The organism is Paenibacillus sp. USHLN196, from assembly GCF_037144955.1.
Classification (GTDB): Bacteria; Bacillota; Bacilli; order Paenibacillales; family Paenibacillaceae; genus Paenibacillus; species Paenibacillus xylanexedens_C.
In genome coordinates this window covers 1-219,338 of record NZ_JBBCYH010000012.1, presented here as the reverse complement: position 1 = coordinate 219,338, position 219,338 = coordinate 1, and the positions used below count along the sequence as shown (strand labels likewise).

The window sequence follows — 219,338 nt, the reverse complement described above, 5'->3', positions numbered from 1 at the left end:
GATGAATTGCATTTGCACCGCAAATGCATATTATTCCCTGATAGCTCAGTTGGTAGAGCACTCGACTGTTAATCGAGTTGTCACAGGTTCGAGCCCTGTTCGGGGAGCCATTTGCTCTCATAGCTCAGTAGGTAGAGTGCATCCATGGTAAGGATGAGGTCACCGGTTCGATCCCGGTTGAGAGCTTTGAAAATGGGGCCCGTTGGTCAAGGGGTTAAGACACCTCCCTTTCACGGAGGTAACAGGGGTTCGAATCCCCTACGGGTCATATAGATGGAGGCTTAGCTCAGCTGGGAGAGCATCTGCCTTACAAGCAGAGGGTCGGGGGTTCGATCCCCTCAGCCTCCACCATCTAATTAATGGGGATTAGCCAAGCGGTAAGGCAACGGACTTTGACTCCGTCATGCATAGGTTCAAATCCTATATCCCCAGCCATTTTATTACGAGTCATTAGCTCAGTTGGTAGAGCACCTGACTTTTAATCAGGGTGTCGAAGGTTCGAGCCCTTCATGACTCACCATTATATGCGCGTGTGGCGGAATTGGCAGACGCACTAGACTTAGGATCTAGCGTCTTTGACGTGGGGGTTCAAGTCCCTCCACGCGCATCCCTTATTTGCGGAAGTGGCTCAGCGGTAGAGCATCGCCTTGCCAAGGCGAGGGTCGCGGGTTCGATTCCCGTCTTCCGCTCCAATATTTTGCGCCCTTAGCTCAGCTGGATAGAGCGTTTGACTACGAATCAAAAGGCCGGGAGTTCGAATCTCTCAGGGCGCGCCATTATTTTTTTAGTATCGGGATGTAGCTCAGCTTGGTAGAGCACCTGGTTTGGGACCAGGGGGTCGCATGTTCAAATCGTGTCATCCCGATTGTTGTTATGCGGGTGTAGTTCAATGGTAGAACTTTAGCCTTCCAAGCTAATAGCGTGGGTTCGATTCCCATCACCCGCTTACATGACATAATGAAAGAGCCTTTGCTGATGCAGAGGCTTTTTTATTTATATTTCACGGTTTAAAACATCAACAATTATTATATGTAGAGTACATTTCTTGCTAAAAAGAGCCAAGACCCCCTATGCCTTTAAACTAGGGAAGTCTTGGCTCTTGTGCTTACTTCTGTTTACTTCTGCTTCTGAGGTTCCCCTAAAATGCAGCAGTAGTGATTATAACATGCCTTAATTAGTGTTAACGTTCGTTACGATCCGTCACTCTTTTACGCATGCCAGCCAGCCCCAGCAGTCCCAACAAACCGAGCCAACCCCAATCCATACCATTATCACGGTCGTTTGTAGTGGCGTTAGCACGCACATTGTTGGTACGATAGTCACCATTGTTGCGGTAGTTTCCATCCATGTTCATATTCATGTTGGAATTAGTGTTTGTGCGGTCCATGTAGTTGGTGTCCTGATAAGAGCGAACACGTGAACCGTTGGTGTTGGTATCCACACCTTTGGACATTTGACCATCAGCAGCTGCTGGACCCGCCAATGCTGCAACCAGCAGTATGGATGCAATAGTTGTAGTAGCTTTCTTCATCATTTGGAATCCTCCTTTTTGGTTAGAGCTATAAATTAATCTGCCCAAGAAGACAAGAACAATATGTAGAAATGTTCTGTTAAGATATCCCTGTGGTTACAGTGAATTAACAAGTACATAAGAAAGTCGCCTAATAAGCAGACTGTAGTGGTTAGAAAATTTATATTTACATCTTTAATTTATTACGTCACTGTGGTAAAGTATACAAAAGCTTGCTTTGCCGGTCATGTTTCTTTGTATATCATCTGTTCTCAAACAATGAAATTATGCAGTTTAACCTTACGATCAGGTACCATGGAATCATATCTAAAGTAACTGTATATTTATAAATTTTTAAGCATAGGTATGAGACATTTGATTTATCTAAAGTACGTGAAAAAGGTATCATGCGACAGCATATGACCATTAATTGAAGCAGAACAAGAAAATGAATAAAAAAGCGTGTTTTTGTGCTGTAAATCGGGGATAATCCCCATTTTTTCTAGTAGAAAAATAAAGATTTTCGTGCCATTTTATTGTATGATGTTATGAAGGTGTCAAATTTACGTGTACGAATGGAACGATCAGATGGGAGGATAAGCATGACTGAAACTATGGTAACCGCCAGCAAAAGCCAATCCAACAACCTGCTTCGGCGAGACGTGCGGTTCCTGGGCAATATACTCGGGGAAGTTCTTGTCCATCAAGGCGGCACGGAGCTTCTAGATATCGTTGAGAAGATTCGGGAAACGAGCAAATCGTTGCGTGCAGAATTTCTGCCAGAACTGTATGCAGAGTTCAAAACGATGATCCAGGAATTAGACTCGGACAATCGTCATCAGGTTATCCGGGCTTTCGCAATTTATTTTCAATTAGTTAATATTGCTGAACAAAACCATCGGATCCGGCGTAAACGGGATTATGAGCGTTCTGCAGGGGACGCGGTACAGCCAGGATCAATAGAAAAAGCAGTACAGGATCTTAAGGAACGTGGACTGTCTCATACGGAAGTAGAAGAGATTCTGGACGAATTATCACTGGAACTCGTTATGACAGCTCACCCAACCGAGGCCATGCGCCGGGTTATACTGGACATCCACAAACGGATATCCGAAGATGTCATGCTACTTGATAATCCTACGCTGACGTTACGTGAACGTGAACAGTTGCGGGAGAAGCTGTTGAATGAGGTTATTACACTCTGGCAGACAGATGAACTTCGCGACCGCAAACCGACTGTACTCGATGAAGTGCGGAATGGGATGTATTATTTTCATGAAACGTTGTTCCACGTACTTCCGGATGTATATCAGGAGCTGGAACGCTGCCTGAACAAATTTTACCCTGACCATGACTGGCATGTGCCGACGTATTTGCGGTTCGGTTCCTGGATCGGTGGAGACCGGGATGGAAATCCTTCGGTAACTTCAGATGTAACATGGCAGACGCTGTTGATGCAACGCAAGCTCGCTTTGCGTGAATACCAACGGATTATGATTGAACTTATGGGCCATCTCAGCTTCAGCACGAACATCATCCATGTATCGGATGAGCTGGTGCAGTCGATTGAGCAGGACCGTAGTTGTGTTACATTGAAAAAAGTGGATATCTGGCGGAATGAAAAAGAGCCATATCGCATCAAGTTGGCTTATATGATTGCCAAGCTGAACAATGTATTAGACGAGAACAAATTAGGTCAGCCTGACCGTTATCATAGCGCTCAGGATTTGATTGATGATCTGATGATCATTGATCGAAGTCTGCGCCATCATTTTGCCGATTACGTAGCTGATACGACTATTCGCAAAATGATTCGTCAAGTGGAGTTGTTTGGTTTCCATACCGCAGCATTGGATGTGCGTCAGCACAGCAAGGAACATGAAAATGCGATGTCTGAGATTCTGGCCAAAATGAACATTGTAGAAGATTATGCGCGTCTGACAGAGGACGGTAAAATCGATCTGCTTGCTCGTTTGCTGGATGATCCGCGTCCGCTTACTTCTCCTTATCATCAATACACGGAGGGAACCAAAGAGTGTCTGGATGTCTTCCGTACCATTAAGCGTGCCCAGAATGAGTTCGGGGCCGGCTGTATCACAAGTTACCTGATCAGTATGACGCAGGGCGCAAGTGATTTGCTGGAGGTTATGGTATTTGCGAAGGAAGTGGGCTTGTTCACCAAAGGACACAACGGTGAAATTACATCTACACTTCAAGCAGTGCCACTGTTTGAAACGATTGATGATCTACATGCGGCTTCGGATATTATGCAGAAGCTGTTCAACCTTCCTGTATACCGCGCAAGCGTAAGAGGACGCAATGAACTGCATGAAATCATGCTTGGTTATTCAGACAGTAACAAGGATGGCGGAGTGGTTACAGCCAACTGGGAACTGCGCGTAGCAATGAACGCCATCACGGCTGTAGGTAATGAACATGGCGTTAAGCTGAAGTTCTTCCATGGACGCGGTGGAGCTCTTGGACGTGGCGGCATGCCGCTCAACCGTAGTATTCTTGCTCAACCACCGCATACGATTGGTGGGGGGATCAAAATTACGGAGCAGGGAGAGGTTATTTCTTCCCGTTATTCCCTTCAGGGGATTGCATACCGCAGTCTGGAGCAAGCAACTTCGGCTCTGATCACAGCAGCACTCAATGGTCTTGAGCCGCAAGAGTCAGCATCCGAGCGTCATTGGGATAGCATCATCAAAGAGATTTCGGAAGTATCCCTGACAAAATATCAGGATCTGATTTTCCGTGATCCGGACTTCTTCACCTTCTTCAAGGAATCAACACCGCTTCCGGAGGTTGGTGAACTGAATATTGGTTCCCGTCCATCCAAGCGTAAGAATAGCGATAAGTTCGAAGATCTGAGAGCGATCCCTTGGGTATTCGCTTGGACACAAAGTCGTTATCTGCTTCCGGCATGGTATGCGGCAGGAACAGGACTGCAAAGTTACTATCAGGATAAAGAGGAAAATCTGAATGTCCTGAAAGAAATGTATGCAAGCTTCCCATTCTTCCGCACGCTCATTGATACGGTGCAGATGGCAATTGCCAAAGCAGATCTTGTGATTGCCAAAGAATACTCAGCCATGACTTCCAACAAGGAAGCACGTGATCGCATTTACGGTCAGATCGAAGCTGAATTCAAGCTCACAAAAGAGCTGATTCTTAAAATTACCGGAGAAGCTGAAATTCTGGATGATGTACCGGTTATTCAAGAATCCATTCGCCTTCGTAATCCTTATGTAGATCCGTTGTCCTACATGCAAGTTCAACTTCTGAGCGAGCTCAGAGATATGCGCGAACGTGGTGAGGATGATACGGAACTGCTTAGAGAAGTATTGCTGACCATTAACGGCATCGCTGCGGGACTGCGTAATACAGGTTGATTATCAAACTGTTCAAATGAATGATTATATGAAACAAAGTATCCATTACTTTGTTAACTAAAAGCTCCATTCTCTGCTCTACGGAGTGAGAGATGAAACGGGACTCCTGCTGGAGTTCCCGTTTTTACTGTTTTTGGCGGATATTTGTCATACAGTCTTGATTTTTGACCAAAGTTGATTTACGATTTGATTGGTGAATTACAAGTGTGGACGGGTATCAGAAGACGGAAGACCCATCAGCATGTCTGGGGGAATAAGGGTGGACAATTTGGAAAATAGGCTTGTGAAACTGGTGCTTAAGGGCGACCAGAGAGCCTTCGCAGAAATCGTTGAACTATATAAGGACAAGCTGTTTCATTTGGCATACCGGATGCTGAACAATCGTCATGAAGCTGAAGACGTTGTGCAGGAGACGTTTTTGCGTGTGTTTCGTAATATGGAGAAGTACGATCCGAACCAGAAGTTTTCAACCTGGATCTACCGGATTGCAACCAATCTGTGTATTGACCGACTGCGCAGAAAGAAACCTTCATACTCGTTAGATGCCGAACTGAATGATCAGGAAGGATCTGATGGTTATGCGATGCTCCCGAGTGATGATCGCACACCGGAGAGTGAAGCACTCCTGTCAGAGACGCAGACACTCATTCGTGAGGCCATTGACAGTTTGCCAGCCAAGTATAAGTCCGTTATGATTCTGAGATATTTACAGGACTTGTCGCTACAGGAAATCAGTGATGTGACAGGTATGCCCGTAACAACGATCAAGACACGCGTTCATCGGGGCCGTGATTTTCTACGCAAAAAATTAGAGTATAAGTTATAAATGTTAAACGCCTTTAAATCTGGGCGAAATTAATTGAAACATATCCGAAACGGATGCGTATGTAATGTATGCAAGTCTTATGCGTGCTTTTTAATGGCTCATGGACTAAGTGATTTAAGAAAGGATTGGCTCTCATATGGATTGCAACTCGGCCGTCTCTTTAATGCATGAATGTTTGGATGAGTCGTTGTCCCCGGCCCAGAAGGTTGAACTGAAAAGTCACCTTGTGATCTGTCCGGATTGTCGCATGCGCTTTAAAGAGTTGGAACAGACGGAAATGCTACTCTTTGCCATGAAACACTATTCACCGTCTGCCTCGGATGAGCTGACCAATCGAATTATGAATGCTCTGCCCCAGCCCAAGAGACAGCAAGTATGGCTCAAATGGGTCAAAGGACATCCCGCGCTGACGGCGGCAGCCTTCTTTTTGGTCGTGATGCTCTTTAGCGCCTTGAATTTCTGGAATCAGAACAACGAAATGGTCGTTAAGGGAAATAATCTGGACCAGATCGTGATTCAGGGTAACACGGTTATTGTTCCTGAAGGTAAGTCTATTGCTGGCGATCTTACGATAGAAAATGGAACTGCACAGGTATATGGTGATGTGAACGGCAATCTGACGGTTATCGACGGACAACTGTTTCAGGCTTCAACGGCGCATATTTCAGGTCAGGTGAAAAGTATTGATCAGGCGCTGGACTGGTTCTGGTACAAAATAACCAATATGGTAAATGAAGTAGCTTATCGCTAGAACAGGGTAAATCTTCAATGGTATATACCAAGCAGGGTACCTCCGGATTGCATGGGGTACTCTTTTTTTATACGTAAACTTTGTAATTCATGGTAAATGTGATGTTTATGCGCAGTTTGTGACTGCCGTAACTTGCAACCTGAACGTTAACGTTATAACCTAGATACTAAAGAGAACATACTACTACATATAGATAAGCATTTTGCAGGAATCCAATGATGCCAAAATGCGGAGACAAAGGATTATATAAAATCCTAATGGGTTAATATGAGATCAGGGTTCACTCATCAATGGGGATAGCGGGGGCTGGCTTATGAATTATTTTGCTGACTTAACGTGGAAAGAGTCCATTAAGGACGTTATCGATATATTGATCGTTACCTATATTATGTACAAACTGATTTTGCTTGTGCGGGGTACGCGTGCGGTTCAGCTCCTAAAAGGGATTCTGTTTCTTGTGCTGATCTGGGCATTAAGTACGTGGCTAAACCTGTATACGCTCAAGTGGTTGATGAACCAGATGTTTACGTTTGGTGTCGTTGCGGTGTTCATTATCTTTCAGCCGGAACTGCGTCGTGGTCTGGAGCAATTGGGACGTGGGAAGCTGTTTGGACGTTCAGCGGCAGCAAGTGATGAAGAGTTAACGGTGTTAATTGGTGAGATTATTAAGTCTGTTAATTATTTGTCCCGGCGTAAAATAGGTGCATTGGTCGTATTTGAACGTGAAACGGGTCTGAACGATTACACGGAATCAGGCATTAAGATGCAATCTCTCGTCAGCTCCGAGCTGATGATTAACATCTTTATTCCAAATACACCGCTCCATGATGGAGCCGTCATTATACAGGGAAAACAAATTTCGGCGGCAGCCTGTTATTTGCCATTATCAGAAAATCCGTTTATCAGCAAGGAATTGGGAACACGCCACCGTGCAGCAATCGGGATTACCGAAGTTGCAGATGCGATCTGTTTGGTTGTCTCTGAGGAGACAGGACAGGTGTCGCTGGCGATGAATGGACAGGTCGTTCGTGATATTAAGGAAGAATCGCTGATTGCCAAATTGTATGAGGAGTTGCGCCCTACTTCCAATCTGAAAAAGAATGGCTGGACAACCTTCTGGAAACGGAAGGGAGGACGTAACAATGGATAAGTGGTTTAACAACAATAACTTTGCCAAAATACTTGCACTTGCGGTGAGCCTGCTGCTCTGGTTCATGATTCATCTGGATGAAGTACCAACCACCCCTACGATTACGACAGGGACAACCAATAAGGTTGTGGAACGTACGGTGCCTGTTCAACCTTATGGATTAGACAGCAACAGTTATGTGCTTACTTCACTAAGTACGGATGAGGTCCGGCTGGAAATCAAAGGGCAGCGTTCGATGCTTACATCGATTTTTACCAATGACGATTACAAGGTACTGGTCGATCTGAGTCAGGTGAAAGATGGGTCCAATACACTGCCGCTGGTGCCAGATCTGCCTTCCGGGGTAGAAGTGGTCAGCATGGAGCCTTCCATGGTTACAGTGAATGTAGAAAAATTGGGTACCAAATCTTTCAATGTGAATATTGTACCCGAAGGAGAAGCCTCCGCCGGATACAGCGCTGGAACGCCCGTAATTGAACCTTCAGCTCCGGTTAAGGTAACTCTGCCCGAAGGGCAACTTGAGGCTGTAGCGAAGGTCCAGGGCAGTGTGAGCGTGAGAGATGCCAAGGAAGATGTCATCCAGAAAAAAGTGAAACTCCAGGCATACGATGCTGAAGGTAAGGTCCTTGAAAATGCGATTATAACGCCACAAACGGTTGAAGTCCGGATTCCGGTCAATCAGCCCTATATATCTGTACCCTTAAGAATCAAATATTCGGGACAGTTGCCTGAAGGCCTGGTTCTCTCCACGGTAGAGCCAAGCGTGAAAGAAGTCTCGGTTTATGGATCAGAGGACGCACTTGCGGGTATACAGGCCTACGACCAAGTAACCCTTGATCTGACGCAGTTTGAGCAGTCAGGTACGTCGACAGTTAACGTGGACTTGACGCCGCCTTCCGGTTTTGAGAAAATCGAGCCTAGTTCGATTCAGATTAAGGTAACCATATCCCCATTTGACGAGGCAGAGGAGACGACGAAAGTCTTTCCAAATGTCCCCATCACACTTACCGGTGCGGGGAATGGATTGGAAGGTACGCTGGTTACGCCTCGAAGTGGGGGTCTGAACCTCACACTTACAGGCTCAGCTAGTATGCTCGAGGGTCTGAGTAGTGATGATCTCACGTTGACGGGGGATCTTGCTGGGCTTACGGTCGGAACGCATGAGATTGAGCTTGAAGCCGACCTGCCCCGTTTTGCCAAACTGGATGAATCATCTAATGCTCTGAGTGCAACGGTCAAAATTAGTGAAAAGGCTGAAGATACAACGACCACTCCTGGCGAAGACCCGACAGATGAGGGAACGGTAGCACCTGATCCTGCACCAGCCGAGGTCGAAAATGGGGAAACCGAGCCTGTTCCTGATGAAGAAGAGACGGAATCGAATACGGACAATCAGGATCAGGGTCAACAGGGGAGCACAACCAATCAAGGAAGTTTAAATAACAATAACAGCGGTAGTGGCAGTAAAAGTGGCTCAAATCCGTAACGTTCTAATTCTAAAATTCTCAAAAAATAATAACAGTGCTCGTATATGATGCGAATAGAAGGAGTTAAATCATGGGGAAATATTTTGGTACAGACGGTGTAAGAGGGGTTGCCAATAAAGAGCTAACGGCAGAGCTGGCTTACAGCATTGGACGTTGTGGTGGTTACGTGCTTGCAGGTGGTGTGGAAAGACCGAAAGTGGTTATCGGCATGGATACTCGTATCTCGGGATTGATGTTAGAATCCGCTCTGGTTGCAGGTCTGTTGTCCATCGGCGCTGATGTAATTCGTCTGGGCGTTGTGTCCACTCCGGGAGTGGCATACATTGCACGTTTGTTGAAGGCTGATGCGGGCGTGATGATCTCGGCTTCCCACAACCCGGTTGAGGATAACGGAATCAAGTTCTTTGGCGGAGATGGCTTCAAGCTGTCCGATGAGACAGAGAACCGGATTGAAGAGCTGATGGATGCGGAGACAGATCAATTGCCACGGCCAGTTGGTGGCGGTCTGGGTACCGTAACGACGGATGAAGAATCCCGTTATCGCTACCTCGATTTCCTGAAAACGACTGTAAATGAGTCATTCTCCGGTCTTAAAATTGTTCTGGACTGTGCAAACGGAGCAGCTTATGAGCTGGCACCGAAATTGTTCAGTGAACTTGGTGCAGAAGTCATCGCCATTGGTGCTGAGCCTAACGGCCTGAATATCAATGAGCAATGTGGATCAACTCATCCAGAGAACCTGAAACAGGAAGTACTCAAACATAAAGCAGATCTGGGTCTTGCTTTTGACGGGGATGCCGATCGTCTGATTGCTATTGATGAGACAGGTGCTGAGGTGGATGGAGACTTCATTCTGTGTATCTGTGGTGATGCAATGAATCGTGCAGGCAAGTTGAAGGACAGTACTGTTGTATCGACCGTTATGAGTAATATCGGATTCTACAAAGCAACGGAGAAACTTGCACTGAAAACAGCTAAAACGGCAGTAGGTGACCGTTATGTGATGGAAGAAATGCGTCGCGGCGGATACAACCTGGGCGGAGAGCAGTCCGGCCATGTTATTTTCCTGGATTACAATACAACCGGAGACGGTATGCTGACTGCGATCCAACTCGTGGATACACTCAAGGCTTCCGGTAAAAAACTGAGTGAACTAAAAGCGCTGATGACCCAGTACCCACAAGTATTGGTCAATGTGCGAGTTGAAGATAAGAGCAAATACGAGGGCAATTCTGCGATTGAGCAAGCTATTGCTACAGTAGAACAACAACTCGGCGATAATGGGCGTGTACTCGTTCGTGCTTCAGGTACTGAATCTCTGATCCGTGTTATGGCGGAAGGACCAGATAAAGACGAACTTGAACAATTTGTGTCTCAAATCGCAGATGTAGTGCAAAAAGAACTGGTATAGGAATGGAAGAAATCCCTCCTTCATACGGTTCTTTAAAGGGAATTGTTGTGTAAAAGGGGTCTAATAGAACAAGATTTAGGACTTATAGTGGAATATTCCTGCGTCCCGGCCTGATGAGACCAAGGGTCCGATTATCCGGTCGGGATTGTGGGTAAATATGCTGAAATTGTCACAGGTACTTTGCTCCATTGCAAAATGGACCTGACGTGCATATAATGAGTGGAGTCGTCATTCAGACACAGAAAGTGAGGAACGAGGTTACAGTTACACAAGCGCCAGAGCTTGGAGTTGCGCGGGATGGTGTTGATCAGGATTTCTTCTAGGTTGAAGAACGGCTGATTAAGATCAACGGCAATCAAGCTGACGAGGTGGAGGTGTTCGGATTGTTCGGCGGGGACCTCCCGGTGAAGCACCAGAGCCGTAAACCGGATTGCGGAAAATGGATAGGTGACTGTCCACACAACGCGCCGGTGCAGGTGCAAGAGTTAAACTAAAATTCAAATGAATGTGCGCGAAGAGCGTAAACAGTACGCGGACGGGAAAATGATGTACATTCATGATTGCATTCATAACAGCTTATGATGACTGCGGGGCGACACGAGGTCGCTCTGATCATTGATAATTGAATAGGTAACAAGTATTCATGAACCGCTAGGCAATCACTCATTTTTTCGATATGCCGCCTCTGCCTGTTTCTCTTCGTGACACAGTATTCATATACAAACGGAGGAAATAAACTATGTGCGGTATTGTTGGATATATTGGTAATAAGAACACTCAATCGGTATTGGTCGAAGGCTTGAAGAAACTTGAGTATCGTGGTTATGATTCTGCAGGTATCGCGGTATTCACACCGGAAGGTCTGCAAATCACGAAAGCTCTCGGTCGTCTTGCGAACCTTGAAGCCAAGCTGGATGGTGCACCATTGGTAGGTAATGCCGGAATCGGACACACACGTTGGGCAACTCATGGTAAACCATCGGATGAAAACTCTCATCCACACACGGATGGAAGCCAGAAGTTCTCTGTTGTGCATAACGGTATTATTGAGAACTACCTGGATCTGAAGGACGAATTGATGGCTCAAGGTCACACGTTCACTTCCGAGACAGATACTGAGGTTATCTCTCACCTGATCGCACGTGAATACAATGGTGATATCGTTAAAACAGTGCAAAAAGTGATCACGTTGTTGCGTGGTGCATTCGCACTGGGTGTATTGACAGAGCATGAGCCGGAGAAACTCGTAGCTGTGCGTCAAGCAAGCCCATTGATTATTGGTATTGGTGAAGGCGAGAACTTCATTGGTTCCGACATCCCGGCAATTCTGGAACATACACGTAACGTGTACATTCTGAATGATGGTGAAATGGCTGTATTGACACATGATGCTGTCGAATTGATGACGATTGAAGGCAACTTTATTTCTCGGGAAATGATTCGTGTCGATTGGGATGCTGTAACTGCAGAAAAAGGCGGATTCGAGCACTTCATGCTGAAAGAAATTCATGAGCAACCAAAAGCATATCGTGATACAATGCTGGGTCGCATCGATAATGAAAGCAAAAAGGTTCAACTTCCTGAGTTGAAAATGACAGAAGAACAAATTAAAAATATCCGTAACGTTCAAATCATTGCATGTGGTACAGCTTACCATGCAGGTCTGGTTGGACGTACAGTGATTGAGCAATTGGTGCGTATTCCGGTTGAAACAGATGTGGCTTCCGAGTACCGTTACCGTTCCCCAATTGTGCACAAAGATACACTCGTAATTGTAGTAAGCCAATCCGGTGAAACTGCCGATACGCTTGCTGCATTGCGCGAAGCACAATCCAATGGCGCACATGTACTGGCAATCACAAACGTAGTGGGCAGTTCCATTGCGCGTGATGCAGATGATGTTATCGCAACATTGGCAGGTCCTGAAATTGCAGTAGCTTCTACCAAAGCGTATACTTCACAGTTGATCGCGTTCAACTTGCTGGGTCTGTACCTTGCACAAGTTCGTGGTACTCAATCTGCAGAAGAGATTGCACACACGCTGGCAGCGATGCAAGCATTGCCTGAACAAGTGGAATCCATGTTGGAGCAAGCGGAGGCAATCAAAGGATATGCTGAGCAAATCTCCAAACATGAACATCTCTTCTTCATCGGCCGTGGTCTTGACTATGCAGTAGCTCAAGAAGGATCGTTGAAACTGAAAGAGATCTCTTACATTCACTCTGAAGCTTATGCTGCGGGTGAGTTGAAACACGGTACACTCGCATTGATCGAAGACGGTATCCCTGTTATTGCCCTGGCAACACAGGAGAACGTACTTGAGAAAACAGTGAGCAACATCAAAGAAGTGAAAGCACGTGGTGCGGATGTACTGGCAATTACGTACGAAGAGCACGTAGCACCATTGCTGAAATCCGTAGACCAAGCGTTTGCAATTCCTAAGACGTTGCCATTGCTTAGCCCGGCTCTGTCCGTGGTTGCGCTGCAATTGCTGGCATACTACGCTTCCCTGGCACTGGGTCACGATGTGGATAAACCACGTAACCTGGCGAAAAGCGTAACGGTTGAGTAAGGGATTGGCTAAATTCTTATAGTAGTAACGAAACGAAGATATATTAAAAGGGTCCTGATGACTTTGTCATCAGGACCCTTTTTGTTATAAACACATTATTCAATTTTCAATCCAGATCAGCATAAAGATATTTTATTAAAAGATTATACGGTAGCGGGGTTAGAGGATGTAAGCACTGTTACTATAGGGTAATGCAGTCGAGTTTCATCGTTTCTTGAAATCTATATCCAGTTACAGTTGTTATATGAATTACAATGCTAGTTATAAGAAAACACTTCATTATGTCTCTCCATACGATCAGTTTCTAACTGGGTATGGCCATGACAACAAGATAATTTGCAATGAGTGTGAGTATGATGATTATAGATAGTCTTATCCATTGTTATGTTAGTTCTGAAATTTACTGTTGGTTATGCCCAAGTTGTAGTCGTTTCAACCGGGAGACGATAGGAAGGATAGCCATCTTTGGCTGCTTTTCCTATGGAGATCAACATCACGGGCTGGAACCGTTCTTTATCCAGGCCGAAAGCTTCAGCGATCTGACCTTTGTCATAACCAGCCATAGGGTTCGTATCATAGCCATGAGCACGGGCAACGAGCATGAGTTGCATGGATATGAGGCCCGAGTCAATGAGGTTCATTTCACGCAGTTCGGATGCGCTCATGTTCGCATAATAAGGTTGTACCTGCTGCATCTGCATATCCATGATGTCTTGTGGCATGTACCCAAGTTCCACTGATTTGCTGAAGATCTCTTCCATGTATTCAACATTGTTAGCATCGTAAAATACGGCAATGACAGCCGAAGACGTTAATGCCTGTGTCTGGTTAAAAGAGGCCAGTGGTGCAAGCTTCTCTTTGCCTTCAGCACTGTCGATGACAAGAAAACGCCACGGTTGCATGTTAATCGCCGAAGGGGCACGTGAAGCTTTCGCCAGTATTTCGGTCATCTCCTCGCGGCTGATTTTTACTTCAGGATCGTAGGTTTTAACGGAATGGCGCTCCAAGACGATGGTATCAAAATCATTTGTTTTGTTGAATTGGCCGGTAATTGTATTCATATCGATTTCTCTCCTCATATCTAATAGTGGTGAGAGTGGGTTATGGTTTATATCTTCATCCGTCTCACTATGAGGATTGTAAACTATGAAGTATACTTTATAGCAAGAAAAAGAAATGAGGGTGTTCCATATGAAAATTAGTGAAGTGGCAAACAGGGTAAACCTTCCGATATCCACTATTCGGTACTATGAGAAGATAGGTATTATCACGGATGAACATGTGCTGAGAGATCAAAATAATTATCGGATATATGCGCAGAGCATTATTCAGCATCTGGAAGTGGTCAAACAATGTTTAGCTGTTGGTTTTACGATCCATGAGATCCAATCTATGGTCTCTAAACATGGGTTTTCGAGTAAAGATCAAGCAAGCATTATCCAAGCCAAAATATCAGAAATTGAAGAAGCACAAAAACAATTAGAGAATTCCAAACAAAATCTGTACGAAATTCTTAAATCGGATATCACGTGTGAGGAGGGTTTTGGTAAGTATTGAGCCGGACGTCCCTCTTGCGGTTTTCATTCCGTACGTTCTTAAATCAATTTGAAACAATGTTGTACATATCGTCCTGTAAACACAGACTACCAGGCTGCACCGTTTCCACCTTCACCTCAGTAGCAAATACACCGGGCATGCGCCCATCTGGGAACCAGGGCATCTGTTTATCAATGACAATAAACATACCTTCTGCATCACCTGTGGGAGAGAAGTTCTTTCCGTCTCCGGCAAATGGTTTAAGGTGATAATGTCCATCCAATGTGCTCATCGTCTCAGGAACATCATCGACAGGCATGCCGATTTCACTAATACATAGCAGATGCTTCACTTCAAAAGCTTCATCCACTTCATTATCGAGTGAGTGGTGAGCGATGAATTCCATCAAGTTGCCGCTCGGATCATAGAAATAGATGGCTGTTGCATCCCAGTAAGGGAAATAGAATTCATCCTGTCCATCTTTGGAAAGCAACGGAATGTTACGGTCTTGGGCCCACCTTTTGGCATCAGCAAGTTTATTCGTTGGAATCGTAAACGCTACATGATAGTATGGCTTCTCTTGCTCTGGCGCCTTCTTGAAAGAAAGGACCGAGTCTCCCGCACGGAACGAAACGCATGTTGTACTATCCTCCATCAGATCCATTCCTAATGAAATAGCGTAAAACTCTTTTATAGCCTCAATGTGATGGGTCAACAAACCAACTTCTCTTATTTTCATTCTATTTTAATACCTCTCCTTCAAACTATCCCTTGATTAAAATACTCAATCGTCTTCTCAATAAATGCCTTGGCCGATTGCGTCAGGTAACGGTCGGAGCGATGAATAATCTCAAAGTGTCGACATGGCGGATCATCCGTAATGCGGATACAGCGTAGTGTGGGTTCATTCATCGCTTGGATCAAAGGATAAGGCAGTAGTGTTCCTCCGACGTTGGCTTTGACCAGGCTAATGATAGAGGTTGCAGAACTGGTCTCCATGATGGTGTTTAGGGTGAATCCATATTTACGGCAATAGCCATCGACCAATTCCCTGCCCGTAAATCCTTCAGGGAACATCACCGTTTGAATATCACGGAGTTCCTGAATTCCAATCGTCCCTCGTTCAGCCCAATCATGATTCTCGGAAACAACCAGTACATATTCTTCACTGCACAAAGGAATGCGTACAAGCCGGCTATCAGGGGCAGACGTGATCTCAATGCCGATGTCGACTTCATTTTCCAACACTTGATTCACGACGTAGATCGAAGAGACGACCTTCAGTTGTACCTTGGGAAATCGGGCATGAAAATCAACGAGCAGTGGAGTGATGCGGTAATCCAAATCGGATGGAAGAACACCAATGACTAACCGACCTCGCTGATCATTGCGAAATTCAGCCAACGCATCTTGGGTATTCTGTAAATGCCGGATCATCTGTACACAATGCTCGAGAAACAGAGTCCCAGCCTGGGTCATCACAATCTTTTTGCCGACACGGTCAAATAAGGGAACACCAAGTTCATCCTCCAACCCACGTATTTGTTGACTCAACGTAGGTTGAGATATGCCAAGTTTCTCAGCTGCCCGAGTAAAATGAAGCTCCTCGCACACTGTAATAAAGTTTTCCATCTGACGAATCTCCATGAATTCACCTCTATCATTGGTTTTAGTAATCATTTTAATAGAAACAATAGTATTGTTCAATCATTATATTGAATCTATACTTAGTCAGTGTACCAACCCAAGATCCTTTCGCGGACCAATATGATCTTGGTAAATGCATCGATACTACTACCATGAGGTGATCCATAATGAACATTTTTTATATTGTATTGGCGCTTATTCTGGCTTCATTGAACTTAAGACCACCCATTACCTCCATTTCTCCTTTAATGAGCACTATACAGCATGATCTGGGTTTAAGTGGAATGACGGCCAGTCTGTTAACTACATTACCTGTATTATGTATGGGCATATTCGCTCCATTCTCTGTAAGACTAAGTAGAAGGTGGGGGAACGAAGGTGCCATTGTTCTGGCTTTAATTCTTATTGGGATAGGTACGGGACTACGATGGTTCGTGGGTGCAACTCCGTTGATGATGTTCACATCTTTTCTGTCCGGTGTGGGGATTGCGATGGCAGGGCCTCTCTTGTCCAGCTTCATTAAGCAGTATTTCCCTGACCGAGTGGCAGCCATGGTGGGCATCTACTCTACGGCGATGGTGATGGGGGCCAGCATTAGCGTGGGACTATCGGTTCCGCTGCAGCATGCACTGGGCGGATCGTGGAGAGACTCTTTGGCTGTATGGGCCTTACTCGCAACGATTGCATTGCCAATCTGGCTGAGATTAGCTTGGACTGCGCGCAGAGATCGACAATCCGGACAAACTTCGGCTGTAATCCATGCACCACTCCCGGTGAAGAGCAGCCGTGCATGGATACTGACATTATTTTTCGGGCTGATGGCAGCGATCTTCTATTCATTAACCGCTTGGCTTGCACCAGCAATTCAAAGCCAGGGATATAGCCAAGAGACTGCTGGCAACATCCAAACGTTATTTACATTAATATCGCTGCCCTCAACGTTATTCATTCCCATGCTTGTACACAGGTACCAAAGACGTGTATTCTGGCTTGTCGGATGTGCGTTGTTGGAGTTGATAGGTGTCCTGATGCTGAATCTCTCTGTCAGCCCGTGGCTCGCGGCGATCCCGCTCGGTATTGGTGCAGGTGGCCTGTTTCCGATTGCACTTATGTTGCCGATTGACGAGACAAGTAATGCTCAGGAAGCTAGCAGCTGGTCGGCAATGACTCAATCTGGTGGCTACATCTTGGGAGCACTGGGGCCGCTGGCAATGGGTTGGCTCCGCGATCTAACAGGCAGCTTCGTGCAAGCATTTTATGGTTTGGCTATCATCATCGTGTTGCAGATTATCGTTCAATTGGCTATTGGCAATAAAAAAAGCTCAAAAGTTGTTGAGCATGAGCAGGAGCTAAAAGGCATGTAAAGTGAAATGGATATAGAAATATGATCTTTATACATGATCTAACAAGTCCATATAGTACAGCCGCAATGATTCTTTTAACGTTTCTGGTTCCATGATCTTAATGGATTTGCCGAATCCTGCGAGGTACCGAGTGATGAAATCAAGCTCATGAGGTTCATAAGAACCTACAAGAAGCATTTGTGCCAATTCACTGCCCGGTTCGTTGACGTGTATGATCTGCATAGATGGATAATGTTCTTGCTGGAATAGCTCAACCCCGGCTGCGTCAATCAGGCACTTGAACGGAGTTGCTTGTTCCGATGGTTGCCATAGAGACTGGGCATCCTGTGAATAGCGTTCATTTACATGAGTTAGAGGTTCAATCTCCGTTGTTTCGGTTGAAGTGATGCGGTCGCAGCGGAATACACGATAAGCCTGTTTATTCAGATCATACGCCTGGCAATACCAGTAGCCTCTCTTGGCATAGAGCGTGATGGGTTGGATCGTGCGGATGTTGGAGTTGGATGGACGAGAAAGTGAATCCGATTGCTCAGGATCAGGATGGTCTGCAGGGGACGACCTTTGAACAGGTGATCTGCGCTGATCAGGATACGTAATCTGGATTACTAAATTTTGCACAGCAGCCATCAACAAAAACTCCAAATGCGCACTATCGCGGATCTGCTCTGTATGTCGGAAGGATACCCGGTGTTGAATGTTCTCAATATCCTGTCGTTGCTTGTCGGATAACGCACTCATAAATTTCTCATGAATATTACGGAAAGAAACCTGAAAAGGTAAGTTGGAGAAGCTGCGGAGCGCCTGCATCGCAAAATAAAGGGCATGAAGCTCACCTGTGTTAAATGATATGGGAGGCAACTGCATCTGTTGCAGCAGTCGATATCCGCCGTATCGCCCATATTCGACATAGATGGGCGCACCCAACTCTTCCAATGAAGCGATGTCTCTTAACGCGGTTCGCTTGGAGATCTGAAACTCCTGCATGAGATCTTGCAGGGTGAACTGTTGTTTTTGATTAATAAAGCGAAGCATCTGGTTCATGCGTTCTGATTTTTTCATATCGAACCCTCTTAATGGTGCCATGGATTGGCACCTTTCGTTGTTATAGTGATAAGTGTAATCCAATAGGAACTAGGAGGCAACATAATGAATTTTGAAGTGATACCATTTTTGTCGATGAACGGGGATGCGGCGGCAGCCATTGCCTTTTATGAGGAGTTTCTGGGCGCCAAGGTGATATTCAAGAAAAGTTATAAAGAGATGAAGGAGATGAATCCGGGCTTCGAGTACCCAGCAGGCCAAGATGACTATATTACACATTCGGTGCTGGAGATTGGGGTTAACAAGATCATGATCGCGGAAGAGGCAATGGACACGGAGAGACTGTGGCAGTTGGGAAACAGCAGTTCACTATGTATTCAATCCAAAGATAAAAGTACAATCGATCAGCTGTATCATTCTCTGATGCAACATGAGGGTGTGAAGGTACTGGTTCCCTATGAACAAAATGAATTCAGCCCAGGTTACGGCATTGTGCGAGATCCGTTTGGCATTGCGATTCAGCTGTGTGTGACGATGCATGATTTTTAAAATGATAGGTTCCCGGGTACTCACTCGGTATGTAAACCCATAACTAACTTAAAAGCATCAAAAAAAGAAGAGTCATGGAAATCATGCGCTCTTCTTTCTTCGGTTTCTATACAAGGTATTTCAAGCAGCCAGAAGGTTCCGTTATCCTAAATGTTACTAGATATCAAGAATCGGCTACTACCGTTCATTTATTTGCTAAGCGTCACGGCTTGTGCGTGGTCATTCTTTTCACTGAAAATCAGAGCTAATGCAGCCAACATCAGAACGAGTGAGACAGCTCGCTGCCATGAGAATGCAATGAATTCACCACCGAAAAGGCCCATGGCATCGATGATAAATCCAGCAACAATCTGTCCTACAATCGCTGTAAGGTTGGCAGGTGTTACACCCAGTTTATTCACGGCCAACGTGGACAGGAATAGATATCCGAAACCCATGAAAACAGCAGAAAGCTGCAATTTAGGTGCATGAAGCAAGTCGAGTAGATGTCCACTGCCAAAAAAATTGATTAGTACAGCCAGAATCAGTGTACCTGACGCGAACGTGAAGAAAACCGTCTCCAGAAGGCCGATATTACGGCTAATCGTACCATTGATAGAGGACTGTGCACTAAGTACAGCTCCACCAATTAAGGTGACGACAACAATTAATAAACCTATGCCCATTGTAATCCTCCTCTAGAATAAAGTAAGAGCCAGCGCGCCCAGCATCAGTACCAAGGCGGCAATCCGTTTGCTTCCTACCGGTTTGCGACTACTGCCCAGCCATCCGTAATGATCGATCAGAATGCTGGTTACCATCTGCCCGACAACAATGGCAATCATGGAGATTCCTACACCCACAATGGGAACACCGATGACCAATGTAAGCAGGTAGGTGACCCCAAGCAAACCACCAAGCAGATTCCACTTCGGAAATTTGGTGATGGCAGAGAGGTTTCCTCTGCCGAAGAAAATCAACAGAATCAGTGAAATAATCGCACCCATGAAGAAGTTATAGAAATCAGCTTCCAGTGTGCCGACTTGTTCTCCAAGTTTGCCGTACAGTGCACCTTCAAAGCTTAGAAGAGCTCCTGTTGCAATGGCGATAATATAAAAAATCAGCTTTTTCAATCTATCCTCGACTCCTTGAAATGGTTTGGATTTAAAGGTGCATGACTCATCATAAGAAAATTGGGAAGGTAAGACAATGAAAGATCTTGCTTTGTTTTTCTGAAAAATTATAGATCTTGCTGTGGCAAAAGGGGTATATTAGTACAGCTAGAGAGAATCATGCACTGATGAAGGGAAGACACCAGAATGAGTAAGACAAGAAAAGAAACATCCTCCCATTTGCTGTATATAGGCAAAGTGAACGGCAATCCCAATTGGAATTTTCCAAGTCACATGCATGAGGATATCAGTGAAATGGTGTATGTGTCTGATGGAGAAGGTATTATTAAAATTAATGAACATCCATATACGGTCAAAAAAGGCGATCTATTAATCTACAATCAAGGTGTGATTCATGAACAATGTACCTCTCCCGTATCCCCACTCAGTCTTTATTATTGTGGAATAGCCAATATCTATTCGGATGGAACGCAAATGGAGCACTTAATTCCCGAAAATGCGTCTCCTTATATCGAAACCAAAGAATACGCTAGCAGGATTGGCCAACTGCTCGAGTTCATGTATGAGGAATCCTCCAATCAAAAGACGGGTTACGAGAAGATCTGTGAAGGACTGCTTGGTGTGCTGCTTGCCATAGTTCAGCGGTTGACTCAACCCAATGCCTCAAAAAAACAAGATTCGGATCATCTCGCCGTACGGATCAAGGAGTTTCTCGATGAGAACTACCTTCAGCACCTGAAGCTCCAGGATATTGCAGCGTATTTTCATATGAACCCTTATTACTTATCTCATGTGTTCAAGGACGAATATGATGATTCCCCGATTCGTTATATTGTCTACCGAAGAATGGGAGAAGCGAAGCGGCTGCTAACCACAACGGACATGAAGGTAAGTGAAATTGCACATGTACTTGGATATCAGAATACGAATTATTTCACCATTCTTTTCACAAACACGATGGGCGAATCTCCGACTCAGTATAAGAAGAACGAACGGGCGGAACGTGTGGATCTTCAGGAAACCTGAATCTGGCAGTGTCCCCTTGGATGGCGGATACCATGGTCTACTTAATTAATGCGCATAGGTTAAGTATAATTAGAGAAGAGCTTAACGTCAGAGGCAAGCCTGAGTAGAAAGGGGCTGGGGGTTGAAGTGAGAAAGCAAGGAGCTGTTGGCAAAGAGAGTAGGCTTCGTCTCCTAGAGGCTGCAGCAGAGGAATTTGCATTGAGTGGATTCTACCAGACGAAAATAAGTTCAATCGTTGCTCGGGCGGGGTTAACACAGCCTGCATTCTATCTGTACTTTGAGAGCAAAGAAGCTGCTTTTGCGGAGCTGGTGGCTGATTTTCGCAATGGCCTCAGTCAGGCGGTGCGCGATAGTCATATCGGGGCCGGATTGAATAGGAAGGACCTCAAGGAAGCAGTCGTGGCCTCGTTGGAGCAGATCTACCGATTCCTCGGACGGAATCCGGCATTGACCCGAATTGGATTGTATCTGTCTCCGGAGTCAGTAGGCATCAAGGCTGAGATTGCCGGGCTCATGGAACAGAATCTGATTGAAGAACAGCAAGCCGGATATTATCGGCAGGATCTCGATGCGATTTTCTTTGCGGAATGTCTACTGGCCATTATTGAACGGTTAACCCTGATCAAGCTGCTGCCAGGACACGAAACGCCTTCACAGTTGGCACGACAGACGCAGGATCTCTTTTTCTACGGCATATTGGACATGCAGCAGCGAAGCTAGATGAAGTTCAATAGATAAGAGCCAGACCCGGATCATCGGAGTCTGGCTCTTCTTGAATTTGAGTTATATGGCGCTCGCTGCGTAAAACCCGGAACGAACGGCAGTACCTACTTTGCCAATTTTCACACAGTCGCCCATAAGGCTGGTTTTGGTTCCGAACTTGGCCCGAATCAGCTCAGCAATCGTTGTATTTTTTCTCATACCAAAGGCGTTAATGATCGTATCCGCTTCAATGAACACTTTGGAACCATCGGCCCTCTCTGCATGTAACCCATTGGCTTCAAAGGAGAGTACTTTGTGGCCCCCGAGAATGGTAACTCCGTAGCTGTCCAGCATAGGCATCAGGGCTGCACGGTTAATGTACATCACATCTTGCCCCGCTTCCGGACGCATCTCGATGATGGTGACCTTTTTGCCTTCCATAGCCAGCTCAAGTCCCAGATCGCAGCCGGTTAGACCACCACCTGTAATGACAATATGTTCGCCGCGCACAAGCTCTCTTTGTAGATGGGCCTCAATGGCTCCCACGACATTATCATTATCGATTCCAGGGATCGGAGGAATGAGAGGTACCGCTCCTGCGCCGATGAAAATATGATCAGCTGCTTCCAGTGCAGGATCATCTGGTGTGATCTCATGATTCAACTTCACGTTCACGTGAAGTTGGGTTAACTGCCGCTCGTACCAGCCTATCAGGGCACGCAACTGGCCTTTAAATTCCGGTGTTGCTGCACTGGTGACCTGTCCACCGACCGTGGCTTCTTTTTCATATAGTGTAACCTCATGCCCTTTGAGTGCTGCTACACGTGCTGCTTCCAGACCGGATGGTCCACCGCCTACAACAACGACTTTCTTGGCAGTCTCTGCCTTGTGAATCGCAAAACGTTTCTCGTTCGCTGCCTGAATATTGACCGCACAGCTGATTTTGGTATTCCGCTCGATAATACGACCGATGCATTCCTCATTACAACGGATACAAGGTCGAATATCCTCCCGCAAGTTATCCCGCAGTTTGTTTGGAAGCTCGGCATCGGCAATTAATGCACGACCAAACATGACGAAGTCGGCGTTCCCGGATTCGATTAACCGGACAGCACTCTCCGGTGTATGGCTTCCCGAGTTCAAGATGGGAATATTCACAACCTGACGAGCAGGCTCGCACATATAGTCCATACAAGCATCACCCAGGTACGCTGGCGGGAAAATATAATCGATTCTTTCGTAGGAACCTGCATCAATATCAACAGCATCTACACCTGCACGTTCAAGAATCTGCAACATCTCCAGACTGTCCTCGACCGTACGTCCCCCTTCAAAACGATGATCCAGGGCCATCCGGAACAATATGGGCATGTCCGGACCTATAGCTTGGCGGATCGCCTGTACGATCTCAACTGCGAATCGCATCCGTTTTTCTGTCGTGCCTCCGTACTCATCTTCACGCTTGTTCCAGATCGGTGACATAAACTGATCAATTAAATAACCGGCGTGGGCATGAATTTCGATCCCATCAAAGCCAGCCCGTTTCAGTCTGGCTGCCGAATCTGTGAATTGATCCATAATGGTCTGTATTTCCTCCACCGTGAGTGGATGGCACAGCACTTCCGTGTTATATATGGCTGGGATGGCCGAAGCCGATACGGGAGGTTTCCCCGAACGGTCGGGTAGGGCGTTGCGTCCGGTGCCGCAGCTGAGCTGAGCGATAACTTTGGTGCCATAATGTTGTACTGCATCGACGAGATCCGTGAGCAATGGAATGACATAATCCTTCTCAACTATACCTTCCAACACGCCCTGGGCCAGATCTTCGGTCAGAAATTGTGCGCCAAGAATGATCATACCCGCGCCGCCTTTGGCGCGTTCCTCATAGTAATCGATCTCTTCCAGAGAGATACGTCCATCAGGGCTCGCCGAATTAGTTCCCATAGGGGACATGACGATTCGATTCTTAATTTCCATGGTTCCGATGCGGAATGGGGTGAACAGCTTTTCATAAGGATGATTCATGTGTGTGACCTCCTGTTGTTAGGTTACTCGCGAGTAATATAAGTGATAAACCCATCGTAAACGTTTAGTATTGAATTATAAGTGAAAAAAATCACAATCAATTCAAGTTATCTAAATCTATGGAGCTGAGTATAGGTTACGAATCATTTGGAATGAAAAAGAGACATGCTCTTGGCGAGCATGTCTCTTTTAAATTTGATAACATTCATTCAGCCATTTGGTGAGTCTAAATGTGACTCTCTTTTCTAAACCTCCTGCAAACTGGCGGCCTCCAGCTTGGCAAGACGTTTCATTACTTTCTTGAGCATCACAGAGGCTTTGACGCGTAAGGGAAGATCGGCGGAGATTTCGATGGTGTACGCTTCCGTGAGAATCTGCTCTTTGAGTTCAGCCACCGATGCACATGGACGATCCAACACGTTGTATACACTGCCGTATTGCAGACATTGGTGTGTATCACTTCCGGCGGTAACCGGTTTGCCTAGGGATTGGGCAAACGATTCGACCTGACTGCGGCAGGTTTGGATATCCATTTTGTACATGTCCTTGGCGTTCAGGTCAAATGCATCCAGACGTCCAAGCAGGTTGCGGTCCAACTGATGCAGCGGAGTGGATTCGCGGAAAGGGTGTGCGCCAATTTTGAGTAAAGGCCATACTTCGGCCAGATCCAGCAGGTTGGCAAAGGGAATGAAAGACCCCTTGGCCGTATAATTTTCCAGGCCGGCACGGATGGTGAGGATATGTTCTTTTTGACCAATCAGCAAAATGTGCCCCGTCTCCTGAATATCCACTTCCATCCCAGGGAAAATGCGAAGTCCGTCTGCATCGTAGTATTCTCCGTTAAAAGGGTAAAGATGATCCAGCGTCTCATAGACATCGTAGAAGTGTCGGGTGTTAAAATGCTCTGTAAGCGCGAGGGCATCCAGCCCGCTGGCTTTCGCTTCCGTGACCATTTCGGTAAAATACTCGATCGAGAAATCAGAGTTTTTGGATAGTTTGCCGTGAGTATGAAGATCAATTCGCATAATGACACTCCCTTTATTCCATGAATGGTTAAGTATATGAATTACAGAATTTCATAATGTGCGCCGAACCAGAACAGCAGTGCCACATAAAGTGTCGATGCAGCGAGAAATCCGATGTCACGTGGGGTGATTTTTAGATGGGCCAGCTTCAGACGTTTGGATTCTGGATGTTTCATCCCGTAAGAGAAGCCGCGTGTCTCCAGTGCTTCAACGGTTGTGCGTGAGCGTTTGGCTGTAGCCAGCATGAGTGGGAAGAAGGACACAATGAACAGTTTCATATAATAAACGACAAGCCGCCAATAGAGCCATCCATGCCGGGAAGGAACAAGGCCTCGCAGTCGGTAGGACAACATGATATTCCGGAATTCACCAAACAGCACTGGCAAGATCCGATAAGCGTAAGAGAGGCTGAACGAGAATGTTGCAGGCATGCCGAGTGCAAGTAATCCATCACCAATCCGTTCCGGGTCCATACCCGAGAAGACGGTAATACTCGCCAGCGAGACGATGGACAGCTTCAGGGTGAGCAGCAACAGGGGGAATGCAGATTCCCAATTGCCTCCGAAGAACAGCGAGATGATAAACATCCAGCCCACTTGACCGATTAACCCCAGGCAGAGAATGATGATAATAAAGGGAGCGGCCCGAGATAAAATCGTGGTAGTGACCATGAGCAGGAACATGCCAAGCAGCACGGTGCCGTTATGAATAAACCAGGGTACAATGGCAAAAAAGAGATACCAGCTCAGCATAGCACGCGGGTCAATCCGTGACAGGCTGGCATGACCACTGCCATATACGGTATTCATTAGCTCCAGCTGTATGCGTTCAATGGATAGTTTGTCAAACCAGTTGCGGACAAGCTGCATAACGAGCCTCCTCCTTGGCGAATGATTGATTCAACAGACTTGCAACAAAGGCATCGGTTGTAGGACAAAGTGTAGACAATCCGATACGGTGCGAGAGCTCCATGATCTGCGTAAGTGCAAGTCCCGATCGACGCAGAAGGGGTTCATCTGCGAATACCTCGGAAGGGGTGCCGTCGGCTTCTACCCGTCCATTGTGAAGTACAATGACCCGACTGGCCCACTGGGTAACCAGTTGCATGTCATGCGTGGCAATGACGGTTGTTCGCACATGCTGATCGAGTTCATCCAGTACACCGATTAATTCTTCGCGCGTAGCCAGATCCAGATTAGCAGTAGGTTCATCGAGCAGCATGAGGGAAGGTTTCATGGCTGCCCCGATGGCGAGGGTAACTCGCCGTTGCTGTCCACCGCTAAGGAGTCGGGCATCCCTCTCTTGGAGTGGCGTAAGCCGGAAGCGATCCAGCACATGAGCGATCTGCTGGTCAGCTTCCTGAATGCGACGGGTTTTCAGGAAATACGCCACTTCTTTGCGCACACTGTCTTCGATAAACATCTCGGAGGAGTTCTGAAAAATATAAGCGACCCTGCCAGCAAGCTGTTCCAAAGATGATCGATGGGTAACTTCACCCAAAACGCTGACGCTGCCTTCTTGAGGCAAGCTGATTCCAGCCATGAGTTTGAGCAGTGAAGACTTGCCGGCTCCGTTGTTGCCCACCAAGGCAATCCGTTCTCCTTCATGCAGTGAAAAGTTAATGCCACGAATAACCTCATGCTCTTTTTTGCCCAGTCCTCTGTACCGTAACCGCGTATTTAGAAATTGGACAATGGGAACGGGCAGCGCAGTAGAATCTGTCAGTGTGCCTCCCGATATCCGAGACATGGCTGAACCGTTCTGCTCCATGGCAGACTGGATCGTATTCACGGTTTGCATCTGCAACGAATGCTCTGCGGCAACCGTCTGTTTGCCTGAAGCATGTATGTCCTGCTGGTATTGTCGTTTTACAAAGTAAATCGCGGCTTCATCCACCGTAATGGGTAACCAATGACGAGTAGCAGAATCCTGAATACCGCTGGAGAATTCACCTTCCTTAAATTGCTCAAGCGCTTGAATAGCTGCACGAGTCACCTCGGGTGGCTGAATGCCAAGCCGCTCCAGATCGGTGATTCGATTCAAGCCTTCCTTGACGGGAAGATTCCATAACACACGGCCTTTATCCATCAGCACCACATCCGCGCAGAAGTCCGCGATAAATTCGGTATGATGTTCAATGACGATAATCGTCTTGCCATATTCCGTATTTAATCGGGACAGACATTCGTAGATCAGTCTCGCATGCTGCGGATCAAGCTGCGAGACAGGCTCATCGACGATCAGAATATCCGGGTCGAGTGACAGGGCACCAGCCAGAGCGAGCAGATGTTTCTGCCCACCACTCAATTCCCAGATGTATCGGTTATGAATGGTATCCAGTCCGCACATGGCAAGTGCATGTTCACCCAACTCCCGGTAGTTGGATAACCCGTAGTTCAGAGGTGCAAAAAAGGCTTCATCCAGAACGGTTGGGCGGACCAGTTGGTTATCAAAGTCCTGGTATACGTAACCGATTTTTCTGGACAGGTCTGCAACACTTCGGCCTTCGGCAGATACACCAAGTACATGGACTTCACCAGAGAAATCTCCCGTGTAGAATTGGGGGATCAGGCCGTTGAACAATTTGCACATCGTGGATTTGCCACAACCGTTGCTCCCGATGATTGCAGTGAAACTGCCCCGTGGGAGTTCAAGTGAAACCCCGTTCAGGACAGGCTCCTCTGAGCCGGGATAGGTAAAGGTCACATTTTGAATGGAGATAGCGGACTCCGGTGTAGGAGTAGAAACGGAGTGGGACATTACATTATGCATAAGGACGGTTCTCCGTACCTGGACCGGATTTGTTCTTATTGCGTCTGGCCCGCATGAAGATGAGTGTCACCACAGCGATTAATGCCGCAGCACCAATACTGATCCAGATGGAAGCAGAACCGTATTGATCCGCATAGTCCGTCTCCCACACCGCAAAGTTAATGTCCATCTCGGAGAGGGATTCAGCACCGAAAGCCAACGCGAGCAGTAACACACCGATCAGGATAAGCTTTGGACGGAAGAAGCCAATGCCTTCATATTTCATGCCAGGATTGCGAGGTTTGATTCCGAGCAGTGGTTCAATTTTGCCATAGAGCAGGGGAACCAGATACAGCGTAGGCAGTAGAGCGAACAGGATGCCCGAGAACAGTACGTCATTGAGGAAACCAACGCCTTCGATCAGTACCACACTTTCAGCGAGTCCCGGAACCGCTTCAAGCTGTTCCACACCGATCCATACTTTGCCGATATCGACCAGCGAACTGAGGAACTGATGAATGATGACTCCGGTCATGGCTGCAATGCCGACCTGCCTGCGATTGCGTGGATCACTGACCATACGTCCTGCGACGTACATGGCGAAGGAAAATGTAATGAACTTTTCCAGCTCGCCAAGTCCACCGAATTGTCCCAACATCAACTCACCAAAAATGACTTCGCCAAGAGCCGCACCAAGAGCGGCAATCATGGGATGGAACAGAATGCAGAGGGTCAGCGGAATAAAAGCAAAGTATTCGACTGACAGTTCAATTGGTCCAAGCTGCAACTTGGGAATAAGCTCTGTGAACATGTTGGACAAGCCGTACAGTGACATGGAAAGCACAAACACCATCATTTTCTGTGAAGACGTCAGCGTATAACGCTCAGTCATCTTCTTCATCGATACATACCTCCCTGAAAGTTGGTGATCATAGCCACAGTCTAGGGGCAGAGTATTAACGGGAAAGAAGACATTTGTAAATCAATTGTAATTTTTATTACATATTATAATTTTTATGAAAAAAATATTACATAAATTGACCACTTCTTCTTCAGTCTATTGATATACTGGTTGGAGAGCGAGAAAAGGAGTGTATCCTGAATGAATTTGTTTACCCAAAAAGAGCAGCTATCGCCAGGTCATCTGAAAATTGCCGATTTTGTTGAACGTAATCCCGAAGAAATTCTATTCATGACGGAACAGGAGATTGCCGATAGGCTGGGGGTTAGTATTGCAACGGTATCCCGTTTCTGGCGTGCAGTTGGATATGACAATGCCAAGGCGTTCAAAATACGCCTCCGCACCTCTGAAGATACCACGCCGGCGTTGAAATTAAATAAAACCATATCCCGCATGGATACGGATAGCTTGCCTGTTCAATTATTGGAAGCTTCCGTTAGCCATTTGCAGGAGACGTTGTCTCATATGAAGCAAGGGGATTTGGAGCAGGCCGCAGCGATTCTTGCTGAAGCCCGAAGAGTGTACATCTATGCCCCTGGTCCATCTGCAGGTCTGGCTGAGCTGTTGTCATTCCGCTTGTCCAGATTCGGATTGACCGTCATTTATCTCGCCAGAGGTGGACATGAGTTATTGGAATCGTTGATGCACATGCAGCAAGAGGATATGGTGATGCTCATGTGTTTCACCCGTTTGCTGCCTGAAGCAGAGGTCATTCTGGATTATGCCAGTGATATGGGAAGCAAATCCATACTTGTGACAGATCGGGAAGACCTGTTATATGGACTGGCGACCGAATTATCTTTTTACGTCAGCAGAGGGGAACTGGGAGAATTTCATTCCATGGTTACTCCACTGCTCTTAATGGAACAGATGGTGCTGGCTGTGGGATTGATGCAGAAGGAGCGTGCGCTGTCCAAGTTGGAACGGCTTGCTGAACTGCGCAGTCGGTATGGAAATAAGCTACCGCGAGGTTGATGAATGGGATGGACGGTATAGAGCTAGATGGTGAAAAGACAAAAACAATAAAGATGAGATTAGATAACAAGCAGGACGATGGTCACGACGAATCGTCTTGTTTTTCTTGTTTATAGGGGCTAAACGGTTACAAAAAAAACAGAAAAAACGTTCCTGATTCACAAAGTGAAAATTAACATACTAAAAAATAAACGGTAAAAGGTGATCCAAAATACTGCAAATCGGGTATCAATAGTAGAGTCATCTAGAACCTGATGGATACATATGTTGCTATGATCGTTGTTTCGCTGGTTAAGGCTGTTAATTATGGATGGACTGTGGGGGTTATCAAGTGCCTATATTAGATATGGAAAAGAAAGATGTTGTTACCGATGCAATGGTCATCAAAGCGATGGAGAAAAGTCTTGCTATCATTCGATTTGATCTGGATCGACGGGTAACCTACGTGAATGAAGTATTTGCCCGGACGATGGGATATACGGTAGATGAAATGTATGGCATGTCACATCAGCAGTTATGCTTTGGCCATTTTGTGAATACCCCAGACTATGATGCTTTTTGGAAAAGCATATTCAGTGGAATAAGTTTTCAGGATAAGGTCGAGCGCAAGGATGCGAAAGGAAACTCAGTATGGCTTGAAGCTACATATATGCCGGTGTACGATGAGACGAATCGAAAAGTATTAGGTGTCTCCAAAATAGCAACCAACATCACGAATCGTCAGAACAATATTACGGTAGTAGTGAATGAACTGAAAACCATGTCTCATGAGCTGAATGAACAAGCAGATGTTGGTATTGGACGAAGCCAGGAGTTAATGTCCAGTATCTCCTATATCTCCGAGGTGTCGGCTTCTAACCGTGAGACGCTAACGCATCTACAGGAACAGGCTGGATCAATTCAGGGAGTCGTACGAACCATACGCGAGATTTCGTCTCAGACGCAACTGCTCGCATTGAATGCTGCCATTGAGGCTGCACATGCAGGTGAATTCGGACGAGGATTCGATATCGTAGCCAAGGAAGTAAAGAAGCTATCTACAATGGTGGAGAGTTCGATTAACGAGATTCGTGATAGCGTTACCGGAATAACCAAGGAGATCGGTAATATCACAGGTGGTACACAAAAAGTAGAGGAATATGTTGAGCAGAGCCAGAAAAGGATTGAGATCGCTTTGCATGACTTTACGGCCATTGCTGCATCTGCTCAGTTGCTTGATGCGAAAGCGGAGCATGTGACCAGAATCGTTTAATAAAAGTGGGTAGTGGCGGTTCCTTATACAGGGACCGTTTTTTTGTTGTTCTGGACACAAAAAAACGGGAATTATTGTGATCAAAGGGGGACACAATACTTGGGAATACCTGCAGCTTCATCATGCAGAGAAATGTTGGGGTGGGAACATGTGGTCAACAATTGTATCCTACGTGCCGGATTGGACCATATGGATTCAGGCATTCTTGGTCCTTATCATACCGATCGGCATTACAGTAACCATGCGGTGGATCTATGCCGCCATTAAGCGTGGAACCTTCTCTCGTTCCGAGAAACCCTCCATATCCTCGAAAGATATTTCTCCTGCTACCGCGGGTCAGGGTCAGGGAACCGAAACGGGCCACTATGCCAATATTAAAATGACCGGCAAGTACAATACGGATCTGATTAGCGTAAGAGAAAGCTTTGGTCAAAATGCTGACGTTCATATTCGGGAATTCACCATTAGAGGTACGAATACACGGGCTGCCGTCATATATACCGAAGGCCTGGTGGATCAAGACTTAATTGATGATCACCTGATCACACCCTTAATGTTGGAAGGCGTACCAGAGCTTAAACGGGAGGGTTTCCTCCATCCGGATAATGCACATTTACTGTCAGCCTACCTGCAAGATCAATTACTACCTGTCAGTCTGGTTGAGGAGACCAAGTCCCTCCAAGAGGTCGCAGTTGGCGTGCTTTTTGGCAAAAATGCACTGTTGGTCGATGGATTGCCGGGGGCTCTGTTAATTGGAGCTCATAAGATCAAAACACGTGGTGTGAATGAACCGGTGTCAGAGGGGTTGCTCCGTGGCCCCCGAATCGGTTTTACTGAACAGTTAAGTGATAACACAGGTATTTTACGTCGGTATGGTAGTGATCAGAGCCTCTTTATTCAGAAGTATGAAGTAGGTTCACGGATCAAGAAAGATTTGGCTGTTGCCTATATTCAGGATATTGCTGATCCTAATCTCGTGGCGGAAGTCCAAAAGCGAATTGAAGCGATGGATATGGATTCCATGTTGGAATCAGGGTATGTTGAACAGCTCATCGAAGACAATACGCTCAGTCCGTTTCAACAAGTGTTGAATACAGAAAGGCCAGACCGGGTGATGGGTGCTTTGCTGGAAGGGCGAGTGGCTATTTTATTGGATGGGACGCCATTTGTCTTAATTGTGCCAGTGACGTTTAGCATGTTGCTCCAATCTCCCGAGGATTACTATGAACGATGGATTCCTGGAACATTCCTGCGAATGCTGCGCTTTATGTCCGCCATGCTGGCCTTGCTCGCTCCTGCGCTCTATATCTCGTTTATCTCGTTCCATCCGGGACTTATCCCAACCAAGCTGGTATTGACGATCATTGAAACGCGGACGGGAGTGCCGTTTCCTTCAATCATCGAAGTACTGATCATGGAACTTTCGATCGAGATATTGAGGGAGGCTGGCATTCGTTTACCTAAGCCGATTGCACCCTCGCTAGGTATCGTTGGAGGTCTGATTATCGGCCAGGCAGCCGTACAGGCAGGAATTATAAGCCAATTCCTGGTCATCGTTGTTGCGGTTACCGCCATATCCTCCTTTACGATCCCTGTCTATAGTGCCGGCATCACACTGCGAATTCTGCGATTTGCTGCCATGTTTAGCGCAGCTGTACTCGGATTGTTTGGCGTGGTTATGTTCTTTCTCCTTATATGTACCCATCTTGCGAGACTCTCGAGCTTTGGCTTACCTTATGTTGCACCGGCCGTTCCTTATCACTTTGGGGAATGGAAGGATTTCTTTATCCGTGCTCCGCTAAATATGATGAGGAAGCGTCCCGAGATGTCTAATCCAATAGATAAAGACCGCAAAAAATAAATCAAGCAAATCACGAGGTATGAGGTGGGATGAAGTGAACGGTTCTGAAGGAAATATTAGCACAAGGCAGGCCGTCGTAGTTATTGTTAATTACATGCTTGGCGCTGGGATCCTGACACTCCCCCGAACGACGAGTGAAGCTGTCGGAACACCGGATGTCTGGATCTCCATCATTCTGTCGGGACTGATTATCACGGGTGTCGGAATTATTCTGGTTACCCTGTGTCGCAGATTTCCGGAGAAAACAGTGTTCCAGTTCACCCGTGAGATTACGGGGAGCTGGATTGCTTACATATTGGGATTCGCCATGATTATGTACTTTATGGTGATTGCCGCATTCGAAATCAGGGTCATGGCTGAAGTGACAGGCATGTATTTGCTAGAGCGTACTCCGACATGGGCCATTGTGATGGTGTTTATGTGGATTGGCATATATTTGATCTCTGGTGGACTCGCCGTCATTGTGCGTGTATTTGAGATTATTTTGCCGATTACACTGATTATATTTGTGATTGAAATTTTGCTTAGTAATCAGTTATTTGAGATCGGCAATCTGAGACCCGTACTCGGAGAGGGTATCATGCCAGTCCTCAAAGGTTTGAAACCTTCGCTGCTGGCTTACACGGGGTACGAAGTCATGTTTGTCATGACTGCTTATATGAAAAATCCCAAAAAGAGCAATGTAGCCATGAGCTGGGGCATCATCATATCGACTATGATTTATCTGATTACTGTTGTGATGGTTGTAGGCAGTCTGTCACTCGACGGCATCAAAACACGTACTTGGCCCACGCTCGATCTGGTAAGAAGCTTCGAGATTCAAGGTTTGATCTTTGAACGGTTCGAATCCCTGCTACTGGTCATCTGGATTATGCAGATCTTCTCGAGTTTCACGATCACACACTATTGCGCTTCGGTGGGCATTCGGGATTTATTTCGTACGAAGAAGATCAAGGTCATTATGTACGCCTTTCTGCCAGTAATATATCTAACAGCATTAATGCCGAAAACCGTGGATGAAACTTTTGCACTGGGTGATATGTTGGGCAATCTATCCGTGCTTCTTTTTGCCATTTTACCTCTGTTGCTGCTGTTAATAAGTCTGATTCGCAAAAAGGGAGGCAAGCAAGCATGATTCGTATTTTTATGCTTTTACGTGTAGCCTTTGCTTTGTCCGTTCTTCTGGTAATATCCGGATGCTGGAGCAGTAGGGAGATCGAGGAACTAAGTGTCTATGTTGGTCTCGGGATCGATATCGCGAAAGAAACGGAATTTGAGAAGGACATCGCTGCCCAGGGAGGAAAGTATCCAAAGAATAATTATATAACGGCTACCGTGCAGATTGCTCCTGGCACGGGCGGTTCGAACAGTAAACAGGGCGGACAATCCGGTTCACCTGCTTCGGGAAAGACTTCCTATTCCAATGAACAGCTTACTGGAGATTCGTTGCTGCAAATCTTTCGTCAGTTTGCACTAAGGCGAGACCGTCCACTTATCGGACATCATCTAAAGGTCATCGTTGTCTCCAAGGATATTGCCAAAAAGTATGGTCTGGACCAGCTACTGGATTTTGTACTTCGGGATAACGATATTCGTCCAAATTGTCTGGTACTGATAAGTCATCATCGCGCCGTGGATGTCCTGACTTCGGATGATCCCTCTCGGATTCCAGCATTTTATCTAACAGGAATTACCGGTAATTCATACTTGTCCAACAAAATCCTTGACCCTGTTTTGCTCTCCAAATTAGATGCCCAAATGCAATCTGGTTCCAGTTTCTTGCTCCAGAATGTACTATACTCCAATGGAGAGGGCAAGTTCTCAGGTGGCAGCATATTCGATGGGAAAACAACCAAGTTTATTGGAGAACTAAGTCAAACGGATCTGGAAGGTTTATCGTGGCTCAGGCCTAAGGAAAGAGGAGGCGTCTTGAAGACTTACAACAAAGAGGGATTCACTGTTGTATATGAAATGAAAAAGAAGAAAACAAAAGTAATTCCCAAGGTTGTTGGCAATGATATTTCATTCCATGTAAAGACCCAATCCGAAGGCTGGTTAATGGAGGATTGGCGTGCTCCCGAAAGAGAGGAAAAAGGGGCTTATCGCGGGGAACTGGAAAAAGAATTTGCTGAACTGGCGGAACAACAGATTCGTCAGGTGTTATACAAGCTGCAGCATACCTACAAAGTGGATGTTGCGGATTTTCGGGATAGCTTACGTATTAAAGAGCCCAAAACATGGAAGAAAGTCAAAGATGATTGGGATAACATTTTTAGTACCGTGCCAATTACGTACGATGTGAAGATTAGCATTACCAATCCGGGATCTTCCACCGAATAGCGATGTATTTCATTTATGATTTAAATGTTGACACATTCATGATAGATCGCTATATTTATAAAAAATCATTTTCTTATCCAGAGAGGTGGAGGGACTGGCCCTTAGAAACCTCAGCAACAGATCTGAAGGATACTGTGCTAATTCCAGCGGGTGAAAGCCTGATAGATAGGAGCGTTTGTTTTTATTTGTCAGTAACGGCGCACTCTTTAGGCAGAGTGGGTCTTTTTTGTTTTTTCTGGATGAAGAAGTAGGGGAGCAGCAGGTATGGAGAACAACAACGACAAAGGGCATTTTCAGCGGAAAATGCAGGCACGGCATGTGGTCATGCTCTCTCTTGGTGGAGTGATTGGAACGGGATTATTCCTCAGCTCAGGTTACACCATTCAGCAAGCGGGACCACTGGGTACCATTCTGTCCTATCTGATCGGAGCGATCGTCGTATATTTGGTGATGCTCTGTCTTGGTGAACTCTCGGTTCACATGCCAGAGACGGGAGCATTCCATAGTTATGCAGCCAAATATATCGGACCGGCAACGGGCTACACGGTGGCTTGGTTATACTGGTTAACCTGGACTGTTGCGCTTGGCTCCGAATTCACAGCCGCCGGATTGCTGATGCAGCGCTGGTTCCCATCGGTGAACGTATGGATATGGAGCGCGCTCTTTGCCCTGATGATTTTTCTGTTTAACGCTTTAACGGTGAAATTATTTGCGGAATCCGAGTTCTGGTTCTCATCTGTAAAAGTAGTAACTATCGTAATCTTCATTATTATCGGTGGCGCAGCCATGTTTGGGTTCATACCCATGGCGGATTCTGAACCGGCTCCATTTCTATCGAATATTACCGCATCCGGGTGGTTCCCTCATGGGGCTACAGCGATATTGATGACCATGCTTGCTGTAAACTTTGCCTTCTCAGGCACCGAGTTAATCGGCATTGCCGCCGGTGAGACGGAGAACCCCGAAAAGACGATACCGAAGGCTATTCATACAACGCTGTGGCGTTTGGTTATTTTTTTCATCGGAACGATTGTTATCTTGTCTGCTTTGCTACCGATGTCGGATGCCAGTGTACTGCAAAGTCCATTTGTAGCGGTAATGGAGCGGGTGGGTGTACCGTATGCAGCAGACATTATGAACTTTGTTATTCTGACGGCGATTCTCTCTGCTGCCAATTCAGGCCTGTATGCTTCGTCACGGATGCTCTGGTCTCTGGCTGATAAAAAAACGATCTCTCCGTGGTTTGCCAAATTGACGAAACGCGGGGTGCCATTGAATGCACTTCTGATCAGTATGGTTGGTGGTGCGCTGGCTCTGCTGTCCAGCATCATTGCGCCAGGTACCGTGTATATAACACTGGTTTCCATTTCGGGTTTGGCTGTTGTTGCGGTATGGATGAGCATCAGCGCTTCCCAATACATGTTCCGCAGACAATATATCCGGGAAGGCCATGCGGTCAAAGATCTGGTGTACCGTACTCCACTATACCCGGCGGTACCGATTATCTCATTTATATTATGCCTGGCTTCATGCATAGGTATTGCTTTTGATCCTACGCAGCGAATTGCGCTGTATTGTGGGGTTCCGTTTATCGCAGTATGTTACGCAGCTTATTATCTGACAGAACGTGTGAATAAGAAAAGAGGACAAGTACATGACGCAAGCACAACAGAATAACCCCATAGAAGAGATCCTGCGTGAACATTCAGTCATGATTCTGGACGGAGCGCTGGCAACCGAACTTGAACAGCATGGATGTGATCTGGACGATCCGCTCTGGTCTGCTCGCGTATTAATTGAGAATCCGGATGTTATCGTTCAGGTTCATACGGATTATTTTCGAGCAGGAGCCGACTGCGCGATTACATCCAGTTATCAGGCGACGGTAGATGGTTTCAGCAAGAGAGGAATCGGAGAGCAGGCAGCATTGGATCTGATCCGTAAGACCGTGGAACTTGCTGCACAGGCAAGAGATGACGTATGGGCAGAAGTGCAAAACAGCGTGTTAGAGAACACGGAAGTCACCCCTGAGGGCAATTCTTCCTTAATGGATACAAAAAAACAAACGTCTTTTGTCCCAGAGAAAGGTCCCTTGGTTCGGCCGCGACCGCTCGTTGCTGCTTCTGTTGGACCCTACGGTGCATACCTTGCTGATGGATCGGAGTACATTGGTCATTACGGCGTCACAGATGAGACATTGGCTGAGTTCCATCGTCCACGTATAGCAGCGCTGCTTGAAGCGGGTGCTGATATTCTGGCATTGGAGACCATTCCATCGTTGCAGGAAGCACGGGTGCTGGTTGATTTACTGAAGGAGTTTCCTCACGCGTATGCCTGGCTATCTTTCTCCTTAAAAGATGGAACGACAATCAGCGAAGGTACGCCGATTGAGACATGCGCACAATTGTTTGGTTCCGAGCCACAGATTGCTGCGATTGGACTGAACTGTGCTCCGATGGAAGTGGTGACGGAAGCCGTAAGTATTCTCAGCCGTACCAGCGATAAACCTGTTATTGTGTATCCGAACTCGGGAGAAGTATATGATGCAGCAACGAAGACGTGGAGTGGACAGGGAACATGTGGCAGTATGAGTGATGCTTCGGAACAGTGGGTTGCTGCGGGTGCAAAAATCATTGGCGGCTGTTGTCGCACGACGCCACATCAGATTGGTGAACTTGCCAAGAAATGGCGATAGCAGATCACATATATCATAAACAGCCCTTCCACCTTGTATAAAGGCATGGAAGGGCTGTTTATTGCGTAATAGAATCCGGACTACATTATTCGATAACCAACATACGCGGTGATGCCTCACGAATAATTCGCGAAGAGAACCATGAACCTAGACCCGCTGCAATGATACTTAGACAGGCGAACAGTATCATTCCACCCCAATTCAGGATCAGTGGAAGTTCTACGATACCGTAACCGGAAAGGACCAGTTCGAGCAGAAGAGGCAGTAGATATACGCCGACGAGCATACCCAGTATCGCTCCCATGGAGGACAGCATGATCATTCCCATCGTGACCGAGAATCGGATTTGGCGGGATGTCATTCCCAGTGATTTGTATATCCCGTAGTTTCTGCTCTCTTTGCGGATATTGATGCGACAGGTGCTGAAAATAATGATGAACGTCACAGCGATGAACAGCAACCCAATCAGGCTCATCGGATAGATCAGGATATTAGCAGCTTCCGCATAGACCGAATCAAGCAATGTCTTCTGGGTGACTATCGAAGCAAAATCTTTAAATTGTTCATTCAATTCCCGAGCCAGTGGTTCCGCTTGCGACAGATCGTTCACATTAATGAAGACGGCATCGGATTCGCCATAAGACGGGTTCACACTTTTCATGGAATCGATCGTGATTCGGCCTGAAACAGACATGTTGGCGATCGCCTGATAGATTCCTGTGATGAGGAATGTCCGCTTTTCTCCTTCAATATAGATGTCGATGAGATCACCAAGATCCTTGTTTGATGTTCGGGATATACTCACACCAATGGCTATTTCATTCGCATGGCGCGGGTTATCCCCTTTCAGTGTTTCGAACCCAAGTTCCTGATAACTTCCGTCCAGTACACTCAGATTGAGACTGATGGATTGACTCTGTACGGTGGCTGAAGACTCCGGGCTAATGACACCCGTGATGTTCCCTTGCCAGCCCACATTGCTGATCCTTGAATCCTGTTCTAACACGTGCTTCAGCTCAGCCTTGGGGAAGGTGCTTTTGTTCACCACGACTGCTGCGATGTTGGCATTGTCATACCCCCAATGAGCTGCAGTCTGATAGATTCCGGTTATGCTTGTCAGCAGAACATACCCTAGAACCAATACAGAGGATGCCATCGTGGTCAGCAGGAGGGTTAGAATAGAACTTTTGGTGTTTTTGAACACATGTCGAAGTCCAAGGGCCATAGTCACAGGCAGTCGTGTGAACCCGATCCATTGTGCCCAGGGCGAATTCATTTTGCCCGCCATACGGCTATTATCTGTCTCCGACATACCATAACGAATGGCCTGCACAGGCTGTATGCTGCGTGCTTTTTTGGCATATAACACAACGAACAGAATCACTATAGCAAATAAAAGCACACCAGCCATTATGGCAGCGTCCAATCCTTGGACTGGAATGTTCTGATGATCCACTCGAAGAGAGGACACGGATATATTAATGATCCACTTGGAGATCCATACGCTAAGTGCAATTCCGGGGATAATGGCAGCGATAGATAGCATCGCATATTGAATGACATAGGCGCCTATCGTTCTCCGGGAAGTTAGCCCAAGTGACTTGAGAATACCTATCGTTCTGTAATTGGCCAAGATGGCATCCGAAATTGTAAACCCGATAGTCATTAAGGCGATGGATAGCATGACAACACCCATGAACATCATAATGAAGCCAATAACCTGGTTAATAATCAGATAGAAAGAGGAAATCGCTTCGAACTCCATTTTGGATTCCAGAAACGGAGTACCTGTCTCGCGATTGTACCGTTCCCAATACAATGAATTCATACTGTAATCGTTGAAATGGATGCCGATCATGTGATTCTCGTTGCCAGCGAGTGCCGCCAAATCACGTAGATAATCAGCAGGATTCATCCAGACCCGTGCAGTATTGGAGAAGGGCGCTCCGTACGGTACGTCGATGACAATGCCCGACACATTCAATTCGAGTGTGCTTGAGCCGGTTTTGAAGCCAATGGTATCACCTACCGAAATATGATAGGCATTTGCCATGGACGTTGGAATCCAGACGGAGCCCGGCTCGGGAGTCGTGCTGGGTGTTCCACTTGACAAAATAAGTTCATCCACACCCCATGGCGGCGGAGGCGTATTAAACATGTACAGGTAGAGGTTAGGGATGTGAGTTTCATTCAAGATGATGCCTGACAATGAACGATACGATAGTAACGGGGACACCTGAACGTCATCCTGGGAGGCCCACCAATCGTGCACAGTCTCCGGGTCATTCAGCCCTTTCTCAAACGTCAGAATTTGATGAGACCCATGGGTGCGGGTATGCATTTCATGAAACTGATTGCCCGTGTTGGCCAGAATGACGATAGCTGTGGATACAAGAAGTGTCGAGAGCAGCAGGAGCAGTGCAATCAATGCATTTTGTGTTTTATTCCTGCTCAGATAAGATAAGCTAAGTTTAAACATGACCACCATCGTTATTCCTTCCCCGTAACCAAAGCGAAGATGATCGCTTCACGATCCTGAATATGATGTTCGTCATAGGTGTTGAACTCAAGGATTCCGCCAATCTTGCCGTCCTGAATATAGATCAGGCGATCTGCCCGGCAGGCAGCCTTGATATCATGCGTCACCATCACAACGGACTGCCCTTTCCGGTGGAGGTCTGTAAGGATATCCAGAACGGCTGTGCCGTGTTCCACATTCAAGCTTCCGGTCGGTTCATCGGCAAAGATGATATCCGGCGAATTAATCAAAGCTCGTGCAATGGCAGCTCGTTGCTGCTGCCCTCCAGAAGTTTGGGAGGGGAGCCGGTTGCTTTGTCCTTCGATATCCATGGCATTCATCAGATGGGCAACCCTGGATTGAATATCATTCTTTTTGTTTCCCGCAATATATCCTGGCAAGGCAATGTTCTCTTTGATGGAGAGGTCCGGGACCAGATTGATACTTTGATAGATATAACCGATCCGGCGGGTGCGGAAGTCGGACATTTCTCTTTCACTATAAGCGTCAATCCGTTGGTCGCGAAAATAGACCTCACCGGCGGTAATCTGATCCAGTCCGCTTAGCAGATATAAGAGGGTTGATTTGCCAGAGCCAGAGTTACCCATGATGACCGTGAACTCCCCTTCATAGATGTCGAGATCGACATTACGGATGGCATGATGTTGCTCACTCCCGCTGTTGTAGGTCTTGCACAGGTTCTGTGCACGAATGATGGTTGTTTTGGACAAGTTGAATCACTCCCGAGTGCAGTATAGGATTCATTCTAGAGGAGGGATGTTGAGGAAGCCTTATCAAATTATGAATAAAGTATTACAGCCAAATGGGTTAAAGTGAAAGTTAAAGACGTCTGGTAAAATAGCCAGGCCGGAATGGCTCAGCAGATGGGAAGGTAGAACCGGAAGGTCGTACCTTGTCCTTCTTTACTAGTGAAGGAAATATGGCCCCCATGTGCTTCAATAATGCTCTGGCAGATGGAAAGTCCCAGTCCCGTACCTTCCTGAACACGTTGGTCTGCCTGACTAGCTTGGCCTCTGAAATAACGCTGGAAAACAAACGGCATATCCTGTACACGTATTCCTTGACCCGAATCGGCGATGGTCACTTTCAAGTGCCCGGATTCCAGTTCCGTGACGATACGTAACATGTCTCCCGGAGATGTATGCTTGAGGGCATTGGCGGCAAGATTGGAGATGACCTGTTCAATTCGAATAGGGTCGATTGCGACTAACACATTGGGGATGTCGTTGGATTCAGGTCCGTCATAGACCAGACCTTTCGTGAGAACAACATGCTTAATAGGTCTCAACATAGCTTCCAATACAGGACCACTGTACATTTCACGAGGTTCCACCGAAATTTGCCCAAGTTCCTGCAGTGCATGAACCAGCAGGTCCTCCACGAGTCGGGCCGTTTTATCCGTATGGGTCCGCATGACTCTCATATATTCCATCAGCGTTTCCTGATCATTACATAGCCCTTCCTCAATAGCTTCTATGTATGCTTTTATCGTGGTGATCGGTGTCTTAATATCATGAGATATATTGGTGATGAGTTCCTTTTGTGCTTGTTCCTGCTGGATGCGTATCTCGTTCATATGTTTAATTTCGGTGCGCATCAAATCCAACATGGCGTAGAGGTCGCCCATTTCGTCCGTCCGGTTGTACTGGATCTGTTCTTCATAATTGCCTTTCAGGATGGATTCCGCATGCAGCTTCAATTGATGAATGGGAGAGAGCAGCTGTTTGTCCAGTTTTCGTTTCATCCAAAATAGAAATAAGCTCAGGACCAGTGACAGGAGCAATAGTACGCTAATCCATATTACAAGAAAAGTCATTGGTTTCTGAACAGTAACCATAGCTTGGGGGATGGAAAAGATGGCATTGCCGATCTGGCTTCCCACGGGTCCGTCCATCACGGGAAATGCAATTTCAAGCGATTCGTTACCATTCGCAGCCTGCACGGCATGATGCAGATCATAATGAAGGGACGAACGCAGATTAACTTGCGTTCCTTCAGAGGTGGGGTCGGAGGACAGAATGACTTTTCCATCCGAGTTTAGATAGGTAAGCAGAACCCCGGTCTCTCTGGCGGTGGAACGTATATCTTCATGAATATTTTGTTCGTCCAGATGTTGATGATTTTGCTCCAGAGCGAGCAGAGTGGGATTGACCTTGAGGCGAATTTGATTCATAGACAGATTGGACTCATCAGAAATTCGACTTTGGAATAGCATCATCGACAGCGCGAGGATATTTAAAATCATAATAATCAGAAGGCCAAGTGAAGTTAACAGCCAGCGTCTAGACCAGGTGTTCAATGACATGTGGATGTCTCCAATCTGGATTATTCGTAATTGAATTTGTAACCGACACCCCATACCGTCTTCAGAACAGTGGGATGGGAGGCATCTGCCTCGATTTTTTCTCGTAGTCTGCGAATGTATACGGTTACGGTGTTTTCATCGCCATAGGTTGCATATCCCCAGATAGCATCAAGCAACTGGGCTTTGGAGAAAACCTGATTCTTATGGCTTGCCAGATAATGAAGTAATTCGAACTCCTTGGCAGACAGAGAAACTTCCGATTCGTTCACTGTGACCTTATAGGCTTTTTTATCAATCACCAGGTTTCCAAGGCGTAGTAGGTCTGTTCGCTCCTGATCCGATGTCATGCTGTCATAACGTCTAAAGTGGGCATTGATCCGTGCCAGCAGCTCGCTAAGAGAGAAGGGCTTCGTCATGTAGTCGTCTGCTCCAAAGCCCAGACCCAGTACTTTATCGGTATCACTGCCTCTGGCACTCAGAATGAGGATGGGGATATTGTTGCGCCGTCTAATCTCTCGGCACACTTCAATCCCGTCCATGTCCGGAAGCATAATGTCCAGAATGATGTAATCTGGTTGAATAAGCTCCATAATCTGAAGCCCATCTTGCCCAGTGGCTGCCACGGCAGCTTCATACTGGTTTTTGGTCAGATAATCTCGCAGAATACGCGATATATCCGGTTCATCCTCGATGATGAGAACTTTGCGCTGGTGGGTTAGCATATGTATCGCTCCAGTATTTTTAATGGGAATTCAATGAGATATATGAATGGATAAGATGACAGTCTTTATAATTGTACAGTCTTGTTCTGTTGGAGTCACATGAAATATTGAAGTGAACATCATTCTTATTAATCGGGGCCTTACTAGTAGCTGTTTACAAGTTTCGTCGTATCAAAATAACCCATGAACCTGCTTGAAGGTCATGGGTTTCTGATACGAATACGTCACACACGTTCTAAATCAATAGGCTCATGCTGCTTGGATTTGAGATACTCCGCCGGAGATACACCAAAATGCGCCCGGAATACCCGGTGAAAATAGGAGTAGCTTGCAAAACCGCAGGATTCAGCAATATGCTCCAGTGTCATTTCACTGTATTTCATACGTTCCAGTGCCGCATTCAGACGGATCTCAATCGCATATTGAATCATGGTCTGATTGTAGTGTTCCTTAAATAACCGGACTGCACGTGACAGGCTGAGTCCGGCATAACGTGCGGCTTCTTCAAGTTTAAAGGTAACGGTGGCATGTTCCTCAATAAAACGTTTTAACTTCAACGCAGAGGAAACAGCCCGATCCATCTGGATATTCTCGGTGATTGCCCGGTCGATGTATAGACATAATCCGCGCAGTAACGCATCCTTTAGCTCCGCATTTTCCTCAAGAGGTCCGCGACGTTTCTCCAGTAACATATTTCGCCATAGGCTGATCAGCTTATCATCCAGTCCAATCCGGCTCACAGTGGATCTTTGCTGCCGTTTCCACCAATTCTCGATCCAACTGCCCTCGCAGAACAGATAATAATCTCCGCTAGACAAGCGTCCTTCCTTATGTGGTTCATCGACTACAAGATGATAATCGTCACCAGGCTTGAGCAGCAGCAAGTCCCCGCTCGTCATCTTGAATTCTTCATCCTGTACATATACTTTGCACGAGCCTTCGGTCTGCAGGCGGAACAGATAGGTTTGCAGCTCGCCCTTCATATTATGAGTGAATGCCTTATAGTGATATGAGTAGTCACAGATCAGTACAGATGTCTCTAACGTATCCAAAGATGAAATCCCCCAATATATCGATGCTTTTACATCATAAGTTTAACTTAACATTTACACGATGACGGAGAGGACAGAAAAAACCTGAAGAAACAAAGTGTTCGCCTTTAGCTCCAGATTTTATCCTTTTGAAAAGGAAATTAAGAAAATCTGGGGATAACAGCGATCGGAAGGTTGTTCTGTCATCGGAGTGTCAGTGTAAATATCTTCAGTTGAAATTAGGTACATTTAATAGATGCAAAATGATGGAAATAAAATTTGACCAGATAGTTCATGTTCTGACTATATTGTATATGTTCATTCTAGCCTGTTTTGCGGTAGGATGATACCAGATAGAGCAATGAAAGCAAATTTGAGAACAGAGGTGTATCCTACATGAAAAAACTTAATATTGGTTTGCAATTGTTTACACTCCGTGATGAAACTGCAGCAGATTTTCGTGGTACGTTGCGTAAGGTAGCGGCCCTTGGATATGAAGGCGTGGAGTTTGCCGGATATGGTGACATTCCAGCCGAAGAAATGAAAGCGCTACTAGATGAACTTGGATTGAAAGGATTCAGCAGCCATGTTTCACTACATGCGATGCGCGAAGACTTGCAAAAACAACTCGATTACCTGAAAACAATTGGTGCACAATATATCATTTGTCCTTACCTGATGCCAGAAGATCGTCCTGAGAATGCAGAAGGTTGGACCAAGCTGTTCGCTGAGTTACAACAATATGGAGCTGAAGCGGCGAAGCAAGGTTTGATCTTCGGTTACCATAACCATGACTTTGAATTCCATGGCCAGGTTGGCGATGCCAATGCCTTTGATGCCATGTTCGCTCAAACATCACCGGAAGCGGTAAAAGTGGAAATGGACGTATGTTGGGTACAATTTGCGGGACAAAATCCGATCGAGTATATTAATAAATATGCGGGTCGCTTACCGCTGCTTCACCTGAAAGATTTCAGCAAAGACGAACAGGGTCAGATGAAAACGCTGGAACTGGGCCAAGGTTCGGTTGACCTGCCGGCTGTTATTGAGGGCGCTACGAATGCAGGCGTGGAATGGTTGATCGTGGAACAAGATGTATGTCAGAACCCTCCGCTTGAGAGCGTATCCAATAGCTACAACTGGCTGAAAGAAAACTACCTGAACCAATTCTAATGGACCATCGAACCATGAAAAATGCTAATCTATTTGTCAAAGGAGACTTATGTACATGAGTAAAATTAAAGTTGCTGTATTCGGCTGTGGAGCCATTGCCGAGCGCAGACATATTCCAGAGTACGCTGCCAATGAGAACGTAGAACTTGTCGCTTTTGCCGATCCGATTGTGGAGCGTGCGGAGAAGATGGCCGAGACTTACGGCGGTAAAGCTTATTCCAGTTACGAAGAATTGCTTGCAAACGAAACGGTTGATGCCGTTAGTGTGTGTACACCGAACTATCTGCATGCGCCAATGGCGATTGCTGCTGCAAATGCAGGCAAGCATGTTTTGGTTGAGAAACCAATGGCAGTATCCACTGAAGAAGGCGAGCAAATGATTGAAGCTGCCAAGAAAAATGGTGTGTATCTGATGGTTGGACACAACCAGCGTCTGATGCCTCCTCATGTCAAAGCAAAAGAAATTCTCGACTCCGGCAAACTCGGTAAAGTCCTGAATTTCCGTACTTCCTTCGGTCACCCGGGTCCGGAAGCATGGAGTGTGGACGGAGCTGAAAGCTGGTTCTTCCGTAAAGAAGAAGCGATTATGGGCGCTATGGGCGACCTCGGCGTGCACAAATCAGACTTCATCCGTTACTTGCTGAATGATGAAGTATCTGAAGTGGCTGGTTTCATCAGCACACTGCACAAAGAAGGCACTCAGGTTGACGATAACGCAACTTGCTTGCTTCGTATGAAGAGTGGAGCAATCGGAACGCTGGTAGCGAGCTGGACGCAATACAGAGCCGGAGACAACAGTACAGTACTGTGGTGTGAGAATGGTGTTATGAAGATTGGAACAGTGGAAGGCGATGAAGTTATCGTTGAGTTGACCAACGGTACGGTTGAAACGTACAAAGTCGGTGCCATGGCTACCAACGAGAAACAAGTGCCGAGTGGTGTGATTGACGCCTTTGTAGAGTCGATTGTGACCCAAACACCTCCAGCGATTTCTGGGGAAGAGGGCTTGCGTTCCCTGCAAGTCATCCTGGCAGCATTCGAATCCGAGAAGACAGGTCAGATCATTAAGCTGTAATTCAACTGAATAACAGTGCAATTTCTAACATTTTATATGTCTTAATCTATGATATAAAGGACTTACCTTCAGAGATGTGCTCTGGGGTAAGTCCTTCTGTATTTGTTGATGAATAATTAACTTTCTTTAGATGCCAGCCGGCACTTCACTGCCCAGATCCAGCCATGCTATTTCAGCAGGAGTCAGCGTGATTCGAGACCCTTCGTCACAGGAGAGCAGTTCCGCCTGATTCTGGGCTCCGATCAGCGCACAGGTTGGGAATTTCTGATTCAATACATAAGCGAGTGCAACCTGAATAGGTGTTGTTTTCTTCGAATTCGCCAATTGCTCAGCGCGACGCAATCGTTCCCAGTTGCCGTCACTATAGAATACACGAACCAGATCTTCGTTATCCCGAACTTCAGGTGTGAATCGTCCAGTGAAGAAACCGCGTGCCTGGGAAGACCAGGACAGCAATGGCAGCTTGGTTTGCTCATGCCATGCGAGCGTCTCTGCATCTGCCGACACACAGCCTTCCCAGAAAGGCTCGTTGGCTTTGGCGAGACTGAGATTCGGACTGCTGAAGGTGAAGCCCTTCAGGCCATTCGCCGCAGCGTACGCATTGGCTTCCTCTAAACGTTGCCAAGTCCAGTTGGAGGCACCGATGGCTCCGATTTTGCCGGATTCAATATGTTCGTTCAGTGCTTCAAGAATAACACTCACAGGGGTATTGGGATCATCCCGGTGCAAGGCATACATCTCTACATGATCCGTCTGTAGACGTTCCAGACTTTCCAGCAAGTCACTACGGATCGCCTCAGCGTTAACGCGTGGTCCGTTCTGGTCATGATGCGCGCCTTTGGTGAGAATGACAATCTGGTCGCGGTTACCGCGTTCCTTCATATAACGACCAAGGACTTCTTCACTCTGTCCATCACAATAAATATGTGCTGTATCGACGGTGTTACCGCCAATGGACAGAAAAGCATCCATATTGGCAGCTGCTTTATCGTAGGCATCATGCACGAAATAATCGGTTCCTTTAATCAATCGGGAGACGCGTTTACCTGCACCAGCAATTTCGATATATTCCATAACTCAGTTCATCCTCTCGATTATAGTGTAATTCGTGTGCGTTGTTCCGCTGAACGAAGACAAGCTTCCAGTACTTTCATATTAGCTACTGCATCAGAAGGGGCGAAGCGCAGATCCTTGCCTTGAAGGACGGCACGTGCCATATCATCTCCCTGCAGAGAGTAGTGGTTCACTTGCGGGACTTCAATCTCTCTGCGTTCACCGCCAGCCGTTACATAGAAGTTGGAGCTGCGATCCTGCTCGCTGACGAATGCGGAAGGGACTTCAATAATTCCTTCGGACCCCAGTACCTCCAGCGTATTGCGGAATGCTGCCCACATGCTACTGTCAAAGGTCACGCCAACGTGATTATCGAATTCCAGCAGTCCGGAGGCCATCATATCGACCTGATCATGCTCTGGGGAGAACATGCCAATAACAGTGGCTGCACTTGGTTCTTGACCAAGCAGCAGACGTGCTACGCTGATGGAATAACATCCGATATCATACAGTGCACCTCCACCCCAATCCCGCCGAAAGCGGACATTGCCGGATGCATTGGAATTATTGAACGAAAATGTACTGTGAATACCGCGGATCTCACCAATCTCACCGCTGGCAATGATGTCTCTGATCTGATCGTAACGTGGATGATGGCGGTACATGAACGCTTCGGCCAGCTGCACTCCTGCATCTGCACAAGCTTGAACCATCTCCTGAGCTTCCTGCTCTGTCAGAGCTAGTGGTTTTTCGCACAAAATATGTTTGCCTGCCTCAGCTGCCCGGATCGTCCATTCCCGATGCAAATGATTCGGTAGCGGAATATATACGGCATCTATGGAATCATCCGCGAGCAAAGCTTCATAACTGCCATAAGCCTTGTCGATCCCAAGTTGATTGGCCGTCTGCTTGGCTTTATCTTCGTCCCGACTGGCAATCGCGGTTACTTCATTCAACTCGGATTGCTGCAAGCCTGGAATGACGGATTCCACAGCAATGCTAGCGCTACCAAGAATGCCCCAACGCAATTTTTGAACTGGATTCATGTGTTGTTTCCTCCTGTGTATAAATGTATATTGTGATTATAAGGAATAGATGATCGAATTAAAATGATAATATATTGAAGTTAGTTGACACAATATTGTTAAGTAAGGAGAAGTCGCTATGATGAGGCAAACTGTATTGCTAACCCTGCAGGATATTCCATATTTTTGTTATCCGGAATCCGTCGGACACTATATGGATCATCCCCAGCATTCCGTATTACGGGAGGCAGGCGTACTGAACAATTTTAATATTCACTATGTCGCTGCGGGCAAAGGATACGTGGAAGTGGACGGGGTGGTGCATGAGCTTCGTGCAGGTCAGGCCGTGCTTTATTTCCCGCAGCAGCAACAGCATTATTACAGCAGTGAAGATGATCCGTGGGATGTAAGATGGGTGCACTTCTATGGTGAACGACTGCATGATTATATGATCGAGCGGGGATTACATCGCAATCTGCTGTGGACGCTGCGGCAGCGTAGCTCATGGGAAGAGGCTCATCTGGCCCTGCTGACCGAAGCGGAACAGAACACCATGCTGCGTCCAGCTCAGCTATCCACACTGACCTATGCTGTACTCGCTGAGTTCGTGCAGCATGCGGTACCTTTAAAGAGCACACGCACTACCAGCAAGGCGGAAAGTCGGGTTCTTGCGCTGCTTCCACAGATGCAGCAGGAGGCCTGCCAACCTTTCCTGTTACAAGACTGGGCAGATCTCGCAGGTGTGAGTTCGTATTACTTTTGCAAAATGTTCAAGAGTGCTGTGGAGATGACGCCTATGGAGTTTATCACTCGTTCACGGTTACAGATGGCGAAACAATGGCTGCTGGAACGGCCTACGGCCAATATTGGACAGATTGCGGAGGACGCAGGGTATCCCAATGCCAGTTATTTTAACCGTCAATTCATGGCTCACGAGGGGATGACACCTACGGATTATCGAGGATTGTATCACAATTAATCCGTTTTCTTTCGATGTTGTCAGCGCTTGAAGTACAGTAGTTTGACAGAGAGCTTAATCAAGTCTATTATGGATAAATTAAATCCGTGTATAATGAGGTGCCCTCATGAAATATTCAAAAGCGACAAATTATGCTTTGCATACCATGCTTCATCTTGTAAGTACTGCCCCTGAGCAGCTGGTTAGCGTACACCAACTTGCAGAACTGCAAAAGGTATCCCCAACCTATCTGTCCAAAATTTTGACCAAATTGGTTAAGGCGGGCATGATTGAATCTACTTCTGGCGCCAATGGTGGCTACCGACTTAGTCGTAAAAATCCGGATCCTTCCTTCCTGGAAATCATTCATGCGATTGAAGGTCAGGCTTCCCTGTTCGAATGTTCCCAGAATCATAACGCAGGCTGCTTGATCCAGCAGGTGATGGTGCAGGCGGAAGAAGAGATGGAGAGTTTTTTGAACAATAAAAAGATGTCAGAATTGGCTTCCCAGATGAAGGGTGCACATACCCTGTAACTTGCGGCTAATGAAATATCAATGAACGATGTATTCGTCTGAAATATCGATTTTGTCTAAATCTTTCCCCATCCTCGTGAGAGGTAAGGAAAGATTTTTTTGAGTCGTAGGTATTTCGTTGCAAGGTGACCTTTCAAGAGTCAGTTGAGTGGTTAATATTCAAGCGTATAATATGTCGTTGTACCTAATAGAAGTCGAATGGTACAATAAGGAAGGTATAGTATGCGTACATACATGATCCAAATCTTACATCACATTTTACATCTCTGGAGGGACAACACATGAGCCAATCAACGATTACAGGACTGGAACAATTGCTCGCGCTGGAAAACATTCGGAACACCAAGGCGCGCTATTGCCGCTATATTGATACGAAACAGTGGGATACCTTGGGTGACGTGTTCGCTCCGGATGCAGTCGCCGATTTTAGCACTGAAGGCAATCCGATTCCGGTATTAACAGGCCGTGATACAATCGTAAAAGTATTCCGTGATCTGGTGGATGTTGCCGTAACCGTGCATCATGTACATAGCGCAGAAGTTGAATTTGTATCCGATAACGAAGCGAAGGTCATCTCCCCAATGGAAGATTGGGTAACGTTCCCGGAGGGCAATGAGAACAAATCCTTCCACGGATTTGGGCACTACCACGAGACTTTTGTCAAAATCGACGGCCAATGGTATATCAAACATACGAGCCTGAAGCGTCTTCGTCTGGACTTGTTTGAATAGTAAAAATGTTTAGAAGAATATAGAAGTGAGCATCAATAGAATAATAGCCCTGGGGAGCGATGAATGCGTCCTTGGGGTTGTTTTGTTTTTTGCGTCTGTGTGAAAGGTTAGTGGAATGAATACAAAGGCGACGAGCCCCAGAATGCAGGCTCTCAGAGCGGTTCTCGACCAATTGGCCTTCGTAGTCCGTCATCTTTCACTGGGAAATCTCCTATGTATGGAATTAAGTTTTAAGTGGAAGCTTATGCGTTTTCGTTATATTATTCACGTTATAAATGTTAACAAGTTTTAATTCGAATTTTCGAGGGTGATATTTATAAAAATTTTCATTGAAGTAATAGACCATACAGAAGAAGAGGAGATCCGTATCAGGTGTCACCAAGTAGACGAAAAAATACATGAGCTCGTTAATAAAGTAAAAACCGAAACGCTCATGATACTTGGTTATCATGAGGATAAAATCAGCCGCATCAAAATTAGTGATATTTATTATTTTGAAGCTGTTGACGGAAAAGTGTTTGCGTATTGTAAGAACACCGTTCATGAAGTCAAACAAAAGCTTTATGAACTGGAGGAACTTTGCAAAGAGACACATTGTTTTCGCGCCTCCAAATCAACCATTTTAAATATAGCTAAGATTTCCAGTATTCATCCGTCGATCAGCGGCCGTTTTCAAGCACTATTGGATAATGGGGAGAAGGTAGTCATATCACGGCAGTATGTGCCAATGCTTAAACACATACTTGGATTATAAAAGGGGACCTATATGAAGTATTCAAAGCTCATAAAAGAAATGATTAGAGATTTCTTAATTATATTCGCTTCTATAATTATAATCATCGCTATTTTGCGGCAAATCTATGCTCCTGATGCAAGTTTCGAATTACAGACTATTTTTATAATTATGGCTTTCTCTTTTCTGGGTGCTTTGACCGGAGTTGTTTTATATACGCCGCATGCGATTAGCGAGAATAAAATGCGCCTCCGAGTGATTTTGCATTTCTTTTTTCTGGAAGCCCTATTAATTTCTCTGGCTGTCATATTGAATCTTGTAAACGGTACTTTCAGTATACTATTATTGGCTTTGCAAATTGCCGCAGTATACGCTATCGTTCGCCTACTAACGTATAAGAATGACAAAAAGGAAGCTGAAAAGATCAATGAAAGACTAAAAAAATTTAAAAGCGAGGTTTAGAAGATATATACAAACTGCTCCTAAATAAAGTCATATTCGTATCGTAAGTTTTTTTACAACTTATTGGCTCTCAGCTACAGCTTATCGTTTATGCGTATACACCTGCTCGACTACTTATTATGATGAACTCATAATAAGTTGGAGAAGGAGTAAAGAAGTCTTATGGAGATTTTAATACTTGTCGTTACTTTGGTCTCTGAGCTGGCAATTGCGGTTTATTCCATTGCAACCAAGCAAAACCGCAGCAAGATAAAGAGTTGGACGAGGATCGCAATGTTTATAGGATTCATGATGCTGAGCTTGGGGAAAGTTGTCGTATGGGAGTACACTTGGGGGCTGTTTGCAAGCTTGCTCTTTATATTAGCGTTCAAAGAAATGGTTGCACTTCTGCGAAAAAAAACACACACTTCACGTTACAAAGCTTTCTCTACGATATGGAAGTTCCTTTTGTTAACACTAACAGTAGTTGTTACCCTTGTTCCGGTTTTACTTTTTCCACAGTTTAGGTTGCCACAAGTGACAGGTCCGTATGCAGTGGCTACCGCCACATACAGCTATATGGACAAGAATCGTATCGAAGAATTTACGGATCAGGAAGACAATCGGTCTGTTAACGTGGAATTTTGGTATCCTGAACAGGCAGAAGGAACCTATCCTTTGCTTGTGTTCTCCCATGGAGCATTCGGTATTAAAGCAAGCAACACTTCTACCTTTACAGAACTTGCGAGCCACGGTTATTTCGTCGTTTCGATTGACCATCCCTATCATTCATTTTATACCGTTTCCGAGGATGGAAAAATCGTGACGATTAACCCCGAATACATGCAAGAAGTCAACAATGCAAATAAAGATGGGGTTTATTCGCTTGGTGAGTTTTACGAGCTAACTCAAAAATGGATGAAATTGCGAACGGATGATATGGATTTTGTCATAAATACGATTCTGGAACAAGCCGAGCAAAAAAAAGATTCTGTATATGAACGCATCGATACACAGAAAATAGGTGTCTTCGGTCATTCTATGGGGGGGGCAGCAAGCGTAGCACTGAGCAGAGAGCGCGATGACATTAACGCCGTAGTAAATATAGATGCTCCGTTCTTTAGCGAGCTTTTGTATGATAACGTTACGAAAGAAATAACTGCAAAATCCGAAGCTTTCACCATCCCGCTTCTAAACGTTTATTCGGATGATGTGTGGATACAGCTCTACAGCAGTTCTCCGTATATCGCGAATCGTATTTCGAATGAAAATTTTAAAGATGCATACAACGTTCATTTTAAAGGCGCAAAACATTTAAGTTTAACCGATCTACCTTTATTCTCGCCTATATTGGCAAACCTGTTGCATGAAGGCAGAAAAGCAGATATCGATAAATATTACGCGATTGAGACTCAAAATGAACTCATCCTTCGTTTTTTTGACTATGCTCTAAAGAATCAAGGTCATTTTGCTCCAAAAGCGACATATTGAGTACCTGTTCTACGTGCAGGAAGGAAAATGTGGAATTTTGCATTTTGTGTAACCGAATCCACAATATATTTTGCGTGTGAAAAGAGCGTAGCTGCTCTCAACTAGAGGAGTGACAAAAAGGATCGTTGCAGAAATGCTGACGATCCTTTTTGTATACAATTAAAAACCAGGTTTGGACTGAAGTGGCCCTACCTGGTTTCTTTGAGATAAATACGATGATGTAACGAGTTAAGATGAGATATTAAATCTGATGACTTGTTTCCGTGACTTTCCGTGACTGCATTCTCAGATACACCTGAGAGAAAATAACCGATGCGAGTGCAACCACAGTCATGCCCCAGAAAATATTGGTGTACGCTGAGGATAGCGGCATGTTTTGCATCGCAGTTAACGCTACACCAGTGACAGCAACGCTGAAAGCACCGCTGAAGAACTGACTAAGTTGGAACAATCCCATACCTGCACCGACCTGATCCATGGTCAGATTGCCAGACAATTCATTGGACACGCTGGTGGTTAGGGAAGAGAAGCCTACGCTGAGCAGGACATACACGGCCATGATGGCGTAGATGCTATTGTCTGCAAATAAGGCGAATAACACGGCAGCTGCCAGTAGCAGCCATGGTGCAAACTTCAACAGCAACGTATTGCCGTGTCGGTCAATCATTCGACCGATCCGGTTGGACAGCAGCATGGACACGACTGCACCCGGGAAGATGACAAGCCCGGATTGAGAAGGTGTTAGTCCATACAGATGCGCCAAAATCTGTGGCAGTAGGAACAGCGTTGAGAAGTTATTGATGTACGATACAATTCCTAGTGAACTAAGCATCATATATTTTTTGTCTTTGAACAAAGCAGGTTGAACAAATGGATCTGCCGCGCGCCGAATTCGGAGCCAGAACAGAAGCAGTGCCGCAGCACCGATAACAAGTGTGAACCACTGACGGGAAGTCAGGAATAACAGTACACCCGTAGTACCGATGGCGAGAAGCACGGCACCCAACAGGTCAAATGAACCTTTTTGCGGTGTTTCCCGAGGAAGCAGTTTGAAGAATACAGGAATCAAGAACAATGTTAAACCCGTCACGATAAACAGATCATGCCATCCCAAAAACTGAGTAATACTTCCGCCGATGACGGGACCAAGTCCAAGACCCAGTGAACTGGCGGACATGATGACAGCCATCGATTTACCCCGGCGATCATGTGGAATGTACCGAGTAATCAGCACAATGGCGAGCCCAGGAACCGATGCAGCACCTGCAGCCTGGATCAGACGTGCAATGAGCAGAATGATGAAGTGATCACTGAAAAAACCGAGAACGGATGCGGCACCGAGTAAAGTGAGCCCGGTCGTGAATAATGTACGAATGGGTATGAAATCCGATAGACGTGAGAACGTGATCGAGGAAATCGCAAATACAATGGAATACCCTGTAACAATCCATGAGGAAGCGACAGATGTAAGCATAAATTCGGCTGCTATTTTGGGCAGGGCCAGATTAAACATCATTGTATTCATCACAACGAGTACAACGGTGAAGCCGAGCAAGCTTACGATTAATCCTTCCTGTATTCCGGTCCGTTCCCCTGATGATGCGGTTGCGGTGTTGTTCATAAAAACCTCCTGGAGTGAGTGATGTGTATTTCGCAACATTTCAGAAACAGTGTGTAACATTTGCAAAATGTAGTATGATGTCAATCCCGTGCCTGACAGCAGGGGGTACATAACGAAATCATTAAAGTTCGATTGGTGTCGAACATTAGAAATATATCATGGATCTGTGTTAAAATACAATGGATAGTCTGAAAAAAGGAGACTACAGTATGAAGATTTTACATCATCCACAAGTATCAGATATTGAACTTTCCTCCGTATTGTATGCGTTAAGCGACCCGACCCGTCTTGGGATTGTTGTGGAAGCAGCGAGAAGCGGGGAGCAGCCATGCAGTCATTTTCATGCACCTGTTGTGAAGTCAACGATGTCGCATCACATTCGGACCCTGCGGGAAGCCGGAGTTATTCGGGTCAGAGTGCAGGGCACACAGCATTTTCTCACCTTGCGGTCCGATGATCTGGAAACACGCTTTCCAGGGCTCTTGCAACCATTATTGCAGGCCGCAGCACAGACGAGCACAGATCCTTCCTAAATAGTGTCCTTTCTTCAGGTCGAAGAGGGGACATTTTTTATTTTTTGAACTACCTTTAATCCTGCTACGACATTCTGTGTCGTACCATGCCCTATATAATAACGGTGAACACACAAACCATATCGAAAAGAGGTTCACAACCATTGGCAAAAACCAAAAGAGGACGTATCTTGTGGAGTCTTCCTTCCAGGGGCCGGGGAACATGCCCGGTGTGCAGCAGTACCCGAATTAAATTGTTATATACGCAAACAAAAACAGACGGTACAAGTCTGAAAGTATGCAAGAAATGCTCCAAAGCAGTGCAATCCAGAGTGGATAAGGCACACGTATAACATAACGGGCCTGTTCTTCGGAACGGGCCATGTCTTTTGATATAATGGAATATATTAGGATTGGATGAGATGGGGGCGGGAAGATGAGTAACATGCACCGGATTCACTGGTTTGACGAACAGATTCGGGGTGGACGTTTTCCGAACAGCAGCTGGCTTGCCCGTGAATTTGAAATCTCCCGTCGTCAGGCTCAGCGTGATATTGAATATATGGCAAGCTCCCTGCGGGCCCCTTTGGTGTATATGGCGAAATATCGGGGCTATTGTTACGAGGATCAGACCTTTCGGTTGCCTCATTTGTATATGACAGAAGAGGAGCAGCGTGTGCTGAAATATCTGGCGCATCGCTATAGACATTACGATTATGATCAATCGGACGCGGTGAAACGTGTAGCGCATTTACTGGAGCGTTTTACGTTGGAGGAACAGCAGATGGGAAGTAGGGAGCTTCCAGTGTTTTCGGCGCAACCGAAGCAGCTGCAATTCTTTGAATTGTTGTCCCATGCCATAACCGACTTGCGCAGAGTGCATATTCATTACAGGGATCACGATGGAGAACGGCAGTTTTCCTTGTGTCCATTGAAAATGATATCCCAGTTCAACGCCGATTATGTGGTCGGCTATGAAGCAGATCCTATGCAGCAAGTGGCCATTCGACTGGAGGGCATTGTTCATGTATCGATCTTGGATGAGAGATTTGAGTACAGGTCAGATGCTCTCCTAGGTGGATGGGAAGAACCACTGCCTGTGCGTAAACCGTTTGTAGCTGAGATTCGCTTGAAAGAATTGCAGCAAATGGACCTATGGCAAGGGTATCGTATTCGGGCTAGGCAAGATCAGATTTATTCAATTGAATTTTATGACACGGACGCTTTCTTGCAGCATTTGTTTATAAGCGAATGGGAGGAACTTTTGTCTCCTGGGTGGCTTAGACGCAAGCTTCAGCAAAGCGCAGAAGGATTAATTGACAGGCTCGCGATACAACGTAAGCAAAACGTGGAATAAAGCAGCATAGAGAGGAGAAGATACTTCCTTGGCTGAGATTATTTTAGATAACCTCATTATGAAGCGGGAGTCCAAATCGTACGTGGATAGTCTGCATGCGATACTCACCCATACGGGCCAGTTTCAAGGTTCCAAGTATGTACTTGCCGGATATACGGGAATGGCTTTCAAGCTGTCGGTGCATCGCAGTCTACTTCCCATGTCGGTTACAGCGTATGGACAATGGGGGGAAGCACATCGTCCCGGAGTCGATAACCTGGGGATATTCACGATCTGGGATGGGGGACGTACACGTCATTCCACGTTCGGTTATTACCAGCAGGATGCAGTGAATTGGGTGAGACGTAGTCTTAATGAAGGCACTGGTGTGATTTACTGGATTCCTGAGTTCGGTGTTATTCATGGATATGATGACAGTGACCGCGTCTTTTATGTGCAAGACGGATGGAGCAAGGAAGCGCAGATTTTGCTATATGATAATTTCGGCTTGAATTTTACAGGGTTTTGGTATTGTCAGATGTTTGGTGATCAGGTCCGCATCCCTGAACAGCAGATGCTGCTGGAATCCCTGCGACTGGCGATTGAGGATTGGGATATCCCCTATCGTCTCTTACCTGATCGAAATATTGCTTCAGGTAGACAAGCATATGATGTGTGGGTGCAGGCCCTGCGGAGTGGGAATTTCGATGAGTCGGGTGCAGGGTATATTTTGGAATCCTTCTGCCATTCGCGAACCGAAATACGGATGTATTTGCAGGATGTTCGAGGGGTATGGAACGAACTGGACCAGGCTTGTGCATGTTATGAACAGCTTGGGACGTTAATTGACCTAATGAAAGGATATATGGTCCAGCAGGAGAACAGACGTGTCTTGCGACCAGACACCACAGAAGATCTGGCATATGTACTATTGAAGGCGAAAGCATTGGAAGAGCAGGCTATTGATTATTTTCGAGTGATATCCAGGAAGTATCCTGACCGTAAACGGTCCACTATACCACGATGGGGAGTACATTCCGCACGATAGAATGAGAGAGGAAGGGAGTGAAGGATGATGGCCACAAAAGTAGTATTGCAGGACTGGATTCAATCCCCGCAAGCTGTGAATTCTGCTGATGCATACAGATCATGGAGTGGTGTGAGCGCGTATACAGATGCGTTGTATCTCATTTTATTACATAAACAGTGGACGGTTTTCCCACACCACATGATTGCAGGTATGACAGCAAGTGCATTCAGACTAGTGGTGGATCGGCGTCTGACGTCAGAATCAATTTCGGCATACAACTGGATGGCAGAGAACTTCGTCGCGGCTGACTTCATTGGCGTGACGGCGAGCCAGGCAGCGGGCTTTTCGTTCGAACCAACCTTTCCCCTGTATCAGAAGCAGGCTCTTCTGGATATCAAAGCTTCCATTGACCGGGGCGTAGGTGCGATTCTCTGGCACGATCAATTTGTCATTGTTACTGGATATGATGATGTGGAACGGGTGCTATTCATCTGTGAAAGTAAAGGCAATGAAGTCATTCGTCTGCCCTATGATTCGTTTGGGAGGAACAGTACACCCTACTGGTACTATCAGGTGCTGGAAGCCTGTGCACCCATAGATCTATGGGAAGTCTGCAAGGAATCGTTAATCCAGGCTGTATACAAATGGGAAACCCATGACTATATGCTGCCGTCCCAAGATTATGCCTGTGGGGCGGCTGCGTATGATGCTATTGCTGCCGTTCTGCAGTCAGGAACATATGACACAGAACAAGCGGCAACTGTGCTGCGCTATTATGCCAAATCAAGATTGGATATTGCCTCTTATGTTGCAGGACTTAAGCATCTGTCCATTCAAATGGATCAGGTCATAAACGAGTATGAGCTACTCGCAAAACTGTATACAATGATCATTGAGTTCATTGATGACCCCATCGCTTGGGATTCGAGAGAACCAGATTGTGTGCAAAGCGTGATTGAGCTTATCCGGAAGGCAGGAGCGACCGAACAACGTGCCATTGATGCCATTAAACATGCCTTTCCGGAGACGATAGGCAATCGCTTTGATGACGTTGGTTTAAGGTGAGTGGTATATGATAGAGAAAATTGAAAAGCTCAGCATGAATAGAACCGGAAAGGCCATAAGAGCCTGCCCGGTTTATTTGCATGTAAACTTACATCTAAATTTGGTTATGTGATCCACGTTAATAATAACTTTTACAAGAAAAAATAACCAAAATTTTAATTTTGGGGTAATCCAAATCCCCTCTTGTTCCGAATATTATATTAGATGGTCTTTTTTGGATGATGATATTTCAAGGACAACAGGGGGCGGGAGTATGGTACATAATCCGGAAACCATTCAGGAGTGTATCGAACATGCACGGCAAAGACTCTACCAGATTGCAGCTCAGTATCCGGAACTATGGCATCCGGAGGTTATTCGCCAATCCATGGTGCTGGATGAGTTGATTAATGAATATAACAACGCAACTCGCGGGAGAACAATCTCGAATCAACTGAAATCATGACCTTTTTGAACAAAGAATTCCAAGAAGGGATTCCGTGTGTTTGCCTTACTCTTTTACCGCCCCGAGCACAATCCCCTTTACGAAGAAACGCTGCAAGAACGGATATACGAGCAGGATCGGCAGGGCGCCAATAAAGATCTGAGCCGCGTTCACTGTACGCTGAGACATGTTCTGAAGCTGTGTTGCATCCACGTTCATATTAGAGAAATCCTGCTGTACGATAATGGTCTGCATTAACGTGGCGAGTGGATATTTGGAAGCATCATTCATATAGATCAACCCATCGAACCAGGAATTCCACTGACCTACCATGGTGAATAAAGAGATCGTGGCAATGGCCGGCATGGATACAGGCAGATAGATTTTGAACAGGGTCGTGATATGGTTGGCTCCATCGATAAATGCAGCCTCTTCCAGCTCTTTCGGCACGTTACGGAAGAAGTTCATCATCAGAATCAGGTTCCAGACAGCCACTGCTCCCGGCAAAATGAGAGCCCACATCGTATTAATCAGCCCAAGCTTCTGGATCAAAATATAAGAAGGAATTAATCCCCCGCTAAATAGCATCGTGAAGATGAAAAACCACGCATATAACGAACGCCCCTTGAAGTGTAGACTTTCCTTGGATAACGGATAAGCCGTCAGGAAGACAAGTGTCATACTGAGCAGTGTGCCCAGAACCGTACGCTGGACTGAAATCCAGAGTGCACTCAGAAAGTTACTGTTACCAAATGTTTTGGTATAGGCGTCCACCGTAAAATCAATGGGCCAAAGTGTCACCAGATTGGCGGATGCTGCCGCTTTACCACTGAAGGAAACGGCCAGAATATGGACCAGCGGCAGGATGCACAGGATCGAGACGGCCGCGATGAATATCAGATTGAACCCATTGAATATACGGTACCCGGTTGTTTTGTGATACACCTTGATTCCTCCTCAAAAAATACGGTAATTGGCGATTTTGTACGCCATCCGGTACGCAGAGATGACCAGGAACATCGCGATAAATGATTTGAATAGTCCAACGGCGGTTGCAAAGCTCATTTTGCCATTCAGAATCCCCATCCGGTAGACAAAGGTATCGATAATATCGCCTTTCTCATATACCAAGGGATTGTACAGGTTAAAGATCTGGTCAAAGCCTGCATTCAGGATATTGCCCAGCGATAACGTACCTACCACGATAATCATCGGCACGAGTGCAGGCAGGGTAATGTGCAATGTCTGTCGAAGTCGTGTTGCCCCATCGACCTCTGAAGCCTCGTACAATGCCGGGTTAATGCCCGCAAGTGCTGCCAGAAATACAATCGTACCGAATCCAAACTCCTTCCACACATCACTGACAACGACCGTGACACGGAACCAGTCGCCATCCCCCAGAAAGAAGATCGGTTCAACACCAGCCGCGGCCAGCACCTGGTTTACCAGCCCACCTTCCGGTGATAACATGTCGAGCAGAATTCCGCCCAGGACAACCCAGGACAGGAAATGGGGCAGATACACCAAGGTCTGTGAGAAACGTTTGAACGTGGAGTTCCGAACCTCATTCAGCAAAATGGCAAACACCACGGGGGCCACAAGTCCGGCCACGATTTTCATTGAAGCAATCAGTACCGTGTTCCAGATGACCTGAACACTGTCGGGATATTCGAACATGAACTGGAAGTTGTCCCAGCCCACCCATTTGGAGCCAGTGAACCCCAGCCACGGTTTGAAGTCCTGAAAAGCAATAATAATGCCGCCCATGGGCACATAGGCGAACAGTAATGTGAGCAGTACAGCAGGCAGCAGCATTAGATGCAGCGGCCATGTGCGTTTGAAATTCCAGCGGGTACGTTTGCGTGGATGGGGTGTCATTTTTCGCACCGGCGTATTGGTTGTTAACGGTTGTTCCATAGCCATCAGGGTCCCTCCTTTATCTCGTCCAGCCCTGGCATAATGAGGCGAGTAAGCCTCTGTACAGAGTGGAGCAACTGAATTATAGCAACGGAAAAGGGCGGACTATAGAACAACATTTCAATGCAGATGTTGAAATATTAACTTGTTGATGGGAACAGAGGATTTCAAGTCACAGGAAAGCGGGAGAACAAAAAATCATATAGAATTGTAAGGGCTTTCAATATAAAATAGGACTTCGGTATAGAAAGACTTCAAATTCAGGGACAGGGTGAAACGATGAAATTCACAGTATTTGCGAAGACGGTCATTCTTCTAATCTGCTTGCTGGTACCCATTCTGCTGCTGTATACATACGCGAACCAGGCAAATGTGGACATGGTAGTGGAGGAGAAACAGCAGTCGAGTCTGAACCAGTTCAATTATTTCAGTTCCCAGGTGGATAAAAATATCGAGCAGCTCTCCCTGTATGGTCTGACATTGCTGCGAGATCCGAGTATCCTGCACTACCGTTACATGACGGATTCCACCAGCCAATATGAGAAGAACAGTATCTATCTGGATATTCTCGACAAATTATCATTGTACCAGTCCACCAGCCGCTGGAAGAACGATATTACTATTGTGCTGCCACAAGCGGAACTTGTGTTATCCACCATGTCCAGCCGGACGGTCTACAACGAGAAAATGTTGACGTTTCCGCAACCGGGCCAATGGCAGCTGGAGCAGGGGAGTTTCACCTACTTTTTCACGGATAACTATGAGTGGAATGAAAAACCGGTGAACACAGGTGTACGAACGGTGATGGAGATTAATTTTGACCCGATGAATGTGGTTGCCATGCTGGATGATTTTAAACAGACGCAGGGGGGAGATCCTTTCTTGCTGGTACCAGGTAACGATCCGTTGCTGAACCGTACGGCGGACCCCAAATTGGTCGAAGCGATCATGCGGGATATCCCCTTTAACGGAGCGGAGAGGGAAGGCAATCATCAATTGGAGGTAGGCGACAAGCAATATCTGGTCAGTTATGTGCACTCCAAACAACTGCAGGCGGTATACGTGAACCCGGTGGTATTGGATGATCTGCTGAACCCGATGGACAAGAGCCGGAATATGTTTATTACATCCATTCTGTTGCTGCTGGTGCTAAGTATCGGGGCTGCACTGCTCTTGTATCGAAAAGTTCAGGTGCCAATCCATCGTTTGATGAGAGGGCTGCAGCAGATTCGCAAAGGCCAGTTGTCCACTCGGATTCCGGTCGATCACTCCCGTGATGAATTCGCGTACCTGACCCAGAGTTTCAACCATATGGCAGAGCAGATTCAGGAACTGATCGAGAAGGTATACGAGGAACGTATCCGTTCACGGGAAGCGACATTGAAACATCTGCAATCACAGATCAATCCGCATTTCCTGTACAACTGCCTGTTTTATATTAAAAATATGACCCAGCTTGGCAACCGTGAAGCGGTTATTGCCATGTCGCTAAGTCTGGGAGACTACTATCGCTACATTACACGGGGCGAGAATGACATGACAACAGTGGAAGAAGAGATCCGGCTGCTGGACCATTATCTGTCCATTCAACAGATGCGGACCAACCGGCTGACCTACGAGATTGCCGTACCGCAGCAACTGATGTTGCTTCACATTCCGCGATTGCTCATTCAACCCATCGTAGAGAATGCGGTGATCCATGGCATTGAGCCGATGGAAGGCAGTGGGCATGTCGTTGTAACGGGGATGGCGGTGCCCGAACATATTGAGGGTCGGAAATATACAAGATATAGCCTGTTTGTTGATAACGATGGTGTCACGCTGACAGCGGAAGAGATTGCCGAATTGGAACGGGAGATCAATGAACCAATGGGTGAAGAGATTGGAACAGGCACGTGGAATGTGCACCAGCGTCTCGTTACGCGATATGGGCTGTCGTCCGGGCTTCATTTTGGAGCGATTCCCTATGGTGGACTAAGTGTAGAAATTCGATGGTTTGAGGAGGAACAATCGCATGATGAATCTGATGGTCGTGGATGATGAACATTCGGCAGTAGAGTCGATCGCTGTCTCAATACCGTGGAGAGAACACGGGATTGGTCAGGTATTCAAAGCCTATTCAGTCAAAGAAGCTCTGGAACATATGGCATCACATCAGGTCCATATTATTATCACGGATATCCGCATGCCGGGTCTGTCCGGTCTGGATCTGGTCAGTCACATCAGGCAAAAGTGGGAACAGACGAAATGTATTATTTTATCGGGGCATGCCTCCTTCGATTATGCGAAGCAGGCGCTCAAACATGGGACGGTTAGTTATCTGCTCAAACCGGTTCGAGATGAGGAACTGATCGAATCCGTGCAGCAGGCCGCCGTGCAGATTCGCCTGGAGGGTGAGAAACAAATGCTGCATCAGCGGGCCATGTATTCGGTAAGGGAACATCTGCCTGAGAAGCGGGCGGAGCTGATGAAGGATGTACTGTTAGGGCATAAATTTGCGGATGCTGAACTCGAAGGCAAGCTGGAGCAACTGGAGATCGGGTTCCGTCCACAGGATAAAATGCAACTGCTGCTCATCCGGTATGATGACCATCAACCCACACATAAAGCGTTTCGACTGATGAAGTATGCCATCTCCAATGTGGTGGAAGAGATCTACGGCAGTACCTATCATCTCTGTCATACGGATGACGCCTACGATGATCTGGTCTTCATGGCCAGTCCCAAACAAACCCAAGCCGAACCGGAAATGCTAATGGGACGGCTTGGAGAACGGTTAATCCACAGTGTGAGGCAATATCTGAACGCGACCATTTCCCTGTCCGTTAGTCGTATGGGGCGTTTCCCAGATCAGGTGCCGCAACTATATCATCAAGCCGTGAGTGCGCTTCGCAAGCAAGCCGAGGCTGGCAAAGGATTACATCTGAATGCGGCGGCAGGAACCAATGGGGCCACGTTGAAGTCTCTTGCAGCGCTGTATGAACCGCCGGGTCTGACGACGTTACTGGAAGCCGGGCGCATGGAGGATGCACACCGCAAGATTGATCAGATCTTTGCCGAACTGTCGAACAGTGTGTTCCCGGAACATGTGTATGTGGCCTTTCATTATTTGGCGGCAGCATTCTCCTATATGGCTCATCGGGAAGGAAGACAGTTAGCCGAAGTGCTTGGCGAGCAGTACCAGCAGTTGCTCAAGGATGGTTATGGCATCTCGCTGCGTAGTCTGGAAACGTGGACTCGGTCTGTGATGCAGCAGTGGGAAGAGAGCACAAGCGATGCGGGACAGGATGCCGGATCAACGCTGATTCGACAGGTGCAGCAATGGATTGACCATCATCTAGGCGAGGATCTATCGTTGCAAGTCATTGCCGGAGAGGTGCATTTGCACCCGGTATATCTGTCGAAAATGTACAAACAATCCACAGGTGAAGGCATTAGTGATTATATTATCCGTTCCAGAATGGAACGTGCGGTTCATTTACTGAAGCATACGGCGATGAAGATCTATGAAGTCGGTCAGGAAGTGGGGTACAACAACACGCCTTATTTCATTCAGGTGTTCCGCAAACATTATGGACTGACCCCGCAGGATTTTCGGAACGGTTAACAAATCAATATGAACATTGAAATTGTGATATATGTTTGCCTCCCCGGCTGCACTATCCTTTTCATGTAAGGTGCATTTGGCACATAAGGGTATCCAAGTTACCTGAGGAGGGGTTAGTTTATGTATAGAAAAATGATGACGGCTTTACTCGCAATCACGATGGTTGCTGTAACGGCATGTAGTTCGGGGGCCAAGGAAGAACCGGCGAAGGAAGCCGCTGCACCACTTGCTCTGCAAGACGGGAAGTATGAACCGGCGGTACAGATGAGTTATTTGCGGGCCTGGAATGATGATACGAAATTCAAGAACGGGGAAACGGCACAGAACAATGTGCATACCAAATGGGCTAAGGAACGACTTGGCATCGATCTGACCACACCGTGGGCCGTATCAGTGACCAATGATGCATTTTACACGAAATTACGCTTGTCCCTGTCCGCTAACGAAGAACTGCCGGATATCGTCTCCATTCGGGGAGACTACAATCTGGTCCGGGAATTAATTGAGTCCAGCAAATTTGCGAATGCAGGCGAGTTGTTTGACCAATATGCTTCGGACACATGGAAACAGGCTTCTGAATCAGCACCGGAGGAATGGTATCCGTACATGTATGAGGGCGAGCGTTATGGCATTCCAATCTTCGATTATGCCTACAACGGCGATTCGGTCATGTTTATTCGGGAAGACTGGCTGAAAAAGCTGGGACTGGAAGAACCAAAAACCATGGATGAACTGGTTACGGTCATGGATGCTTTTACGAATCAGGACCCCGATGGGAACGGTAAGAAAGATACGTATGGTCTGACCGTGGGTATGAAAAATGCGCTCAATACCTGGATGACGGAATCCGGCTGGATCTTCGGCATGTACAACACGATGCCTGGACAGTGGAATGATGCCGGAGACGGAACACTGCAATATGGCTCCATTCAGCCAGGTGTGAAGGAAGGTCTTGCAACGATGAAAGATTGGTTGTCCAAAGGTTATCTGCCCAAAGAAGCGGGTGTCTATGACGAGATCAAGGCAGCAGAATTGTTCACCGCAGGTAAAGCAGGCATTATTGTGGGACCACACTGGATGCCAAACTGGCCGATTGATGATGTGAAGAAAAATGTGGACGGTGCCACGTACAAGGCCATTGCCTTACCTACAGGGCCAACAGGCGAGAGCCATCAACATGGTTCTGGTGCAAGTAACGGGGTGGTGCTGATTAATAAGGATATGGCGAACCCGGAGATTTTCTTCACGTATCAAAATTATCTGTTCGACAACTTTGCTAATCCGGAAGTGGGCAGCGAGTTCGAACATGGCTTCGCGCAAGGATACGACTATGACATCGTGGACGGCAAAGTGGTTGGTGAAGCTGAAGTGAAAGATGGCGTATCCCCACTCAAATATACGATTACGTATGACGGTGCACGGATTCCGAACCTCATGATGGATACGTTGGCGGAACTTGCGAAGGGCAAAGAGCCGGAGACCCCTTTTGAGAAAAATACGAAAATTGCCAACAAACCGGAAGTATTTGTCGCCGCTGAAGTCGTCGTTGCAAATAAAGATAATGCGATCAAGAACAAGTTCACCGGGGCACCGACCGAGACGATGAAAATGAAGAAGGATGCAATCGACAAGCTGGAAAAGGATACGTTCAGCAAGATCATCTATGGTCAGGTGGGCATTGAGGAATTTGATGCGTTTGTCACGAAGTGGAAGTCCATGGGCGGGGATGATATTACAGCGGAAGTGAACGAATGGTATAAGACAGTCAATTAATCAATAAAGCAGGGGAGAACTGATGAATTCATCGGATCTACTCTGCTTTTTTAGTAGGAATTTTAATGACAAAAAACAACAAGGATAAGCAAAATAGAGCCTTTGAAGTCGTAACCAATAATCGGGTTCCTTCACCCGAATCTTTTATACCGAACAAAATATCTATTAAGCACACTGAACCTGAAATGACGAGTACCATCAGTGCAAGTAAGTACATAATCAATTAGGACTCGCAGCGCACAAAAGTTACTTGTTTTCCTAAAATCACATTTTCCACCTTCCATCCGGCATTTAACCAGGATAGTGCCTGTGTATGATTATTGGAATTATTCACCCACCATTGTTCGCGATTATACGCTGTAGGGGGTAAAGTAAATCCGAGAATCTCCTCAAGCTCTGCATATGTAAGGGTGATTGAAACTTGATTCAAATAGTTTTCCAAGGGGAAGTATTTGCTGTAGCTCATTTCGTCAGACCTCCTGAAAAGGAATACAATGATTATACAACGTAGGGATGATGATAGCGAGGGCATGCCAAGAGCGTACATAGATATGAAAAAAAAGGAATCCGTAGATCTCTTTGACTAGCAAGCAACCGTGCGTAAGCCGTATTGTTCCGGGTGTACTTGAGAGAGTAAAATAATAGGTAATATACGAACATCAATACGTATTTTTAATGTAGATGCCTCGAATTGATTCGGGATTCATAGAGGTTCAAGTGTGGTTGATGAACATCATAAGATGTATGGGAAGGTAGGAGATTAGATGAGCACACTTTATGATCAGGCGATGGAAGAGATGATTACGACGATTCATGAATGGTTTGATGAACAGGAAAAACGGGATGACTTGGAAAGTGTTGTGAAGCGAACAACACTGCAAATGGGCATCTTTAATGATATTGTGCTGGATTACAGACCTGGACGGACCACAGTAGACAGTCTGGATCTAGGTCTGGATGATGGTTGGAAATCGAAACAGGCAGGAGCCTTTACTGAGGAACAGGTGCGCAATGAGATCGGGCCTAAGCTTGCAGAGGTTGTCCAAGTTAGATTGGACAAGCTGGCTAACACACCGTTGATTGACTACCGCTTCACCTTCCGTGGGAAATTCCCAACTACCGAAGGTAAGCTGCAATTGACGTTACTGGAATATATTAATGAAGAGAAAAGACAGTTGCTCCTTGAGCGTATTCATACTTATGTAGACAAGAAGCTGGAACACGGTACATATCCAACGAAGCCATTGGAATCCTTCTTTTTGACGAGTCATCTGCTCGATCCTAAGCTGTTCCCGGAGTTGGATGCAGCTTGGACCATCCGGCAGTATGACCGGATTCAAGAGTTGAATCAGGGTCGTCCGGATGCACTGGCAGAACATCGTGGTGAGATTACTCGTGCGGTGACGGCATGGGCAGAAAATCAATTTTTGCCACAGTATTATGATGTGCAATCTTCAGCATATCGTGCCAATGAGTATTCACTAAAACCAGGAGCAACGCTGGAGTCGAACGTTGAGACACAGGCAGGCCAACATTTGGACGAGCCTCGGAAGCAGCAAACACCTGGGTCTCAACCAATCGATTTGCTGTTATACGCAGCAGTCATGATTCTACGTTTTGAGCCCAGTTATAGCAAACCCAAAGGTCTGACTTTCCTGGAACTCGCGAAGCAGCTGGGTAGCCGCCGTGCAGCAAGCATGATGACGGAAGGTAGCGGTACGTATGCGAAGGACGATATTCATGTGAAAACGGAACTGGTTGAATGCAAAGCAAATGATGTATTTGCACTGATGACCATTCACATTCGTAAGGAAGAGCCGGGTGCCTATCAGCAGGCACTTACCTTTATCACGCATTTATTGAAGCAGGGATTCCCGAAAAGTTATAAGATCAAGCTCAAATCTGGCGTAAAGCAGTATTTGCCGATCAAAGGACTCGCGAAGTCGGATACCCACCGATTCTTTGCCAATGCACTGGAGTACCCGGAGCTGCATCCACTCCTGGAAGAGTATGCGCGTGGGGCTATCCAAGAGTTTGAGTTTTATGAGGATACCGAGGGAGAGAAAAGCTGTATGCCGGGCAGTTATGCAACCTTTGGGCTGGGGCTCGTGGATGAGCGGTATTTTCCGCTGGTTGAATATTACATGGGCGAAGTGGATGATGAGCATCAGTTAATTCAGGATAAGTTCATTGCGGCATTTGTGGAAAAACAGGGTGTAACGGCTCAATCCATACCTGCGTTAGTCGCCAGCTTGCGTCGTGCGACGGATAGTCTGAAGCTGAAGATTCAGCCCGAGCTGGAGAGTGAGGAAATACTCGAACTGTTGGTTAGACAGATTCAAGAACTTGAGCATTATGAAGCGGAACGTGTACTCTATCCGATCTTCGGTAAGGTGGAGAAGCTCACAACGCTCGCTCGCAAAGCGGAGGGAAGACGGAAGGAATTATTGCTGGAACTGTTGCAGGCCGCAGGGAAATAAAAGTGTAAGCAAGACAAGTAAGATTGCGATGGTACAGTATTTCAGGGAATTGGAGTTGTATAAGGAAGGGTGAGGGAAGTCGTGGAAGCATTGACTCGAGAGATGTGGCAGGCGTTGAATACTCAGGAGAAAGAGGCTTTGATGCGTAAGCTTGTTCATCAGTTACCGGATGGTATGGCATATAAGGGTCTCGAGACATTTGAACGATTCGGTCAGCGGATGGTGACAGGTGTGTTTACGCAGGAAGGTTTGCGGTTTGTATTTGTCCCTGGGGATCAAGTAACGCTGGGCTGGGATCATTGGCAGCATGGAATGAACGAAGAGACTTCAACCGACCTGCTCGAAACGGTAAGTGAATATGGTGTGGAGGACGTGGATTCGTTTCTGGCGAGTCAGATGTCACCGGTGAGAGAAGTGAGTATTGCGCCGATGCTCGTGGAATGCGAACTGATCTCGCTTGGCTGGATTGAAGTATCCAAGGAGGAAGCATTTGCGCAAGAAAATCCTGATTTTCCGTCAGCACTGGAGCAATTTAAGCAGTCGGAGATACGTGAATATGAATTGCATCAACAATTCCGTCTGGTTCGCCAAAGTGAGGATGAAGTCCAAATCCTGTGGTTCAACGAAGGAATAGAACTGGAGGACGTCGTGACAGAGGAAGCAGCGGCCGGCTTTGGCTTGCTGACCGAGGATGAGTGGGAGTATATCTATGGTGGCGGTTGTCGCACGTTATTTCCTTGGGGTGACAGCTTCGACTATACGATGAGATTGAAGCACTTTGGAAGTCTGGAAGGCGTAGATGAGAACGTGGATGAATCGACAGAATTGCACCCTTCTTTATTTGAAAAGGATGATCGTCCTTATGATCTGGAACTACCGAATTTCTTCGGGGTGCAATTTGTCGGAGACCCCTACAAGTATGAGCTTACACTGGATTCGACTGGGGACGTAATGCCCAAAGGCGGGGACGGCGGGAGTCTGATTTGTGGTGGGACAGGACCTCTGGTTGGTTTCTTGCCTGCTGCTGCGGTGTATTATCGAGACGTTAATGCCAGTGGGCTCGATTGGGAGGATTTGATGGATGCGATGTACTATCGCAGGGTTGTTCGTTTGGCTGATCTAAAGGTTTGATGGGTTAACCGAAACAGGTATTAAGCGGTAGCATCCCATACGTAGAAAGAGATTTAGTGAATTCTAAAGTGGCAGCTGACAGATAAATGAATATATCCGTCTCTGTCCTTTGGAATGTTCCATTAGGACCAGAAGATGGAAGAAAAAGTAATGAATATTTGGATCAAAAGTTCTATACTTAACGAGTCTCAACCAAATCCATTACACAGAGAAGGAGTTAAGTATGTCCAGAGTATCCAAATGGCTCATCGTCAGTTTAGTTTCAATCTTTATACTTAGCATGTCGGAATTCACAGTCTCAGCGTCCGCTTCAATAGTTCAAACCGCTCAGAACGCAGAGCGATCCATTTCATCCACAGATCGGGTGCAACATAACATTCGTTTTGCAATCAGAGGCACGGAGGTGACCGTGACTACACTTCGAACGAGTTTTGATACTGGTGAACTCAAAGAAAATGAGTACCATTTTACCGATCCAGCTATTCTCCCTAGAATACATACCGGTCTGACGACAACTTCCCATCAGTATGATCCTATTGTTAGTGACACACCAGCAGGGTTAAAAGGATACATAACTTATTATGCCACGGATGATAAGCAGTATTATTACGTTTTGTATGAGTATGATTATAGCTCGAACACTCTTCGCAAGGTGCATGAGGGTGAAAACCGTATCTACTTGGAACCTCAAATCGGAATATATTATACGATTTACGAGAAAAACGTACCCAAATCCAACTACTATTCCATGGTCACAGGAAAAAAAGTATACACTCGCGGACAGATTTTGCTAGAAAGGGATTTTACAGATACCAAATATGTGGTATCACCGATTCCACAAACCCGTAATTTTGGGGTGTATTGCACAGATACTTTAGATTGCCACTATCTTGAATATGGCGGTATAAAGGGGAAGAAGGCCAAAGTAAGCGACTTGTGGATGAAGCCTGACCAGAAGACAGGCTTGTCTACTAAAGCTTTTCAGGTAAGTGCAGATGTTCATCTAAATGTTTCTCAAGGTAACACGAGGGATCGGAAATCAGACTGGACTGTGGTTGTAACCAAGAATGGTAAAAAAACCACACTGATTAAAGAGCGAGTGGGCTATGTGCATTCATTTATCTCTCCCGAAAGAAAAACATTGGTTTTGGTCACGGAGAATGGTTTGGATAGTAAGATGGAGTCTTCCAAGGTGCAAATCTATGATTTGAAGACCCTTAAACAGATTCGATCCTATGATTCTCCATATCGCGCTCGTACCCAAAGTATCCAGTGGATTACTGAGGATGAGTATATTATTGAACAGTATTTTTCCAATCCAGGCTCTTACCCGCCATCCTTATATGTTATTTCAGAAAATAAACATCTTAAATTGAATTATGGTACGTACAGTGACTGGAAAAAATACTGGAATTCTTTTCAGTTCTCTAATGTATTTTTCCCGATGGAGCCTGTAGCTATTAAGTCTGATCAGGGTGTATTGGAGTATAAAGGGCAGCCCACCTTCTATATGGAAGGGCAGCATTATGTTCCTTTAGAAGAATTCACTAAAGCATTTCATATTCAATATAATCTCGGCAAGGATCGGATCACATTCACTCGTGGACAGCGTTCTTCCAGTGTGAATCAACCTTCAAAACAATTGTTGACGCTATACAATCAGACTTTTATTCCTTTGGGTCAGTGGAGTAAGGACTTGGGGCTCAAAGTGTCGGAAACAAAAGCGAGTGGTTACAACAAACAATTAAGCATAAGCGATGAAGAAAAGGGAACTGATCTGGCCATGGATCCCAAAATTCTCCCTTTTCAGGCAAGTGCACGATGGATGGATCGGGTAGGGGACAGTTACCAATTAGATCCGGTAAATACTAGGCCGATGGAATCAGCTGTGCCAGACCGAATTGATGGTGTGGTGCTGAATTTTGATCGAACGTTGACCTTTACCTCCACTAGAGATTCAATTACAGAGTTGCTGTTCACCAATCCAGACTACACTTCGGTTCTCGGGAAAGTATCTTTAACGGACATACCTGAGAGGAAGTGGGGATTTAGCACAGCCAAGATTCCAGAAAACATGTTACAAGATGGTGTACTTAACATGATTGTTCCCGTGAAAGAAGGAACATCAACGATGGTGTACTCCTTGAAGCTTCCAGAACCATTTGATAAAAATAAATTCTAAAGATAATAACGAGACTAGGTACAGCATCATTTTTGTTGTGCCTTTTTCTATTTTTTTGGGTAAATATAATCAGGCCTAACGGCTTAAGATCAGGAGTGGGGGCGCATTGAGCCCAGCCAAGGTTCCTTTTACAATAAAAGAATAGAATCTCTCGCCAACCTCTTTAAATTGACATCATGGAAAAGGGGAATGACCTTGCCTTTATATACATCGTTTCAGTGTTCCGGCCGGGAGGCCTTGTTTCTGTTTCAATTGATGAATATTCCGGAAGCGAGTCAACTGCTCGTGGATCTGAATGACCCGGAATTACAGGGTATACAGTCAGAACGGGTTTACGAAAAGATACTTAGAGGTCTTGTTGAAGACGGTGTTATGGTGGAAGATAACAAGCAGATCACCATAGAGCCACAAGTACATAACCTGCTTACAAGCTGTAAGCTCAGCAGTGCAATAACCCGACTCGAATTGCATGCAGCAGATGGGGAATCGTCGGTGACTTATGGATTTTTGTCAGGTACGCAGATGGTTGAATGGCTATGGAAACCTGTAGAAGACCAGACGGTGCTAACCTCTTTTGATGAGTTGCAGGATATGTTACAAGTCCTTGGCAATCGGATTGAACTACCCGATCCATCAGCATCACAGGATACGATGCGTACAACCATCCAGGGAGAAACGTTGCAGCGTCTGTCCGCGTTGGGGATTGATTCATCCATGGAGAAGTTCGCGTCCATCTTGCAGCAGGACCATCATCTGGATCACACAGTATTACAGACATTGGCGAAAGGCTTTGCCACGCTTGAGAAGTGGGGGCAGTTCGAGGTGTACACCCGGGGACAGGAAGGACCGCCACAGACCATTTATTTTATAGGCAGCACCCAAGGTAACTGGTTGTTCCTTGAAGGGGAAGAATCCAGTCTGTTTACAGCATTTAAGGTGACGGAAGAAGAATTGGTGCAAAGCCTGTTTCTGTTAACGACGCGTTCGTTATATGTACTGCCCGGAGTTTAAACCCAATATAGACATACACAAATGTAACCAAGGGGGGAATCCAGTTGACCAAAATTGTCATGAAGGCTGACTACTTGAACTCACTCGCACAGCAGATTGAACAAGTGACGGCACAGCTGCAGCAGGTGGACGGTGTTCTTCAACAGGCCATTCAGGGAGCAGCCTGGCAGTCGGGGAATCGACAGACCATTATTGGTCTGTACCAGGCCCATCAGCAGCGGTTTCAGACCGCTGGACAGAGCATGCAGCAGCTGGCTGCGTATGTAAAGACGACTCGGGAGAAAATGGAACAGGAAGATCAATCGGGTGGTACATTTGGCCTTACGGGTGTTAACCTGCTCGCACCATTTGACGGACCTGGAAGCACAGTAGGTACGCTAACCGCGGCTGCGGCTGTCGCCAAACTGGGATACCGAGTGAAGAACGGCTATATGGTCAAGCAGGAGCTGAATCGAAACACACCACGCATTTTGGTTCGCGAAAGCTACGATTCAGTGAAGGGGAATCCATTGGTGAACGGCAGACCAAGGGATTACAAAATTCATTATGTCCGTGACATTGAAGCCAAAATAGCAAACGGAACCGCTACGCCTCAGATTAAGGAAATTGCTTCGATGATGAAGCCAGGTTATGCAGTCAAATCCGCCTTAACGGACAAGCTGGGCTGGGCCAGTGTTGGCATTGATGTATTCACAGATACACAAGAGAACATCAGCCAGAATGCATCCGGTGACAAGATTGCTGGTGATATCATCGGTAATGTTGTCGTCGGTGGAGCAACAACCGTGGGAGCAACTCTCTTGGCAGCGGCTATTCTGCCTGCGGCGGCGCCTGTCCTGGCCGTTGGTGCGGTCGGCCTGGGTGTATCCGTAGGTCTGACGTATCTTGCAGAAGGGGTAACCATGAATATGGATTTGGATGGCGATGGGCAGGATGATTCCGTGAAGGATGTTGTGAAACATGGAGCGAAGAAAGCCTGGTCTACCGTTAGCGGGTGGTTTAAATAAATGAAGCGTCATAAACAATCTGCCAAGACATCCAATACTGCCGAGTCTGCCATGTATGAAGGAACATCCTACAACCGGGATGCATTCGAGAACTATCTTGCGGTATACGCCGTGGATGGAATTCGTTTCAGCGCAGGTACGCTCGTTCTTTTCTTCCTAAATGTATTTCTGCTGATTCCGGTGTTCAGTGTTCCGGTTCAACTTATGTACGCATATATCTTACTGCCGCCTCTGGCAGTGATGAATGTGTGGGCCCTCGCTCTAATAGTGGCTCCCCGCAGGCTGCAGTTGAATTATGTCCTGTTTCGAGGTGTGTTTGGTATCGTATGTTCATTGGGTTTTATGATTATTATTCAAAAGTTTGCCTACGGTATGTTGGGCCTCACAACGCCATGGTATGCGATTGGTTCGTTTGTCGTATATGGTTTTGCATTCTTTCAGTATGCGAAGTTTCACATAAACAGATTGAAGCAGTCACCTAACAGTCCCAAGTCTGAAAAGGGCTCTCGTATGCCTGTCGCGACGCTGACCATGTTGACTGGCGGGGGTTACTTGCTGGCTAATATTTCCCTGGCCTTTGTTACAGAACAGACGGTTGCTGTTGTACTCATGAGTGTGTATATCATGCTGGCCTTTGTTGTGTTTCATTTTATGATGGAAGTACATCGGTACTACTGGCTTCGCCGGGTGCTGAACACGCCTGTGGAAGTCCAGAGCAATATATCACAAAATACAGAAAGGAAGATTACCTGATGGCAAACGAAACATCTACCTTACTGCCTAATGGCTCCGTGATTCGGTTGAAAGAAGGTACCAAAAAGCTCGTCATCTACGGACGAAAGCAGATGCTGCTAACCGAACCGCCACGTCAATTCGATTATATTGGCTGTCTGTATCCGGAGGGATACATTAATCCGGATTACACATATGTATTTAATCATGAAGATATTGAAGAGATCATTTTCAGAGGATATATGGACGAAGAGGAAGAGACTTTTGTAGCGGAGCTTGAGAATAAGTAACTTTATTTATAAAGGGCACTTTTACCTTTTTTTATATGTGAAGGAAAATAAAATAAACGGGTCAGTCCTAACGTGACTGATCCGTATCGCGGAAACGTGTCGCTGTCTGCTGGAGACTGGTGCTGGTTTCCTGTAAACCGCGCAAATAATGACTGATGTTCGTCATGCTGTCATTCATACGCCCGAGAAACTCCCGCTGGCGTTCGCCTTCCCATTGTCCCTCAGACTGATCGATCATCGTTTTGAGTTGGGCAAGAATATCTTGTCCGTTCTGGGACGCCTTGTTGAACTCACCTGCAAGTTGTTGCAGTTCTTCTGGGGACAGATCAATACGCTGGTTCATGAGGTACACTCCATTTCGCTTCTGTTGTAAGATGCTGTACACTCCATTATAACCCCATCCTTTTCAAAATGAAGCTGGACGAAAGCCTTGTTTTTAGAATTGTTAAAATTCGGCTTACATAGGACAAAACACACATCATATCAGTCCTTAATCATAGAGGGGACCGAGAGGATGTGTGTTTCTGTTTTATTTCTATTTATCGTTTATTTTACTTTTTGGACGGATACCGCCATTTGTTCCAGTTGAGTGTGAGTTAATTGGTTATTTGGCGAGCTGAGTGTTACATAACGATCATCCAGCTTGAACGTGAGCATATCCGTTTGATCTGGTGTATACCATTTGGCGATAACGCCATTGGACAGTTTCACGTCTTTGCTCGTATAGCCGTCCGAATAATCTCTTGGAGACACAGCCACTTTCATATGGTTGAAAATAAAGCTGACACCATCGCCACCCGCACCTACACTTTTGAATGTGTCACCTGCAATCATCTGCTGAGGTGCATAAGCTGTCTCGAACCCATCGAATTGTGCAAAAGCCTTTTGAATTGCCTCTTTTTGTGCTGCGCTATACGTTACATTGGTCAGGGATGATGGATTACTTGTCGCTTGGCCGATCATGACCTGTCCTTTTTTGGCGTCATAGGATACGGGTACATGCAGCGCATCGGCAAGCGCTCTAACTGGTAGATAAGTGGAGTTGTTATAAGTGATTGGCGCAAGTTTGTTGCCATTGCCATCTGTTGGTGAGTACGCCGCGCCATCGACATTGAAGCTAATTCCATGATTAAGGTATGCAGAGATTTTCTCCAGCTGCGTTCCGGCAAATACGCCCGTTGCTCCTGTCAATGTCATGCCAAGTACCATCATTGTTGCTACGGATTTCTTCATGTTTTTTTTCATCATCTATCTCTCCTTCAAGTTGGGGTTTGTTTTGTTTGATGGGTTCGCTGTCCCTTATGGCTTTATATTAAACCCCGAACATATCCAGAATAATTCTGAATTATCTCCAACTTGTAAACATGTGCATGGATACGGTGAATGTAGAACAAAACCTGAAGATACTTAGCATGTTTGAACGTATTCTTTGCTGAATTGATTATTTTTAGTTAAAAAGATAGAGAAGTAGTCCGCCGATACCAAGTACAATCGCACCAACGTATACATAGGAAAGTTTGCTGAGATTTTGCTTTGTGCGGCGATCATACTCGGGATTACTGGTCTGATTGGCTTTGGAGTTTCCGATGATCATGGTAGCAACACCTCCAAATAAAGCGATACCTACAATTAAAACATAAGGCAACCAAGTCATAATTGGACCCCCTTCACGAATGATATGATTTGTCTTCATTGTACTTCAGGATAACCTTTGATGTAAGCTTTAGTTGAGAAATAAAGGGAAATGAAGTATCTGTCTTACAGTATGTATCTAGTCCTGGATAGAAAAGATCACGACAATTTTGGTTTTTTTAAACTATAAAAATCCTTGATACAACAAGCATTCGCGGATTTCTTCACTGGAAGCTGCGGATTTTTTTGTCTATAGAGTGATCCAGAATAGAGAACCCTGCGTTACACCCTATGAAGACGACGACGAGGAAACAAATTATACACAACACATAATCGAGGAGTGAACACGTAATGAAAATGAAAATGAAGAAATTTATTGCACCTGTACTTAGCCTGACACTGTTGATGCCGGGAATCGCTGGAGCAGCTTCCACACCGCAGACACCGATGACGATGATGAAAGCATCCGTGAACACACCCGCTGCTGACCTGAGAGCGAACCTGGATCACCTGTTATCCGAGCACTTTGCACTCGCAGTAACCGCAATGGCCAAAGCATATGATGGAGCAAAAGACGCAGATGCAGCTTACAAAGCACTCGACCAAAACGCACTGGATATGCAACCGGCAATCGCTTCCCTATATGGTGACGCAGGTGCCAAAGAATTCGAACGTATCTTCCGTGCTCATAACAAATACACAGATGACCTTGTCAAAGCAACCAAAATGGGTAACCAGGCTGGGATCAAACAAGCACAGGCAAATATCAACGGATTCGTGGAGGAGTTCTCCACATTCCTGAGCACAGCAACCGAAGGCAAATTGCCAAAAGCAGCAGCTAAACAGGCTCTGAAAGTGCATGAAGATCTCGTGCAAAAAGTATTCGATGAGTATGTAGCTGGAGATTATGCTGACGCATACAAGGCTTACCGTGAAGGTTTCAAAGAAATGTTCGACGTAAGTAAGGCTCTCTCCACAGCAATTACGACACAAATGCCTGAGAAATTCGAGAACACCAAAGCGGATACAAAAGCAGCTGATCTGAGATCTGCACTCAACCACTTGGCTTCCGAACACTTTGCGCTCTCGGCTCTGCAGATGCAAGAAGAATTCGATGGCCGCACAGCAGCTTCCAACGCACTGGTTACAGCTGAAGCTGGAAATACAGCTGACTTCAAAGCAGCCATTGCTTCCGTTTACGGTAACGACGGTGCCAATGCGTTCGAGAAAATTTGGGTAACGAACCACGTTAATGCACAAAGCGACTATGTAAAAGCCGTTAAAAACAACGATGCTACGGCTCGTGCAGCAGTAGAGAAACGTATTGATGGATTTACAACAGAGTTCGCCACATTCCTGGATTCGGCAACAGCTGGCAATCTGCCAAAAGCAGCAGGACAACAAGCACTGACAACGCATGAAAACCAAGTACAAAATGTATTGAATCAATATGCAGCAGGTAATTATGATGCTTCGTATACAACGAATCGTGAAGGCTTCAAAGTGATGTTCGGTGTAGGTCAAGCTCTGGGTAATGCCATCGTGACTCAATTCAACGACAAATTCCAAGAGCCAACAACACCTGTACCAGCGCCAGAAATGACAACGGTGTGGATGCAATTGAACAGCAAAGTGCTGAAAATTAACGATAAAACAACCAACATGGATACCACACCAGTGCTTTGGAAAAACACAACATACATTCCATTGCGTTTCATGAGTGAAGGTATTGGTGCAACAGTGAAATGGGACAAAAAAGCACAGCAAGTAACCGTAATGGCTGGCGACGATACCCTTGAATTCTGGGTGAACAACAACGTTATGGAAGTGAACGGCGTGAAGAAAAACGTGGGTGCAACTGTATTTGTAAACAAAGATGGACGTACACAAGTACCCCTGCGCTTCATTGCTGAACTTCTGAACTGGGACGTGAAATGGGCACAAAAAGATGGATCTATTACACTGACGAAATCCATGTAATAGCAGCGTTTAAATAAGATTAAAACAAAAAGAGCTGCCCCATACGGCAGCTCTTTTTGTTCATCATAAGGAGGTCATTGTGTTTCGATACATAATTTGATGAACCGGATGACGTACCGTTTGATGTCCATTTTTCGTACCTTTACCAACAGCGATCAGCATGACATCCAAGTATCTTTCAGAAATATTCAAGCTGGCTTTTAATTGAGCGGAATCATAACCTGACATCGTGATGGTTTCGAAACCAGCCTCATTGGCGAGCAGAATGAATGACATGGATGCTAGGCTTACATCTCGGGTTAACTCCAACTTCAGCTCTTCATCCGATTTATTTGCATAGTATTGTATTGCCGCATTCGCCAGATAATCTCGGAGTGATGCATCAAAAAAGCCCGACTGAAAGCCTTCTTCGTGAATTCTGATGATGTTATCTGCTTCAAATGCTTGATAATCCCCTAACATGACGATCAAAGCGGAAGCATCGATCACCTGTTGCTGATTGTAAGCAATAGGTAGTAATGCGCTCCGGAGATCAGGGTCATCAATAATAAGATACCGGGTCGCTTGAATATTATTCCCATTGGGTGACTTGCTTGCAGATTCAATGAATGAAGTGAGAATCTCCGGGTGTATCGTATAACTTGAATCAAAATGTCGAACAGAACGCCTATGTTCCAAAACGGATTGTACACTCATGAGATCATCTCCATCGTTGTTATTTAGGACTCCCTTGAATTATAGTAGGCATTAACAAATGAGAAAATAACGCACAAAAAAGTGGGATAGCCACTTTAAAGTATCTATTGAGGAGGAACGGCACATTGGTTAAATATAATACCGGAATAAATATTTTCATGGATATCGCTGGGGGGAAATGGAAGTGTCTTATCCTTTTTTTTCTGAGTCAACAATCGGTGCGAACCAAGGAATTCTATGAACTGATACCTGGAATCACACAAAAGGTCTTAACCGACCAATTGAAACAGTTGGAGAGCGATGGACTTGTTCATAGGGAAATATTCAAGGAAGTCCCGCCAAAAGTAGAATATAGTTTAACTGAACTCGGACGATCCTTCGTTCCAGTCTTGAACACGATGTGCGACTGGGGCAATACGTACGCAAGGTCCAAAGGTATGGAGCAGGATGAACATATTCAATGTGATCATGAATGAACCCAAAAGTTCAAATATTTGGTATAATCATCGGGTAATGACCTACATAACAGCTTAAATAGCCGATGGAGTCCAGAATGAGGTATGATCATTTGGTATAAGCAAAATGAAGAGGGGGACAGAGGAATGAGTACATCATCAAAATCGGAGCGTCCGGCGAAAAGTGTGGATACCCGGTTATTTGTTGCTTGGGCCGTTTCGGTTATTGCAACAGGGGGAAGTCTCTATTTTAGTGAGATCAAGGGTTATCTTCCATGTGATCTGTGCTGGTACCAGCGCATATTTATGTACCCGCTAACGATCCTGCTGGGCATTGCCTACTTTAAGGATGATGCGGGTATCGCGAAATACGTGCTTCCGCTTAGTTTTATCGGTGGCGGCATTTCGTTATATCATGTAACGATCCAGCGTATTTTTTCGGCTACAGGTAATGCTGTGGCGTGTGGCAAGGTTCCATGTTATACCGACTATTTGAACTGGTTTGGTTTTATCACCATTCCGCTACTGGCACTCATTGCATTTATTATTATCATCGTAATGCTGTGGGGCATTGGCAAAACATCAAAATCTTCTTAATAAGAAAGGACAGATGGTGATGAGCGGACAAGCTCGTTGGTTCATGCCCTTCATTGTTTTGATCCTCCTGACCGTGGGATGCTCCTATGAGGAACAGTCCGCGGCGGGAGAGATGCCAGAGATGATCAAAGTGCAGCTTATGATTCCGGATAAGGTGTCTGTCGAGGAAGATGTCGCTTTGCAGATCAAGCTGACCCAGGGAGAACAGCCTGTAAATGATGCGGATCATGTACAGTTTCAGGTATGGAATGAACAGGATGAACCCGAAGCACCTTCATTCGATCAAGGAATGATGAGTGCCGATGAGCTTGAATCTCGGGGAGCGACGAAGGCTGTATCTATAGGTGATGGTATATATGAAGTGAGTTATACGTTTCAGGAACCTGGGGTATATGTCGTTCAGGCACATGTGACCTCAGGGGCGATGCATACGATGCCGAGAACAAAGGTAACCGTAGAGTAATCGTTGTAGTTCACCCGATGAATATACCGTACAAGTTCTTCCAAGCTATATGGCATATTTACCAGGTGGTTGAGTGTGTCTACATCGGCTTCATTCATCCATTTTCGTTCATATCTTTAACCTTGACCTTGAAGCATACTTCAAGGTTTATTCTTGTCTTATCAAGAAATATTGGAGGCAGAATAATGAGGATTTTAGAATGGATGTTGGTGTTGGTAACCGTAGCTGCTACGGTATGTATGCTGGCGTTTCCGAAGCGCCGAGCAATGACAGTGGGTACACTTTCCGCTCTGATAGTAGCAGTGTTTCTACATGGCTTAATCAATTCATTTCGTGTGCAAATGATACCAACCTATATGGTTGGACTTGTATTATTCACTATGTTAATCATTCAACTCATGAAATCATACCGCAGTGGCCGCTACGTTCAAAGCACGCAGAAACATAACCGTCGTACCTGGATAAAGATGACGTTGGCTTCGATTCTGGTTCTGACTTTCAGTGCAGGCTCATTCATACTGACCTGGCTGTTACATGCCTTTGTGATGCCTGAACCTACCGGCACATTTGCGATGGGTACATTCTCTCAACACCTGGTGGATGAATCTCGCGAAGAGACAAAATCGCCTGAGGCAGAAGACAAGCGTGAACTTATGATTAATGTCTGGTATCCAGTAGATCAGGATGCTGCCCAAGGGCTGCCACTGGAGCATTACCCTAGTGAACTGGGAGAAGCTATTAGTCTGGTGTTCGGCATTCCGTCTCAGGTGTTCAGTTATCTGAATACCATTCCAACACATGTCGTAAAAGGAGCTGAGATGTCGGCAACCCAGAGCAAGTATCCGGTACTGCTGTTCTCGCCGGGTATTCGTTCTGCTCGTTTTCAGAGTATGACAATGATAGAGGAACTGGTAAGCCACGGTTACATTGTCGTTGGTATAGATCACCCGTATACGTCAGCACGAGTAACATTCCCTGATAGGCGTACAGTCCCGTATGAGGCCGACCCTGATTTTGCAACGTCAGCGGAATTATATCAATATAATGTAGAAGGTATAGGCATCCGTGCAGCTGATGCAAGATTTGTCCTCGATACCCTGACCCAGTGGAATTCAAATGATCCGAATCAATTGCTCGAAGGCAAACTTGATCTGGCTCATGTGGGCATCATGGGTCACTCGTATGGTGGGGCAACGACAGCGGAAGCTCTGGCTCAGGATGACCGTTTCAAAGCAGGACTTAGTTTGGAAGGCGGATTCTGGGGTAAAGTATCCACCACAACCTTGAAACAGCCGTTTATGTATGTCATGTCGGGTGGGACAGCTAAGAGTCTGGAACCGGATGCCACTGCCAAGGATAAAGTATTTTATCCGGAGTTTGAGCCGGATCTGGATCGGGTGATGACGAGCAGTCTTCATGATACCTATTATCTGACGGTTGAGAATTTCTTCCATCAAAGCTTTACGGATATTTCGTTAATTTCACCGAAAATGTTTGCCAGAGGCATGACGCCAGAACATAATGTGGATATCACCAGATCATATACGCTGGCATTCTTTGATCGTTACCTCAAAGGAGAGGAGCAGCCGTTGTTACAAGGCCCTTCATCCCAATTTCCTGAGGCTACGTATGACAGCAAGTACACCAAGCTACGTCACCAAAAAGCGGAATAACCTCATAGAAGGATGGAGGGGATCTATCGATGGAAACCATGACAAGAGGAATGTTAGCCAAGCGTGCCGGTGTGAGTATGGCAACCCTCCGTTATTACGAGGATAGCGAGATTCTGCCGGCTCCCCGTCGTTCCTCCAACGGATACCGGGTGTATACCGAGGATTATCTGGTTAAAATTAAGTTCATTAAGGATGCCCAGTCGCTGGGTTACTCCCTAAAAGAAATACAAGAGACCCTGCAACTGCTTAGTCAGGAGGATATGGAGAGTGATACGTTAAAAATACTCGTCCGTGACCGAATCGCAGATATTCAGAAGCATATCAATCACCTTGAACAGATGCAGATTCATCTGGCCAGATTGCTCAAGACGCCAGAAGGTGATATCCATAGCTATATTCAGTCGTTCAGGGTGACAAAGAAAGAGCCGTAATCGCGGCTCTTTTCCTTTTTAGGAGAAACAAGCATTGGCTATCGAGCAGGGAATAGGAGATTTAAAACGAATACATAGTGTAGTTTGCCAATACATAGTGGTCTCCTGAACACAGGTTGTTCGAAATCGGCTCTTTAACCAAACTTTTTACATCTATTCTTCTGCTAGAATTGGAACGTCAACAGGAACTTTCCACGGATGACACGGTTGGCAAGTACATACACAACGGTAAAAATGATTATTTGAATAAGGTTACCTTAAAAAGTCTTGCTACGCATACCTCTGGATTACCTAGACTTGCCACAAATCTGAACCCCACGAAAAACCGATTGGATCCGTATTCAGATTATACCGAGGATGATTTACTTGCTTTTTTATCCGATGCTGACTTTACGGATCAGATGGGTTCATTTGAGTATTCCAATACCGGCGTGGGCTTACTGGGTTATATCCTATGTAAAGTATCAGGAAGTACATATGACGATCTGCTGAAAAAATATATCACAGGTCCATTAAACATGACGGAGACAGCAGCTATGTTGAATCCAGAACAGAATGGCAGATTTGTGGATGGACATACGTCAACGGGGAAAAAAGTCCCTCACTGGGATCTTAGTGTACATGCAGGGGCTGGGGCGATCAAGTCATCGGTTCACGATATGAGTTTATTTGTTCAGGCCAACCTTAATGATGATCATCCGATAGCCTCTGCAATACAAAAAAGTCATGTTCCTATAATGATTGGAGACTCGGACTTATATTTAGGATGGCATAAGGATAAGCTGTTAGATCAGAATATACTCTGGCATAACGGTGGCACATTTGGTTTCTCCAGTTATTTGGCTATAAATAAGGAACAGAGTGTAGGCGTTGTATTATTGTCCAATTATTGTTTTGGATCAGCCTCCATTGTCGATGAGTATCTGGATGCGATATTCAAGTTTATAACTAAAAAAGACCTTTATCCACTCATGCCGCTGGACCCTGTTGGTATACAAATTTTGGAAGAAATGATGCGAAGATAAACGCAGAAAAGTCACCTCCAAAGCGAACTCCCGAAGTACATCCTCGGGCGCTCTCTTCTGAAGGTGACTTTATTTCTATCTTAATGATCTCAATCATGTTAAGCCCGCTTCACGTAGAAAATGGTGCAAAATTTCTGTCTGATACTTGATACGGGTCGCGCGTTTCAGACTCCAGCAGGTCTCCACCGTAACAGAACGGGCTTGTAATAGTCTTGAAGCCGCTGTACGGGCAGATCCCGGCAATTCATGTTGCTTGAGGTTAAAATGACGATCGCGAATGGCAATCGACCGATTCATCCGTTCGATAACTCTTCTGCAAGCCGGAATCGTCCGACTGCCGGGATTGGTAATCAGCGTCTGTCCAAGCACTCGCGAACTAAGCTGTGACAGCCCGTTGGCTTCATGCAGATCGAGCCACCAGTCAGCCCGATGTTCACGCGCCAGCTGAAAAACCGCTGCAGCCAGTGGATGCTTGGCCTTGCCTGACATACGACGTGGAAACGTACGATTCAGATCTGGCTTGCCTCTGATTTTCTTTGCGTAGGCTTTCTGGTTCACGCGTGGCACAATAATCAGCAGCCCTCGCTGAATGACACGGCGACCCGTCGCACAATCATCTGCGAGCTTTTGTGCAGCGGCCATACTCGCCGTTTCATTCCCGTGTACCCCGGATGTAATGAACATTACCGGTCCCGGCATCATGCCACGTACGATGTAATAGGGAGTGGCGTGTGCGCTGGATGCCGCAAGTATATGTTTGGTCACAAGCATGACGCTTCACCTCCGCTATTACAGTACGTCATGTCCCTCTTTCATGTAACGGCAGAAGAACAGGTCTTCATCCAATTTCCTCACAAAAGGGCCAATTAATACACCCGATGAATGATATCTTCAAAATCCGGTTCTTTCATCTCCACATCTTCAATCTCGCCCCAGTATTCCAGTTGTTTCAGAATGTCCATTGTGCTCCATTCCTTCCGGTTTACTTCAACGGTAACGATCTGGTTCTCCACGCCTGTGACATGAAGCGCAGAGGGTAAAGAGTCTGGCAGGTGAAACGCTCCTCGGAACGTTATCCGAATTAACGTAGGCAGTCCGATGGTTTCGCGAAGCGATGAGATCGTGCCGTCATATGTCAGTTGACCATGGTTGATCACCATGACCCGGCTGCATAACTGCTCGATATCGTCCATGTCATGTGTGGTCAACAGAATTGTTTTGCCGAACGTTTCATTTAAGGTACGTAAAAACTGGCGAATGTTCCGCTTTGCGTTCACATCCAGTCCAATGGTTGGTTCATCGAGAAAAAGCAGTTCCGGGTCATGCAGCATGGAAGCTGCGAGATCCGCACGCATGCGTTGTCCAAGCGAGAGCTTGCGGACAGGCGTGGCCCAGAATGATTCAAGGTCCAGCAGCTCGGCAAACTGGGATAGCCGTTTCTTTTTGTCCTCGGCACGGACGCCGTACATCTCGGCCAGAATATCATATGAATCTTTCACAGGCAGATCCCACCAGAGCTGACTGCGCTGTCCAAACACAACGCCCAGTCGACCGACGGTTCTGCGCCTGTCCTGATGCGGGTTCATACCACCAAGCCGTACCTCACCCGAGGTTGGGTGGAGGATACCTGTCAGCATTTTGATCGTGGTAGACTTGCCAGCCCCGTTCGGACCGATGTAGCCCACAAACTCCCCTTGCCCGATATCAAAACTGATATCGTGTACCGCTTCCTTGGACACATACTCACGTGAAAATAACGTACGTAACCCTGAGAAACGTCCTTCTCGAATAACAGGGGTCTTAAATTCCTTTTGCAGATGCCGTGCTGTGATCATGTTCATGATTCGTTTCGCCTCCTTAGCTACCTGTACTTTGATATTTGGTCATGCCGAAGTGCCAGAAACGCAGACTTGCAGCCAAACTCAGTACGGCAACCGCCGCAACAGCAACAAGGACCCACGCGCCTCCTTCACCCCGCAGTAGATAGAGTGACGGGATGTAATTGACGAATCCCACCGGAATCACCGTTAGCAGAATGCCAGACATCCATTTGGGATATAACGTTAGCGGATATTGGGCAGCCGTTCGTGCTGCATCTTCAGTGATCGTCTGTAATTCCTCGATGCGTGTGGTCCAGAAGCCGAGTGTGGCGGTAGCGAGTCCAATGGAAAAGAGAATGACTGCCCCTGTGAGGATAATGAACAGGGAGAAGGGAATGGCTATCCAGCCAATCTGTCCGCTATGCATCATACCTGCCAGAGACCAGCAGAGAATGAACCCGCCTTGCAGGACTTCCCCAGCCATAATGCGGAAGTTCTGGGGCAACAGGGCCAACAATACGGGCATGGGACGTGTTAACAATTGATCAAGCTCACCACCCACCAGATATTTTTCCAGATGGTGAACCTCATTGCCGAATGTGCGATACAGTGTTTTGGATAAGGTCATGATGGCGAAGAGATAGCCGATCTCATGGAGGGACCAGCCTTTAATTGCTCCGAATTTGTGCAGCACCAGAGCAACCATCAGAAACTCGGAGATCTGAATTAAAGCGGCGAGTACGGATGCCATGATGAAATTAAACTTGTATTGCATCCGGCTGCGGATGCTTGTTCGAATGAGCATTTTATATAAATTGAACCAGGAAGTCCGTTTCATCCGCCCTGCACCTCCACTTTAAGACGTAACACCTGGGTAATCGCAAGACAGAACAACGTCATGAAGACGCACCAAAGCAAGGTTCCCCATAGCAAGGAACCATCTTCGAAACCAAGGTAGATTCGGGTAGGTACATACAGCAGGAAAGGGTAGGGGGATAGCCAGGCAAGTTGTTCAAGCCAGTTCGGCAGCCACTCCAGCGGAATGAAGAAACCAGCCAGCAGATTCATCATGGCGTGATTGCCCCAGTGAAGCCAGGAAGACTCCGTGGTCCACATCGACGTAGCACCAATGATATAGTTCATGCAGATGGACAAGTATGCGGCGCCGGCAAGACCAAGTGATGAACTGGCCTCATGAGATCCAGTGCGATCTGGCCTGTCCTGACGGTTAAGGGGATAACCAATCCGTTCGTGAGAAAACCCGAGATCCAGAGAGAGGATTGCGTGAACGCAATGTAGCTGATCATCCCTTGTGTCCCGTATTCCCCGAGCGTGTGGTCGGCCCCGATGCCGATCCAGAGGCAGGCGTACATGTAACCAAACATGGCGCTTGCCAGGTTATGTACCATGTGTGCCCCACGGTATTGCAGATTCCGGGAGTAGGCTTTGGAAGCCAGGGTGAAATAAAGCATGTGACACCTCCGATAAGTGGATTGAACGGCGTTTCCGTTCACTTCAGTCAAGGCGAAAAAGAGAGAAGGACAACAGCATACCAATTTATTCCTTCACAGGCAAGACATTTTTTTAGCTAATACTGGTATTAATAGGGGTGTTCATGATTGCGCCACAAGACAACGGTCTGTCCGTTCATTTATAATTGAGAGGCAGTATCGCAAACGTTTACAATGTGAAATATTCAAATTTTAAATACACCGCCGGGCTTGTGCCTGACGATTGAGGATACAGAACGAACAATCCGGCAAGAGAGAAGGATGTCATGAAGAAAATTGCATGGGTCACCGATAGTACCAGTACACTGGATCCCGTTTTTGCGGAGCAAAATCATATCTACATCGTACCGCTGCGCATCGTATTTGGAGAGGAATGTTACCGAGAAACCGATGACATTACATCTGAAATGTTCTATGAGAAACTTGCGGAGGCTTCACGTGCGAGCAGTTCGCAGCCACCCATTGGCGAATTCATTGAACTGTATGAGTCGCTCAAAGACAAGTACGATGAGATTATTACGATTCATTGCTCTACAGCGCTTAGCGGAACGCTGCATACGTCCATGCAGGCTGCAGAGATTGCAGGAGTGACGGTGACCGCAATTGATTCAAAGGCAGGTGCCTATCCTCACCGTGAGATGATTATGCAAGGACTGGAATGGCAGAAGCAGGGATGTTCAGCTGCCGAGATCAAAGTAAACATTGAACAAATGATTGATAACATGTCCTTTTACCTCATACCGGCCAGTCTTCAGCATCTTCATCGCAGTGGACGGGTGTCGGGCACACAGCTGATCATCAGTCAACTGCTCAAGATCCATCTGCTGCTTCGATTTGAAGAGGGCAAAGTGGTTGTGAATGAGAAGATTCGCACGTTCAAGCGGACGAAAGAACGCATGCTGGATATGCTCAAGCTGGATGTGGAGAAAGTAAAACATGTGTGCATTATGCACGCGAACAATCAGGAAGAAGCCGTCACGATCAAAAAACAGATTGCAGCTCTCCTGCCTAGATTAAAGACCGAAATCATGCCGTTTATCCCTGTGGTTAGTATCCATGCAGGTGCAGGAACCATTGGACTATGCTGGATCCACAGCGAGAACGGTTATAGAGATTAGAAGCACCAGTATTTATCTACAGACGCTCATAGACCTGGCAGGAAACACACTTGATGTCGAAGTGTGTTTCTTGCCAGGTTTTTTCATATGTCATTGCCAATTCAAACAAACTGTGAGGTAATAAAGAAAAATGTTCATGTTGGAGGGAAACATGTGTTAAGTCACCGCTTGTTGCTTGTTGAAGATGATCGTTCAATTAGTGAGATGGTCGGACCCTATCTGGAAAAAGAGGGATACGACGTCACTTATGCATATGACGGCTTAGAGGCAGAGCGTCAGTTCAGCCAGTCACAACCCGGGTATGATCTGGTTATTCTGGATCTGATGCTGCCCCGCAAAAGTGGGATGGATGTGCTGCAAACCATTCGGGCAGTCAGTCTGGTGCCTGTGCTCATTCTGTCTGCAAAGGATGGGGAAGTGGACAAAGCGCTAGGTCTGGGCTTCGGCGCAGATGATTACTTGAGCAAACCGTTCTCGTTAATCGAACTGACTGCCCGCATCAAAGCTGCGATTCGCCGCGCCAATTATACCACTCCGCCTGTGGCTGAAATGGTTAAAGATCAACGTATTCACATTGGAGGACTTGTGGTTGATATGGAGACGTACGAGGTGGAGCGCGAAGGTACACCCGTCAAACTGACATCCAAGGAATTTGGCATCCTGAAACTATTGGTTACCCATCCTGGCAAAGTGTTCACCAAGGCGCAGATCTATGCTTCCGTCTGGAACGATCATTATTATGGGGACGAAAATATCATTAACGTACATATGCGTCGTCTGCGTGAGAAACTGGAGGCAGATCCTTCGGCTCCCCAATATATCAAGACACTCTGGGGCATCGGCTATAAGCTGGAGGCGGAGCAGGGATGACACTGATTTTTGCCATTACAACGGGTATTCTGGCCATTGCCGTCATTGGATTGTGGATGAGATTGCGGAAACGCACCCAACATCTGTCCTATATTCATCAGAAAATATCCGCAATTCTAGATCAAGGCACCTTTGAGCGCTTGCTTGTATTCAATAGTGATGACCAAGTCAGTCAGCTTCTGAAAGACATGAACGAGCTGCTGGATCATGCGCACCGTGCAAAGGCCGGTTATGCAAACCAGGAGAAGGAGATGCGTAATATGCTCTCCAACATTTCTCATGATCTGAAAACGCCACTCACGGTGGTGCTGGGTTATAGTGAGACCTTGCTGCACAGCCCGTCATTAACCGATCAGGAACGGAAGATTATGACGGAGAAAATACAGGATAAGGCACAGGAAGTGTTGCGTTTGATTCATTCCTTTTTTGATCTGGCGAAGCTGGAATCTGGAGACACGGAGCTGGTGCTTAGTCGAGTAAATATAAGCGAATTATGCCGGTTGAAGATGCTCTCCTTTTATGAAATGTTGACGAATCTGGGGTTGCACGTGGAGCTGGAGATACCTAATGGGGATATCTTCGTGCAAGCGAATGAAGAAGCATTGGACCGTGTGCTGGATAATCTCATTACCAATGGGATGAAATATGGAGCAGAGGGTAAGGTGCTAGGACTTTCACTCGACCATTCGATAGGTGGGCCTGTGACGTTACAGATCTGGGACCAGGGAAAAGGGATTCCGGAGAGCGAGCATAGTCGTGTGTTCGAACGCATGTATACATTGGAAGATTCCCGCAATCGACTCTATCAGGGCAGCGGCCTTGGTCTGACGATCACGAAGCGGCTAGTCGAACAGATGGGTGGAAGCATTCACTTGCATAGTGTGCCACATCAACGGACTGTATTTTCGGTTACTCTAAAGGCCTGATAGAGCTTGCGTTGGCGTTTCCGGTCAGACTTAAGGTTTTTGTAAGATTTGATTAATAAAAAAGAAGACTTTTCTCTTTACAATATAGATATAGGAACCCGGACAGGGGACGTAAAGGAGAACAAGACGATGAATTATATCGCACGAATAATAGATGTGACCAAAGTATATGAAGGGGCAGAGGTTGTATCCAACGTCAATATGAATATTAAGCAAGGTGAGATCTATGGGTTTCTTGGCCCGAATGGTGCAGGTAAAACAACCATTATGAAGATGCTCACTAATCTCGTCAAACCAACCTCAGGGGAGATTGAATTGTTTGGAGAGAAGCTTACGCCGACCTCCTATGAAGTGCTGAAGCGAATGGGCAGTATTATTGAATATCCTTTTTTCTACGATAGACTATCTGCCCGCGAGAATTTGGAGCTTCACTGTGAATACATGGGATTCTACAACAAAAAGATCATCGACAACACGATGGAAATGGTAGGGTTAAAAGATACGGGCAAGAAATCGGTTAAAGACTTCTCTCTGGGCATGAAGCAAAGGCTCGGACTGGCTCGTGCACTCATAACCACACCTGAATTGCTCATTCTGGATGAACCGATTAATGGATTGGATCCGGTAGGGATCCGAGAGATGCGAGATTTGTTCAAGCGACTTAGCAATGAGTATCGGATCACCCTGTTGGTCTCCAGTCACATCCTTGGCGAGATCGAGCAGATTGCGGACACGGTTGGTGTCATTCGCGGCGGTCGTTTGGTGGAAGAGGTCTCGATGGAGAGCATTCGTGGAAGTCAAAACGAGTACATCGAGTTACAGGCGGTAGATATCCGCAAAGCGACCTATGTCATTGAACATCAGCTTGGTTTGAGTAATTATAAACTGGTCGATGACCAAACGTTACGCATCTATGATCCGGGAATCATTCCATCGGAATTAACCACCAAGCTGATTCAGCATGGCATTGAGATCGAATCGATATCCAAACGGGCTCATTCCCTGGAAGAACACTTCATGAAGCTTGTGAAAGGGGATGAAGACGTTGCTTAAATTAATCAGACTTGAGATGCGGAAGCACCGCTTTGCACGTAATTTTGCAGGTGCAGGTATTGCCAGTATAGCCATTCTTCTTTTCCTGATCATGATTGGTTTTGTGGATGTGGGAGCGGATGATTATGCCTATGCCGATTACCAGACTGCCTTTATGATTATCGATACGTTTGTGAGAGCGACCTTTATCATATTTGCAGGAGCTTTATTAACCAAGCTGGTGATCAGTGAGTATAGAAATAAAACGATGAACGTCATGTTCACCTATCCCATCCAGCGTCATAAAATCATCGCAGCCAAATTGATTATCGTGTTTGTTTTTACATTTGTGATGATTATGGTTACCGATCTGTTGATGGGTTCACTGCTGCTAATTGTTAATCACTTTTACTCCTTCATTCCTGGATCATTGACGAATCGGGATATATTGGGACTTCTGGTGAAGTACAGTATGAGTTCTTTATCGGCTGCGAGTATGGCACTCATCCCCCTATTCTTCGGTATGCGTAAGCATTCTGTTACCACCACAATGGTCTCGTCCATTTTGCTGGTTTTGATTGTCTGCTCCGGATTCAACGGGTCGGAAGTTTCCATTCATTCGCTTATTATTATCCCTCTGACCCTTGGAGCAATAGGGATATGGATTGCTTCGATGTCCATGGTTCGTCTGGAGACCAAAGATGTGAACTGAATCATTCGGAAAACCATGCTCTGTATGGCTTCAGATGCCATTGACATCCGCTCGTACAAGGGATAGGATAATGTCAACTGAGACACGAAGGAGAATGCAACTACCATGACGATTCCAAAAACATTAACAATAGCTGGTTCGGACACGAGCGGCGGTGCAGGTATTCAAGCTGATTTGAAAACTTTTCAGGAGCTGGGTGTGTATGGCATGACCGTACTGACTACGGTTGTGGCAATGGAGCCCGATACATGGGATCACCAGGTCTTTCCTGTTGAATTAAATGTGGTTGAAGCGCAGCTTCGCACTGTTCTGGACGGCATCGGTTTCGATGCAATGAAGACAGGTATGCTCGGTTCTGTAGATATTATTGAACTGGTAGCGAAGCATATTCGCCGCAGTGGTCTGCCACAGATCGTTATCGATCCGGTGATGGTCTGCAAAGGTACTGACGAAGTACTGCAACCGGAAAATACGGAAGCGATGATCGAATTCCTGTTGCCAGGTGCTGATCTGGTTACACCTAATCTGTTCGAAGCATCCCAACTGGCGAAGAGTGGACCGATTCGCTCCAAAGAACAGATGGAAGCAGCGGCAGCAGCAATTCATGCCCATGGCTCGAAGCATGTCCTGATCAAAGACCGAGGTGTGATTAACCCGGGTAAAGCAATGGATCTACTCTATGATGGAACCAACTACGAATGGTTTGAAGCCGATGTTGTCGGCTCCGGATATACGCATGGTGCGGGCTGCACGACGTCTGCGGCGATTACCGCAGGGTTGGCGCGTGGTCTTACAGTGAAAGAGGCTGTTCGTGAAGGTAAAGCCTTCGTGACCAAAGCGATTGCTGGCGGATTCCCGCTGAATCGTTTTGTTGGTCCTACACTTCATGTGGCACACCGTCTGGAGCAACAACGTTAAGTGTTGCCAGGGAGCGCGCAGTCGTAGCGCATCACTTCTGGATAACACAAATCGATTTCATTCAAGTAGCTGTCAATGAGCAGGAAGTTGCTCGTTGGCAGCTTCTTTTTTGTGCGCATTTTGATAAAAATTAGTAACTTTTGGCTTATATTAATCGTATATATCATGGGGTTCATTCCAAAACATGTATGGACACATGAACGACACATAGAATAGGTATGTTATCATCAGAAATCTAAAAAGGAGAGTCGGCCATGATCAGAACAGTGCTTCTGGTGGAAGATGAAAGCCGCATTCGTGAGATTGTGGCCGATTATTTCATAAAAGAACAATGGAACGTCTTAGAAGCAGAACATGGAGTACAGGCATTGGAACTGTTGGCATTGCATGAGGTGGATCTGGTTATTCTGGATGTTTTGATGCCTGAAATGGATGGATGGACATTATGCGGGCATATTCGTTCCCAATCCACCGTACCTATTATCATGCTGACTGCACGGTCTGAGGATGACGATAAAATTCATGGATTCCAGCTGGGCGTAGATGATTACGTCACGAAGCCATTCAGTCCACGTGTGCTGGTTGCACGTGCAGAGACCTTAATGAAACGGGTTGAAGGTTCAGTTGCAAGAGAGCAGGGTGTGATTCGCTTCGGTCAGGTAATCCTTGATCCATGGGCACGGCGGCTGGAGAAGGACGGGGTTGAAGTTGAGCTTGCACCAAAGGAATATGATCTGTTGCTCTATTTGGTGCGAAATGCAGGCATTGTATTGTCACGGGATTCCATTTTGAATCGGATCTGGGGATTTGATTTTGAAGGGGACTCGCGTGTTGTGGATACTCACATCAAGAAGCTTCGCAGTAAACTGGGTGAAGAAGCCAAGTGCATCCGGACAGTAATTGGCACCGGGTATCGTTTCGAGGCAGAAGCATGAGAAGAAATGGCGTAACGATGAAGCTATTCCTGGTCATGGCAGGATGTCTGGTTCTTTTATACGGAACGACGGTTTTTGCCCAGTTAGTCTGGTTTCCCGACTTCTATCAGCATCAAAAGGTCAGCAGTATGAAGAAAAAGCTGTCCAAGTTCGAACAGCAATACTCCAATGGGCATTGGAGTGATTTGCAACTAGCCAAGGAGACGGGGAAGTTCATGCGTCAGAATCAGTCGCATCTGGTCATTCTGACGAATACCGGAAGACTGGTTAATGATCCTTTCCACATTACGCTGCTTCAGGAGGACGGGAGTTACGTGAAGGTGTCCTTGTCCTTGTTTATCAATAGTGAGAATGCAGGCTGGATAACGTCCCATCTGAAGTATGGGCAGGAACTGACGGTGAGAGGCCCGGCCAGTGGGGCCATGGTATATCCTTTCAAAATCCAGGATGCCAATTCTGCTGCTTGGGGAACAGAAAGTTTTCAGGAATCGATTGAACCGGTGCAGGAATGGTCAGGCGTATTGACCGAGGTTGTTCTTCCCAATCTGGCAACGTGGAGTCAGAGACAGGGACTGCTGGTGCAGGCACTGGATAGTCGGTTCCCATTATCCACCGAAGACCAACTTGCCTTGGCTAATGGCAAAATGCTTAATGAAGAGTGGACGGATAGCTGGAGCGGTGTTCGCAATGTCATCACCATTGCTCCAGTGCATCGTTCAGGACCTGAGCAACAACTGATCTTCTCGCTCACTTCTCTGCAAGAGATGAGGGAAGCAAATGAGGCAACACGTTTGTTTTATGCATATTTTGGTATTGGCGCATTTGTATTGATTCTGTTATTGGCATTGCTCCTGTCCCGAATTGTAACGAAGCCGCTCCTGGCCTTGAACCATGTAGCCAAGAAAATGTCTACGCTGGATTTTACGGTGAAATCACCTATTCGGCGTAATGATGAAATCGGCAGCCTGTCCAATAGTCTGAATGCATTATCGGGGACCTTGGGCCAGACATTGGAAGAACTGAGGCAGGCCAACACACAGATGCGCACGGATATGGAAATGAAGCAGCAGATTGAACAGCGTCAACGCAAGTTTTTTGCCGATGCATCGCATGAACTCAAGACGCCAATCAGCATTATCAAGGGATACTCCGAAGGGCTTAAGGATGGCGTGAGTGAGAACAAACGGGAGCGTTACATTGAGATCATCGCTGATGAGGCGATCAAGATGGAAACGATGGTTGAAGAGATGCTGGATCTGGTGCGACTGGAATCCTCAGCAATTCAATTGAATACAGATGCTGTTGCACTGGCTGACATGATTGAAGATATCGCCGGCCGTCTGGGTCCGCAATTGAAGGACAAAGGATTGGATGTGGTGCTTGTATCCACAACAGAGCAGACGGTGGAGGGTGACCGAAGCAAGCTGGAGCAAGTTATTTTCAATATCATGATGAATGCTATACGTCATGCGATACCACATACCGATATAACTATTGAGATCAGCAGACGTGACGGTTTTGTTCACATTACCATTGAGAACAAGGGCGAGCAGATTGCTGAAGCTGAGCGGCAATTTATATGGGAGAGGTTCTATCGGGTAGAGCGCTCACGTAATCGCAAAATGGGGGGTACCGGGCTCGGCCTGGCCATTGCGAAGCAAATTCTCGATCTGCATGGATGCAATTATGGAGTGGAGAATACACCGGATGGAGTCCGTTTTTATATTATTTTTCCTAAAGCCTAGTACGAAAGGGAGTCAAATCTTATGAAGTCTTTACCATCGATTTTAACCTTGGGAAATCTGAGTTCAGGCATGTTGGCAGTCATTATGGCTATTCATGGTGAGTTCGCCCTGGCTGTAATGATGATATGGGTAGCGATGTTCTTTGATCTGTTTGACGGGTATGCGGCTCGCAAATTGCATTGTGAAGGTGAGTTCGGCAAAGCGCTGGATTCCCTCGCGGATGTAGTTTCGTTCGGAACAGCCCCTGTGCTGATTCTGTACCTGAACTCGATGAATGAAGTGAGCGTGCTGGGGATGGCACTGACTGCATTGTTTCCGGTGTGCGGTGCATTGCGTCTTGCTCGTTATAACTGTCAGAAGACAGCAAGCAGTGGTTTTGTCGGGATGCCGATTACATTTGCAGGGGGCCTGATGTCCTTTTTCGCGCTCTGGAGTCCTTATTTCACGCATGGTGTAGCCTTTCTTGTCATTATTGTACTATCTGGTCTCATGGTGAGCCAAATCCGATTCCCATCACTAAAACAAGTGCTAACCTCTCATGAGAAGGATATTGTGGAACCGAAATAAGGAGCGAGTCAGTATGGAATTTGCAAAAGAATTTATTGGTCAATATGGATATTTCGCAATATACGGACTACTGGCTCTTGGTGTCATTGGCATGCCGATTCCGGATGAGGTGATGATGACTTTTGTCGGATATCTCGCCTCCATCTCGGTATTGAATTACTCCGTATCCATCGCCGTCAGTTTCGGTGGGGCATTCACCGGCGGATTGCTCAGCTACATGATCGGCAAGAAGGCGGGCAGGCCGCTGGTTGAAAAATACGGCAAGTGGGTCGGCGTCAATGCCAAACGATTCAGCAGGGTGGAGTCGTGGTTTCTCAAATATGGATATTGGTCCATCATCCTGGGTTACTTCATTCCAGGCATTCGTCATCTGATGTGTTGTTTCTCTGGAATTAGCAAGATGGCCATCGGCAGGTACATCCTCGTATCGGGCATTGGTGCCTTTGTATGGTGTGTTGCCTTTATCTCCATTGGTTTTTATGTCGGTGTGCTAACTTAAAATGGGACAGCCTGTTGCAACAACAGGCAAAGATCGAAGACCTCTTGAGTGTAAGGTGGTCTTTTTTTGTTTTTCTATGTACGGTCGGAGGCACTCACAGAATTCTAACGAACAGGATAATTTTATAAAAAAAAGCCGCTTAGACCACCTTTCCCTTCGCATAGAAGAGGAAATGGATCAAAGCGGCGTGTACTTTACGACCGGTATATTTCATTTTATATAAGCAAGTATAGCGTTAAATACAATACCCTTCAATATTAGTTTACAGTTACCCACTTAGATGAGATTCTTCAATTCCTCGTTCGACTCGCTTTTCCCCTTTTTTACGTGCAAAGGTGATTTTGAGGAGTGGTGGAGTGACCAGTGTAGTCACAATGACCATGATCACGACGCTCGTGAAATATTCCGGATCAAGTAATCCGGAAGCGAGTCCGGTCGAAGCAATAATCAGTGCAACTTCACCTCTTGAAATCATTCCTGATCCAATGGCCAGAGATGATACACGATCAAATCCGGTAAGGCGTGCACCGGCTCCACCGCCAAGAAGTTTAGTCACAATGGCGATAAGACTGATAACGACAATAAACCAAATCTGTGAACCCACACCATCAAAGGTAACATTTAAGCCGATACTCACAAAGAACACAGGAACAAATATTCCGTAGGCGATCGGTTCAAGTTTGGTTTCGACTTCATGTTTGAAATTGGTTTGAGAGATGGCGATACCAGCGGCAAATGCACCAATAATTCCAGCAACACCCATCCACTCTGCAAAGTAGGAAAATCCGAAACAAATGATCAGTCCCGCAGTAATAACGGTCTCCGTTACCTTCAGTGGCGCCATCCACTTCATAATTCGTGGAACAAGGAACCAGCTGGCAGCGATGATGATCACAAAGAATAACAGCTTTTTACCAATGAGCAGAGTGATCGAAGTATCTCCTCCACCTGTACCTAACAAGCTCATCATAACGGCAAGAATGACGACGACCAGGACATCATCGACGACAGCTGCACCAAGAATTGTTGTACCCTCACGTGAGCTGAGTTGATCCATGTCTTTCAGTGTCTGAACCGAAATACTGACGGAAGTGGCACAGAATAAAAGTCCAAAGAACAGTGCGTGTGTCTGTGACATCCCAAACGCTATGGCCGAACCGTAACCCCCGATAAAGGGTAATATGATACCGCCAACCGCTACGGCAAAGGCCGCCTTCCAGTTTTTCTTCAACTGCTCCAGATCGGTTTCCAATCCGGCAATGAACATTAGCAGCAGTACCCCGATCTCGGCCATATAATGAACGAAATCACTTTGCTGAACCCAGCCGAGCAGTGCAGGCCCGAGGACGACACCCACAATCAATTTTCCCAATACCGATGGCTGACCCAATCTTACGGATAAATCACCGGCAAGTTTGGTAAAGATTAGAATAAGTGCAAGAACCAAAATAAATTCCATAGGTGTGCTCCTCTCCAGTAGTAGCGTCTATAGGTTAACCAGCCCAAGGGCGATCCATTCTCAGCTTCAAAAAGACAAAAAGGCACAGAAAGGCACAGAAAGGCATTAGGAAAAGTGCCGTTCTGTGCCTGAAAAAGACAAAGAGGGGCCCTTGGTGACAGGCTCCTCCAGTTTCAACGCGTATGTGATTAATTGCATTAATTATACCACAAATATGGACTTGGGTAAATGGGAACCGGATTGGATTTGATTGAAAATAGCCGCAAAGGGACATTTTATAGTGAAGTGCTCAGGTTTTTGTTCAGAGTGTTGTCACTTAACAGCCCGGAATTGCCGAGATATAATGATATAGAACATAGAAGTTAGGATATGAGGAGGATTTTGCATTGGGCAAAAATAACAAAGGGGAATCGAACATTCCATCCCCGACGAGCAATAAAAATTTCGCAGGCATCATTATCACGATTTCCATTCTCGCTAATGTCATTATTTTATTATTGTTCTTCGCACCGTCCATTGGTTACAAAGGTGATGTAACCTTTGATATTACGGTGTTACCGCGTTTTAATGCCGTGTTTAACAGCTTTACCTTCATCTTCCTGCTCGCAGCGCTTATTGCAATTATCAAGCGGAATGTGAAGCTGCACAAACGCTTCGTTCTTGCTGCATTCTCAACGACACTGTTATTCCTTGTGACATATCTGACGTTTCATTACCTCTCACCAGAAACGTCCAAATACGGCGGCGAGGGCATCATTCGTTCCATCTATTTCTTCATTCTGATCACCCATAGTATACTGGCAGCCCTGATCGTTCCTTTGGCGTTGTTCACACTTGTATGGGGTTGGACGAATCAATTGAAGAAGCACCGTAAAATTGCACGTTGGACTATGCCGATCTGGTTATATGTCAGCTCTACAGGTGTTGTAGTATATCTCATGATGGCACCATATTATTAATGTTATGAACGTTTAACTGTGCTAATTAGTTTGACTTGCGGGTAATGTTTCCATGGAAGGAGGGTTCACGGTTATGTACAGAGTTGTTTTGATTCGCCATGGACAGAGCATGTGGAATGTGGAGAACCGATTTACCGGTTGGACAGATGTCGATCTGACGACGGATGGTTACGGAGAAGCTCGTAAAGCAGGGAAGATCATGAAGGAACAGGGGTTTGATTTTGATTGTGCCTATGCATCTGTGCTGAAACGTTCGATTCGTACACTCGATATTGCGCTGGATGAGATGGACCTCATGTGGATTCCCATTACGAAGACATGGAAGCTGAATGAACGCCATTATGGTGCGCTGCAAGGACTGAACAAACAGCAAACGGCCCTGAAGTATGGAGAAGACCAAGTGAAGGAATGGAGACGCTCCGTTAGTGTATCTCCCCCGGCACTGGACGAAACCGATGATCGATATGTGCAGGACCTGGACAAGTACAAACGGCTTGATTGCACTATTCCGTTTACGGAGAATCTAATGGATACATCGAAGCGCGTGCTGGATTACTGGAATGCGGAAATTAAACCAATGGTGTCAGCTGGCAAAAGAGTGCTGATCTCTGCGCATGGGAACACGCTTCGTTCACTCGTCATGCATCTGGACCAACTGTCCGAGGCTGACGTCGTGGCTCTCAACATTCCGACAGGCATTCCACTGGTCTATGAATTGGATGAAAATCTGCATCCCATCGGACACTTTTATCTGACTGCGGATGGCTCGACCTATAAACATGAAGAAATGACTCATGTGGCAACACCATCTGATTAATTAGTTGGAAGTGAGTAGATGACCGCTGAATTTTAATTCGGAGGTCATCTTTTTTTGCGCGATCAAGCTTTCACTTCGTTTCGTTTTCCTCTCAAAGGGTAATTGTCAAACAAGACACGATGTACATTTATCCTGAAGGAGGAGAAGCACATGTCTAAAAGAAGAGGAATCATTATGACGGCTATCGGAGCAGGCGTAACTTACCTGATGAGGAACAAACAAGCAAGAGATAAGTTGTTTAGTACCGTCTCCGGTATGATGAAAAGCTCCAATTCATCTCATGCAAGCAAAACCAGACCACGCGTTGAAGTGAAATAGATTTTGACATACTCATTTAATTCATATGCCTATCATGAGAAAACCTGGAGCTGTAGTAGTTCCAGGTTTTTTGGTGTCAAAAGCAAACCTTGGCTCTAGTCTGACATGCGATTTTTGCCAGCAAGAATGATACAATGGATACTTGCAGAACGTAATGGAAGGAGATGCACACATGAAGAAAAATCATTTGGGTACATCCGAATTGATGGTGTCTGAGATTGGCCTGGGCTGTATGTCTCTCGGAACCGATATAACACCTGCCGTAGCTCTAATTCATGAAGCTCTGGATCACGGCGTCAATCTGCTGGATACAGCCGATCTGTATGACGCAGGGCGTAATGAAGAAATTGTAGGACAAGCGATTAGAGGACGTCGGGACCATGTCATTGTAGCCACCAAAGTAGGTAATCGTCGTATTGCCGGCAAAGAGGGTTGGTCGTGGGACCCGTCCAAAGCTTACATTAAGCAGGCTGTCCATGAAAGTTTAAAGCGACTGCAGACGGATTATATCGATCTGTATCAGCTGCATGGCGGTACGATGGAAGATCCAATCGAAGAAACAATTGAAGCCTTCGAGGAGCTGAAACAGGAAGGACTTATCCGTTATTACGGCATATCCTCCATTCGTCCGAATGTGATCCGGGAATATGTGAAAAGAGCTTCTATCGTCAGCGTCATGAACCAATACAGTGTGGCAGATCGCCGAGCAGAAGAGGAAGTACTGCCTTTACTTGAGCAAAACGGTATTAGCGTAATCGCTCGTGGACCTGTAGCCAGTGGGGTGCTGGCCGATTCCGGATCTGCCAAGGCAGAGAAAGGTTATCTGGATTATACGCCAGAGCAACTGCTCACGATTCGGCAAGGGCTAAGTCGTCTTGTCACGGACCAACGCAGTATGGCTCAGACGGCTATTCGTTACGCTTTATCCCATCCTGCGGTAGCAGCTGTTGTCCCTGGTGCAAGTTCAAGAGATCAGTTGCTGCATAATATTGCCGCTTCGAATGCACCTGAGCTCACAGCTGCGGAAATTCAGGAAATACGGGGACTCAGTCCCGCTAATCTGTACAAACAGCATCGTTAACTCCATCCAGCCTATTTTCAATTGTAACTATACGAGGTACAATGAAGATCAGCCAAAAAAGGAACAGATAAGGGAGAGAAGACCTATGGAAAGAATTCAAAGTGAACAACAATATCTGGATACCATTAACTCTGATGGTTTTACCGTCATTAAATTTGATACAACCTGGTGTCCGGATTGCAAAAACCTAGATCGCTTTATCGGGGACGTTATCGACCAGCACACAGATAAAACCTTCTATGCCCTGGATGCAGAAAAGTTCCAGCCATTTGCTGACGAGAATGGTGTACGCGGCATTCCAAGCCTGCTCGTTTTCCAGAACGGCAAGAAGATCGCACATCTGCATAGCAAATGGGCTAAAACACCTGCTCAAATCTCCGAGTATTTGGAGACGCTTGAATCCAAAGTTTAATTCGTTTTGCGTTCATGTAGTCAGAAGCATTTAAACAGAAGCTACAGATTAAACCCCTTCCTATTGCATCACTTGGGAAGGGGTTTTTGCTTTTGAAAATGGTACGGAAAACGGAATAGGAAGATGGAACGGGGGCTGTTTAGAATTTGTTCAGTGTGTCTCTGTATACTAGGTGTTACAAACTGAATACTGGAGTGAAACGAGATACTTATGAACAAAACCATTTTTGAAGAAATGCACCAACTCAGCCATAATGATGACCAAAGGTACAGATTGTTAATGAGAGGTGTAAAGCAACTGTTACAGGAACAGAAGCAAAATAGATATAATCTGCTGGAGAAATTAAAAGTTCGGAAGAAACAAAGGAATATTCAAGTGAAAGAGTGGTATTAAGCCAGAAGACATTTCAGTAGTAAACATGAATCTGGTTCCATGTTACATAGTACACCTAGTCCGCATCCCGAGTGATCTAACCGATCTAAGCAAGGAACTAATGAAGAATAAGACTGCTTCTAATTTCAGATATTCGTGTGACTCTGAAACCACAACAGAACTATGAAACAACAGAAGCACAGCATAGAACACAAATATGGCGGCCTCGTTCCAAAGGGAACATGGGGCCGCCATTGCTTTTGCCTGTCTAAATAAATTGAATTGTAAGGTTACATCAAAATAATAAAGAACACGGCTGCCAGTACGAAGCGATATACAGCGAAGACGGTCAGACTCAATTTTTTCAAAATGGACAAGAACGTCTTGATCGCAAGCATGGCGACGATGAAAGCAGCGATGAATCCGATCGCGAAGATCGGGAAATCACTACCGTTCAGGTGATCGATACTCTTGTACAGGTCATATCCCGTAGCACCAATCATAATGGGTACGGACACGAGGAATGTGAACTCGGCAGCAGCTACACGGCTTACCCCTGCAAAGAGGCCGCCTGAGATCGTTGACCCGGAACGGGAGAAGCCTGGCCACAACGCCAAGATCTGAAATATCCCAACTACGAATGCCTGTTTGTAGGAGATATCATCGACATCATGGGTAGTAATCCGTGCACTCTTGCGACTCCAGCGTTCTGCTACAATCATCAATATACCACCAATAACTAGGCTGTACAGCACTGTCTCCGGACCAAATAAATGTGCTTTGATCCAGTCGCGGAATACAAGTCCGATGACTACGGCAGGAACCATCGCCAGGAAGATATGTCCCAGATTGAGGCGGCGGGAATAAGATCGTGTCCCTCCAGTGAAGCGGAACATATCAATGAATTTGTTCCAGTAGAGTACAACAACAGCAAGTACAGCTCCGAGTTGAACAACCACCTCAAACGTTTTGACTGACTCGTTGTCCTCCGATAAACCCAGCAAGTGGGCAGTCAGAATCATGTGTCCAGTAGAAGACACGGGCAAAAACTCAGTCAAACCTTCGATGATGCCCATAATAATGGATGATATAATGTCCAATTCTCTTCCTCCTTGAAATGCAGATGACAGCACAGGCTGTCCTGCTTGACAATGCTTGTTCATCTGAACAAGACTATCACCTATTATGATCACAAATGCACTCAACTTCAACTTATGCTTGTAACCATTTGTTTAAAACTATATTGACAAAAACCTAGTTATCCCATAGGATATAACTTAACTGACTGACTGATCAATCGGGAGGGTTACATGAATGACCAAAATTAACGGTTTGGAACCCGGAGAAGAACGCCGGGACCAGATAATACGCATAGCGATGGAACGGTTTGCGACGCAAGGCTACCATCAGACGAAAATTTCCGATATCGTCCGTGAAGCTGGTGTTGCGCAAGGAACGTTCTACTGGCACTTCAAGAGTAAAGAAGCCATTGCTTCGGAGATTGTATTAACGGGCAAGGAGAAACTGCTTGAAGCGATTGGGCAAGGCTACCGCAAGGATGCCGGATCGGTAGAGGATATGGTGAAAGCATCGGAAAGATTATTCACCGACTTGTTCTCATTTGCTGCGCAGAATCGTTATTTTATGGAACTGTTGCTCACAGGCATCGTATCCGAAGAATCCGTACAACGTCTGGTTGAGGAGACACGTAATGCCGTCGAGACTGCGTTCCGTCACAATATGGAACGTGCTATCGAGCTCGGCATGTTGCCTGAGGACATGGATGTGCCACTTCGGGCAGCGCTGCTGGTGAGCATGATTGAAGGTATGATATCGCGCTGGTTATTCGGCTCCGATGAGTTGCACAGCAAGTTCTCTGCCATGACAGCTTCAACGCTGGCAGCCGAGGCAGCAAGCTTTGAGTTTTATGGACTCCTGGGTAGATAAGATTCACATGATTAAGCAAAGAGCAGGGAATAATGGGTACAACTGCGGTTTAATGGACAACGAAATAACCAAATGTACACCATGAGATGAATACACGAATGAGAGGAAGTTAACGTAATGAACAAAACATATGGATCGAAAACTCGTAAAAGCTGGTCTTTGACAGCTATTCTGCTGATGACGGTGCTCATACTTAGCGCTTGTGGAAGTAAGGCAACAGACAATGGAGGCACGAACGGTGCACAGGCAAGCAATGAACTGGAGCAGATCAAGTCTGCTGGTGTCATCAAAGTGGGCATGATGGGCACATACGCACCGTACAACTTCCTGAATGAAAAGAAAGAAATGGATGGCTACGATGCCGATATCGCACGTGAGGTTGCCAAGCGTCTGGGTGTAGAGGTTGAATTTGTATCCCAGGAGTTCTCCGGTCTGACTCCAAGTCTCCAAGCCAAAAAGCTGGATGCCATCATCAGCCAGATGACCATTACCGATGATCGTAAGAAAGTACTCGATTTCAGTGATCCGTATATTACGAACCAAGTTAAAATTATTGTAAAAGAAGACAATAACGATATTACCAAGCTGGAAGACTTCAAAGGTAAAACGATTGGCGTAGGTCTGGGTACGAATGATGAGTCATATCTGCGTAATGAAGTGTTGCCGAAAGTGGGAGACTTCACGATTAAAACCTATGACGATGTGATCTCTTCACTCAAGGATCTGAATGCTGGACGGATTGATGCAACAATCAACAACATGTATGCGCTGAAACCGATTGTGGATGCCAACGGATTAAATATCAAAGCTGTAGGTGAACCGATTAAGAGTGATCAGGCAGGTATTGCTGTTCGCAAAGACAATCGGGAACTTGTTGCTGCACTGAATGATGCCCTCAAAGGCATGAAGGATGATGGCACGTACAATACCATTTTCAAAAAATGGTTTGGTGAAGAGCCTGCGCAATAATGAACCTGCAAGGCGAAGGGAAGATTTGACCCATGGAACTGGTATTTGAGAATATCCCCTTCTTTCTGAAGGGGGCTTACTATACGCTGTATGTAACTGTGATCTCCATGTTTTTTGCGTTCATCATCGGGGTGCTCGTTGCGATTGCTCGTCTGAAGGGACCGATGTGGCTTAGATTGATCGCAAGATTCTATGTATCCATCATGCGGGGAACGCCGCTGCTGGTGCAATTATTCGTCATTTATTACGGATTGGTCGATTATGGAGTGACCTTGGGATCGCTCACGGCTGCATGTCTGGGACTCAGTCTGAATGCAGGTGCGTTTCTGTCGGAGACGTTCCGTGGAGCTATTCAGGCTGTACCTAAAGGACAGACGGAAGCTGCATATGCAACGGGAATGACCCCCGCTCAAGCGATGAGACGGATTATCTTCCCGCAGGCTGTGCGCATTGCCATCCCGCCGATGGGTAACACGTTTATTGGCATGTTGAAGGAAACATCACTTGTGGCGGCGATTGGTGTTACCGAGTTATTACGGTCAGCACAACTGCTGGTATCACAATATGCATTGAACATGCCGTTTTATCTGGCCATCGGTGTGATCTACTGGATTATGAGTATCGGCTTCTCAGCCATTCTGGAACAAGTGGAGCGCCGGCTGGCTCGGGCTTACTGATGGGAGGAGAGAAGCGATGATTACAACAACCGGACTTACCAAACGTTTTCAGAAAAATGAAGTACTTACGAACATCGATCTGCATGTCGATGCCAAAGATATTGTTGTATTGCTTGGCCCAAGTGGTTCCGGCAAGAGTACCTTGCTGCGCTGCCTGAATGGACTGGAAGAGTTGTCCGGAGGACAGATCGAAGTGAACGGTGTTGTGGTCAACAGTGCTGATCCGCTGCGTGTCCAGCGTGCCCGAGTATTGGAGATTCGTCGCCAGACCGGCATGGTATTCCAGCAGTTCAATCTGTATCCGCACAAGACGGTGCTGGGTAATGTGATGGAAGGTCTCGTTACGGTAAAAAAAATCAAACGTGACGAAGCAGCCGAACGCGGCCGGATTCTGCTGGATCGGGTGGGCCTGTCAGACAAGCAGGATGCGTATCCATCCCGATTGTCCGGTGGACAACAGCAGCGGGTTGCCATTGCACGTGCACTCGCGATGGAGCCGGAAGTGATGCTGTTTGATGAGCCGACTTCAGCCCTTGACCCTGAATTGGTTGGAGAGGTACTTTCCGTCATGAAGGAGCTGGCAGAGGAAGGCATGACGATGCTGGTCGTGACACATGAATTGAAGTTTGCCCGTAATGTGGCGAACAAAATCGTCTTTATGGCGGACGGATCGATCGTGGAAGAGGCAAGCCCACAGGCTTTCTTTGAGAATCCGAAGCAAGAACGCACTCGTCGTTTCTTGCAACAAATTACTGAATTCTAACGAAACCTACGAAGAAGAAAGAAGGATAACATCATGAATGTAACAACCGTATGGAAAGGCAAACGAGCGTTTACTTCCGAAGGACCGTCTGGCTACGCGGTTGGCATGGATGCCACTGCTGCTTATGGTGGTGACAGCAAGGGAGCGACCCCGATGGAGTTGTTACTGGCGGGTCTCGGCGGCTGTATGGGAATCGATATTACGATGATTCTGGACGCATTTTTGGACAAAATTGAATCGATTGAGATTGAAGCGCAAGGCACACGCAGCGAAGAGATGCCTAAAGGCTTCACATCCATTGATCTGATCTTCAAAGTAGATGGTGATATCCCGGATTATCGAATCTGGAAAGCCATCCAGATGGCTGAGGAAAAATATTGTGCAGTCTCCGCTTCGCTGAGCGCCGATATTCATCCGAAACTGATCCTGAATGGGGTAGACACACCTCGTCCTTAACACATATGAGTACATCTTATACTGAGAAGGCACTTCCAATCGTGGGAGTGCCTTTTTTGGCTTTTCTAACCCATCAACAGTTCGTAGGTAAAGTCAGGCTGAATGTTGAACCATGTTCCAGATGCCCATGAATTCCGTGATAGCCTGATCGATCGTTGCATGAGGAACACCATCCCGGGCTTGTGTAGATATGCCTTGCATAAAGGTATCAAATACAGTGGTCAGCATGGCTACATTCGTGGAAGCAGGAATTTCACCGACATCCACAGCTCGCTGGATGCAATCCTGCAGGCGGTTGCGTGTCAGCTTTCTTTTCTCAGCGGTAATGTCACGGATATGATTGTTTTTGGAAGAACATGTGCTGGCTGACAGCACAATTAAACAGCCAGATGGATGTGCGCTGTCTGTTTGCATTTTTGCTGTGCTTCTTAATGTTGTTTCAATCGCTTCTCTTGGTGACAGCGTGAGATCCGAGAAGCTTTCTGTCACACGTCCAAACGTGCCCATATATCGTTCCACCGCTTCTTTATACAGCGCTTCTTTGGATTCAAAGGCTGCATAGAAGCTGGCTGCTGAAATATCCCCCATGGCTGCTCGAAGCTGAAGTAATGAAGTGGCCTCAAATCCTTGCTCCCAAAAGAGCATCATTGCCTGTAATAAGGCTTCATCCCGATCGAAAATGCGCGGACGTCCCGTTCTTGCCATAAGAGATTCCCCCTTTTTTCTTAATTATATACTAATCGATCCAAAAGTCATTGACAAGGTGAGACAGCCTGAATAATATAAAGAATGATCGATCCATAATTCGATTACTTGTTCCATACTACCTTAAAAGGAGCTGCACAGATGTCGGATATATCTTCTCATCGTTTTCCGTGGTTGGGGTTGCTGGCCCTGGCTATGGCGGGATTCATAGCCATTATGACCGAAACAGTTCCCGCGGGGTTACTGCCGCAGATTAAAGAAGGGCTGCAGGTCTCAGAGGCAGGGGCGGGGCAACTTGTCACCTTTTATGCTGTTGGGTCGCTGGTTGCTGCCATACCTGTGGCGTTGCTAACCAAGGGCTGGCGGCGGCGTCCGCTTTTACTTTTGTCCATTTTCGGTTTTCTTGTCTTCAACACCATTACTGCCCTTTCGTCAAACTATGTGCTGACACTATTCGCTCGCTTTATGGCCGGTGTTGCTGCAGGTGTCTCTTGGGGCCTGATTGGTGGTTATGCATTACGCATGGTACCTGATCATCTAAAGGGAAGGGGCATGGCTGTGGCTATGATTGGAACGCCGATTGCCTTATCATTCGGTGTTCCGGCAGGTACGTTGCTGGGTTCATTTATGGGCTGGCGCTCGGTGTTCTGGCTGATGTCGTTGCTGGCCTTTGTACTGATTTTCTGGGTGCTCTGGAAAGTACCCGACTACCCGGGGCAGTCAGCTGATAAACGCATCTCTGTCAGCCAAGTGTTGTTCACCCCCGGGGTCATTCCCATTTTGACTGTCGTTCTGGCCTGGATGTTGGCTCATAATATTTTATACACGTATATAGCTCCTTTTCTCGCCGATGTCGGTATGGAATCCAAGGTTGGACTCATTTTACTTGTATTTGGTCTGATGGCATTGGTGGGCATCTGGGTTACAGGCATATTTATTGATCGGTGGTTGCGTATGCTGGTTCTCATGAGTCTTGCGGGCTTTGCTTTGATTTCCCTCGTATTAGGTCTTTGGAGTGAGCACGTTGTTGTGGTCTTCGGTTCTGTTGCGCTGTGGGGTCTGACATTTGGCGGTGCGGCTACCCTGTTACAGACTGCTCTTGCTCAAGCTACTGGGGAACAGGGTGTGGATCTCGTCATGCCGATTAATACAACCGTCTGGAATCTGGCTATTGCCCTTGGGGGAATGGTGGGAGGTGTTCTTCTGAATCAAGGGGGAGCTTCGTCCTTTACATGGGCCATCTTGGCTTTATCACTGGTGGCTCTGATTGTTGCATGGCGTGCCAAAGGATATGGGTTCCGCCCATCTAGGGGTCACTAAACTACTGTCAGCAAAAATAATTCGGTAAGCCCGGTCGCCATGTTAATGGCGGCCTCTTCTGCTAAAGGTAGGCTTGCTTGTAGCCTGGCAATATATTACCCATTTCAATGACCATCCGAAATTTGGCGGTTATGTGGTATGATAAATTAAAAGGACAGGACATCCTGATCCTGCTCTTTATATGTAAGCGCTTATACAGGAGACGGAAGGTGCAGACATGTTTAAAAGGCTGATACGAACCACCAATAATCTCAAATTAAAGCATAAATTGCTCATTTCCTATGTACTGGTTGTCATGATCCCGGTTTTGATCGTCGGTCTTGCTGTGACCAGTTATTTTCGCCAGCAAGCTCTGGATAATGCGATTGGGCAGACAATCATCAATGTGGACAAGATCAAGAGCCAGACGGCGACCATGCTGCGTGTACCAACCGATATATCCAACCTGTTAATGTTTAACGCGGACCTCAAGGAAATCGTGAACAAACGGTACGAGAGCGTTGTGGAGCTAACCTCGGCTTATCTCGCATACAAAGATTTTCAGGAGTATAGGCGTTTGTACCGTGAGATCGCCGGTATTCGCTTTTACTCTACTAACCCAACCTTGATCAACAACCTCGAGTTCATCCCGGTGGACAAGAAGACGGAAGAGAGCTACTGGTACCAACAGGCATTGAAAACGACCAGCATCGGGTGGTTCTACATTCCGGATAAGGAAGACAATCCTGTACACAAGCTGAGTCTGGTGCGCAAAGTTCCTTTTGCCGAATATCGGACCGAGGGTGTGCTGATGATTGTGATCAATCAGGATGAGCTGAATGGATTGTTGCGTCAAGAACAGTTCGAGACGATGATTACGGACGAGCAGGGCTATGTGGTTGCAGCCAAGAATACCGAGCTGGTGGGTAAAACGCTGGATGAGCTTGATTTTGGTGTCGATCTTCAGAATCAGGCGAAAGGCACCATAGAGGGTGATTTCCGGGGGGAACCATCCAACATTGTTATTGATGAGCTGGGCCCTGGATCGAGTATGAACAGCCTGAAGGTGATTTCGGTTTTTGCCACCAAAAATATAGTCAAAGACGCCAACACCGTCAGCTTGATCGGCATGATTTTTATTATACTGGTGCTGGTCATCGCCCTACTATTCGTATATATTATCTCGTTCCTCACTTCGAACCGATTGTTGCGGCTGAGTAAACATCTCAACAAGCTTGCATTAGGAGATCTGAACGTGACTTCCCGAATTGATGGCAACGATGAGATTGGACAACTGTCACGACAGTTCAACTATATGGTGAAAAGTATCAATGAACTCATGACTCAGGTGGTAGAGGCAACGGAACAGAACAATCAATTGGAAATCGCCCAAAAAGAAATTAAACTGAAAATGATGGCGAGTCAGATCAATCCCCATTTCTTGTTTAATGCCCTGGAGTCCATTCGCATGAAAGCCCATATCAAAGGAGAAGCAGAGATTGCCAATATCGTCAGGCTGCTGGGCAAGCTAATGCGCAAGAGTCTGGAGATTGGCAGTGGAAAAACAACCTTTCGGGCTGAACTAGAAATGGTACGTTCCTATTTGGAAATTCAGAAATTTCGGTACGGCGACCGACTTGCGTTCCAGATCGACATTGATCCCGAGGTGGAGAAGATGTACATTCCCCCGCTCATTATTCAGCCTTTGGTTGAGAATGCGATTGTCCATGGTCTGGAGAACAAAGAGGGTACGGTCCGAGTTCATATCAGTATTCGTTTAGTACAGAACATTGTGCAGATACGTGTAGAAGATGATGGTGCGGGCATAACGCCGGAACGACTGGCTGAGGTGATGCAGTTCATCTGTGGACCGGAGGAACAGGAGAAGAGCCGGATCGGTATGCGCAATGTACATCAACGCTTAACACTGACATATGGGGAGCCATATGGATTGCAGATTACGAGTGTATATGGGGAAGGAACAGAGGTTTCTTTCACTTTGCCAGCAGGAGGGGACCAACATGTATAAAGTATTTTTGGTGGATGATGAACCGAGCATACGTGAGGGACTGACAACCATTATTGAGTGGGAGAAATATGGATTTCAAGTCATCGGTACAGCGGCCAGCGGGCGAGAGGCCATCACTCGTTTTGAAGAACTGGAGCCTGATCTGACCATTATAGATATTCGGATGCCTGGTATGACCGGGCTGGATGTTATTGCAGAAGTGCGCGTGAACCATCCAGGTTCGCACTTTTTGATATTGAGCGGTTATGCAGATTTTGATTATGCCAAGAAAGCCATCAGTTTTGGTGTGGATGGTTATCTGCTCAAACCTGTGGATGAAGAAGAGATTATAGGTGAACTGGAGCGTATTGCTGCGATACTGACCCGTGAACGGGAGACGATGGCGCGTCATGCAGGTGAAGATACCGTCTATCGGGAGCATCAGATCGAGGCTTTACTCTTTGACAGTCTGGAGGGTGCAGGCAGTATGGAAGAAGACAGCCTGGGTCTGCACTGGCCTCACTATCAGATCGTGCTGCTTGAGATGCATGCCGCCCCAGATTTGCAGCGGGGAAGTGTCATGAAACGCAAACTGATTGAAGCGTTTGATCAGAAGGATCGAGGCATCATATTTTCATTCCATTCCGGTCTGGGTCTGTTAAGCAAGGAAGTGATCACATCCGAGTCGTCTGCAAGGAATCTGTATGTTGAGCTGGAGGGACTGCTGGGAGAATGGGATATTCACATGTATGGGGCTGCGGGGGAACCTGTACAGTCCACAGCTGAGATTGCGCGGTCTTACACACAGGCGAATCGTACACTTGGGGAACGCTTCTTGTTTGCGGAGCAACGCATCATTTTATGGAATGAAGGTAGCGAAGGTGGAGGCGTTGGACCAGGAGTTGAAGCTGTGGACGGAGCACCTGAACCAGATGAGGAGGAACTTGCGGACAAGTTGTATTATGCGTTGGACATCCGCAGTAGTGAGTCGGTCATGCGGGTATTGGGTGAGATGGAAGAGCGTCTGGTTCCCTATCATCGGACAGAGCAAGCCATCAAGACGGCGTTCTCACAGGTGTTTTCTCTGGCGATCAACAAGCTCGCAGCGACGAATCAACATATGCACTCTATCATGCAGGAACATTCGGTTCTGATTAACGAAGTCTATCATCAATTCACGCTGTCTGATCTCAAAGTGATGGCCGCAGAACATTTGAACCGGCTTATTCAACGTATGGGTGGAGGCAGTAAGGATACCGTACTGAAGCAGATGATTGAATTTATCCAGCGTAATCCTGGTGAAAACCTCAAGCTGGAGGTACTTGCTGAAGTATTCAACTATAACAGTAGTTATCTGGGCAAGTTGTTCAAGAACCATACAGGAGAGTATTTTAATGTATTTCTGGACAAGGTCCGTATGGAAAAGGCCAAGGAATTGCTGGATGAAGGACTCAAGGTCCATCAGGTTGCGGCCAGAGTGGGATATGCGAACGTGGACTATTTCCACGGCAAATTCAAGAAGTACGTGGGGGAATCACCTTCCGCGTACAAACAAGCCAGAACCCAGTCCCTGTCCAAAGAATCTGCCACGGATATGAACGAAGAATAAGTATGAAATGCCGGGCTTTGCCCATGCTCATATAATAAAACGTTTTCGGGATCACTGGGCATTTTCCAGATTCATCATATTGTCCATGCACTTCCCATGATAAGCAATGGTCACGGAGTGTATCACACCTTAGACTGGGTTTACTAGAACTCAGATGAAGGGATGGCTATACGATATGAATTTGTCTGATACAGGCACTGTACGTCAACCATTGAACTTAAATGGAACATGGCAGTTTTGTTTGGATCTGGAGTCCGATGAACTCGTTGAACATACAATATTACCGCCTTCACTACGTGAAAACATCTCATGGGAGACCATTGAGATTCCCGGTTCCTGGGAAGAGCAAGGATACGGGGATGAGCCTGAATACGAAAGGCTTGATACCTGGACCAAGGTGCGTGAGTATGAAGGCTCAGCTTGGTATGCTCAGGATGTCACGGTTCCAACAGATGATCCTGATTGCCAGTATATATTCAGATTGGAAGGAGTCCGCTGGACAACGGATCTCTGGATTAATGGACTATATGCCGGGCAGCAGGATAGTCTGGTGAATCAACAGAAGTGGGATGTTACCTCTCTAATGAAGCGGGGAGAAGTGAATCGGGTGGAGATTCGCGTGGATAATACCATGAAACTTCCGCTGGCTGGTAGCCATATTCATTCATTGCACACGGCCACAGCCTGGGGTGGGATTACAGGTGGTGTTTATCTGGACTGTCTGCCCCCATGCCGCGTACAGACGTTACGTATTCAACCAGATGCTGAAAATGGAACCGTTCTGGTTCATTGTACTGTAAGCGCTCCCGCTAATGAGAAGGATAGAGCTACGCAATTGCATATGGATATCCAGCATCCGGACGGCACATGGCTTAATCGATACAGTTGTCATGTGAAGCTGAGTGCTCCGTCGAATGCGGATATAAGTTCAGAAGGTTCGACTGAATGCAACGCTGTAATAGATAAGTGGCGATTGGAACTCGGGAAAGAGAAGTCAATAGCATTGTGGTCGGATGAATCTCCTGAACTTTACAAGGCAGTGATCCGTCTCCATGACGGTGAACAGGAACTGGATCAAGTGGAACAATCATTTGGTGTGCGTTCCTTTGCATCAAACGGGAAGCAGCTTAAGTTGAATGGGACGCCGGTGTATCTGCGCGGGTACGTCGATTGCTGTATCTTTCCACTGACGGGTTATCCCGTCTGGGACAAGGAGCATTATATTCAGCAGTTTCGAGTCGCCAGATCATACGGCTTCAACCACGTCCGACTGCATGGGTGGAGTGCGCCAGAGCCATTCTGGGAAGCTGCTGATGAAGAGGGCATGCTGGTACAGGCAGAACTCCCACATTGGTCTCGATTCTTTGAGCAACCGAATCAGTCTGCGCCGGCTGAAGTGATGTCTTATCTGACACAAGAACTGGACGGGTTGCTCCAGTCGCTTCACAGACATCCCTCATTCGTCATGTTCTCCATGGGGAATGAGCTTATTGGTCCGAATGGCCATCCTGAACTTAATGCATGGGTATCGAGGGCAAGGGATATCGACCCAACCCGGTTATATACGGACAATACAGGATTTGGACAGCTTCCAGCGCAAGGGAGGGAAGGTGATTATTATATCCAGTCGTTGAACTGGCATCCCCCGCTGGAATCCGCATACTCTGCTGTGCCGGATACCACGCTGGACTATCATGCAGTTACCCGACTTGCGGAACATCCCGTCATTGGGCACGAACATGCACAATACACCATGTATGTGCTGCCTCAGGAACGAGCCAAGTATACGGGCGTTCTGCGCCCTACCTGGTTACCACCTGTTGAAGAGTCGTTGACACACAAAGGAATGATGGCGGATCTGGAGCATTTTCAACAGGCCAGCGGTACACATCTGGTGCGGTCCCTTAAAGAAGCTATGGAGCGGATTCGGCGAACGCCAGATGCTGCGGGCTTACAGTTGCTGGATATCCGCGACTTTCCGGGCCAGGGACATGCTACGACGGGCATTTTGGACGTATTCTGGGACGACAAAGGCATTACAACACCTGAAGAATTCAAGCGATTCAACGCAGATGTGGTTCTATTGTTAAGTTGCAAGGAGCGTACATTTTACGCTGGTGAATCTATCCAAGTGGATGTACGCATATCTCACTATGGTAAAGAGCCACTTAAGGATGCATCCATACAGTGGAAGTTGATTAGCGATGATGTGATACTTAACAAAGGGGAATGGAAAACCGGAGACATCCAATGTGGGTCTGTAATGTCACTGGGGTGCCTCGTCGCTACCGCACCTCATGAAGGGGCAGCAGCTTTTCGGATCGAAGCGGAATTGCGATCAGGCGATTCGGAGAGGATCGCAGTCAATATGTGGCATGGATGGTCCTTCCCATTTTATCGGACTCATTCGCAATCGAAACGAATCTGGAATACCGTGGCAGAGCTGCAGCCACTTCTCGGGGAAGCACAACATGATGTTGTAGATCATATGGATGGATTTCAGTTGTTGAAAGATCGGGAGATTGACTTGGTTATCGTTCAGTCGTTAACACCCAATGTTGTTGATTATGTGGTCAACGGAGGAAGTGTTTGGATTCAGACAACCACAGAAGGGCTATACGATTCAGTGGAGACCAAGTACCTGCCTGTATTCTGGAATTATCTCATGTTCGCTACACAGCCTGGCGCAACGATGGGCATGTATTTGAACGATCAGACACCACTGTTGGGTTCTTTCCCGCATGATGGAGCTTCCGACTGGCATTGGTACCACCTGGTGAACGGTACCCCAGCGATATGTATGGATACTCTGCATGGGGTGAAACCACTGATTGAAGTGATCGATCATTTCCATCGGGCCAAACGGCTCGCGTATGCTTTTGAGGCAAAAGTAGGGAAGGGCAGGATTTTGGTATCCTCCATCCCGTTCACCAACTTGGCGTTAATGAAGCGTCCGGAAGCCGCCTACTTGTTTCAGGAGATACTTGCGTATCTGCATGGAGATCAATTCCGTCCGGTAACCTCCATTTCTGTTGCACAGTTGCTCGGGATCATTAAACTGCAAACGATTCAATTCACTTTGTAATTATAGGGACCCGAAAGGGTCCTTTTTGTATGCCGTCGGGTTGAAGTAAACGATTTCTATAAAACGTTTTCGAAATTTACCATATCAGATAGTGATTTACCTTTATATTACTTTTGTTGCATTTGGAAGTAGAATTAATCACTGATTTTAACTATTTAATGTCTGATTATATATGTCTATATCTAATTTTTATATGATTTTCTCTAAAATCCAGATGGTATTTTGAAAACGCTCTATCGAGTATGATTATTTTATAAAACAGAGGAGGGGGAACGGAGATGGAAACGCTAACAAAAAAATCCGCTTCCGCGAACAGAAGCAGTGACCCCAAACCGCCTTTAAAGAATCGGCGGAACGGAATTTGGGACAGAATGAAACAGCAGAAATATCTCTATCTCATGTCATTGCCATTCGTAGCTTGGGTTTTCGTATTTAACTATCTGCCACTATGGGGATGGACGATGGCTTTCCAAAATTATAAACCTGCCAGATCATTTGGTGATCAAGAGTGGGTTGGTTTTAAACACTTTGTAGAGCTGTTCAGTGATGATCGTTTCTATCTGGTACTTCGAAATACGCTTGCAATGAGCTTAATGGGACTGGTTGTCGGTTTTATTGTGCCGATATTCTTCGCCATACTCCTGAATGAAATGAGAGGCATGTTCTTCAAACGTGCCGTGCAAACGGTATCATATCTGCCTCACTTTGTATCCTGGGTCGTTGTGGCAGGTATTATCACCAAGATGCTCTCCACCGATGGCGGGATTATCAATGATCTATTGGTAGGACTGAACATTATTGATCAGCCGATCCAATTCATGGCCAAGGGGAACTTGTTCTGGTACATTGTAACCGCTTCAGATATGTGGAAGGAAACCGGTTGGAATGCCATCATCTATCTGGCGGCGATTACAGGTATCGACAATGAGCTGTATGAAGCTTCCCGTGTAGATGGAGCCAACCGCTGGAGACAAATGTGGCACATCACGCTGCCTGGCATACGGACCACGATTTCCGTACTTTTCATCATGTCAATTGGACATCTTATCAGTATCGGTTTCGAGAAGCAGTTCTTGCTTGGCAACAGTCTGGTCACAGACTACTCGGAAGTACTTGATCTATACGCGCTCAATTATGGTTTGAATATGGGACGATTCTCATATGGTACAGCCATAGGTATATTCAACTCCGTTGTCAGTATCATCCTTTTGTTTACTGCGAACGGCTTGTTCAAAAAATTCACTAAAGAAAGCATCATGTAGGGAGGGGACGACATTATGGCGAACAAAGCATTCAATGCTACTCGGGGCGATAAACTGTTCGATATATTCAACATCCTCGCGATGACCATGGTGCTGGTTGTAACACTTTATCCATTCCTTAACGTACTAGCCATCTCACTCAATAACTCGACAGATACAGTACGTGGCGGAATTTACTTGTGGCCTCGCGAATTCACATTACAGAACTACAAAACGATTTTTCAATATGATGGATTGCTACAAGGTCTGCAGATCTCCATTCTGCGTACACTTGTAGGTACTGTGCTCGGATTGATCAGTTCATCCATGATCGCCTTTACACTGAGCAGACCTGATTTTGGACTTAGAAAATTTGTTTCCACAACGCTCGCGCTCACGATGTATTTCTCCGGTGGTCTGATTCCGGTGTACATTCTGATGCGTGACTTGAACCTGATCGGTACATTCTGGGTATATGTATTGCCTGGCATGATCAGTGCATTTAACGTGTTCATCATCCGTTCATTCATTGATGGCCTGCCATACTCATTGCAGGAATCCGCGAAGCTGGACGGAGCGAATGACTTTACAATCTATTACAGAATCATCTTGCCACTGTGTAAACCAGTGCTTGCTACCATCGCATTGTTCCTGGCTGTGGGTCAATGGAATGCGTGGTTCGATACGTACCTGTATAATGGTTCAAAGGCACATCTGACCACGCTCCAATATGAGCTGATGAAAGTATTGCAAAGTACGCAGCAAGGCTCAGGTGCTGGACGAAATGCCAATGATATGGCGCAGCAAATGACACAGATTTCACCGGAATCAATCAAAATGGCGATTACAATCGTTGTAACGGTTCCAATCCTCATTGTATATCCATTCCTTCAGAAGTACTTTGTTGGCGGTATGACACTGGGCGCAGTAAAAGGTTAAACAATTGGGTACAGGCTGCCAAATAGAGCGGCCGTACATCTACAAATGAAGCATCAGGATACCCGAAGCGCAGCCATTTGGTCTGCGCTTCACCGTATAGGGCTGCGGTGTGGTATTCATGAAGCTATAGACAGGGACAAAAAAGTCCCGGACAAACAGACATATGAAACAGGGAGGATTACCATAATGGCAAGTTCCAAAATGAAGATTGCACTGGCACCAGTGCTTGCAATGTCTTTACTCGCAGGTTGCGGTGGAGGAAGCGGCGGTGATACGTCGTTCAAAGATACAAGCGCAGAGACAACTCCACTTACTTTTGATTTCTTCAGCGTTGACCCCAGTCCGAACTGGAATGGCATGAAGGATGATGTGGGTAAAGTCCTTACAGAAAAAACAGGGATAACCCTTAACGGTGAATTTGCCGTTAGTGGTGGTCAAGATAAAATATCCTTAATGGCGGCGAGCGGAGACTATCCGGATATCGTCTCACCCAAAGGAGAACTCAGCAAACTGGTGGATGCCGGAGCAATGCTCGATCTGACAGATCTGATCGACCAATATGCTCCCAATCTGAAGAAGCTGTATGGTAATTACATGGACCGGTTGAAATACAGTAATGAGGATCAGGCTATTTATGTGCTGCCGACGTATTATGCGGTAGACCAGAAGTACTTTGATGCAGGTGGTGGATTTGGGATTCAGCACCGTGTACTGAAAGAACTCGGATACCCGGAAGTGCGCACACTTCAGGATTACGAGAATGTATTGAAGGCGTATAAAGAGAAACACCCAACGATTGATGGTCAGCCAACAATCCCGTTAACACTGGACGCGGATGATTGGAGAATCATGATTACCGTAACGAACCCTGCCTTCCAGGCAACAGGTGCTCCGGATGACGGTGAATACTATATCGATCCAGAGACGTATGAAGCAAGTCTGCATTACAAACGTCCAGAGGAAAAAGAGTACTTCCGCTGGTTGAACCATATGTATAACACTGGATTGCTGGATCAGGATAGCTTCATCCAAAAAACAGACCAATACAAATCCAAAATTGCTAGTGGACGTGTTCTGGGTGTCATTGACCAGGATTGGGGTTATTCTGATGCAGAAAATGCACTGAAATCTGCGGGCAAGGAAGAAGCAACTTATTCACACTTCCCGGTAACCCTGTCCGAGGATATCAAGGATCATGCCTACCAAGACCCTGGTTTTGTATCCGGTTGGGGTGTAGGGATTACAACATCGAATCCTGACCCGGTTCGTACGATCAAATTCTTCGATTACTTGGCTTCTGAAGAAGGTCAAGTGCTGATGAACTGGGGAATTGAGGGCAAACAGTATGAAGTGAAGGACGGCAAACGTGTCATTCCTGCCGACATTCAGGATCAGAAAACCAATAATGCAGCCGTATTCCAGAAAGAAACAGGTATTGGACTGTACACCAATATGTCTGGTCACTATGGAGACGGTGTGAAGGATTCAACGGGTAACTACTACACTACGAATTTCCCTGAACAGATCGTGGCAGCATATTCCGATGCAGAGAAAGAAACTCTCAAAGCTTACGGTGCTACGACGTGGAAAGATCTGTTCCCGAGTGAAGACGAGTTCCCAATCAAACCATGGGGAGCAGCATACAATCTGCCAACACCTGGTGACTCTAACTACAATGTCATCTTCAAGAAGACACAGGATATCATTCGTAAACGTATCCCAGAAGCCATTCTGAGTACTCCTGAGCAGTTCGATGCCATCTATGACGGCATGATTGATGAAGTGAACAATGCAGGAGCAGAGGACATGGAGAAACAATACACTGAGCTTGTCCAAAACCGTGTTCAATTGTGGAGCGGCGAAGAAGCTAAATAAGCTATCGATTGAACGGATTCAAACCGAGAAAGAACCCGGATAACCGGGTTCTTTTTTATACCTAAAACGTTTTCTAAAAAACGTTTTATATTTTACGTATTCACTATTGACAAGGGGTCTGGGAGCGATTATTATTCAATTATGAAAGCACTTACATTGCCTCGTACTCAGCGAAAAACAACATACATCATTCCTATGTATTCAAGGGGAATTCCAGAGGGTGACGAGTAAATTAAGGTGTGGGAAGATCCATTCCCTTTTTTAGAGAAAGCGCTTTTAATGTTAGAGAAACAAGAAAATTACAATATCTTCATCTGGTCACGGTATGTGCAGGTCAGCCTGTTATACAAATATACAGCTTCATTATATCCATAAGGGGGATTACACATGAAGGGCAAAACACCAAAAACATTCGCAATGCTTCTGTTAGCCAGTGCACTTGCAATTACCGCAGGATGCAGTGGCAGTGGAGGAGGAACTAACGCTTCAGAAAAGCCGGTTGATTCTGGAGATACGACCACCCCGGTAACCTTTACATTCTTTGGTGCAGACGCAAGTCCAAGCTGGAACAACATGAAAGATGCAGTGGGCCAAGAGATTACCAAAAGAACAGGTGTTACAATTGAAGCAGAATACGATGTGAACAATGGTGGCGACCAAAAGATTCCTTTGATGGCTGCCAGCGGTGATTACCCTGATATTATCTTTCCTAAAGGTAACCTGTCGAAGCTGGTGGATGCAGGCGCAATGCTGGACCTGACTGACCTGATTGAGGAACATGCACCTAACCTGAAAAAGATATATGGCGATCAGATGAATCGTTTGAAATACAGTCTGGAAGATCAAGCGATCTATGCTATTCCAACCAACATGGGTGTAGATAACGTCGCTTTTGATGCAGGTGGTGGATTCGAAATTCAGCAAAGAGTGTTGAAAGAACTGGGATACCCCGAAGTGAAAACACTTGAGGATTACGAAAACGTTCTTAGAACGTATTATGAAAAGCATCCAACGATTGATGGTCAACCAACCATTCCACTGACATTGAATGCAGATGACTGGAAGATCATGATCACGGTAACGAACCCGGCTTTCCAGGCAACAGGTGCACCGGATGATGGTGAATATTACATTAATCCTGAAACGTATGAAGCGATGCTTCACTACAAACGTCCAGAGGAGAAAGAATACTTCCGCTGGTTGAACAAAATGTACAATGAAGGCCTGCTCGACAAAGATACTTTTGTACAAAAAGATGATCAATACAAATCCAAAATCGCCAGTGGCCGTGTACTTGGTCTGATCGACCAGGACTGGAACTATGGCGAAGCTGAGAACGCTCTCAAAGCAGCAGGCAAGGACGAAGCCACATATGCTCACTTCTCCGTGTCCCTGAACAAGGACATTGTGGATCATACATTCCAGCCAACAGGATTTGACGGTTATGGCATCGGGATTACAACTTCGGCCAAAGATCCGGTACGGATTATCAAATTCATGGATTGGCTCGCTTCCGATGAAGGCCAGGTGTTGAGAAACTGGGGTATTGAAGGTGAACACTACAATGTAGAAAATGGCAAACGTGTGATTCCTGACGATGTTCAGGAACGCAAAACGAATGACAACTCCAATTTCACGAAAGAAACAGGAGTTGGATTGTACAATATCTTCAGCGCAAGATACGGTGATGGTGTAAAAGATTCTACAGACAACTACTATACAACGAACTTCCCAGAGCAGATCCAAGCAAGCTACACACCAGCTGAGAAGGAAACATTGAAAGCATACGGTATCACAACATGGAAAGATTTCTATCCATCCGAAGACGAATTGAAATTGAAAGATTGGGGCGCAGCGTATAATATGCCTGTACCTTCTGACACAGACTACAACGTAACGTTCCAGAAAACACAGGATATCATCCGTAAACGGATTCCAGAAGCGATCCTTGCCAAACCGGAGAACTTTGACAGCGTGTATGACAGTCTCCTGGCTGAACTTGATAAAGCAGGTGCAGTAGAAATGGAGAAACAATACACGGTTTGGGTGAAAGAACGTGTCTCCCTGTGGACTGGAAAAGATGTGAAATAAAATTGAAAACAAGGCATAAAAGCCATTGATTTTCATTACAAAAAAAGCCCTTCAAAAAGGGCTTTTTTTGTTGTTGACGTAAGGTGGTGATAGCAGTATAATCTATCATGTAAGCACTTTCAGTAAGCGTTTTATAGTTATTACGAAAACGTTTTATGCTTGTTAACAGAACTGTTTCACGTTTAAATCGATTGCAATGCTAACTTTGCAGTAGGCAAGAAAAGATTGTATCGAAAGCGCATTCAAAAAAAGTGGTATCCTCAGGCAAAAGCCTGTTATACAGATAAAACCTTCATAAATAATAGGGGGAACTAGACAATGAGAGGCAAAATGAAAGGCAATACACCCAAGACGTTTGCAATGTTGATGCTCGCAAGTGCAATGTTGGTTACAGCTGGCTGTGGGAATTCGGGAACGAAAGAGACTACAGAATCCAGCGGTACCGAACCAATTACAGTTACGTTCTTCGGAGCGGATGCTAGTCCGACCTGGAACAAGATGCAAGATGCTGTTGGTAAAAAGATCACGGAGAAAACAGGCGTTACAATTGAAGCTGAATATGATGTAAACGATGGTGGTAACCAGAAGATTGCACTGATGGCTGCCAGTGGTGACTTTCCTGATATGATCTACCCTAAAGGTAACTTATCTAAACTTGTGGATGCAGGCGCGATGCTGGATCTCACGGATTTGATTGAGGAGCATGCTCCCAATTTGAAAAAAATCTATGGAGAACAGATGAACCGTTTGAAATACAGTCTCGAAGATCCGGCGATCTATACGATTCCAACCAATATGGGTGTCGATAATGTTACGTTTGACGCTACAGGTGGATTCGAAATTCAGCAAAGAGTATTGAAAGAGCTTGGGTACCCTGAAGTGAAGACACTTGAGGATTACGAGAACGTACTCAGAGCCTATTATGAAAAACATCCAACGATTGATGGTCAACCAACTATTCCTTTGACATTAAATGCAGATGATTGGAAAATCATGATCACGGTAACGAATCCGGCTTTCCAGGCAACAGGTGCACCGGATGATGGTGAATATTACATTGACCCTGAAACGTATGAAGCAAAACTGCACTACAAACGTCCAGAGGAAAGAGAATACTTCCGTTGGTTGAATAAAATGTACAATGAAGGCCTACTGGACAAAGATGCATTTGTTCAAAAGGATGACCAATACAAGTCCAAAATTGCCAGTGGCCGTGTCCTCGGTCTGATTGACCAAGAGTGGAACTATCAAGAAGCGGAGAACGCGCTCAAATCATCGGGCAAGGATGATGCCACATACGCTCACTTCTCTGTATCACTTAACGATGAAATTGTGGATCACACGTTCCAACCAGCCGGATTTGACGGTTATGGCATCGGGATCACAACTTCGGCCAAAGATCCAGTGCGTATCATCAAATTCATGGATTGGCTTGCTTCCGATGAAGGACAAGTTCTGAGAAACTGGGGTATCGAAGGTGAACATTACAACGTAGAAGATGGTAAACGCGTGATTCCAGATGACGTTCAGGACCGCAAAACGAATGACAACTCCAATTTCAGTAAGGAAACAGGAATTGGGATGTATAACGTATTTAGCGCAAGATACGGTGATGGTGTAAAAGATTCTACGGATAACTATTACACAACGAACTTCCCAGAGCAGATTGTAGCTGGTTACACAGCTGCCGAGAAAGAAACACTGAAAGCTTACGGTATCACGACCTGGAAAGAGTTCTATCCGGCTGAAGAAGATCTGCCAGTTAAGGATTGGGGCGCAGCTTATAATATGTCCGTACCTTCCGGTACAGACTATGAGGTAACTTTCCAGAAAACGCAGGATATCATCCGTAAACGGATTCCGGAAGCTGTTCTGACTACACCAGCCAACTTTGATGCAACCTATGATGCTTTACTGGCTGATTTGGACAAAGCTGGTGCAGTTGAAATGGAGAAACAATTCACGGTTTGGGTTAAGGAACGTGTCTCCCTGTGGACAGGAAAAGACGTAAAATAATATGGATGGTTTGCAATCCATGGTTACACAAGGAAAAGGCCCTATATGGGGCCTTTTTTTTGTGGATGATATGATGATTTGCATTGACGCAAATTTTGAAATCACATATAATTCTCTTATTGTAAGCACTTACCGAAAACGTTTTATGAAAACGAGAATTTTACTGCTTATTCAGGAACAGGAGCTAATCATGTCCCAACACAATAATCAAACTAAAATCAATCGTCTATGGTATCGACAACCGGCAAAACGCTGGGAAGAAGCACTCCCCATCGGGAACGGCCGTCTTGGAGGCATGGTGTACGGCGGGGCAGCAGATGAACGAATTCAGCTCAATGAAGATACATTATGGTCAGGATTTCCACGGGATACGATTCAATACAGTAGCCAACGGTATTTGAAACAGACACGTGAGTTGATCATGTCCGGACAGTATGGTGAAGCTGAGGATTTGTTAAACCGTGAAATGCTCGGTCGTGATGTAGAGGCCTACCAGCCGATGGGTCACTTTCTATTGCACCATGAAGGTCTGGATGATCTTTCGTATGATGCATATGAGCGTGAGCTTGATCTGGAATCAGGTATTGCAACCACGGTGTATTCATGGAAAGGAACTCGATATGTGCGTGAAGTGTATTCCAGTGCTGTGGATGATCTGATGGTCTGCATATTGACTGCCGATCAAAAGGGCGCTGTGAATGTAAGTGTTTCTCTAGACAGTCCACACCCTTATCAGGTTCAGACTTCGGGAGATGCACTCACCATGTTTAGTCGGTGCCCCAGTCATGTGGAATCCAATTACTTCAGAGATCACCCGGAATCCGTTATCTATGAGGAGGATCGGGGAACGGCATATGCTGTCCGTGTAGCAGCTACGGCATCAGGCGAGCAGGTGAAGATCTCCAATCTGGAAGGTAAGCTACATATTCAGGGTGCTGATCAGGTTGTGTTTTATCTCGCAGCAGCTACGTCCTTTGAAAGTTATGATGTGTTGCCTGTGAAGGATCATCTTGTATTGGAAGAGGAATGCAAGGAGTTGATCTCCAAAGCGACTACACATGGCGCGGAAGCGCTTCGTGACCGACATATTCAGGATCATAGTGCGTTGTTTAACAGAGTCTCTATTGATCTAGGTGTATCGGCTAACGCCGAATTACCTACAGATGAGAGATTACAAGCCTATCAAGCAGGGGAACAAGACTCTGGGCTTGAAGCACTTTATTTTCAATATGGAAGATATCTGTTAATGGCTAGTTCACGCCCGGGAAGCCAGCCTGCCAATCTGCAGGGAATCTGGAATCATCAGGTGGAGCCGCCGTGGCACAGTGACTACACAATCAATATTAACACCGAGATGAATTACTGGCCGGCAGAAGTCTGCAATCTCAGTGAATGTCATGAGCCGCTGTTCGATATGCTGACAGATCTCAGTGATACAGGGCGCAGAACAGCACGGATTCTCTACGGAGCCCGTGGATGGACTGCGCATCATAACGTGGATATCTGGAGAACCACCACGCCTACAGGCGGAGACGCGAGCTGGGCATTCTGGCCAATGGGCGGCGTGTGGCTGACCTCGCATCTATGGGAGCATTACCAATTTACAGGGGATCAGCGTTTTCTTGAGGAGCGTGCGTATCCCATCATGAAAGAGGCTGCCTTGTTCTGTCTCGACTGGTTGGTGGAAGGACCTGACGGTTATCTGGTCACGATTCCATCCACTTCACCAGAGAACAAGTTCCTTACAGAAGACGGAGAGGCACGCAGTATATCCATGGCTTCAACGATGGATATGACATTAATTCGTGAATTGTTCAGCCGCTGCATTGAGGCCGCGAAGCAATTGAATCTAGATGAGTCATTGGTGAGCGAGTGGTATGAGGCTCTGGACAAACTCTATCCATTCCGTATTGGAAGCGAAGGACAATTGTTGGAGTGGTTTAAGGATTTTCCTGAATCTGAACCAGGACATCGTCACGTATCCCATCTGTACGGACTGTATCCGGGGGAACAGATTAATCGCGTGCATACACCCGAACTTGTGGAAGCAGCACGGGTGTCGCTTGAACGTCGTATCACACAAGGTGGCGGGCATACAGGATGGAGCTGCGCATGGTTGATCAATCTGTATGCACGATTGCTGGATAAGAACCAGGCACATCAGTTTGTACGCACACTGCTCGCCCGATCCACGCATCCGAATCTGTTTGACGACCATCCACCGTTCCAGATCGATGGAAACTTTGGAGGTACGGCTGGAATGGCCGAGATGTTATTGCAGAGCCACTTGAACGAGTTACATCTACTACCGGCACTGCCTGACCTATGGTCTCAAGGCCATGTTGAAGGGCTTCGGGCAAGAGGCGGTTACACGGTGGGCATAACATGGGCCGATAACAAGCTCGCGTCAGCCATCATTCAGGCAGACCGAAATGATTCGCTGACCATTCGCAGTGCTTATCCGCTGCGCGTGGAAGGGCATGAACAAGCCAAGTCAGAGCTTACGCCTCAGGGCGATTATGTAGTTATTTTAACCATGACCGCAGGACAGACGATCCGCGTGTCATCATGAGACGGAGGAGTAAACCATGACGATTTTTAAATTTCCACAAGATTTTCGCTGGGGGACAGCAACGGCTTCCTATCAAATAGAAGGAGCGGCTCAGGAGGGTGGACGTGGGGTATCCATCTGGGATACGTTTGCACGCACGCCTGGCAAAGTATATAACGGAGACAATGGTGATGTCGCGTGTGACAGCTACCACCGGTATGAGGAAGATATCGAATTGATGAAGAAACTCGGAATTAATACATACCGATTCTCCATTGCCTGGCCTCGTATTATTCCTGACGGAGATGGGGAGATCAATCAAGAAGGCCTGGACTTCTACCACCGCTTCGTGGATGCATTGCTGGAGGCTGGCATTGAGCCGTTTCTCACCCTGTATCACTGGGATCTTCCACAAACGCTGGAGGATGACGGCGGCTGGGGCAACCGCAGAACGGTAGACGCTTTTGTGAAATATGCCGAAGTGATTTTCAAAGAATTCTCGGGCAAGATCAACTTTTGGCTGACATTCAATGAACCATGGTGCATCGCGTTCCTGTCGAACCTTCTTGGTATCCATGCACCAGGAAACAGAGACCTGCAAACATCAATCAATGTTGCTCATGGACTGCTGGTTGCTCACGGTAAAGCCGTACAATCCTTCCGTCGCTTGGGGACAACCGGACAGATTGGTATTGCTCCGAATGTATGCTGGGCTGAGCCATACAGCAAATCTCCTGAGGATCAAGCTGCGTGTGACCGATCGATTGCGCTCAATACCGATTGGTTCCTTGATCCGATCTACAAAGGTTCATATCCGCAGTTTATGGTGGATTGGTTCGCTGAAGCGGGTGCTACCGTACCAATACAGGAAGGCGACATGGAGATCATCTCCCAACCGATCGACCTGCTGGGCATTAACTACTACACGATGGGGATCAATCGCTTCAATCCAGATGCAGGTGCTCTTCAATCAGAAGAGGTCGATATGGGCTTGACCAAGACGGATATCGGCTGGCCGGTGGAATCCCGTGGTTTGTATGAATTCATGCATTACTTGCAAAAGTATGGCAATGTGGATGTATACATCACGGAGAATGGTGCCTGTATCAATGATGATCTGGAGAATGGCAAAATTAATGATGATCGCCGGATTGCCTATTATGAACAGCATTTGGCTCAAATTCACCGCATCATTAACGACGGCATTAACCTTAAAGGATACATGGCGTGGTCACTGATGGATAATTTCGAATGGGCAGAAGGCTACCGTATGCGCTTCGGTCTCGTTCATATGGACTATCGTTCATTGGTAAGAACGCCAAAGGAGAGCTACTACTGGTATCAGAATGTCATCAAGAATAATTGGTTGGAGACACGGAACGAACATAATGCCCAATAGACACAATGGCAGCTTCTAAAGGAATTAAAAATGAGAAAGACGGTCGCATTGGAGTACCCCAATGCGCCGTCTTTTTTTGTTTCTTCACAGATGAAAATGAGTAGTTCATAAAGGTTTCATAAGGTCAAGTGTGTTTTCTGTTATGAAGAGACGGTTTTTGGGTTATAAGAAGTAAGGAAGAAATGAATAATGTTTTGTCAACGGGTAAAATTAAAATAAAGTGTCCAAATTGCGAAGAAAATTTGAACATTTGTTGACTAAAATTCATACTGATGTGGTATATTGGTATAAGGAAAGCACTTACAAAAAGGGAAAAGGAAGTGTTTACTATGGCATCGAAGACAGCAATGGTTAGCCAATTGGAGCGCAAAGACAAAAATATGCGGCGCGCCGTCTTGACGATGACAGTTCTGGCATGGGTCGCACTCATTACGGGAGTGATCATGTGTCTGATCAATCTGAATGAATTTAACGATCGTAATCTTGGTTTGATGGTCGGTATTGGATTCCTTGTAGGTAGTGTGTTTATTTACGTTATTGCCAAAGCGATTGGCCTTGTTCATACACGCCGGGAAGACGAAGGAGCCGATTAATTATAATCCTGCGTTTATTCGTTCATAATAAGACTGGATAAGTACCCGGAATCCAGTCAATAAAGCCCTTTGCGGATTCGTTGACATTGTTCAACGGGACTGCAAAGGGTTTTATTTTGTGACTTGATGTGTAAAGATTACAATAAGCAAATATCAACCATGCAAGCGATTTGTGAGAAAAAATTCACACATTTAAGGTGTAAAATCGACAAATTTGTTAACAAGAACAAAAAAGTTGTTCATTTCTGATATCTTTAGTAGGAAGAGAGTAGTATACTGATTTTTCAGTATGAGCGAATTTAAGGAGAGGGGATCAAAATGAACAAGAAACCTAGGTCGCTAACCCGGATTATCATTCCGGTTGTCCTGACGTTGGTTACAATTGCATTGATTGTCTGGCCAATGCTGGCAGGCGGGCAGTACGTTGTTCTGGATCCGAAGGGACCAATTGGCGCTTCGCAGAGAGATTTGATTGTCATCTCGACAATTTTGTGTGCTGTCATCATTGTGCCAGTACTCATTTTGTCTGCCGTAATCGTATGGCGTTACCGCGACAAGCCGGATAACAAAGCTGCTTATGAGCCTAACTGGTCTCATAGTACGAAGGCGGAGGCAATCTGGTGGACCGTTCCAATTATTATTATTGGAATACTTGCCATTGTTACGATTCGTTACACGTATGATCTGGAGCCTTCGAAGCCGTTGGCTCACGAGAAAGCACCAATTACCATCCAAGTGTCTTCACTGGATTGGAAATGGCTGTTTATGTATCCTGAGCAAGGGATTGCAACGGTCAACACGTTGAATATTCCGGCAGATCGGCCCGTGAAATTTGAACTCACTGCGGATTCACCAATGAACTCGTTCTGGATTCCGCAACTTGGAGGACAAATTTATACGATGTCGGGTATGGCGATGACCTTGTACCTGCAGGCAGATCATGAAGGTAAGTACTGGGGTTCCGGTGCAAACTTCACAGGTGAGCATTTTGGAGAAATGCGTTTTGATGTGAATGCTACATCGGACGAAGATTTTGACAAATGGGTAGCTGATGTGAAACAGAATTCTCAGCCATTGACCACAGAAGGTTACAGTGCATTGGCTGAACCAGGAACAAGCAATGTTGCTTATTATTCTGCCTTCCCAGAAGGATTGTTCCAAAATATCGTAACCAAGTATGTTGTAGATGGTCAAAGTGCTCATAGCAAACATGGAACTTCAAACGAAGCTTCTGGAGCCATTCAAAAAGCAACTGATACGTCCAATCAAGACGAGGACAAGAGTGCTAACTAAAGATTCGAAAGGAGGCCCCCAATGTTAGAGGGACTTAAAGAGTTTGCATCGGAGTTTTTCGTAACCGGTGATCCGCTCATTTATGGTGCGATGGTAGCTATCGGAATTACCATGATTACTATTGTAGCGGTACTAACTTATTTCAAAAAATGGGGCTGGCTCTGGCGTAACTGGTTAACGACTGTCGATCATAAAAAGATCGGTATCATGTATATCATCGCTTCCATTATCATGTTGTTCCGTGGTGGTGTGGATGCGCTAATGATGCGCCTTCAGCTGGCTATGCCTAACAATGAATTTCTAAATCCTGAACACTATAATCAGGTCTTCACAACTCACGGCACGATCATGATCCTGTTCATGGCGATGCCATTTATGTTTGGTCTATTTAACGTTATCGTACCACTACAGATCGGAGCAAGAGACGTTGCGTTCCCGTTCCTGAATGCACTCAGCTTCTGGCTGTTCTTCTTGGGCGCAATGCTGTTTAACCTGTCCTTCGTTATCGGTGGTTCACCGGATGCAGGATGGCTGAGTTATCCGCCTCTATCGGAGCTGTCGCACAGTCCAGGGGTAGGACAGAACTTCTATATATGGGGTATACAGATATCAGGTATCGGTTCCCTGGCTACCGGTATCAACTTCCTGGTTACCATCATTAAAATGCGTGCGCCAGGCATGAGATGGATGAAAATGCCGATGTTCACATGGTCGGTATTCTCCACTTGTATTATCATCTTGTTCGCTTTCCCAATCTTGACCGTGACACTTGCATTGCTATTCCTCGACAGGTTTGCCGGGGCGCATTTCTTCACACTTGATTTGGGCGGTAACCCAATGATGTATATCAACTTGATCTGGATGTGGGGTCACCCTGAGGTATACATTGTCGTCTTGCCGGCATTCGGTGTATTCTCCGAGATTGTAAGTACCTTCTCTCGGAAAAAACTGTTTGGTTACAAGTCGATGGTATTCGCAATGTTGATCATCAGCTTCCTGTCCTTCTTCACATGGGCGCATCACTTCTTCACGATGGGTTCGGGAGCAGACGTGAATGCATTCTTCGCCGTAACTACGATGTTGATTGCTATTCCAACAGGGGTTAAGATATTCAACTGGCTGTTTACCATGTATCGAGGAAGGATTCGCATGGCGACTCCGATGATGTGGACACTTGCCTTTATCCCGTGCTTTATTGTCGGGGGTATGACAGGCGTTCTGTTATCCGTTGCTCCTGCTGACTTCCAGTTCCACAACAGTTACTTCCTGATTGCCCACTTCCACCAAGTATTGATCGGTGGCGTTGTCTTCGGATACTTCGCAGGTCTGTACTACTGGTGGCCTAAAATGTTCGGTTTCCAACTCGAAGAGAAACTGGGCAAATGGGCATTCTGGACTTGGAATATTGGTTTCTATGTCTGCTTCATGCCGCAGTACGCTGTCGGCTTGATGGGTATGACACGTCGTCTGAGCACTTACGGCTGGGATACTGGCTGGTGGGAATTGAACTTCGTATCTACAATCGGGGCATTCCTGATGGGTGTCGGATTCCTGTTCCAAGTTGCGCAAATCGCAGACGGTATTCGCAAATACAAATCACTCAAAGCTCCTGCCGATCCATGGGATGGCCGTACGCTGGAGTGGTCAATTCCTTCACCAGCTCCTGAATACAACTTCGCCGTTACACCGCGCGGAGATGATATTGATGAGTGGTGGGAAGAGAAAGAACGTCGTGCCAAAGGCATCTATCCGCCAGAGCAACCGCTTGAGCCGATTCATATGCCGAAGAACTCTGGAATTCCGTTCATCATGTCTGTCTTCTGGTTCATCGCCGGTTTCGGCTTTGTCTTCGGATGGCTGTGGATGGCAATTCTCGGACTCGCTGGCGTAGGGATCTGTATGATCGCCCGTTCATTCTCATACGATACGGATTATTATATTCCGGTCGACGAAATTAAGCGTACCGAAGCGTCGTTAAGGGGGTCGGTATAGATGGCTCAAGCAGCCGCTAAGCACGGTGAGAATCATGCACATGGTCACGACCATGGACATCATGATCCACAGGAAATGAAAATTCTCGGATTCTGGTTCTTCCTGATTTCCGACGTTATCCTGTTCTCCGTATTGTTCGCAACCTTCATTGTGTTGCGTGACAATACGGCGGGCGGACCGATTTTGTCTGAATTGATCAAAATGCCTGGTGTTATTGCCGAAACGTTTATCTTGCTCACAAGTTCATTCACGAGCGGACTAGCCGTACTGGCGATGAATCAAGGCAAAGTAAAACAATTAATCAGTTGGCTGGCGGTTACAGCCGTTCTGGGTGCAAGCTTTATCGCACTGGAAGTATATGAGTTTATTGAGTTGATTCACGAAGGGTTTAGCTTTACAACGAGTGCTGCTTCTGGCGCATTCTTCACCCTTGTGGGAACTCACGGACTTCACGTATCGCTCGGTCTGATCTGGATGATTGGACTTATGTTACAACTGAAAAAACGTGGTATTACCGATGTTACTCGCGGTAAAATCAACGTAATCAGCTTGTACTGGCACTTCTTGGACGTCGTATGGATTTTCCTCCTGTCGATCGTCTATCTCATGGGGGTGATGTAGATGTCAGAGCACAACTCACATGATTCCCACGGTCATGAGCAACATGGTTCATTGAAGTCTTATGTCATCGGCTTCATCCTGTCCGTCGTTCTGACAATCATTCCACTTGTGGTGGTTCTCAATGATATGATGGAAAGAACAGGAACACTCATTGTTGTTCTGGGCACGGCAGCACTTCAGTTTGTGGTTCAACTCTTCTTCTTCATGCATATTCGTGAAACGGAGAAACCACGCTGGAATGTTATGGCTCTTATCTTCGGTTTGCTGATCATGATGACTATCGTGATTGGTTCGATCTGGATTATGCTTAACAACGCTGTTGCGCATTAATATGTGATCAAAGAGATCTCCCGGTCTGTATTACAGACTGCGGGGATCTCTTTTTGTTTTTTATTGAGAAATAAACATCATTAATAATTAATTAGATGAATTTTTTGAAAATAAAGGTACACAAAAGATACATAATGAACTAAAATGAACTTATATGAACATTAATAATATCAATCTCAACTAATTTAAATGACGAAGGGAATGGATTAATAATGGAAAATCGCTATGCTGCACACCCCAATGAAGTGAAAACGTATGACACATCTCGCCTGCGTGAGGAATTTCTGATGGAGCAACTATTCGCAACGGATGAACTGGTAACCGTATATTCTCATGTGGATCGTTATATTGTGGGAACGGCTGTACCTCAGAGCAAGGATATTGCGCTTGAAGTAAACTTGAAGGATATCGGAACGAACTTTTTCTTGGAGCGTCGTGAAGTCGGTATCATTAATGTAGGTGGTCATGGAACAGTGACAGCGGATGGACAAGGCTATGAGATTGGAGCAAAGGAATGTCTCTACATCGGTAGAGGTGTGAAGGAAGTCGTGTTCACGAGCAGTGACAAGGCTCAACCTGCCCAATTCTATTTTGTATCCACACCGGCACATCACACCTATCCAACGGTAAAAGCAACACAAGAGCAAGCTCAACCGAATCACTTGGGTAGCATCGAAACTTCCAATGAGCGTACGATCTATCGTTATATTCACCAAGGAGAAGGTGGAATTCAAAGCTGTCAGTTGGTGATGGGCATTACCGAACTCGACAAGGGCAACATGTGGAATACCATGCCGGCACATACCCATAATCGCCGTTCCGAAGTATACTTGTACTGGAATCTGCCTGAAGACGGCGTTGTATTCCACATGATGGGTGAGCCGAACGAAACGCGTCATCTGGTTGTACGTGATCGTCAGGCGATCATCTCCCCAAGCTGGTCCATTCACAGTGGTGTGGGCACAAGCAACTACACGTTCTGTTGGGCAATGGCTGGTGAGAATCAGACGTTCGAAGATATGGACGGCGTAGCCATGAAAGACCTGAAATAATAAATTACAGACGTCTGAGTTAATTTGACAGAGTAGACACTTGAACTTATTCTTATTCATTTAACTCAGGTAGTATAGGAAGTTGATTATGATGAATCCATTGAAAAGACATGAAAAAATTATGGAGGCTCTGTTGGAGCGTCAGGAAGTAACCGTCAGTGATCTTAGTGATCTGCTGCAGGTGACTGGGAAAACTGTGCGAGAGGATCTCGACAAGTTGGAGAGCATGGGACTGCTCGTACGTGTCCATGGCGGGGCTATGCTGGCTCAGAATGACCAGTACGGCATCCTCAACAGCCGTGGAGTCACAGAGAAGCATCATCCGGAGAAGACGGAAATTGCTGAGCGTGCCCTTGCTTACATTCGACCTGGAGATATTGTTGCTCTCGATGGTGGCAGCACCACGCTGGAGATGGCCAAACGTCTCGACAATCAGCCACTGACGGTAGTGACTAATGATCTGTTCATTATTGCGGAGCTAACCAAAAAGGAGCAGGTGCGACTGGTTGTGCCTGGCGGGGCTCGTGTACGGAATATGCTGGTTGGGGATGATACGGCTGCGTTTATATCCGGTCTCAACATTCACAAAGCCTTTATATCGACGACAGCTCTTCATCCGGACTTTGGTTTATCGATCTACACGGGAGATCTGGTTCCTTTGAAAAAAGCAATGATATCTGCCTCGCAGCAGGTATACGGCGTTGTGGATCATTATAAATTCGGACAATTTGCACTTCGGACTTTCGCTCAGTGTTCGGAACTGGACTACATTATTAGTGACGGTCGTCTGGATGAAGAGACGGCTGCCTTGTACGAGCAGAGCGGTGTCACAGTGGATTATCAAAGTTAACCTCATATATCATTCACGGGATTGAAGAAACGTTAAGAGCTATTGTTTGCACATCAAACCATGCGGAGGAATCATTCATGAACCCATTTGATTTAAGCGGACAAGTTGCACTGGTGACAGGTACCTCGGGAGGACTAGGACAAGGGATGGCCATTGGCCTGGCAGAAGCGGGCGCTGATGTCGTATTGGTCTCTTACTCCAAGCCTGCGGAAACGGCAAGTGCGATCGAAGCACTTGGGCGCAAAGCTTATGTGATTGAAGCGGATTTAAGTCGTGAAGATGAGTTGTCGGCTGTGTTCGAAAAGGCGCTTGCGTTCCAGGGCCGAATTGATATTCTGGTCAACAATGCCGGAATCATTCGCCGCACACCTGCGGTTGACCATGCAGGGCAGGACTGGCACGATGTGATCGGCCTGAACCTGAACACGGTATTTTTCCTGAGCCAATTGGCCGGCAGACATATGATTGAACGCGGAAGTGGCAAAATCATTAATATTGCATCCATGTTGTCCTATCAAGGCGGGATTAATGTACCGGGATATACAGCCAGTAAACATGGTGTTGCCGGTTTAACCAAAGCACTCGCCAATGAATGGGCAGGTAAGGGTATTCAGATTAACGGGATCGCACCGGGTTACATGGAAACGGATAATACCACCCAGATCCGTGCAGACGAGAATCGTTACCGGGATATTACAGCACGTATTCCTGCTGGACGTTGGGGTACACCGGAAGATCTGAAAGGCCCGGTTGTCTTTCTGGCATCCGCAGCTTCGGATTATCTGAATGGTCATGTACTGAATGTCGATGGCGGCTGGATGGCTCGTTAATCGCTTAATGATCGGACTTGCATAAGGAGGCAGTGATATGAAACTTGGTATTCTGGCGCATACATTTGGCAAACAGCCTACAGCAGAGCTTGCGCAGACGATTGCGGATAACGGATTCAATTCCGTGCAGTTGGCGCTTGCCAAAGCATTATCCGATGTGGACTCGTCCAATGGCAAACTAAGTCCAGGACTTGCGAATGAAATTGGAGATCAATTTGCACAGCGCGGGGTGAAGATTGCGGTACTGGGCTGTTATATTAATCCGATTGACCCTGATCCGGTAACAAGACGTGCGGACATTGATCGATTCAAGGAACATCTGCGTTATGCCCGGGATTTTGGTTGCAGCATGGTGGCAACGGAGACCGGGGGCTTGGACACCTATCAGGGTACACATCCGGATGGATATGAAGAGAAGGCGTGGAGCGTGCTCAAAGAAACGGTTGAGGAGTTGGCTGAGGAAGCCGAGAAGTGGGGCGTACATGCGGCGATTGAGCCTGTGTCCACCCACACCCTTCATACCCATGAGCATATGACACGGTTGTTTGAAGAGATTCCTTCTTCCAATTTGGGGATGCTGTTTGATCCGTGTAATCTGATCAGACACCCGCACGCAGCAGATCAAGGGGCTTTCTTGCGCGAGGTGATGGAGTCACTGTATCAGCGCATGATCGTGATTCATGCCAAGGATGTGGCCTTCGACGCACAGGGAGAGAAGTTCAATCCTGTACCTGGGGCGGGAATACTGGATTATCCGTTATTTTTTGAATTACTCAAAACATATAAGCCACATATCGATATTTCACTTGAAGGTGTAACTGCGGAAGAAGCGGTGCCTGCGGCCAAACATTTGCGTGAAGTATGGAGTGCAGTTCGAGTTTAAGTAAAAGCCTAGATTGGGTATTATATACCGAAGCCAAAATAGCCGACAAACCTTTGCGAGGGCAAAGGTTTTTTTGGTACAGTAATCGACTAAATACATATTAATCATTTCTTATCGGATAAATCGGAAATAATTCTTTTCAAATGCGACATCTTGTGAGAGAATATGGAAAACATACGCCACCATGCGAAGACATCAGGACTCAGAGAACGTATACCAAGGGAGGATTCAGATTTATGTCAAACGAACGTGAGCTTTCATTTGAAACATTGGCAATTCATGCAGGCCAGGAGATTGATCCAACCACCAACGCACGAGCTGTGCCCTTGTATCAGACGACATCCTATGGATTCAAGGACACCGAGCATGCAGCTAATCTGTTTGGTTTGAAAGAGTTTGGCAACATCTATACCCGCTTGATGAATCCAACAACCGATGTGTTTGAGCAACGGATTGCGGCGTTGGAAGGCGGAGCTGGGGCGCTCGCTACAGCTTCCGGTCAGGCAGCTATTACGTTTTCACTTCTGAATATTGCCGGTGCAGGGGATGAGATCGTGTCTTCGGCGAGTTTGTATGGGGGGACGTACAATCTATTCTCGACTACTTTGCCGAAACTGGGTCTGGACGTAAAATTTGTAGATTCCAGTGATCCTGAGAATTTCCGTGCGGCGATTACGGAGAAAACCAAAGCGTTGTATGCCGAAACAATCGGTAATCCGAAGGGGAATGTACTGGATATTGAAGCAGTGGCAGCCATCGCCCATGAACATGGCATCCCTTTGATCGTGGATAATACGTTCCCAAGTCCGTACTTGCTTCGTCCAATCGAACATGGAGCTGATATCGTTGTTCACTCTGCGACGAAATTTATTGGAGGTCATGGTACATCCATTGGTGGCGTGATCGTGGACAGCGGAAAATTTGACTGGAAAGCAAGTGGCAAATTCCCTGGATTGACGGAGCCAGATTCCAGTTATAACGGTGTTGTATATACGGAAGCGGTTGGACCGATTGCTTATATTATCAAAGCACGGGTACAACTGCTACGCGACCTAGGTGCAACGATCTCTCCATTCAACTCATGGTTGTTGCTGCAAGGACTGGAGACATTGCACCTGCGTGTGGAACGTCATAGTAGCAACGCTCTGGCTGTTGCGGAATTCCTTGAGAAACATGAAGATGTGTCTTGGGTAAGTTATGCAGGTCTGCCGAGCCACGGCTCTTACGAGCTTGCACAGAAGTATCTGCCAAGAGGGCAGGGTGCCATTCTGACTTTTGGAATCAAAGGTGGTGCGGATGCGGGTCGCAAATTGATTGAAAGTGTCAAACTGTTCTCTCACCTTGCAAACGTGGGCGATTCCAAATCACTGATCATTCACCCGGCGAGTACAACTCATGCGCAGTTGACCGAAGATGAACAGACTGCCGCAGGGGTTAACCCGGAGCTCATTCGCCTCTCTGTGGGTACAGAGAACATTCAAGATATTATCTATGATCTGGAGCAAGCCATCAAAGCGAGTCAGGGAGCAAGTGTAGGCGCGTAAATAAACAGGTCAACCGAATATTAAAATGATGGTTTAAGCCGTTGTCCTCCGGGACAGCGGCTTTTTGTCTTTTTGAATACGCATTTATGAGTTGCCGTTGAAAAATGCCCATTTACAAATGCGAATCACAGGCATATACTGATTAAAAGTTGTATTGAGTAAAAACAATTGTATAAGTGCAAAAACGATTATCATTCTCATTCGAGATTATTTCAAAATCATTCACAAAACCATGCTGCTGCGGGATTCCCGCAGCAGCATGTGTCATTTTTAGGGCATTAACAATGGCTCTCATTCTCAATACAACTTCATTTTAGGGAGCGGGATTGAGCGGACTCGTCATCCCCAAACCTACCATTCGAAAGGAACGTGATTCATATGCAAGCTATACATCAACCTGTACACAGACAGAAGCAAGCTGAGCAGCTCTCGTCCCAAACACCAGGTCCAAACCGGGGACGTAAGCCTGATTTTCGAGCCATGTTACAAAACAAAGAGATGCAATCTGCATTGGGCAGTGGGCTGTTGATGCTGATTGCCTGGGGAACTGCACCGTATTTTGGTACATTGTCCATCATGCTTTACATTGTTGCATATGCCGTTGGCGGTTGGACCAAAGCGAAGGAGGGCATCGAGACACTGGTCAAGGACCGTGATCTGGATGTAAATCTACTGATGATCGCCGCTTCACTTGGGGCAGCAGCCATTGGCTACTGGAATGAAGGTGCAATGCTAATCTTTATTTTTGCACTCAGTGGTGCGTTGGAAAGTTATGCGACAGAACGAAGTCATAAGGATATCTCATCGTTGCTGGCGCTCAAGCCAGAGACTGCAATGCGTATTGAGGACGGACAGATGAACATCGTGGCTATTGATGATCTGCAGCCGGGCGATCTGCTGTTGGTCAAACCGGGAGAATTGATCCCAGCGGATGGTCTTGTGTACCGGGGGAGTTCTTTTATCAATCAGTCGTCCATCACTGGAGAATCTCTGCCTGTGGACAAAGTTGCAGGGGATGAAGTATATGCAGGTACGGTAAACGGGGAGGGTGCATTGTATGTAGAGGTCACAAAATCGGCTGAAGGGTCGCTGTTCGGCAAAATTATTAAAATGGTGGAAGAAGCGCAGGCGGAAGTGCCCGATTCCCAGCGTTTTATGGAGCGATTTGAAGGGATTTACGCACGTATTGTTGTAGGAATAACCTTGCTTGTGATTGCAGGAACGCCGCTGTTGCTCGGCTGGACATGGAATGAGGCATTTTACAAAGCAATGGTATTTCTGGTTGTTGCTTCACCATGTGCGTTGGTGTCTTCCATTATGCCTGTCATGCTGTCCGCGATGTCCAGCAGCGCCCGCCGTGGCATTCTCTTCAAGGGAGGTGCCCATATGGAGAATATGGCTCGGACACGGGTCGTGGCTTTTGACAAGACAGGTACATTAACTATGGGCACCCCGCAAGTCACCGATATTCTAACTGTTGAGAGCGTAGATCGCACGCAACTGTTATCTGCGGTGGCGGCAATTGAAAGTCTTTCCATGCATCCCTTGGCTCGTGCCATTGTAGATCAGGCAAACAAGGAGAACATTACTCTTCAGGAAGCGGAGCACGTACAGGCTATGACAGGTTGGGGTATCGAAGGAACTGTAAATGGTGTGGTCTGGAGAGTCGGAAAAACAACTGGAATGGAATCAATGAAGTCTGAGGAGATGAAAGACAGCAGCATTGATCTAGGTAAACATGATGTTATCCAAGTGAACGTATCTTCAGAATGGGGAGAGGTATGCTCCCGTCTTGAGGCAGAAGGGAAAACCGTATCTGTTGTTATGGCAGATGGAGAAATAGTCGGATTGATCGCGATGCGGGACACGGTTCGTCCTCAGGCAGCAGCAGCAGTGAATAGGCTCAAAGCGATGGGTGTACAGGTTGCGATGTTAACAGGTGATCGGGCCAGATCCGCTTCTGTTATTGCGCGTGAAACAGGAGTAAGCATGGTCTATGCAGACTTGTTGCCTGAAGATAAAGTGAAGCAGGTACAGGCACTGCGTAAACAGTATGGTCCTGTGCTGATGGTAGGGGATGGAGTTAATGATGCGCCGGCACTCGCTGCGGCAACGGTTGGTATGGGGATGGGGTTGTCGGGGAGCGGCACTGCACTGGAGGTTGCCGATGCGGTGCTGATGAACGACAACATTGAAGAGATCGCGTGGGTGATTGGGCAGGCTCGGCGAGCACAGCGTACAGTAAAGCAAAATATGTGTTTTGCCATTATGGTTATTCTGGCCTTAATTGCGGGTAACTTTCTCCAAGATGTCGCATTGCCTCTGGGTGTGGTAGGTCATGAGGGCAGTACAATTCTGGTTATTCTAAATGGGCTTAGACTGTTGCGGTAATCAGAATTGAAGAGAGATGGGAGAAGAGGGCGTAATGCCTCTGACAGGCAATCCCATTAATTTCATGGAATCTTCATTTGTGGCTAAACAAAGAACCCGGTCGACAGTCTTGGACTGTCCGCTCGGGTTCTTTATGTTGTGCTTATAAGGTGCCTTATTGGTTGTAATGTAAGTATTCTTTCTGTAATTAGAACAGTTCGGTCAGACCAATCATCGTGATGAGCCCGAGCAAAAAGGACATCGTCGCTACACGTGCATTGCCATCGCCGTGACTCTCGGGAATAAGTTCCTTATAGACAATAAACATCATTGCACCGGCTGCAAAAGCCAAACCATAAGGGACAAGACCAGCTACGAGACTACTTAATGTGTACCCGATCATAGCTGTAATAATCTCTACGGCTCCGGTCAGGGTGGCAATACCTAGTGCTTTGAAGCGGCCAATGTTCTGATTTACTAAGAAAAGGGCCACCAGGAATCCTTCCGGCGCATTCTGCAATCCGATGGAGAAGGCAATGAGATTGCCCAGGTTCTCATCCGAGCTTGCATAGCTGACTCCAACTGATAATCCTTCCGGCAGGTTATGCATAGTGATGGCTGCAATAATCATGAAAGCTTTGGCTTCGATTTTGAAAGGCATTTTCTCGGGATTCTCCAGATCGACGTGTGGAATCTTCATCTCCAGCACCAGTAGAACCAGGCTACCAAGCAAAATACCAAATGCGAGTACAAAAAGATTTGATTGGCCAAGTGCTTCCGGAATGAGGTTATACACTGAAGCCGAGGTCATAATACCTGCGGCGTAGGCCAGCAAGATATCACGAAGACGGTGTGATATTTTGCGCATAAATAGAATCGGTACGGCTCCTAGGCCGGTAGACATGGCTGATATAAAACTGCCAATGAGTGCATCGTTCATGCTTCCATTTTCCCTCCTGATGAAGACTTCTTCATAATCGCTGCCGAGCATTGACACCGTACATAAAAGAGATCATAATGAACAACAGATTAGAATGATTATAAATTAGAATTCCGTTTCTGCATAGGGCAATTGTCATTTCGCAGGCAGGACTTGTGGACATGATGTAGGCTTTTCGTTCTAGTGTATGCAAAAGCATAAGCTTTTGATGCCGGAGGCCCAACCTTTTTGTAGAACCCGGGGGAGGAACTATACATGTATAAATCAATTATTATTGGAACAGGCCCTGCAGGGCTGACAGCAGCAATCTATCTGGCACGTGCCAACTTGAACCCACTCGTTATTGAAGGACCACAACCAGGTGGCCAACTGACAACGACGACTGAAGTGGAGAACTTCCCAGGTTTCCCTGATGGAATTATGGGTCCTGAACTGATGGACAATATGCGCAAACAAGCAGAACGCTTCGGTGCTGAATTCCGCACAGGTTGGGTGAACAACATCGACATGAGCGAGCGTCCGTTCAAGATTCAAGTCGAAGGTATGGGTGAGCTCGTATCGGAAACGTTGATCCTGTCTACAGGCGCATCTGCCAAATACCTGGGTATCCCTGGCGAAGAAACGAATGTGGGCCGCGGTGTCAGCACATGTGCAACATGTGATGGATTCTTCTTCCGTAACAAAGAGATCATCGTTATCGGCGGTGGAGACTCTGCTCTTGAGGAAGCAAGCTTCCTGTCCCGTTTCGGTTCCAAAGTAACGCTGGTACACCGTCGTGAAGAACTGCGTGGCTCCAAAATCATGCAAGATCGTGCACGCAGCAACGAAAAAGTAGAAATGGCTCTTAACCGTACACCACTCGAAGTACTTGCTGGCGATAACGGCGTGACAGGACTCAAAGTGTTGAACAACGAAACAGGTGAAGAAGAAGTAATTCCGGCGAGCGGCGTATTCGTAGCCATTGGTCACACACCGAACACTGGATTCCTTGGCGGACAGATCACTACGGACGAACACGGTTATATCTTGACTACACCGGGTACATCCGAGACGAACATCCCAGGCGTATTCGCATGTGGTGACGTTCAGGATACACGTTACAAACAAGCGATTACAGCTGCAGGTAGCGGATGTATGGCTGCCATGGACACAGAGAAATACATTGAAAGCTTGGAGCACAGCGCAGTTGTTTTGTAATAAAATGAGCCGATCCTAAACAAACTATAGATTAATATAAAACCATATGAGGTGAATTAAACATGGAAAACGTAATTGTATATACATCAACGAACTGCCCGAACTGCAAATCCGTAAAAACATTCCTGGCTGACAAAGGTATCTCTTACGAAGAGCGCAACATTGAGACTAACGATGAGTTTGCACAACAAGTATGGGACATGGGCGTACGTGCCGTGCCTTTGACTGTAATCGGTGAACACCGCATTCTGGGTATGAACAAAACCCAATTTGCCAAAGCATTGGACGCTTAAATTACGCTGATCATCTGGAACATGATGTATTGAATGAATGTTTCGATGCAATTCCGGTTTTCGCGAGCCGTTAGGATATAGAAAGAACCGTACCCGGAAGGGTACGGTTTTTTGTGCAAACGCAGAATATGATCTAGAAAAAGATGCTCATAAAAGTCTGAAATACAACATACACCAGCAATCCTGACAGCATGTACATGAAACCAGCCTTCTTTTTGCTCTGGAACAATCGGAGTATGCCAAGGCTGAACAGGGGCGCAAGCACAATCAGGAACAGGAGTACGGTGACAAACATTTGCGCCGAGATATCTGAAGTATCCACGTAGGTCACGCTTTTTTCACTCCGTTTCGTTATCGGAATTAACACAGCTGTATTCACACAGCCATGACAAAAATCACATAACCTCATTATACCTCTGGATTTCTTTAACAAAAAGGGAGGAAATGGGGCAAAATGATGTCAATTTTCATCTGTTATTAGACGGACACCCTAATTTTGCCTAAAAATTGGGATATCGCAGAGTAAGCGGCACCAACACGTGTAGAACGGCTGCCCAGAGCTGCCCATTCAATCTGCAAACTGCGGCGGTGATAAGGTAATGTACGTTCCTCGACAACTTGTTTTAACGCTGTTTCAATCCAGGGACCAGCTTCGGAGAGGGGACCACCAATGATAATGCGTTCCGGATTGAAACTATTCACGATATTGGTAATACCGATCCCCAGCTTACGTCCAATCGTGTCGTATAATGCCTGAACATCCTCGTGACCTTGCTCGGCATAATGAATAAGCTCGCGTGTGGTATGAGCAGGTAATTTTAGCTGATGATCCGGGTGCTCGTAAGCTTTTTCCGATGCGTATAACTCCCAGCAGCCATGATTACCACAGGAGCAGGGCAGACCTTCCGCTTCAATGGACATGTGGCCTGTTTCCCCAGCGTAGCCCCACGCTCCTTTGTATAATTCACCATCCACCATGATGCCTGAACCAATACCCATGCCTGCACTGATGTAGATCATGTGACGGACACCGATGCCTGCCCCAAAATTCAACTCTCCATGGGCACCCGCATTGGCTTCATTATCGATGGTTACTGGCAGTCTAAATTCTTCTTCAAGCATGGAGCGAAGAGCTACCTTCTCCCACCCCAGGTTGGGTGCAAACAGGACCGTCCCTGCCTCATCGACCATGCCGGGTACTCCGATGCCAATGCCAATGACACCGTGAGGCGAAGGAGGAGCTGCTTCAATAAGCTGCTTTGCGGCCAATTTCAATTGCTCGAGTACAGAGGACACGTCATGGTGTTCCAAGGTCACTGCGTACTCTGTAATGACGTGACCTTCCAGATCTGTAAGCACGCCTTTCAAATGGGTCACACTGAGTTCCAGACCGACTGCATAGCCTGATGTCCCTCGAAACAGCAGCATGAGTGGTTTACGTCCGCCGCTGGATTCCCCAGGGCCAATCTCCTGCACCAGATCATCACTGATCAGATCAGCAACCAGGTTGGATACCGTTGCCTTGTTCAGCCCCGTGACCTCGGACAGCCGTGCGCGCGAGAGAGGGGCATGCCGCCGGATCGTATCGAGAACGATCGACTTGTTTATTTTTTTGACCAGCATCTGGTCTCCGGTAATTTTCATATCGTTAAGGCACTCCTATTCTTCTGATAAAAGGGTTCTGACCCACATCCGTAACAAGTTATTCGACTATTATAGCGTAAACAAACCTGTAAAAAACATTTTTATTTTACTTTGTTTAACCAATAGACAAAGTATAATCGATGTGATAGGATAACGGTGTAAACGATTTCTTTAAAACTATTGAGGAGGCATTTTACACATGGCCTATTTTGAATCCGTTAATAAAATTGCATTCGAAGGTAAAGATTCCAAGAATCCATTTGCTTTTAAACATTATAATCCGGAAGAAGTGGTAGCCGGCAAATCGATGGAAGAACATTTCCGTTTCGGTATGGCTTACTGGCATACATTAACTGCAGGCGGCAGTGACCCGTTCGGTGCGGAGACAGCTGTTCGCTCTTGGGATAAATACTCGGGTCTGGATCTCGCGAAAGTACGCGTAGAAGCGGCATTTGAATTTTTGGAAAAAATGAATCTCCCGTTCTTCTGCTTCCACGATGTGGACATCGCACCAGAAGGCAACAACCTGCGTGAGTTCTACAGCAACATCGACACGATTGTTGATCTGATTGAAGACCACATGAAATCAAGCGGCAAAAAACTGCTCTGGAATACAGCGAACATGTTCTCGAACCCACGCTTCATGTTTGGTGCAGCTTCCACTTGTAACGCAGATGTGTATGCTCACGCTGCAGCACAGATCAAGAAAGGTCTGGAAGTGGGTAAACGTCTGGGCGCTGAAAACTATGTCTTCTGGGGCGGTCGTGAAGGTTACGACACATTGCTGAACACAGACATGCAACTGGAGCAAGACAACATTGCTCGCATGTTCCACATGGCTGTAGACTACGCGAAGGAAATTGGCTTTGACGCACAATTCCTGATCGAGCCTAAACCAAAAGAGCCAACAAAACACCAATATGATTATGATGCAGCAACTTCCATTGCATTCTTGCAAAAATACGGTTTGGACAAACACTTCAAACTCAACCTGGAAGCGAACCACGCTACACTGGCTGGTCACACATTCGATCACGAAATCCGCGTAGCTCGTACAAACGGCATGCTCGGTTCCCTCGATGCGAACCAAGGCGATATGTTGATCGGTTGGGATACGGATGAATTCCCGGTTGATATGTACGATGCTACATTGACAATGTATGAAGTATTGAAAAACGGCGGTATCGGCCGTGGTGGTGTGAACTTTGACGCAAAAGTACGTCGTGGTTCCTTCGAAGCAGACGATCTGTTCCTGGCACACATCGCAGGTATGGATACGTATGCGAAAGGTCTGAAAGTAGCAGCAAAACTGATCGAAGATCGCGTATTCGATGACTTCATCGAAAAACGTTACAGCAGCTTCAGCGAAGGTATTGGCGCAGATGTGGTTGCAGGTAAAGCAACACTGGCTTCCCTTGCTGAGTATGCACTGAACAACGAAAGCCCACGTAAAAACCAATCCGGACGTCAGGAATTGCTGAGAGCACAACTCAACCAGTACATCCTGGCTGACTAAAACAGGTTAGGCGGTATTTATGGATGGTTATCGACCACCAATGGTTACCCATATATGTGGTCGGTATAGTATCTTGGTCTGCCTTTGTAGAAGATTAGCTTGTACCACGGAACGCCTGAACAAGCATGACATTCGGACCGTCCCCGACTTTCCCCTGGGAAGGCGGGGGCGGTTTTTTGATACCAGAGCCAATGAGGTACGAGTGACCTACATTCGTATCAAAGTTTCATTTATAGCCAATGACAATTCAAGGTCATTGGATCAATCTTTCCACTATATAAGAACGAGTACGTTTTTACTGTTTTGATATAAATGTTTGTCTAAGATGGTGCATGCAGAACGAAGTGAGCAGAAAGGACCCGAGGAAGCGGTAGCGTGCGCATTTATCCCCGGATTTCTCCCTTGCCAAAGGGGATAAAGGAAATCTGGGGGTAACGGCGATCCAAGGGTTTTCTGATCACGGAGTGAGCACATGAGCATCAAGGCTTCATTTATACAATCCTGTTACAAACGAGAGGAGTTAACCCATGAGTTACGTCATTGGTGTCGATCTAGGGACGAGCGCGGTCAAAACTGTGCTGGTCAATCGTGAAGGAAAAGTAGCATTTGAAGCATCCGAGGCATACCCGTTGTATCAGCCCAAGGCTGGATACAGTGAACAAAATCCAGAGGATTGGGTAGAGCAGACGATTGTTTCCCTGCGCAAATTGCTGGAAGTGTCTGGCGTACACCCTTCGGAAATCGAGGGTTTGAGTTTCTCCGGACAGATGCATGGACTGGTCTTGGTGGATGCTGAAGGCAAACCGCTGCGTAACGCAATCCTGTGGAACGATACACGTACAACGGCTCAGTGCCGTCGCATCGAAAAAGTGCTGGACAGCAAGCTGTTAAGCATTGCGCGGAACCGTGCACTTGAAGGTTTTACATTGCCGAAAATTCTGTGGGTTCAGGAGAACGAGCCTGCCTTGCTGCAGCAAGCATCCTTGTTCCTATTGCCGAAAGACTACGTGCGTTATCGCCTGACCGGGGATTACGCTATGGATTATTCGGATGCAGCGGGAACTTTGCTGCTGGACGTTGCAGGCAAGCAGTGGAGTAGCGAGATTGCAGAAGCATTCGAGCTGCCGATTGCCCTCTGTCCACGTCTTGTGGAATCGTTTGAGGAAGTAGGCACATTGCTGCCTGAGATTGCGGATCAAACGGGTCTGGCGGCTGCAACGAAAGTATATGCAGGTGGCGCGGATAATGCATGCGGTGCCATTGGCGCAGGCATTCTGAGTGAAGGACAGACGATGTGCAGCATCGGAACGTCCGGGGTTGTGCTTTCCTACGAAGAGCGTAAAGATCTCGATTTCGAAGGCAAAGTACACTTTTTTAATCACGGCGAGAAGGATGCCTTCTATATTATGGGGGTAACACTTGCCGCAGGATACAGCCTGTCCTGGTTCAAGGATACATTTGCAGCGGACAAATCATTTGATGTGCTCTTACAGGGTATTGATCAGGTTCCGGCGGGCAGCAACGGATTGTTGTTCACACCTTATATCGTTGGGGAGCGTACACCTCATCCAGATGCGAATATTCGCGGTAGCTTTATTGGTATGGATGCGGGGCACAAGCTGGAGCACTTTGGACGCGCGGTAATGGAGGGCATTACATTCTCATTGCGTGAGTCGATTGATATTCTGCGTGGTGCAGGCAAAACCGTCAATGAAGTCATCTCCATTGGTGGCGGTGCCAAGAATGAAGCCTGGTTGCAAATGCAGGCTGATGTCTTCAACGCTACGATTGTGAAGCTGGAGAGCGAACAGGGTCCTGCGATGGGTGCAGCGATGCTGGCAGCCTATGGCTGTGGCTGGTTCCCGTCCTTACAGGAATGTGCGACGGCGTTCATTCGTCCGGCGAAATCCTATGTGCCTAACCCGGATACGGTTGTGGTCTATGATGGACTGTTTGCACTCTACCAGGAAGTCTATGGACAGACACGTAGTCTGAATGACCGTCTGGCAGTGTACCGTTAATTCATTTATTTCACTACATTAATCTTGTGATTACTTTAAAAGCATCCGCGCAGGCGGGTGCTTTTTTGTCGTTCATCCGCATTCATCCCATGAAAGGTTTTCTTGGCCTGCATATCCGCATTCCGGCTCTGCATAGATTGGAAATAGAGGATTGTGATCCGTCCAAGCATCAAGGGTGTCCGACGATTTTAGGTAGAAGCTTGAGCATGGGGGTGAAGCTTTGGATGAACATGAGGAGCGTGGAAGACCACATATCACCTTGTCGATGATCGTTCGTAATGAGGAGAATCGATATCTCAGGCAGGCATTGGAAACACATCGTCCCTGGATTGATCGTGCGGTAATCATTGATGATGGGAGCACAGATGGAACGGTTACGATGTGCCGGGAACTTCTGGAGGGCATTCCACTTGTATTGATAGAGAATCCTGCTTCACGTTTTGCAGATGAGGTGAGTCTCAGAAAGCAGCAGTGGGCGGAGACAATAGCGACGAACCCCGAGTGGATTTTGAATCTGGATGCGGATGAGATTCTGACCCGTGACTTTGGGGCTGTACGCGATCTGTTGCTCAGTGGCAATGAGGATGCGATTTATTTCAGATTGTTTGATATGTGGAGTGAGACACATTACCGGGAAGACGAGTTCTGGCAGGCGCATGCCTATTATCGACCATTCTTAATTCGATATCACCCGGAATTGAGTTACGAATGGAAAGAAACCCCTCAGCATTGTGGTCGTTTTCCGTTAACGATCCAGCATTGGTCCTATGGCTGCCATGTTCCCCGAGTGAAGCACTATGGTTGGGCGCGCAAAGAAGACCGCATCCGCAAATATGATCGCTATCAAGAACTGGACCCTGAAGCAAGATACGGTTGGAAGGAACAATACGAATCGATATTGGATCAAGAGCCACGGCTGTTGCCATGGTCCGAATATGAAGAGGGGGAATGAACACGTTGAGGAAAGATCAGGTGCGCATATCGCAAGAAGAATCCATACCTCAATTAGAATCCAATCTTCAAGTAGAGCCGAATTCACACGAGAAAGAGAACCAACATGAGAACCAACATGAGAACCAGAAAGAGAGCCAGAGTGATCATCAACCGTCCATACGTTTTGCAAAATCGAAAGATATCCGTCAATCGGAAAAACCTCAGGAGCAATATCAGGAGCAATATCAGGAGCAATATCAGGAAAAAATTCTGATCGCCAGCCCTGTTCGTCAGACCGCTGCGGTGCTGCGTGAATTCTTGGATTCGCTGGATGCACTGGAACGGACGACGGTGAAGACGGATTATCTGTTTGTTGACGATAACGAGGAAGAAGCGGCGTCGAATATGTTGCGTGAATTTTTGCTTCAGCACGAAGGAACGGTTATTCAAGCAGATGAACATGACAGCGGGAGTCCTGACAACAAAGGCGTATACACCAAGGATGAGGGAGGCCACTATTGGCAGGATGAACAGATTTGGCGCGTAGCCGGTTTGAAAAATCGCATTTTGCACTATGCGCGCGACAAGCAATACGATGCAGTTTTCCTGATAGATTCTGACTTGGTGCTGCATCCGCGGACGCTGGAGCAACTCGTATCGAGTGGCAAAGACATTGTATCCAATATCTTTTGGACCCGCTGGCAGCCGGATGCCAGGGAAATGCCGCAGGTATGGCTGCAGGATGAGTATGCTTTGTATCGCCGTGGTGGCAAAACATTAGACGGAACCGAGACGGAGGACGAGGGCGCACAAACGACTGCTTTTCTGAGCCAGCTGCGGATCCCGGGTTGTTATGAAGTTGGAGGGCTAGGGGCGTGTACCCTTATTCGTAAAAATGTTTTGGCAGCAGGGGTTTCGTATGACCAGATTCCGAACGTATCTTTCTGGGGCGAAGATCGTCATTTCTGCATTCGTGCTCAGGCACTTGGTTTTCGCTTGTTCGTCGATACACATCTACCGGCCTACCATATCTATCGATTGTCTGAACTACCTGGGGTATCTGCTTTTAACCGTAGGGCCAGAAGAGGAGAGCAGACGATCAGTATTACGTTATGTATGATTGTGAAAAATGAAGAGGCTTCCCTCGCCAGATGTCTGGACTCCGTCAATGGGATTGCCGATGAGATCGTAATCGTCGATACAGGTTCAACCGATCATACCCGTCAGATCGCAGCCAGATACACGGAATGTATTGTTGACTTTGAATGGGTGGATGACTTTGCAGCAGCTCGTAACTTTGCCTTCGATCAGGCGAAAAGCGAATATATTCTGTGGCTGGATGCCGACGATGTGTTCGAACCGGAAGATCGCGCGAAGCTGATTGCCTTGAAACGTTCGCTGGACCCGACTGTCGATAGTGTTACGATGGATTACAATCTGTCTTTCACAGCAGATGGAAAAGTAGCCTACAGCTTGCGCCGGAATCGTCTGGTGCGTCGGGATCGGCAATTTCGCTGGATTGGTGCGGTGCATGAATATCTAGCTGTAGCAGGCAATCTGCTGCATAGTGATATAGCGGTTACCCACAAGAAAGATAAGGAGTATACCGATCGAAATCTTCGGATCTATCGCAAAAGGGAGCAGGCCGGAGAGGATTTCTCGCCGCGTGATTTGTACTATTTCGGCAATGAATTGAAGGACCATGGACAGCATGAGGATGCGGTAAAGTATTATGAGAAATTCTTGGATACTGGGCTGGGCTGGGTGGAAGATCAGATCGCTGCTTGCCAGAAAATTGCCGATTCTGAAGCCGCGCGTGAACGTCCGGAACAGGAAGTTACGGCGTTGTTCCGATCGTTTGCGTATGATTTACCGAGAGCCGAGATTTGCTGCCGATTGGGAGGGTATTTTGCTGACCGTGAAGATTATCGCAAAGCGCTGTTCTGGTACGAACAGGCCACTCGGGCTGTGCGTCCCGATGATCCTATGGTGGTACTGAATGAAGCAGCCTGGACCTGGATGCCGCATCTGCAACTATGTGTGTGTTATGACCGGATGGGCAACCGTGCGAAGGCCCGTGAACATAATGATATCGCACTTGCGTATCATCCAACGCATCCAAGTATGTTATATAACGATCGTTACTTTAAAGATTTGGAGAAGGATAACGTATTGGAAAATGCATAGTATTTTCGGCCGAAATGCTGCCTCTTTCGTGGAGTTGAATGGGTGAATTATTCCCGTTTTCCATGGAGAGGTTTTTTCGTTGTGATGAAAATACTTCATAGTGTACGTGGAACACTCATTCACTTAAATGGATTAATGTATTTCATCCAGGGGAGGATATGCTTTACAATAATGATAACGGAAAAGCGGTGAACATGATTGCCTGTCTTCGGCTGCCGAATTGATGAAGCAAGGGGAATTGGATATGAATCTGATGGAAGTACTATTGGAGTCGAGGTTAGTCGCGATTGTGCGTGGCATTAGCCGTGAAGCGGCGGTAACAGCTGGACAAGGCATGACGAGTGGTGGCATCCGACTAATGGAAGTCACACTGAACACGCCTGGAGCACATGATATTATTGCAGACTGGCGTGAGCGACATGAGGGTAAAGCCTATGTTGGAGCAGGTACCGTATTGAATGTGCAGATGGCCAAGGAAGCGGTCGCTGCAGGCGCACAATTTCTGGTATCCCCCAATGTCGATCTGTCTGTAATTGAATATGCTGTAGAACATGGTGTCGAGATCTGGCCTGGAGCCATGACACCAACGGAGATTGTTGCTGCACATGAAGCGGGAGCACGTGTTGTGAAGCTGTTTCCAATGGCGAGTCTGGGCATTCCATATCTGCGGGAGATCAAAGCTCCACTGAATCACATTCCGCTGTTGGCAACAGGTGGCGCAACTCTGGAGAACATTGCTGAATATTACGCAGCAGGCGCTGCTGCAGTGGGTCTGGGAAGTGCACTTTTGCCACGAGAAGCCCTTGCCTCAGGAGATCATGAGCAGATTGCAGCTTGCACTCGAAGATTTGTGGAAGCAGCGAAGGAGTAGGCACAGGCGACGGACGAGAGTTACGTAGATTTGGGTATATATATGAAGGTGTCTTTAGAACAATTATAGATTAATCGTTATCATAAAAACCGATGTCGTTTAACGTGCCGTTCATTCTATTGTCTTATAATGGATGTATGCCAGAAACCGGAGAGGAGAGATGCCCTGTGAAAGCTAAGACAATGATTGGCGGCATGCTCGCCGTGGCCGCAGTAACGGCAGGTGGATTATGGAAAGCGGCGGTGAAGAGCCAGACACCCAAGAAGATTCCAATCACCCTGAAACCTCCAATGCCATTTGAAGATGTGACCTTCGACAGTGGTGGAGGTCGGGTACATGGCTGGTTCATCCCGGCAAGAGCGGACATTCCGAAGCCATGGCCGCTTATTATTATTGCCCATGGCTGGGGCTCCAATCGCTCCCGTGTTCTTCGTTATGCACGGCCGATCTGGGAAGCAGGATACGCCCTGTTTATGTATGATGTCCGCAGCCACGGTGCCAGTGATCCGGTTCGTGCTGCATCTGCCTATTTATTCCGGGATGATCTGCTGGCGGCATTGCAGTATACGACCGCACGACCGGAGATCGATCCGGATGCCATCGGTGTGCTTGGACATTCTTTGGGTGGACTGGGCACAATTCTTGCGGTGACGGAAGGCATTCCTGTATCAGCGGTGATTACCGACTCCATGCCATCGCAATTTGAGGTTATTGTCAGTTCAGAGCTGAGACGTCGGCGTCTGCCCCTGTTTCCACTGGCCCAGTTAATTCCAAGAATCTGGTTCTGGCGGCTTGGTGAATCTCTGAAATCCTATCGTCAGCGTGAACCGGTGATGATGCTCAATGAACGGCGCAGGGGAATGCAACTGCCGATGCTTATGGTGCACTCCAAGGGGGACAACTTCATTCCCCCGAGTGAGCTTGAATATTTTATGTCCAAAGCCGATCCGCCTGTAGAACATCTATGGGTCAACAGCGGAGGACACAGTTGTTCCGAGGAAGACCCCGCCTTCTGGGATACCGTTATTCCATTCTTGCAAACCCATGTCCAAGGTCGGTCGAAGTCGAACGATTCCACTATTGCGAGCAGTTAAACCAGGTAGAATCAGGCCTACATAAGAGTGCAGGCTAACAGAGAAAACGCCAACGTGGTTGGCGTTTTTTTTGCTGTTATGAGCAATATGCAGAAATTCACATTTGTAAAATTGCCCCGAAAACGACCATTAAAAAGGAAGCTTATGGTATCATAGGATAGACTGGCAATATTCATGCGAGGTTATTTGCTATGCATCTTTGTATGAAATTGAAGGGAGAGGTCCAGATTTGAGTTTGAATTGGAAGTTTAATGTACGTTTCAAAATGTTCACAGCCAAAGCTGCAACGGCAGCGATGGCAACACTGTTACTTGCTTCGCAAACACCAGGTTTTGCAGGCAGTGCATCAGCCGCGCAAGCAGAACAGTTGACTGAAGCGACAACGGGGGAAAATGAACAACTAGACGCAACGAGCAATGACGTGCCCGAGGGAGCGAAAATCTCATCCAGGCAAGCCAGTGAAAATATACTGAAGCTATTTCCTTTGTTAAAGAAAGCAACGATCTCATCTGCACGATTCGATTCACCTAATTCTTATCCACCGCCAGACTACAAGGCATGGGAGATCGGGTTCCAGATTACGCAAGGCAATCATACGTCAGGATTCAATGCAACCGTACATGCAGGCACAGGGGAAGTGTTAAGTGTACATTTGCCGTCGGATGTCATGGATAAGCATGTCACGGCATCGGATGTTAAGCTAACCAAAGCTGAAGCCGAAGAGAAGGCCGTGAACCTGTTGTACCAAGCGATTCCAGGTCTGAAAGATACAGAGTATGCTCCGCTTGGAGATCTGTATTCTTCTATTGAACAACAGTCATTATTCGGCAGAACAGAGTATCGATACGGTTACCAGTTGAAGCATGACGGGTTATTATCTGACGCAGAGACAGTCTACATAAATGTGGATGAAAGTGGTTTGGTGACAGGTTACTCACGAGGTACTACCTCAGCGAAGTATCCTTCATCGAAACCGGCAGCTTCGGAAGAGAAGGCGAGACAGCAGTTTGAAGAACAGTTCGATGTGGAGCTGGCCTATATCTCCAAAGATCGTCTGTCTTCCAAACAAGGCCAGCAGTATTATCTTGGCTACACACCAAAGACTATCAGTATCGTTCCGATTGAAGCCAATACGTTGGAACGGATTAATACATTAACCGGTAAAGCTGTGGATGAAGATTCTTTGCAGCAGGATACGAAGCTGAAAAGCGATGTAACTCCTTTTGTCCCGGCCAATGGTACGAGGTTAAATGTACAGCAGGCCGCCAATCGGGTGGCTACGAACTTTGATATTCCTAAGGGTTACAAGCTGGAGCACAGCCAATTAAGCAAGGGATTATATGCAAGTCCGAACAATCAGGTATGGAGTCTGAGCTGGAGTGATCGAAGTGCCAATATGTCCTATATGTTTATGCGGGATATCTCAGCACAGGTAGATGCAGTTACTGGACAGATCTACAGCTATACGATGATGCAACGAATGGGACCACAGATGGAGCAGGAGAAGCCAACTGAAGAGAAGGAAGGCAAAGGGGTAACCCGAAAGCAGGCTGAGAAACTGGCGATGGACACGGTCATTGCGCTAGTTCCAGATGCAACGGAGCAGTTCCGCCTATCTAACGTTATTGAGGTAGATGATGCACGTACCTTTATGTTCCAGCGTTATCTGAACGGAATTCCGGTTAAGGATGACACAGCACAAGTACAGGTGCTGAACAACGGAACGATTAACGAATTCTATACGCGTATTGCCGCAACGCCTGAACAACTGCCAGCAGAGAAAGAGCCTGCCATCAGTTACGAAGAAGCAAAGGCAATCTATCTGAAAGAGTTCAAGCTGGTTCTGGCGTACTCTCGTTACGGTGGATGGGGTATGAACAGCGGTGAAGTCATCCCGGTGGGAGTTAACCTAGCTTATATGCCTACACGAGATGAAAATTCGATCTATGGCAACTATGAAGTGCTGGATGCTAACACAGGAAAATGGATGTTGTTATATGGGGATACAAGCTCTGCAACCAAGGCGGATCCTACGGATATTTCCGGTCATGTCGCCGAAGCAGCTCTTCGTAATATGACACAACATGGCGTATTGCTCGCTGATGAGCAAGAACGTGTATTCCCGGATCGAGTGATCACCCGAGGGGATTGGTTTAACTATTTAGCAAGAGCCATTAATCCAAATATGGATATGTACTATAGTGGGGACGGAGATGACAAGCTGTATGCCGACGTTACACCTGACAGTCCGTATTATAAGGCGATCAAGGTTCTAATCGATCAGCGCTGGCTTGCCGGAGCGGACCCTGAACAGAATTTGAATCCGCAAGAAGAAATGACGCGTGAAGAATTGGCTGTGCTGCTCGTACGTATATTACGCTATGAGAAGCTGGCTGGATTTTACACGTTGCCATCGGATCTTCCCAACATCGCGGATGCCAGTGCCATTACGAGTAAGGGTGCTGTTTCCCTGAGTTTGAAGCTTGGATTGCTTCCTTCCATTGAAGGAAGATTTATGCCAGCACGCAAAGTGACGGTAGCCGAAGCGTCACAGGTATTGGAACGGCTAGCGAAGCTTCAAGGTAAAACAGATACGTTTATGAGTGGTAATCGGCTGTATTAAATGAGCAACCGCGCATATCATGCCCGTGTGAATCATAGGATGAGGATAACGGGTAATCGTGTTTCATTGAACTGAAGATCAAAGGGACCTTCCATAGAAGGTCTCTTTTGATTTGCTTTGACAAAACTAGAAGAATGACGACAGAGCCTTTTGTGATACAATAGGGCGTGAGAACTTTGCAAAGAGGGGTGGGTTCCTTTCATGGGCAAGAACGGGAAACGTATTATTACCATATTGCTGGCAGGCTGCCTGATTGCTGTAGCGTTGCCACGCACAGTTGATCTGGATCAGCTGTATGCCGCATCGGGAACATCAGATATCTCCACGACTACGGATCTGCGCCAGACCTTGCTTACAGCAATGTCACAGCGAACGGAGGAACTTGTTTTTACATACAAAGGCAATGTGAAAGGCCTCAAAAAACAATTGCAAACCTCCATCGATGAGGCAATGAAGAGTGACCCCTATATTCAATATACCGTTAAAAGCTATGCATTTAACTATAAAGGTTCCAATGTATCGGCCGAAGTACATGTGACTCTCTCCTACCGGGAGACCAAGGAACAGACCGATTATGTGAATCGTAAAGTCACGAACGTATTGAAAGAAATCATCAAACCCGGCATGACGGATCATGAGAAGGTCAAGGTCATCCATGACTGGATTGTGCTTAACCTTTCCTACGATACCTCTCTGAAGAAATATACGGCCTATGACGGGCTTGTTACAGGTAGTACCGTCTGTCAGGGATATTCACTGCTGGCATATCGGATGCTGGAGCGAGTAGGTATCGATAACCAGATTGTGGAAGGTACAGCGGGCGGGCAGCTTCATGCCTGGAATATCGTGAACCTGGACGGCAAGTGGTACCACATGGACACCACCTGGGATGATCCTACGCCTGACCGCAAAGGTAAGGTGAGCCACAGCTATTATTTGCTGAGTGATGATGAGATAGCACGTGACCATATCTGGACAGGCAAAAGCAAGTACCCTGCTGCGCCTGCCCCGTATCGGGAAGCTTTACTGAAGCTGGTGAAGGCCGGAGATAGCAAAAAAGCTGCCTATCAGAAGCTGTACCATGCTCTCGACTACTCCCTGTATGATGAACAGGATGCCGTTAAAGGCCATGCTGCGCTGAAGACCAAAGTTCAGAGTAAGCTGAAGGAAGGCGGTACCTCGCTGACATTCAGGTACAAGGGTACGGAGGCTAGGCTGATAGAAGATTTGCAGGATTTGTACCAGCTTGGCATGAAATCGATATCCTACTATGTGTCCAAAATGGAAGGGACCACGGATCTACGTGTCAAAATTAACTGGACATTATAATCATTGTGTTGAACAGGATGCTCCGCTTGAGGAGTGTCCTTTTTTTCGTCCAATTTTGTGTTTAATAACGAGGGTTTGGGCATTGTCTATTTTTTGTATATGTCGCTTTGCTATTCTATTCTTCGGCGCATGCCAACACTACGTACGAGGAGGATATGCAAAAAATGAGGAAAAAAGTGAGCATAGTGATCATTGCTCTGTTACTGGTCACGCAAATGATGCAGGGTTGGTTATTTACGCCAATCATGCATGCTCAGGATGAAATGACTAATTTGCCAGCAAGTGCAATGAGTGATACAGCATCAGAAGAAGGTTCCGCAGATTCGGGAGATGTGGACAACGTTGACGTTGCTGATACTCCGGAAGAAGAAGAGGAGGGGAACCTCAACCAGGGCAGTTTAGCCATAACAGCTGCAGGCCCGGTGATCACAGACCAATTGATTACCAGTGTGCAGATGTACAATCAGGCACCGGAAGACAATGGGAACGGCACAATTGAAATAAAAGGCGATAAGATCGAGGATATTCGTCCACGCATTCAGGATGAAGTGGCTGTAGTCTTTACATGGGGATTTGCAGATGACACTCATAACTATAGCGATGGCTCCACGTTTACCTTTAACTTGCCGGATAAATTCATCATTGGATCACAGCTTAAGGGCAATCTGGATGGCGGTGTTGGGGAGTATGTGGTGAATACAGATGGCACAATCATCTTTACTTTTAATGAACTGATCGAGCATGCCAAGCTGGAAGGCAACTTCTACGTGTGGATCAAGTTCGATGAGAGCAAGATGGATGATGGTTTGAAACAAAAAATTGACTTTGGCTCTGTAGGGCAAGGCATCATTGATGTGCACTTTGCCAATACAGCCACAGATAAATTAAAGAAATCGGGAACCGCAAACAAAAATAATTTCAACTCCGATGAAATTAAATGGACAGTAGATTTTAACCAAGGCGAGAAGGCCATGAAAAATGCTGTTCTTACAGATACGTTGCCAGCAGATCTGGAACTCAAGGGCAATATTGAAATTCGGGAATTGGAAGTCCAACTGAATGGAACTGTAAAAGAAGGTTTAGGGGTTCGAACAGAATCGCAATTTCCAATTCAATTGGGAGACACAGATAAGGCCTATCGTGTAACCTATACGACGAGTGTTAAAGCGCCGACCACTGCTCCGTTCAACAACGTGGAGTATCAAAATCAGGTTGCGCTTACTACGGATCAGAGCGAGCATAACGAAACGGATATTGGCCGAGTTCGTGTGAGTTTTAATGAGCCTTTGAACAAGTCAGGGCAAGATAGTGCGTATGATCCCGTGACACAGACGATCACATGGAAAGTACAATATAACTATAATCAGCAAGAAATCATGCAAACGAATGCATGGATTGAAGACCGTTTTGATACGGCAAAACAGAAACTGATCAACAATTCCGTCAAAGTGTACCAAGTGGATATTAATGCGAGCGGAGCGGCTTCGAACAGAACGCTGGTCAATCCGAATGAATACACACTTGAAGCGATGAATGCAGGGTTCAATGACGGCTTCAGATTACATTTTAAGAACGATATTACAAAGGCCTATGAGATCGAATATGACACACAATCCATCGACCGCGTCTACACGAATGATACCATTACGAACACAGTGAACATGTATGATGGTACTTCAAAAACAGGCCGGAAAGACATTCAGGAAGTCATTTTTGCAAAGAGTGTAAAAAGTGAAAACTTCAATACAAAAGAAATTGAATGGCAGATGGTGTTGAACCGTGATTTGCAGGACATGACGGATATCGTCATCACTGATCAATACGAAGGCAGACATATGAAACTCATTCCGGGCAGTCTTCAAGTGAGTGGTGTTAACCAAGACGACTTCGAACTGATTCCAGACCCGGCTGACCTAACGTATGAAAAAGGATTCTCACTTCGCTTGAAGGACGGCGTTACGCTCAGTACGGAGCATGTTATTACTTATAAGACAAGCTTCGATCCGACAGCAGGTATGCCAACAGATGATGAATATCGCAACTCGGCCAAGATCGATTGGGAAGAGTCTGATGTAAAACAGACTGCGATTACAAAATCTGCTGCGGTCAAACCGCAGGACTACACGATTCAAAATGGTAATAAGAAGGGTGAGTACAGCGCCAAAGATAAAACGATCACCTGGACAATCGATGTAAACTACAACTTGTTTGATATTCAGGATGCAATCCTCAAGGATGCTTACACTGGAGACCAATCTTTCGTAGAGGGCTCATTGAAGGTTCATGAGTTAGAATTACAGGGAGCCAATAATGTTACTGCTGTAGGTAGTGAGGTACCACTCACACCAGGTCAATTCCAGCTGAACCCGGATGGTAAAGGTTTTACGTTGGATCTGGGTAACATGGGCAAAATGGCTTATCGCATTCAGTACCAAACAAGTCTGGATGGACCATATTCCGTCGTAGGCGCTTATGCCAACCAGGCTGTTCTGACGGACGGTGAGGGCGGTGCCATACGATTTAATAGATCAGCCAGTGTTACACCTGCCAACGGTGGTGTATACGTGCGCAAAACAGGGAAGCAAGAAGGTACAACGGATAAAGCCTCATGGACGGTAAATATCAATCCAAGTCAATCTTATATTCCTGCGGGTACTCAATTAACAGATACCCTGTCGGAGAACCAAATTTTATTGGCTGATTCATTGAAATTATATGCAACCAATTTACCTGCCAACAATTCAGGCAATGTATCCACCAAAGCTGGACTTGTTGATCCGGCTGATTATGAATTGGATGTGGAGGGCAATACATTTACATTTACCTTCAAGAAAGATATCCATACTGCATTCATTTTGGAATATCAGTCTTATATTAATGCCGATCATGGCGCCCGAATTGAGAATAAGGTTGAATTTGCAGGCCAATCTTCCTCGGTAATCGGGGAAGGTAATCAGTCGGGAATCAAAGTTTCCTTGGCTGGAGCCGGTGGAGGAGCCTCCACAGGTCTGGGCAAGATCAGAATTCACAAAGTTAGTGATACAGGACAACCACTGGAGGGTGCAATATTTGCAATCTATAATGCGTCTGGAACTACGCTTCTGGAAACATTGAAACCGACGGACGAGAATGGAGTGGTTGAAAGCTCCAGAAACTATCGATTGAACAATCTGACGAGTGGCTTGCCTTACAAATTGAAAGAACTATCTGCACCGGCAGGATACTTGGTTGATCCGGAGTATGGCGCTGCTTCAGGCAAAACGATTGAATTCAAGGATGCGGATATCGCCTTTGAAATTGAAAATAAAAAGATTCGTCAAGGCTTTGAGTTAACCAAGGTAGATGCGGTGGACTCCTCCAAGACACTTAAGGGTGCAACTTTCGAATTGTACTCCAAGGACGGCGCAACCCGAGAGAAAATCGATGAGTTATCGACAGGAGAAGATGGGAAGATCGCCAAAGGAGGACTTTTGCCAGGGGATTATGAGTTGGTAGAAGTCGTAGCACCTGAGTTTTATCAATTGGATGCTACACCAATTCCGTTCACGATTGTAGAGAATCAGACGGAGATTATTACAATGACGAAGTCTAATGCAATGGGGACGGGTGGTAAACTTGTCGTTACCAAAGTAAATGCCAAGGATCGATCTGTATTAAGTGGAATTGAATTCGAACTGCATGATCCTTCCAACATTGTCATCGATACGAAAGTAACCGATCTGAATGGGGTCATTGAATTCGACGGTTTGGACTATGGCACATATACATTGGTAGAGACGAAGGCAGAGGGTTTTGTTATTGAACAACCTGAGACGCTAGTATCCATTACCAAACCGGATACCCAACTGACCATTGAAAATAAAGAAAATGATCGTTCTGTAAAACTGATTAAGTTCAACGCAAGCAGAACCCAGCATCTGCAGGGAGCTGTATTTGAATTACGTGCTCAAACTGCATTGATGGACGCAAATGGGAATTGGGTGTTCCATAAGGTAACAGGTCTGGATGAAGCGACATTGACCACCAATCAACAAGGTGAAATTGTACTTGAAGACTTGGATATCAACAAATATCAGTTGGTTGAGATAAAAGCACCTAACGGATATATCTTAGACACTACCCCAGTATCATTTGAAATTACGAGTACACAAACCGAAGTTGTAATTGTGGAAAAAACAAATCAGGCTATGCCGGTATCAGGTGGATCGAGTGGACCTTATAATCCGGGAACACCTAATACGGGGGTAACGCCGCCAGATCCGGATAAACCAACAACACCGGAACCGGAAACACCAGGAACGTCTATCCCAGGCACTGTTGTTACTGAACCTACTGAACCTACAGAACCTGGAGGCGGAACCGAAATTCCAACAGATGAAGATAACGGAGTAGCTCCTCCTTCACCTGGCGTTTCGAACGGTGATAACACTGCACCTCCAGCTGGGGATACAGAGACACCGGATGGGGATAGTGCACTAGCTCCTCCTACTGGAACGAACACAGATGGATCACAGGGCAATGAAAATTCTGCATCACAGCAAAACGAAAATTCTGGATCACAGGGAATGCTGCCACAAACAGGTGAAGAAAGCACACTGGCTTACACTGTTGCAGGCATGATGCTGATGGCATTAGGTAGTGCGGGATACATGTACTTCCGCCGCAGACAACTGCTGCAACGCTAGATCAAAACACGCAGTATAGCAGGTTCATCGTGGTTAGATAAAAATACCCTCTAGCAATCACTACGAAGACTTAGAGTCAACGTGTGAATATGCTAGAGGGTATTTTTTTGGATGAACCTTAGGGAGGTTCAGGTCCCGTTAACATTCGGATTCACTTCAATGGCTCTTACAATCAGCCGATGTGTTGGATTGATGAGTGGATCACAGGTAATCAAGGTGAGGACCTGTCCAAGTCCCGGGTCTTCCAGCACAGACAAGTCATTCGGCTCCACAACGGAGATTTGATCTACCCTGTATTGGATAATTGTTTGATCTGCCAGGGTGACTTTCATCGTATCCCCAATCTGGAGTTCTCCCAGGCGGTTGAACAGTCGTCCTTTTTTGTGGGCGCGATGAGCGGCTATGGCGGCATTACCTTTGTTCCCGATCCTAGTGGTTTCGACAAGATGGGTTGCGGCTACCTTCATGTTGTCTTCCGTTGCTCCCTCCAAAATGGGCAGACGGACATCGATCTTGTCAATCGACAGTACTCCCAGAGTATCTGAATTGGCTTCTTGCACTGCATTTGTACTATTCGTAGTCGGCTCGTTAGAAGCTGCATCCTGTATGCCTTGTTCAAAGGAGTGATTAAGTTTAGACAAGCCATTTTGCAACTGCTCCAGCTCGTTCATCACACGGGTTTGCTGCCAGTCATAATACGTTTCCCGCAGGAAAGGAAAACCGACGACCAGGATTCCCAGTAGAACGAGCAGGATAGATATTTTTTTCAATATGCCTCAACTCCCATTGTCCAAGAAAAATAATGTACCTTTCTATTTTACGTATGAATCTATACAAAATATGGACAGGAACGAAAGGGCATACAGGCATGTTCAGGTTGATAGCCGATTCCAAACAAAACATCCCCGTAGCGCTACAGTAGAAAGACTGCAGTGCTACGGGGATGTTTTATGATATAGAGTCCATTAAATATTACTTCGTTAGTGCTTATCAGCTGGTGAATCCGTAGGTGTGAAATCACATTCCTGCAGCGGCACCACTTTGGTCTTCTTGATCCATTTGTAACCTAGCCACAACACCAGGAACAGGGGTACGCTCAGGTAAGCGACGATTGCTCCGCTCCAGTCGATCTGGTCACCCGTGAATGCCTGATAGTTCTGTCCAATAATTACGATAATGCACAGAACAAAGGCAAAGATTGGCCCAAACGGGAACCAACGTGCGCGGTAAGGCAGATCGCTCAGATCTCTGCCTTGTGCAACGTAAGCACGACGGAAGCGATAATGACTTATGGCAATTCCAAGCCAAGTGATAAATCCGCACATACCGGATGCATTCAGCAACCAGGTATACACAATACCATCGCCGAACAGGGAGGCAAGGAATGCTAACATACCAACAGCTGTCGTGAGCAAAAGTGCATTCATTGGAATGCCTTTTTTATTCAGCTTGCCCAGGAAACGAGGGGCTTTACCATCTCGGGCAAGGGCATAGAGAACCCGGCTTGAAGCATACATGCCTGAGTTACCGGCAGAGAGTACTGAGGTTAGAATAACAGCATTCATCACGGAAGCTGCAATGGCGAGTCCAGCTTTCTCAAACACCAGCGTAAACGGGCTGACCCCGATATTTTCTAGATCTCCTTTGAGCAGATTCGGATGGGTATACGGAATGATCAGACTGATCACGGTAATTGCTAAAATGTAGAAAATCAGTATGCGCCAGAATACCTGACGAATTGCACGAGGTACGTTTTCACGCGGGTTTTCGCTTTCACCAGCGGCTACACCGATAAGCTCTGTACCCTGGAATGAAAATCCCGCAGCCATGAACACGCCAAGCACAGCGAAGAATCCGCCATGGATGGGCGCATCACCTATGGTGAAGTTGCTGAAGCCTACCGCTTCTCCGCCCATAATACCGAAGATCATGAGCACACCAACGGCCAGGAAGATGATTACGGTAGCTACTTTGATAATGGCGAACCAGTACTCGGACTCTCCGTAGCCTTTGACGGACAGGACATTCAAGGCAAAGATCAGCACGAGGAACAACAAGCTCCATAACATGGATGAACTGTCGGGGAACCAGTATTTAATGAGTACTGTAGCGGCAGCAAGCTCTGCTGCAATGGTTACCGCCCAGTTGTACCAGAAGTTCCAGCCCATGGCGAATCCAAGTGCTGGATCGACAAAACGTGCGGCATACGTATTAAATGAACCGGAGTCCGGCATAAAGGTCGCAAGCTCACCAAGGCTGGTCATCAGGAAATAGACCATGATGCCAACGGCCACATAGGCAATTAATGCTCCGCCAGGACCAGCGGTTGAGATGGCGGTACCACTTGCGAGGAACAGCCCGGTACCAATGGAGCCACCGAGGGCGATCATCGTCATATGGCGTGCGCGTAATCCTTTTTTCAGGGAAGGTCCAGTTGTTGTTGGGTTACTGCGGTCTTGCATGGAAACACTCCTTCATTCGATATACTGATGTTTTGCGATACTTGACTCCATAAACAAAAAAGACCACAGGCATCAGCCTGCGGTCTCTATATTCAATGTCCGCACCATGTCCCAGATGATTAAGATAGCTCAACACAGAAGAATTCATACCTCCATAAAAGGAAATATGTACTTCCGTGACAGTTCTGCGCCTTTCGACAGCAGCCCCAGCTCGCCGGACCGTATAAGGAACGTCCAGTAAGCTTCGGCGGGTGCACCTTTCGGCTGATATCATAAGCGGCTCCTAGCGCCTCCATCAGCGTACTGATCGCACCCGCGACCTCTACCTCACCATCAATGGATGAGGTGTATCTATTGTTTATGAAATTATAATCAACACAACGTAACACGATGTGTCCTGTTTAGTAAACAGACAATTAGTATAACGCGCATGGTTTTCCAGTGCAATAACAATTGTTGGATGTGAGGTCTGAGGGACCACTATTCCTCTTTCTTGTTACGGCCAGCCATCTGCTGCCATACCGTTCCAGCAGCCTGTTCCCCCGATTCGATTCGCTCCAGAGCCATCTTGGCCTGTAGGCTGACTTCAAATTCAGGATCATCGGCTGCAACACGCAAGGCTTGCTCTGCTTCTTCTGTTCCGACCTCATATAGAAAACGTGCAGCACGCCAGCGTACAAGTTTACTTTTATCGGATAACGTTGCTGTCATGGCTGGAGTAGCGGCAGGATCACCAATATCCGACAAGGTATCGCCGGCCGTACGGCGTACCGCAGGAGAACTGTCCTGGAGCGCTTCATACAGCAGTTCCATCGCTTCCGGTGTACGAATGTCACCCAGGTATACCACGGCCAAGCGGCGAATCTGCATTTTGTTGTCATGCAGGGCATGGGCTACGAGGGGCAATCTTTCTGCCGTAGGTTCCATGCCGTCAAACGCCGCATAGCGAACATTCCAGTCATCACTCCGAAGAGCCTCTTCAAGCTCGGCTCCATCCAATTCGCGACGGCGCTCAACGAACTCTTCTGATTTGGTGCCATGTTCAATGGCCTGTTGGATGACCTGCTCCAGTCGTTCCGGTGGGTAAGCGGCTTCGAGTTCCTGTTCAACTTCGCGTGCGATGTCCGGTAATTCGCCATATCGAACGCCATAATCACTCAGTTTGCGTTCTTTGATCATTGTCGCACTGGCGACTTCTGTCACGGCTTTGACAAAGCGGTCCGACAAGGAGATTCGTTCTTCCTTGACCCCGGCCTTAACCCTAATTTGCATGGGTACGCCTCGGAAGAACTGAACGAATACCTGTGCTTCTCCGAAGTGCTCGCCTGAGCTATCTTCGGATTCAATCCAGTCCAGATCGATGCCTTGCTGTCCAAGGCGATTTTGGACTTCGCCCAGAATGACGGACCAGTCTGCATTTCCTTTGCGATCAAGCGCCACAAAGTCTGTTGTGTGGAATACACTCTTTACGCCAGGAATATGAAGCATCTGGCGAATGAACGCCGGAGCGGATCGTTCGTTGTCCAACGTATATGTTCTACGAATCCCATCTTCCAGACGTTCATCGAGATGCAACATCATCGTATTTGGACTTGGCGTGGGCTCAATGGAAATAATATTCATCGGTGTAACCTCCTAAGATACCATATTCATCCTTAACTTCCCGTAAATTAAATCACACGGGTATTTCTCTATTTTACATCAATGTGCGTAATCTGCGAAATCATCCAGAAGAGACCTGGTCGTGACTGACACAGTATGTGAAGAATTGCGAAAATTGTTAACACTTCTTTCATGTTCACGCACAAACATTTTTAAACGAAAATTGACACAATAAGAGGAAGAATCAACTGGAGGTCATACCTATGGAACCTATTACCGTGCTCTCGGATGGAAAACGTTGTATTGCATATGAGAATATTATTCAATTGTTCAGGAATTGGATTGCCGATGCACCATCCGGTTCTGTGATACAAACGCACCGGGGAAGTTGGGAAAACTCCCGTTATTGTATTGTTGATTATCAGATTGCTGAAGAAGCGGTGTCAGCAGCCAATGCCATTCGGGCTTTTATGCCGCAGATTCCGTTGTTGGTCATTACGGATTTCAAATCGCTGATTCGGAAGCGACACCTGCAACTGATTACAGGTACAGGTGAGATGAAGATGATCCTCTGGAACGAGCAAGAACCGGATCAGCTGATCAAAGACATGGAACAGTGGCTGCATTCCTCTGTATATGAATCACAAATAGCCATACCTCCCATCTTATCCATGAGGTAAGAGAGGGATATGGCCAAAGGTTTTTAAATGTAATGTTACAATCGAATTAGATCACATATTTGTAGCCTGTTCCCCACACCGTTTTGATATAACGGGGGTTCTTGGGGTCAGGCTCAATTTTTTTACGCAGGCTTGAGATATGAACATCAATCGTTCGATCCAGATAGGCACGCTCTGAACCTTTGATCCGATCCATCAGCTCATTGCGGGTGAACACTTTGCCCGGATTCCTGTACAATTCCTTCATAATTTCAAACTCAATATGAGTGACCTCGATCTCAACCCCATCCACAAACAGGGTTCTTCTGTACTCATTTACATTTACATGTCCAGTAACTTCCGCCTGGTTGTCTTCTTTAGCCGGTTTATCCTGATAGGAAATGATGGATCTGCGCAGCAGGGCTTTAATTCTGGCGTCCAGCTCTTTGAGGCTGAATGGCTTGCACAGAAAGTCATCCGCACCATTATGTAAAGCGCGAAGTCGATCATTCAGCATCGTGCTTGCTGAGATCATTAGAATCGGCACGGTGGAGTGCTGGCGAAAGGCTTCTACAAGAGCATTCCCATCCGTTTCAGGAAGCATCAGATCCGTTACAACAATGTCTGGCTGGAATTGTGGGAACAGTTGAAGTGCCTCGTGGGCATGATGAACCCGTTCCGTGATGTATCCTTCCTCCTCAAGAAAGAAAGCAATCATGTCAGCCAGATTTTTCTCGTCTTCTATAAGAAGTACTTTGATCGTCATAGGGTCACACTCCTGGTGAAAATAATGTGTTAAGAAAATACTAAAAAAAAGCTGTGATTTGCTAAAAAATACTGCAAAATTTTTAATGTTTCTATCCCAGAATATAGGATGTATATGTAGACAGGAAGCAGGCTTTTTAGATGAACTTCAATATTTTAGCATGAATGCAGTTTGATTGCCGAGCGATCAGAATTTCCCAAAGCTACATCAAGTGATAATTACAGTATAATGGATCAGAACGATTTGAGGGGAAAAAAGTAGATTTGTATCCGCTTAAGTTTATAGGGGGAACCAACGTTGTTGTTAAATACAGAACAAAAAGTCAGCCGTGAGGGCAGTTGCTTATGGATCGTATAAAGGCAAGCCAACTGCTGGAGTGGGTCGTGCTGAAGCTAAGGATACCCTGGTTTGGAACCAGCATTCTGATCGTTCTTGGCTCACTAAGTACTATATTTCCACTTACCTTATTCTATGGTGTACAGTTTATGGTTGGCAGCGCAGCAGCACTCATCGCTCTTCGTTTGCATGGGGCTATCTATGGATTCGTCACTCTTACAGTCATTCATCTGCTAAATACCGCCATTGTCGGCTTCGAGCCGCGGAACTTAACGGTAATGATTGCGCATTTCATTGAACTGATCTGGATGCTCGGTTGGCAATTGCGTTGGAAGAATGGCAGCCTAATCAAGGCTAATGCTGTCTTCTGGGTAGTCATGCTACTTCCCGTCATCTATTGCGGACATTATCTATTGGGCCTGAATATAGAAGATTTGAAGTATGAGTATATGTATATTGCCGTGATTGGCATGGTGAATGCACTGATCGCGGGTATTGTGGTGGACTTCTGGATTACCACGGGGGAGCACAAATCAAAGCGCACAGGAACCATTCCACTCACAAGAATTGCATTTAAATACGTAGTCGCCTTTGTGGTGTTTGTTTCTCTCCTATTGTTATCCGCAGATAGCCGCAGACAATTGAGTCAAATGAATGATGCCATTATACGTGATATGAAACATGCAGCAAATGCCGTTGTCCAGGATCTGGACGAACAGTATGTTACCTCGGAGAATATGGATCAGAACATGGCGCGGTACCATCATCTATTGGGTGTGAATTTGATTCTGCTGGATCGGAATGATACAGTCGTCGCTTCTGGTTTGAATACACTGCAGGCTGGCGATTACCTGGACATGGATAGATACAGTCTCCTTAAGTCGAAAGATAACCTTATTCTGTTAAGCTCCGAGAATATCCATTACAGCGATGTATTGAATCACTGGAAACAGGCATCTTTCATCTATGAAGCGGAGATGACAGATGTAACACCTTATCGGGTATTCATTGAGACCAGCTCAACCAAGTATTATCCCCGAATAGAAACGATCTACCTGTCCACGTTGCAATCCCTGTTCATCATCATCGTTGCTTCCATGATTGTGGCGGCTCCTCTGAGCAGTAAGGTCGTTAGTCCACTGTTAAGACTAACCAGGATGACAGGTTCTCTTCCGAGGTTGCTGTTTCGAAATGGGAAGATGGAGTGGCCAACGAGCCATGTAACCGAAGTGCAGATTCTTATTGGTAATTTGCGCAAAATGTTTGATGTACTGCTGGAACAATTCGAACAGATTCGTCACGATAAGTTAACGCTAGAAGACAGGGTCATAGAGCGGACCAAGGAACTCAAGAATAGTGAAGAAGTCAAACGTGCAATTATTGAATCGTCGATCGATGCGATTATCGCTGTGGACTCCAATGGAATCATCGTTGAGTTTAATCCGGAGGCCGAAAGAATGTTTGGATTGCTTCGGGAAGAAGTGATCCTGATGAAGGAAGCACCGTCTCTTTTTCAAGGGGCAAGCTGCATGGAGATTAAGACAATGCTGGAGCGATTCGAATATGTTGAAGGCAAGAGATACACGATCGTAGAAGAAATTTCAGGTATTCGCCGGGATGGTTCCGTCTTTCCGATTGAGTACAAAATTGTTGAAATTCAGCTCGGCAAGAATGAGACGTTATATAACCTGTTTATTAAGGATATTACGGAGCGAACAAGAGCAGAAGAAGACCGTGTACGTCATGCCCTTGCGCTGGAGAAGCTGAATTCGGAGCTGTTACATGAAAAGATTGCCATCCAGGAACAGCGAGATATCAGTGAGCAATTTATAGAATCCGTTCGGGAAGGGCTCGTCATGTCAGATCGATCAGGCACCATAACCATCGTCAACCGAAGGATAGAAGAGATGTTTGGTCAGGGTAATTTCCTGGGCAGGTCCATTGAAGACTTGGCTCAGGCGATTGATACGATGGTATTGACGGATAACTTCAATCTGTTGGAACAGACGAAGGCGTTCCTGGATGGAGAAACGGCATTTATCGAGACTGAATTTATTTTTAACAATATGGAGAAAAGTTTATTTTCCTTGTATATGAAACAGATGGACGTTCCGGGTAAAAATCATGGATTCCTGCTGGTATTCCGTGATCGGACAGGGGAAGAACGGCTGGATCGGATGAAGAATGAACTGATCAGCGTGGTATCCCATGAGCTTCGAACACCTGTAGCGACCATTATGGGATATGTGGAATTAATGATGATGTATGACCTACCGGCAGCTCAACGGCAGGAATTCATGGAGACCATCTCCTCGGAGGGCATGAGGTTGAGCAGTCTGCTGGATGATGTGCTTGATATTCAGCGCCTCGACAATGAAGGTATGACCTACCATATGACCTATGTGCCGCTGGTTGAACTAGTAGAAGGTGTAGTAGATCAGTGGAATATGAAGTCTGTTCAGCGCATCCATGTTCATACGTTTAATGGGGACTTTTTTGCTTATGCTGACCAGAACAGGATGGTTCAGGTTCTTCATAATCTGGTGGGTAATGCGGTCAAATACTCACCGGGAGCCGACCGAATTGATGTTACACTATGGGAAGAAGAGGAATGGTTATGTATCGACGTGCGTGATTACGGAATAGGTATTGACGAGAAAGAGAAAGACATGCTGTTCAACAAATTCTATCGTATAGATAATTCGGATCATCGACAGATTGGTGGAACAGGAATCGGGTTGTACATTTCCCGCAAAATTGTAGAGGATCACAACGGTACACTGTCCTTCATATCTGCACCCGACAAAGGAAGCACGTTCAAGGTTCGACTGCCGAAACAGGATGTGCTGCTCTGAACATAATGATTAGGAATGAAGAAGCCTTTACCTTTCGACGCAAAAGCGTCATGAGAGGTAGGGGCTTTTTTTGTTTTTTCAATGTCCCGGATAAAAAAAACTATTCTTTTGCACACTGTATATAGAGCCATAATTTGCATCCCATGCCAAAGGAGGACGTCGGCAATATGTTTCGTAAACAAGAGAAAACACTCATCATCGTCTGTCTGGTAGCAGCTGTGGTTGTACTGTATGCCGTGGTGAAAAGCATCATCCGAATCATGAGTTATTGAGCTACATGTTCAAGCAGAGTGATCTGCTGTCGTACATAAACGATTACGTGAAAGAGGAGTGTAACCATGTCATCCCTGGATCCTGTTTTGCTCAGCCGAATATTGACTGGTCTTACCTTGTTTGTGCATATCATTTTTGCCTCCATTGGTGTAGGTGTTCCACTTATGATTGCTTTGGCCGAGTGGCGAGGGCTGCGAACCAATGATATTCATTACACCTTGCTGGCACGCCGTTGGGCGCGAGGTTTTGTCATCACGGTTGCCGTTGGTGTTGTTACAGGTACCTCTATCGGATTACAGCTTAGTTTGCTGTGGCCGATGTTTATGCGAGTCGCGGGTCAGGCGATAGCCCTGCCGCTGTTTATGGAGACGTTCGCTTTTTTTATCGAGGCGATCTTTCTTGGGATTTACCTCTATACGTGGGATCGTTTCAAAAAGAAATATACGCATATGCTGCTGTTGATTCCGGTAGCACTGGGATCATCCGCCTCTGCGATCTTCATTACAACGGTGAATTCCTTCATGAACCAGCCTCAGGGATTCACCCTGATTAATGGCATCATGAAGGACATCCATCCGATTGCTGCGATGCTGAATCCAGCGACACCTACCAAGGTGTCCCATGTACTCGCCTCATCGTACACCTTGAGTGCCGGTGTCCTGGCGGGCATAGCCGCGTTCAGTCTGCTTCGGGGACGGGATCATGTGTATTACAAAAAGGCACTTAAACTCACGACGGTGTCTGCGCTCGTCTTTGCGATCAGTACCGTCATGATCGGAGACTCCTCCGGTAAATTTCTGGCGAAATATCAGCCGGAGAAGCTGGCTGCCGCAGAGTGGCATTTCAAGACGATGAAGAAGGCACCGCTCGTCTATGGCGGTATTCTGGATGAGAACAATGAAGTGAAATACGCCATTGAGATTCCCTATGCTCTTAGCATTTTGGCAGGTAATCGTCCCGATACGGAAGTGAAAGGTCTCGAAGAATATCCTGCGGATCTGAGGCCACCATTGTCTATTCACTATATGTTCGACCTGAAAGTCACAACCGGAGTGATCATCCTAATGATTCCTGTGTTATATGTGCTGCGTCGATGGTTGCCAGGGCGTAAGCCATATCCCAAATGGCTGCTGCTCGGTATTGTCTTCCTGGGGCCTCTGGCCATGATTGCAATCGAGCTGGGGTGGATGTTCGCCGAAGTCGGCAGGCAGCCCTGGATTTTACGTGGGTATATGAAGGTGTCGGAAGCGGCCACGACGTCAACATCGGTAGGATGGATGCTGGTGTTGTTCATCTTGCTGTATCTAATCCTGTGTTTCTCGTGCATTCGGGTACTCAGCAAGCTGTTCCGTAACAAGGAAGCAGAGAAGGAGCTGGAGACGCTGGGGCTTGAAGGAGGGATCGTGCATTGAGTTTTGAAATTGCAGGTATCGCGATATTGTGGACGTTTTTGTTCGGTTACCTGATCGTTGCTTCGATTGATTTCGGTGCCGGATTTTTCAGCTTTTACAGCATCTTGACCGGGCACGAGAACAAAATTCATAACATCATTCAGCGCTACCTGTCTCCCGTGTGGGAAGTGACGAATGTGTTCCTGATTTTTTTTGTGGTCGGACTGGTCGGATTTTATCCGGACAGCGCCTTTTATTACGGGACAGCCTTGCTGGTTCCGGGTTCCTTGGCCATTGTACTGCTTGCGATCCGGGGCGTGTATTACGCCTACAATACCTATGGCAATCATGGGAAGAACAGCCGGATCTACATGGCACTGTACGGAGCAACGGGATTGCTTATTCCAGCGGTGTTCTCCACCATTTTGGCCATATCCGAAGGCGGGATCATTGAGCAGGTGGGCGATCAGGTATTTTTTCGCTGGCGTGAATTTTTGACGAATCCCTATACCTGGTCGGTTGTATTGCTTGCACTGGTCAGTGTGCTTTATATCTCGGCGATGTTTCTGTCCTATTACGCCAAGCGGGCGGGGGATGAGCCGGCATTTGAGGTACTTCGAGAGTATGCGTTACTCTGGAGTTTGCCTACCATTTTTGCGAGTTTTCTGGCTTTTCTGCAGATTAACAAACAGAATCCCGCACACTTTGAGCAGATGTTGAATATCTCTTGGATGTTCATTGCTTCGTTTATTTGTTTTGTCATTGCCGTGTCGTTGGTGTGGAAAAGTAAATATCTAGGTTGGTGCTTTATCGCTGTCATGCTTCAGTTTGCTTTTGCCTGGTATGGTTACGGGCGATCCCACCTTCCGTATATTCTGTATCCTTACATTAATATTTACGACAGCTTTACGAATCGTACGATGGGGATTGCGTTGATTACAGCGTTCAGCCTGGGGCTACTTGTGCTGATTCCTTCGCTTGTGCTGATTATGAAGTTGTTCTTGTTTAATGCGAATTATGTACGCGGTAATTCTGGTAATAAGAAAGGATGAGTCCGTTCATGGTCCTGACTGAAGGAGTCACTGGCATACCCGGTATAACCGGATTGAGCTTTTTTGAGACATTCACCATTATGTACGCCCCACCTCTGATCATCGCAGCTGCTATTGTTTTTCTGTTTGTATACCTGGCCGTATATAAGAACCCGAAGGATTGATTGGCTGGTACGTCCATTCCCGTTTGGGGTAATCTCTTGTTAAGAAATGAGGAAGGGAGGAGGGCCCTTTCATGCCGAAAATCCGTTATAACAATATTGATAATGTAAGTACGGACAAAACGCTGAAGGAATTCAAGCAATGGAGGGAGCAGCGGCGCAATAAAGTGAAGGACTACTCCTACACCGTGCCCAAACACCCGCCTGAACTGGATTATCTGCATGCCAACCGGGATGAAACAAGTATTACCTGGATTGGTCACTCCACGTTTTTTATTCAATATTATGGATTGAACATCGTGACTGACCCGGTGTGGGCCGAGAAAATGGGATTTCAACGAAGGCTCGGCGCCCCCGGCATTCCGATTCAGGATATTCCGCCTTTGGATGTCATTCTGATATCCCATTCCCACTATGATCATCTGCATCTGGCTTCCTTGCGCAAGCTGATTACAGCCAAGACGTTGCTCATCGTACCCGATGGTCTGAAGCGCAAGATGATCCGCAAAGGATTCCATCGATGCCAAGAGATGAAGTGGTGGGATCATATGACACTTGGCGGAGTCAAAATAACCTTTGTCCCTGCACAGCACTGGACGCGCCGAACGCTGTTCGATACCAATACGTCCCATTGGGGCGGGTATGTGTTGGAACCCAACCATTTGGCAACGACATCAGCAGTGGAAAGTGCTGTAACAACGAGCGATCAGGATGAATCATCCAATGAATCCGGAAAGAACGGAACATCCAAATCATCAGGCGGTCCGCCTGTGTTATATTTTGTGGGGGATACAGGTTACTTCCAGGGCTTCAAAACGATTGGAGAGCGCTTTGACATTGGTGTTACCCTGATGCCCATCGGTGCCTACGATCCGGAATGGTTCATGACTTCTCAGCATGTGACACCCGAAGAAGCGCTGCAGGGGTTCGTTGAGTCCGGTTCACAGCTCATGGTGCCGATGCATTACGGCACATTCAAGCTGGCGGATGATACGCCCAAGGAAGCGCTGGATCGGCTCGAAGTCGAACGTGAGCGACTAGGCATTGGTCCAGAGCGGATTCGGGTGCTTGGTCATGGCGAGACACTTCGAATCAGGCATGAGGACGGTAAACAGGACTAACAAAAGTGAGCCAAATATGTTAATGTAGGGTTATACCCGCATGAACAGTACATTTACCAAATCTTTAATCAGTAAAAAGCGGCCAATTTTCGAATTTGCCGCTTTTTTGTGTTATAATATGGTGCCAGAATAGGCATCGGGATATTGAATCCATGATTTACGCAACTTGCTATTCATGCAGTATGAAGATTAACCAATAAAGGATGGTATGCTTAATGATCAGTACAAGCGGCATCACGCTCCGCTACGGAAAACGTGCACTTTTTGAAGATGTAAATATCAAATTCACACCAGGAAACTGTTATGGCCTGATCGGCGCCAACGGAGCCGGCAAATCCACGTTCTTGAAAATTTTGTCCGGTGAAATTGAATCAAACTCGGGAGAGGTGCACATCACCCCGGGCGAACGTATGGCCGTTTTGAAGCAAAACCACTTTGAATATGATGAGTATCCGGTTCTCGAAACGGTAATTATGGGCCATAGTCGTCTCTATGCCATTATGAAAGAAAAAGATACGCTGTATGCCAAAGCGGACTTCACTGAAGAAGACGGCCTGCGTGCAGGTGAGCTTGAAGGTGAATTCGCCGAGTTGAATGGCTGGGATGCTGAGCCGGATGCAGCGGCACTCCTGATCGGTCTGGGTATCGATCGTGACATGCACGAGAAGAAAATGATTGAACTGAGTGGTAACGAAAAAGTTCGTGTCCTGCTTGCACAAGCATTGTTTGGTCGACCAAACAACCTGTTGCTCGATGAGCCTACCAACCACTTGGATCTCGAATCCATTCAATGGCTTGAGAACTTCTTGATGGACTATGAAGGTACTGTTATTGTGGTATCCCATGACCGTCACTTCCTGAACAAAGTATGTACGCACATTGCGGATATCGACTTTGGTAAAATCCAGCTGTACGTAGGTAACTATGATTTCTGGTACGAGTCCAGCCAATTGGCACTTGCTTTGCAGCGCGATGCTAACAAGAAAAAAGAAGAGAAGATTAAAGAGCTCCAAGCCTTTATTCAACGTTTCTCTGCGAATGCCTCGAAATCGAAACAGGCGACTTCCCGGAAGAAACAACTCGACAAAATCACGCTGGATGACCTTCGTCCATCGAACCGTAAATATCCGTTTATCAACTTCAAACCTGAGCGTGAAGCCGGTAAACAATTGTTGACTGTAGATCGTATCAGCAAATCGATTGATGGCGTGAACATGCTGAATGATATCAGCTTTGTCGTGAACAAAGGGGATAAAATCGCATTTGTTGGCCCGAATGGTAATGCCAAGTCACTCTTGTTTGATATTCTTATGGGTGAAACGGAATTGGATAGCGGCGAATACACTTGGGGCGTAACAACAACTCAAGCTTATTTCCCAAAAGACAACTCCAAATATTTTGACGGTGTAGACATGACGCTCGTGGATTGGCTTCGTCAATATTCCAAAGATCAGGATGAAACGTACCTGCGTGGATTCTTGGGACGTATGCTGTTCTCAGGTGAGGAATCCTTGAAAAAGGCAAGTGTACTCTCCGGGGGCGAGAAAGTTCGCTGTATGCTGGCGAAAATGATGCAGACGGGTGCTAACGCATTAATTCTGGATGAGCCTACGAACCACTTGGATCTCGAATCCATCACAGCCTTGAACAATGGTATGATTGATTTTGACGGCACAATGCTGTTCACATCCCATGACCATCAGTTCATTCAAACGATTGCTAACCGGATTATCGAAATTACGCCGAATGGCATCATTGATCGCCAAATGAGCTATGACGAATATCTGGAAAGTGATGAAATTAAAGAACTGCGCAATAAAATGTATCCGGTAGAAGCTTAAAATAAGCATCATCTACGATACGTTATGCATAGGAACACCAAAGAACCGCAAGCCTCTGTGAAGAGAGCTTGCGGTTCTTTTGGTTATGCACTGGGTATCTTTGCGGCTCTAAGTCCTAAGATCCACCAGTACGACGACGTTGGTTGTTAGGCTTCTTGTTGTTCTGACTCTTCATCGCTTTTGGTCCGCCTTCAAAGTAGGCGCTGGATTGGTTACCGGAATTAGCTTGTTCTTTCTTTTGTGCCAGCTTCTGGCGTATAGCATCCTGCAAACTGACCTTTTTCGGTTCGTTATTTTCGCTCATCGTTATTTCCCTCCCGGTCTTACAGTAAGCCGTCCAGATTGGACGGGATGTACCTATTTTATACGTTTTACAAAAGCCCCACAAGGGCAACCTGATAAAATGCTCAAATCCTTTGGTTTTACCCAGGCCAACATTCTTTCTCAGCACCTACAGCCCTGCCGTCTGGCAACTTTGTTTCGGCTTGCCTACAGCAATGCAGCTTGGCAACACTGTTTCTGTAGACCCACACGCTCCGCATTTGGTAACATGGAAAAACCGTAATACGAAACGTTAAAGGAGTGTCGCCCGGTTTGAACGCTTATGATGAAATACGAAAAGGGGAGCGAGGCGCTTGGGTTAGTATCGTAGCCTATCTCGTCTTGTCCGCCTTTAAGCTGATCTGTGGATATTTATTTGCATCCAGCGCTTTATTGGCGGATGGTTTTAATAACCTTACGGATATTGTGGCGTCTGTTGCTGTATTGATTGGGCTGCGGATCTCTCAGAAACCCCCTGATTCGGATCATGCCTATGGTCATTTTAGAGCGGAGACTGTTGCTGCCTTGGTGGCTTCATTTATTATGGCTATGGTTGGGCTGCAAGTATTGGTTGAAGCCGTTCGTTCCTGGTATGAAGGAGCCTTTGTTGCTCCTAATCTGTGGGCGGCAGCGGTGGCTGTGGTCTGTGCGGTAGTGATGTTAGGTGTGTATCGTTACAATCACCGTCTCGCCAAACAAATTAACAGCCAGGCCCTGATGGCTGCAGCCAAAGATAATCGCTCGGATGCCTGGGTCAGCATCGGCGCTGCAGTTGGCATTATCGGTGCGCAGTTCGGACTGCCTTGGCTGGATAAAGTAGCTGCGATAGCTGTAGGCCTGTTGATCTGCAAGACGGCTTGGGAGATTTTCCGGGATTCTACACATCGTCTTACCGATGGATTTGATCAAAAAGAACTGACGGATCTCAGATCTTCCGTAGCTCGGGTTCCGGGCGTGGAAATGATCAAGGATGTCAAAGCACGTGTGCATGGCAGTCATGTACTTGTGGATGTGGTGATTGAAGTGGACGGAGGCCTAAGCCTGATTGAAGGCCATCAGATCTGTGACAGAGTGGAAGAGCGGTTGAAGCGATCACATAACATCATGCATGTGCATGTACATGTGGAACCGAAGATGGATGAGGTTACTGGGAACCCTTGAACAGAGAGTGAACATATGGGAACATCAAAAGAGGACAGCTGCGATTAAACGCGCTGTCCTCTTTACATATCGTTAGAACGACTATACGATATTATTGAATGGCAACGTGGATCCACGCTTTGCCTTTCCAAGTGTATACTTGAACCCACTCGCCGCCATCGAATCCGTCAACAACTTCACCTGTTGTATCGATAACTTGGGAGCTTAATGCACCGATTGGTTTACCGTTAGGTGCATCATAGAACCAAGTGCGCTCCAGAAGGTTCAGCAACATCGTTGGTACCAGTACTACATCGCCTGGTTTTACAACTGGTTCGTCAAATAACTTATCTGTTGTAGGAGAAGGGTTATTACCATTAGTGCTGTAGGTAGCACCGGTTACTGTCTCAGTAGTACCTTCTACAGTTTCTACAGCAGGTTTGTTCACTTCAACAGCCGGAGTTGTTGTCGTTGTTGTAGCTTCTGTTCCTTTTTCCGGGGTCACCGTTCCAGTAACCGCTTCCTCAGCACCCGCAGCGGCAGCCATCGAACCCATCAACGTTAAAGCAGCGGCAAAACTTACGATTTTTTTCATTTTGTTTTTCCTCCTCGGTAGGTATGTAAAATGTTGTCCTGATTACAAGTAACCAAGCAAGCACCCTTATGAATCACAAATTATAACAATATTTTCTTGAATCCTCCAGTGTCAACTGGCTCATATGTGGGTATGTAGCAAGCCTGTAAATATCATACTTCAGTGGGATAAAACCGGGTTGGCTATCTCAAAAAGGTCCTGTTTTTTGGGATTCATACGAAGGGGGATTGGAATAAAGCAGAAAGGAGTGCAGTACATAATATAGAAGGTTGACCTGTGTCTGAACGCACAAAAGCCAATCGGCTTGGTAGCACGATCGGCTTTTGTATGTATTCGTCTTATTGACTCATTCGGAACATCAGGTTATCGCATTCGGCTGCGTCCCGTAATAAGGGAGATCACGAACAGTACTACAAAGATGAAGAACAGTACTTTGGCGATTGAAGCAGCTGCCTCAACAATACCGAAGAATCCGAAGATACCTGCAACCAGTGCAATAATTAGAAATAATACAGACCATTTCAACATGAGGATTCATCCTTTCGTTTACTGATTTGTGGAGTGAGTTGTGTTTCACCTCACCGCCTTGTGTAGTCTAACTTTAACCGAGTGTTCTCCGGTTGAAACATTGGTTTTTTTCCAAGCGCATGCATATATGAAGCGACATATAATATTGTTTCGTCAGGGAAATCGCCGGGTAACTATAGCAATAACAAAACTGATGCACATATGGAAAGAGAGGTTCTTTTATGATCTATCAAATTAGCGTGGCCCTGATTGCAGTGGCATTTGCAGTACTTGTTTTCTTCTTGATTCGTACCTTGAAATCAGCACAGGGTTCTTTGGACAATGTCTCACAGACATTACAGGAGGTACAGAAGACCATTGACGAACTTAGTTATGAAGTGAAACAGACGGTAAGACATGCCAATGACATTACAGTGGATGTGCAGCACAAAATGAAAAAAATCGATCCTGTGATGGAATCTGTTGAGAATCTCGGAGAAGTGTTGAATGAAGTGACGGCAGCAGCCAAACAAGTCTCCACGACGCTGATGGCCAGATTTCAGACCAAACGAAACCATACTGAAGAGACGAAGCATGCTAAACCGTCTCATGTAACAGCACCGCCTGCTACATCAACGGACCGTACCCTGCAATCCTATGAAGCTACATATAATGGTGATGCCAAGGGCGGGAAGAACTGGATGAAGTATATCGATGTTGCAGCAAATGTATGGCAACGCATGCGCAAATAACATGACCGCTTTGTAATCCATAAAGAAACCTTCAGAGCGGCAATGAACCTGATGAAAGGGTGAGAATCATGATGAAACTACTGCTTGTGATGTTTAGCGTAATTTCTCCCTTTTCCGTTCAACCGGCAGCGGTGCCCGCTGCTCACGATATGCAATGGACGGCAATGGAAGAGAAGGCGTCAGAGGTGACTCTGGCTGTTGATCGTTCCGAGACTTTCCAGCATTTTCGGACTCTGAATGGCATTTCTCTGGATGACACCATGAATGACTTGTTGGCCAAGAAGGGCCAGCCAGGGCATAAGCAGGAAGATCCTTATCTGGGGTGTCCTGAATATCACTTTCATGATGTGAAAGTTGGCTTGTGTGAAGATAAGGATGTTATTCAATATGTGCATATCGATGCATCTGAGAATCACATCATGTTAAACGGTGAGAAAATTGAGATGAATATTGAAGCGATCCATCAAGCTCTTGGTAAACCGTATTATGTGGCTGAGGACGGAGAAGTGTTTCTCCGTGGAAATCAGGCCTTAAAGGTATATATGAAGTCAGGCTCCAGCCAGATCAATGGCATTGATCTTTTTGATGACACGGTTTCCTAGAATTGGTTATTACACAATCGTTTCAACCCCATATCGTATGGTTATATACTAAGTAGCTCGTTATAGAAGATTAAATCAGAGGAGAGTGGAAACGATGAATTCAACCAATGCGCAAGCTTATGCAAAAGTGGTAGAAAACGGAGTCCAGGCGGTAGAAGCGGTGAAAGAATTGCAGATTACCGGTTACCTTGCTGATCATATCTTTGTTCTCGCCCATGAGAAGGATCGTACAGATCGAATTGCCGATACGGCAGATGCCAAAGAAATTGGTATTAAGGAAGAAGGCGTATTTGATTCCTTGGCGAATCTGTTCCGCTCACGTGGTGATGAACTCCGGGCCAAAATAGTCTCGATGGGCTTTACCGAAGCCGAAGCCGACTTTTACGAGAGTGAACTCGACAAAGGTAAAGTACTCGTTATTGCTAAAAAGAAAGATTAACCAATATACTCTGCAAGTTGAAGCTTGCGGAACATGGACAAGCTTCTGAGACACTTATGTAAAAGGCTTAATCAAAAACATAGATAAGGAATGGGGCTTTCCCCATTCCTTATCTATGTTTTTGCAAGTTTGGAAGCGGGATCAGGACGCTGCAAAAACAGGGTGAAAGAGCAGGAGGTCTTCTGCAATGTTCCCATTTACTGATAAAAGTTTGTTCAAAAAGTCTGCTTTTGAACACGTATCAATAGAAGTTTTTCGTTTTTAAGATTATAGTTATACTAGGAATTATTATGTCTACTGCCGTTTTGTATGCAAAATTTGTATAATTAAGGTTGGTTTAACCTAATAAGAATCGACAAACCCGGACGCCACAGATAAGGAGATATCAATGAGAATACTTATTGTTGACGACAATCCGACGAATGTCATTATCATTCGAGAAATTCTGAAAAAAGAAAATTATCGTGACATTGTAACGGCGAGTTCCGCCATGGAAATGTTTGAAGTTTTGGGAATTGGAGAGGAAAGCAATGAACTTCGTCCAAGACCGTCGGATATTGACCTCATTTTGCTAGATATGATGATGCCTGAGATGGATGGCATCGAAGCTTGCGGTATTGTGCAGAAATTTGAAAACCTGAAGGATATTCCGATTATTATGGTGACTGCCATCGGTGACTCCAAAAAACTTGCCGAAGCATTGGATGCTGGCGCATCCGACTATGTAACCAAACCGATTAACAAAGTCGAATTGATGGCCAGAATTCGACTCGCACTTCGTTTGAAACAAGAGAAGGATTGGCACAAAGAGCGTGATCAGCGTATCCAGGATGAGCTGAAGCTGGCAGCAATGGTTCAGAATGCCGTATTAAGTCCGGCACTCCGGGATCCTTTGTTTCAAGTGCATGCCATCTACAAACCTTCCTTCGAACTGGCGGGTGATCTGTATTCGTGGTATCCGCTCGGGGAAGGCCGTTATGGGGTACTGCTGCTCGACATGATGGGACATGGGATATCTTCATCCTTGTTTACGATGTTTATTGCTTCTGTCTTGAAAGATACGGTAACCACCTACGTCGATCCGGAGAAGGTTATTCAGGAGTTGAACCGGCGCTTCAATCAGCTCCATCTGGGGAAACAATTGGTACAGTATTATTTCACGGCTATCTATCTGGTTGTAGATACACGGATGAAGCGTATTGATTATGTCAACGCAGGGCATCCGCCTGCATTGTTCTTCCAAGATGACGGCAGTGTCACTACTTTTGACAGCGTCTGCTGTCCTGTTGGTTTATTTGACAAAATGGATATTGAGCCACAAACGATCCATTACGAAGGTGACGGGCATATTGCGCTTTATACAGATGGTTTATTGGAAGCTGTTCAGGGTGGTCAGGAGGAACAGCACGAATTCCTGATTGAAAAACTGAGCGGTTCTCATCAGTGGAATGAAACTGCCATGCAGGCGCTGTTTTTCGACGACGAGATTTCACAGGAACGTGATGATGATAAATGTCTGGTCTGGATTACTCTGGAAAAAGGGGCGGATGCTGAATGAAGATCAGGAATAAACTGCTGATTGGCTTTACCGCTCTGATGGCCATTTTGATTGTGCTCACATTTGTGAGTTATGAACGGCTGAACAGCAGCAATAAACAGATAGATCAGATGTATCAGGAACGTTATCTAAAAGTAAGATTCACTTCTGCTGCACGCGGAGAGGTTAATGATATCGCTAAAGTGCTGGCTAACTTGTTATTGAATCCAAACAACTCGACTGCAGCAGCAGACGCTGACCTGAAGGAGATGAAGGATCGAGGTGATCGCAACCTCGTAGAAGTGAGAAACCGTGCAGATAGTGCGCCTGAACATCAGCTGGTCGATCGTGTAAATACTGCATGGAATGCTTATACAGCCTATGCTACGAGACAGATTAGCCTGATGTCCCAGGACCGGGTAGAAGATGCAAATAACTACCGCAACTCAACAGGACTTGCCGTGCAAAAAGAAGCCGTAGATAGTTTGAATGCTCTTTCCCGTTACCAGGACCAGGAGATTGATACGGAGATTAAGGACGCTAACGCAGCTTATGCGAGAGCAGTGCAGATTACGATAAGTATCATGATCGCCGGATTGTTGTTGGCACTGGGTGTCATTATGTGGGTGCTGCCAAGCATTACACGTGGTCTGAATACCGTATCCATGATGATCACTAGTTTCGGCAAAGGCCGCTATCGGACTATCCGCCGCATTCAGGTCAACTCGACGGATGAGATTGGTCAGATTGCCAGTGTGTTCAAAGATGTGTCCAGCGATCTGGAAGAAAAACTGGAAGTTGAGAAGGCTTATGTGCAGGCCCAACAGGATCAGAACTGGATGAGTTCGAATATTGCAAGAGTCCCGGAGCTGCTTCGGGGGATTGGATCCATCCGGCAAATTTCACAGATGTTTATCAGTGAGTTCACACCTGTGCTTGGTGCTCAGTTGGGTGTCGTCTATCTGATTGATGAAGAGAAACATCCCGACGAACTGAGACGTTACGGTGCATATGCATTTGAGGAGAACGAAGACGTTGGTAAAGAAATGTATCGGATCGGTGAAGGCTTGATTGGTCAGGCTGCACTCGATATGACACCGATTATTCTGGATAATACGCCTGAAGATTACGTGCATATTGGCTCAGCTTCAGGTTCAACACGTGCTGCGGGTATCATGATCTATCCTGTCGTGTTCGAGGATGAATTGATTGGTGTTGTTGAAGTGGCTTCCTTTGAAGGGTTCAATGAATTGCACAAGCAATTGTTCTCTCAACTGATCATGAACTTGGGCGTTATATTGAATAATGTTCGACGTCGTTTGCGTGTGGAGGAGCTACTTCGTGAATCCCAGGCACTGACAGAGGAACTACAGGTTCAATCGGAAGAATTGCAAACACAGCAAGAAGAGCTGCGCCGTTCCAATGAGAATCTGGAGGAGCAGACGGAGGCACTTAAACGTTCCGAGGAATTGTTGCAGCGTCAACAGGAAGAGCTGGAGCATTTCAATACAGAGCTCATTGCCAAGACGAGAGCGCTTGAGGAGCAGGTACGCGAAGTTGAAGAGAAAAATGACGAAATTGAGAAAACGAAGACACAGTTGGAACAACAAGCTACGCAATTGTCGATGACAAGCAAGTACAAGTCCGAATTTTTGGCGAATATGTCGCATGAACTCCGTACACCACTGAATAGTCTGCTGATTCTCTCTCAGCTATTGTCTGAGAACAAGGGCGGAAACCTGACTGACAAGCAGCAGGAATATGCTCAAACCATCTACATGTCAGGTGCGGATCTGCTGAAGATGATTGATGAGATTCTGGATCTGTCCAAGGTGGACGCAGGTAAGATGGATATCAACTATGAGACAGTTCGAATGGAAGAGCTGACCAGCTTTGTTGAGCAGAATTTTGGACCGATGGCGAATAAAAAGGAACTCAACTTGAATATTGAGTTCGACAGCAATTTACCAGAATGGGTATACACCGACAGTCATCGCGTCAAACAGATTTTACGAAACTTGTTGTCGAACGCGTTTAAGTTTACCAACCGTGGTTCGGTCAGTCTGATTGGACGGCGGATGAAAGCTGAAGAACTGCCGGGATATATGAATACCAATCAGGAATATATCGGATTTAGTGTGAAAGACACCGGTATTGGCATTCCATCCGACAAGACAGATCTAATTTTTGAAGCGTTCCAGCAAGTGGACGGGACAACAAGTCGGAAATATGGTGGAACTGGCCTAGGATTGTCCATTAGCAGGGAACTGGCACGTTTGCTTGGTGGCGCTATACAGGTGGAATCGTCCGAAGGGGAAGGTAGTATCTTTACCTTGTATCTGCCGGATAATCATGAAGAGGAAGCTCTGGCGAAGGAAGGTGCTTCAAGAGAAGCGGCGGTATCCTCTGAGATGCTTTATGAACAGTCCACCGAAACACGGACTATGCTATCAAGTCATCAGTCCATTCTCTCTCCTGAACCGGAGCGGAGCGTGGATACGGATCTGTCTCCTACCCATACACCAGATGTCACGCAGATTGAAGATGATCGGGAGAATCTCATGGAAGGTGACAAGATCCTTCTCATCATTGAAGATGATGTGAACTTTGCACATATATTGATGGATATGGCGAGAGGTAGAGGTTTCAAGGCACTTGTTGCCCTTCAAGGTGATAAAGGGCTTGAAATGGCACGTCAATATCTGCCGGATGCCATTATTCTGGATATCCAATTGCCAGTTATGGACGGTTGGACCATTCTGGGTGAGCTGAAGAGCAGTTCGGCAACACGCCATATTCCGGTACATGTGATTTCGGTCATTGATGATATGAAGCAAGGATTGATGATGGGCGCCATTGCGTATCTGAAAAAACCGTCCAGCAAGGATTCACTGGATAAAGCTTTCTCGCATATCAAATCCTATACCGAGAATCAGCTGAAACGACTCTTGATTGTAGAAGATGATGAGATTCAGCGTAAAGCCATTATTGAATTGATTGGTCATGATGATGTTGCAATTACAGCAGTATCCACAGGTAGTGAGGCTTTGAATGAATTACACAGTCAGCGTTATGACTGCATGGTACTGGATCTGATGTTAACGGATATGACCGGGTTCGAGTTGCTCGACCAGATCCGGGATGATGAATATCTGAACGATCTGCCGATTATAATTTATACAGGCAAAGAACTGGATTCCAAAGAAGAAATGAAGCTGCGCAAATATGCAGAATCCATCATTATCAAGGATGTGAAGTCACCGGAACGTCTGTTGGATGAGACCACACTGTTCCTGCATCGGGTGGAAGCCAATTTGCCGGAAGACAAGCGTCGCATCTTGCAGAAGCTGCACAACAAGGAAACGTTATTTGAAGGCAAGAAAATATTGCTTGTAGATGACGATATTCGTAATGTATTTGCCCTTTCAAGTGTCCTTGAAGGCTATCGTATGGATGTAACGTTTGCAGAGAATGGTCGTGAGGCTCTGGAAATTCTGGAGAAAAATCCGGAAATTGATCTGGTGCTGATGGATATGATGATGCCAGAAATGGATGGTTACGAAGCGATGACACGAATTAGACAGATACCGCAGTTTGAAAAGTTACCGATTATTGCGCTTACGGCCAAAGCCATGAAAGAGGATAGAGGCAAATGTATTGAGGCTGGAGCATCTGACTATGTGAAAAAACCAATTCAGACAGATCAATTGTTATCCTTAATGCGCGTATGGCTGTATTCGTAAGTTCATTATTCGTATGTTCATTGTTTGGGTAATGAAAGACAATACGATGAATACGCAAGTAACAAATGAAGAAGTGGAGAGAAATTATGACACCGTGGGAACCTACCGAAACAGGGACAGATTTGGTCCGCATGCCGCAAGATGAAGAGCGCGAGCTGATCGAGATTGAGTTGCTGTTGGAAGGCATGCACCGTTTATATGGTTATGATTTTAGAAACTATGCACTGCCATCCCTGAAGCGAAGAATCTGGCATCATGCACATGCCGAAGGTGTTAAGAGCATATCCGGCTTGCAGGAGCGTGTCCTTCATGACCGTTCCGCGTTTGAACGTTTTGTACAGAACTTGTCCATCCCTGTAACGGAAATGTTTCGAGATCCCTCGCTTTTCCGAATGTTTCGGGAACAGATTATTCCTATTCTGAGAACCTATCCGTACATCCGAATCTGGCATGCGGGTTGCTCTACGGGAGAGGAAGTCTATTCCATGGCCATCATGTTGCATGAGGAAGGACTGTATGACAAGGCAAGAATCTACGCAACCGATATGAATGATCGGTCATTGCAACAGGCTAAAGAGGGCGTCTACGGTATTGAGAAAATGAAATTATTTACTACAAATTATTTGGAGGCAGGGGGTACCAGAGCCTTCTCCGAGTACTATACAGCGAAATACAATTCGGTGATGTTTCACCCATTTCTAAGGAAGAACATTATATTCGCCGAGCACAATCTGGCAACAGATCGGTCATTTAACGAGTTTAATGTTATCTTTTGCCGAAATGTCATGATTTATTTCAATGATGAACTACGGAACCATGTGCATGGGCTGTTTCACGAGAGCCTGAGCCACTTTGGAATTCTGGTTCTGGGGTCTAAAGAATCGATACATTTTACAGAGTTCAGTGATACCTATGAGCCGTTAGACCGGACCGAAAAAATATACCGGAAGATCAAATAGGGGGTTAGGTTAGCCATGGGGCTCAATGAACCAATCCACATATTATTGGTAGATGACCGCCCTGAGAACTTGCTTGCTCTTGAAGCGGTTCTGGAATCGGAACAATATAAACTCGTTAAGGCAACTTCCGGAGAAGAGGCACTCCGCTGTCTGCTGAAAGACGAATTTGCGGTTATCGTACTTGATGTGCAGATGCCTGGCATGGACGGAATTGAGACAGCAAAGTTAATTAAGGCACGGGACAAGTCCAAGGATGTGCCGATCATCTTCATCTCTGCGAATAGCAGAGAGGCGGAGCACTTGTTTGCCGGATATTCAGCCGGGGCCATTGATTACATGGTTAAGCCGTTTATTCCTCAGATTTTGAAATCCAAAATCGAGGGCTTTGTGGAGATGTTTATCACCAATAAACGATTGAAGACACAGACGATGCTGCTTCACCAGAAGACACAGGAACTGGAGAAGATGAACCAACAACTCATTCAGGCCAAGGAAGAAGCGGAGATCGCAGCCAATGCGAAGACCGAGTTCCTGGCGATGATGAGCCATGAGATTCGCACGCCGATGAATGGAGTCATCGGCATGGTGGATCTGCTAATGGAGACGGAACTGAAGGAAGATCAGAAGGAGTACGCAGACATCGTTCGTCGCAGTGCTGATGCACTCGTGACGGTTATCAATGACATTCTTGATTTTACCAAGATGGAATCCGGCAAAATGGAGTTGGAGGAGCATCCTTTCGAACTAGTCTCCTGTATTCGGGAGGTACTGGGATTGTTTGCTGCAGAAGCAGGCAAAAAGAATCTGGAACTGGACTATTTCCTCGAAGATTCTGTCCCTCAATTAATCTATGGAGATATGGCGAGGCTACGCCAGGTTCTCTTGAACCTGATTGCAAATGCAATCAAATTCACCGACCATGGCGGGGTATATCTGATCGTGTCCGTTAAGGAGGAGAATGGCGGACGAATGGCATTAGAGTTTGCCGTGAAGGACACAGGAATAGGCATTGCATCAGACAAGGTTGATCGCCTGTTTCAGCCATTTTCCCAGTTGGATACATCCATGACACGCAAGTACGGTGGAACGGGCTTAGGGCTGGCCATATGCAAGACTCTGGTCGAAATGATGGGTGGACAGATCTATCTGGACACTACGGAGCAGCGGGGGGCAACGTTTGTATTTACCATTCAGGCGAAACGTTATGTAGAAACCGAACTGGTACAGATGAACGGAGAAGAGAATCTGACGGATGTGAAGAATGAGAATAAATATCCTACGGTATTAATTGTGGATGATCATCCCATTAATCAGAAGTTGATGGCGATCATGCTCAGTAAGCTCGGGTTGTTATCGGACATAGCCGAAGATGGGCAGAGCGCACTTGACATGGTGCTTGGTAGCCGTCATGCCTATGACTATGTATTCATGGATCTGCAGATGCCTGTGATGGACGGTCTGGAATGTACACGGCGGATTAGAGAGAGCTTGCCCCAGTCCAACCAGCCCATCATTATAGCCATGACTGCGAACGTTATGGAAGGAATTCAGCAACGCTGTACTGCCGCAGGTATGGATGATTATATTAGTAAGCCGGTGAAAATGGGGAATGTAAAACAGAAAATAGCCCAGTTTCAGAAATCACGACAAATGTTGAACTCAGGTCCATCTGCCATGAATCATGCCAATTGAAACATTTGCCAAACTTCTTTTTGTTTCACTCGTGCTGAAGTTGGGTTATTAGGTAAGGAAACCATTGATCAGGAGAGAGATGTCTAATGAATACAAATAAGAATGAAAAATTCAATGCAAGAACTGAAACAGAAGACGGTGTGTGCACAGTGTATCTGACTGGCGAACTGGATTTGTCTGTCGCTCCTGACTTCCGCTTGGTGATGGAGCCGCTCGTGGACAACAAGGAACAGGATCTTATGATCAACATGAAAGACTTGAAGTATATCGATAGTACAGGGATTGGCATCCTGCTATCTGTTCTGAAGGCTAGACATGGAATGGAAGCTCGCTTTGAAGTACAGGAAGTTCCTGCGCAAATCCAGAAACTTTTTGACATGACGGGCATCGCCAAATTCTTTGTCACACAGAAGAATTCCCAATAGGAAAGGATCGAAAAAGGAATGAATGCAGAAGTTCAAAGAGTCACCCTTAATTTACCGGCGACAGCTGATTACGTTGATATCGTAAGACTCAATCTTTATGGAGTAGCATCCAAGATGGGATTCTCTTATGAAGACATTGAGGATATGAAAGTTGCTGTATCCGAGGCCTGTAACAACTCTGTACTGTATGCCTACTCACATGAAGGCGGCATGGTTGAAGTCGTATTTGAAGTGGATGGCGAAACATTGTCCATTACTGTTAAAGACGAAGGTGCCAGTTTCGAGAACATGAACCCTGCCGTGTCACGTGCCGGTCTTCACGACAAAGAATTGACAGAAGCTCAGATTGGCGGACTCGGGTTCTACCTGATGCAAGCCTTGATGGACGATGTCAGTGTGGAAAGTGAGGCGGGCAAAGGTACGAAAGTAGTACTCGTAAAACGTCTTGCAAGAAGTGAGGAGAAAGTATGAGTGAAAAAGTGACTCCCCCAGAGTCCATGTCTGAAGCAATAGGTTTGATCTGGGAATACCAGCAAACCCAAGATAATGAAATTGCAACAGTTCTCATCCGTAAATATGAACCGATGGTAAAGATGGCAGCAGGTAAAATTGCTCGGAATCGCCCCGATCTATACGAGGACTTGTATCAGACCGGGCAGATGGCATTGATTCGTTTGCTCAAGCAATACGATATCAACCTGGGTATCCCATTTGAACCTTATGCCATGAAGAGCATGATCGGTCATATGAAGAACTATTTGCGTGACAAATCATGGTATATTCAGGTGCCCCGGAGAATCAAGGAAAAGGGAGCACTTGTGCAGCATGCCATTGATGAGCTAACCGTGAAGCTGGAGCGCTCACCTGGTGTGAACGAGATTGCTGAATACCTTGATTTGACTGCAGAAGAGACGATTGAGGTTCTAGCTGGTCGGGAATGTTACCACTATGTGTCGCTGGATTCTCCGTTATCTCAGGATGACAGTGCAGCCACATTGGGAGAACTGATCAGTGCAGATGTAAATGACTTCGATTCAGTTGAAAAACGGATGGACTTGCAACAGGCATTGGCGCAATTGAAGGAACAGGAACAGAAGGTACTTATTCTAGCATTCCAGGATGGCCAGTCTCAGCGGGCAATTGCCCAGAAGCTTGGTGTTTCACAGATGAGTGTATCTCGGATTCAGAAGCGAGCTACAGAGAAATTGAAACAGATCATGTCCAATGCTTCAATGTTATGATAGATGAATCCCTGATGTTGTTGAGCACGGCATAGAGAAGGACACGTAATTCCATTGGAATACATACGTGTCCTTTTTGGGATTAAAAAGGTTGTATGCATGCAATAAACATATGTGCAGGAGTGGATATTGTGATTGTGGACCAAATCAAGCTGGAGGCTCGTCGCGACAATTTATCTTACTCAGATCATTGGCAGTGGTGGGATTGGGTTGCACCTGATACGGATAGCATGAAGAATGCCTTGGAGGACCTGACCGAGGCCTTTCCGGATATGCAGTATTGGCTTCATAAAATTCAGGGAGTGGAATCGAATTATTTGTCCGTCCGTTTCGTGAATGGTACTGAGCCCGTCATATTTGGCTCCTTGTTATATGCGATTAAGAATGAGAGAGATGACGTACGAAAAGATAATCAGATGTTCTTTTATGTCGATCGCACCAACCTGGTTACCTTGAATATGGATGACAACACAAGAGGCATTATGAAGACAGATGAACGTGCGAATATGTTGCAACAATGTACGGTGGCAAGGGATGGCATGTTCGTACTTTTTCGAGCTATACTGCATTACTATCATGTGGGTATGGATCATTTTGAGATGAACCTGCGTGATTTGGAACGAAAGATGGAGTCTCGTAATGCACGTACCTTGATGGACCAGATTCTCGCTGCCCGATTTGAATTATTATATTGGAGTAATCTGTTTATCCCGTACTCGGAACTCATGGCCGCTGCCCATGAAGCTTACCTGAGTGAGATAAAAGACAATCGTTACTTTCTACAGCTTCAATATCGTGTGGAACGGATGGAGCGTCTCTTTAACCATTATGAGAAAGAGATTGACACTTTAATCTCTATTGATAATGCAATCTCAGGGGTTCGTGGCAATGAGATTATGAAGACGCTAACCATAGTTACAGCTGTGTTCATACCGGCAACGGCTGCTGGAGCGATATGGGGCATGAACTTTGAGAATCTGCCTCTGATCGACAAGAGTTGGGGAGTTGTACTGGTCATCGGACTGATTATTTTTAGCATGATCAGCATGTATGTATGGCTGATGATGAAAGGATGGACAGGAGACCTGCTGAAGGTGAAGTCTTCACAGCCTTCAGCTGAAGAGATCGAGAAAAAAAGAGCAACAGAAACGCATAGGGGATAGCCTATTGGCTAGTCCTCTTAGTTTTTGTAATCTTCAATATAGCCAAGTAAGTCAGCAATGTATTGTCCAACAATCGGCATATTGACGAATTGACTGAGAATGAACGCCAGCAAACCCAGAACAACAAAGGTCCCCACGGTTAGACCGAGTCCTCGTGCCATTCCTGCTGTAAAGTTAGTAATGATCCGCTTTTTGGGACTGCTGTAATTCTCAATAATATCTTTGATCTGTGCCCTCTCCAGACTGTCCGCAATCTGGTCCAGACGGGTGTTCAGCCGCTTTACCTCATGTCTTAATTCAAAAGGGTGCTCGCTCGTATCATACTGTTGCGCAGGTGTTCCTCCCGTAACTGGAGTATTTCCGTTGATTGTAACTTTACTCATGCTCCTTTTCCTCCCATTCGCATTGGATAAAAAATAGCCAGCTGAAATGCAGCTGGCTATTGGTCACTCGATCTACATCCCCTTACAGGCTAGTCGAGTTCAGTTCTTTACGTGCATCTTCCTTCGCTTCTACGGAAGCGGCAGCCACTTCATCAGATGCACGGGATGCTTCGTTAGCCACATCAGCGGATGCTTTTCGTACAGAGTCCATGACATCATTGCGGCCTTGATTTACCGTTTTCGCAATTTCAGAAGTTTTGGAGGAGACCGTTTTAGCCAGTTCCGAGGCTTTGTCCCCTACAACGGTTGCCACTTCTTTAGTGCGGTCAGTAACCATGCCTACTTTCTCGGAAAGATCACCACGTAATTCACGTCCTGGTTTAGGTGCGAAGAGTAGAGCTGCAGCTGCTCCCAGCAAACCCCCGATGAAAATTCCTTTGGCGAAAGTCGAACCCGTCTGTACAGGATATTGTTCTTCTACTTTATTCATGTCTAATCACTCCTTCTTCAAATTAAGAAACAAATACGAAACACCGAACACCTTGTTGCCCGAATCAGGCAGCCTGTCTTAGCAGTCTGGACACAAGCCCCAGCAAGAAAACAAAGAGCGCTGTACCAATGATGGCAGGAAGAATGGCAAAGTTACCGATAACCGGTCCCCAGTTACCAAGCAAAAGTGCTCCCAGCCAAGCTCCGGCAAATCCGGCAATCATTGCACCGATGATGCCTCCAGGCATATTGTGACCGGCTAGTGCATCTCCGATCAAACCGATGATGACCGCCATCACAATGCTGATAATGATGCCCCACATAACAACCGCCTCCTTTTAAACTTGATGTAGGATGTTGTCTGTTCGCGTTTGCTTACTTCGTATATAAACGCCGTGCATGCCTGTGAAACAACAAAGATGAGGATGAACGAACTGGAAATTGGAGGAATCCATTCTTCAACTGGTGCGTTTAATGCCTTTAATCATGCAGAAGATCCATGCCAACCCTGCGGCAAACCCTGTAAATACATCTGTAGGATAATGAACGCCCAGCATGATGCGGCTGATGCCGATCAATAAAATAAAAATAATGCCGCATAGAACAGGAAGCCATAAACCAACAGAATTATTCCGTTGTCGTTCAATCGCCCAGATGACAAAGAGCATACCGTAGAAACCCATGGAGATCATCGCATGACCGCTGGGGAAACTGTATCCGTGAACGACCAGCAGATGATCCAGCTCAGGCCGGCTCCGTTTGAAAAATTCTTTCAATAACGTGTTCAGAATCCACATCACGGCAAAGCTTCCCAAGACCGTATATCCATATATAACAAACCTTGGACTGCGTTGCGTGAATAAAAGAAGAGCAAAACCTCCTGCAGCTACAGCAGAGATCTTGAATGAGCCCAGTGCAGTTATGAATGAAGTATAAGGGAACAGGTGGAGGCGTGAATCCGAATTCAAATAAAATAATTGCTGAATCCAATCATCCAGACGAATAATATCATCAGCGCCTACCCGGGCACCTAAAGCGGCCAGGATGAATACGACTGAAGCGCTAAGCGCCATACCCGCCAAACTCCAGTTGAGCAAGGTGCGTAATAACATGCCGGGAGTTGAAACGGATGAGGATGGTAGATACGAATTGCGCGGCATAGTGAGTTTCTCCTTCAGTAGTAGTAATAGATGAATGTAGATTGATATAGGTATACCCGAAATACCTGTCGAAAAAACTGTAAAAACGTCGTTTTTGTACTATACTATTTAAGATATCCCATGCGGCGTCGTGACGCAAAGCAGAGATGAATTCGGGAGCATAAAGGAGAGAACTCGCATGGAGAGTGCCTTGTTAATTAAAGAATACCGTGCAGGCGTTATGGAATCCGCCCATTACGGACACATAAGTATTACGGATGAGCAGGGTCGAATCGTATACTCGGCTGGCAATCCTCATTTTCGAGCGTTTACTCGCTCATCAGCCAAACCTTTTCAGGCCATTCCAGGCATTCGGGCAGGAATTGCCAGTCATTATGGCCTCTCAGCACAGGAGATTGCTATCATGTCTTCTTCGCATCGTTCGGAACCGGAACACATTCGGGTGCTGGAGCAGCTATCCGGTAAGATCGGGTTGGGTGAAGAGTGCTTGATCTGTGCTCCAAGCTATCCGCTTAATGAAGAAAGCCGAAATGAATGGTTACGTGGACAAGGGGAGAAACGTCGCATTTTACACAACTGTTCCGGCAAACATCTGGGAATTCTGGGATACAGTCAGATGAAACAGATGGATCTGGGCAGTTACGCTGAGCCGGATCATCCAGTGCAGCGTGAAATTCTTGAAACCTTTGCCGACCTGGCAGGCATTGAGGAGAAAGAGATTGAGCTTGGGACGGATGGCTGTGGCTTTCCGGTATTTTCTTTGCCGTTGTCAGCATTGTCGAACGCCTATCTGAAGCTCGCTTGTCCCGATCTTATCGCTGATCCTTCCACAAGAAAAGCTGTCGAGACCATCACATCGGCTATGAATGAACATCCGTTGATGGTAGGTGGCACGGAGCGTGTAGATTCAGTACTCCTGGAAGATGATAATATAGTAGCGAAAGGTGGATTCAAGGGTGTATTCGGATTCGGCCTGAAAAAGGAGCGACTGGGAATCACCTTCAAGGTACTGGATGGTTCTGAAGAAGAGTGGGCCATCATTACCCAATCCATTCTGAAACAGATTGGTTATTCCAATGAGCAAACTATTGCACGACTGGCTGAAGTCTTTCCATCGGGCATTCGTAATGATGCAGGGAACCTTGTTGGTCATACAGATAGTGAGTTCCTTCTGCACTCACTTGATGATAGCCTATAACCTTAAGAAGGGGCGTGATTAGAGTTGCCGGACCCCGGGTAAAGATGACATACCAACTGGTATTAATCTATACAATTCATATACACGCGTGGCCTGCCGCAGTAATGTGGCAGCTCTAAACCCTTGGAGGTGGATGAACATGATTAAAGTGGTGACATCGGAAGAAAGGCACACGTCGGATCGAGGTTGGATACACAGTGAATTCAGCTTTTCCTTTGCGGATTATGATGATCCGAGCAATGCCCATTTTGGCTGTTTGCTTGCGCATAATGACAACACACTGATGCCGCAAGAAGGCTTTAAGAAACATCCACATCATGATCTTGAACTTGTCAGTTATGTCATATCAGGTACGCTCAAGCATACGGACAGCATGGGAACAGAGCAATTACTTGAGCCGGGCACGGTTCAGGTTATGAGTGCAGGTACGGGAGTGGAGCATTCCGAGACCAATCCGTCAACGGATGAACCGGTACGTTTCCTCCAGATGTGGTTTTTGCCATCTGAACGTATGCTGAAACCTTCCTATACGAATCGAAGGGTAGAGGCTCAGGAACAGTTAAATCGTCTATGTCCGATTGTATCAGGACAAGGCGGCGAGGGAACCGAGGGCGCTTTGACTATTTCCCAGGATGTAACCTGCTACTTGTCCCATTTGGAATCCGGTAAGAAGTTGATGTACCCGCAGCATGAAGATCGGCGGACACATCTTTTCCTAATCAGTGGATATGTCGAGATCAATTGTTCGGATGGCAATTTCAACCTCAAGCCGGGGGATGCTGCACGAATTCGTAAAAGCTGTGATCTGCAAATCACGAGTACAGGTAGTGAACCTGCCGAATTTGTACTGGTTGACCTGCCTTAATGTTCATGTTTATCCCATAAGGATGGTTTTAACATAATTAAGTAAAAAGGGATCTGTCCTCCACATGCACGTGGAAACAGATCCCTTTTTGCTTGTCTCTAAATATGTCTTCATAGAAGTCGCAGATGACCAAAAGCAATACTGTGCTAAGATTTACGAAGATTACCCAGTTCCGAAGCGACAGCTTCCACTTCTGAGATACTGAGATGTTCCTTGCTCAAAATCATTTCATACAGGTCAAACAGATCTTCATATTTCTCGAGTGGGAATGAAGAAGCTTGCATGGCGGCACCGCTTGCCATACGAAGTTTGGTTTTGATCGCTTCAATCATATATTCCATATTGGCTGCTGTTGCTTGTGTTAAATCCATCGTTAAGTTCATCCCTTCCGTATCGGAAACTCCTGTTATTGTATCATGATTGGAAGTGCTCAGGCCAATGCTTTTGCGGGGAAACGAAGCATCGGTTACAATGATGGATACAACAACAGGGGTTAATGGAGACCTGAGTGTACTGGAGGGAATACAGCTTGGCAGCGTATAAGCGAGAAATGGTTCGCCAACAAGGAAGGGAAGTCCGTAAAGGTGTACCTGCAGGGGATCTGCTCTTATTTTTCAAAAACATTGTTCAACTTCATTCTCCAGATGAAATTACGTTTGTCTGCATCGGCACCGATCGTTCCACCGGAGATGCGCTGGGCCCACTGACAGGAAGTGTACTGCAAGAGAACGGAATGGAGAACGTGATCGGCACGATGTCTTCCCCTTGTGATGCAGATACATTGGAGAAAAAATTGGCACTTGTTCCGCCGCATCATGCCATCATAGCAATTGATGCGTGTTTGGGTCCCAAAAATGCTGTAGGTACATACTATCTCGCAAATAACCCACTCATCCCGGCTCAATCGGTTGGAGGCAAGCTGCCACCTGTCGGACAATACAGTGTAGCAGCTGTGGTCAATGCCAATGGGCCAAGGCCCTATTCCATATTGCAGATGACCTCGCTTCACTTGGTTATGGGGATGTCGAGAACGATTGCAGATGCTGCAATCGAAGCATGGAAATGGAGATAAACGTTTCATTCATGATACGCAGGCTTAATAATATACAACCTGAATTATATCATTCGCGCAGAGAGAGGGATTCATATGGAAAAAGTGATGTGTGATGGAACGACGATTTGTTATGCCGAACAAGGTAAGGGAGAAGCACTCATTTTGCTCCACGGATACTGCGGCAGTTCATCGTATTGGGATGAGGTCGTACCTGAGCTGGCACGCAGCTATCGCTGTATCGTACCTGATCTGCGTGGACACGGAAAAACAGATGCACCTGTAGGGAGTTATACCATCGAGCAGATGGGCAATGATGTATTACAGTTGATGGATGAACTAAATGTAGAGAAAGCGGTTCTCCTGGGACACTCCATGGGCGGATACATTGCGCTCTCGATCGCACAGCGCCATCCAGAACGCTTGAATGCATTTGGTCTGATTCATTCCACAGCCTATCCGGACAGTGAAGAAGCCAAGGAGAAGCGCCTTCGCGCTGTATCCACTATTCAGACCGAAGGTATCGTGCATTTTATAGATGGACTGGTTCCCGGCCTATTCGCACCAGAACATGTCGAGACATTATCTACGCAAGTAACACGTGTGAAGGAAATTGGTTACCAGACAGCACCCCAAGGTGCTGTCGGCGCTGCACTTGCTATGCGGGAACGGCCGGATCGCCGTGACGTATTGTCGGCTACCCCATTACCTGTATTGCTGGTAGCGGGAGAGAGGGATGCCGTTATCCCACCAGAACGTACATTTACAAGTGACAAGCCTCATATCGTGCAAGCCGTTATTGCTGGTGCGGGGCATATGAGTATGTACGAAGCTCCTGAAGAGTTAATTCAGGTCATTAAGCAATTCATGGCGGGATTATCGAAGTAATTTAATTTCATTAGTACCCGTACCATTCAAGTCCAACCCCTGCAACGTCCCTTTGGGACAGGCGGGGGTTTGGTGCGTTTAGGGCCATAGACGCGTATGTCTGTTTTTGGCTTTTTGTCATGGCATGAATTAAAATCATTATAAAGGGACGATGTGAGAACGAGTGAATTAACATGGTCGAACGATGAGGGGGCATACAGCATGTTCAGAAAAGATTATCTGCTCCGCATGATGGAGGAAATGACAGAGGCCATTGGCAAAGTGTTCACGCTTAAACAGCAACGTAAGCATACCGAGGCTTTGTCTGAACTGGATGAGTTGATGCGCAGGCAGTTTGGGTTGAACTTATCTTTACTGAACTCATTGCCAGCGGAGGATGTCATTGAAATGTTCCGTTTTCGCGGAGTTATCGAAGTGGACAATCTGCAGCAAGCCGCCAGGCTGATTGAAGAAGAAGCTTACATTTATCAAGAGAAGGCCAGAGTGGAAGGCATAGATGATCAGGAGAGAATGGACGCAGAGGATGACGCACTTATTCGAATGATGAGATCACTTCATTTTTACCTGTATGCATTGAATCATGGCGCTAATCCTAAGTTATTGGACGTACCGGAACGGGTGGAGGGTGTATTGGGTCTCACGAAAGAATATGAACTCCCTGCCCGAACCGTGAAAGAGCTTGCCCTGTATCGTGAGCAACAAGGACGGTACGACCAGGCAGAGAACAGTTGGTACAGATTGTTACAGCTTGGTGCTGACTTCCCGGTGAATTATCGAGCTGATGTGCAGGCGTTCTACGAAAGATTGAACCATCTGACGGATGAACAACTGGAGCAAGGTGGGCTGCCACGGAACGAAGTTGAAGAAGGGCTGGCTGAACTCAATCGCTAAGAGATGAACTCATAAAAATGAATTGGATCAAGGCTTGTTACATGCCTTCACTTGGAGAGGGGACAGAAGTGTGGTATGGTAACGGTTGACCAAACCAAACCGAAAGTGAGATGTACCCCGTGGATTCATTGCGAAAGCTTATACAAGACATCTTTGAACAGAATTCGCTGATTACAGCGACCTGGAGCCAGCTGCGCAGACGGGACAATGTCTCGTATACCAAAGTGCAAGTCAAGCCGGTGACACTGAAGAATCAGCTGCATTATCAATTTGCATTTCATTATAACAACAAAGTGCTGCACGAGAATTTGACTCCGGCTGAAGCGGCGGATCGCATGACTTTGCTATGCGAAGAGACGTTTCGTCAAGGGCTGCTCTGCACGACCGAGGCAGACTATCAAATTTTGATCAGCAAAAAATATAAAGTATCCATACTGACTAAATCTGCATCCAAGACTGCAGTGGATCTGTCGCATAATCGCAAGAAGCAATATGTATTGGAAGAGGGAGTGCCTGTCTCGTTCCTCGTTGAACTTGGTATTATGAACGAAGAAGGTCGTGTGCTGGCTCGTAAGTACGACAAGTTCAGACAGATCAACCGTTTCCTCGAAATGGTGCAGGATGTCATACCGCATCTACCCGAGGGACGTCCGCTGACCATCGTTGATTTTGGTTGTGGCAAGTCTTATCTGACATTTGCTTTATATCATTATCTGTCGGTACAGCAACGTCGTTCACTCAAGATTATTGGGTTGGACTTGAAGGCTGATGTCATCGAACATTGTAATGATTTGGCTAACAAATTACATTATGGTGACCTCAAGTTCCTGGTTGGGGACATCGCCGACTACGATGAACTCAATGAAGTGGATATGGTCGTAACGCTGCATGCTTGTGATACAGCTACTGATGCGGCTTTGGAGAAGGCAGTTCGCTGGGGCGCTTCAGTCATTCTGTCTGTGCCTTGCTGTCAGCACGAGCTGTTTGAACAGGTTGAATCTTCTGTGATGAATCCATTGTTGTCTCATGGCATCCTGAAGGAACGTTTCTCCGCACTGGCTACGGATGCGATTCGTGCCAAGCTGCTGGACCTGATGGGATACAAAACACAACTGTTAGAATTCATCGATATGGAGCATACGCCCAAAAATATATTGATTCGTGCCGTTCGTGGTCAGGCAGGCCAGATAACGGATATGTGGAATGAATATACAGCTTTCCGTGATTTCATTCATGCCGATCCATATTTGGAGCGGGCCTGTGCAGATTTGCTTCCAGGCGATGGCAAGCAGGTTAGCGAGAAATCGAGCAAAGAAGCCGTTCAAGATTCCGCAAATTGCGACCTTTGCTGAGTGTGTCAATGTCAATCCAGGGACATACTGCAATTAGGGTCTGAATGTAAACTTTAATACAGTGCATATACTTCGTAGCAAGCAACATTATAGCTGTCAGAACGATCAGACAGAAGGACCCGTGTATCGGGGACTTCTGTCTTTTTGATGTGTGTGCGGAGCGGTGAAGGGAGGTGAACGTGGATGAAACATCGGACAACAGACAAGGGAATTTTAAGAAGTAGACGAGGGCATGAGGAGAACGGGGAAATAGTGGATCATGCGTTTGACAGGACCTACCATGCAGATGGTACAAAATTTGTAGATAACAGGTACTTATGTTATGGGGATAGTGGGGACAGTACATATCATTCAAATGCAGCTATCCAGGCCGATGCGTCAGGGAGTTTTTCTCAAAGTTCGAGGTGTAAACGATATTCAGGATTAGGATGGACTGGTGCGGTTGGAATACTTTCAATTGTCTTGCTGCTCGCAGGGTGTCTGAGTCGGGGGCTGTACTATTCGGCCAATCTGTATCCTGTCATTCTGACCGCAGCAGGAAGTATGTTGATCATGTTTTTTCTTTTCCTTGTAGGTATTCGTCCACAGAAGGCGAGTGAACGAATAGTGGAGAAAACACTTCGATTTCCGGGAATGTGGCGGGTGTTATGGCCGCTGGCGATGATGATTTGTTACGCCCTACATGCATGGGCAGGCTCGGTGAGTAAACAGGGCAGTATGGATGAGATGCTGCGATGGAGCCTGCTTGCAATGTTTACTCTGCTCACCGCAATACTGGCTGCGCGTACGGATGGTGCGCGCTGGTTAGCCTGCGGTTGGCAGATAGCAGGCGGCTTGCTTGTGCTAAGCGGCATCCTGGCCGTGTGCGGGGTATTGCCGCTGCCCTTCGGGGTGATGCGGACTGCTGACCCCGAGATCAGCTCCGCCGGTGCCCGGCTCGGCGGATTATTGCAGTATCCGAATGCGTACGGTGCCGTTGTCGGCATGTACGCATTGGAGCGGCTGACGGCCGCCGCACGAGTCATAGCCCGGCCTGTTCCGGCCGGGCGACTCATCGCGGCAGTGCTGCCGCTCATGCCTGCGCAAGCCGCCCTCCTACTGAGCGAGTCGCGCGGCGCTTGGCTGGCGACCGGCTGCGCCGCGGTCGCCGCCTTCGCTTTGCAGCGGCGCGGTGCCCGCCTGCCGCTGCTGCTGGCCACAGCCGCGCCACTGGCGTGCGCGGCCTGGCTGTACCGCCAGCTGGTAGCTGCCCAGCTGGCGCCTGCGCCCGTGCCCGGCCTGCTCGCACTGGCCGGGGCATGGGCAGCTGCGCTGCTCGGCACGCTGCTGCTGTGCCGTCTATGGCACAGCGGCGCCGCCAAGGCTCCTCGCACCGCTTCCCTGACGGCCATCATGCTGGCGGGAACCACCGCCGCACTCATGGCCGTGGCCTCCACCGCCGATCGCCTTGCGGCTGGTGTCGGCACAGGGGTGTCCCGCCTGCACCTGTGGCGGGACGCCCTCCAGCTGTGGACCGAGGCCGCATGGCTTGGCCACGGGGGAGATACATGGCGCAACATGTTCCGCGCCATTCAATCCTCGCCTTATGTCGGAGGCGAGGTTCACAACGGCCTGCTCGATCTTGCCCTGGATACGGGCTTGGTCGGCATCCTTCTTGTCGCAGGGTGGTTTCTCGTCACCCTGCGAAGCATGCTTCACGTTGCACCGCAGCTCATGCCTTCCGTGCTTATTTTTGGTCTGCATGGGGCGATGGACTTTGACTGGAGTTTCACATTATTCTGGATGCTCTTCATCTGGCTCGGTGCTTGGGCAGCTGCATTAAAGACGGAAGCGATGGAAGGCAAGCGATCCGAGGTTACTGTCGAATACAGCCCATCCAGACCTCATCTCTCCGACTCTCCACCAATCCAATCCCGTCTAGTATCTTTACCGATGCGGTCCTGCTCTCATATTCTTCAGCGTTTAACTTATTGGGGAATACGGGCATCAGTAGTGATGATTATCCTGTTCTGGCTCGGTGGAACAGTCTGGCTGACCTCCCGATACGCCGTAGCAGAAGTGCAGTACCGTCAGGCGATGTCTGAATCGGATGGAACTCCCGTACAAAAGGCACATCTTATGGCTGCCTTTCAATCGAACCCGAATCGACCAGATATTATCTTATCCCTTGCACGATCTCTCAGGGGGCAAGAAGCAGAATCACTCCTTCTGAACAGCCTGTCCCATTCCCCGGTGCACCCTCAGATTTACTTCGAACTGGGACGATTGGCAGCCCAATTCGGCGAAGGACAGCAGGCAGGAGAATATTTTGAGCAAGCTATTGCATTGAATCGCTATGATGGCATTGGCCAATCCGCGGCTTTGTATTGGATGGAGCAGGCAGCGCGGCGGGAATGGGAGGCAGGATTCACGGATCGAGCCCAACAGACTGCCGTCGCTGGTATACACATGTATGAACGTTATCGGTTGTTGGTGGAGAAAGTGGAAGCAGGGGACGTTCATAATGATCGTCGTTTTGTAATGGAAGAGCATGCTCTAGATTATGGAGAGAACCTGCGCAAGCTTGCTTCCGCAACTGCTTCATCTCCTCGGTATACTCCAGAGATCTTCTAAGGAACACAAGACGTCTTATTTGGCTTTCCGCTACACTTTTTAAATTGTAAGAAACATCAGACACGTTATTTCCCAAAATCCCCTGACAAAAACGCGATAAAAGGCTGGAAATTCCGATTTAGCGTGTCTCAGATTCCTTAGATTTCTAACAGTGCTTCAAATCCTTGAATAAGACGCCTCAGATTCGTTACCGCTCGTGGGCTTGAGCATAACAAATTACTCGCGGTTTATGTTCATCCCAACTGCGGAGGTCGGCTCCACGCTCTGCTCCAACTGCAAGCCAGAGGACGACCCCGAATTGCCCTCAGAGCGAAGCTTTGCATTCTACATATTTACAGTCGATACCCGCCAAAGGCATGCTGAAATGCATCTTTTAATGGCTCAACATCCACTTCCCATAGCGCAGCGATCTCTGCACTGACATCCGTGTTCCACCACTCACATAATTTTTTGCGGTTATCGCGATTCTCCCCGATCCAGAGCAGATTCGTGATCACCTTACGGTAATAACATTCTTCCGCCTGCTTCATTCGTTCAGGGGAGACGTACACCTTCAGCCGTTTGGCTGTGCGGTACAGTTCCTTGCTGCATGCCCGGCGAATTCCCCTGGCGGAAGGAAGATTTTGACCAGATTGCGTATGTTTGACCGGTGGAGAACCGGGTATTGACTTGTGTGACATCTTCTCACGCTCCTCTCCCCATACCATATGCGAAACGCTGCAAACGGGACACTATCCCAGGCTTGTGAAGTAGCAACGTCTACAGCCCTGTGATAAAATAGGGACGAACATCCATGGTGCGGAGGGGCACCGCCAATCAGGATGGAGAAAGAGGGTTGAGATGGACTTTATTCATAACCTTGTCGGCCAATTGTTCGATTGGATTCAAAGTCTCGGATACTTTGGAATCATGCTTGGATTAATGATGGAAGTCATCCCGAGCGAAATTGTGCTGGCGTATGGAGGTTTTCTCGTTTCACAAGGTAATATCAACTTTTTCGGTGCTATGATTTTCGGAACAGTGGGCGGTGTGATTGCCCAATTATTTATTTACTGGATTGGCCGTTATGGCGGCAGACCTGTACTTGAACGCTACGGTAAATACATACTCATCCAGAAAAAACACATCGACCATTCCGAAGAGTGGTTCCGCAAGTATGGTACAGGTGTCATTTTCACGGCTCGTTTTGTCCCGGTGGTACGACATGCAATCTCCATCCCGGCTGGCATCACGAAAATGCACGCAGGCAAATTCATCTTGCTTACTACACTCGCTGTTATACCTTGGACTGCATTGTTTATATATTTAGGGATGATTCTTGGAGATCAATGGAAGCATATTGATGAGAAAGCAGCACCATATGTTATGCCTATTTTGCTGGTCGCTCTTGCCCTTATGATTGTTTATGTACTTATTAAATGGATGAATGCTCGTAAAAAGAAAGGAAGTGTCTAGTCATGGGTAAACCCAACTTGTCTCACAAATTCGGTAAAGGTCTGCCACCGAAGGATTTTATCGAGAGTATGACCAAGAACCAAAGTGAATTTCAGGCCAACTACGATAGTTTTACATGGTCGAATGAAGAGGATCGTGAGTTCTTTGAGAGCCTGAACCATCGCGACGATCTGCGTGTGTTAATTCTGGCTGCTGACTGGTGCGGGGATGTTGTCCGTAATATTCCGGTTGTGTTCCAGGCGCTTGAAATCTCAGGAATCCCAACAGAAGTTCTGATTATGGAGAACCATCCGGAAGTGATGGATGAGTTCCTGACGATGGGTGGACGCTCCGTGCCAGTCGTTATTTTCGCCGATACAGGCGGCCACGTGTTGGGTCAGTGGGGACCTCGTCCGCAGCATGTACAGGAAGTTATGATTGAATTCAAACGCCTTAATCCGGATCGTGAAGCAGCAGACTATCAAGAAAATTTAGCTGTAGCACGTCAAGAGATAGGCAAACGTTATGGGGAAGGAACGGAGTCACATGCAGTCATTATCCGTGAATTGCGTGAACTGATTTCGGGTTACTAAGCCGATATGCTTAACATTCGTACGTTTACACTAGGCCCGCTTCAAACCAATGCGTATCTCCTGCAAGGAGATGATCCGGGTAAAGCAGTCATTATCGATCCAGGCATGAATCCAGGGCCGTTGCTTAAGGCGATCCAAGACTTGGAGATCGAAGCCATTCTCCTGACTCATGCTCATTTTGATCATATGGGTGGGGTAGATGAGATCCGTAAATTGAAGGGATGTCCCGTGTATCTTCATGATTTGGAGAGTGACTGGCTCACAACCCCAAAATTAAATGGATCTTTGAATTGGCCGCAGGCGACACCGCCGCTTTCGACAGATCCTGCCGAATATGCCATGGACGAAGGACAGAAGCTGAATCTGATTGGTCATACGTTTAAAGTGTTCCATACACCTGGACACTCACCAGGAAGTGTAAGTCTGCTTTGTGGTAATGACCTGTTTGCCGGTGATGTGCTGTTCCGCATGGGTGTGGGCAGAACGGACCTGACCGGAGGGCGTGAACGGGATCTGATCGATTCGATCCAGAACAAGCTTTACACCTTTGCAGATGAAGTGAAAGTGTACCCAGGTCATGGTCCCAAAACGACCATTGGTTATGAGAAACAGAACAATCCTTACGTGTCCGCAAGATAATCCGACAGGATATGTGAAGAAAGTCTGGACAAGTGACAACTTTTTCATTAGAATAGCAATTAGTTGTTACAAGCGTTAAGGCATCATCTAACTGAAGCATTACCAAGAAACACCCAACCTCGCGAAGCACGCAGACTGTGGTCTATACCCGGTTTGCGTTCTTTTTTTATTTTCAGCCGTTTTTTTGTGCAGAATCAGCCAGTTTTACCCTACTTAGAGATGCATGACACGCTTCATAACAATCCAGTTTAAGACCAATAGCAAGTTAGTAGCAAGTACAGATTGATTTAGAATGATGAATTTAAGAAATAGTAGATCATGAGAGCGGGGAAGATCAAAGTGGAGAAAACAAGAGTCATTCCATTGGGACAGCGTGTCGATTATCCGATTATTGAAGAAAACCGTCGCATGTTGGATAGTGTAAAAAGAGAAACAGGTACTAACCGAGCTTTAATACATAATCCTAGCGTGACCAATGAAGTGATCAAGCCTCAGCAGAATATATGGACAAGCCGTGTACTAAGAAACGGAGCCTGCAACCAACCGTGGTTCGACAAGCTGCAAGATTACCGGAATCAAGTCTGATTGCCGGGAAATTGTCGGGTTTAATTTTTTTTGATTCCATTGAACGTTTCTGCAGAGCCTGTCGTATTAACTCCAGAATGAACGGGAAGCAGGTGATTTTCATGATAAAGACAGCTGAGCTTGAAGAGGTACGCAGAGCAGTATCGGGAGACGATAGCGCACTCGCAGCGTTGTTGCAACGTCACTACACTTTTGTGTATAAGTATCTTGTCAAAGTGACAATGGACGCTAACCTCGCAGAAGAGACAGTACAAGATACGATGATTCGTTGTATGGAAAATATCCATCGATATGATGGCACGTCTGCCTTTTCATCATGGATGATCACCATTGCGACCCGCATCTATATCGATAAGACAAGACGTAAGAAGAGAGAACAGAACTGGCTTGCTCTCATCCGGGATCAGGCTGTACGTCGATTCCGCTGGCAGCTTGAGACTCGGAATGAAGAATGGACAGATGTCATGGATGCGATGACAAGACTGACACCCGAACATCGTGTTGCAGTGCTACTGAAGCATTATTATGGATACGGGTATGACGAGATCGGGGAAATGCTGGGTATTCCTGCCGGAACGGTAAAGTCACGCACAGCTTATGGTCTCCGTCAGTTAAGAAAGGAGCTGGAATAAGGATGGGCAGATCAGATGATGCACAAGAACAAGAAGTTGTAGAACGATTGCAGCAACACATGAAAGTGCTGGATGATGCATTTGAGCCGACAAGTATTCCTTCCTTGGGTTCACTTGAAGCCCAAGTCAGGGAACGGAAACAGATTAGACGTCGAGCCAATTGGATAGAGATGATATGTTTCTGGTTGGTTGGATTGCTTGCCATTACGTTCGGGGCATTATTTTTTGTATCTGCTCCAGCTCTATATTTGGGAATCCAGGCTCTTGGTACAGCTGTTGCAGTGATTTTGGCTGTGATCTGGGCCGGACGGCGCCGGAAGGAGGTTCGTCATGAATAAAATGCATTATTCATTGGATGAGATTTCTCCACTGTGGCTTACATTGCTTGGCATTTTTCTTTTGGTCCAGGGCACATGGATCTTTCAGGACGCACGCAAACGTGGACGTTTCCCCTGGTTATGGGGATTATGGGGGATCACCGGATTTCCCACGCCGCTCATCATATACTGGTTCGTCGTGATTCGATCACAACGCAAGCCAGGTACACAAAACAAGAAAATATGATTGTTTTAATAGAGGTTGTTTAAAAAAGTCCGCTACTCCATTTCTAACTTCATCCCATCTTCTCGGTACCGAATACCGTTCTTTTTAAACACGTACTAATGCAGAGAAAAAAGATTTTGCACAAATATGTTGTTTAATTCTAGTATTCCTAGACATCGTTATTCTTTTCTAGTAGACTATACAGATAAATATTAAAGATAGACTACCAGGAGGTTAGACGATGCTGCGATTAGGAGAGAAGGTTGTCATCGTCGCGGATGCGTTTGAGCAGAATCTTCCTGTGGGGGAATATGGTTTCATCATCGCTTATGACCGGAATCCGGACAATGCGTTCGATTACGTGCTTCGAGTGCCGCAGGTGAACCGGAACTTTTTTGTTCCATCCGGCGACGTCGATCTGGAAGAGGTTCTGCTGAAGCAGGAAGCTGAGCGGGTCGAGCGAGAAGCGTTGATAGATTACGCCCTTGCGACACACAATGAGAAGCTGTTTCATCATCTGATGAACGGAGATTTTCAAGCTGTGGAAGAGGAAGAGGAAACCGCGAACGATGTTATGTCACAGGCGGATTTTATAAAGCAGGTTAATCTGCGTGCATGGATTTAGAATTTTAAGAGTCGGCTGATGCCGGCTCTTTTTTATTTTATAAGTTTGATTTCAGCTTCCCGGAAGCCTGTCAGGTCATTTGCATTGAATTGTCGAACTATCTCACCTATAATGAAAAAAGTTATCTTGAGACTTTAGCCCGTTAAACGAGCGATTCGTTTCAGGTCGTTTCGGGAATCAGAACGAATGAAGGAGGCATCCGCTAATGAGTATTTCGAATAATGACGTTCAGCATGTGGCCAAGCTGGCCCGGCTCAACTTGACTGCTGAAGAAGAACAGACCCTGACAGGTCAGCTGAACGCGATTTTAAAATATGCAGAAAAGCTGAATGAGCTGGATACAGAAGACATCGAACCCACCACTCACGTTCTGCACGTAAGCAATGTCATGCGTGATGATGAGACCAAAGAAAGCCTGTCGATTGAACAGGTGATGCGCAATGCACCGGAAGAAGAAGACGGGCAGTTTAAAGTGCCTGCTGTAATGGAATAACGGATAACCGGAAGGAGGACAAAAACAGTGAGTTTATTTGAACAATCGTTGCCTGAGTTACATAACAAGCTGCATGCCAAAGAGCTGTCGGTCAGCGATCTGGTGGATCAGGCGTATCAGAACATTGACGCGCATGATGATAAAGTTAAGGCATATTTGGCACTGGATGAAGAACAAGCACGCGCTCGTGCACGTCAACTGGATGACCGTCTGGTTAGCGGCGAGGAGAAAGGTTTGCTTTTCGGCCTGCCTGTAGGCATTAAGGATAACATCGTTACAAACGGACTGCGCACGACGTGTGGTAGCCAGTTTCTTCGTAATTTCGACCCGGTGTATGATGCGACAGTTGTCGAGAAATTGAAAGCTGCGGATACCGTAACTATTGGTAAACTCAACATGGACGAATTCGCCATGGGCGGCTCCAATGAGAATTCAAGTTTCTCCCCTGTACGTAATCCATGGGCACTTGATCGTGTTCCAGGAGGCTCCAGTGGTGGTTCTGCAGCAGCTGTGGCTGCGGGAGAAGCATATTTTACACTCGGATCAGACACAGGTGGCTCCATCAGACAGCCTGCTTCGTATTGCGGTGTTGTCGGATTGAAGCCGACATATGGACTTGTTTCCCGCTTTGGTCTTGTGGCATTTGCTTCATCCCTGGATCAGATTGGACCTTTGACGAAAAATGTTGAAGATTCTGCCTATGTATTGCAAGCCATTGCTGGTTATGATGCCAAAGATTCGACATCTGCAAAAGTGGAGATCCCCGATTATTTGAGTGGACTGACAGGTGATGTCAAAGGACTTCGTATTGCCGTTCCGAAAGAATACATCGGTGAAGGCGTCGATCCACAAGTGAAAGAGACCGTTCTGTCTGCATTGAAAGTTCTCGAAGGACTCGGGGCAACATGGGAAGAAGTGTCCCTCCCGCATACCGAATATGCGGTGGCTACGTATTACCTACTTGCTTCTTCAGAAGCTTCTTCGAACCTGGCTCGATTTGATGGTGTACGTTATGGCGTGCGTGCAGACAATCCGGACAACTTGTTGGATCTGTATCATCAATCCCGCAGTCAAGGCTTTGGTCCTGAAGTGAAACGACGCATCATGCTTGGAACGTATGCACTCAGCTCGGGTTACTATGATGCCTATTATCTGAAAGCACAGAAAGTTCGTACATTGATCAAACAGGATTTCGACAATGTATTTGCCAAATATGATGTCATTATCGGACCAACTGCGCCAACAACGGCGTTCAAACTGGGTTCACAGGTGGATGATCCACTTACGATGTATCTGAACGATATTTTGACGATTCCGGTCAACCTAGCTGGTGTACCTGCCGTTAGTATTCCATGTGGATTCTCGGAAGGATTGCCAGTAGGCCTGCAGATTATCGGTAAAGCATTTGATGAAACGACCGTATTGCGTGTAGCGCATGCGTTTGAACAAAATACAGAATTCCACAAGCAGCGTCCGCAGCTGTAGACTGCCCGGAACGGAGGAATATAGAAATGTCCGCATCTAAATATGAAACGGTCGTTGGACTTGAGGTCCACGTGGAGTTGCACACGAACTCCAAAATTTTCTGTGGTTGCTCCACAGCTTTTGGAGCTCCGCCGAATACGCATACCTGTCCGGTCTGCCTTGGGCATCCGGGCGTATTGCCTGTACTGAATCGTCAAGCTGTAGACTATGCGATGAAGGCAGCGATGGCCCTGAATTGTACGATTGCTGATGTCAGCAAGTTTGACCGTAAAAACTACTTTTACCCCGATTCACCAAAAGCCTATCAGATCTCGCAATTCGATCAACCGATCGGTGAGAACGGCTGGATTGATATCGAAGTGAATGGTGAAACGAAACGAATCGGCATCACGCGTCTTCACTTGGAAGAAGATGCAGGGAAGCTTACACATATCGATGGTGGGTACGCGTCTTTGGTGGACTTCAACCGTGTCGGTACCCCACTTGTGGAGATCGTATCCGAGCCTGAGATTTCTTCTCCGGAAGAGGCACGTGCGTATCTCGAAAAATTGCGTGCAATCATGCAGTACTGTGATGTGTCGGATGTGAAGATGGAAGAAGGTTCACTGCGTTGTGACGCCAACATCAGTTTGCGTCCACATGGTCAGGAGAAGCTGGGAACAAGAGCCGAGCTGAAAAACATGAACTCCTTCCGTGGTGTGCAGCGTGGTCTGGAATATGAACAGTATCGTCAGGCTGAAATTCTGGATGATGGCGGTGAAGTGGTTCAGGAGACGCGTCGTTGGGACGAAGCTCAAGGAAAAACACTGTCGATGCGTGGCAAGGAACAGGCGCATGACTACCGTTATTTCCCGGACCCGGATCTCGTGAAGCTGCATATTGATGCAGACTGGAAAGAGCGGATCAAGGCTACCATACCTGAGCTTCCAGACGAGCGTAAAGCTCGTTACACAGCTGATTATGGATTGCCTAGCTATGATGCAGAGGTTATTACTTCATCCAAGGCTATAGCTGATCTTTTTGAGGATAGCCTGAAATTCACTCAGGATGCCAAATCCGTATCCAACTGGATTATGGGCGACTTGTTGGGTTACCTGAATACGAGTAACCTCGAGGTAACTCAGGTTCCACTAACAGGTCAAGGTTTGGGTGAGATGATCGGACTGCTGGAGAAGGGTACCATTAACAGTAAAATTGCGAAAACCGTATTCAAGGAAATGCTGGAGAGCGGCAAGCTTCCACAGCAGATCGTTGAAGAGAAGGGTCTTGTGCAGATTAGTGATGAAGGTGCCATTCTAGCCATCGTGGAGCAGGTTGTGGCGAACAATCCTCAATCTGTGGAAGATTATAAGGCTGGTAAACAGAAAGCCATTGGTTTCCTCGTTGGTCAAGTTATGAAAGAAAGTAAAGGCAAGGCGAATCCCGCCCTCGCCAACCAACTGCTTGCAGATGTACTGAACCGCTAATCCTTCCGGTGAGGCCGGACAGAAAGAGGCTCGTCCCTGTGACAGCCTCTTTTTGTTATAAATAGACGAAAGTAATTCAGACGGGGGAACGGATATGAACATTCAATCATTGTCACTGCGTGATCTGGAGACGTTGGGACAGTTATGGAGACTTCAACATGTGGCCTATCGATTGGAAGCTGAAATCATCGGATTTCAGGAGATTCCTCCTTTGATGGATACGATGGAGACACTTCGGGATTGCGGAGAGCACTTTTATGGTGTCCATGATGACGGGGAACTTATCGGGGCTGTCGCTGTAGCGGAGGAAGAGGAGAACACACTGACCATTACACGAATGATGGTGCACCCAGATCACTTTCGCAAGGGAATCGCTGCATCTTTAATGACGCATGTATTGGAACAGCATGCGGATCTTCCGCGTTATATCGTCTCCACAGGAACGCTGAATCAACCCGCTGTGAAACTGTACACCAAATTTGGTTTCAAACCCGTGGAAGTTACACAGATTGCACCTGGAGTGGAATTAACGACTTTTCACAAGAATAAACTTTAATAACGTTAACAACTTGGAGGAGGAATACCGACTTTGGGCGATCCCTGGTTCATTGATGAGTGGCACATTTTATTACGATTATTACTGGCTATGCTGCTTGGAGGGCTCGTAGGCCTGGAGCGGGAACGGTCCAATCATGCTGCTGGTTTGCGTACCCATATTTTGGTCTGTCTGGGCTCTGCACTGATTATGATGTTGTCTGTTTATGGCTTTAAAGATTTTGCTAATGAATTAAATGTAAGGATCGATCCAGCCCGTCTGGCTACAGCTGTAATTACTGGTGTCGGATTCCTGGGAGCAGGGACAATTCTCTTCACTGGAAAATCCATCACCGGTCTGACTACGGCAGCTTCGATCTGGGTTGTTGCAGCTATTGGACTCGCAGCAGGTGCGGGATTCTTTTTTGCATCGATCGTATCCACCGTCCTGGTATTGCTTAATCTCTGGGTATTTAACAAACTGGAGCTGAGGTATTTACGAGGGAACAAGATGCATGTCGTTACACTTCATACGTTGTCAGAACCCGGTTTTCTGGAACAACTGTCTTCATGTATGGAGCAGGAGAAGATCAAGATCCGTAAAATTACTGTGAATGAACAAGACCTGGCATTTGCAGAGATGATATCGGTTGAACGCAAAATTGAGATTGTGCTGCATGTCCAGGTACCGCATGATTTCGAAACAGTAGGGCTTGTATCTAAGTTAAGACAGTGGGAACACGTGACCAAAGTTTCGATCGAATAAATGAATTACAACCCTCCACAGGCAGTAGTGCCGGAGGGTTTTTGGTCATATCCATATTTCTTCCAGTTACTCTCCTTGCTCTTTAGGGTACTATCTAACCAAATGCATGAAGAGCGGAAGGTCAGATCAGAAGAGAGGAGTATGTTATGAAGCGGAGACGTCAATTGAACAAAAAGACCCGTACAGTTCAGGCCAAACCGGTCAGAAATCGGACTCATAAGTTTATTGCGGGATTACTTAGTGCCATTATTCCTGGGCTTGGTCATATTTATCTGAGATTGTACATGCGAGGTTTGACCTTTATGCTGCTGGTTTTGCTTGATCTGTCAGCAGTGTTGTACTTCTCATCCATTGGAATACAGATCAATGTGCCATTGCTCATCTTGCTTGCTTTGTGTATCCCGGTTATTTACTTTTACAATGTATATGATGTGCTGCAATCTGCAGATTGGGTCATGATGCGCAGACGGAGAGCAGTAACCCAGGGAACTTTGGACAAGCCGGTATCCAATGAACGTTCTACACGAGATGCAATGATGGTCTGGGAGAGAGGCATATCATTTGGATTGCTCCTGATTGTGGGAGGGTCTTTGATGGTACTGTTTTTCCGTAAACCACGCTGGTTCCAGGAGATTCTTGCCATGTACGGTGGATATTCATTTGCGATTCTTATGATTGTAGGGGGATTGCTTCTGTTCGGGCGTGAGTTTTGGGTTATGTTGAACAAGAAAAAATTGTAGTCGATACGATAAAGGGGGGAACCTGATGAACCGTAAAGTCCGGGTTGGCCGCTATACGGCTGCCGCCTTAATCATAGCGGTTGGTGTGCTGTTGATTTTGGATAAACGGTGGGGAACTGACTATGTATATGAGATGGTGGACTGGTGGCCATTTTTACTCGTTGTTTTAGGCGTGGAATATATTGTGCTGTTCTTGTGGACACGTAGAAGAAAAAAAGTGCAATCCGTTAATTCAGACAATCCTGATGAACCCATAAAAGTACGTTTTAGACCCGATGCCAAAGGCATTCTGACCTCGTTGATTTTGGCGGCTTCTGTATTTATTGTTACGGAACAGGATCACTACATGCACTTATGGAATAGAGTGAGTCTAAATCTTGGAGCGGCTTCCATGGACTACAGTCAAGCTGCAGGATATATGGAGGATAAGGGCACGATCCGTGTACCTGTTGGTATGGATACTTCAGATCTGGTGGTTGAAGGTGTGAACGGAGATATCTCGGTACAACGGGGAGACACAGAGGAGATTGAAGTACGAACGGTTATCTGGGTGGATCAGACGACGGAGGTGCAGGCGAAAGCCGTAGCGGATGCCTCTTTTGTAGAGACGGATGGAACGAAAGTAATTCATATCAAGGCTACAGGCAAGACGTATGGAGAAAATGAAAAAACACAGCCACGGATGAATATGACTATTACGATTCCGGATGATCGTCGCTTTAATTTGGATATTCGAACTTCCAATGGAGCCATATTATTAAATCGTCCGGAAGCGATCAGTACTATATTAGCTGAAACGGGGAACGGACGAATCCGGATTACCAATGCCGTGGGAGATATCTCGGGGAAAACGTTGAACGGAGATGTCATTGTGGCCAACGCCATTGGTAATGTAGATCTGGACAGTAACCGTGGAGACATGAAGGCTCGCGGTGTTTCAGGAGATGTCGATCTGACCACACAAGTGGGAAGTATCAGTATCGCAGACTCCGTTGGCGAATTCACGGCAGAGACACGTAACGGCAATATTACGCTGGATGGTGCCAATCTGGGAATCAGGGCTCAATCGCTCAATGGCAGTATTAACATCGTATCTGCCAAAGTCGGAGGAGACTGGGATGTGTACAGTGCTGTAGGTGCCATTAACGTGCTGCTCCCTGATCGGGGAGACTATAGTCTTTCGGGTTCCAGCAGTTATGGAGATTTAAGCACTGATTTGCCTTTCAAAGTCCAGAACAAAACCATAGAAGGCCAGCTCGGTGAGGGTGAGTACAGGGTGAAAATTGAAGGCAACAGTGATCTCACCATTCAGAGCAACCCGGCCGTGTCTACGCCTGAAATAGTTACACCAGAGTCTGAAGATTCGGCTGAAAATCTGGAGCAGATCACCGAACACGGAGCAAATTCCCAGGAGGATTCTACAGAGGTTCCTTGACCACCGCGTTGACAATAAACTTGTAATCGCCGTAAAATAAATGTACACTGGCAAGATTACACGACACGATAGATGGGGTGTCGTTGTTAATGGCCGGGAATCAACTCTGTACGAGGAGACAGTACTCACTCTTCACCAGAGAATGAATGAAAGGTAAGGCGGTGGGTTTTATGGCAACACGTGTCCAACATGCGTTGGAGCATCTGAAAACGACCGGTGTCCGTATTACACCCCAGCGTCATGCCATATTGAACTATCTGATGGAATCCATGGGGCATCCGACAGCCGATGAAATTTACCGAGCGCTTGAACCCCAATTTCCCAGTATGAGCGTGGCGACGGTATATAACAATTTGAAGATGTTTCTGGAAGCTGGCATGGTCCGGGAATTGACATACGGAGATAATTCAAGCCGCTTCGATGCCAATGTGACGGATCATTATCATGTTATCTGCGATCAATGCGGCAAGATTGAAGACTTCAGCTATCCTTCACTCAAAAGTGTAGAACTTCAAGCGGAGTCTAGTACGGGTTTTGAAGTACATGGTCACCGATTAGAAGTATATGGCGTTTGTAAAAGTTGCAGGGATTAAGAGAGTTGAATTACAATATTAACGTGTAGAATTCAGAGTATGGATTCTACACGTTTTTTTTATAACAACTTATGCGCACATTCTTATGATTCAGCATAATTAACGGAGGTAGACGTTTGGGTAGAAAAAGCAGATATACACGTCAGAAGCGACGTTCATTTTGGCCCGGTTTTCTCGGAGCTTGTCTGATCGCTGGGGGTGCCTACTGGCTTATAACGAATGTATGGTTGAACCAGACCCATGAAGACCCGGATTGGGTAGGAAGAAGTCAGCCTATTTTTGTGGATGGGCAACTGATGGACGGAGACGCTTCGGGTACAGGGGATCAACTCAAGTTGCCTGTTAAGGTGTTGCAAGAGGCGATTGATGCGGGTATACGTTATGAACCAGAGTCGGGAGATATCATTATTGCCACCCCTCAGCGTGTCCTTCATATGAAGGAGGGCAGCACACAAGCAGAACTTAATCACAAGGACTATCCTATGACGGTTAAGCCGGAGGTTAAGGACGGAGAAGCATACATTCCGCTCAAACCATTGAAAGAAGTATACGGCATAACCATACAGGAAGATGCGGTAACAGGTGCTGTGCTGCTGATGCGTGGAGGAGACACGATACAATATGCAGCGATTGATACGTTGTCATCCAAAGAAGACAAGACAGTGCCGCTATATAAACATGGGGGAGAATCCTCACCAATCATTGCTGACATGGAAGAGAATGCACGGGTACGTGTATGGCAGACAGGTGATGACCAGAGTTTTGTTCAACTCGATAATGGTTATGCCGGATATGTTGATAATGATTATATCGCGCTCACCGAGAAAAAAAAGGTGGACATGCCCAAGTACACGCTGACTGCAGCTGAGAAAAAGTGGAAGAATAAACCGGTCAACCTGGTTTGGGAAGCTGTGTACAATCGTCAGCCTGATGTAAGCTCTATTGGTAAAATGCCGGGTGTAAATGTGGTCAGCCCCACATGGTTCCACATTACAGATGGACAGGGCACTGTGAAAAGTAAGGGAAACCAGGCTTATGTAAACTGGGCTCATCGTTCCGGCATGGAAGTATGGGGGTTAATGGATAACAGCTTTGATCCCGACATTACAAAAGAAGCCGTCGCTTCTTACAAGACACGCACTCATATTATCGAGCAGATGCTAGAGTATGCACAGACATATCAATTGGATGGTATCAACATCGACTTTGAGAACGTGTATACAGATGACGGGCCGAATATTACGCAATTTGTACGCGAGATCAAGGCGATGGCACGCATCAATGGATTAATGTTATCCATTGATGTGACACCAAAATCGAACAGCGAGATGTGGTCAGCCTTTCTGGATCGCCGTGCTTTAGGTTCTTTTGCAGACTATGTTATTGTAATGGCTTATGATGAACATTGGGCGGCCAGTCCCAAGGCAGGTTCGGTAGCGTCTCTGCCGTGGACCGAGGCTTCCATGAGACGCATACTTGAGGAGGATGAAGTACCTTCTAACAAGTTGATTATGGCGGTTCCGCTCTACACACGGATCTGGACGGAAGAGACGGATGATCAAGGCGAGGTTAAGGTGTCTTCCAAAGCGGTAGGCATGAATACCATTGTGGAACTCATCCAAGAAAAGAAACTCAAACCCGAACTGGATCAGGCAAGTGGACAGAACTATGTGGAATATGAGGAAGACGGAGCTACCAAGAAAATATGGATCGAAGATGCCGTGTCCCTGCAGGCGCGTGTGGATTTGATTGCATCGTTGAAACTGGGCGGAGTAGCTGCGTGGAATCGGAGCTTTGCTAATGCTTCTGCCTGGGAGGTATTAAAGCAAGCCGGTTACCAGAAATAATTAACTTGCTACGGGTTTGACTGATCACGTTGCTTGTTTTTCTTCGCAGAGCCAAAAGTTGCTCCCGTTCGGTACCATCTTACATGCAATCTATCATTTTATAGCTGTAGGACTTATAACTTAACTTCGTATTTTAACTATTCATAACATTTACAAGGGTTACTTACACTTATAAGCCAAGCCAAAAAAGGTCCGGTAGACATACCGGGCCTTTTTTTAGTTCTTGGATGAAATTAAGGTGTAAGACATCGGGCGGTTGAAGATCAATTTGTACTATCCATCGGTGGGGGGGCTGTTGTAGAAGGCGCTTTCAGTTGTTGACTGGTCATATTAGCCTTATTAGGATCCAGGGTGAGGATGGTATGACAGAACATGCATCGATCCGTTTTGCCAAGCATTTTGGTTAACTTCCCGCATTCCGGGCAGTCGACTTGTACTGCGCTGGTGGAGAGCATGCCAGCCCAGAAATAGATGGCCAGACTGGCCATCATGGCAATCAGTCCGATGACGAGTCCAACAGCTGCGAATACTTTGCCTGCATGTCCCCAGAATACAATCCCCGCTGTCCCCAGTATCATTAGGCCCATACCCAGCATGGTCAGCAGTAATCCCCAAGTGCGAAAAGCATTAATTTTTGCTGATTTAAAAATCATGAAAAATGCTCCTATCGTATGAGTAGTATCGGGCCTGGAAAAGAAGGAAACTTTAGTCTGGATGTAGAATTACATTATAACTGACTTGGCGCTTATCTGCCATGAATTGTATGGAGGGAATCGTGGAATTAAAGAACCTTGCTTTTTTGTCCGAACAGTCGGAAGAGACGGGGGCAGTTGGGGCTATCGCTTATTCCCACACGGGAGAGCGATTCCACGGCTCCCTAGTTCAAGATTTTGAATTATTAGTACTTGTTGTTCATAACGATGACCAATTGACATCGACGGTGGGGCATTACAGATATGGTGATCTTCGTTATCAAATGATCTATGCCAGCCGTCATGAAGTACAGAGTAGTGTAATTACCGGTAATCATAATAACCTCACCCAGTGTCTGATTGAAGGTGAGATCATCTGGGAAGCAGACAGCGCATTAAGTGATTTGCGAGAAGAATTGTCTGCTTTTGGTACAGAATTGCGTGAGCAGAAGCTTCTGCACGAATTCTCCAGTTTCTTGAGAATGTATGTCGAGGCCAAGCGTCATATCCAAGAAGGTCATGTGGTAGACGCCTACTACAATGTATTAGAGGCTTTGGGGAACTGGGCACGAATTGTGTTGATTGAACAGGGGATATACCCGGATCATGCGGTATGGACACATGTGCAGAATCTGGACCGCGCTCTATGGAAGCTATATCAGGAGCTTACCGTAAGCTCGGAGACGCTGGAGCAGCGAGTAGAGCTTGTATTGCTTGCCTGTGAGTTCTCCGTAATGTCCAAAATGAGTGAATGTTCAGAGCTTTTACTCCGTGTGTTAAGAAGTCGCAAGGAGCCGTGGAGCATGAATGAACTTGTTCATCATCCCCAGTTAAGATTTGTTAGAGAGGATCTGCCGTTGGTTCTCCGTAAGCTGGTCTTTCGTTCTATTGTAAAAGAATCGGCAGGATGGCCATCAATCGAAGGAGAGGGCCGGGACATTCGGTATTGGATTGAGGCATAACCTCATCTAGAAGACTGGTACTATATTCATCACATAAGGGAGGGGAAACCTTCCTTTTTTGTTTGTTTAATAATTTATAAAAAAATGTTGACTCTCATTCGCGATATGTGATACATTATATTTCGTTCCTCAAACGAGCTTATCGCCAACAAGTGATAAAATCTTAAGAGGAAAATTGAAGAACTAAAGCTTCAAAAAAGAAATTAAAAAAGTTCTTGACGAAAACAAACGAAATGTGTTACATTATTTAAGTCGCCGCCGAAACTTGGTTGAGACGAAAAAACAAGTGAAACAAATCGTGTTTGATTTTTGAAAACTGAACAACGAGTGAGTGAACATTCTGCTTGCAGAATGAACGCGAAAGTTGGAAACAAGCCTTGGTTTGAATCCACTGGAGCAAAAATGAGATTTTTAATCTCGTCAGATTCAAAATGAGCTTATCGCTCTTTTCAATACTTTATTGGAGAGTTTGATCCTGGCTCAGGACGAACGCTGGCGGCATGCCTAATAC

General features: G+C 46.4%; 197 protein-coding genes, 11 tRNA genes, 4 pseudogenes and 2 riboswitches. Of the genes and pseudogenes, 161 read left to right on the top strand and 51 right to left on the bottom strand.

Translation table 11 applies throughout. The features are described from left to right. Nucleotides 1-34: 34 nt before the first annotated feature. The 11 genes from WFI24_RS25690 (at nucleotide 35) to WFI24_RS25640 (ending at nucleotide 946) form a co-directional block, all read left to right on the top strand. Nucleotides 35-110, top strand: a tRNA-Asn gene (locus WFI24_RS25690). A 3-nt stretch (nucleotides 111-113) separates the two neighbouring features. Then, a tRNA-Thr gene (locus WFI24_RS25685) sits at nucleotides 114-186 on the top strand. 10 nt (nucleotides 187-196) lie between these two features. Continuing rightward, nucleotides 197-268: transfer RNA gene (locus tag WFI24_RS25680), tRNA-Glu, on the top strand. A gap of 7 nt (nucleotides 269-275) precedes the next feature. Next, a tRNA-Val gene (locus WFI24_RS25675) sits at nucleotides 276-351 on the top strand. Nucleotides 352-360: 9 nt separating this feature from the next. After that, nucleotides 361-435 (top strand) — tRNA-Gln (locus tag WFI24_RS25670). A gap of 9 nt (nucleotides 436-444) precedes the next feature. Beyond that, nucleotides 445-520, top strand: a tRNA-Lys gene (locus WFI24_RS25665). 6 nt (nucleotides 521-526) lie between these two features. Further along, nucleotides 527-607: transfer RNA gene (locus tag WFI24_RS25660), tRNA-Leu, on the top strand. Nucleotides 608-617: 10 nt separating this feature from the next. Further along, nucleotides 618-692: transfer RNA gene (locus WFI24_RS25655), tRNA-Gly, on the top strand. A gap of 7 nt (nucleotides 693-699) precedes the next feature. Beyond that, nucleotides 700-776: transfer RNA gene (locus tag WFI24_RS25650), tRNA-Arg, on the top strand. A 15-nt stretch (nucleotides 777-791) separates the two neighbouring features. Beyond that, nucleotides 792-865, top strand: a tRNA-Pro gene (locus WFI24_RS25645). A gap of 10 nt (nucleotides 866-875) precedes the next feature. Then, nucleotides 876-946, top strand: a tRNA-Gly gene (locus tag WFI24_RS25640). Nucleotides 947-1,180: 234 nt separating this feature from the next. On the opposite strand, the gene WFI24_RS25635 is transcribed toward WFI24_RS25640, so the two are convergent. Then, the gene (locus WFI24_RS25635; protein WP_145325923.1) at nucleotides 1,181-1,534 is read right to left on the bottom strand and encodes a WGxxGxxG family protein; all 354 of its coding nucleotides are present in this window, start codon (nucleotides 1,532-1,534) and stop codon (nucleotides 1,181-1,183) included. 578 nt (nucleotides 1,535-2,112) lie between these two features. On the opposite strand from WFI24_RS25635, the gene ppc reads away from it, so the two are divergent. From ppc to glmS, 7 genes are all read left to right on the top strand, one after another. Then, on the top strand, nucleotides 2,113-4,905 hold the full coding sequence (gene ppc, locus WFI24_RS25630; RefSeq protein ID WP_336764866.1) for a phosphoenolpyruvate carboxylase: 2,793 nt from the start codon (nucleotides 2,113-2,115) through the stop codon (nucleotides 4,903-4,905). Between the two features lie 259 nt (nucleotides 4,906-5,164). Continuing rightward, nucleotides 5,165-5,731: an RNA polymerase sigma factor SigW gene (gene sigW, locus WFI24_RS25625; protein ID WP_017692117.1), complete on the top strand. Its 567-nt coding sequence runs from the start codon at nucleotides 5,165-5,167 to the stop codon at nucleotides 5,729-5,731. A gap of 136 nt (nucleotides 5,732-5,867) precedes the next feature. Continuing rightward, nucleotides 5,868-6,482, top strand: coding sequence for a zf-HC2 domain-containing protein (locus WFI24_RS25620; protein WP_017692118.1), 615 nt, complete (start codon nucleotides 5,868-5,870; stop codon nucleotides 6,480-6,482). Between the two features lie 313 nt (nucleotides 6,483-6,795). Further along, nucleotides 6,796-7,632, top strand: a complete 837-nt coding sequence (gene cdaA, locus WFI24_RS25615) for a diadenylate cyclase CdaA (protein ID WP_145325921.1) — start codon at nucleotides 6,796-6,798, stop codon at nucleotides 7,630-7,632. Next, the gene (locus tag WFI24_RS25610) at nucleotides 7,625-9,118 is read left to right on the top strand and encodes a CdaR family protein (protein WP_336764865.1); all 1,494 of its coding nucleotides are present in this window, start codon (nucleotides 7,625-7,627) and stop codon (nucleotides 9,116-9,118) included. The genes cdaA and WFI24_RS25610 overlap by 8 nt, the downstream gene beginning before the upstream one ends. A 71-nt stretch (nucleotides 9,119-9,189) precedes the next feature. After that, on the top strand, nucleotides 9,190-10,530 hold the full coding sequence (glmM, locus tag WFI24_RS25605) for a phosphoglucosamine mutase (RefSeq protein WP_145325919.1): 1,341 nt from the start codon (nucleotides 9,190-9,192) through the stop codon (nucleotides 10,528-10,530). Nucleotides 10,531-11,269: 739 nt separating this feature from the next. After that, nucleotides 11,270-13,102, top strand: a complete 1,833-nt coding sequence (gene glmS / locus WFI24_RS25600; RefSeq protein WP_145325918.1) for a glutamine--fructose-6-phosphate transaminase (isomerizing) — start codon at nucleotides 11,270-11,272, stop codon at nucleotides 13,100-13,102. A 410-nt stretch (nucleotides 13,103-13,512) separates the two neighbouring features. Here glmS and WFI24_RS25595 read toward each other — a convergent pair whose 3' ends face one another. Then, on the bottom strand, nucleotides 13,513-14,163 hold the full coding sequence (locus tag WFI24_RS25595) for a nitroreductase family protein (RefSeq protein WP_336764864.1): 651 nt from the start codon (nucleotides 14,161-14,163) through the stop codon (nucleotides 13,513-13,515). Nucleotides 14,164-14,293: 130 nt separating this feature from the next. Between WFI24_RS25595 and WFI24_RS25590 the strand changes: the two genes are divergently transcribed. Beyond that, nucleotides 14,294-14,659, top strand: coding sequence for a MerR family transcriptional regulator (locus tag WFI24_RS25590; RefSeq protein ID WP_336764863.1), 366 nt, complete (start codon nucleotides 14,294-14,296; stop codon nucleotides 14,657-14,659). A 43-nt stretch (nucleotides 14,660-14,702) separates the two neighbouring features. Here the strand turns inward: WFI24_RS25590 and WFI24_RS25585 are convergent, their stop codons facing one another. Beyond that, nucleotides 14,703-15,377, bottom strand: coding sequence for a VOC family protein (locus WFI24_RS25585; RefSeq protein ID WP_336764862.1), 675 nt, complete (start codon nucleotides 15,375-15,377; stop codon nucleotides 14,703-14,705). A gap of 20 nt (nucleotides 15,378-15,397) precedes the next feature. After that, nucleotides 15,398-16,270 (bottom strand): LysR family transcriptional regulator, encoded by an 873-nt coding sequence (locus tag WFI24_RS25580; RefSeq protein ID WP_336764861.1) that lies wholly within the window; start codon nucleotides 16,268-16,270, stop codon nucleotides 15,398-15,400. Between the two features lie 182 nt (nucleotides 16,271-16,452). Between WFI24_RS25580 and WFI24_RS25575 the strand changes: the two genes are divergently transcribed. After that, entirely contained in the window at nucleotides 16,453-17,649 is a 1,197-nt protein-coding gene (locus tag WFI24_RS25575; protein WP_336764860.1) for an MFS transporter, read from the top strand. Between the two features lie 27 nt (nucleotides 17,650-17,676). Here WFI24_RS25575 and WFI24_RS25570 read toward each other — a convergent pair whose 3' ends face one another. Then, complete coding sequence (locus WFI24_RS25570) at nucleotides 17,677-18,708, bottom strand: helix-turn-helix transcriptional regulator (RefSeq protein ID WP_336764859.1); 1,032 nt, start codon at nucleotides 18,706-18,708, stop codon at nucleotides 17,677-17,679. 87 nt (nucleotides 18,709-18,795) lie between these two features. Between WFI24_RS25570 and WFI24_RS25565 the strand changes: the two genes are divergently transcribed. Next, entirely contained in the window at nucleotides 18,796-19,239 is a 444-nt protein-coding gene (locus WFI24_RS25565; RefSeq protein ID WP_336764858.1) for a VOC family protein, read from the top strand. A gap of 188 nt (nucleotides 19,240-19,427) precedes the next feature. On the opposite strand, the gene WFI24_RS25560 is transcribed toward WFI24_RS25565, so the two are convergent. Both WFI24_RS25560 and WFI24_RS25555 read right to left on the bottom strand, forming a co-directional pair. Beyond that, entirely contained in the window at nucleotides 19,428-19,904 is a 477-nt protein-coding gene (locus WFI24_RS25560) for a DMT family transporter (protein ID WP_336764857.1), read from the bottom strand. A 12-nt stretch (nucleotides 19,905-19,916) separates the two neighbouring features. Continuing rightward, nucleotides 19,917-20,351 carry a DMT family transporter gene (locus tag WFI24_RS25555; protein WP_336764856.1) on the bottom strand — a complete coding sequence of 145 codons (435 nt, stop codon included), beginning with the start codon at nucleotides 20,349-20,351 and terminating at the stop codon, nucleotides 19,917-19,919. A gap of 186 nt (nucleotides 20,352-20,537) precedes the next feature. Between WFI24_RS25555 and WFI24_RS25550 the strand changes: the two genes are divergently transcribed. Continuing rightward, nucleotides 20,538-21,377, top strand: a complete 840-nt coding sequence (locus WFI24_RS25550) for an AraC family transcriptional regulator (protein WP_336764855.1) — start codon at nucleotides 20,538-20,540, stop codon at nucleotides 21,375-21,377. Nucleotides 21,378-21,503: 126 nt separating this feature from the next. Beyond that, nucleotides 21,504-22,097 carry a TetR/AcrR family transcriptional regulator gene (locus WFI24_RS25545; RefSeq protein ID WP_336764854.1) on the top strand — a complete coding sequence of 198 codons (594 nt, stop codon included), beginning with the start codon at nucleotides 21,504-21,506 and terminating at the stop codon, nucleotides 22,095-22,097. Between the two features lie 63 nt (nucleotides 22,098-22,160). On the opposite strand, the gene WFI24_RS25540 is transcribed toward WFI24_RS25545, so the two are convergent. From WFI24_RS25540 to WFI24_RS25520, 5 genes are all read right to left on the bottom strand, one after another. Continuing rightward, the gene (locus tag WFI24_RS25540) at nucleotides 22,161-24,104 is read right to left on the bottom strand and encodes an NAD(P)/FAD-dependent oxidoreductase (protein WP_336764853.1); all 1,944 of its coding nucleotides are present in this window, start codon (nucleotides 24,102-24,104) and stop codon (nucleotides 22,161-22,163) included. A gap of 245 nt (nucleotides 24,105-24,349) precedes the next feature. Further along, nucleotides 24,350-25,129: a PHP domain-containing protein gene (locus WFI24_RS25535; protein ID WP_336764852.1), complete on the bottom strand. Its 780-nt coding sequence runs from the start codon at nucleotides 25,127-25,129 to the stop codon at nucleotides 24,350-24,352. 41 nt (nucleotides 25,130-25,170) lie between these two features. Further along, nucleotides 25,171-25,998, bottom strand: coding sequence for an energy-coupling factor transporter transmembrane component T family protein (locus WFI24_RS25530; RefSeq protein WP_336764851.1), 828 nt, complete (start codon nucleotides 25,996-25,998; stop codon nucleotides 25,171-25,173). Further along, nucleotides 25,973-27,901 (bottom strand): ABC transporter ATP-binding protein, encoded by a 1,929-nt coding sequence (locus tag WFI24_RS25525; RefSeq protein WP_336764850.1) that lies wholly within the window; start codon nucleotides 27,899-27,901, stop codon nucleotides 25,973-25,975. The genes WFI24_RS25530 and WFI24_RS25525 overlap by 26 nt, the downstream gene beginning before the upstream one ends. Continuing rightward, nucleotides 27,894-28,781 carry a cell division protein FtsQ gene (locus tag WFI24_RS25520; protein WP_336764849.1) on the bottom strand — a complete coding sequence of 296 codons (888 nt, stop codon included), beginning with the start codon at nucleotides 28,779-28,781 and terminating at the stop codon, nucleotides 27,894-27,896. The genes WFI24_RS25525 and WFI24_RS25520 overlap by 8 nt, the downstream gene beginning before the upstream one ends. 201 nt (nucleotides 28,782-28,982) lie before the next feature. Between WFI24_RS25520 and WFI24_RS25515 the strand changes: the two genes are divergently transcribed. From WFI24_RS25515 to mmuM, 7 genes and pseudogenes are all read left to right on the top strand, one after another. Further along, nucleotides 28,983-29,816 carry a MurR/RpiR family transcriptional regulator gene (locus WFI24_RS25515; protein WP_336764848.1) on the top strand — a complete coding sequence of 278 codons (834 nt, stop codon included), beginning with the start codon at nucleotides 28,983-28,985 and terminating at the stop codon, nucleotides 29,814-29,816. 331 nt (nucleotides 29,817-30,147) lie between these two features. Then, the gene (locus WFI24_RS25510) at nucleotides 30,148-31,068 is read left to right on the top strand and encodes a methyl-accepting chemotaxis protein (RefSeq protein WP_336764847.1); all 921 of its coding nucleotides are present in this window, start codon (nucleotides 30,148-30,150) and stop codon (nucleotides 31,066-31,068) included. Nucleotides 31,069-31,216: 148 nt separating this feature from the next. Continuing rightward, nucleotides 31,217-32,929 carry a spore germination protein gene (locus tag WFI24_RS25505; RefSeq protein WP_336764846.1) on the top strand — a complete coding sequence of 571 codons (1,713 nt, stop codon included), beginning with the start codon at nucleotides 31,217-31,219 and terminating at the stop codon, nucleotides 32,927-32,929. A 34-nt stretch (nucleotides 32,930-32,963) separates the two neighbouring features. Beyond that, entirely contained in the window at nucleotides 32,964-34,064 is a 1,101-nt protein-coding gene (locus WFI24_RS25500; RefSeq protein WP_336764845.1) for a GerAB/ArcD/ProY family transporter, read from the top strand. After that, the gene (locus tag WFI24_RS25495; RefSeq protein WP_336764844.1) at nucleotides 34,061-35,269 is read left to right on the top strand and encodes a Ger(x)C family spore germination protein; all 1,209 of its coding nucleotides are present in this window, start codon (nucleotides 34,061-34,063) and stop codon (nucleotides 35,267-35,269) included. Before WFI24_RS25500 ends, WFI24_RS25495 begins: the two co-directional genes overlap by 4 nt. 70 nt (nucleotides 35,270-35,339) lie before the next feature. Then, a riboswitch (SAM riboswitch) is annotated at nucleotides 35,340-35,441 on the top strand. Nucleotides 35,442-35,533: 92 nt separating this feature from the next. Then, nucleotides 35,534-36,944, top strand: a pseudogene (mmuP, locus tag WFI24_RS25490) (S-methylmethionine permease); the annotation flags it as partial. Then, nucleotides 36,924-37,964 (top strand): homocysteine S-methyltransferase, encoded by a 1,041-nt coding sequence (mmuM, locus tag WFI24_RS25485; RefSeq protein WP_336764842.1) that lies wholly within the window; start codon nucleotides 36,924-36,926, stop codon nucleotides 37,962-37,964. The pseudogene mmuP and the gene mmuM, both read left to right, overlap by 21 nt. A gap of 85 nt (nucleotides 37,965-38,049) precedes the next feature. Here the strand turns inward: mmuM and WFI24_RS25480 are convergent, their stop codons facing one another. The 5 genes from WFI24_RS25480 to WFI24_RS25460 form a co-directional block, all read right to left on the bottom strand. Continuing rightward, nucleotides 38,050-40,452: an ABC transporter permease gene (locus WFI24_RS25480; RefSeq protein ID WP_336764841.1), complete on the bottom strand. Its 2,403-nt coding sequence runs from the start codon at nucleotides 40,450-40,452 to the stop codon at nucleotides 38,050-38,052. 2 nt (nucleotides 40,453-40,454) lie between these two features. Further along, entirely contained in the window at nucleotides 40,455-41,213 is a 759-nt protein-coding gene (locus WFI24_RS25475; RefSeq protein WP_336764840.1) for an ABC transporter ATP-binding protein, read from the bottom strand. 146 nt (nucleotides 41,214-41,359) lie between these two features. Next, a complete protein-coding gene (locus tag WFI24_RS25470) occupies nucleotides 41,360-42,808 on the bottom strand; it encodes a sensor histidine kinase (protein WP_336764838.1) in 1,449 nt (482 codons plus the stop codon). Nucleotides 42,809-42,828: 20 nt separating this feature from the next. After that, the gene (locus WFI24_RS25465; protein ID WP_336764836.1) at nucleotides 42,829-43,530 is read right to left on the bottom strand and encodes a response regulator transcription factor; all 702 of its coding nucleotides are present in this window, start codon (nucleotides 43,528-43,530) and stop codon (nucleotides 42,829-42,831) included. Nucleotides 43,531-43,754: 224 nt separating this feature from the next. Further along, nucleotides 43,755-44,582 (bottom strand): AraC family transcriptional regulator, encoded by an 828-nt coding sequence (locus WFI24_RS25460; RefSeq protein ID WP_336764834.1) that lies wholly within the window; start codon nucleotides 44,580-44,582, stop codon nucleotides 43,755-43,757. A gap of 375 nt (nucleotides 44,583-44,957) precedes the next feature. Between WFI24_RS25460 and WFI24_RS25455 the strand changes: the two genes are divergently transcribed. Both WFI24_RS25455 and WFI24_RS25450 read left to right on the top strand, forming a co-directional pair. After that, the gene (locus WFI24_RS25455; RefSeq protein ID WP_145325896.1) at nucleotides 44,958-45,734 is read left to right on the top strand and encodes a sugar phosphate isomerase/epimerase family protein; all 777 of its coding nucleotides are present in this window, start codon (nucleotides 44,958-44,960) and stop codon (nucleotides 45,732-45,734) included. Between the two features lie 55 nt (nucleotides 45,735-45,789). After that, nucleotides 45,790-46,809: a Gfo/Idh/MocA family protein gene (locus WFI24_RS25450; protein WP_145325895.1), complete on the top strand. Its 1,020-nt coding sequence runs from the start codon at nucleotides 45,790-45,792 to the stop codon at nucleotides 46,807-46,809. Between the two features lie 126 nt (nucleotides 46,810-46,935). Here WFI24_RS25450 and WFI24_RS25445 read toward each other — a convergent pair whose 3' ends face one another. Continuing rightward, a complete protein-coding gene (locus WFI24_RS25445; protein ID WP_336764833.1) occupies nucleotides 46,936-47,883 on the bottom strand; it encodes an aldo/keto reductase in 948 nt (315 codons plus the stop codon). A 20-nt stretch (nucleotides 47,884-47,903) separates the two neighbouring features. Next, nucleotides 47,904-48,908: a Gfo/Idh/MocA family protein gene (locus WFI24_RS25440; protein ID WP_336764832.1), complete on the bottom strand. Its 1,005-nt coding sequence runs from the start codon at nucleotides 48,906-48,908 to the stop codon at nucleotides 47,904-47,906. A 118-nt stretch (nucleotides 48,909-49,026) separates the two neighbouring features. On the opposite strand from WFI24_RS25440, the gene WFI24_RS25435 reads away from it, so the two are divergent. The 6 genes from WFI24_RS25435 to WFI24_RS25410 all read left to right on the top strand — a co-directional run bounded on the left by WFI24_RS25435 (nucleotide 49,027) and on the right by WFI24_RS25410 (nucleotide 53,776). Further along, nucleotides 49,027-49,866, top strand: a complete 840-nt coding sequence (locus tag WFI24_RS25435) for a helix-turn-helix domain-containing protein (RefSeq protein WP_336764830.1) — start codon at nucleotides 49,027-49,029, stop codon at nucleotides 49,864-49,866. A gap of 106 nt (nucleotides 49,867-49,972) precedes the next feature. Further along, a complete protein-coding gene (locus WFI24_RS25430; RefSeq protein ID WP_145325891.1) occupies nucleotides 49,973-50,380 on the top strand; it encodes an RrF2 family transcriptional regulator in 408 nt (135 codons plus the stop codon). A gap of 281 nt (nucleotides 50,381-50,661) precedes the next feature. Continuing rightward, nucleotides 50,662-51,111: a nuclear transport factor 2 family protein gene (locus WFI24_RS25425; RefSeq protein WP_336764829.1), complete on the top strand. Its 450-nt coding sequence runs from the start codon at nucleotides 50,662-50,664 to the stop codon at nucleotides 51,109-51,111. Nucleotides 51,112-51,418: 307 nt separating this feature from the next. Beyond that, nucleotides 51,419-51,865 carry a LytTR family DNA-binding domain-containing protein gene (locus tag WFI24_RS25420; RefSeq protein WP_336764828.1) on the top strand — a complete coding sequence of 149 codons (447 nt, stop codon included), beginning with the start codon at nucleotides 51,419-51,421 and terminating at the stop codon, nucleotides 51,863-51,865. 12 nt (nucleotides 51,866-51,877) lie between these two features. Further along, nucleotides 51,878-52,306 (top strand): DUF3021 family protein, encoded by a 429-nt coding sequence (locus WFI24_RS25415; RefSeq protein WP_336764827.1) that lies wholly within the window; start codon nucleotides 51,878-51,880, stop codon nucleotides 52,304-52,306. 162 nt (nucleotides 52,307-52,468) lie between these two features. Further along, the gene (locus tag WFI24_RS25410) at nucleotides 52,469-53,776 is read left to right on the top strand and encodes an alpha/beta hydrolase family protein (RefSeq protein ID WP_336764826.1); all 1,308 of its coding nucleotides are present in this window, start codon (nucleotides 52,469-52,471) and stop codon (nucleotides 53,774-53,776) included. A 241-nt stretch (nucleotides 53,777-54,017) separates the two neighbouring features. Here WFI24_RS25410 and WFI24_RS25405 read toward each other — a convergent pair whose 3' ends face one another. Then, nucleotides 54,018-55,397: an MFS transporter gene (locus tag WFI24_RS25405; RefSeq protein ID WP_336764825.1), complete on the bottom strand. Its 1,380-nt coding sequence runs from the start codon at nucleotides 55,395-55,397 to the stop codon at nucleotides 54,018-54,020. A gap of 209 nt (nucleotides 55,398-55,606) precedes the next feature. Here WFI24_RS25405 and WFI24_RS25400 point away from each other — a divergent pair, with 209 nt between their 5' ends. The 6 genes from WFI24_RS25400 (at nucleotide 55,607) to WFI24_RS25375 (ending at nucleotide 59,785) form a co-directional block, all read left to right on the top strand. Further along, nucleotides 55,607-55,930, top strand: coding sequence for an ArsR/SmtB family transcription factor (locus WFI24_RS25400; protein ID WP_336764824.1), 324 nt, complete (start codon nucleotides 55,607-55,609; stop codon nucleotides 55,928-55,930). 143 nt (nucleotides 55,931-56,073) lie between these two features. Next, the gene (locus WFI24_RS25395; RefSeq protein ID WP_076334054.1) at nucleotides 56,074-56,262 is read left to right on the top strand and encodes a hypothetical protein; all 189 of its coding nucleotides are present in this window, start codon (nucleotides 56,074-56,076) and stop codon (nucleotides 56,260-56,262) included. Nucleotides 56,263-56,345: 83 nt separating this feature from the next. Then, nucleotides 56,346-57,266, top strand: coding sequence for a helix-turn-helix transcriptional regulator (locus tag WFI24_RS25390; RefSeq protein WP_336764823.1), 921 nt, complete (start codon nucleotides 56,346-56,348; stop codon nucleotides 57,264-57,266). Nucleotides 57,267-57,294: 28 nt separating this feature from the next. Beyond that, a complete protein-coding gene (locus WFI24_RS25385; protein ID WP_336764822.1) occupies nucleotides 57,295-58,293 on the top strand; it encodes a hypothetical protein in 999 nt (332 codons plus the stop codon). Nucleotides 58,294-58,317: 24 nt separating this feature from the next. Continuing rightward, on the top strand, nucleotides 58,318-59,340 hold the full coding sequence (locus WFI24_RS25380; protein ID WP_336764821.1) for a hypothetical protein: 1,023 nt from the start codon (nucleotides 58,318-58,320) through the stop codon (nucleotides 59,338-59,340). Between the two features lie 253 nt (nucleotides 59,341-59,593). Continuing rightward, nucleotides 59,594-59,785: an aspartyl-phosphate phosphatase Spo0E family protein gene (locus WFI24_RS25375; RefSeq protein WP_036606805.1), complete on the top strand. Its 192-nt coding sequence runs from the start codon at nucleotides 59,594-59,596 to the stop codon at nucleotides 59,783-59,785. Nucleotides 59,786-59,830: 45 nt separating this feature from the next. On the opposite strand, the gene WFI24_RS25370 is transcribed toward WFI24_RS25375, so the two are convergent. Together WFI24_RS25370 and WFI24_RS25365 are read right to left on the bottom strand one after the other, a co-directional pair. Next, nucleotides 59,831-60,709, bottom strand: a complete 879-nt coding sequence (locus WFI24_RS25370; RefSeq protein WP_017692164.1) for a carbohydrate ABC transporter permease — start codon at nucleotides 60,707-60,709, stop codon at nucleotides 59,831-59,833. Between the two features lie 12 nt (nucleotides 60,710-60,721). Continuing rightward, nucleotides 60,722-61,642 carry an ABC transporter permease gene (locus WFI24_RS25365; protein WP_336764870.1) on the bottom strand — a complete coding sequence of 307 codons (921 nt, stop codon included), beginning with the start codon at nucleotides 61,640-61,642 and terminating at the stop codon, nucleotides 60,722-60,724. 318 nt (nucleotides 61,643-61,960) lie between these two features. On the opposite strand from WFI24_RS25365, the gene WFI24_RS25360 reads away from it, so the two are divergent. The 4 genes and pseudogenes from WFI24_RS25360 to WFI24_RS25350 all read left to right on the top strand — a co-directional run bounded on the left by WFI24_RS25360 (nucleotide 61,961) and on the right by WFI24_RS25350 (nucleotide 67,061). After that, nucleotides 61,961-63,721, top strand: coding sequence for a sensor histidine kinase (locus WFI24_RS25360; RefSeq protein WP_336764820.1), 1,761 nt, complete (start codon nucleotides 61,961-61,963; stop codon nucleotides 63,719-63,721). After that, nucleotides 63,696-63,983, top strand: a pseudogene (locus WFI24_RS34580) (response regulator); the annotation flags it as partial. The gene WFI24_RS25360 and the pseudogene WFI24_RS34580, both read left to right, overlap by 26 nt. Before the next feature lie 447 nt (nucleotides 63,984-64,430). Next, nucleotides 64,431-65,288 carry a helix-turn-helix transcriptional regulator gene (locus WFI24_RS34575; protein WP_442956267.1) on the top strand — a complete coding sequence of 286 codons (858 nt, stop codon included), beginning with the start codon at nucleotides 64,431-64,433 and terminating at the stop codon, nucleotides 65,286-65,288. 120 nt (nucleotides 65,289-65,408) lie between these two features. Then, nucleotides 65,409-67,061, top strand: coding sequence for an extracellular solute-binding protein (locus tag WFI24_RS25350; protein ID WP_336764817.1), 1,653 nt, complete (start codon nucleotides 65,409-65,411; stop codon nucleotides 67,059-67,061). 223 nt (nucleotides 67,062-67,284) lie between these two features. On the opposite strand, the gene WFI24_RS25345 is transcribed toward WFI24_RS25350, so the two are convergent. Continuing rightward, nucleotides 67,285-67,527 carry a DUF7662 domain-containing protein gene (locus WFI24_RS25345; RefSeq protein WP_036606815.1) on the bottom strand — a complete coding sequence of 81 codons (243 nt, stop codon included), beginning with the start codon at nucleotides 67,525-67,527 and terminating at the stop codon, nucleotides 67,285-67,287. A 298-nt stretch (nucleotides 67,528-67,825) separates the two neighbouring features. On the opposite strand from WFI24_RS25345, the gene WFI24_RS25340 reads away from it, so the two are divergent. From WFI24_RS25340 to WFI24_RS25310, 7 genes are all read left to right on the top strand, one after another. Continuing rightward, nucleotides 67,826-69,541, top strand: a complete 1,716-nt coding sequence (locus tag WFI24_RS25340) for a DUF6138 family protein (RefSeq protein ID WP_336764816.1) — start codon at nucleotides 67,826-67,828, stop codon at nucleotides 69,539-69,541. Nucleotides 69,542-69,622: 81 nt separating this feature from the next. Continuing rightward, nucleotides 69,623-70,672, top strand: coding sequence for a hypothetical protein (locus tag WFI24_RS25335; RefSeq protein ID WP_336764815.1), 1,050 nt, complete (start codon nucleotides 69,623-69,625; stop codon nucleotides 70,670-70,672). A 223-nt stretch (nucleotides 70,673-70,895) separates the two neighbouring features. Beyond that, nucleotides 70,896-72,854 carry a hypothetical protein gene (locus WFI24_RS25330; protein ID WP_336764814.1) on the top strand — a complete coding sequence of 653 codons (1,959 nt, stop codon included), beginning with the start codon at nucleotides 70,896-70,898 and terminating at the stop codon, nucleotides 72,852-72,854. 237 nt (nucleotides 72,855-73,091) lie between these two features. After that, nucleotides 73,092-73,865: a hypothetical protein gene (locus WFI24_RS25325; protein WP_336764813.1), complete on the top strand. Its 774-nt coding sequence runs from the start codon at nucleotides 73,092-73,094 to the stop codon at nucleotides 73,863-73,865. Between the two features lie 44 nt (nucleotides 73,866-73,909). Beyond that, nucleotides 73,910-74,872: a hypothetical protein gene (locus WFI24_RS25320; RefSeq protein ID WP_336764812.1), complete on the top strand. Its 963-nt coding sequence runs from the start codon at nucleotides 73,910-73,912 to the stop codon at nucleotides 74,870-74,872. 51 nt (nucleotides 74,873-74,923) lie between these two features. After that, nucleotides 74,924-75,625 (top strand): hypothetical protein, encoded by a 702-nt coding sequence (locus tag WFI24_RS25315; RefSeq protein WP_336764869.1) that lies wholly within the window; start codon nucleotides 74,924-74,926, stop codon nucleotides 75,623-75,625. Continuing rightward, nucleotides 75,625-75,894, top strand: coding sequence for a DUF4176 domain-containing protein (locus tag WFI24_RS25310; RefSeq protein WP_336764811.1), 270 nt, complete (start codon nucleotides 75,625-75,627; stop codon nucleotides 75,892-75,894). The genes WFI24_RS25315 and WFI24_RS25310 overlap by 1 nt, the downstream gene beginning before the upstream one ends. Before the next feature lie 67 nt (nucleotides 75,895-75,961). On the opposite strand, the gene WFI24_RS25305 is transcribed toward WFI24_RS25310, so the two are convergent. The 3 genes from WFI24_RS25305 to WFI24_RS25295 form a co-directional block, all read right to left on the bottom strand. Continuing rightward, entirely contained in the window at nucleotides 75,962-76,237 is a 276-nt protein-coding gene (locus tag WFI24_RS25305) for a WXG100 family type VII secretion target (RefSeq protein ID WP_336764810.1), read from the bottom strand. Nucleotides 76,238-76,440: 203 nt separating this feature from the next. Next, nucleotides 76,441-77,142: a stalk domain-containing protein gene (locus WFI24_RS25300; RefSeq protein WP_336764809.1), complete on the bottom strand. Its 702-nt coding sequence runs from the start codon at nucleotides 77,140-77,142 to the stop codon at nucleotides 76,441-76,443. Between the two features lie 199 nt (nucleotides 77,143-77,341). Further along, a complete protein-coding gene (locus tag WFI24_RS25295; protein ID WP_336764808.1) occupies nucleotides 77,342-77,548 on the bottom strand; it encodes a hypothetical protein in 207 nt (68 codons plus the stop codon). A 335-nt stretch (nucleotides 77,549-77,883) separates the two neighbouring features. Here WFI24_RS25295 and WFI24_RS25290 point away from each other — a divergent pair, with 335 nt between their 5' ends. After that, on the top strand, nucleotides 77,884-79,506 hold the full coding sequence (locus WFI24_RS25290; RefSeq protein WP_442956266.1) for a copper amine oxidase N-terminal domain-containing protein: 1,623 nt from the start codon (nucleotides 77,884-77,886) through the stop codon (nucleotides 79,504-79,506). 63 nt (nucleotides 79,507-79,569) lie between these two features. Here WFI24_RS25290 and WFI24_RS25285 read toward each other — a convergent pair whose 3' ends face one another. Further along, a complete protein-coding gene (locus WFI24_RS25285) occupies nucleotides 79,570-80,202 on the bottom strand; it encodes a nitroreductase family protein (protein WP_145325873.1) in 633 nt (210 codons plus the stop codon). A 125-nt stretch (nucleotides 80,203-80,327) separates the two neighbouring features. Between WFI24_RS25285 and WFI24_RS25280 the strand changes: the two genes are divergently transcribed. The 6 genes from WFI24_RS25280 (at nucleotide 80,328) to WFI24_RS25255 (ending at nucleotide 84,846) form a co-directional block, all read left to right on the top strand. Then, complete coding sequence (locus WFI24_RS25280; RefSeq protein ID WP_336764806.1) at nucleotides 80,328-80,678, top strand: winged helix-turn-helix transcriptional regulator; 351 nt, start codon at nucleotides 80,328-80,330, stop codon at nucleotides 80,676-80,678. Nucleotides 80,679-80,804: 126 nt separating this feature from the next. Next, complete coding sequence (locus WFI24_RS25275) at nucleotides 80,805-81,254, top strand: disulfide oxidoreductase (RefSeq protein WP_145325871.1); 450 nt, start codon at nucleotides 80,805-80,807, stop codon at nucleotides 81,252-81,254. A gap of 19 nt (nucleotides 81,255-81,273) precedes the next feature. Continuing rightward, nucleotides 81,274-81,717 carry a FixH family protein gene (locus WFI24_RS25270; protein WP_336764805.1) on the top strand — a complete coding sequence of 148 codons (444 nt, stop codon included), beginning with the start codon at nucleotides 81,274-81,276 and terminating at the stop codon, nucleotides 81,715-81,717. Between the two features lie 185 nt (nucleotides 81,718-81,902). After that, on the top strand, nucleotides 81,903-83,390 hold the full coding sequence (locus WFI24_RS25265; RefSeq protein ID WP_336764803.1) for an alpha/beta hydrolase family protein: 1,488 nt from the start codon (nucleotides 81,903-81,905) through the stop codon (nucleotides 83,388-83,390). 29 nt (nucleotides 83,391-83,419) lie between these two features. Further along, nucleotides 83,420-83,821 (top strand): MerR family transcriptional regulator, encoded by a 402-nt coding sequence (locus WFI24_RS25260; protein ID WP_336764802.1) that lies wholly within the window; start codon nucleotides 83,420-83,422, stop codon nucleotides 83,819-83,821. Between the two features lie 116 nt (nucleotides 83,822-83,937). Then, the gene (locus WFI24_RS25255) at nucleotides 83,938-84,846 is read left to right on the top strand and encodes a serine hydrolase domain-containing protein (RefSeq protein ID WP_336764800.1); all 909 of its coding nucleotides are present in this window, start codon (nucleotides 83,938-83,940) and stop codon (nucleotides 84,844-84,846) included. A 93-nt stretch (nucleotides 84,847-84,939) separates the two neighbouring features. Here WFI24_RS25255 and WFI24_RS25250 read toward each other — a convergent pair whose 3' ends face one another. The 4 genes and pseudogenes from WFI24_RS25250 to WFI24_RS25235 form a co-directional block, all read right to left on the bottom strand. Continuing rightward, nucleotides 84,940-85,617 carry a succinylglutamate desuccinylase/aspartoacylase domain-containing protein gene (locus tag WFI24_RS25250; protein ID WP_336764799.1) on the bottom strand — a complete coding sequence of 226 codons (678 nt, stop codon included), beginning with the start codon at nucleotides 85,615-85,617 and terminating at the stop codon, nucleotides 84,940-84,942. A 95-nt stretch (nucleotides 85,618-85,712) separates the two neighbouring features. Beyond that, entirely contained in the window at nucleotides 85,713-86,681 is a 969-nt protein-coding gene (locus WFI24_RS25245) for an ABC transporter ATP-binding protein (protein ID WP_336764868.1), read from the bottom strand. Nucleotides 86,682-86,703: 22 nt separating this feature from the next. Beyond that, entirely contained in the window at nucleotides 86,704-87,504 is an 801-nt protein-coding gene (locus WFI24_RS25240) for an ABC transporter permease (protein WP_336764798.1), read from the bottom strand. Beyond that, a pseudogene (locus tag WFI24_RS25235) lies at nucleotides 87,501-88,138 on the bottom strand (hypothetical protein). Before WFI24_RS25235 ends, WFI24_RS25240 begins: the two are co-directional and overlap by 4 nt. A 305-nt stretch (nucleotides 88,139-88,443) precedes the next feature. Here WFI24_RS25235 and WFI24_RS25230 point away from each other — a divergent pair. From WFI24_RS25230 to WFI24_RS25185, 10 genes are all read left to right on the top strand, one after another. Beyond that, nucleotides 88,444-89,295, top strand: coding sequence for a DegV family protein (locus WFI24_RS25230; protein WP_169481429.1), 852 nt, complete (start codon nucleotides 88,444-88,446; stop codon nucleotides 89,293-89,295). A 204-nt stretch (nucleotides 89,296-89,499) separates the two neighbouring features. Then, complete coding sequence (locus WFI24_RS25225; RefSeq protein WP_442956265.1) at nucleotides 89,500-90,165, top strand: response regulator transcription factor; 666 nt, start codon at nucleotides 89,500-89,502, stop codon at nucleotides 90,163-90,165. After that, nucleotides 90,162-91,091 carry a sensor histidine kinase gene (locus WFI24_RS25220; protein WP_336764796.1) on the top strand — a complete coding sequence of 310 codons (930 nt, stop codon included), beginning with the start codon at nucleotides 90,162-90,164 and terminating at the stop codon, nucleotides 91,089-91,091. The genes WFI24_RS25225 and WFI24_RS25220 overlap by 4 nt, the downstream gene beginning before the upstream one ends. Nucleotides 91,092-91,220: 129 nt before the next feature. Beyond that, nucleotides 91,221-92,144 carry an ABC transporter ATP-binding protein gene (locus WFI24_RS25215; RefSeq protein ID WP_336764795.1) on the top strand — a complete coding sequence of 308 codons (924 nt, stop codon included), beginning with the start codon at nucleotides 91,221-91,223 and terminating at the stop codon, nucleotides 92,142-92,144. Next, a complete protein-coding gene (locus WFI24_RS25210) occupies nucleotides 92,137-92,835 on the top strand; it encodes an ABC transporter permease (protein ID WP_336764794.1) in 699 nt (232 codons plus the stop codon). The genes WFI24_RS25215 and WFI24_RS25210 overlap by 8 nt, the downstream gene beginning before the upstream one ends. A 105-nt stretch (nucleotides 92,836-92,940) precedes the next feature. Next, on the top strand, nucleotides 92,941-93,753 hold the full coding sequence (gene thiD / locus WFI24_RS25205; protein WP_145325859.1) for a bifunctional hydroxymethylpyrimidine kinase/phosphomethylpyrimidine kinase: 813 nt from the start codon (nucleotides 92,941-92,943) through the stop codon (nucleotides 93,751-93,753). Nucleotides 93,754-94,007: 254 nt separating this feature from the next. Continuing rightward, nucleotides 94,008-94,688, top strand: coding sequence for a response regulator transcription factor (locus tag WFI24_RS25200; RefSeq protein WP_336764793.1), 681 nt, complete (start codon nucleotides 94,008-94,010; stop codon nucleotides 94,686-94,688). Continuing rightward, nucleotides 94,685-96,433 carry a sensor histidine kinase gene (locus WFI24_RS25195; RefSeq protein ID WP_336764791.1) on the top strand — a complete coding sequence of 583 codons (1,749 nt, stop codon included), beginning with the start codon at nucleotides 94,685-94,687 and terminating at the stop codon, nucleotides 96,431-96,433. The genes WFI24_RS25200 and WFI24_RS25195 overlap by 4 nt, the downstream gene beginning before the upstream one ends. Nucleotides 96,434-96,454: 21 nt before the next feature. Continuing rightward, entirely contained in the window at nucleotides 96,455-97,000 is a 546-nt protein-coding gene (gene pssA / locus WFI24_RS25190; protein WP_336764790.1) for a CDP-diacylglycerol--serine O-phosphatidyltransferase, read from the top strand. A 13-nt stretch (nucleotides 97,001-97,013) separates the two neighbouring features. Continuing rightward, the gene (locus WFI24_RS25185) at nucleotides 97,014-97,499 is read left to right on the top strand and encodes a DedA family protein (protein WP_336764789.1); all 486 of its coding nucleotides are present in this window, start codon (nucleotides 97,014-97,016) and stop codon (nucleotides 97,497-97,499) included. Nucleotides 97,500-97,767: 268 nt separating this feature from the next. On the opposite strand, the gene WFI24_RS25180 is transcribed toward WFI24_RS25185, so the two are convergent. Then, nucleotides 97,768-98,958 carry a cation:proton antiporter gene (locus WFI24_RS25180; protein WP_336764788.1) on the bottom strand — a complete coding sequence of 397 codons (1,191 nt, stop codon included), beginning with the start codon at nucleotides 98,956-98,958 and terminating at the stop codon, nucleotides 97,768-97,770. A gap of 386 nt (nucleotides 98,959-99,344) precedes the next feature. On the opposite strand from WFI24_RS25180, the gene WFI24_RS25175 reads away from it, so the two are divergent. The 6 genes from WFI24_RS25175 (at nucleotide 99,345) to WFI24_RS25150 (ending at nucleotide 102,938) form a co-directional block, all read left to right on the top strand. After that, nucleotides 99,345-99,917, top strand: a complete 573-nt coding sequence (locus WFI24_RS25175) for a DUF420 domain-containing protein (RefSeq protein WP_336764787.1) — start codon at nucleotides 99,345-99,347, stop codon at nucleotides 99,915-99,917. 73 nt (nucleotides 99,918-99,990) lie between these two features. After that, nucleotides 99,991-100,734: a 2,3-diphosphoglycerate-dependent phosphoglycerate mutase gene (gpmA, locus tag WFI24_RS25170; RefSeq protein ID WP_336764786.1), complete on the top strand. Its 744-nt coding sequence runs from the start codon at nucleotides 99,991-99,993 to the stop codon at nucleotides 100,732-100,734. Between the two features lie 150 nt (nucleotides 100,735-100,884). Further along, nucleotides 100,885-101,052, top strand: coding sequence for a hypothetical protein (locus WFI24_RS25165; protein ID WP_336764785.1), 168 nt, complete (start codon nucleotides 100,885-100,887; stop codon nucleotides 101,050-101,052). A gap of 172 nt (nucleotides 101,053-101,224) precedes the next feature. Further along, nucleotides 101,225-102,133, top strand: a complete 909-nt coding sequence (locus tag WFI24_RS25160; RefSeq protein WP_336764784.1) for an aldo/keto reductase — start codon at nucleotides 101,225-101,227, stop codon at nucleotides 102,131-102,133. 85 nt (nucleotides 102,134-102,218) lie between these two features. After that, entirely contained in the window at nucleotides 102,219-102,545 is a 327-nt protein-coding gene (locus tag WFI24_RS25155; RefSeq protein WP_145325850.1) for a thioredoxin family protein, read from the top strand. 210 nt (nucleotides 102,546-102,755) lie between these two features. Continuing rightward, nucleotides 102,756-102,938 carry a hypothetical protein gene (locus tag WFI24_RS25150; protein WP_145325849.1) on the top strand — a complete coding sequence of 61 codons (183 nt, stop codon included), beginning with the start codon at nucleotides 102,756-102,758 and terminating at the stop codon, nucleotides 102,936-102,938. Nucleotides 102,939-103,207: 269 nt separating this feature from the next. Here WFI24_RS25150 and bacA read toward each other — a convergent pair whose 3' ends face one another. After that, entirely contained in the window at nucleotides 103,208-104,017 is an 810-nt protein-coding gene (bacA, locus tag WFI24_RS25145) for an undecaprenyl-diphosphate phosphatase (protein ID WP_145325848.1), read from the bottom strand. Between the two features lie 214 nt (nucleotides 104,018-104,231). On the opposite strand from bacA, the gene WFI24_RS25140 reads away from it, so the two are divergent. From WFI24_RS25140 to WFI24_RS25120, 5 genes are all read left to right on the top strand, one after another. Then, nucleotides 104,232-104,864 carry a TetR/AcrR family transcriptional regulator gene (locus WFI24_RS25140; RefSeq protein ID WP_336764783.1) on the top strand — a complete coding sequence of 211 codons (633 nt, stop codon included), beginning with the start codon at nucleotides 104,232-104,234 and terminating at the stop codon, nucleotides 104,862-104,864. 117 nt (nucleotides 104,865-104,981) lie between these two features. Further along, the gene (locus WFI24_RS25135) at nucleotides 104,982-105,833 is read left to right on the top strand and encodes a substrate-binding periplasmic protein (RefSeq protein ID WP_442956262.1); all 852 of its coding nucleotides are present in this window, start codon (nucleotides 104,982-104,984) and stop codon (nucleotides 105,831-105,833) included. A 32-nt stretch (nucleotides 105,834-105,865) separates the two neighbouring features. Next, entirely contained in the window at nucleotides 105,866-106,510 is a 645-nt protein-coding gene (locus tag WFI24_RS25130) for an amino acid ABC transporter permease (RefSeq protein ID WP_017692207.1), read from the top strand. Between the two features lie 16 nt (nucleotides 106,511-106,526). Beyond that, a complete protein-coding gene (locus WFI24_RS25125) occupies nucleotides 106,527-107,273 on the top strand; it encodes an amino acid ABC transporter ATP-binding protein (protein ID WP_336764781.1) in 747 nt (248 codons plus the stop codon). Between the two features lie 33 nt (nucleotides 107,274-107,306). After that, nucleotides 107,307-107,729: an OsmC family protein gene (locus tag WFI24_RS25120; RefSeq protein WP_145325844.1), complete on the top strand. Its 423-nt coding sequence runs from the start codon at nucleotides 107,307-107,309 to the stop codon at nucleotides 107,727-107,729. Nucleotides 107,730-107,822: 93 nt separating this feature from the next. On the opposite strand, the gene WFI24_RS25115 is transcribed toward WFI24_RS25120, so the two are convergent. Further along, nucleotides 107,823-108,434 (bottom strand): TetR/AcrR family transcriptional regulator, encoded by a 612-nt coding sequence (locus WFI24_RS25115; protein ID WP_336764779.1) that lies wholly within the window; start codon nucleotides 108,432-108,434, stop codon nucleotides 107,823-107,825. A gap of 141 nt (nucleotides 108,435-108,575) precedes the next feature. Between WFI24_RS25115 and WFI24_RS25110 the strand changes: the two genes are divergently transcribed. From WFI24_RS25110 to WFI24_RS25005, 22 genes are all read left to right on the top strand, one after another. Then, nucleotides 108,576-109,754, top strand: coding sequence for an MFS transporter (locus WFI24_RS25110; RefSeq protein WP_336764778.1), 1,179 nt, complete (start codon nucleotides 108,576-108,578; stop codon nucleotides 109,752-109,754). 217 nt (nucleotides 109,755-109,971) lie between these two features. After that, entirely contained in the window at nucleotides 109,972-111,762 is a 1,791-nt protein-coding gene (locus tag WFI24_RS25105) for a sensor histidine kinase (protein ID WP_336764777.1), read from the top strand. Continuing rightward, nucleotides 111,755-113,350 carry a response regulator transcription factor gene (locus tag WFI24_RS25100; protein WP_336764775.1) on the top strand — a complete coding sequence of 532 codons (1,596 nt, stop codon included), beginning with the start codon at nucleotides 111,755-111,757 and terminating at the stop codon, nucleotides 113,348-113,350. The genes WFI24_RS25105 and WFI24_RS25100 overlap by 8 nt, the downstream gene beginning before the upstream one ends. A gap of 175 nt (nucleotides 113,351-113,525) precedes the next feature. Further along, on the top strand, nucleotides 113,526-116,435 hold the full coding sequence (locus tag WFI24_RS25095) for a glycoside hydrolase family 2 protein (protein WP_336764774.1): 2,910 nt from the start codon (nucleotides 113,526-113,528) through the stop codon (nucleotides 116,433-116,435). 278 nt (nucleotides 116,436-116,713) lie between these two features. After that, a complete protein-coding gene (locus WFI24_RS25090; protein ID WP_036606891.1) occupies nucleotides 116,714-117,697 on the top strand; it encodes an ABC transporter permease in 984 nt (327 codons plus the stop codon). A 15-nt stretch (nucleotides 117,698-117,712) separates the two neighbouring features. Further along, entirely contained in the window at nucleotides 117,713-118,615 is a 903-nt protein-coding gene (locus WFI24_RS25085) for a carbohydrate ABC transporter permease (protein ID WP_036606894.1), read from the top strand. A 186-nt stretch (nucleotides 118,616-118,801) separates the two neighbouring features. Then, entirely contained in the window at nucleotides 118,802-120,490 is a 1,689-nt protein-coding gene (locus tag WFI24_RS25080; protein ID WP_145325838.1) for an ABC transporter substrate-binding protein, read from the top strand. Between the two features lie 387 nt (nucleotides 120,491-120,877). Continuing rightward, nucleotides 120,878-122,581 (top strand): ABC transporter substrate-binding protein, encoded by a 1,704-nt coding sequence (locus tag WFI24_RS25075; RefSeq protein WP_336764773.1) that lies wholly within the window; start codon nucleotides 120,878-120,880, stop codon nucleotides 122,579-122,581. Nucleotides 122,582-122,899: 318 nt separating this feature from the next. Continuing rightward, nucleotides 122,900-124,597, top strand: a complete 1,698-nt coding sequence (locus WFI24_RS25070; RefSeq protein ID WP_440131313.1) for an ABC transporter substrate-binding protein — start codon at nucleotides 122,900-122,902, stop codon at nucleotides 124,595-124,597. A 190-nt stretch (nucleotides 124,598-124,787) separates the two neighbouring features. After that, nucleotides 124,788-127,169: a glycoside hydrolase family 95 protein gene (locus tag WFI24_RS25065; RefSeq protein WP_336764772.1), complete on the top strand. Its 2,382-nt coding sequence runs from the start codon at nucleotides 124,788-124,790 to the stop codon at nucleotides 127,167-127,169. A gap of 16 nt (nucleotides 127,170-127,185) precedes the next feature. Beyond that, the gene (locus WFI24_RS25060) at nucleotides 127,186-128,547 is read left to right on the top strand and encodes a GH1 family beta-glucosidase (protein ID WP_336764771.1); all 1,362 of its coding nucleotides are present in this window, start codon (nucleotides 127,186-127,188) and stop codon (nucleotides 128,545-128,547) included. Nucleotides 128,548-128,876: 329 nt separating this feature from the next. Continuing rightward, entirely contained in the window at nucleotides 128,877-129,140 is a 264-nt protein-coding gene (locus WFI24_RS25055; protein WP_036606904.1) for a hypothetical protein, read from the top strand. A 318-nt stretch (nucleotides 129,141-129,458) separates the two neighbouring features. Continuing rightward, entirely contained in the window at nucleotides 129,459-130,433 is a 975-nt protein-coding gene (cyoA, locus tag WFI24_RS25050; protein WP_336764770.1) for a ubiquinol oxidase subunit II, read from the top strand. A gap of 21 nt (nucleotides 130,434-130,454) precedes the next feature. Next, nucleotides 130,455-132,425, top strand: a complete 1,971-nt coding sequence (locus WFI24_RS25045; RefSeq protein WP_076212762.1) for a cbb3-type cytochrome c oxidase subunit I — start codon at nucleotides 130,455-130,457, stop codon at nucleotides 132,423-132,425. Further along, complete coding sequence (gene cyoC / locus WFI24_RS25040; protein WP_036606911.1) at nucleotides 132,426-133,046, top strand: cytochrome o ubiquinol oxidase subunit III; 621 nt, start codon at nucleotides 132,426-132,428, stop codon at nucleotides 133,044-133,046. Next, nucleotides 133,047-133,376 (top strand): cytochrome o ubiquinol oxidase subunit IV, encoded by a 330-nt coding sequence (gene cyoD, locus WFI24_RS25035; protein WP_036606914.1) that lies wholly within the window; start codon nucleotides 133,047-133,049, stop codon nucleotides 133,374-133,376. A 212-nt stretch (nucleotides 133,377-133,588) separates the two neighbouring features. Then, nucleotides 133,589-134,428, top strand: coding sequence for a 5-dehydro-4-deoxy-D-glucuronate isomerase (kduI, locus tag WFI24_RS25030; RefSeq protein WP_336764769.1), 840 nt, complete (start codon nucleotides 133,589-133,591; stop codon nucleotides 134,426-134,428). A gap of 91 nt (nucleotides 134,429-134,519) precedes the next feature. Continuing rightward, nucleotides 134,520-135,278, top strand: coding sequence for a DeoR/GlpR family DNA-binding transcription regulator (locus WFI24_RS25025; protein WP_186327970.1), 759 nt, complete (start codon nucleotides 134,520-134,522; stop codon nucleotides 135,276-135,278). A 77-nt stretch (nucleotides 135,279-135,355) separates the two neighbouring features. After that, entirely contained in the window at nucleotides 135,356-136,108 is a 753-nt protein-coding gene (gene kduD / locus WFI24_RS25020; RefSeq protein WP_336764768.1) for a 2-dehydro-3-deoxy-D-gluconate 5-dehydrogenase KduD, read from the top strand. 37 nt (nucleotides 136,109-136,145) lie between these two features. Then, a complete protein-coding gene (locus tag WFI24_RS25015) occupies nucleotides 136,146-136,991 on the top strand; it encodes a sugar phosphate isomerase/epimerase family protein (RefSeq protein ID WP_336764767.1) in 846 nt (281 codons plus the stop codon). 236 nt (nucleotides 136,992-137,227) lie between these two features. Then, nucleotides 137,228-138,535, top strand: coding sequence for a homocysteine synthase (locus WFI24_RS25010; protein ID WP_036606925.1), 1,308 nt, complete (start codon nucleotides 137,228-137,230; stop codon nucleotides 138,533-138,535). A gap of 378 nt (nucleotides 138,536-138,913) precedes the next feature. Further along, nucleotides 138,914-140,926 carry a heavy metal translocating P-type ATPase gene (locus WFI24_RS25005; protein WP_336764766.1) on the top strand — a complete coding sequence of 671 codons (2,013 nt, stop codon included), beginning with the start codon at nucleotides 138,914-138,916 and terminating at the stop codon, nucleotides 140,924-140,926. A gap of 187 nt (nucleotides 140,927-141,113) precedes the next feature. On the opposite strand, the gene WFI24_RS25000 is transcribed toward WFI24_RS25005, so the two are convergent. Continuing rightward, nucleotides 141,114-141,845 carry a ZIP family metal transporter gene (locus WFI24_RS25000; RefSeq protein ID WP_336764765.1) on the bottom strand — a complete coding sequence of 244 codons (732 nt, stop codon included), beginning with the start codon at nucleotides 141,843-141,845 and terminating at the stop codon, nucleotides 141,114-141,116. A 255-nt stretch (nucleotides 141,846-142,100) separates the two neighbouring features. Between WFI24_RS25000 and trxB the strand changes: the two genes are divergently transcribed. Both trxB and WFI24_RS24990 read left to right on the top strand, forming a co-directional pair. Further along, complete coding sequence (gene trxB / locus WFI24_RS24995) at nucleotides 142,101-143,042, top strand: thioredoxin-disulfide reductase (RefSeq protein ID WP_036668032.1); 942 nt, start codon at nucleotides 142,101-142,103, stop codon at nucleotides 143,040-143,042. Between the two features lie 62 nt (nucleotides 143,043-143,104). Beyond that, complete coding sequence (locus tag WFI24_RS24990; protein ID WP_336764763.1) at nucleotides 143,105-143,335, top strand: glutaredoxin family protein; 231 nt, start codon at nucleotides 143,105-143,107, stop codon at nucleotides 143,333-143,335. Between the two features lie 133 nt (nucleotides 143,336-143,468). Here the strand turns inward: WFI24_RS24990 and WFI24_RS24985 are convergent, their stop codons facing one another. Together WFI24_RS24985 and WFI24_RS24980 are read right to left on the bottom strand one after the other, a co-directional pair. Next, nucleotides 143,469-143,666, bottom strand: a complete 198-nt coding sequence (locus WFI24_RS24985) for a hypothetical protein (protein ID WP_017692236.1) — start codon at nucleotides 143,664-143,666, stop codon at nucleotides 143,469-143,471. Nucleotides 143,667-143,812: 146 nt separating this feature from the next. Beyond that, on the bottom strand, nucleotides 143,813-144,979 hold the full coding sequence (locus WFI24_RS24980; protein ID WP_336764762.1) for an ROK family transcriptional regulator: 1,167 nt from the start codon (nucleotides 144,977-144,979) through the stop codon (nucleotides 143,813-143,815). A 199-nt stretch (nucleotides 144,980-145,178) separates the two neighbouring features. On the opposite strand from WFI24_RS24980, the gene xylA reads away from it, so the two are divergent. The 10 genes and pseudogenes from xylA to WFI24_RS24935 all read left to right on the top strand — a co-directional run bounded on the left by xylA (nucleotide 145,179) and on the right by WFI24_RS24935 (nucleotide 162,238). Beyond that, a complete protein-coding gene (gene xylA / locus WFI24_RS24975; protein WP_036606941.1) occupies nucleotides 145,179-146,495 on the top strand; it encodes a xylose isomerase in 1,317 nt (438 codons plus the stop codon). Nucleotides 146,496-147,022: 527 nt separating this feature from the next. Beyond that, nucleotides 147,023-148,516, top strand: coding sequence for a xylulokinase (gene xylB, locus WFI24_RS24970; RefSeq protein WP_336764759.1), 1,494 nt, complete (start codon nucleotides 147,023-147,025; stop codon nucleotides 148,514-148,516). Between the two features lie 220 nt (nucleotides 148,517-148,736). Further along, a complete protein-coding gene (locus tag WFI24_RS24965; RefSeq protein ID WP_336764758.1) occupies nucleotides 148,737-149,468 on the top strand; it encodes a glycosyltransferase family 2 protein in 732 nt (243 codons plus the stop codon). Next, a pseudogene (locus WFI24_RS34570) lies at nucleotides 149,465-150,145 on the top strand (glycosyltransferase); the annotation flags it as partial. The gene WFI24_RS24965 and the pseudogene WFI24_RS34570, both read left to right, overlap by 4 nt. Nucleotides 150,146-150,565: 420 nt before the next feature. Beyond that, a complete protein-coding gene (locus WFI24_RS34565; RefSeq protein WP_442956264.1) occupies nucleotides 150,566-151,636 on the top strand; it encodes a glycosyltransferase in 1,071 nt (356 codons plus the stop codon). 244 nt (nucleotides 151,637-151,880) lie between these two features. Then, the gene (locus WFI24_RS24955; RefSeq protein ID WP_336764756.1) at nucleotides 151,881-152,507 is read left to right on the top strand and encodes a bifunctional 4-hydroxy-2-oxoglutarate aldolase/2-dehydro-3-deoxy-phosphogluconate aldolase; all 627 of its coding nucleotides are present in this window, start codon (nucleotides 151,881-151,883) and stop codon (nucleotides 152,505-152,507) included. Nucleotides 152,508-152,674: 167 nt separating this feature from the next. Then, nucleotides 152,675-153,601, top strand: coding sequence for an alpha/beta hydrolase (locus WFI24_RS24950; RefSeq protein ID WP_336764755.1), 927 nt, complete (start codon nucleotides 152,675-152,677; stop codon nucleotides 153,599-153,601). A 229-nt stretch (nucleotides 153,602-153,830) separates the two neighbouring features. After that, on the top strand, nucleotides 153,831-156,224 hold the full coding sequence (locus WFI24_RS24945) for an S-layer homology domain-containing protein (protein WP_336764753.1): 2,394 nt from the start codon (nucleotides 153,831-153,833) through the stop codon (nucleotides 156,222-156,224). A gap of 201 nt (nucleotides 156,225-156,425) precedes the next feature. Then, entirely contained in the window at nucleotides 156,426-157,553 is a 1,128-nt protein-coding gene (locus WFI24_RS24940; RefSeq protein WP_336764752.1) for a transglutaminase domain-containing protein, read from the top strand. 164 nt (nucleotides 157,554-157,717) lie between these two features. After that, entirely contained in the window at nucleotides 157,718-162,238 is a 4,521-nt protein-coding gene (locus tag WFI24_RS24935; RefSeq protein WP_336764751.1) for a collagen binding domain-containing protein, read from the top strand. A 128-nt stretch (nucleotides 162,239-162,366) separates the two neighbouring features. Here the strand turns inward: WFI24_RS24935 and WFI24_RS24930 are convergent, their stop codons facing one another. From WFI24_RS24930 to WFI24_RS24920, 3 genes are all read right to left on the bottom strand, one after another. Next, entirely contained in the window at nucleotides 162,367-163,008 is a 642-nt protein-coding gene (locus WFI24_RS24930; RefSeq protein ID WP_336764750.1) for a class D sortase, read from the bottom strand. A gap of 210 nt (nucleotides 163,009-163,218) precedes the next feature. Continuing rightward, nucleotides 163,219-164,700 (bottom strand): amino acid permease, encoded by a 1,482-nt coding sequence (locus WFI24_RS24925; RefSeq protein ID WP_336764749.1) that lies wholly within the window; start codon nucleotides 164,698-164,700, stop codon nucleotides 163,219-163,221. Between the two features lie 117 nt (nucleotides 164,701-164,817). Continuing rightward, a riboswitch (Lysine riboswitch) is annotated at nucleotides 164,818-165,033 on the bottom strand. A gap of 147 nt (nucleotides 165,034-165,180) precedes the next feature. After that, nucleotides 165,181-166,323: a virulence factor gene (locus WFI24_RS24920; RefSeq protein WP_336764748.1), complete on the bottom strand. Its 1,143-nt coding sequence runs from the start codon at nucleotides 166,321-166,323 to the stop codon at nucleotides 165,181-165,183. Between the two features lie 242 nt (nucleotides 166,324-166,565). Here WFI24_RS24920 and WFI24_RS24915 point away from each other — a divergent pair, with 242 nt between their 5' ends. Beyond that, nucleotides 166,566-166,982, top strand: coding sequence for a hypothetical protein (locus WFI24_RS24915; protein WP_336764747.1), 417 nt, complete (start codon nucleotides 166,566-166,568; stop codon nucleotides 166,980-166,982). Nucleotides 166,983-167,028: 46 nt separating this feature from the next. On the opposite strand, the gene WFI24_RS24910 is transcribed toward WFI24_RS24915, so the two are convergent. Then, entirely contained in the window at nucleotides 167,029-167,727 is a 699-nt protein-coding gene (locus WFI24_RS24910) for a response regulator transcription factor (protein ID WP_336764746.1), read from the bottom strand. A gap of 344 nt (nucleotides 167,728-168,071) precedes the next feature. Here WFI24_RS24910 and WFI24_RS24905 point away from each other — a divergent pair, with 344 nt between their 5' ends. The 6 genes from WFI24_RS24905 (at nucleotide 168,072) to WFI24_RS24880 (ending at nucleotide 176,757) form a co-directional block, all read left to right on the top strand. Further along, the gene (locus WFI24_RS24905) at nucleotides 168,072-170,918 is read left to right on the top strand and encodes a PAS domain-containing sensor histidine kinase (RefSeq protein WP_336764745.1); all 2,847 of its coding nucleotides are present in this window, start codon (nucleotides 168,072-168,074) and stop codon (nucleotides 170,916-170,918) included. A 338-nt stretch (nucleotides 170,919-171,256) separates the two neighbouring features. Continuing rightward, the gene (locus WFI24_RS24900) at nucleotides 171,257-172,603 is read left to right on the top strand and encodes a cytochrome ubiquinol oxidase subunit I (protein WP_336764744.1); all 1,347 of its coding nucleotides are present in this window, start codon (nucleotides 171,257-171,259) and stop codon (nucleotides 172,601-172,603) included. Beyond that, nucleotides 172,600-173,634, top strand: coding sequence for a cytochrome d ubiquinol oxidase subunit II (locus WFI24_RS24895; protein WP_336764743.1), 1,035 nt, complete (start codon nucleotides 172,600-172,602; stop codon nucleotides 173,632-173,634). The genes WFI24_RS24900 and WFI24_RS24895 overlap by 4 nt, the downstream gene beginning before the upstream one ends. Nucleotides 173,635-173,642: 8 nt before the next feature. After that, entirely contained in the window at nucleotides 173,643-173,798 is a 156-nt protein-coding gene (cydS, locus tag WFI24_RS24890; protein WP_336764742.1) for a cytochrome bd oxidase small subunit CydS, read from the top strand. A gap of 71 nt (nucleotides 173,799-173,869) precedes the next feature. Beyond that, entirely contained in the window at nucleotides 173,870-174,916 is a 1,047-nt protein-coding gene (locus WFI24_RS24885; protein WP_336764741.1) for an MBL fold metallo-hydrolase, read from the top strand. 215 nt (nucleotides 174,917-175,131) lie between these two features. Continuing rightward, on the top strand, nucleotides 175,132-176,757 hold the full coding sequence (locus WFI24_RS24880; protein ID WP_145325810.1) for an ABC-F family ATP-binding cassette domain-containing protein: 1,626 nt from the start codon (nucleotides 175,132-175,134) through the stop codon (nucleotides 176,755-176,757). A 115-nt stretch (nucleotides 176,758-176,872) separates the two neighbouring features. On the opposite strand, the gene WFI24_RS24875 is transcribed toward WFI24_RS24880, so the two are convergent. Continuing rightward, nucleotides 176,873-177,061: a hypothetical protein gene (locus WFI24_RS24875; RefSeq protein ID WP_017692261.1), complete on the bottom strand. Its 189-nt coding sequence runs from the start codon at nucleotides 177,059-177,061 to the stop codon at nucleotides 176,873-176,875. 290 nt (nucleotides 177,062-177,351) lie between these two features. On the opposite strand from WFI24_RS24875, the gene WFI24_RS24870 reads away from it, so the two are divergent. After that, nucleotides 177,352-178,239: a cation diffusion facilitator family transporter gene (locus tag WFI24_RS24870; protein WP_145325809.1), complete on the top strand. Its 888-nt coding sequence runs from the start codon at nucleotides 177,352-177,354 to the stop codon at nucleotides 178,237-178,239. Nucleotides 178,240-178,330: 91 nt separating this feature from the next. On the opposite strand, the gene WFI24_RS24865 is transcribed toward WFI24_RS24870, so the two are convergent. Together WFI24_RS24865 and WFI24_RS24860 are read right to left on the bottom strand one after the other, a co-directional pair. Then, the gene (locus WFI24_RS24865) at nucleotides 178,331-178,813 is read right to left on the bottom strand and encodes a hypothetical protein (RefSeq protein ID WP_336764740.1); all 483 of its coding nucleotides are present in this window, start codon (nucleotides 178,811-178,813) and stop codon (nucleotides 178,331-178,333) included. Nucleotides 178,814-179,176: 363 nt separating this feature from the next. Continuing rightward, nucleotides 179,177-179,341, bottom strand: a complete 165-nt coding sequence (locus WFI24_RS24860) for a DUF1328 domain-containing protein (RefSeq protein WP_017692264.1) — start codon at nucleotides 179,339-179,341, stop codon at nucleotides 179,177-179,179. Nucleotides 179,342-179,562: 221 nt separating this feature from the next. On the opposite strand from WFI24_RS24860, the gene WFI24_RS24855 reads away from it, so the two are divergent. The 11 genes from WFI24_RS24855 (at nucleotide 179,563) to WFI24_RS24805 (ending at nucleotide 191,873) form a co-directional block, all read left to right on the top strand. Continuing rightward, complete coding sequence (locus tag WFI24_RS24855) at nucleotides 179,563-180,072, top strand: DUF948 domain-containing protein (RefSeq protein WP_336764739.1); 510 nt, start codon at nucleotides 179,563-179,565, stop codon at nucleotides 180,070-180,072. Nucleotides 180,073-180,140: 68 nt separating this feature from the next. Next, nucleotides 180,141-180,674 (top strand): hypothetical protein, encoded by a 534-nt coding sequence (locus WFI24_RS24850; RefSeq protein WP_336764738.1) that lies wholly within the window; start codon nucleotides 180,141-180,143, stop codon nucleotides 180,672-180,674. 94 nt (nucleotides 180,675-180,768) lie between these two features. After that, nucleotides 180,769-181,113 (top strand): general stress protein, encoded by a 345-nt coding sequence (locus WFI24_RS24845; protein ID WP_062836465.1) that lies wholly within the window; start codon nucleotides 180,769-180,771, stop codon nucleotides 181,111-181,113. Between the two features lie 388 nt (nucleotides 181,114-181,501). Further along, the gene (locus tag WFI24_RS24840; RefSeq protein WP_336764737.1) at nucleotides 181,502-182,671 is read left to right on the top strand and encodes a PP2C family protein-serine/threonine phosphatase; all 1,170 of its coding nucleotides are present in this window, start codon (nucleotides 181,502-181,504) and stop codon (nucleotides 182,669-182,671) included. Beyond that, entirely contained in the window at nucleotides 182,668-186,393 is a 3,726-nt protein-coding gene (locus WFI24_RS24835) for a response regulator (RefSeq protein ID WP_336764736.1), read from the top strand. Before WFI24_RS24840 ends, WFI24_RS24835 begins: the two co-directional genes overlap by 4 nt. An 86-nt stretch (nucleotides 186,394-186,479) precedes the next feature. After that, nucleotides 186,480-187,352, top strand: coding sequence for a CheR family methyltransferase (locus WFI24_RS24830; RefSeq protein ID WP_145325804.1), 873 nt, complete (start codon nucleotides 186,480-186,482; stop codon nucleotides 187,350-187,352). Between the two features lie 15 nt (nucleotides 187,353-187,367). After that, nucleotides 187,368-189,044 (top strand): response regulator, encoded by a 1,677-nt coding sequence (locus WFI24_RS24825; protein WP_336764735.1) that lies wholly within the window; start codon nucleotides 187,368-187,370, stop codon nucleotides 189,042-189,044. An 86-nt stretch (nucleotides 189,045-189,130) separates the two neighbouring features. Further along, nucleotides 189,131-189,469 (top strand): STAS domain-containing protein, encoded by a 339-nt coding sequence (locus WFI24_RS24820; protein WP_145325802.1) that lies wholly within the window; start codon nucleotides 189,131-189,133, stop codon nucleotides 189,467-189,469. A gap of 18 nt (nucleotides 189,470-189,487) precedes the next feature. Continuing rightward, on the top strand, nucleotides 189,488-189,940 hold the full coding sequence (gene rsbW, locus WFI24_RS24815; protein ID WP_145325801.1) for an anti-sigma B factor RsbW: 453 nt from the start codon (nucleotides 189,488-189,490) through the stop codon (nucleotides 189,938-189,940). Continuing rightward, complete coding sequence (locus WFI24_RS24810; RefSeq protein ID WP_145325800.1) at nucleotides 189,937-190,710, top strand: sigma-70 family RNA polymerase sigma factor; 774 nt, start codon at nucleotides 189,937-189,939, stop codon at nucleotides 190,708-190,710. Before rsbW ends, WFI24_RS24810 begins: the two co-directional genes overlap by 4 nt. 134 nt (nucleotides 190,711-190,844) lie before the next feature. After that, entirely contained in the window at nucleotides 190,845-191,873 is a 1,029-nt protein-coding gene (locus WFI24_RS24805; RefSeq protein ID WP_442956263.1) for a magnesium transporter CorA family protein, read from the top strand. A gap of 17 nt (nucleotides 191,874-191,890) precedes the next feature. On the opposite strand, the gene WFI24_RS24800 is transcribed toward WFI24_RS24805, so the two are convergent. The 4 genes from WFI24_RS24800 to WFI24_RS24785 all read right to left on the bottom strand — a co-directional run bounded on the left by WFI24_RS24800 (nucleotide 191,891) and on the right by WFI24_RS24785 (nucleotide 193,905). After that, nucleotides 191,891-192,256: a DUF5665 domain-containing protein gene (locus WFI24_RS24800; protein WP_336764733.1), complete on the bottom strand. Its 366-nt coding sequence runs from the start codon at nucleotides 192,254-192,256 to the stop codon at nucleotides 191,891-191,893. 82 nt (nucleotides 192,257-192,338) lie between these two features. Beyond that, the gene (locus tag WFI24_RS24795; RefSeq protein ID WP_145325798.1) at nucleotides 192,339-192,746 is read right to left on the bottom strand and encodes a YtxH domain-containing protein; all 408 of its coding nucleotides are present in this window, start codon (nucleotides 192,744-192,746) and stop codon (nucleotides 192,339-192,341) included. Between the two features lie 64 nt (nucleotides 192,747-192,810). Then, a complete protein-coding gene (locus tag WFI24_RS24790) occupies nucleotides 192,811-193,068 on the bottom strand; it encodes a GlsB/YeaQ/YmgE family stress response membrane protein (RefSeq protein WP_145325797.1) in 258 nt (85 codons plus the stop codon). A 135-nt stretch (nucleotides 193,069-193,203) separates the two neighbouring features. Then, on the bottom strand, nucleotides 193,204-193,905 hold the full coding sequence (locus tag WFI24_RS24785; RefSeq protein ID WP_336764732.1) for a phosphatase PAP2 family protein: 702 nt from the start codon (nucleotides 193,903-193,905) through the stop codon (nucleotides 193,204-193,206). 178 nt (nucleotides 193,906-194,083) lie between these two features. On the opposite strand from WFI24_RS24785, the gene WFI24_RS24780 reads away from it, so the two are divergent. Both WFI24_RS24780 and WFI24_RS24775 read left to right on the top strand, forming a co-directional pair. Then, a complete protein-coding gene (locus WFI24_RS24780; RefSeq protein ID WP_336764731.1) occupies nucleotides 194,084-195,103 on the top strand; it encodes an asparaginase in 1,020 nt (339 codons plus the stop codon). A gap of 139 nt (nucleotides 195,104-195,242) precedes the next feature. Beyond that, nucleotides 195,243-195,968, top strand: coding sequence for a pirin family protein (locus WFI24_RS24775; RefSeq protein WP_336764730.1), 726 nt, complete (start codon nucleotides 195,243-195,245; stop codon nucleotides 195,966-195,968). A gap of 146 nt (nucleotides 195,969-196,114) precedes the next feature. On the opposite strand, the gene WFI24_RS24770 is transcribed toward WFI24_RS24775, so the two are convergent. Further along, nucleotides 196,115-196,339, bottom strand: coding sequence for a DUF1128 domain-containing protein (locus tag WFI24_RS24770; RefSeq protein WP_017692283.1), 225 nt, complete (start codon nucleotides 196,337-196,339; stop codon nucleotides 196,115-196,117). Between the two features lie 158 nt (nucleotides 196,340-196,497). Here WFI24_RS24770 and yyaC point away from each other — a divergent pair, with 158 nt between their 5' ends. From yyaC to WFI24_RS24745, 5 genes are all read left to right on the top strand, one after another. Then, nucleotides 196,498-197,040 (top strand): spore protease YyaC, encoded by a 543-nt coding sequence (yyaC, locus tag WFI24_RS24765; RefSeq protein ID WP_336764729.1) that lies wholly within the window; start codon nucleotides 196,498-196,500, stop codon nucleotides 197,038-197,040. Nucleotides 197,041-197,115: 75 nt separating this feature from the next. Next, nucleotides 197,116-197,907, top strand: coding sequence for an alpha/beta fold hydrolase (locus WFI24_RS24760; RefSeq protein WP_336764728.1), 792 nt, complete (start codon nucleotides 197,116-197,118; stop codon nucleotides 197,905-197,907). A gap of 201 nt (nucleotides 197,908-198,108) precedes the next feature. Further along, nucleotides 198,109-198,798 carry a DUF6483 family protein gene (locus WFI24_RS24755; RefSeq protein WP_336764727.1) on the top strand — a complete coding sequence of 230 codons (690 nt, stop codon included), beginning with the start codon at nucleotides 198,109-198,111 and terminating at the stop codon, nucleotides 198,796-198,798. 110 nt (nucleotides 198,799-198,908) lie between these two features. Continuing rightward, nucleotides 198,909-200,150: a class I SAM-dependent methyltransferase gene (locus WFI24_RS24750; RefSeq protein ID WP_336764726.1), complete on the top strand. Its 1,242-nt coding sequence runs from the start codon at nucleotides 198,909-198,911 to the stop codon at nucleotides 200,148-200,150. A gap of 1,269 nt (nucleotides 200,151-201,419) precedes the next feature. Next, the gene (locus tag WFI24_RS24745; protein ID WP_336764725.1) at nucleotides 201,420-202,763 is read left to right on the top strand and encodes an O-antigen ligase family protein; all 1,344 of its coding nucleotides are present in this window, start codon (nucleotides 201,420-201,422) and stop codon (nucleotides 202,761-202,763) included. A gap of 332 nt (nucleotides 202,764-203,095) precedes the next feature. Here the strand turns inward: WFI24_RS24745 and WFI24_RS24740 are convergent, their stop codons facing one another. Next, nucleotides 203,096-203,443 carry a dehydrogenase gene (locus tag WFI24_RS24740; protein ID WP_336764724.1) on the bottom strand — a complete coding sequence of 116 codons (348 nt, stop codon included), beginning with the start codon at nucleotides 203,441-203,443 and terminating at the stop codon, nucleotides 203,096-203,098. A 160-nt stretch (nucleotides 203,444-203,603) separates the two neighbouring features. On the opposite strand from WFI24_RS24740, the gene WFI24_RS24735 reads away from it, so the two are divergent. The 17 genes from WFI24_RS24735 to WFI24_RS24655 all read left to right on the top strand — a co-directional run bounded on the left by WFI24_RS24735 (nucleotide 203,604) and on the right by WFI24_RS24655 (nucleotide 217,173). After that, complete coding sequence (locus WFI24_RS24735) at nucleotides 203,604-204,218, top strand: DedA family protein (protein ID WP_145325788.1); 615 nt, start codon at nucleotides 203,604-203,606, stop codon at nucleotides 204,216-204,218. A gap of 2 nt (nucleotides 204,219-204,220) precedes the next feature. Further along, nucleotides 204,221-204,790 carry a thioredoxin family protein gene (locus tag WFI24_RS24730; protein WP_145325787.1) on the top strand — a complete coding sequence of 190 codons (570 nt, stop codon included), beginning with the start codon at nucleotides 204,221-204,223 and terminating at the stop codon, nucleotides 204,788-204,790. Nucleotides 204,791-204,796: 6 nt separating this feature from the next. Next, nucleotides 204,797-205,429: an MBL fold metallo-hydrolase gene (locus WFI24_RS24725; RefSeq protein WP_336764723.1), complete on the top strand. Its 633-nt coding sequence runs from the start codon at nucleotides 204,797-204,799 to the stop codon at nucleotides 205,427-205,429. A 339-nt stretch (nucleotides 205,430-205,768) separates the two neighbouring features. Next, a complete protein-coding gene (locus tag WFI24_RS24720; RefSeq protein ID WP_336764722.1) occupies nucleotides 205,769-206,014 on the top strand; it encodes a hypothetical protein in 246 nt (81 codons plus the stop codon). 101 nt (nucleotides 206,015-206,115) lie between these two features. Then, a complete protein-coding gene (gene sigY / locus WFI24_RS24715; RefSeq protein ID WP_336764721.1) occupies nucleotides 206,116-206,646 on the top strand; it encodes an RNA polymerase sigma factor SigY in 531 nt (176 codons plus the stop codon). Between the two features lie 2 nt (nucleotides 206,647-206,648). Further along, a complete protein-coding gene (locus WFI24_RS24710; protein WP_336764720.1) occupies nucleotides 206,649-206,984 on the top strand; it encodes a YxlC family protein in 336 nt (111 codons plus the stop codon). Continuing rightward, nucleotides 206,977-207,210, top strand: coding sequence for a sigmaY antisigma factor component (locus WFI24_RS24705; RefSeq protein ID WP_336764719.1), 234 nt, complete (start codon nucleotides 206,977-206,979; stop codon nucleotides 207,208-207,210). The genes WFI24_RS24710 and WFI24_RS24705 overlap by 8 nt, the downstream gene beginning before the upstream one ends. A gap of 220 nt (nucleotides 207,211-207,430) precedes the next feature. After that, nucleotides 207,431-207,814, top strand: coding sequence for a hypothetical protein (locus WFI24_RS24700; RefSeq protein WP_024631336.1), 384 nt, complete (start codon nucleotides 207,431-207,433; stop codon nucleotides 207,812-207,814). A gap of 205 nt (nucleotides 207,815-208,019) precedes the next feature. Further along, the gene (gatC, locus tag WFI24_RS24695) at nucleotides 208,020-208,307 is read left to right on the top strand and encodes an Asp-tRNA(Asn)/Glu-tRNA(Gln) amidotransferase subunit GatC (protein ID WP_076333553.1); all 288 of its coding nucleotides are present in this window, start codon (nucleotides 208,020-208,022) and stop codon (nucleotides 208,305-208,307) included. Between the two features lie 27 nt (nucleotides 208,308-208,334). Next, the gene (gene gatA, locus WFI24_RS24690; RefSeq protein ID WP_336764718.1) at nucleotides 208,335-209,792 is read left to right on the top strand and encodes an Asp-tRNA(Asn)/Glu-tRNA(Gln) amidotransferase subunit GatA; all 1,458 of its coding nucleotides are present in this window, start codon (nucleotides 208,335-208,337) and stop codon (nucleotides 209,790-209,792) included. 26 nt (nucleotides 209,793-209,818) lie between these two features. Next, nucleotides 209,819-211,258 carry an Asp-tRNA(Asn)/Glu-tRNA(Gln) amidotransferase subunit GatB gene (gatB, locus tag WFI24_RS24685; protein ID WP_336764717.1) on the top strand — a complete coding sequence of 480 codons (1,440 nt, stop codon included), beginning with the start codon at nucleotides 209,819-209,821 and terminating at the stop codon, nucleotides 211,256-211,258. Between the two features lie 94 nt (nucleotides 211,259-211,352). Further along, nucleotides 211,353-211,814 carry a GNAT family N-acetyltransferase gene (locus tag WFI24_RS24680; protein WP_336764716.1) on the top strand — a complete coding sequence of 154 codons (462 nt, stop codon included), beginning with the start codon at nucleotides 211,353-211,355 and terminating at the stop codon, nucleotides 211,812-211,814. Between the two features lie 33 nt (nucleotides 211,815-211,847). Further along, nucleotides 211,848-212,558, top strand: a complete 711-nt coding sequence (locus tag WFI24_RS24675) for an MgtC/SapB family protein (protein ID WP_145325779.1) — start codon at nucleotides 211,848-211,850, stop codon at nucleotides 212,556-212,558. A 146-nt stretch (nucleotides 212,559-212,704) separates the two neighbouring features. Continuing rightward, nucleotides 212,705-213,298 carry a hypothetical protein gene (locus WFI24_RS24670; protein ID WP_336764715.1) on the top strand — a complete coding sequence of 198 codons (594 nt, stop codon included), beginning with the start codon at nucleotides 212,705-212,707 and terminating at the stop codon, nucleotides 213,296-213,298. Nucleotides 213,299-213,323: 25 nt separating this feature from the next. Then, the gene (locus WFI24_RS24665) at nucleotides 213,324-214,733 is read left to right on the top strand and encodes a DUF4097 family beta strand repeat-containing protein (RefSeq protein ID WP_336764714.1); all 1,410 of its coding nucleotides are present in this window, start codon (nucleotides 213,324-213,326) and stop codon (nucleotides 214,731-214,733) included. A 170-nt stretch (nucleotides 214,734-214,903) separates the two neighbouring features. Continuing rightward, the gene (perR, locus tag WFI24_RS24660) at nucleotides 214,904-215,326 is read left to right on the top strand and encodes a peroxide-responsive transcriptional repressor PerR (RefSeq protein ID WP_026081471.1); all 423 of its coding nucleotides are present in this window, start codon (nucleotides 214,904-214,906) and stop codon (nucleotides 215,324-215,326) included. 116 nt (nucleotides 215,327-215,442) lie between these two features. Further along, a complete protein-coding gene (locus WFI24_RS24655; RefSeq protein ID WP_336764713.1) occupies nucleotides 215,443-217,173 on the top strand; it encodes a glycosyl hydrolase family 18 protein in 1,731 nt (576 codons plus the stop codon). Nucleotides 217,174-217,436: 263 nt separating this feature from the next. Here the strand turns inward: WFI24_RS24655 and WFI24_RS24650 are convergent, their stop codons facing one another. Beyond that, a complete protein-coding gene (locus tag WFI24_RS24650; RefSeq protein ID WP_336764712.1) occupies nucleotides 217,437-217,826 on the bottom strand; it encodes a DUF2614 family zinc ribbon-containing protein in 390 nt (129 codons plus the stop codon). 122 nt (nucleotides 217,827-217,948) lie between these two features. On the opposite strand from WFI24_RS24650, the gene WFI24_RS24645 reads away from it, so the two are divergent. After that, nucleotides 217,949-218,827: a nucleotidyltransferase-like protein gene (locus WFI24_RS24645; protein WP_336764711.1), complete on the top strand. Its 879-nt coding sequence runs from the start codon at nucleotides 217,949-217,951 to the stop codon at nucleotides 218,825-218,827. Nucleotides 218,828-219,338 lie beyond the last annotated feature (511 nt).

Coding starts and splice junctions, on each gene's coding strand:
- WFI24_RS25290 (WP_442956266.1), top strand. CDS start 77,884: ATGAAAATGAAGAAATTTATTGCACCTGTACTTAGCCTGACACTGTTG.
- WFI24_RS24880 (WP_145325810.1), top strand. CDS start 175,132: ATGATCAGTACAAGCGGCATCACGCTCCGCTACGGAAAACGTGCACTT.
- WFI24_RS24865 (WP_336764740.1), bottom strand. CDS start 178,813: ATGAAAAAAATCGTAAGTTTTGCCGCTGCTTTAACGTTGATGGGTTCG.
- WFI24_RS25260 (WP_336764802.1), top strand. CDS start 83,420: ATGGAAACCATGACAAGAGGAATGTTAGCCAAGCGTGCCGGTGTGAGT.
- WFI24_RS25330 (WP_336764814.1), top strand. CDS start 70,896: ATGTCCAGAGTATCCAAATGGCTCATCGTCAGTTTAGTTTCAATCTTT.
- WFI24_RS24735 (WP_145325788.1), top strand. CDS start 203,604: ATGGACTTTATTCATAACCTTGTCGGCCAATTGTTCGATTGGATTCAA.
- WFI24_RS24925 (WP_336764749.1), bottom strand. CDS start 164,700: ATGCAAGACCGCAGTAACCCAACAACAACTGGACCTTCCCTGAAAAAA.
- kduI (WP_336764769.1), top strand. CDS start 133,589: ATGGAAAATCGCTATGCTGCACACCCCAATGAAGTGAAAACGTATGAC.
- WFI24_RS25165 (WP_336764785.1), top strand. CDS start 100,885: ATGTCTAAAAGAAGAGGAATCATTATGACGGCTATCGGAGCAGGCGTA.
- WFI24_RS24990 (WP_336764763.1), top strand. CDS start 143,105: ATGGAAAACGTAATTGTATATACATCAACGAACTGCCCGAACTGCAAA.
- xylB (WP_336764759.1), top strand. CDS start 147,023: ATGAGTTACGTCATTGGTGTCGATCTAGGGACGAGCGCGGTCAAAACT.
- WFI24_RS24750 (WP_336764726.1), top strand. CDS start 198,909: ATGTACCCCGTGGATTCATTGCGAAAGCTTATACAAGACATCTTTGAA.
- WFI24_RS25000 (WP_336764765.1), bottom strand. CDS start 141,845: ATGAACGATGCACTCATTGGCAGTTTTATATCAGCCATGTCTACCGGC.
- WFI24_RS25115 (WP_336764779.1), bottom strand. CDS start 108,434: ATGGCAAGAACGGGACGTCCGCGCATTTTCGATCGGGATGAAGCCTTA.
- WFI24_RS25450 (WP_145325895.1), top strand. CDS start 45,790: ATGAGTAAAATTAAAGTTGCTGTATTCGGCTGTGGAGCCATTGCCGAG.
- WFI24_RS25010 (WP_036606925.1), top strand. CDS start 137,228: ATGTCAAACGAACGTGAGCTTTCATTTGAAACATTGGCAATTCATGCA.
- WFI24_RS24665 (WP_336764714.1), top strand. CDS start 213,324: ATGAACCGTAAAGTCCGGGTTGGCCGCTATACGGCTGCCGCCTTAATC.
- WFI24_RS25215 (WP_336764795.1), top strand. CDS start 91,221: ATGAATTATATCGCACGAATAATAGATGTGACCAAAGTATATGAAGGG.
- WFI24_RS25240 (WP_336764798.1), bottom strand. CDS start 87,504: ATGAAACGGACTTCCTGGTTCAATTTATATAAAATGCTCATTCGAACA.
- WFI24_RS25245 (WP_336764868.1), bottom strand. CDS start 86,681: ATGATCACAGCACGGCATCTGCAAAAGGAATTTAAGACCCCTGTTATT.
- WFI24_RS24670 (WP_336764715.1), top strand. CDS start 212,705: ATGAAGCGGAGACGTCAATTGAACAAAAAGACCCGTACAGTTCAGGCC.
- ppc (WP_336764866.1), top strand. CDS start 2,113: ATGACTGAAACTATGGTAACCGCCAGCAAAAGCCAATCCAACAACCTG.
- WFI24_RS25110 (WP_336764778.1), top strand. CDS start 108,576: ATGTCGGATATATCTTCTCATCGTTTTCCGTGGTTGGGGTTGCTGGCC.
- WFI24_RS25520 (WP_336764849.1), bottom strand. CDS start 28,781: ATGAAGAAGATGACTGAGCGTTATACGCTGACGTCTTCACAGAAAATG.
- WFI24_RS25455 (WP_145325896.1), top strand. CDS start 44,958: ATGAAAAAACTTAATATTGGTTTGCAATTGTTTACACTCCGTGATGAA.
- WFI24_RS24700 (WP_024631336.1), top strand. CDS start 207,431: ATGCTGCGATTAGGAGAGAAGGTTGTCATCGTCGCGGATGCGTTTGAG.
- WFI24_RS24905 (WP_336764745.1), top strand. CDS start 168,072: ATGGATCGTATAAAGGCAAGCCAACTGCTGGAGTGGGTCGTGCTGAAG.
- WFI24_RS25310 (WP_336764811.1), top strand. CDS start 75,625: ATGGCAAACGAAACATCTACCTTACTGCCTAATGGCTCCGTGATTCGG.
- WFI24_RS25045 (WP_076212762.1), top strand. CDS start 130,455: ATGTTAGAGGGACTTAAAGAGTTTGCATCGGAGTTTTTCGTAACCGGT.
- WFI24_RS24820 (WP_145325802.1), top strand. CDS start 189,131: ATGAATACAAATAAGAATGAAAAATTCAATGCAAGAACTGAAACAGAA.
- WFI24_RS25105 (WP_336764777.1), top strand. CDS start 109,972: ATGTTTAAAAGGCTGATACGAACCACCAATAATCTCAAATTAAAGCAT.
- WFI24_RS25525 (WP_336764850.1), bottom strand. CDS start 27,901: ATGCATAATGTAATGTCCCACTCCGTTTCTACTCCTACACCGGAGTCC.
- cdaA (WP_145325921.1), top strand. CDS start 6,796: ATGAATTATTTTGCTGACTTAACGTGGAAAGAGTCCATTAAGGACGTT.
- WFI24_RS25570 (WP_336764859.1), bottom strand. CDS start 18,708: ATGAAAAAATCAGAACGCATGAACCAGATGCTTCGCTTTATTAATCAA.
- WFI24_RS25515 (WP_336764848.1), top strand. CDS start 28,983: ATGAATTTGTTTACCCAAAAAGAGCAGCTATCGCCAGGTCATCTGAAA.
- WFI24_RS25125 (WP_336764781.1), top strand. CDS start 106,527: ATGATTACAACAACCGGACTTACCAAACGTTTTCAGAAAAATGAAGTA.
- WFI24_RS25390 (WP_336764823.1), top strand. CDS start 56,346: ATGAGTAACATGCACCGGATTCACTGGTTTGACGAACAGATTCGGGGT.
- WFI24_RS24850 (WP_336764738.1), top strand. CDS start 180,141: ATGATGAAACTACTGCTTGTGATGTTTAGCGTAATTTCTCCCTTTTCC.
- WFI24_RS24680 (WP_336764716.1), top strand. CDS start 211,353: ATGAACATTCAATCATTGTCACTGCGTGATCTGGAGACGTTGGGACAG.
- WFI24_RS25595 (WP_336764864.1), bottom strand. CDS start 14,163: ATGAATACAATTACCGGCCAATTCAACAAAACAAATGATTTTGATACC.
- WFI24_RS25075 (WP_336764773.1), top strand. CDS start 120,878: ATGAAGGGCAAAACACCAAAAACATTCGCAATGCTTCTGTTAGCCAGT.
- WFI24_RS25495 (WP_336764844.1), top strand. CDS start 34,061: ATGATTCGTATTTTTATGCTTTTACGTGTAGCCTTTGCTTTGTCCGTT.
- WFI24_RS24710 (WP_336764720.1), top strand. CDS start 206,649: ATGGGCAGATCAGATGATGCACAAGAACAAGAAGTTGTAGAACGATTG.
- WFI24_RS25375 (WP_036606805.1), top strand. CDS start 59,594: ATGGTACATAATCCGGAAACCATTCAGGAGTGTATCGAACATGCACGG.
- WFI24_RS25580 (WP_336764861.1), bottom strand. CDS start 16,270: ATGGAAAACTTTATTACAGTGTGCGAGGAGCTTCATTTTACTCGGGCA.
- WFI24_RS25015 (WP_336764767.1), top strand. CDS start 136,146: ATGAAACTTGGTATTCTGGCGCATACATTTGGCAAACAGCCTACAGCA.
- WFI24_RS25295 (WP_336764808.1), bottom strand. CDS start 77,548: ATGACTTGGTTGCCTTATGTTTTAATTGTAGGTATCGCTTTATTTGGA.
- WFI24_RS25535 (WP_336764852.1), bottom strand. CDS start 25,129: ATGCGAATTGATCTTCATACTCACGGCAAACTATCCAAAAACTCTGAT.
- WFI24_RS25005 (WP_336764766.1), top strand. CDS start 138,914: ATGCAAGCTATACATCAACCTGTACACAGACAGAAGCAAGCTGAGCAG.
- WFI24_RS25380 (WP_336764821.1), top strand. CDS start 58,318: ATGATGGCCACAAAAGTAGTATTGCAGGACTGGATTCAATCCCCGCAA.
- WFI24_RS25070 (WP_440131313.1), top strand. CDS start 122,900: ATGAGAGGCAAAATGAAAGGCAATACACCCAAGACGTTTGCAATGTTG.
- WFI24_RS25315 (WP_336764869.1), top strand. CDS start 74,924: ATGTATGAAGGAACATCCTACAACCGGGATGCATTCGAGAACTATCTT.
- WFI24_RS34565 (WP_442956264.1), top strand. CDS start 150,566: ATGATTGTGAAAAATGAAGAGGCTTCCCTCGCCAGATGTCTGGACTCC.
- WFI24_RS25505 (WP_336764846.1), top strand. CDS start 31,217: ATGTGGTCAACAATTGTATCCTACGTGCCGGATTGGACCATATGGATT.
- WFI24_RS25140 (WP_336764783.1), top strand. CDS start 104,232: ATGACCAAAATTAACGGTTTGGAACCCGGAGAAGAACGCCGGGACCAG.
- WFI24_RS25635 (WP_145325923.1), bottom strand. CDS start 1,534: ATGATGAAGAAAGCTACTACAACTATTGCATCCATACTGCTGGTTGCA.
- WFI24_RS25230 (WP_169481429.1), top strand. CDS start 88,444: ATGAAGAAAATTGCATGGGTCACCGATAGTACCAGTACACTGGATCCC.
- WFI24_RS24935 (WP_336764751.1), top strand. CDS start 157,718: ATGAGGAAAAAAGTGAGCATAGTGATCATTGCTCTGTTACTGGTCACG.
- WFI24_RS24785 (WP_336764732.1), bottom strand. CDS start 193,905: ATGCCGCGCAATTCGTATCTACCATCCTCATCCGTTTCAACTCCCGGC.
- WFI24_RS25340 (WP_336764816.1), top strand. CDS start 67,826: ATGAGCACACTTTATGATCAGGCGATGGAAGAGATGATTACGACGATT.
- kduD (WP_336764768.1), top strand. CDS start 135,356: ATGAACCCATTTGATTTAAGCGGACAAGTTGCACTGGTGACAGGTACC.
- WFI24_RS25550 (WP_336764855.1), top strand. CDS start 20,538: ATGAGTAAGACAAGAAAAGAAACATCCTCCCATTTGCTGTATATAGGC.
- WFI24_RS25350 (WP_336764817.1), top strand. CDS start 65,409: ATGTATAGAAAAATGATGACGGCTTTACTCGCAATCACGATGGTTGCT.
- WFI24_RS25620 (WP_017692118.1), top strand. CDS start 5,868: ATGGATTGCAACTCGGCCGTCTCTTTAATGCATGAATGTTTGGATGAG.
- WFI24_RS24800 (WP_336764733.1), bottom strand. CDS start 192,256: ATGAGTAAAGTTACAATCAACGGAAATACTCCAGTTACGGGAGGAACA.
- WFI24_RS24825 (WP_336764735.1), top strand. CDS start 187,368: ATGGGGCTCAATGAACCAATCCACATATTATTGGTAGATGACCGCCCT.
- pssA (WP_336764790.1), top strand. CDS start 96,455: ATGAAGTCTTTACCATCGATTTTAACCTTGGGAAATCTGAGTTCAGGC.
- WFI24_RS25080 (WP_145325838.1), top strand. CDS start 118,802: ATGGCAAGTTCCAAAATGAAGATTGCACTGGCACCAGTGCTTGCAATG.
- WFI24_RS24940 (WP_336764752.1), top strand. CDS start 156,426: ATGGGCAAGAACGGGAAACGTATTATTACCATATTGCTGGCAGGCTGC.
- WFI24_RS25025 (WP_186327970.1), top strand. CDS start 134,520: ATGAATCCATTGAAAAGACATGAAAAAATTATGGAGGCTCTGTTGGAG.
- WFI24_RS25200 (WP_336764793.1), top strand. CDS start 94,008: ATGATCAGAACAGTGCTTCTGGTGGAAGATGAAAGCCGCATTCGTGAG.
- WFI24_RS24705 (WP_336764719.1), top strand. CDS start 206,977: ATGAATAAAATGCATTATTCATTGGATGAGATTTCTCCACTGTGGCTT.
- WFI24_RS24910 (WP_336764746.1), bottom strand. CDS start 167,727: ATGACGATCAAAGTACTTCTTATAGAAGACGAGAAAAATCTGGCTGAC.
- WFI24_RS25220 (WP_336764796.1), top strand. CDS start 90,162: ATGACACTGATTTTTGCCATTACAACGGGTATTCTGGCCATTGCCGTC.
- WFI24_RS25415 (WP_336764827.1), top strand. CDS start 51,878: ATGAAGTATTCAAAGCTCATAAAAGAAATGATTAGAGATTTCTTAATT.
- WFI24_RS34575 (WP_442956267.1), top strand. CDS start 64,431: ATGCTAATGGGACGGCTTGGAGAACGGTTAATCCACAGTGTGAGGCAA.
- WFI24_RS25540 (WP_336764853.1), bottom strand. CDS start 24,104: ATGAATCATCCTTATGAAAAGCTGTTCACCCCATTCCGCATCGGAACC.
- WFI24_RS25300 (WP_336764809.1), bottom strand. CDS start 77,142: ATGATGAAAAAAAACATGAAGAAATCCGTAGCAACAATGATGGTACTT.
- perR (WP_026081471.1), top strand. CDS start 214,904: ATGGCAACACGTGTCCAACATGCGTTGGAGCATCTGAAAACGACCGGT.
- WFI24_RS25265 (WP_336764803.1), top strand. CDS start 81,903: ATGAGGATTTTAGAATGGATGTTGGTGTTGGTAACCGTAGCTGCTACG.
- WFI24_RS25590 (WP_336764863.1), top strand. CDS start 14,294: ATGAAAATTAGTGAAGTGGCAAACAGGGTAAACCTTCCGATATCCACT.
- WFI24_RS25270 (WP_336764805.1), top strand. CDS start 81,274: ATGAGCGGACAAGCTCGTTGGTTCATGCCCTTCATTGTTTTGATCCTC.
- WFI24_RS25060 (WP_336764771.1), top strand. CDS start 127,186: ATGACGATTTTTAAATTTCCACAAGATTTTCGCTGGGGGACAGCAACG.
- WFI24_RS24760 (WP_336764728.1), top strand. CDS start 197,116: ATGGAAAAAGTGATGTGTGATGGAACGACGATTTGTTATGCCGAACAA.
- WFI24_RS25180 (WP_336764788.1), bottom strand. CDS start 98,958: ATGGAATTTATTTTGGTTCTTGCACTTATTCTAATCTTTACCAAACTT.
- WFI24_RS25090 (WP_036606891.1), top strand. CDS start 116,714: ATGGAAACGCTAACAAAAAAATCCGCTTCCGCGAACAGAAGCAGTGAC.
- WFI24_RS24725 (WP_336764723.1), top strand. CDS start 204,797: ATGCTTAACATTCGTACGTTTACACTAGGCCCGCTTCAAACCAATGCG.
- WFI24_RS25195 (WP_336764791.1), top strand. CDS start 94,685: ATGAGAAGAAATGGCGTAACGATGAAGCTATTCCTGGTCATGGCAGGA.
- WFI24_RS25285 (WP_145325873.1), bottom strand. CDS start 80,202: ATGAGTGTACAATCCGTTTTGGAACATAGGCGTTCTGTTCGACATTTT.
- WFI24_RS24790 (WP_145325797.1), bottom strand. CDS start 193,068: ATGTGGGGCATCATTATCAGCATTGTGATGGCGGTCATCATCGGTTTG.
- WFI24_RS24740 (WP_336764724.1), bottom strand. CDS start 203,443: ATGTCACACAAGTCAATACCCGGTTCTCCACCGGTCAAACATACGCAA.
- gatC (WP_076333553.1), top strand. CDS start 208,020: ATGAGTATTTCGAATAATGACGTTCAGCATGTGGCCAAGCTGGCCCGG.
- xylA (WP_036606941.1), top strand. CDS start 145,179: ATGGCCTATTTTGAATCCGTTAATAAAATTGCATTCGAAGGTAAAGAT.
- WFI24_RS25100 (WP_336764775.1), top strand. CDS start 111,755: ATGTATAAAGTATTTTTGGTGGATGATGAACCGAGCATACGTGAGGGA.
- WFI24_RS24775 (WP_336764730.1), top strand. CDS start 195,243: ATGATTAAAGTGGTGACATCGGAAGAAAGGCACACGTCGGATCGAGGT.
- thiD (WP_145325859.1), top strand. CDS start 92,941: ATGACGATTCCAAAAACATTAACAATAGCTGGTTCGGACACGAGCGGC.
- cyoC (WP_036606911.1), top strand. CDS start 132,426: ATGGCTCAAGCAGCCGCTAAGCACGGTGAGAATCATGCACATGGTCAC.
- cydS (WP_336764742.1), top strand. CDS start 173,643: ATGGTCCTGACTGAAGGAGTCACTGGCATACCCGGTATAACCGGATTG.
- WFI24_RS24730 (WP_145325787.1), top strand. CDS start 204,221: ATGGGTAAACCCAACTTGTCTCACAAATTCGGTAAAGGTCTGCCACCG.
- WFI24_RS24840 (WP_336764737.1), top strand. CDS start 181,502: ATGAGAATACTTATTGTTGACGACAATCCGACGAATGTCATTATCATT.
- WFI24_RS24885 (WP_336764741.1), top strand. CDS start 173,870: ATGCCGAAAATCCGTTATAACAATATTGATAATGTAAGTACGGACAAA.
- WFI24_RS24915 (WP_336764747.1), top strand. CDS start 166,566: ATGGAACCTATTACCGTGCTCTCGGATGGAAAACGTTGTATTGCATAT.
- WFI24_RS25225 (WP_442956265.1), top strand. CDS start 89,500: ATGGTCGGACCCTATCTGGAAAAAGAGGGATACGACGTCACTTATGCA.
- WFI24_RS24845 (WP_062836465.1), top strand. CDS start 180,769: ATGAATTCAACCAATGCGCAAGCTTATGCAAAAGTGGTAGAAAACGGA.
- sigY (WP_336764721.1), top strand. CDS start 206,116: ATGATAAAGACAGCTGAGCTTGAAGAGGTACGCAGAGCAGTATCGGGA.
- WFI24_RS25095 (WP_336764774.1), top strand. CDS start 113,526: ATGAATTTGTCTGATACAGGCACTGTACGTCAACCATTGAACTTAAAT.
- WFI24_RS24860 (WP_017692264.1), bottom strand. CDS start 179,341: ATGTTGAAATGGTCTGTATTATTTCTAATTATTGCACTGGTTGCAGGT.
- mmuM (WP_336764842.1), top strand. CDS start 36,924: ATGACGCAAGCACAACAGAATAACCCCATAGAAGAGATCCTGCGTGAA.
- WFI24_RS25250 (WP_336764799.1), bottom strand. CDS start 85,617: ATGCTTGTGACCAAACATATACTTGCGGCATCCAGCGCACACGCCACT.
- WFI24_RS25410 (WP_336764826.1), top strand. CDS start 52,469: ATGGAGATTTTAATACTTGTCGTTACTTTGGTCTCTGAGCTGGCAATT.
- WFI24_RS24980 (WP_336764762.1), bottom strand. CDS start 144,979: ATGAAAATTACCGGAGACCAGATGCTGGTCAAAAAAATAAACAAGTCG.
- WFI24_RS24795 (WP_145325798.1), bottom strand. CDS start 192,746: ATGAATAAAGTAGAAGAACAATATCCTGTACAGACGGGTTCGACTTTC.
- WFI24_RS25135 (WP_442956262.1), top strand. CDS start 104,982: ATGAACAAAACATATGGATCGAAAACTCGTAAAAGCTGGTCTTTGACA.
- WFI24_RS25440 (WP_336764832.1), bottom strand. CDS start 48,908: ATGAATCCAGTTCAAAAATTGCGTTGGGGCATTCTTGGTAGCGCTAGC.
- WFI24_RS24835 (WP_336764736.1), top strand. CDS start 182,668: ATGAAGATCAGGAATAAACTGCTGATTGGCTTTACCGCTCTGATGGCC.
- WFI24_RS25465 (WP_336764836.1), bottom strand. CDS start 43,530: ATGCTAACCCACCAGCGCAAAGTTCTCATCATCGAGGATGAACCGGAT.
- WFI24_RS25360 (WP_336764820.1), top strand. CDS start 61,961: ATGAAATTCACAGTATTTGCGAAGACGGTCATTCTTCTAATCTGCTTG.
- WFI24_RS25405 (WP_336764825.1), bottom strand. CDS start 55,397: ATGAACAACACCGCAACCGCATCATCAGGGGAACGGACCGGAATACAG.
- WFI24_RS25150 (WP_145325849.1), top strand. CDS start 102,756: ATGAACAAAACCATTTTTGAAGAAATGCACCAACTCAGCCATAATGAT.
- WFI24_RS24780 (WP_336764731.1), top strand. CDS start 194,084: ATGGAGAGTGCCTTGTTAATTAAAGAATACCGTGCAGGCGTTATGGAA.
- WFI24_RS25560 (WP_336764857.1), bottom strand. CDS start 19,904: ATGGGCATAGGTTTATTAATTGTTGTCGTCACCTTAATTGGTGGAGCT.
- WFI24_RS24855 (WP_336764739.1), top strand. CDS start 179,563: ATGATCTATCAAATTAGCGTGGCCCTGATTGCAGTGGCATTTGCAGTA.
- WFI24_RS25610 (WP_336764865.1), top strand. CDS start 7,625: ATGGATAAGTGGTTTAACAACAATAACTTTGCCAAAATACTTGCACTT.
- WFI24_RS25185 (WP_336764789.1), top strand. CDS start 97,014: ATGGAATTTGCAAAAGAATTTATTGGTCAATATGGATATTTCGCAATA.
- WFI24_RS25065 (WP_336764772.1), top strand. CDS start 124,788: ATGTCCCAACACAATAATCAAACTAAAATCAATCGTCTATGGTATCGA.
- WFI24_RS24875 (WP_017692261.1), bottom strand. CDS start 177,061: ATGAGCGAAAATAACGAACCGAAAAAGGTCAGTTTGCAGGATGCTATA.
- WFI24_RS25275 (WP_145325871.1), top strand. CDS start 80,805: ATGAGTACATCATCAAAATCGGAGCGTCCGGCGAAAAGTGTGGATACC.
- WFI24_RS25345 (WP_036606815.1), bottom strand. CDS start 67,527: ATGAGCTACAGCAAATACTTCCCCTTGGAAAACTATTTGAATCAAGTT.
- WFI24_RS25530 (WP_336764851.1), bottom strand. CDS start 25,998: ATGCAGCTTGTCCGCAACTGGTTTGACAAACTATCCATTGAACGCATA.
- WFI24_RS25575 (WP_336764860.1), top strand. CDS start 16,453: ATGAACATTTTTTATATTGTATTGGCGCTTATTCTGGCTTCATTGAAC.
- cyoD (WP_036606914.1), top strand. CDS start 133,047: ATGTCAGAGCACAACTCACATGATTCCCACGGTCATGAGCAACATGGT.
- WFI24_RS25365 (WP_336764870.1), bottom strand. CDS start 61,642: ATGACACCCCATCCACGCAAACGTACCCGCTGGAATTTCAAACGCACA.
- WFI24_RS24770 (WP_017692283.1), bottom strand. CDS start 196,339: ATGGATTTAACACAAGCAACAGCAGCCAATATGGAATATATGATTGAA.
- WFI24_RS24955 (WP_336764756.1), top strand. CDS start 151,881: ATGAATCTGATGGAAGTACTATTGGAGTCGAGGTTAGTCGCGATTGTG.
- WFI24_RS25435 (WP_336764830.1), top strand. CDS start 49,027: ATGATGAGGCAAACTGTATTGCTAACCCTGCAGGATATTCCATATTTT.
- WFI24_RS24650 (WP_336764712.1), bottom strand. CDS start 217,826: ATGATTTTTAAATCAGCAAAAATTAATGCTTTTCGCACTTGGGGATTA.
- WFI24_RS24830 (WP_145325804.1), top strand. CDS start 186,480: ATGACACCGTGGGAACCTACCGAAACAGGGACAGATTTGGTCCGCATG.
- WFI24_RS24755 (WP_336764727.1), top strand. CDS start 198,109: ATGTTCAGAAAAGATTATCTGCTCCGCATGATGGAGGAAATGACAGAG.
- glmM (WP_145325919.1), top strand. CDS start 9,190: ATGGGGAAATATTTTGGTACAGACGGTGTAAGAGGGGTTGCCAATAAA.
- WFI24_RS25425 (WP_336764829.1), top strand. CDS start 50,662: ATGAGCCAATCAACGATTACAGGACTGGAACAATTGCTCGCGCTGGAA.
- rsbW (WP_145325801.1), top strand. CDS start 189,488: ATGAATGCAGAAGTTCAAAGAGTCACCCTTAATTTACCGGCGACAGCT.
- glmS (WP_145325918.1), top strand. CDS start 11,270: ATGTGCGGTATTGTTGGATATATTGGTAATAAGAACACTCAATCGGTA.
- WFI24_RS25480 (WP_336764841.1), bottom strand. CDS start 40,452: ATGGTGGTCATGTTTAAACTTAGCTTATCTTATCTGAGCAGGAATAAA.
- WFI24_RS25585 (WP_336764862.1), bottom strand. CDS start 15,377: ATGAAAATAAGAGAAGTTGGTTTGTTGACCCATCACATTGAGGCTATA.
- WFI24_RS25305 (WP_336764810.1), bottom strand. CDS start 76,237: ATGAACCAGCGTATTGATCTGTCCCCAGAAGAACTGCAACAACTTGCA.
- WFI24_RS25445 (WP_336764833.1), bottom strand. CDS start 47,883: ATGGAATATATCGAAATTGCTGGTGCAGGTAAACGCGTCTCCCGATTG.
- WFI24_RS25130 (WP_017692207.1), top strand. CDS start 105,866: ATGGAACTGGTATTTGAGAATATCCCCTTCTTTCTGAAGGGGGCTTAC.
- WFI24_RS24920 (WP_336764748.1), bottom strand. CDS start 166,323: ATGAATATTATTTCCATTGAGCCCACGCCAAGTCCAAATACGATGATG.
- trxB (WP_036668032.1), top strand. CDS start 142,101: ATGTATAAATCAATTATTATTGGAACAGGCCCTGCAGGGCTGACAGCA.
- WFI24_RS25085 (WP_036606894.1), top strand. CDS start 117,713: ATGGCGAACAAAGCATTCAATGCTACTCGGGGCGATAAACTGTTCGAT.
- WFI24_RS24810 (WP_145325800.1), top strand. CDS start 189,937: ATGAGTGAAAAAGTGACTCCCCCAGAGTCCATGTCTGAAGCAATAGGT.
- WFI24_RS25160 (WP_336764784.1), top strand. CDS start 101,225: ATGAAGAAAAATCATTTGGGTACATCCGAATTGATGGTGTCTGAGATT.
- WFI24_RS25470 (WP_336764838.1), bottom strand. CDS start 42,808: ATGTCATTGAACACCTGGTCTAGACGCTGGCTGTTAACTTCACTTGGC.
- WFI24_RS25400 (WP_336764824.1), top strand. CDS start 55,607: ATGAAGATTTTACATCATCCACAAGTATCAGATATTGAACTTTCCTCC.
- WFI24_RS25120 (WP_145325844.1), top strand. CDS start 107,307: ATGAATGTAACAACCGTATGGAAAGGCAAACGAGCGTTTACTTCCGAA.
- cyoA (WP_336764770.1), top strand. CDS start 129,459: ATGAACAAGAAACCTAGGTCGCTAACCCGGATTATCATTCCGGTTGTC.
- WFI24_RS24900 (WP_336764744.1), top strand. CDS start 171,257: ATGTCATCCCTGGATCCTGTTTTGCTCAGCCGAATATTGACTGGTCTT.
- gatB (WP_336764717.1), top strand. CDS start 209,819: ATGTCCGCATCTAAATATGAAACGGTCGTTGGACTTGAGGTCCACGTG.
- WFI24_RS25565 (WP_336764858.1), top strand. CDS start 18,796: ATGAATTTTGAAGTGATACCATTTTTGTCGATGAACGGGGATGCGGCG.
- WFI24_RS25055 (WP_036606904.1), top strand. CDS start 128,877: ATGGCATCGAAGACAGCAATGGTTAGCCAATTGGAGCGCAAAGACAAA.
- WFI24_RS25430 (WP_145325891.1), top strand. CDS start 49,973: ATGAAATATTCAAAAGCGACAAATTATGCTTTGCATACCATGCTTCAT.
- gpmA (WP_336764786.1), top strand. CDS start 99,991: ATGTACAGAGTTGTTTTGATTCGCCATGGACAGAGCATGTGGAATGTG.
- WFI24_RS25155 (WP_145325850.1), top strand. CDS start 102,219: ATGGAAAGAATTCAAAGTGAACAACAATATCTGGATACCATTAACTCT.